General features: G+C 66.0%; 222 protein-coding genes, 1 tRNA gene and 1 pseudogene (1 of these 224 running past the window's edge). 92 read left to right on the plus strand and 132 right to left on the minus strand.

Going from position 1 to position 223,280, the window contains the following annotated elements:
- Both ACX3O0_RS11385 and ACX3O0_RS11390 read left to right on the plus strand, forming a co-directional pair.
- On the plus strand, nt 1-796 hold the final stretch of the coding sequence (locus ACX3O0_RS11385; protein WP_459088907.1) for a sodium:solute symporter family protein. The gene continues 926 nt to the left of window position 1, outside the view; the window shows 796 of its 1,722 coding nt (coding positions 927-1,722); its start codon lies beyond the left edge, outside the window; the stop codon is at nt 794-796.
- A 9-nt stretch (nt 797-805) separates the two neighbouring features.
- Nucleotides 806-937: a putative transporter small subunit gene (locus ACX3O0_RS11390; RefSeq protein WP_459088909.1), complete on the plus strand. Its 132-nt coding sequence runs from the start codon at nt 806-808 to the stop codon at nt 935-937.
- Here ACX3O0_RS11390 and ACX3O0_RS11395 read toward each other — a convergent pair.
- The 4 genes from ACX3O0_RS11395 to ACX3O0_RS11410 all read right to left on the minus strand — a co-directional run bounded on the left by ACX3O0_RS11395 (nt 934) and on the right by ACX3O0_RS11410 (nt 7,011).
- The gene (locus ACX3O0_RS11395; protein ID WP_459088911.1) at nt 934-1,641 is read right to left on the minus strand and encodes a lysophospholipid acyltransferase family protein; all 708 of its coding nucleotides are present in this window, start codon (nt 1,639-1,641) and stop codon (nt 934-936) included. The genes ACX3O0_RS11390 and ACX3O0_RS11395 overlap by 4 nt on opposite strands.
- A gap of 69 nt (nt 1,642-1,710) precedes the next feature.
- Complete coding sequence (gene recQ / locus ACX3O0_RS11400; protein WP_459088913.1) at nt 1,711-3,552, minus strand: DNA helicase RecQ; 1,842 nt, start codon at nt 3,550-3,552, stop codon at nt 1,711-1,713.
- A 278-nt stretch (nt 3,553-3,830) separates the two neighbouring features.
- Nucleotides 3,831-5,957: an acyl-CoA dehydrogenase family protein gene (locus ACX3O0_RS11405; protein ID WP_459107794.1), complete on the minus strand. Its 2,127-nt coding sequence runs from the start codon at nt 5,955-5,957 to the stop codon at nt 3,831-3,833.
- 112 nt (nt 5,958-6,069) lie between these two features.
- Complete coding sequence (locus ACX3O0_RS11410; RefSeq protein WP_459088917.1) at nt 6,070-7,011, minus strand: CPBP family intramembrane glutamic endopeptidase; 942 nt, start codon at nt 7,009-7,011, stop codon at nt 6,070-6,072.
- 276 nt (nt 7,012-7,287) lie between these two features.
- Between ACX3O0_RS11410 and ACX3O0_RS11415 the strand changes: the two genes are divergently transcribed.
- Complete coding sequence (locus tag ACX3O0_RS11415) at nt 7,288-8,250, plus strand: hypothetical protein (protein WP_459107795.1); 963 nt, start codon at nt 7,288-7,290, stop codon at nt 8,248-8,250.
- A 235-nt stretch (nt 8,251-8,485) separates the two neighbouring features.
- Here the strand turns inward: ACX3O0_RS11415 and epsC are convergent, their stop codons facing one another.
- The 7 genes from epsC to kynA all read right to left on the minus strand — a co-directional run bounded on the left by epsC (nt 8,486) and on the right by kynA (nt 18,918).
- Nucleotides 8,486-9,061 (minus strand): serine O-acetyltransferase EpsC, encoded by a 576-nt coding sequence (epsC, locus tag ACX3O0_RS11420; RefSeq protein ID WP_459107796.1) that lies wholly within the window; start codon nt 9,059-9,061, stop codon nt 8,486-8,488.
- Entirely contained in the window at nt 9,061-9,999 is a 939-nt protein-coding gene (gene cysK, locus ACX3O0_RS11425; RefSeq protein ID WP_459088923.1) for a cysteine synthase A, read from the minus strand. Before cysK ends, epsC begins: the two co-directional genes overlap by 1 nt.
- A gap of 372 nt (nt 10,000-10,371) precedes the next feature.
- The gene (locus ACX3O0_RS11430; protein ID WP_459107797.1) at nt 10,372-14,676 is read right to left on the minus strand and encodes an ExeM/NucH family extracellular endonuclease; all 4,305 of its coding nucleotides are present in this window, start codon (nt 14,674-14,676) and stop codon (nt 10,372-10,374) included.
- A 299-nt stretch (nt 14,677-14,975) separates the two neighbouring features.
- The gene (locus ACX3O0_RS11435; protein WP_459088927.1) at nt 14,976-15,791 is read right to left on the minus strand and encodes a PaaX family transcriptional regulator; all 816 of its coding nucleotides are present in this window, start codon (nt 15,789-15,791) and stop codon (nt 14,976-14,978) included.
- A 7-nt stretch (nt 15,792-15,798) separates the two neighbouring features.
- On the minus strand, nt 15,799-17,013 hold the full coding sequence (gene kynU, locus ACX3O0_RS11440) for a kynureninase (protein ID WP_459107798.1): 1,215 nt from the start codon (nt 17,011-17,013) through the stop codon (nt 15,799-15,801).
- Entirely contained in the window at nt 17,006-18,058 is a 1,053-nt protein-coding gene (locus ACX3O0_RS11445; RefSeq protein WP_459107799.1) for an amidohydrolase family protein, read from the minus strand. The genes kynU and ACX3O0_RS11445 overlap by 8 nt, the downstream gene beginning before the upstream one ends.
- Nucleotides 18,055-18,918 carry a tryptophan 2,3-dioxygenase gene (gene kynA / locus ACX3O0_RS11450; protein ID WP_459107800.1) on the minus strand — a complete coding sequence of 288 codons (864 nt, stop codon included), beginning with the start codon at nt 18,916-18,918 and terminating at the stop codon, nt 18,055-18,057. Before kynA ends, ACX3O0_RS11445 begins: the two co-directional genes overlap by 4 nt.
- A gap of 130 nt (nt 18,919-19,048) precedes the next feature.
- On the opposite strand from kynA, the gene ACX3O0_RS11455 reads away from it, so the two are divergent.
- Complete coding sequence (locus ACX3O0_RS11455) at nt 19,049-20,029, plus strand: EamA family transporter (protein ID WP_459107801.1); 981 nt, start codon at nt 19,049-19,051, stop codon at nt 20,027-20,029.
- Between the two features lie 186 nt (nt 20,030-20,215).
- On the opposite strand, the gene ACX3O0_RS11460 is transcribed toward ACX3O0_RS11455, so the two are convergent.
- Nucleotides 20,216-22,204: a DEAD/DEAH box helicase gene (locus ACX3O0_RS11460; RefSeq protein ID WP_459107802.1), complete on the minus strand. Its 1,989-nt coding sequence runs from the start codon at nt 22,202-22,204 to the stop codon at nt 20,216-20,218.
- A gap of 340 nt (nt 22,205-22,544) precedes the next feature.
- Here ACX3O0_RS11460 and ACX3O0_RS11465 point away from each other — a divergent pair, with 340 nt between their 5' ends.
- The gene (locus tag ACX3O0_RS11465; protein WP_459107803.1) at nt 22,545-23,483 is read left to right on the plus strand and encodes an alpha/beta hydrolase; all 939 of its coding nucleotides are present in this window, start codon (nt 22,545-22,547) and stop codon (nt 23,481-23,483) included.
- Between the two features lie 221 nt (nt 23,484-23,704).
- On the plus strand, nt 23,705-25,300 hold the full coding sequence (locus ACX3O0_RS11470) for an HNH endonuclease signature motif containing protein (protein ID WP_459107804.1): 1,596 nt from the start codon (nt 23,705-23,707) through the stop codon (nt 25,298-25,300).
- A 39-nt stretch (nt 25,301-25,339) separates the two neighbouring features.
- Here ACX3O0_RS11470 and ACX3O0_RS11475 read toward each other — a convergent pair.
- Nucleotides 25,340-25,797: pseudogene (locus ACX3O0_RS11475) on the minus strand (DUF4383 domain-containing protein).
- Nucleotides 25,798-26,199: 402 nt separating this feature from the next.
- On the opposite strand from ACX3O0_RS11475, the gene ACX3O0_RS11480 reads away from it, so the two are divergent.
- The gene (locus ACX3O0_RS11480) at nt 26,200-27,651 is read left to right on the plus strand and encodes an L-lactate permease (protein ID WP_459107805.1); all 1,452 of its coding nucleotides are present in this window, start codon (nt 26,200-26,202) and stop codon (nt 27,649-27,651) included.
- A gap of 25 nt (nt 27,652-27,676) precedes the next feature.
- Here ACX3O0_RS11480 and ACX3O0_RS11485 read toward each other — a convergent pair whose 3' ends face one another.
- From ACX3O0_RS11485 to ACX3O0_RS11565, 17 genes are all read right to left on the minus strand, one after another.
- Nucleotides 27,677-28,465: an IclR family transcriptional regulator gene (locus ACX3O0_RS11485; RefSeq protein WP_459107806.1), complete on the minus strand. Its 789-nt coding sequence runs from the start codon at nt 28,463-28,465 to the stop codon at nt 27,677-27,679.
- Between the two features lie 110 nt (nt 28,466-28,575).
- The gene (locus tag ACX3O0_RS11490) at nt 28,576-29,610 is read right to left on the minus strand and encodes a zinc-dependent alcohol dehydrogenase (RefSeq protein WP_459107807.1); all 1,035 of its coding nucleotides are present in this window, start codon (nt 29,608-29,610) and stop codon (nt 28,576-28,578) included.
- Between the two features lie 10 nt (nt 29,611-29,620).
- On the minus strand, nt 29,621-30,652 hold the full coding sequence (dctP, locus tag ACX3O0_RS11495; RefSeq protein WP_459107808.1) for a TRAP transporter substrate-binding protein DctP: 1,032 nt from the start codon (nt 30,650-30,652) through the stop codon (nt 29,621-29,623).
- A 109-nt stretch (nt 30,653-30,761) separates the two neighbouring features.
- Nucleotides 30,762-31,604 carry a sugar phosphate isomerase/epimerase family protein gene (locus ACX3O0_RS11500; RefSeq protein WP_459107809.1) on the minus strand — a complete coding sequence of 281 codons (843 nt, stop codon included), beginning with the start codon at nt 31,602-31,604 and terminating at the stop codon, nt 30,762-30,764.
- A gap of 29 nt (nt 31,605-31,633) precedes the next feature.
- Nucleotides 31,634-32,383, minus strand: coding sequence for a hypothetical protein (locus tag ACX3O0_RS11505; RefSeq protein WP_459107810.1), 750 nt, complete (start codon nt 32,381-32,383; stop codon nt 31,634-31,636).
- 13 nt (nt 32,384-32,396) lie between these two features.
- On the minus strand, nt 32,397-34,151 hold the full coding sequence (locus ACX3O0_RS11510; RefSeq protein WP_459088955.1) for an FAD-dependent oxidoreductase: 1,755 nt from the start codon (nt 34,149-34,151) through the stop codon (nt 32,397-32,399).
- Nucleotides 34,148-34,444: a Dabb family protein gene (locus tag ACX3O0_RS11515; protein ID WP_459088957.1), complete on the minus strand. Its 297-nt coding sequence runs from the start codon at nt 34,442-34,444 to the stop codon at nt 34,148-34,150. Before ACX3O0_RS11515 ends, ACX3O0_RS11510 begins: the two co-directional genes overlap by 4 nt.
- A 27-nt stretch (nt 34,445-34,471) precedes the next feature.
- Nucleotides 34,472-35,236 (minus strand): SDR family NAD(P)-dependent oxidoreductase, encoded by a 765-nt coding sequence (locus tag ACX3O0_RS11520; protein ID WP_459088959.1) that lies wholly within the window; start codon nt 35,234-35,236, stop codon nt 34,472-34,474.
- Entirely contained in the window at nt 35,233-36,024 is a 792-nt protein-coding gene (locus ACX3O0_RS11525; protein ID WP_459088961.1) for an IclR family transcriptional regulator, read from the minus strand. The genes ACX3O0_RS11520 and ACX3O0_RS11525 overlap by 4 nt, the downstream gene beginning before the upstream one ends.
- Entirely contained in the window at nt 36,021-37,109 is a 1,089-nt protein-coding gene (locus ACX3O0_RS11530) for a Gfo/Idh/MocA family protein (RefSeq protein WP_459088963.1), read from the minus strand. Before ACX3O0_RS11530 ends, ACX3O0_RS11525 begins: the two co-directional genes overlap by 4 nt.
- A gap of 104 nt (nt 37,110-37,213) precedes the next feature.
- Nucleotides 37,214-39,055, minus strand: coding sequence for a bifunctional sugar phosphate isomerase/epimerase/4-hydroxyphenylpyruvate dioxygenase family protein (locus ACX3O0_RS11535; protein ID WP_459088965.1), 1,842 nt, complete (start codon nt 39,053-39,055; stop codon nt 37,214-37,216).
- A gap of 13 nt (nt 39,056-39,068) precedes the next feature.
- Entirely contained in the window at nt 39,069-39,941 is an 873-nt protein-coding gene (locus ACX3O0_RS11540) for a shikimate dehydrogenase (protein WP_459088967.1), read from the minus strand.
- Nucleotides 39,938-40,921: a Gfo/Idh/MocA family protein gene (locus ACX3O0_RS11545; RefSeq protein WP_459088969.1), complete on the minus strand. Its 984-nt coding sequence runs from the start codon at nt 40,919-40,921 to the stop codon at nt 39,938-39,940. Before ACX3O0_RS11545 ends, ACX3O0_RS11540 begins: the two co-directional genes overlap by 4 nt.
- A gap of 8 nt (nt 40,922-40,929) precedes the next feature.
- Complete coding sequence (gene aroQ, locus ACX3O0_RS11550) at nt 40,930-41,382, minus strand: type II 3-dehydroquinate dehydratase (protein WP_459088971.1); 453 nt, start codon at nt 41,380-41,382, stop codon at nt 40,930-40,932.
- A 76-nt stretch (nt 41,383-41,458) separates the two neighbouring features.
- A complete protein-coding gene (dctP, locus tag ACX3O0_RS11555) occupies nt 41,459-42,496 on the minus strand; it encodes a TRAP transporter substrate-binding protein DctP (RefSeq protein ID WP_459088973.1) in 1,038 nt (345 codons plus the stop codon).
- 54 nt (nt 42,497-42,550) lie between these two features.
- Complete coding sequence (locus ACX3O0_RS11560; protein ID WP_459088975.1) at nt 42,551-43,828, minus strand: TRAP transporter large permease; 1,278 nt, start codon at nt 43,826-43,828, stop codon at nt 42,551-42,553.
- Complete coding sequence (locus ACX3O0_RS11565; protein ID WP_459088977.1) at nt 43,825-44,355, minus strand: TRAP transporter small permease; 531 nt, start codon at nt 44,353-44,355, stop codon at nt 43,825-43,827. Before ACX3O0_RS11565 ends, ACX3O0_RS11560 begins: the two co-directional genes overlap by 4 nt.
- 292 nt (nt 44,356-44,647) lie before the next feature.
- Between ACX3O0_RS11565 and ACX3O0_RS11570 the strand changes: the two genes are divergently transcribed.
- The gene (locus ACX3O0_RS11570) at nt 44,648-45,652 is read left to right on the plus strand and encodes a LacI family DNA-binding transcriptional regulator (protein ID WP_459107811.1); all 1,005 of its coding nucleotides are present in this window, start codon (nt 44,648-44,650) and stop codon (nt 45,650-45,652) included.
- Nucleotides 45,653-45,704: 52 nt separating this feature from the next.
- Here ACX3O0_RS11570 and ACX3O0_RS11575 read toward each other — a convergent pair whose 3' ends face one another.
- Nucleotides 45,705-48,983 (minus strand): efflux RND transporter permease subunit, encoded by a 3,279-nt coding sequence (locus ACX3O0_RS11575; RefSeq protein ID WP_459107812.1) that lies wholly within the window; start codon nt 48,981-48,983, stop codon nt 45,705-45,707.
- A gap of 70 nt (nt 48,984-49,053) precedes the next feature.
- On the opposite strand from ACX3O0_RS11575, the gene yczE (ACX3O0_RS11580) reads away from it, so the two are divergent.
- Nucleotides 49,054-49,686 (plus strand): membrane protein YczE, encoded by a 633-nt coding sequence (gene yczE, locus ACX3O0_RS11580; RefSeq protein ID WP_459107813.1) that lies wholly within the window; start codon nt 49,054-49,056, stop codon nt 49,684-49,686.
- Here yczE (ACX3O0_RS11580) and ACX3O0_RS11585 read toward each other — a convergent pair.
- From ACX3O0_RS11585 to ACX3O0_RS11600, 4 genes are all read right to left on the minus strand, one after another.
- Nucleotides 49,619-50,707 (minus strand): EamA family transporter, encoded by a 1,089-nt coding sequence (locus ACX3O0_RS11585; protein WP_459107814.1) that lies wholly within the window; start codon nt 50,705-50,707, stop codon nt 49,619-49,621. The genes yczE (ACX3O0_RS11580) and ACX3O0_RS11585 overlap by 68 nt on opposite strands.
- 63 nt (nt 50,708-50,770) lie before the next feature.
- Nucleotides 50,771-52,357: an ABC-F family ATP-binding cassette domain-containing protein gene (locus tag ACX3O0_RS11590; RefSeq protein ID WP_459107815.1), complete on the minus strand. Its 1,587-nt coding sequence runs from the start codon at nt 52,355-52,357 to the stop codon at nt 50,771-50,773.
- Between the two features lie 199 nt (nt 52,358-52,556).
- The gene (locus ACX3O0_RS11595; protein ID WP_459107816.1) at nt 52,557-53,225 is read right to left on the minus strand and encodes a response regulator transcription factor; all 669 of its coding nucleotides are present in this window, start codon (nt 53,223-53,225) and stop codon (nt 52,557-52,559) included.
- Nucleotides 53,222-54,385, minus strand: coding sequence for an ATP-binding protein (locus ACX3O0_RS11600; protein WP_459108475.1), 1,164 nt, complete (start codon nt 54,383-54,385; stop codon nt 53,222-53,224). Before ACX3O0_RS11600 ends, ACX3O0_RS11595 begins: the two co-directional genes overlap by 4 nt.
- A 148-nt stretch (nt 54,386-54,533) precedes the next feature.
- On the opposite strand from ACX3O0_RS11600, the gene ACX3O0_RS11605 reads away from it, so the two are divergent.
- The gene (locus ACX3O0_RS11605) at nt 54,534-55,229 is read left to right on the plus strand and encodes a hypothetical protein (protein ID WP_459088991.1); all 696 of its coding nucleotides are present in this window, start codon (nt 54,534-54,536) and stop codon (nt 55,227-55,229) included.
- Nucleotides 55,230-55,319: 90 nt separating this feature from the next.
- On the opposite strand, the gene yczR is transcribed toward ACX3O0_RS11605, so the two are convergent.
- Nucleotides 55,320-56,735 carry a MocR-like transcription factor YczR gene (gene yczR / locus ACX3O0_RS11610; protein WP_459107817.1) on the minus strand — a complete coding sequence of 472 codons (1,416 nt, stop codon included), beginning with the start codon at nt 56,733-56,735 and terminating at the stop codon, nt 55,320-55,322.
- A gap of 61 nt (nt 56,736-56,796) precedes the next feature.
- Here yczR and yczE (ACX3O0_RS11615) point away from each other — a divergent pair, with 61 nt between their 5' ends.
- Nucleotides 56,797-57,420, plus strand: a complete 624-nt coding sequence (gene yczE / locus ACX3O0_RS11615) for a membrane protein YczE (protein ID WP_459088995.1) — start codon at nt 56,797-56,799, stop codon at nt 57,418-57,420.
- A 24-nt stretch (nt 57,421-57,444) separates the two neighbouring features.
- Here the strand turns inward: yczE (ACX3O0_RS11615) and ACX3O0_RS11620 are convergent, their stop codons facing one another.
- Nucleotides 57,445-58,110, minus strand: a complete 666-nt coding sequence (locus tag ACX3O0_RS11620) for a TetR/AcrR family transcriptional regulator (protein ID WP_459107818.1) — start codon at nt 58,108-58,110, stop codon at nt 57,445-57,447.
- A 63-nt stretch (nt 58,111-58,173) separates the two neighbouring features.
- Here ACX3O0_RS11620 and ACX3O0_RS11625 point away from each other — a divergent pair, with 63 nt between their 5' ends.
- Both ACX3O0_RS11625 and ACX3O0_RS11630 read left to right on the plus strand, forming a co-directional pair.
- Complete coding sequence (locus tag ACX3O0_RS11625; protein ID WP_459107819.1) at nt 58,174-58,833, plus strand: hypothetical protein; 660 nt, start codon at nt 58,174-58,176, stop codon at nt 58,831-58,833.
- Between the two features lies 1 nt (nt 58,834).
- A complete protein-coding gene (locus tag ACX3O0_RS11630; protein ID WP_459107820.1) occupies nt 58,835-59,476 on the plus strand; it encodes a hypothetical protein in 642 nt (213 codons plus the stop codon).
- Nucleotides 59,477-59,560: 84 nt separating this feature from the next.
- Here ACX3O0_RS11630 and ACX3O0_RS11635 read toward each other — a convergent pair whose 3' ends face one another.
- Nucleotides 59,561-60,319, minus strand: a complete 759-nt coding sequence (locus ACX3O0_RS11635) for a MerR family transcriptional regulator (protein ID WP_459107821.1) — start codon at nt 60,317-60,319, stop codon at nt 59,561-59,563.
- A gap of 143 nt (nt 60,320-60,462) precedes the next feature.
- On the opposite strand from ACX3O0_RS11635, the gene ACX3O0_RS11640 reads away from it, so the two are divergent.
- Nucleotides 60,463-61,272, plus strand: a complete 810-nt coding sequence (locus ACX3O0_RS11640) for a DUF4097 family beta strand repeat-containing protein (RefSeq protein ID WP_459107822.1) — start codon at nt 60,463-60,465, stop codon at nt 61,270-61,272.
- Nucleotides 61,269-61,871: a PadR family transcriptional regulator gene (locus tag ACX3O0_RS11645; protein ID WP_459089007.1), complete on the plus strand. Its 603-nt coding sequence runs from the start codon at nt 61,269-61,271 to the stop codon at nt 61,869-61,871. Before ACX3O0_RS11640 ends, ACX3O0_RS11645 begins: the two co-directional genes overlap by 4 nt.
- Before the next feature lie 119 nt (nt 61,872-61,990).
- Here the strand turns inward: ACX3O0_RS11645 and ACX3O0_RS11650 are convergent, their stop codons facing one another.
- Nucleotides 61,991-62,632, minus strand: a complete 642-nt coding sequence (locus ACX3O0_RS11650; RefSeq protein ID WP_459107823.1) for a hypothetical protein — start codon at nt 62,630-62,632, stop codon at nt 61,991-61,993.
- An 89-nt stretch (nt 62,633-62,721) separates the two neighbouring features.
- On the opposite strand from ACX3O0_RS11650, the gene ACX3O0_RS11655 reads away from it, so the two are divergent.
- From ACX3O0_RS11655 to ACX3O0_RS11665, 3 genes are read left to right on the plus strand one after another with little or no spacing between them, the layout of a single operon-like run.
- A complete protein-coding gene (locus ACX3O0_RS11655) occupies nt 62,722-63,279 on the plus strand; it encodes a DUF3558 domain-containing protein (protein WP_459107824.1) in 558 nt (185 codons plus the stop codon).
- Nucleotides 63,280-63,299: 20 nt separating this feature from the next.
- On the plus strand, nt 63,300-63,719 hold the full coding sequence (locus ACX3O0_RS11660; RefSeq protein ID WP_459089013.1) for a fluoride efflux transporter FluC: 420 nt from the start codon (nt 63,300-63,302) through the stop codon (nt 63,717-63,719).
- A complete protein-coding gene (locus tag ACX3O0_RS11665) occupies nt 63,716-64,093 on the plus strand; it encodes a fluoride efflux transporter FluC (RefSeq protein ID WP_459107825.1) in 378 nt (125 codons plus the stop codon). Before ACX3O0_RS11660 ends, ACX3O0_RS11665 begins: the two co-directional genes overlap by 4 nt.
- A 69-nt stretch (nt 64,094-64,162) precedes the next feature.
- Here the strand turns inward: ACX3O0_RS11665 and ACX3O0_RS11670 are convergent, their stop codons facing one another.
- Together ACX3O0_RS11670 and ACX3O0_RS11675 are read right to left on the minus strand one after the other, a co-directional pair.
- Nucleotides 64,163-65,359 (minus strand): BtrH N-terminal domain-containing protein, encoded by a 1,197-nt coding sequence (locus ACX3O0_RS11670; protein ID WP_459107826.1) that lies wholly within the window; start codon nt 65,357-65,359, stop codon nt 64,163-64,165.
- A 212-nt stretch (nt 65,360-65,571) separates the two neighbouring features.
- Nucleotides 65,572-66,069 (minus strand): RNA polymerase sigma factor, encoded by a 498-nt coding sequence (locus ACX3O0_RS11675; protein ID WP_459107827.1) that lies wholly within the window; start codon nt 66,067-66,069, stop codon nt 65,572-65,574.
- 114 nt (nt 66,070-66,183) lie between these two features.
- On the opposite strand from ACX3O0_RS11675, the gene ACX3O0_RS11680 reads away from it, so the two are divergent.
- The 5 genes from ACX3O0_RS11680 to ACX3O0_RS11700 are packed head-to-tail and all read left to right on the plus strand — an operon-like array spanning nt 66,184 to nt 73,449.
- A complete protein-coding gene (locus ACX3O0_RS11680) occupies nt 66,184-68,916 on the plus strand; it encodes a helix-turn-helix transcriptional regulator (RefSeq protein WP_459107828.1) in 2,733 nt (910 codons plus the stop codon).
- Nucleotides 68,917-68,976: 60 nt separating this feature from the next.
- Nucleotides 68,977-69,480, plus strand: coding sequence for an RNA polymerase sigma factor (locus ACX3O0_RS11685; RefSeq protein WP_459089024.1), 504 nt, complete (start codon nt 68,977-68,979; stop codon nt 69,478-69,480).
- Entirely contained in the window at nt 69,473-70,426 is a 954-nt protein-coding gene (locus ACX3O0_RS11690) for an Ig-like domain-containing protein (protein ID WP_459107829.1), read from the plus strand. Before ACX3O0_RS11685 ends, ACX3O0_RS11690 begins: the two co-directional genes overlap by 8 nt.
- Nucleotides 70,427-70,451: 25 nt before the next feature.
- On the plus strand, nt 70,452-70,982 hold the full coding sequence (locus tag ACX3O0_RS11695) for a hypothetical protein (RefSeq protein ID WP_459107830.1): 531 nt from the start codon (nt 70,452-70,454) through the stop codon (nt 70,980-70,982).
- Nucleotides 70,983-70,986: 4 nt separating this feature from the next.
- Nucleotides 70,987-73,449, plus strand: coding sequence for a hypothetical protein (locus tag ACX3O0_RS11700; protein WP_459107831.1), 2,463 nt, complete (start codon nt 70,987-70,989; stop codon nt 73,447-73,449).
- A 97-nt stretch (nt 73,450-73,546) separates the two neighbouring features.
- On the opposite strand, the gene ACX3O0_RS11705 is transcribed toward ACX3O0_RS11700, so the two are convergent.
- Complete coding sequence (locus tag ACX3O0_RS11705; protein WP_459107832.1) at nt 73,547-74,641, minus strand: NAD(P)-binding domain-containing protein; 1,095 nt, start codon at nt 74,639-74,641, stop codon at nt 73,547-73,549.
- A 169-nt stretch (nt 74,642-74,810) separates the two neighbouring features.
- On the opposite strand from ACX3O0_RS11705, the gene ACX3O0_RS11710 reads away from it, so the two are divergent.
- Nucleotides 74,811-75,011, plus strand: a complete 201-nt coding sequence (locus tag ACX3O0_RS11710) for a DUF3073 domain-containing protein (RefSeq protein WP_459089034.1) — start codon at nt 74,811-74,813, stop codon at nt 75,009-75,011.
- 32 nt (nt 75,012-75,043) lie between these two features.
- Here ACX3O0_RS11710 and ACX3O0_RS11715 read toward each other — a convergent pair whose 3' ends face one another.
- On the minus strand, nt 75,044-75,871 hold the full coding sequence (locus ACX3O0_RS11715) for a class I SAM-dependent methyltransferase (RefSeq protein WP_459107833.1): 828 nt from the start codon (nt 75,869-75,871) through the stop codon (nt 75,044-75,046).
- Between the two features lie 163 nt (nt 75,872-76,034).
- On the opposite strand from ACX3O0_RS11715, the gene ACX3O0_RS11720 reads away from it, so the two are divergent.
- Nucleotides 76,035-76,736, plus strand: a complete 702-nt coding sequence (locus ACX3O0_RS11720) for a winged helix-turn-helix transcriptional regulator (RefSeq protein ID WP_459107834.1) — start codon at nt 76,035-76,037, stop codon at nt 76,734-76,736.
- 4 nt (nt 76,737-76,740) lie between these two features.
- Here the strand turns inward: ACX3O0_RS11720 and purM are convergent, their stop codons facing one another.
- On the minus strand, nt 76,741-77,832 hold the full coding sequence (gene purM, locus ACX3O0_RS11725) for a phosphoribosylformylglycinamidine cyclo-ligase (protein ID WP_459107835.1): 1,092 nt from the start codon (nt 77,830-77,832) through the stop codon (nt 76,741-76,743).
- A 110-nt stretch (nt 77,833-77,942) separates the two neighbouring features.
- On the opposite strand from purM, the gene purF reads away from it, so the two are divergent.
- Nucleotides 77,943-79,400, plus strand: coding sequence for an amidophosphoribosyltransferase (gene purF / locus ACX3O0_RS11730; protein WP_459107836.1), 1,458 nt, complete (start codon nt 77,943-77,945; stop codon nt 79,398-79,400).
- Between the two features lie 30 nt (nt 79,401-79,430).
- On the opposite strand, the gene ACX3O0_RS11735 is transcribed toward purF, so the two are convergent.
- Genes ACX3O0_RS11735 through ACX3O0_RS11745 form a run of 3 tightly spaced genes read right to left on the minus strand, consistent with a single transcriptional unit; the run spans nt 79,431 to nt 80,817 of the window.
- Nucleotides 79,431-79,814, minus strand: a complete 384-nt coding sequence (locus tag ACX3O0_RS11735; RefSeq protein ID WP_459107837.1) for a hypothetical protein — start codon at nt 79,812-79,814, stop codon at nt 79,431-79,433.
- Between the two features lie 22 nt (nt 79,815-79,836).
- Nucleotides 79,837-80,229 (minus strand): sterol carrier family protein, encoded by a 393-nt coding sequence (locus ACX3O0_RS11740; RefSeq protein ID WP_459089046.1) that lies wholly within the window; start codon nt 80,227-80,229, stop codon nt 79,837-79,839.
- A gap of 18 nt (nt 80,230-80,247) precedes the next feature.
- Nucleotides 80,248-80,817 (minus strand): GNAT family N-acetyltransferase, encoded by a 570-nt coding sequence (locus ACX3O0_RS11745; protein ID WP_459107838.1) that lies wholly within the window; start codon nt 80,815-80,817, stop codon nt 80,248-80,250.
- Nucleotides 80,818-80,963: 146 nt separating this feature from the next.
- Between ACX3O0_RS11745 and purD the strand changes: the two genes are divergently transcribed.
- The 3 genes from purD to ACX3O0_RS11760 all read left to right on the plus strand — a co-directional run bounded on the left by purD (nt 80,964) and on the right by ACX3O0_RS11760 (nt 84,012).
- Nucleotides 80,964-82,229 (plus strand): phosphoribosylamine--glycine ligase, encoded by a 1,266-nt coding sequence (gene purD, locus ACX3O0_RS11750; RefSeq protein WP_459107839.1) that lies wholly within the window; start codon nt 80,964-80,966, stop codon nt 82,227-82,229.
- Nucleotides 82,226-83,074, plus strand: a complete 849-nt coding sequence (locus ACX3O0_RS11755; protein ID WP_459107840.1) for a phosphoribosylaminoimidazolesuccinocarboxamide synthase — start codon at nt 82,226-82,228, stop codon at nt 83,072-83,074. The genes purD and ACX3O0_RS11755 overlap by 4 nt, the downstream gene beginning before the upstream one ends.
- Nucleotides 83,075-83,145: 71 nt before the next feature.
- Nucleotides 83,146-84,012, plus strand: coding sequence for a VOC family protein (locus tag ACX3O0_RS11760; protein WP_459107841.1), 867 nt, complete (start codon nt 83,146-83,148; stop codon nt 84,010-84,012).
- Nucleotides 84,013-84,113: 101 nt separating this feature from the next.
- On the opposite strand, the gene ACX3O0_RS11765 is transcribed toward ACX3O0_RS11760, so the two are convergent.
- Nucleotides 84,114-85,259: an AI-2E family transporter gene (locus ACX3O0_RS11765; RefSeq protein ID WP_459089056.1), complete on the minus strand. Its 1,146-nt coding sequence runs from the start codon at nt 85,257-85,259 to the stop codon at nt 84,114-84,116.
- A gap of 60 nt (nt 85,260-85,319) precedes the next feature.
- On the opposite strand from ACX3O0_RS11765, the gene ACX3O0_RS11770 reads away from it, so the two are divergent.
- Together ACX3O0_RS11770 and ACX3O0_RS11775 are read left to right on the plus strand one after the other, a co-directional pair.
- Entirely contained in the window at nt 85,320-86,435 is a 1,116-nt protein-coding gene (locus tag ACX3O0_RS11770) for an MFS transporter (protein ID WP_459089820.1), read from the plus strand.
- Entirely contained in the window at nt 86,435-87,166 is a 732-nt protein-coding gene (locus ACX3O0_RS11775; RefSeq protein ID WP_459107842.1) for an SGNH/GDSL hydrolase family protein, read from the plus strand. The genes ACX3O0_RS11770 and ACX3O0_RS11775 overlap by 1 nt, the downstream gene beginning before the upstream one ends.
- Before the next feature lie 214 nt (nt 87,167-87,380).
- On the opposite strand, the gene ACX3O0_RS11780 is transcribed toward ACX3O0_RS11775, so the two are convergent.
- Entirely contained in the window at nt 87,381-88,877 is a 1,497-nt protein-coding gene (locus ACX3O0_RS11780) for a catalase (RefSeq protein WP_459108476.1), read from the minus strand.
- Entirely contained in the window at nt 88,871-89,329 is a 459-nt protein-coding gene (locus tag ACX3O0_RS11785; protein WP_459089060.1) for a Fur family transcriptional regulator, read from the minus strand. The genes ACX3O0_RS11780 and ACX3O0_RS11785 overlap by 7 nt, the downstream gene beginning before the upstream one ends.
- Before the next feature lie 153 nt (nt 89,330-89,482).
- On the opposite strand from ACX3O0_RS11785, the gene purS reads away from it, so the two are divergent.
- From purS to ACX3O0_RS11825, 8 genes are all read left to right on the plus strand, one after another.
- Nucleotides 89,483-89,752: a phosphoribosylformylglycinamidine synthase subunit PurS gene (gene purS, locus ACX3O0_RS11790; RefSeq protein ID WP_459089062.1), complete on the plus strand. Its 270-nt coding sequence runs from the start codon at nt 89,483-89,485 to the stop codon at nt 89,750-89,752.
- Nucleotides 89,752-90,447, plus strand: coding sequence for a phosphoribosylformylglycinamidine synthase subunit PurQ (gene purQ / locus ACX3O0_RS11795; RefSeq protein ID WP_459089064.1), 696 nt, complete (start codon nt 89,752-89,754; stop codon nt 90,445-90,447). Before purS ends, purQ begins: the two co-directional genes overlap by 1 nt.
- A 166-nt stretch (nt 90,448-90,613) precedes the next feature.
- Nucleotides 90,614-91,102 (plus strand): DUF3817 domain-containing protein, encoded by a 489-nt coding sequence (locus tag ACX3O0_RS11800; protein WP_459107843.1) that lies wholly within the window; start codon nt 90,614-90,616, stop codon nt 91,100-91,102.
- A 68-nt stretch (nt 91,103-91,170) separates the two neighbouring features.
- Nucleotides 91,171-93,483 (plus strand): phosphoribosylformylglycinamidine synthase subunit PurL, encoded by a 2,313-nt coding sequence (purL, locus tag ACX3O0_RS11805; RefSeq protein ID WP_459089068.1) that lies wholly within the window; start codon nt 91,171-91,173, stop codon nt 93,481-93,483.
- A 4-nt stretch (nt 93,484-93,487) separates the two neighbouring features.
- Nucleotides 93,488-93,946 (plus strand): NUDIX hydrolase, encoded by a 459-nt coding sequence (locus tag ACX3O0_RS11810; protein ID WP_459089070.1) that lies wholly within the window; start codon nt 93,488-93,490, stop codon nt 93,944-93,946.
- 34 nt (nt 93,947-93,980) lie between these two features.
- Nucleotides 93,981-94,250 carry a hypothetical protein gene (locus ACX3O0_RS11815; protein WP_459107844.1) on the plus strand — a complete coding sequence of 90 codons (270 nt, stop codon included), beginning with the start codon at nt 93,981-93,983 and terminating at the stop codon, nt 94,248-94,250.
- Nucleotides 94,210-95,415: a phosphotransferase family protein gene (locus ACX3O0_RS11820; protein WP_459107845.1), complete on the plus strand. Its 1,206-nt coding sequence runs from the start codon at nt 94,210-94,212 to the stop codon at nt 95,413-95,415. The genes ACX3O0_RS11815 and ACX3O0_RS11820 overlap by 41 nt, the downstream gene beginning before the upstream one ends.
- 105 nt (nt 95,416-95,520) lie before the next feature.
- Nucleotides 95,521-95,895 (plus strand): hypothetical protein, encoded by a 375-nt coding sequence (locus ACX3O0_RS11825; protein ID WP_459107846.1) that lies wholly within the window; start codon nt 95,521-95,523, stop codon nt 95,893-95,895.
- 46 nt (nt 95,896-95,941) lie between these two features.
- Here the strand turns inward: ACX3O0_RS11825 and ACX3O0_RS11830 are convergent, their stop codons facing one another.
- From ACX3O0_RS11830 to ACX3O0_RS11855, 6 genes are all read right to left on the minus strand, one after another.
- Complete coding sequence (locus ACX3O0_RS11830; RefSeq protein WP_459107847.1) at nt 95,942-96,607, minus strand: response regulator transcription factor; 666 nt, start codon at nt 96,605-96,607, stop codon at nt 95,942-95,944.
- On the minus strand, nt 96,604-98,061 hold the full coding sequence (locus ACX3O0_RS11835; protein ID WP_459089080.1) for a sensor histidine kinase: 1,458 nt from the start codon (nt 98,059-98,061) through the stop codon (nt 96,604-96,606). The genes ACX3O0_RS11830 and ACX3O0_RS11835 overlap by 4 nt, the downstream gene beginning before the upstream one ends.
- Before the next feature lie 52 nt (nt 98,062-98,113).
- The gene (locus tag ACX3O0_RS11840) at nt 98,114-99,082 is read right to left on the minus strand and encodes a DMT family transporter (RefSeq protein WP_459107848.1); all 969 of its coding nucleotides are present in this window, start codon (nt 99,080-99,082) and stop codon (nt 98,114-98,116) included.
- A gap of 31 nt (nt 99,083-99,113) precedes the next feature.
- Nucleotides 99,114-99,428, minus strand: a complete 315-nt coding sequence (locus ACX3O0_RS11845; RefSeq protein WP_459089084.1) for a chorismate mutase — start codon at nt 99,426-99,428, stop codon at nt 99,114-99,116.
- Between the two features lie 52 nt (nt 99,429-99,480).
- On the minus strand, nt 99,481-100,125 hold the full coding sequence (locus tag ACX3O0_RS11850; RefSeq protein ID WP_459107849.1) for a GNAT family N-acetyltransferase: 645 nt from the start codon (nt 100,123-100,125) through the stop codon (nt 99,481-99,483).
- A gap of 154 nt (nt 100,126-100,279) precedes the next feature.
- Nucleotides 100,280-101,566, minus strand: a complete 1,287-nt coding sequence (locus ACX3O0_RS11855; RefSeq protein ID WP_459089088.1) for an adenylosuccinate synthase — start codon at nt 101,564-101,566, stop codon at nt 100,280-100,282.
- Nucleotides 101,567-101,682: 116 nt separating this feature from the next.
- On the opposite strand from ACX3O0_RS11855, the gene argG reads away from it, so the two are divergent.
- Nucleotides 101,683-103,110: an argininosuccinate synthase gene (argG, locus tag ACX3O0_RS11860; protein ID WP_459107850.1), complete on the plus strand. Its 1,428-nt coding sequence runs from the start codon at nt 101,683-101,685 to the stop codon at nt 103,108-103,110.
- A 128-nt stretch (nt 103,111-103,238) separates the two neighbouring features.
- Here the strand turns inward: argG and ACX3O0_RS11865 are convergent, their stop codons facing one another.
- The 4 genes from ACX3O0_RS11865 to ACX3O0_RS11880 form a co-directional block, all read right to left on the minus strand.
- A complete protein-coding gene (locus ACX3O0_RS11865; protein ID WP_459107851.1) occupies nt 103,239-104,486 on the minus strand; it encodes an NAD(P)/FAD-dependent oxidoreductase in 1,248 nt (415 codons plus the stop codon).
- Nucleotides 104,487-104,593: 107 nt separating this feature from the next.
- Complete coding sequence (locus ACX3O0_RS11870) at nt 104,594-105,229, minus strand: TrmH family RNA methyltransferase (protein ID WP_459089094.1); 636 nt, start codon at nt 105,227-105,229, stop codon at nt 104,594-104,596.
- A gap of 118 nt (nt 105,230-105,347) precedes the next feature.
- A complete protein-coding gene (locus ACX3O0_RS11875) occupies nt 105,348-105,908 on the minus strand; it encodes a GPP34 family phosphoprotein (protein ID WP_459107852.1) in 561 nt (186 codons plus the stop codon).
- Nucleotides 105,909-106,160: 252 nt separating this feature from the next.
- Nucleotides 106,161-106,448 carry a hypothetical protein gene (locus tag ACX3O0_RS11880; RefSeq protein WP_459089098.1) on the minus strand — a complete coding sequence of 96 codons (288 nt, stop codon included), beginning with the start codon at nt 106,446-106,448 and terminating at the stop codon, nt 106,161-106,163.
- A gap of 112 nt (nt 106,449-106,560) precedes the next feature.
- Here ACX3O0_RS11880 and ACX3O0_RS11885 point away from each other — a divergent pair, with 112 nt between their 5' ends.
- The gene (locus tag ACX3O0_RS11885; RefSeq protein WP_459107853.1) at nt 106,561-107,334 is read left to right on the plus strand and encodes an HAD-IIA family hydrolase; all 774 of its coding nucleotides are present in this window, start codon (nt 106,561-106,563) and stop codon (nt 107,332-107,334) included.
- A gap of 82 nt (nt 107,335-107,416) precedes the next feature.
- On the opposite strand, the gene pyrE is transcribed toward ACX3O0_RS11885, so the two are convergent.
- Both pyrE and ACX3O0_RS11895 read right to left on the minus strand, forming a co-directional pair.
- Nucleotides 107,417-107,965, minus strand: coding sequence for an orotate phosphoribosyltransferase (gene pyrE / locus ACX3O0_RS11890; RefSeq protein ID WP_459089102.1), 549 nt, complete (start codon nt 107,963-107,965; stop codon nt 107,417-107,419).
- Between the two features lie 109 nt (nt 107,966-108,074).
- A complete protein-coding gene (locus ACX3O0_RS11895; RefSeq protein WP_459089104.1) occupies nt 108,075-108,197 on the minus strand; it encodes a hypothetical protein in 123 nt (40 codons plus the stop codon).
- Between the two features lie 143 nt (nt 108,198-108,340).
- On the opposite strand from ACX3O0_RS11895, the gene ACX3O0_RS11900 reads away from it, so the two are divergent.
- Both ACX3O0_RS11900 and ACX3O0_RS11905 read left to right on the plus strand, forming a co-directional pair.
- Nucleotides 108,341-109,285: a LysR family transcriptional regulator gene (locus ACX3O0_RS11900; RefSeq protein WP_459089106.1), complete on the plus strand. Its 945-nt coding sequence runs from the start codon at nt 108,341-108,343 to the stop codon at nt 109,283-109,285.
- A 136-nt stretch (nt 109,286-109,421) separates the two neighbouring features.
- Nucleotides 109,422-110,495 (plus strand): DivIVA domain-containing protein, encoded by a 1,074-nt coding sequence (locus tag ACX3O0_RS11905; RefSeq protein ID WP_459089108.1) that lies wholly within the window; start codon nt 109,422-109,424, stop codon nt 110,493-110,495.
- Nucleotides 110,496-110,615: 120 nt separating this feature from the next.
- On the opposite strand, the gene ACX3O0_RS11910 is transcribed toward ACX3O0_RS11905, so the two are convergent.
- The 9 genes from ACX3O0_RS11910 to ACX3O0_RS11950 form a co-directional block, all read right to left on the minus strand.
- Nucleotides 110,616-112,109, minus strand: coding sequence for a CoA-acylating methylmalonate-semialdehyde dehydrogenase (locus tag ACX3O0_RS11910; RefSeq protein WP_459107854.1), 1,494 nt, complete (start codon nt 112,107-112,109; stop codon nt 110,616-110,618).
- A 97-nt stretch (nt 112,110-112,206) separates the two neighbouring features.
- The gene (locus ACX3O0_RS11915; RefSeq protein ID WP_459107855.1) at nt 112,207-113,547 is read right to left on the minus strand and encodes an aminotransferase class III-fold pyridoxal phosphate-dependent enzyme; all 1,341 of its coding nucleotides are present in this window, start codon (nt 113,545-113,547) and stop codon (nt 112,207-112,209) included.
- 80 nt (nt 113,548-113,627) lie between these two features.
- Nucleotides 113,628-114,770: an ABC transporter substrate-binding protein gene (locus ACX3O0_RS11920; protein ID WP_459107856.1), complete on the minus strand. Its 1,143-nt coding sequence runs from the start codon at nt 114,768-114,770 to the stop codon at nt 113,628-113,630.
- A gap of 38 nt (nt 114,771-114,808) precedes the next feature.
- Complete coding sequence (locus ACX3O0_RS11925) at nt 114,809-115,519, minus strand: ABC transporter permease (RefSeq protein ID WP_459107857.1); 711 nt, start codon at nt 115,517-115,519, stop codon at nt 114,809-114,811.
- A 50-nt stretch (nt 115,520-115,569) separates the two neighbouring features.
- A complete protein-coding gene (locus ACX3O0_RS11930; protein WP_459107858.1) occupies nt 115,570-116,454 on the minus strand; it encodes an ABC transporter ATP-binding protein in 885 nt (294 codons plus the stop codon).
- Nucleotides 116,451-117,404 carry an ABC transporter permease gene (locus ACX3O0_RS11935; RefSeq protein ID WP_459107859.1) on the minus strand — a complete coding sequence of 318 codons (954 nt, stop codon included), beginning with the start codon at nt 117,402-117,404 and terminating at the stop codon, nt 116,451-116,453. Before ACX3O0_RS11935 ends, ACX3O0_RS11930 begins: the two co-directional genes overlap by 4 nt.
- A gap of 1 nt (nt 117,405) precedes the next feature.
- The gene (locus ACX3O0_RS11940; RefSeq protein ID WP_459107860.1) at nt 117,406-118,422 is read right to left on the minus strand and encodes a TIGR03842 family LLM class F420-dependent oxidoreductase; all 1,017 of its coding nucleotides are present in this window, start codon (nt 118,420-118,422) and stop codon (nt 117,406-117,408) included.
- A gap of 114 nt (nt 118,423-118,536) precedes the next feature.
- A complete protein-coding gene (gene hydA, locus ACX3O0_RS11945; RefSeq protein WP_459089124.1) occupies nt 118,537-119,955 on the minus strand; it encodes a dihydropyrimidinase in 1,419 nt (472 codons plus the stop codon).
- Between the two features lie 32 nt (nt 119,956-119,987).
- Nucleotides 119,988-120,839, minus strand: coding sequence for a nitrilase-related carbon-nitrogen hydrolase (locus ACX3O0_RS11950; RefSeq protein WP_459107861.1), 852 nt, complete (start codon nt 120,837-120,839; stop codon nt 119,988-119,990).
- Between the two features lie 190 nt (nt 120,840-121,029).
- Here ACX3O0_RS11950 and ACX3O0_RS11955 point away from each other — a divergent pair, with 190 nt between their 5' ends.
- Both ACX3O0_RS11955 and ACX3O0_RS11960 read left to right on the plus strand, forming a co-directional pair.
- On the plus strand, nt 121,030-122,370 hold the full coding sequence (locus ACX3O0_RS11955) for an aminotransferase-like domain-containing protein (RefSeq protein WP_459107862.1): 1,341 nt from the start codon (nt 121,030-121,032) through the stop codon (nt 122,368-122,370).
- 70 nt (nt 122,371-122,440) lie between these two features.
- Complete coding sequence (locus ACX3O0_RS11960; RefSeq protein WP_459107863.1) at nt 122,441-123,094, plus strand: SDR family oxidoreductase; 654 nt, start codon at nt 122,441-122,443, stop codon at nt 123,092-123,094.
- An 84-nt stretch (nt 123,095-123,178) separates the two neighbouring features.
- On the opposite strand, the gene ACX3O0_RS11965 is transcribed toward ACX3O0_RS11960, so the two are convergent.
- Complete coding sequence (locus ACX3O0_RS11965) at nt 123,179-123,862, minus strand: alpha/beta hydrolase family protein (RefSeq protein ID WP_459107864.1); 684 nt, start codon at nt 123,860-123,862, stop codon at nt 123,179-123,181.
- 38 nt (nt 123,863-123,900) lie between these two features.
- Between ACX3O0_RS11965 and ACX3O0_RS11970 the strand changes: the two genes are divergently transcribed.
- Nucleotides 123,901-124,641: an NUDIX hydrolase gene (locus ACX3O0_RS11970; RefSeq protein ID WP_459107865.1), complete on the plus strand. Its 741-nt coding sequence runs from the start codon at nt 123,901-123,903 to the stop codon at nt 124,639-124,641.
- 17 nt (nt 124,642-124,658) lie between these two features.
- Nucleotides 124,659-125,381 (plus strand): MBL fold metallo-hydrolase, encoded by a 723-nt coding sequence (locus ACX3O0_RS11975; protein WP_459107866.1) that lies wholly within the window; start codon nt 124,659-124,661, stop codon nt 125,379-125,381.
- A gap of 64 nt (nt 125,382-125,445) precedes the next feature.
- On the opposite strand, the gene ACX3O0_RS11980 is transcribed toward ACX3O0_RS11975, so the two are convergent.
- Complete coding sequence (locus tag ACX3O0_RS11980) at nt 125,446-126,462, minus strand: TIGR03557 family F420-dependent LLM class oxidoreductase (RefSeq protein ID WP_459107867.1); 1,017 nt, start codon at nt 126,460-126,462, stop codon at nt 125,446-125,448.
- A gap of 4 nt (nt 126,463-126,466) precedes the next feature.
- A complete protein-coding gene (gene fgd / locus ACX3O0_RS11985; RefSeq protein WP_459107868.1) occupies nt 126,467-127,471 on the minus strand; it encodes a glucose-6-phosphate dehydrogenase (coenzyme-F420) in 1,005 nt (334 codons plus the stop codon).
- 154 nt (nt 127,472-127,625) lie between these two features.
- Between fgd and ACX3O0_RS11990 the strand changes: the two genes are divergently transcribed.
- The 5 genes from ACX3O0_RS11990 (at nt 127,626) to ACX3O0_RS12010 (ending at nt 132,222) form a co-directional block, all read left to right on the plus strand.
- Complete coding sequence (locus ACX3O0_RS11990; protein WP_459107869.1) at nt 127,626-128,459, plus strand: exodeoxyribonuclease III; 834 nt, start codon at nt 127,626-127,628, stop codon at nt 128,457-128,459.
- A 9-nt stretch (nt 128,460-128,468) separates the two neighbouring features.
- A complete protein-coding gene (locus tag ACX3O0_RS11995) occupies nt 128,469-129,071 on the plus strand; it encodes a VOC family protein (protein WP_459107870.1) in 603 nt (200 codons plus the stop codon).
- Nucleotides 129,072-129,107: 36 nt separating this feature from the next.
- Complete coding sequence (locus ACX3O0_RS12000) at nt 129,108-129,773, plus strand: GntR family transcriptional regulator (protein ID WP_459089144.1); 666 nt, start codon at nt 129,108-129,110, stop codon at nt 129,771-129,773.
- Between the two features lie 67 nt (nt 129,774-129,840).
- Nucleotides 129,841-130,656, plus strand: a complete 816-nt coding sequence (locus ACX3O0_RS12005; protein ID WP_459107871.1) for an alpha/beta fold hydrolase — start codon at nt 129,841-129,843, stop codon at nt 130,654-130,656.
- Nucleotides 130,657-130,827: 171 nt separating this feature from the next.
- Complete coding sequence (locus ACX3O0_RS12010; protein ID WP_459107872.1) at nt 130,828-132,222, plus strand: DUF6421 family protein; 1,395 nt, start codon at nt 130,828-130,830, stop codon at nt 132,220-132,222.
- A 93-nt stretch (nt 132,223-132,315) separates the two neighbouring features.
- Here ACX3O0_RS12010 and ACX3O0_RS12015 read toward each other — a convergent pair whose 3' ends face one another.
- From ACX3O0_RS12015 to ACX3O0_RS12025, 3 genes are all read right to left on the minus strand, one after another.
- Nucleotides 132,316-133,635, minus strand: coding sequence for an MFS transporter (locus ACX3O0_RS12015; RefSeq protein ID WP_459107873.1), 1,320 nt, complete (start codon nt 133,633-133,635; stop codon nt 132,316-132,318).
- Nucleotides 133,636-133,706: 71 nt separating this feature from the next.
- A complete protein-coding gene (gene dmpG, locus ACX3O0_RS12020; protein WP_459107874.1) occupies nt 133,707-134,735 on the minus strand; it encodes a 4-hydroxy-2-oxovalerate aldolase in 1,029 nt (342 codons plus the stop codon).
- 3 nt (nt 134,736-134,738) lie between these two features.
- Entirely contained in the window at nt 134,739-135,683 is a 945-nt protein-coding gene (locus ACX3O0_RS12025; RefSeq protein ID WP_459107875.1) for an acetaldehyde dehydrogenase (acetylating), read from the minus strand.
- 180 nt (nt 135,684-135,863) lie between these two features.
- Between ACX3O0_RS12025 and ACX3O0_RS12030 the strand changes: the two genes are divergently transcribed.
- From ACX3O0_RS12030 to ACX3O0_RS12065, 8 genes are all read left to right on the plus strand, one after another.
- Nucleotides 135,864-136,655 carry an IclR family transcriptional regulator gene (locus ACX3O0_RS12030; protein ID WP_459107876.1) on the plus strand — a complete coding sequence of 264 codons (792 nt, stop codon included), beginning with the start codon at nt 135,864-135,866 and terminating at the stop codon, nt 136,653-136,655.
- 58 nt (nt 136,656-136,713) lie between these two features.
- Nucleotides 136,714-137,985: a sensor histidine kinase gene (locus ACX3O0_RS12035; RefSeq protein ID WP_459107877.1), complete on the plus strand. Its 1,272-nt coding sequence runs from the start codon at nt 136,714-136,716 to the stop codon at nt 137,983-137,985.
- The gene (locus tag ACX3O0_RS12040; protein ID WP_459107878.1) at nt 137,982-138,680 is read left to right on the plus strand and encodes a response regulator; all 699 of its coding nucleotides are present in this window, start codon (nt 137,982-137,984) and stop codon (nt 138,678-138,680) included. Before ACX3O0_RS12035 ends, ACX3O0_RS12040 begins: the two co-directional genes overlap by 4 nt.
- A gap of 174 nt (nt 138,681-138,854) precedes the next feature.
- On the plus strand, nt 138,855-139,739 hold the full coding sequence (locus ACX3O0_RS12045) for an ABC transporter ATP-binding protein (RefSeq protein ID WP_459107879.1): 885 nt from the start codon (nt 138,855-138,857) through the stop codon (nt 139,737-139,739).
- Nucleotides 139,736-140,830 (plus strand): ABC transporter permease, encoded by a 1,095-nt coding sequence (locus tag ACX3O0_RS12050; RefSeq protein ID WP_459107880.1) that lies wholly within the window; start codon nt 139,736-139,738, stop codon nt 140,828-140,830. The genes ACX3O0_RS12045 and ACX3O0_RS12050 overlap by 4 nt, the downstream gene beginning before the upstream one ends.
- Before the next feature lie 65 nt (nt 140,831-140,895).
- Nucleotides 140,896-141,363: a DapH/DapD/GlmU-related protein gene (locus tag ACX3O0_RS12055; protein ID WP_459089167.1), complete on the plus strand. Its 468-nt coding sequence runs from the start codon at nt 140,896-140,898 to the stop codon at nt 141,361-141,363.
- A 119-nt stretch (nt 141,364-141,482) separates the two neighbouring features.
- Entirely contained in the window at nt 141,483-142,550 is a 1,068-nt protein-coding gene (locus tag ACX3O0_RS12060; RefSeq protein WP_459107881.1) for a threonine aldolase family protein, read from the plus strand.
- Nucleotides 142,551-142,647: 97 nt separating this feature from the next.
- Entirely contained in the window at nt 142,648-143,634 is a 987-nt protein-coding gene (locus tag ACX3O0_RS12065; protein WP_459107882.1) for an LLM class F420-dependent oxidoreductase, read from the plus strand.
- Nucleotides 143,635-143,650: 16 nt separating this feature from the next.
- Here ACX3O0_RS12065 and ACX3O0_RS12070 read toward each other — a convergent pair whose 3' ends face one another.
- The 6 genes from ACX3O0_RS12070 to dnaK all read right to left on the minus strand — a co-directional run bounded on the left by ACX3O0_RS12070 (nt 143,651) and on the right by dnaK (nt 151,155).
- Nucleotides 143,651-145,819: an ATP-dependent Clp protease ATP-binding subunit gene (locus ACX3O0_RS12070; protein WP_459107883.1), complete on the minus strand. Its 2,169-nt coding sequence runs from the start codon at nt 145,817-145,819 to the stop codon at nt 143,651-143,653.
- Nucleotides 145,820-145,943: 124 nt separating this feature from the next.
- Entirely contained in the window at nt 145,944-147,074 is a 1,131-nt protein-coding gene (locus tag ACX3O0_RS12075) for a class I SAM-dependent methyltransferase (RefSeq protein WP_459107884.1), read from the minus strand.
- A 26-nt stretch (nt 147,075-147,100) separates the two neighbouring features.
- On the minus strand, nt 147,101-147,523 hold the full coding sequence (locus tag ACX3O0_RS12080) for a heat shock protein transcriptional repressor HspR (protein WP_459089177.1): 423 nt from the start codon (nt 147,521-147,523) through the stop codon (nt 147,101-147,103).
- Nucleotides 147,524-147,542: 19 nt separating this feature from the next.
- A complete protein-coding gene (locus ACX3O0_RS12085) occupies nt 147,543-148,535 on the minus strand; it encodes a DnaJ C-terminal domain-containing protein (RefSeq protein WP_459089179.1) in 993 nt (330 codons plus the stop codon).
- A gap of 176 nt (nt 148,536-148,711) precedes the next feature.
- Entirely contained in the window at nt 148,712-149,296 is a 585-nt protein-coding gene (locus ACX3O0_RS12090; RefSeq protein ID WP_459107885.1) for a nucleotide exchange factor GrpE, read from the minus strand.
- Nucleotides 149,297-149,298: 2 nt separating this feature from the next.
- The gene (dnaK, locus tag ACX3O0_RS12095) at nt 149,299-151,155 is read right to left on the minus strand and encodes a molecular chaperone DnaK (RefSeq protein WP_459107886.1); all 1,857 of its coding nucleotides are present in this window, start codon (nt 151,153-151,155) and stop codon (nt 149,299-149,301) included.
- A gap of 329 nt (nt 151,156-151,484) precedes the next feature.
- Here dnaK and ACX3O0_RS12100 point away from each other — a divergent pair, with 329 nt between their 5' ends.
- The gene (locus ACX3O0_RS12100) at nt 151,485-153,554 is read left to right on the plus strand and encodes a KAP family P-loop NTPase fold protein (RefSeq protein WP_459107887.1); all 2,070 of its coding nucleotides are present in this window, start codon (nt 151,485-151,487) and stop codon (nt 153,552-153,554) included.
- A gap of 461 nt (nt 153,555-154,015) precedes the next feature.
- On the opposite strand, the gene ACX3O0_RS12105 is transcribed toward ACX3O0_RS12100, so the two are convergent.
- The 3 genes from ACX3O0_RS12105 to ACX3O0_RS12115 form a co-directional block, all read right to left on the minus strand.
- Entirely contained in the window at nt 154,016-155,383 is a 1,368-nt protein-coding gene (locus ACX3O0_RS12105) for a GH1 family beta-glucosidase (RefSeq protein WP_459107888.1), read from the minus strand.
- 234 nt (nt 155,384-155,617) lie between these two features.
- The gene (locus ACX3O0_RS12110; protein WP_459107889.1) at nt 155,618-156,586 is read right to left on the minus strand and encodes a hypothetical protein; all 969 of its coding nucleotides are present in this window, start codon (nt 156,584-156,586) and stop codon (nt 155,618-155,620) included.
- Between the two features lie 2 nt (nt 156,587-156,588).
- Nucleotides 156,589-157,608: a nucleoid-associated protein gene (locus ACX3O0_RS12115; protein ID WP_459107890.1), complete on the minus strand. Its 1,020-nt coding sequence runs from the start codon at nt 157,606-157,608 to the stop codon at nt 156,589-156,591.
- 302 nt (nt 157,609-157,910) lie between these two features.
- Between ACX3O0_RS12115 and ACX3O0_RS12120 the strand changes: the two genes are divergently transcribed.
- From ACX3O0_RS12120 to ACX3O0_RS12135, 4 genes are all read left to right on the plus strand, one after another.
- Entirely contained in the window at nt 157,911-159,335 is a 1,425-nt protein-coding gene (locus ACX3O0_RS12120) for an MFS transporter (RefSeq protein WP_459107891.1), read from the plus strand.
- Between the two features lie 96 nt (nt 159,336-159,431).
- Nucleotides 159,432-159,917 carry a hypothetical protein gene (locus tag ACX3O0_RS12125; protein ID WP_459089197.1) on the plus strand — a complete coding sequence of 162 codons (486 nt, stop codon included), beginning with the start codon at nt 159,432-159,434 and terminating at the stop codon, nt 159,915-159,917.
- A gap of 70 nt (nt 159,918-159,987) precedes the next feature.
- Nucleotides 159,988-160,779 (plus strand): isocitrate lyase/PEP mutase family protein, encoded by a 792-nt coding sequence (locus ACX3O0_RS12130; protein WP_459107892.1) that lies wholly within the window; start codon nt 159,988-159,990, stop codon nt 160,777-160,779.
- A gap of 134 nt (nt 160,780-160,913) precedes the next feature.
- Nucleotides 160,914-161,345: a MarR family winged helix-turn-helix transcriptional regulator gene (locus ACX3O0_RS12135; RefSeq protein ID WP_459107893.1), complete on the plus strand. Its 432-nt coding sequence runs from the start codon at nt 160,914-160,916 to the stop codon at nt 161,343-161,345.
- On the opposite strand, the gene ACX3O0_RS12140 is transcribed toward ACX3O0_RS12135, so the two are convergent.
- Nucleotides 161,338-161,967, minus strand: a complete 630-nt coding sequence (locus ACX3O0_RS12140; protein ID WP_459107894.1) for a TetR/AcrR family transcriptional regulator — start codon at nt 161,965-161,967, stop codon at nt 161,338-161,340. The genes ACX3O0_RS12135 and ACX3O0_RS12140 overlap by 8 nt on opposite strands.
- Nucleotides 161,968-162,033: 66 nt before the next feature.
- On the opposite strand from ACX3O0_RS12140, the gene ACX3O0_RS12145 reads away from it, so the two are divergent.
- Nucleotides 162,034-162,900 (plus strand): alpha/beta fold hydrolase, encoded by an 867-nt coding sequence (locus ACX3O0_RS12145; protein WP_459107895.1) that lies wholly within the window; start codon nt 162,034-162,036, stop codon nt 162,898-162,900.
- Between the two features lie 20 nt (nt 162,901-162,920).
- On the opposite strand, the gene dcd is transcribed toward ACX3O0_RS12145, so the two are convergent.
- Nucleotides 162,921-163,502: a dCTP deaminase gene (gene dcd / locus ACX3O0_RS12150; protein ID WP_459107896.1), complete on the minus strand. Its 582-nt coding sequence runs from the start codon at nt 163,500-163,502 to the stop codon at nt 162,921-162,923.
- A gap of 110 nt (nt 163,503-163,612) precedes the next feature.
- Here dcd and ACX3O0_RS12155 point away from each other — a divergent pair, with 110 nt between their 5' ends.
- On the plus strand, nt 163,613-163,903 hold the full coding sequence (locus ACX3O0_RS12155; RefSeq protein WP_459107897.1) for a TFIIB-type zinc ribbon-containing protein: 291 nt from the start codon (nt 163,613-163,615) through the stop codon (nt 163,901-163,903).
- A gap of 10 nt (nt 163,904-163,913) precedes the next feature.
- Here the strand turns inward: ACX3O0_RS12155 and ACX3O0_RS12160 are convergent, their stop codons facing one another.
- Complete coding sequence (locus ACX3O0_RS12160) at nt 163,914-164,495, minus strand: helix-turn-helix domain-containing protein (protein WP_459107898.1); 582 nt, start codon at nt 164,493-164,495, stop codon at nt 163,914-163,916.
- Between the two features lie 85 nt (nt 164,496-164,580).
- Here ACX3O0_RS12160 and speB point away from each other — a divergent pair, with 85 nt between their 5' ends.
- The 5 genes from speB (at nt 164,581) to ACX3O0_RS12185 (ending at nt 168,193) form a co-directional block, all read left to right on the plus strand.
- Nucleotides 164,581-165,522: an agmatinase gene (gene speB, locus ACX3O0_RS12165; protein WP_459107899.1), complete on the plus strand. Its 942-nt coding sequence runs from the start codon at nt 164,581-164,583 to the stop codon at nt 165,520-165,522.
- A 46-nt stretch (nt 165,523-165,568) separates the two neighbouring features.
- Nucleotides 165,569-165,976, plus strand: coding sequence for a YybH family protein (locus tag ACX3O0_RS12170; RefSeq protein WP_459089213.1), 408 nt, complete (start codon nt 165,569-165,571; stop codon nt 165,974-165,976).
- Nucleotides 165,977-166,008: 32 nt separating this feature from the next.
- Entirely contained in the window at nt 166,009-167,406 is a 1,398-nt protein-coding gene (locus ACX3O0_RS12175) for a purine-cytosine permease family protein (protein WP_459107900.1), read from the plus strand.
- The gene (locus ACX3O0_RS12180) at nt 167,406-168,044 is read left to right on the plus strand and encodes a cyclase family protein (RefSeq protein ID WP_459107901.1); all 639 of its coding nucleotides are present in this window, start codon (nt 167,406-167,408) and stop codon (nt 168,042-168,044) included. Before ACX3O0_RS12175 ends, ACX3O0_RS12180 begins: the two co-directional genes overlap by 1 nt.
- 75 nt (nt 168,045-168,119) lie before the next feature.
- Nucleotides 168,120-168,193 (plus strand) — tRNA-Gly (locus ACX3O0_RS12185).
- Nucleotides 168,194-168,215: 22 nt separating this feature from the next.
- Here the strand turns inward: ACX3O0_RS12185 and ACX3O0_RS12190 are convergent.
- The 3 genes from ACX3O0_RS12190 to ACX3O0_RS12200 form a co-directional block, all read right to left on the minus strand.
- Nucleotides 168,216-168,812 carry a class I SAM-dependent methyltransferase gene (locus ACX3O0_RS12190; RefSeq protein ID WP_459089219.1) on the minus strand — a complete coding sequence of 199 codons (597 nt, stop codon included), beginning with the start codon at nt 168,810-168,812 and terminating at the stop codon, nt 168,216-168,218.
- Nucleotides 168,813-169,311: 499 nt separating this feature from the next.
- Nucleotides 169,312-171,918, minus strand: a complete 2,607-nt coding sequence (locus ACX3O0_RS12195; RefSeq protein ID WP_459107902.1) for a DUF4062 domain-containing protein — start codon at nt 171,916-171,918, stop codon at nt 169,312-169,314.
- 80 nt (nt 171,919-171,998) lie between these two features.
- Nucleotides 171,999-173,183, minus strand: a complete 1,185-nt coding sequence (locus ACX3O0_RS12200; RefSeq protein ID WP_459107903.1) for an MFS transporter — start codon at nt 173,181-173,183, stop codon at nt 171,999-172,001.
- Between the two features lie 55 nt (nt 173,184-173,238).
- Between ACX3O0_RS12200 and ACX3O0_RS12205 the strand changes: the two genes are divergently transcribed.
- Both ACX3O0_RS12205 and ACX3O0_RS12210 read left to right on the plus strand, forming a co-directional pair.
- Nucleotides 173,239-173,643, plus strand: a complete 405-nt coding sequence (locus tag ACX3O0_RS12205) for a MerR family DNA-binding transcriptional regulator (RefSeq protein WP_459107904.1) — start codon at nt 173,239-173,241, stop codon at nt 173,641-173,643.
- Nucleotides 173,644-173,683: 40 nt separating this feature from the next.
- Nucleotides 173,684-174,133, plus strand: coding sequence for a nitroreductase family deazaflavin-dependent oxidoreductase (locus tag ACX3O0_RS12210; protein ID WP_459107905.1), 450 nt, complete (start codon nt 173,684-173,686; stop codon nt 174,131-174,133).
- Here ACX3O0_RS12210 and ACX3O0_RS12215 read toward each other — a convergent pair.
- On the minus strand, nt 174,105-175,262 hold the full coding sequence (locus ACX3O0_RS12215; protein ID WP_459107906.1) for a YncE family protein: 1,158 nt from the start codon (nt 175,260-175,262) through the stop codon (nt 174,105-174,107). The two genes, ACX3O0_RS12210 and ACX3O0_RS12215, sit on opposite strands and share 29 nt — an antisense overlap.
- Before the next feature lie 160 nt (nt 175,263-175,422).
- Here ACX3O0_RS12215 and ACX3O0_RS12220 point away from each other — a divergent pair, with 160 nt between their 5' ends.
- From ACX3O0_RS12220 to ACX3O0_RS12230, 3 genes are all read left to right on the plus strand, one after another.
- A complete protein-coding gene (locus ACX3O0_RS12220) occupies nt 175,423-176,181 on the plus strand; it encodes an SGNH/GDSL hydrolase family protein (protein ID WP_459107907.1) in 759 nt (252 codons plus the stop codon).
- 101 nt (nt 176,182-176,282) lie between these two features.
- Complete coding sequence (locus ACX3O0_RS12225; RefSeq protein WP_459089231.1) at nt 176,283-177,191, plus strand: cation diffusion facilitator family transporter; 909 nt, start codon at nt 176,283-176,285, stop codon at nt 177,189-177,191.
- A 19-nt stretch (nt 177,192-177,210) separates the two neighbouring features.
- Nucleotides 177,211-177,711 (plus strand): GNAT family N-acetyltransferase, encoded by a 501-nt coding sequence (locus ACX3O0_RS12230; RefSeq protein ID WP_459107908.1) that lies wholly within the window; start codon nt 177,211-177,213, stop codon nt 177,709-177,711.
- On the opposite strand, the gene ACX3O0_RS12235 is transcribed toward ACX3O0_RS12230, so the two are convergent.
- The 34 genes from ACX3O0_RS12235 to ACX3O0_RS12400 all read right to left on the minus strand — a co-directional run bounded on the left by ACX3O0_RS12235 (nt 177,708) and on the right by ACX3O0_RS12400 (nt 205,240).
- On the minus strand, nt 177,708-178,535 hold the full coding sequence (locus tag ACX3O0_RS12235; RefSeq protein WP_459107909.1) for a DUF72 domain-containing protein: 828 nt from the start codon (nt 178,533-178,535) through the stop codon (nt 177,708-177,710). The genes ACX3O0_RS12230 and ACX3O0_RS12235 overlap by 4 nt on opposite strands.
- A gap of 70 nt (nt 178,536-178,605) precedes the next feature.
- The gene (locus ACX3O0_RS12240) at nt 178,606-179,457 is read right to left on the minus strand and encodes a zinc ribbon domain-containing protein (protein ID WP_459107910.1); all 852 of its coding nucleotides are present in this window, start codon (nt 179,455-179,457) and stop codon (nt 178,606-178,608) included.
- A gap of 17 nt (nt 179,458-179,474) precedes the next feature.
- On the minus strand, nt 179,475-180,044 hold the full coding sequence (locus ACX3O0_RS12245; RefSeq protein ID WP_459107911.1) for an HhH-GPD-type base excision DNA repair protein: 570 nt from the start codon (nt 180,042-180,044) through the stop codon (nt 179,475-179,477).
- Nucleotides 180,045-180,074: 30 nt separating this feature from the next.
- Entirely contained in the window at nt 180,075-180,572 is a 498-nt protein-coding gene (locus tag ACX3O0_RS12250; RefSeq protein ID WP_459107912.1) for a GNAT family N-acetyltransferase, read from the minus strand.
- Between the two features lie 9 nt (nt 180,573-180,581).
- Nucleotides 180,582-181,019 carry a pyrimidine dimer DNA glycosylase/endonuclease V gene (locus ACX3O0_RS12255; protein WP_459089243.1) on the minus strand — a complete coding sequence of 146 codons (438 nt, stop codon included), beginning with the start codon at nt 181,017-181,019 and terminating at the stop codon, nt 180,582-180,584.
- 19 nt (nt 181,020-181,038) lie between these two features.
- The gene (gene csrA, locus ACX3O0_RS12260; RefSeq protein ID WP_459089245.1) at nt 181,039-181,284 is read right to left on the minus strand and encodes a carbon storage regulator CsrA; all 246 of its coding nucleotides are present in this window, start codon (nt 181,282-181,284) and stop codon (nt 181,039-181,041) included.
- A gap of 185 nt (nt 181,285-181,469) precedes the next feature.
- A complete protein-coding gene (locus tag ACX3O0_RS12265) occupies nt 181,470-182,300 on the minus strand; it encodes a hypothetical protein (protein WP_459107913.1) in 831 nt (276 codons plus the stop codon).
- Entirely contained in the window at nt 182,275-184,323 is a 2,049-nt protein-coding gene (locus tag ACX3O0_RS12270; protein WP_459107914.1) for a flagellar biosynthesis protein FlhA, read from the minus strand. Before ACX3O0_RS12270 ends, ACX3O0_RS12265 begins: the two co-directional genes overlap by 26 nt.
- Before the next feature lies 1 nt (nt 184,324).
- Nucleotides 184,325-185,518, minus strand: coding sequence for an EscU/YscU/HrcU family type III secretion system export apparatus switch protein (locus ACX3O0_RS12275; protein ID WP_459107915.1), 1,194 nt, complete (start codon nt 185,516-185,518; stop codon nt 184,325-184,327).
- Nucleotides 185,515-186,276 carry a flagellar biosynthetic protein FliR gene (locus tag ACX3O0_RS12280; protein ID WP_459089253.1) on the minus strand — a complete coding sequence of 254 codons (762 nt, stop codon included), beginning with the start codon at nt 186,274-186,276 and terminating at the stop codon, nt 185,515-185,517. Before ACX3O0_RS12280 ends, ACX3O0_RS12275 begins: the two co-directional genes overlap by 4 nt.
- 13 nt (nt 186,277-186,289) lie before the next feature.
- Nucleotides 186,290-186,565: a flagellar biosynthesis protein FliQ gene (gene fliQ, locus ACX3O0_RS12285; protein ID WP_459089255.1), complete on the minus strand. Its 276-nt coding sequence runs from the start codon at nt 186,563-186,565 to the stop codon at nt 186,290-186,292.
- Nucleotides 186,565-187,401: a flagellar type III secretion system pore protein FliP gene (gene fliP, locus ACX3O0_RS12290; protein ID WP_459108477.1), complete on the minus strand. Its 837-nt coding sequence runs from the start codon at nt 187,399-187,401 to the stop codon at nt 186,565-186,567. The genes fliQ and fliP overlap by 1 nt, the downstream gene beginning before the upstream one ends.
- 2 nt (nt 187,402-187,403) lie before the next feature.
- On the minus strand, nt 187,404-187,907 hold the full coding sequence (locus tag ACX3O0_RS12295; protein WP_459107916.1) for a FliO/MopB family protein: 504 nt from the start codon (nt 187,905-187,907) through the stop codon (nt 187,404-187,406).
- Between the two features lie 15 nt (nt 187,908-187,922).
- Nucleotides 187,923-188,633: a flagellar motor switch protein FliN gene (gene fliN, locus ACX3O0_RS12300; RefSeq protein ID WP_459107917.1), complete on the minus strand. Its 711-nt coding sequence runs from the start codon at nt 188,631-188,633 to the stop codon at nt 187,923-187,925.
- Nucleotides 188,633-189,505: a flagellar motor switch protein FliM gene (locus tag ACX3O0_RS12305; protein ID WP_459107918.1), complete on the minus strand. Its 873-nt coding sequence runs from the start codon at nt 189,503-189,505 to the stop codon at nt 188,633-188,635. Before ACX3O0_RS12305 ends, fliN begins: the two co-directional genes overlap by 1 nt.
- Before the next feature lie 50 nt (nt 189,506-189,555).
- Nucleotides 189,556-190,401 carry a flagellar motor protein MotB gene (locus ACX3O0_RS12310; protein WP_459107919.1) on the minus strand — a complete coding sequence of 282 codons (846 nt, stop codon included), beginning with the start codon at nt 190,399-190,401 and terminating at the stop codon, nt 189,556-189,558.
- Nucleotides 190,398-191,234, minus strand: a complete 837-nt coding sequence (locus ACX3O0_RS12315) for a motility protein A (protein ID WP_459089267.1) — start codon at nt 191,232-191,234, stop codon at nt 190,398-190,400. Before ACX3O0_RS12315 ends, ACX3O0_RS12310 begins: the two co-directional genes overlap by 4 nt.
- Nucleotides 191,234-191,563 carry a flagellar FlbD family protein gene (locus ACX3O0_RS12320; protein WP_459089269.1) on the minus strand — a complete coding sequence of 110 codons (330 nt, stop codon included), beginning with the start codon at nt 191,561-191,563 and terminating at the stop codon, nt 191,234-191,236. Before ACX3O0_RS12320 ends, ACX3O0_RS12315 begins: the two co-directional genes overlap by 1 nt.
- Nucleotides 191,564-191,835: 272 nt before the next feature.
- A complete protein-coding gene (locus ACX3O0_RS12325; protein WP_459107920.1) occupies nt 191,836-193,014 on the minus strand; it encodes a flagellar hook protein FlgE in 1,179 nt (392 codons plus the stop codon).
- Nucleotides 193,015-193,062: 48 nt separating this feature from the next.
- A complete protein-coding gene (locus ACX3O0_RS12330) occupies nt 193,063-193,494 on the minus strand; it encodes a flagellar hook assembly protein FlgD (RefSeq protein ID WP_459107921.1) in 432 nt (143 codons plus the stop codon).
- A 37-nt stretch (nt 193,495-193,531) separates the two neighbouring features.
- Nucleotides 193,532-195,019 (minus strand): flagellar hook-length control protein FliK, encoded by a 1,488-nt coding sequence (locus ACX3O0_RS12335; protein WP_459107922.1) that lies wholly within the window; start codon nt 195,017-195,019, stop codon nt 193,532-193,534.
- Nucleotides 195,016-195,450: a flagellar export protein FliJ gene (locus tag ACX3O0_RS12340; RefSeq protein ID WP_459089274.1), complete on the minus strand. Its 435-nt coding sequence runs from the start codon at nt 195,448-195,450 to the stop codon at nt 195,016-195,018. The genes ACX3O0_RS12335 and ACX3O0_RS12340 overlap by 4 nt, the downstream gene beginning before the upstream one ends.
- A complete protein-coding gene (locus tag ACX3O0_RS12345) occupies nt 195,450-196,775 on the minus strand; it encodes a FliI/YscN family ATPase (protein WP_459107923.1) in 1,326 nt (441 codons plus the stop codon). The genes ACX3O0_RS12340 and ACX3O0_RS12345 overlap by 1 nt, the downstream gene beginning before the upstream one ends.
- Nucleotides 196,772-197,380 carry a FliH/SctL family protein gene (locus ACX3O0_RS12350; protein WP_459089278.1) on the minus strand — a complete coding sequence of 203 codons (609 nt, stop codon included), beginning with the start codon at nt 197,378-197,380 and terminating at the stop codon, nt 196,772-196,774. Before ACX3O0_RS12350 ends, ACX3O0_RS12345 begins: the two co-directional genes overlap by 4 nt.
- On the minus strand, nt 197,370-198,389 hold the full coding sequence (gene fliG, locus ACX3O0_RS12355; RefSeq protein ID WP_459089280.1) for a flagellar motor switch protein FliG: 1,020 nt from the start codon (nt 198,387-198,389) through the stop codon (nt 197,370-197,372). The genes ACX3O0_RS12350 and fliG overlap by 11 nt, the downstream gene beginning before the upstream one ends.
- Nucleotides 198,386-199,969 carry a flagellar basal-body MS-ring/collar protein FliF gene (gene fliF / locus ACX3O0_RS12360; RefSeq protein WP_459089282.1) on the minus strand — a complete coding sequence of 528 codons (1,584 nt, stop codon included), beginning with the start codon at nt 199,967-199,969 and terminating at the stop codon, nt 198,386-198,388. The genes fliG and fliF overlap by 4 nt, the downstream gene beginning before the upstream one ends.
- On the minus strand, nt 199,969-200,274 hold the full coding sequence (gene fliE, locus ACX3O0_RS12365; protein WP_459089284.1) for a flagellar hook-basal body complex protein FliE: 306 nt from the start codon (nt 200,272-200,274) through the stop codon (nt 199,969-199,971). The genes fliF and fliE overlap by 1 nt, the downstream gene beginning before the upstream one ends.
- Nucleotides 200,274-200,666, minus strand: a complete 393-nt coding sequence (locus ACX3O0_RS12370; RefSeq protein ID WP_459089286.1) for a flagellar basal body rod protein FlgC — start codon at nt 200,664-200,666, stop codon at nt 200,274-200,276. Before ACX3O0_RS12370 ends, fliE begins: the two co-directional genes overlap by 1 nt.
- On the minus strand, nt 200,666-201,007 hold the full coding sequence (gene flgB, locus ACX3O0_RS12375; RefSeq protein ID WP_459089288.1) for a flagellar basal body rod protein FlgB: 342 nt from the start codon (nt 201,005-201,007) through the stop codon (nt 200,666-200,668). Before flgB ends, ACX3O0_RS12370 begins: the two co-directional genes overlap by 1 nt.
- Nucleotides 201,008-201,244: 237 nt before the next feature.
- Nucleotides 201,245-201,562 (minus strand): hypothetical protein, encoded by a 318-nt coding sequence (locus tag ACX3O0_RS12380; RefSeq protein WP_459089290.1) that lies wholly within the window; start codon nt 201,560-201,562, stop codon nt 201,245-201,247.
- Nucleotides 201,552-201,983 carry a flagellar export chaperone FliS gene (fliS, locus tag ACX3O0_RS12385; RefSeq protein WP_459089292.1) on the minus strand — a complete coding sequence of 144 codons (432 nt, stop codon included), beginning with the start codon at nt 201,981-201,983 and terminating at the stop codon, nt 201,552-201,554. Before fliS ends, ACX3O0_RS12380 begins: the two co-directional genes overlap by 11 nt.
- Nucleotides 201,984-201,985: 2 nt before the next feature.
- Nucleotides 201,986-203,317, minus strand: coding sequence for a flagellar filament capping protein FliD (gene fliD / locus ACX3O0_RS12390; RefSeq protein WP_459089294.1), 1,332 nt, complete (start codon nt 203,315-203,317; stop codon nt 201,986-201,988).
- A 142-nt stretch (nt 203,318-203,459) separates the two neighbouring features.
- Nucleotides 203,460-204,308, minus strand: a complete 849-nt coding sequence (locus ACX3O0_RS12395; RefSeq protein ID WP_459089296.1) for a flagellin N-terminal helical domain-containing protein — start codon at nt 204,306-204,308, stop codon at nt 203,460-203,462.
- Between the two features lie 110 nt (nt 204,309-204,418).
- Nucleotides 204,419-205,240 (minus strand): sigma-70 family RNA polymerase sigma factor, encoded by an 822-nt coding sequence (locus tag ACX3O0_RS12400; protein WP_459089298.1) that lies wholly within the window; start codon nt 205,238-205,240, stop codon nt 204,419-204,421.
- A 306-nt stretch (nt 205,241-205,546) separates the two neighbouring features.
- Here ACX3O0_RS12400 and ACX3O0_RS12405 point away from each other — a divergent pair, with 306 nt between their 5' ends.
- The 6 genes from ACX3O0_RS12405 (at nt 205,547) to ACX3O0_RS12430 (ending at nt 211,036) form a co-directional block, all read left to right on the plus strand.
- A complete protein-coding gene (locus tag ACX3O0_RS12405) occupies nt 205,547-206,110 on the plus strand; it encodes a flagellar protein FlgN (protein WP_459107924.1) in 564 nt (187 codons plus the stop codon).
- A 9-nt stretch (nt 206,111-206,119) separates the two neighbouring features.
- Nucleotides 206,120-207,550, plus strand: coding sequence for a flagellar hook-associated protein FlgK (flgK, locus tag ACX3O0_RS12410; protein ID WP_459107925.1), 1,431 nt, complete (start codon nt 206,120-206,122; stop codon nt 207,548-207,550).
- Between the two features lie 3 nt (nt 207,551-207,553).
- A complete protein-coding gene (flgL, locus tag ACX3O0_RS12415; RefSeq protein ID WP_459107926.1) occupies nt 207,554-208,435 on the plus strand; it encodes a flagellar hook-associated protein FlgL in 882 nt (293 codons plus the stop codon).
- On the plus strand, nt 208,432-208,815 hold the full coding sequence (fliW, locus tag ACX3O0_RS12420; RefSeq protein ID WP_459089306.1) for a flagellar assembly protein FliW: 384 nt from the start codon (nt 208,432-208,434) through the stop codon (nt 208,813-208,815). The genes flgL and fliW overlap by 4 nt, the downstream gene beginning before the upstream one ends.
- 66 nt (nt 208,816-208,881) lie before the next feature.
- Nucleotides 208,882-209,526 carry a dienelactone hydrolase family protein gene (locus ACX3O0_RS12425; RefSeq protein ID WP_459107927.1) on the plus strand — a complete coding sequence of 215 codons (645 nt, stop codon included), beginning with the start codon at nt 208,882-208,884 and terminating at the stop codon, nt 209,524-209,526.
- A 94-nt stretch (nt 209,527-209,620) separates the two neighbouring features.
- Complete coding sequence (locus ACX3O0_RS12430) at nt 209,621-211,036, plus strand: serine hydrolase domain-containing protein (protein WP_459107928.1); 1,416 nt, start codon at nt 209,621-209,623, stop codon at nt 211,034-211,036.
- A 72-nt stretch (nt 211,037-211,108) separates the two neighbouring features.
- Here ACX3O0_RS12430 and ACX3O0_RS12435 read toward each other — a convergent pair whose 3' ends face one another.
- Entirely contained in the window at nt 211,109-211,633 is a 525-nt protein-coding gene (locus ACX3O0_RS12435) for a DinB family protein (RefSeq protein WP_459107929.1), read from the minus strand.
- A 42-nt stretch (nt 211,634-211,675) separates the two neighbouring features.
- Between ACX3O0_RS12435 and ACX3O0_RS12440 the strand changes: the two genes are divergently transcribed.
- Nucleotides 211,676-211,972: a DUF2470 domain-containing protein gene (locus ACX3O0_RS12440; protein ID WP_459089314.1), complete on the plus strand. Its 297-nt coding sequence runs from the start codon at nt 211,676-211,678 to the stop codon at nt 211,970-211,972.
- A 113-nt stretch (nt 211,973-212,085) separates the two neighbouring features.
- On the plus strand, nt 212,086-212,730 hold the full coding sequence (locus ACX3O0_RS12445) for a biliverdin-producing heme oxygenase (RefSeq protein WP_459089316.1): 645 nt from the start codon (nt 212,086-212,088) through the stop codon (nt 212,728-212,730).
- 6 nt (nt 212,731-212,736) lie between these two features.
- Here ACX3O0_RS12445 and ACX3O0_RS12450 read toward each other — a convergent pair whose 3' ends face one another.
- Nucleotides 212,737-214,026, minus strand: a complete 1,290-nt coding sequence (locus ACX3O0_RS12450) for an ATP-dependent DNA helicase (RefSeq protein WP_459107930.1) — start codon at nt 214,024-214,026, stop codon at nt 212,737-212,739.
- 63 nt (nt 214,027-214,089) lie between these two features.
- Between ACX3O0_RS12450 and ACX3O0_RS12455 the strand changes: the two genes are divergently transcribed.
- Nucleotides 214,090-215,091, plus strand: coding sequence for a hypothetical protein (locus ACX3O0_RS12455; RefSeq protein ID WP_459107931.1), 1,002 nt, complete (start codon nt 214,090-214,092; stop codon nt 215,089-215,091).
- A gap of 29 nt (nt 215,092-215,120) precedes the next feature.
- Here the strand turns inward: ACX3O0_RS12455 and ACX3O0_RS12460 are convergent, their stop codons facing one another.
- Nucleotides 215,121-217,091, minus strand: coding sequence for a cytochrome c oxidase assembly protein (locus tag ACX3O0_RS12460; protein WP_459107932.1), 1,971 nt, complete (start codon nt 217,089-217,091; stop codon nt 215,121-215,123).
- Nucleotides 217,092-217,143: 52 nt separating this feature from the next.
- Here ACX3O0_RS12460 and ACX3O0_RS12465 point away from each other — a divergent pair, with 52 nt between their 5' ends.
- Together ACX3O0_RS12465 and ACX3O0_RS12470 are read left to right on the plus strand one after the other, a co-directional pair.
- The gene (locus tag ACX3O0_RS12465; protein ID WP_459107933.1) at nt 217,144-218,124 is read left to right on the plus strand and encodes a hypothetical protein; all 981 of its coding nucleotides are present in this window, start codon (nt 217,144-217,146) and stop codon (nt 218,122-218,124) included.
- Nucleotides 218,103-218,924, plus strand: coding sequence for a DUF6398 domain-containing protein (locus ACX3O0_RS12470; protein ID WP_459107934.1), 822 nt, complete (start codon nt 218,103-218,105; stop codon nt 218,922-218,924). The genes ACX3O0_RS12465 and ACX3O0_RS12470 overlap by 22 nt, the downstream gene beginning before the upstream one ends.
- Nucleotides 218,925-218,930: 6 nt before the next feature.
- Here ACX3O0_RS12470 and ACX3O0_RS12475 read toward each other — a convergent pair whose 3' ends face one another.
- Nucleotides 218,931-219,353 carry a type II toxin-antitoxin system VapC family toxin gene (locus ACX3O0_RS12475; RefSeq protein WP_459107935.1) on the minus strand — a complete coding sequence of 141 codons (423 nt, stop codon included), beginning with the start codon at nt 219,351-219,353 and terminating at the stop codon, nt 218,931-218,933.
- Nucleotides 219,350-219,610 (minus strand): hypothetical protein, encoded by a 261-nt coding sequence (locus ACX3O0_RS12480; protein ID WP_459089330.1) that lies wholly within the window; start codon nt 219,608-219,610, stop codon nt 219,350-219,352. The genes ACX3O0_RS12475 and ACX3O0_RS12480 overlap by 4 nt, the downstream gene beginning before the upstream one ends.
- A 78-nt stretch (nt 219,611-219,688) precedes the next feature.
- On the opposite strand from ACX3O0_RS12480, the gene ACX3O0_RS12485 reads away from it, so the two are divergent.
- The 4 genes from ACX3O0_RS12485 to ACX3O0_RS12500 all read left to right on the plus strand — a co-directional run bounded on the left by ACX3O0_RS12485 (nt 219,689) and on the right by ACX3O0_RS12500 (nt 222,806).
- Nucleotides 219,689-220,462, plus strand: a complete 774-nt coding sequence (locus ACX3O0_RS12485; RefSeq protein ID WP_459089332.1) for an alpha/beta fold hydrolase — start codon at nt 219,689-219,691, stop codon at nt 220,460-220,462.
- Nucleotides 220,459-221,127: an esterase/lipase family protein gene (locus ACX3O0_RS12490; protein WP_459107936.1), complete on the plus strand. Its 669-nt coding sequence runs from the start codon at nt 220,459-220,461 to the stop codon at nt 221,125-221,127. The genes ACX3O0_RS12485 and ACX3O0_RS12490 overlap by 4 nt, the downstream gene beginning before the upstream one ends.
- Before the next feature lie 193 nt (nt 221,128-221,320).
- Complete coding sequence (locus tag ACX3O0_RS12495; protein WP_459089336.1) at nt 221,321-222,013, plus strand: GAF and ANTAR domain-containing protein; 693 nt, start codon at nt 221,321-221,323, stop codon at nt 222,011-222,013.
- 46 nt (nt 222,014-222,059) lie between these two features.
- On the plus strand, nt 222,060-222,806 hold the full coding sequence (locus ACX3O0_RS12500) for a GAF and ANTAR domain-containing protein (protein WP_459089338.1): 747 nt from the start codon (nt 222,060-222,062) through the stop codon (nt 222,804-222,806).
- Nucleotides 222,807-223,280: the final 474 nt, after the last annotated feature.

The raw sequence follows: 223,280 nt of genomic DNA on the forward strand, positions 1-223,280 counted from the left end.
CAACCTGATCCCACAGATGGCGGCGACCTACCTGGGCCCGATCCTCCTGGGCCTGTTCTTCCTCATGGTCATCGGCGCGCTGTCATCAACCGCCGACTCCGACCTGGCCGCGCTGTCGTCCATCATGATGGCGGATGTCTACGGCCAGAACATCGCCGGAAGGAAGAACTCGAACCCGAAGGTCATGCTGCTGGTGGGTCGCATCACCATGATCGTGGCTGTAGCGGCGGCGCTGTTCTTCGCCACCGGGCAAATGAACATCCTCGACATGCTGGTGTTCGTCGGTGCGCTCTGGGGTGCCCTGGTGTTCCCGGTGATCGCCAGCTTCTACTGGAAGAAAGTCACCAACGCCGCGTTCACGGTATCGGTGCTGGCCGCGCTGGCGTTGTTCATCCCGGTGCGATTCGAGTGGTTCTCGATGGCGGGCGTCACCGGCATCCTGTTCGACATCCTCTCGGTTGTCGGTGTCGGCGTGGTGATCGGACTGATGGCGTTCGGCTTCTTCGGCAAGCGGGTAGCGCTCATCGCCGGCAGCATCGCCGCTGTGGCGGTGGCCCCATTCGCCATCGGATTCCTGCACGAGTACGCCGTGCTCAGCGGGTCGCTGATCGCCTACGCCGTCAGCACGATCATCTGCTACTTCATGTCGTTCCGAAGCAAGCAGAATTTCGACTTCGAGCTGATCAGCAAGCGCACCGGTGACTTCGACCCGGAAGGACCGGACGCTCCCGGTCCGGTCGTAGCTGATGACCCGACCGGCGAGGCCGCCGACCTGATCCCGACACCGTCCCGCTAAGGAGCACCCATGGAAATCGTCTTGCTGACCCTGTACGTGCTGATCTGGCCCGTCGTCGTAGCCGGCGTGCTGTTCGTAATCGCCCGCGCCTTCATCCGCGAGCTCAAGCAGGCCCGACGTGAGGGTCGCAGCATCATCTAACGCTGCCACGGGCTTCGAAGTACGCGGCGCATCCGCTCGCTGACGGTGGCCGGCGGCTCGTTGTAGACACCAGCCGGCACCTGCCCTGACATGTGCTGGATGGCATCCATTACCTGATCTGTCGCCTTGCGGCGGGCACGCCCCGAGTCTGCACGCCCGTGAGAGCCCAGGTCGAGCGGTGTGCCGAACTCGACCGTCACCTTCGCCAGCCTGAGTCGCCGCGAACCGACCGGCTGCAGATTCTCGGTTCCGGTAAGTGCGACCGGGACGACCACGGCTCCGGATGTCAGTGCCAGCCACGCAACACCGGTGCGGCCCTTGTAGATGCGACCGTCCAGGGACCGGGTGCCCTCGGGGTAGATCGCGAAGGCACCGCCCTCGCGGAGCACTCTGAGCCCACTGTCGAGGGCGTCCTGAGCCGCATGTCCCGCGCCGCGCTCAACCGGGATCGCGCCGATCGACGTGAAGAACACACGTGACACCCACCCGCGGAATCCGGTGCCGGTGAAGTAGGTCGCCTTGGCCAGGAACGAGACCGACCGCGGTGCGACCAGGGTGATCACAACGCTGTCAATGAACGACAGGTGGTTGCTGGCGATCAGCACCGGACCGGAGGTCGGAACGTTGGCTTTCCCGACGATGCGCGGACGGAAGACCAGGCGCGCGAGCGGCGCCAGGATCAGGCGGGACAGGAACTTGAGCATGCGACCTTCCGAGTGAGCGTGCGGCAGTCAAGCTTAGGAGCGGCTGCATGCCAACTGCGGAATATTCGCTTACGCGGCCAGCACTTCGAGGATGCCTTCGCCGTACTTCGCGAGCTTGCTCTCGCCGACACCGGTGATGGTGCCGAGGGTTTCGACCGTCTGCGGTCGCACGACCGCGATCTCACGCAGGGTCGCATCGTGGAAGATCACATAGGCGGGGACGCCCTGCTCCTTGGCCTCCGCGCCACGCCAGGCGCGGAGGCGCTCGAACAAGTCGAGCGATTCGGGCGGCAGGTCGACGGCGGCCTTCGAACGCTTCACCTTGCGCGACGCCGACCGCTCCGGCTCGCGGCGGAGGAGCACTTCGCGCTCGCCCCGCAGCACCTCGCCGCTCGTCTCGCTGAGCACCAGTGTTCCGTAGCCGCTGTTGTCGACGGCGAGCAGGCCCTGGGCGAGCAGTTGGCGAACCACTCCCCGCCACTCCTGCTCGCTGAGGTCGGTGCCGATGCCGAAAGTGCTGAGCGATTCGTGGCCGTTCTGCTTCACCTTCGGGGTCTCCTTGCCCAGCAGGATGTCAATCGACTGCCCCGCCCCGAACTTCTGGCCGCGCTCGCGCTGCAGGCGCACCACCGTCGACAGCAGCTTCTGGGCCGGGATGGTCCCGTCCCACGACTCGGGCGGCTGCAAACAGGTGTCGCAGTTGCCGCACGGCGTGCCGGCCTGCCCGAAGTAGTTCAGCAACTGCACTCGCCGGCACTGAACGGTCTCGCACAAGGCCAGCATCGCGTCGAGGTGCGCACCGAGACGCCGCCGGTGGGCCAGGTCGCCCTCGGAGGTCTGGATCATCCTCCGCTGCTGCACGACATCCTGCAGTCCGTAGGCGAGCCACGCGGTCGAGGGGAGGCCGTCACGACCGGCCCGACCGGTCTCCTGGTAGTAGCCCTCCACCGATTTCGGGAGATCCAGGTGGGCGACGAACCGGACATCCGGTTTGTCGATGCCCATGCCGAACGCGATGGTGGCGACCATGATCATTCCGTCTTCGCGCAGGAACCTGGACTGGTTCGAGGCCCGCGTGGCCGCGTCCAAACCGGCGTGATAGGGGAGGGCCGGGATGCCGTGGTCGACCAGGTATTGCGCGGTTGTTTCGACGGATGCGCGCGACAGGCAGTAGACGATGCCGGCATCGCCATCGTGTTCGGTGCGCAGCAGGTTCAGCAGCTGGGCTTTCGGGTCATCCTTCGGCACGATGCGGTACTGGATGTTCGGGCGATCGAAGCTTGCGACGAAATGCTTCGCGTCTTCTAGTTGCAGCCGCTGGGCGATCTCGGCGTGGGTGACTTCCGTCGCGGTCGCGGTGAGGGCGATACGCGGAACGGTCGGCCAGCGCTCGTGCAGCACGGACAGCCGGAGGTAGTCGGGGCGGAAGTCGTGACCCCACTGCGAAACACAGTGCGCCTCGTCGATCGCGAAGAGCGCGACCTTGCCGCGGTCGAGCAGCTCGGCGGTCGACTCGATCTTCAGACGCTCGGGGGCCAGGTAGAGCAGGTCGAGTTCGCCGGAGAGGAACGCCTCCTCCACCCGGCGGCGCTCATCCGCCCCCTGCGTCGAATTCAGGAAGGCCGCCTTCGCGCCCACCGCGGAGAGGGCGTCCACCTGGTCCTGCATCAGGGCGATCAGCGGCGAGATGACGACGCCGGTGCCCTCCCTCACCAGTGAGGGGATCTGGTAGCAGAGCGACTTGCCGCCGCCGGTCGGCATCAGCACCAGGGCGTCACCGCCGTCAACCAGCTGGCGGATGATGGCGGCCTGCTCACCGCGGAACGAGTCGTAGCCGAACACCCGGTGGAGCACGTCGAGAGCAGCATCCGTCTCCGCAAGCTGGGGGGCGGGAGCGGATGCCGACGTCATGTACTCAGGGTAGCTGGGGTGGGTGACAGTTCGGCTCGGAGGTGTGGACAACGCGCCTTCGGCAAGGGCAGCGGAAGGCCTAGCCTCGGGGCAACCTGCGCCTATGCGGCGTGCGCCTCTCGGTGGCGCGCGCATGAAACGGCGAAGCGCGGAAGGACGCGCCACCACATCGGAGGGACGCGCATGCATTTGCATAGGCGCCCTTCCGATCCGTGCGCGCGGCGGTGGTCGGGCACCGCTAGGGGAAGGTCTCGACGAAATCGACCAGGGAGGCGGCGTCAGCCCTTCTTCTTGCGCAGGGTCTTCTCGTCGATCGGCGCGTTTCCGGACTCGCGCAGCTCGCGGTAGTAGGCGCGCGCCTCGTCCTGGCGCTCAGCCTCACCGCCCTCGGAGATGAGCGCCCGCAGGTGCTCCGGTCCGTAGCCGCACGCGTCAACCAGGCCTTGCGCGTGCGGACGAAGGCGCGCGATCAGCCGGTCGATGTACGCCGTGATCGCCTGTGCCCGCTGCGGGGAGAGCCGTCCGTTGATGAGGTACCAGGCGAGGTGTTTCTCGATCAGGGCCAGCCCGAAGACGTCGTGCAGCCACTCCAGCACCTGCCGGGTTCCTGGATCCTGCACGTTCTCCACTGCGCGGGTGAACGCCTCCCATTGCAGCAGTTCGCCGTGTGCCCGTGCGGCCTCGATCAGCTGATTCTGCTGCGAGTTGAACAGCTCCGCGGCATCCTTCTTCGACATCTTCGACGCCGGACGCAGCTTCTGCGCGGCCTCCGCCACCATCGTCTCCACACGATCGGTGAGCAGTTCGCGCTGCACAGCGGTCTCGCGCAGTTCCTGCACGGAACGGGCCGTGGAGCCGAAATCTCGAACCGTCTGGGCCAGTCGCCGCAGGCCGGTGCCGTGGTAGGCCCGGTCTGCCGCCTGCTCGACGACGTAGCGGGCGAGCGCACCGGCATCCGCATTCTTGAACTTGGAGCTGTAGTCGGTGAGCAGTCGCTTCGCCACCAACTGCAGCAGCACGTTGTTGTCGCCCTCGAAAGTCACGTACACGTCGAGGTCGGCGCGCAGCCCGACCAGGCGGTTCTCGGCCATGAACCCTGCTCCGCCGCAGGCCTCGCGGGCCTCCTGCAGCGCGTCGAGCGCGTGCCAGGTGGACAGCGGTTTGAGCGCCGCGGCCAGGGTCTCCAGGTCTTCGCGATCGTCGTCGGTGTCTTCCCTGCCGCTGAACACGGCATCGAACTTCACCAGCAACTCGTCGTGCGCGAACGTCTGGGCGTAGGTGGTGGCCAGGCGCGGAATGAGCCGGCGCTGGTGCCGCTGGTAGTCGAGCAGCACCTCCTCATCCGTGTCGCTGCCGGCCGTGAACTGGCGGCGCTGGTTGCCGTACGTCACGGCGATGGTGAGGCCCATGGCGGATGCTGCGGTCGCGGCACCATCCAGCGACACTCGACCCTGCACCAGGGTTCCCAGCATCGTGAAGAAGCGACGGCCGGGGCTGTCGATCGGGGAGGTGTAGCTTCCGTCCTCCGCCACATTGCCGTAGCGGTTGAGCAGGGCGATGCGCGGAACCCGCACGTGCGTGAAGTGCAGGCGGCCGTTGTCGATGCCGTTCAGCCCGCCCTTCAAACCGTTGTCGAGACCACCGATACCGGGGAGGAACTCGCCGGTCGCCTCATCGCGGATCGGCACATAGAACGCGTGGACGCCGTGGTTGACACCGCCGGTGATCAGCTGCGCGAACACGACGGCGGCCGTGCCGTCGACGCCGGCGTTGCCCAGGTACTCCTTCCAGGCGCCGCGGAACGGGGTATGGATGTCGAATTCCTGGGCGTCGACATCGAAGGTGGCGGTGGTGGCGACGGATGCGACGTCAGAACCGTGACCGGTCTCCGTCATCGCGAAAGCGCCAGGCACCTCCAGGTTCATGATGCGCGGCAGGAGCGTCCTGTGGTGCTCCTCGGTCCCCAGGTGCAGCACGGCCGAACCGAAGAGGCCCCACTGCACGCCGCCCTTGATCTGCAGCGACGGGTCGGCGGTGACCAACTCCTCGAACGCGGCAATGTTGCCGCCGTTGTCGTCCTCGCCGCCGAGCTCCTTCGGGAAACCGCGGTGCACGTGGCCGTTCTCCACCAGCAGCATCAGCTGGGACGACACGCGCTTGCGGTGCTCCTCCATCGATAGGCCCGGGAGCTGGTGAAGCGCGGGGTCGGCGGCCAGCCTGCGGGCCTCGCTGCGGACATCCGCCCAGGTTCCCAGCAGCTGGCGGTTCAGGCTCGCGACATCGACGGCGGGCGCGGAACCGCTTGCGGCAGCATCCAGGTGACCGTCGACCTCGGTCTCCAGGCCGGCGGCGGCGCGCGGCACGGCGGAATTCGACGACTTCGTGGTGGGCTCGGAGATAGCCATGGCATCCTCATCTATCGGGTGCGGAAAACAACTTCCCTCAGGCTAAGCATGGCGGCATCGGTGCCAAAGTGTTCAGTGAGGCGCCTACAAGCAGACCGAGCCACCACTCGGGCTAGCTGTGGTTTCCCACAATCTCCGTGGTCGGCTCCGGTTGGACTTCCACAACGAGACGCGTCGTTTGCAGTCCGTGCCTGTGGACAAGCCTGACCACGAACCAGCTGTAGAGGGCGAGAGTGGCACCGGTCACCAGCACCCCGACTAGGCTGCCCTCCGTGGTGTTCGTGTCGACCAGGCCGAACTCGCCCAGCACGAAGATCGACGCGTTGTTGATCACGTGGGCGACGATGGCCGCCTCCAACCCGCCGGTGCGCCAGGTCAGCCAGGCCGCGAAGACGGCGAACACACCGACGTCGAGCAGGCCCCACACGTCGTACAGGTGGCCGATCATGAACAACGGCACCGGCAGCAGGATGGCGAACGCCGGATGCTTCAGCCATCCGCCGATCGTCTGCATCAGGTAACCGCGGAAGACATACTCCTCGGCGGTCGCCTGAAGCGGCACCAGCAGCACGATGATCGCCAGCATCAGCCACAGGTTAGGCCCGACCACGATCTCGAGGACGGGTTCGCCCATGATCGGCGGGAGAACCAGCAGGTACAGGACGAAGGATGCACCGAACGCGACCAGCGCCGGGATGACCAGCCGGAGCATCCACCGCCACCGGAGGCGCCCGGCCACCGAGGAGAGCAACCCCACCGGACGCGGCCCCATGATGAGCCTCGCCAACCAGATGGCGGGCAGCATGATGGCGATCGCGACAAGGGAGAACGCCAGCACGGCGGGGACCGTGGAGTCGATGACGCCCTCGTAGATCAGCGGCCCGAAGGCAGCCCCGAACCCGTTCGGGTCGATGACGGTAAGGACGACGAGCGGCACAGTCACGATCACCGTCAAGACGATGAAGAACGCGAGCGCTATCAGCCCGGTGACGATGGGTTTCCACCAGCGGTACTTCGGCGAGGAGCGGGCCAGGCGGTGATAGGCAAGATTCACGGGGTCAATCCTAAATTGCTGCGACTGGGCGTGGGCGTGGACGGGTCGCTCTGCTGTCGCTAGGACCGCCGCGCGGTTGGATCGGGGAGTCGCCCACCCATATGCGTGCACGGGCTGCGGATCCATGCGCGCGCAATGTCGCGAAGCTCTGATGCATGCGCGAACCGAACCAGACATAGGGGCGCGTCCCGTCCTCCACAACCCAGCTTCAGACGCTCGGCTGACGGATGTCCGGAGTCCCCCGTTGCGGCGACGGCGCCATTACGAAACTGCACCATGCAGACAACACGCACGATCCCCGAATTCCTCCTGTACCGCAATGCCCGCGCTACCGGCTCTGAGAGTGAGCTTCGTCGACTGCACTCATCCGGAGCCATCACCCGATTGCGGTCTGGGGTATACCTGCCGATGGCACCCGGTGTCACAGTCGAACGCGACGATGCGTACCGCTTCCAGGTTCACGCTGCAGCCGAGGTTCTTCGCACGCCGCAGTTCTCACACGACTCTGCGGCGGTGATGTGGGCTCTACCGACGCTTGGATCGTGGTCGAAGAGCGTGCACACGCTCGGCCCTCGGGCCTCCGGGGGTCGCTCGCACACCGGCATCCGTTGCCACTGTGTTGGCGAGGAAGCACCAGGGGTCGAGATGGACGGGCTCCGCCTGACTTCGCTGGCTCGAACGCTGGTCGATGTGAGTTGCAACAGCCGATTCGCCCGGGCCGTCGGCATGCTCGATCACGGGCTTCGGCCTCCGCAGAGGGGGGACTTCCGGGAGAAGCTCGGCGTCAGTGCTCCAACGAAAGAGGAGCTCACCGATCTGGTGATCTCACTCCTTCCCTATTCGGGATCAGCCAAGGCATTGAAAGCCATCGAGTTCGCCGATCCTGATGCCGGGTCGCTGCTCGAGTCGCTCAGCCGCGTGCAGTTCATGCTGCTCGGGCTTCCTGCTCCACGACTTCAAGTTCCGTTCCACGACGTCCAGGGGTTCATCGGCAATGCCGACTTCTATTGGCCGGAGCTGGATCTGATTGGCGAGAGCGACGGCGACTTCAAGTACGACGGTGCGAAATCGCCCTCCGGCCTATCCGCCGAAGAGGTGAAGAAGGCGGAGAAAGCACGCGAGGACCGGATGCGCCGCCTGGTTAAGGGCTTCGTCCGGTGGAACTGGGACATCGCCTACGACCGGACGCGACTTGCTGCCTGGGTTCGACCCTTCGGGTTGGTGCCCGGTACGCGCTAAACGCGCACGGATCGGGGGTTCGCCACGAGACCCGGCAGGACGACATAGAACGGCGCGAGGGACACCGCGAACGGATCCGGTGCACGCTAACGCATATGCCATAGCGAGCCACGGGTGCATGCGCGCGGTCGTCAGGCCCACAGTCACGGATCACGGATCGGTACGCGCAGCGGAGGTTGAGCCGCGGCAGCGGATGCTGACGCGCCCGAGAAGGCAGCCCGGCGGAGGGGGCCTGCTAGATGCTGTGGTTGCCGGGATCGACGAAGAACTCCGGGTCGAACTCGTGCGGTTTCGGTTCGATCGGGCGGGGCTTCGCGGGGATGCCGACCAGCAGGGAGTGGGCCGGCGCATCCGTCGTCACCACCGCCTGCGCGCCCACCACACAGGAGTCGCCGATCGTCACCGGGCCGAGGACGGCCGCACCGGCGCCGACCGTGACGTGGTTGCCGAGCGTCGGGTGACGCTTCTCGCGGGCAGAACTCCGACCCCCGAGAGTGACACCGTGGTACAGCATCACGTCGTCGCCGAGCTCAGCCGTCTCGCCGATCACCACGCCCATCCCGTGGTCGATGAATAACCGGCGGCCGATCGTGGCACCCGGATGAATCTCCACACCGGTGAGGAAACGCGTCCACTGCGACACCAGCCTGGCCAGGAACTTCAGGCCACGATGCCGCCACATCCGGTGAGCCACGCGGTAGCCCCACACCGCGTGCACACCGGAGTACAGCCAGAACACTTCCGCGTTGCTGCGAGAGGCCGGGTCCCGATGGCGCGCTGTGCGGATGTCCTCCCGCACGCGGGAGAACATCAGTCCTGCAGGTGGTCGAACAGCACCGTCGACAGGTAGCGCTCACCGAAGTCCGGCACCACGGCCACGATCGTCTTGCCCGCGTTCTCTGCACGCCTCGCCACCTGCAACGCCGCGCTGACGCTGGCACCGGAGGAGATCCCGGCCAGGATGCCCTCCTGCGATGCGAGCTTGCGCGCCGTGTCCAGCGACTCGGCCAGGGTGACGTCGATGATCTCGTCGTACACGTCACGGTCGAGCACATCGGGAATGAAGTTGGCTCCGAGGCCCTGGATCTTGTGAGGACCGGCCTTGCCCTGGGTGAGGATCGGCGAATCGACCGGCTCAACACCGATCACCTGGACGCCGGGCTTCCGCTCCTTCAGCAGGCCGCCGGCACCACTCAGGGTTCCGCCGGTACCGATACCGGCCACGAAGATGTCGACCGCACCGTCCGTGTCCGCCCACACCTCCTCGCCTGTGGTCTCACGGTGGATGAGGGCATTCGCCGGGTTGCCGAACTGGTCGGCCCAAATCGAGTTCTCCGTGTTGTCCACGATCTCGCGGGCCTTCGCCACCGCACCACTCATACCCTCGCTGCCCGGCGTGAGCACGATTTGCGCACCAAACGCACGGATGACCGCCCGCCGCTCCCGGCTCATCGTGTCCGGCATGGTGATGATCACGTTGTAGCCGCGTGCGGCACCCACCATGGCCAGTGCGATGCCGGTGTTGCCGCTGGTGCCCTCGACAATCGTTCCGCCGGGCTTCAAGGCACCGGCCTTCTCGGCAGCGTCGATGATGGCGACGCCGATGCGGTCCTTCACGCTGCTGGCGGGGTTGTAGAACTCGAGCTTCGCCAGCACTATCGCATCGATGCCCTCCGTCAGGGAGTTGAGACGGACCAGCGGGGTGTTGCCCACCAGTTCTGCGACGTTTTCGTAAATGCGGCCGGCCATGGTTTCAGCTGATCCTTCGTGTCGTGGGGAGCGATATGAGTCGTGATCACCCTAGTTTCCTGTGCTGGGAGCGGCAACATTATTTCCTTGTGGCGGATGCTCGGGGCGTTCGGGACAGGACAGCTCGCTCCTCAACTCAAACATTGAGCGTCTGGCGCGGTGGAGCTGGGGCAATCGCGCCAGCGATTGCGCGACCCCAGCGCCGACCGAGCCTGCGAGGGAGGTCCCGAAAAGCGTGGCCATCCAAGACGCTCAAAACTCGCACCCCGCGACCTACCCTGACCCGAACTATTGCTGATACAGCGAACTAGCTGTCTTGGCAAGCTCGACGGGTCTCGACAAGCTCGACCCGCTTAAGTGCCGGACCGCCACTTACAGCACGAGGACCAGGTGCGGCCAGCTGGTGGAGCCGTCGATCAGGTCGGTGCCCGCGTACTCGACTGTGATCCAGTGGAAACCACGGTCCAGCTCGTCAAGGTCGACGGATGCCCGACCGCGGTCATCCAGCGTCGCTGTGGCCACCACTTCGCCGCCGTCCAGGATGTTCACGTCACCGGTCACGTCGACTCCGCTCGCCCCGGGAACGCTAACCCGGGCATCCACCGTCAAGGTCTGGTCACCCCAGATCAGGAACCGGCTGGTGCTCGCCGACACCCGCGAGTCGAGCTTGTCGACCGACACAGCAGCCGTTTCCGCGGTGCCATCGGCAAAGCCGTCCTTGCTGGCAGTCACCAGGGCGCTGAGGGATGTGCCCACGTCCTCCACGGTCACCTCGTACCGCTGGTTGGTCGCGCCCTCGATGGGCTGGCCGTCGCGCAGCCACTGGTAGCTGAACTCGGGCTGCTTCACACTCCACTTGCCGGGGTCGACACGCAGGGTCTTGCCGACTTCCGCGTTGCCCTTGATGCGCGGCTCCTTGACGACCTCGATCGACTCCAGGTCGGAGGTGACCTCGATCGGCACGTCGATGGAGCTGCCCGTCTCCGGCACCGCAATGGTCAGCACGAGCGTGCCGGCCGGGGTGCCTTCCGGGATGGTGATGGTGACGGATGCCCGTCCCTGTTCGTCCGTCGTGTCGACGATGGTTCCGTCGATCTGGCCGGTGCCGAGCACCGTTTCGCCCGCCCGGACCTCGACGATCCCGGTGGTGGGACCACCGCGACTGAAGACCAGGGACGACAGGTCGAGGGTGAGCTGGTCACCAGCGCTGTACGGCGCCGGCGGCGTCACGTGCACGCCGATCGAGTGCTGCTCGAAGGACGGCGACGCGACCGGGTTGGCCTCGAAGTAGTCCACCATGCTGGCGAGGTCGACTCGCCCGCTATCGGCCCGATCCGTTCCCTCCGCCAGGGTGAAGAAGTTGTCTCCACCTGCCGCGAGGAAGGAGTTCGCCACGATCTTGTACTCGGCGGCCGGGTCGATCGGCTCACCATTCAGGTAGAGCGCGGTGATCCGTTCACCGGCCGGAGCGGCCGGGTCGTAGGCGTACTCGAAGCCTTCGGACAGGCCGAGCTTCAGGAACGGGCGCTGGGCGCCGTCCGGCTGCCACTGCTCCTCGAGCACCTGCTTCAGCTGCGCACCGGTCAGCGTCATGGTGGTCAGCGTGTTCGCGAACGGCTGCACGTCGGCCGCCTCCCGGTAGGTGACGTTGCCGTCCGGGTCGTCGGGTCCGGAGGACTCGTAGACCAGGTCGGCTCGCAGTCCGCCCGGGTTCATGATCGCGATTTCGGCACCCAGTTCGGATGCTGCCCAGAGCTGAACATCGGCGACGAAGTTGCCGAGGGTCGACTCACCGCCACGGTTCTCGGGGAACGGGTTCGGCGGGACACCCAGGAACGGGTTCTGCACTGCCCGGTAGAAGTCGTCGGTGATCTCGCCGACCTTCACCTTTCCCAGGACGTCCGCCACCTTCGTGGCTTCGGCGACGATCGCGGCAACCTCCGGATCTGGCACGAAGCCGGTGATCGGGAGGACCTCACCGGTGAAGGACAGGATGTCGCCGGTCTCCGCGTCAATGCTCAAGTCGAGGTGGCCGTAGTTCTGGCCGTACTGCCCGGCCGAGATGACCAGGCGCGGACGGTCCATTCCTGGCACCTCGACCTCGTGGTCGTAGGCCAGGTGGGTGTGGCCGGAGACGATGGCGCCGATCTCCGGGTCGACCCCCATGACGATCTGGCCGAACGCCGAGTCATCCGTCGATGAGCTGATATCGCTGGTTGCCGCGCCTTCGTGCACCAGCAGCACCAGCACATCCGCTTCACCGTTCGCATCGCTGCCGTCCGTCAGGTACTCGGCGACGCGGTTGACCTCATCGACAATGCTGCGGATCTCGAGCGACTCGATTCCGGCCGGGCTGACCAGCTCGCGCAGGTCTTCTGTCACGGCGCCGATGAATCCGACGTCGACCCCATCGAAGGTCTGCACGAAGTACTCGTCGTAGGCCGGCTCGCCGGTATCGACGTCGTACAGGTTCGCCGCGACGTAGGGCCAGTCGGCGGCGTCGAGGATGCGCTCATCGACATCCGCCCGCCCCTGGTCGAACTCGTGGTTGCCGAAGGAGCTGCCGTCGAGGCCGATCTCGTTCAGCACGTCGATGGTCGGCTGGTCGTTCTGGATGAACGAGGTGAAGGTGGATGCTCCGATGAAGTCGCCGGCACCGACGAAGGTGGTGTTCGGGTTCTCAGCCTCCCAGAAGTTGACCATCCCGCCCATCTGTGCGGCCCCCGGAATTCCGGAGCCGGCCTCCAGGCGCCCGTGGAAGTCGTTCACCGTGAGGATCTCGATCTCGATCGGGGCCAGCTCGGCGCTGACACCCACCTTGATCGGGTCGTGGTCGCTTGAGCGGTAGACGCTGGTCGCGTCGGCGGCGTCGAACTCGTACCCGCGGTCGGACCACTCGGGCGAGTTGATGCTCCAGACGCCGGCGCCGGTGACGGATGCCGCAGCCGACGAAGTGGCGAGCACATGGTCAAGCGAGCCGAGCTCCCCGTCGAAGGTGTAGGTGTACTGGTCGTCGGTGTGCGTCGGTACCAGGTCGACGTAGCCCGCGTCGGTGAAGGCCTGGATCGGGTCTTCCTCGGCGTAGGCGTTGAAGTCGCCGACCAGGAACACATCTGCGCTCTTCGCCTCGTCGGCGGTGATGGTATCGACCAGGGCGGCGAGGCTGGTGGCCTGCTCGACCCGTTCGGCGTTGAAGTGACCCTGGCCATCGGCCGGTTCAGCCCCGGTGCCGGACTTCGACTTGAAGTGATTGGCGACGACCGTGAACACCTTGCCGGTGCTCACCGCCTCGAAGGTCTGGGCAATCGGCTCGCGCGCGATGTCCCACACCGCCTCGTCAACCTGGGTGAAGCTGTCACCCACCGTTTCAACAGCATCCGTCTTGAAAATGATGGCGTTGGTGATGAAGTCGGTGATGGCCGCATCGTGCAGTGCGGCCGGGGTGCGCACGTAGTCCCAGACGGCGGAACCGGCTGCGGCATTCAGCGCTGAAACGAGGTCGGCGAGCGCCTCATCGGCCGGTTCGCCCAGCTTGATCGAATTCTCGATCTCCTGCAGTGCCACCACGTCTGCGTCGAGCGCGTTGATGGCCGCCGCGATCTTCGCCTGCTGGATGGCGAAGTCGGCGGCGTTGTCGGCACCGCGCGCACTCGAGTTCTCGCTGGTCAGCGTGGTGAAGTAGTTGAAGACGTTGAAGCTGCCGATCGCCAGGTCGCCGCCGACAACGGGGGCGGATACCGGGCGCGAATTGGTCGCATCGAAGGTCGGCTTGAACGCGGCCGCGCTGGCGTCGTTGATCGGGACGGTCGGCTGCAGGCGCCAGTCATCGAAGCCGTAGCCGAGCACGTAGGGGTTGGTCGGCCAGGCGACGGTGTCACCATTTCGCACCACGGTGCCTGCGGTGAAGTAGGGCTGGGTGCCAGGGTGGCTGGTGTTGGTGACCTGGATGTTGTAGCCGTCATCGAGAAGGATGCGGTTAGCCCGGTTGGCGGCGGCGATCGCGTTCGCGTCTGCGCCGGCATCCGTGGTCTCGGTGCTCTTCACGGCGAGCTCGCCGGCGTTCAGCCAGAGGCTGCCGAAATTGAACAGCTGGTGACTGGAGGAGACCTTGTAGGTACCGGTCGGGGCGACCAGCATGCCTTCGAACGCCTCACGGTCGGTGCCGACGACGGTATCGGCGAGCGGGGAGGCGCTGACCTGCTGCTCCGCCGGAACCTCAGCGGCCGCGGTGACGAGCTCGACCACGGCCGGCGTCGCGCCGGCTCCGAGTTGGGTCTGCCCGAAGTTCTCGGCAACGACGCCGGTCACCGTCACCAGGTCGCCCAGGGCGACGGCCGGGTTGGTGTTGTTCAGGTAGGCGAAGACGCCGTCGGAGGCACCCGGTGTGGCATCCGTCGCCCCTCCGGTTCCGGGGGCCTGCACAAAAATACCGCGGTAGCCGGATACCCCGCGGTGGTCTGCCGTCACAATTCCCTCGACGGTGACGGTCGAGCCGACCAGCGGGCTCGCGCCGCCGCTGCCCTGGGTGTCGGCGGTGCCCTGGACCGCGACGATGGTCTGGTCTGGTTCGGCGGCGAACGCGGCCGGAACCCCGACGGTGGTGAGTCCTAGGGCAAACGCAGCAACCGCCGCAACGCTGAGGCGTGTGCGGCGGCGAGTGTGCTCGTGATCCTGCATGGCAGTGGGGTCCCCTCGAAGATGACGATACGGAACGAGTAGGTCTACCCCCGAACGGGGGTCGAAGCTACATTAACCCTGAGGGACGACGATTCCAAGGGTTTGCGCGAATTGCTCATCTGCGCGTAACCGGATGTTCCCCGGCCGCCTTCCGGGCGGCGCGCACGCATCTGTGGTGCGTGCGTCGATGCGTGCGGCGCGGAAACGCCACGCGCACGAACCGCTGGGGCGCGCACGCATATGCGCTAGCGAACCTCCGATCGATGCGCGCCGCGAGCGGGAGGGGTCGGCTGACGCGCTCAGCCGACCACGGAGTGCACGTACGCCTCGGCGGGGTGCGCCAGCGTGGAGGTGAGCCGACCGAACAGCGCCACGCTCTCGAACCCTGGCCAGTCGGCCGGCAGCGCACTCGCAGGCAGCCCGGGATCCAGGTACGGGATGATGCGCCAGTCGTCCAGTGCCCGGATGTACCGCGAGAAGGCTTCCTTCTCGTCAGCGGCCGGCGTCGCATCCGTATGCCGCTCCAGGAAGGTGGTGTGCAGTTTGGCGAGCCGGTCGAGGTCCCACCAGCGAGCCGCAGCCTCGGTCGGGGTGCCGGACAACCGGGACTCGGATGCCATGAACAGAGTCGCGGTTTCGCGCAACCCAAGGTCGTTCAGGATCTCCTCCACCTCGTCGGCGAGGAACGCCGGGCAGATCCAGAGTCCCGTCGCGACCGTGCCGCATCCGATCCAGCCGAGGCGACGCCGAAGCTGGTGCCTGGCATCACGCTTGGTTTCGGGAATCGAATACGAGATCAGGCACCACAGGTCGTTGTCCCCCTGTTGGCGGAACGAGTAGATCCGGCGGTCTCCACGCTCGAGCATCGGCACTGCTTCGGGGTTCAGCCGGTAGCCTGCCTGGCCTCCGACGGTTTCGGCGGTCAACAGGTTCTTCGTCTTGACCCGCAATACCGCGCTTCGGGTGCTGACCGGCGAGACCCCGACGGCGCCCATCAGCGTGATCAGGCCGGCGATCGAGGCCCAGCCGCCGATACTGCGCAGGTGCGCGCCGATGATGGTGCGCAACATCGAAGTGGCACTCCCCGGACGGGCGTCGAAATCGTCGAGGATCACGGCGCCATCACTCGATCATCGCGTGTCTGATCGCGTCAACTCCGAGGTGCACTTCAGCGAAACTGGTGGTGAGTGGGGACAACCCCAGGCGCAGGCCGTTCGGCCGGCGGAAGTCGGGGATGATCCCCTGCTCCCAGAGCCGGGCATTCACCTGCTGGAAACTGTCGTGGTCGATCGTGACGTGGCTTCCCCGCTTTGCGGAGTCGCGCGGGGATGCGAGTTCTACCCCCAGGGGCACCAGCAGGTCATCGACCAGTGTGATCGCATATTCGGTGAGCCGAACCGACTTGGCACGCAGCTGGTCCATTCCCGTCTCCGCGATGAGGTCGAGCATGTCCTGCATCGCGAGCATGCCGACGATCGCCGGCGTTCCGCTGATGAAGCGGCGGATGCCGTCATGCGGCTGGTAACGCGGACCCATCTCGAACGGTTCGGAGCTGCCCATCCAGCCCTGGATCGGCTGCACCATGGTTGCCTGGTGGTCCGACCGCACGTAGCCGAAGGCGGGCGACCCCGGCCCGCCGTTCAGGTACTTGTAGGTGCATCCGGCGGCCAGGTCGACTCCCCAGGCGTCGAGTTCGAGCGGGACCGCCCCGACTGAGTGGCAGAGATCCCAGAGCACGAGCGCACCGGCCTCGTGGGCGAGCCGCGTGATCGCCGGGGCATCGCTGAGGTAACCGGAGCGGTACGCGATGTGGCTGAGTACGACCAGCGCCGTATCCTTCCCGAGGAGTTCGGCTACCTCGTCGGGCGTCACCCCGCCGTTCGGGTCGGCGTCGATCCAGCGCAGCGTCTTGCCACATTCGGCGGCAATGCCTTCCAGCACATACCGGTCGGTCGGGAAGTTGCCCCGGTCGACGATGATCTCGTGGCGATCCGGGCGGGCGGCAAGACCGGCGCGAATCAGCTTGTACAGGATGACCGTGGTCGAGTCGCCGATGAACGCCTGCCCGGGCGCAGCCCCCAGAACGGTTGCCCCCAGCTTGTCGCCCAGGGCGAGCGGGAGGTCGTACCAGGACTCATCCCAGCCACGGATCAGGCGTGACGCCCACTGGTCGGTGACGAACCGGCCGAGCCGCTCGGCGCTCGCCTTGGTGGGGCGACCGAGGGAGTTGCCGTCCAGGTAGGCGACAACATCATCCGATTGCACGAACAGGTCGCGGTACCCGGCGAGCGGGTCCGCGGCGTCGAGGCCGGCCGCCGCTGTGGCTGTATCAGTCATCCGCAGACCTTTCGTTGGTGGGCAAGTTTCGGGACACGAGTTGGTGGGCAGTGATGACGGATGCGCCGGCCAGCCACTCCGACAGCTCGTCCCGTCGTTCGCCGGCGACGTAGCTGATCGCGTGGCCGTACTTGTGCGGGGTCATGGCGCGAATCACGCCGTTCTCGCTCAGGCCGACCGCGATGAGCGCGCGGAGCTCCCGCTCGTTGACGCCTGCCGGAAGCGGCCCGTTGCCGAAGTCGGTACCGTAGCTGATGTTGCCGCCGAAGGCATGGAAGCGGCGCAGGTTGTCCTTCGCAATGACGAACTCTTGCGTCGGTTCCCCCCAGCCGTGGATGTCGAGGGTGCTGATCCAGCTCTGGGCGCCACTCAACGTGCGAGCCTTCGGCCCGGCCATCGCCATCAGCAGTGCGTCGTCGAGTCGTTCCGTCCACGGCGTGTGGGCGAGGCGATCGGCTCCAGCCTCGAACGCCCGCGCCGCCTGACCTGCGCCCTCGACGTGCGCAACGACCTCGCGGCCGCGAACGTGTGAGTGACCGACGATTGCCCTCAGGGTCAGGTCGTCCAGCACCGGGCCAGCATCCGAGTTGAGGACAACCTTGATGAAGCTTGCGCCCGCCTCGAGTTGACGGTCGACCGCGCTGCGGGCCGCATCTGCGTCGGCCACTTCGACGACCGCGCCATCCGGAGCCCACTCGCGGTCGGACGGGTAGCCGCCGACCGTCGTGATGAAAGCTCCGGCGAATCGTGCCCTGGGCAGTTCGGGGCGGTCTGCCCAGGTGCGGGCGATCTCCGGGTTCCAGCCGAGGTCGTCGACCGCGGCGATCCCGCCGGCGAGCAGTGCCTCGGCGTCGCCGAGGCCCAGGTGCACGTGCGAGTCAACGAAGCCGGGGAAGATCGTGCCGGGGAGATGCAGTTCGGGGCGGCCGTCATCATCCGTCGCCAAACGGATGCCGCCGGCATCCGCCACCATCGTCGACGGCCCGCGCCAGCCACCGGCCCAGCACTCGTCGGCGGAGAAAACCAGGGGGGAGCTTTCGGTCACGACTGCCCGATCTCGGTGCGGACGGCGAACAATTCCGGGAAGAAGGTGAGGTCGAGTGCCTTCTGCAGGAAGCCGACCCCACTCGAACCGCCGGTACCGCGCTTCATGCCGATGATGCGCATCACCGTCTTCATGTGCCGGAAACGCCACAGCTGGAAGTTGTCTTCGAGGTCGACGAACTCCTCACAGGTCTCGTAGGCGAGCCAGTGCGCATCCGGGTTCTCGTAGATGTTGCGGAAGGTGGCGACCAGTTCCTCATGGAACGCATAGCCCTGGGTGACGTCACGTTCGAGCACGCTCGTCGGAACGTCGTGGCCGTGGCGGGCGAGGTAACGCAGGAACTCGTCGTACACGCTCGGCTCGATGAGCAGCCTGGACAACAGGGCGTGCGCCTCGGCGTTGGACTCGAACACCTTCAGCATGCCGGCGTTCTTGTTGCCCAGCAGGAACTCGACGGCACGGTACTGGTAGGACTGGAAACCGGATGCGTTGCCCAGGTAGCCGCGGAACTCGGAGTACTCGCTCGGCGTCAGCGTGGCCAGCACGGACCACTGCTCGGTGAGGGTGCGCTGGATGTGTTTCACCCGCGCGATGCGCTTAAGGGCGATCTGGAGTTCATCGGCGGCGATCAGGGCGCGCGCGGATTCGAGTTCGTGAAGTACGAGTTTCAGCCACAGTTCGCTCGTCTGATGCTGGATGATGAACAGCATCTCGTCGTGGTGCACCGGGTCGCTGACCGGGGTCTGGGCGGAGAGCAGGTGGTCGAGCTGGAGGTAGGAGCCGTAACTCATCCGGTCACGGAAGTCGGTGACTATGTCATCCTCGATTGTTCTCTCGTGGCCCGCAGCAGCATCCGTCATGGTCGACACCATATTACTTAATCAAGACGACCGCCACACTTTTGCATAGGCGGATGGAACTCGTCAATTAAGCTGGTCGAGCCTGTCGAGCTCGTCGAGGCCCTCACCGCCGTGGCTTAGATTATCCCTCGTGCTCACACTCATCGTCGTCATCATCGGCCTGGGCGGCGCCCTCATTTTCGGGGCGGCCGACTTCCTCGGTGGGCTGGCATCGAAGCGGATCAGCAGCATCCGGGTGACCGCGATCGCGGCGGTCGCCGGGCTCATCGTGCTGCTGCTCGCCCTGCCGCTGATCGGCGGGGAATGGTCGAGGGAAGCGATCCTCTACGGCGGCCTGTCCGGAATATCCGGGGCCGGAGCCATCGTGCTTCTGTACGCCTGCCTCGCGATCGGGCCGATGAGCATCCTGTCGCCCCTGACAGCGGTCGTGTCCGCGATCGTGCCGATGACGGCGGGGCTGATCCGGGGCGAACGGCTCGAACCGCTCGGCTACCTCGCGCTCGGGCTGGCGCTGGTCGCCGTGGTGCTCGTCGGCTTCGTTCCGGAGAAGAACGCGGTACGTCCCAGCGCGAAGGCCCTCGCCATGGCGACCGGCTCCGGTGCGCTGATCGGCGTCTTCATGATCCTCATCGACCTCACACCGGACGACTCCGGCCTGCTGCCGCTGATCGCGAACCGGTCGGTGAACGCTGCGATCATGGTGGTGACGATCGCCGTGCTGGCGCTGGTCGCCGCCCGCCGTCGGCCGACCTCTAGCTGGTCGAGCGAGTTAAGCGGGTCGAGCTCGTCGAGACCAGCCGAGCTCGTCGAGGCCGGTAGCAATATCAAAGCCGAGCCCTCCACCATGGTCGCCGAAACCCACTCTCCGCACCCGTGGCTGTCCGGCCTGAAGCTCGCGATCATCTGCGGCGTTCTGGATGCCGTCGCCAACGCGCTCATGCTGCTGGGCCTCCGGCTCGGCGAATTGACGATCATGTCGGTGCTGACCGCGATGTACTCCGCCGGCACGATCATCCTGGCCGCCGTTGTGCTCAAGGAGCGCCTCGCGCCAAGCCAGGTCGTCGGGCTGGTGCTGGCGTTGGTTGCCGCCGCGATGCTCGCGGTGGTGTAACTCCAGTCGCACCAGGGTTCTGACCGCGGAAAAGAGGGAGAATCTGCCGATTCTCAGCAAGAACTTCCCTCAGACGGTGCTGCTGGCCGAAAAGGTCCCTCGATTGTGGGCGGGCGTGGGCGGGCGCGGAACAGCGAAGGCGCCCACCTGTGATGGGCAGGCGCCTTCGTTGCAAGGGTTCTGGTACTACAGAGCGGCCAGCTGGTCGAGCAGCTGATCGCCGGGGGCGGCGTTGACCATGGTCGCGTCGATCTCGGCGCGACCCAGCAGTTCGTCCATCTTGCGACGACGGGACTTGTTGATCAGCGTCACGACGGTGCCCTGCTTGCCCGCGCGACCCGTGCGGCCGGAGCGGTGCAGGTAGGTCTTGTACTCGTCCGGGGCATCCGCCTGGATCACCAGGGAGATGTCATCGACGTGGATGCCGCGGGCAGCGACATCCGTTGCCACCAGCACGTTGACGCGACCGCTGGTCAGCATCTGCAGGTTACGGGTACGGCGCGACTGGTTGAGGTCACCATGCAGCGACGTGGCCGGGATGCCGGCATCGTCGAGCATGTCGGCGAGCTCCTCCGCGAACGCACGGGTGCGGGCGAAGACCAGGGTCTTGCCCGAACCTGCCGCGAGCTGCTCGATGACGGCACGCTTGTCGCGCTGCTCGATGAGCAGCACCTTGTGGTCGATGGTCGAAGACGCCTGGTCTTCACCGGCGACCTCGTGCACGGCCGGGTCGACCAGGAACTGCTTGACCAGGGTGGCAACACCCTTGTCGAGCGTGGCGGAGAAGAGCAGCTTCTGGCCGCCCTGCTTGGTCTGCTGCAGGATGCGCTGCACCGGCTCGAGGAAGCCCAGGTCGCACATGTGGTCGGCCTCATCGAGCACCGTGACCGTGACCTGGCTGAGGTCGAGGCGGCCCTGCTCGATGAGGTCCTCGACACGACCGGGGGTGGCGATGACGATGTCAACGCCGCGACGCAGCGTCATGACCTGCTTCTGCTGGGGAACGCCGCCCACGATGGTGGTGGTGAACAGGCCAACGCTGCGGGCGATGGGCTGAACCGTGCGGTCGATCTGCATGGCCAGCTCGCGGGTGGGGGCGAGGATCAGCGCGCGGGGTTTGCGGCCCTCGGTGCGGCCCTTGCCGCCGTTGTTCTCCATGAGTCGCTCGACCAGCGGTGCGCCGAAGGCGATCGTCTTGCCCGATCCGGTCTTGCCGCGGCCCAGGACATCCTTCCCGGCGAGAACGTCGGGGATGGTCGCAGCCTGGATCGGGAACGGCGCCTCGGCACCCATGGATGCCAGCTGGCGGGTGATGTTGTCACCCAGGCCAAGGTCGCGGAAGGTCTTGCCCGCGACGTCACCGGCAGTCATCACCTGTGCTTCGAGGCGCTCCAGCACGACGTCCTCGTGGTGGGCGTGGGTCTTCGCGTCACGCGCCGGGTACAGGTCGGAATCGCGGCGCGGCGGACGCTCGTCGAAGGAACGCTTCGGACGGTCGTCGAACGAACGCTTCGGGCGGTCGTTGTAGGAGGGACGCCCGGTGCGCGCCGGACGCTCACCGTACGAAGGACGCTCGGTGCGGTCGTTGTTATATGCGGGACGCTCCGTGCGTGCCGGGCGGTCACCGTAAGACGGGCGCTCCGTGTGTGCCGGGCGGTCGCCGTAGGACGGACGCTCAGCACGCTGGGGACGGTCGCTGGAACGGCCACGCTGTTCGGCGGGGTCTCGATACGGCTGCTCGCTTCGCTCGCGGCCTACTCGACCAGCAGAATTGTTGGAGCGATCGTTGTACGACGGGCGCTCCGTGCGAGCCGGGCGGTCGCCGTATGCGGGACGCTCGGAACGCTGCGGACGGTCACCGTACGAGGGACGCTCGGTGCGAGCCGGACGATCGTTGTAGGACGGACGCTCCGTGCGATTTGCACGGTCACCGTATGACGGGCGTTCGGTGCGCTGCTGGCTTGCCGGACGGTCCTCGCGAGGCGTCCAGTTGGGGCGGCGGTCCGCCGAGTGCTGGCTGTCGCCGGTGCGAGCGGCACGCTCATCCGCGTTCCAGCGCTTCTTGGCGGGAGCCGCAGCATCCGCCTGGTAACCGCGATGGTTCGGGCTGTGACCGCCTCGGGTCGAGTCGGTGCGTTTGGCAGACTTCTTGCCGGTGAATTTGTTGATTGACATAGGTGCTTTTTCCGGGTTGTTTCAAATTGCATGGCAGGGCACAGCACTTTTTGCTGCACTACTGCAGGAACCCGGGCAACCGTTGGCCAGGACCGTTCACATACGTGATTTTTCCCAGGCACATTCAAGGAGTAGTTGATGTGTGGGAACCGGCCCGAAAGACTTACAAACCCATTCGCGAAACCGCGATGTCTAGAGCCGACCTGTCTACGTTACAGGACCGGCCCCGAATTAGCACGGATTCTGCGCCCGGAAGGCCGCTTAGCGGCGGATGATCAGGCAACCGCCGCGAAAATAGGTGTACAGGGTGCTTGCGAAATAGAACTAAAGTGTCCGCAACATGTTTCACCTCCGGCGTGCCGCACGCGGCGGCATTGCGCCAGGCGCGCTGGTGATCGCCGCTGCCCTGATCGCAACCCTCGCCGGGTGCTCGCCCGACACCGATCGCGTGACACCGGCATCCGTTGAAGAGCAGGTGCCCATCTATCCGGACGTCTCGGTCGTCGAGAACGTGGCTTACGGGACCGACGCCCTCCAACGCCTGGACGTCTGCCAGCCGGCGGATGCCGAGAGCAGCTCCCTGAACAGCGGACCACGGCGGGCGGTGCTGTCGGTGCACGGTGGAAGCTGGCGTGAAGGGGACAAGGCCAGCCTGCACTGGCGGAGCGCCTGCGAGTGGCTGGCATCCGAAGGCTTCGTGGCGTTCTCCCTCAACTACCGGCTCGCGCCGGCAGCCCCATTCCCGGCCGGGATCGATGACGTTCGCGCGGCAGTCACCTGGCTGCGGCAGCCGGCGCAGGTGGAACTGTACGGGTACGACCCGGCGCTGATCGGCGCGTTCGGCGGATCGGCGGGCGGGAACCTGGTCTCCCTGCTCGGAGCATCCGGAACCGGGCCGTGGGACGTCGGCACCCGGGTCGCCGCGGTGGTCGAACTGAGCGCGCCGATCGACCTCACCGGGGACTACGCCGACAGCTACGACGAGAAGTTCCGGCAGTTACAGCTCGACTACCTGGGCTGCGCGGACTACGACGGATGCGACGCCGCGGTTGCCGCATCGCCGGTCCACTCGATCGACCCGAGCGACCCGCCGTTCTTCGTCGGACACTCGCTCGAGGAGTTCATCCCGATCGAGCAGGCGGAGGCCCTGGTGGACGCGCTCGCTCTCGGCGAGGTCGAGACGGTCTCCGTCGAGGTTCCCGGCAAGCTGCACTCCATCGCGATGCTCAACGACGAGCTGCGCGCGCAGATCGTTGGGTTCCTGCGGGCGCACCTGTAGGGGTTCCGCGTCGGTTGCTTGTCTTCGTTGGTTGAGCTTGCTTCTGCTGGTTGAGCTTGTCGAAACCCGCTTCCGCTGGTTGAGCTTGTCGAAACCCACCGAGGTTCGCCCGTCGTCTTCTCCTCCACAACCCCCTCGCTTCCCTTTATCCACAACAAATCTGTGGATAAGAAGTCCCCAAAAGCACTAGAATAAACGTTCGAATGTGGGAGAATAGGAGCATGTCCCAGTTCACCGATTCCCTCACTGAGGTCAACGCCGCGATCGCGTTGCTGCCCTCGGATGCCGAATCGTTCACCGGGATGAGTGACGAGGAATTGACCGAGGTTCCGGTCGGACTGGCCGCCGCCCGCCACCAACTGGAAGCCCGCGAAGCGCGGGTGGCCGGAGAGATCGCTCGCCGCTCCTCCTACGAGCTCGGCTACGCCGGACTGGCACAAAAGGGCGGGTTTCGCACGGCGGAGAAACTGGTGCAGCATTTGACCGGGTCCACCTCCCGGGAAGCGGCCAAACTGGTGCGCACCGGCGGGATCATCTACGAAGCCGAACTAATCACCGAAGCCGAACGCACCGGCGAAGCCTCCCCCGAACTGACCAAACCCTGGCTGGCCCCGGTCGGCCGGGCCGTCGCCGCCGGCACCATCTCGATCGAGGCGGCCGAAGCCATCCGGCTCGGACTGGGCACCCCGACCGAGGACATCACCGCCGAGCTGCTGGCAGGCGCGGCCGCCCAACTCGTTGACCTGGCCAGCCCGGGCAACGTCGACCTGTCCGACCCGGATCAGGCCGACCCAGACCCAGCCGACCCGTCCGCACCGGACCCGTTGAACGCCGACCAACTGCTGGATCGGGCCCGGAGCCTGCGGGATGAGTTGGATGAGGCCGGGATCGCCGACCGAGAGCGCGCCCGGCACAATGCCCGATCCTTCAAACGGTATCTGCGCCCGGACGGGATGACCGTCTACACGATGCTCGCCGACCCGGAGAACGCCGCCTACCTCGACAGCATCTACGACGCGTTGACCTCCCCCCGCCGCGGCGGCCCCCGCATGGTCGACCCCACCGAGAAGGCACGCGATGAAGCAATCGAGGCCGACCCGCGCAGCATCGAACAACTCTCCTTCGACGGGATCATGGCGGTGTTGCGTATCGGGGCCGACACCACCGCCAAAACCGCCACCCGCAGTGTGCTCGGTGCCCGCAGCCCCGCCGTCCGCGTGCTGGTCACCGGCAGCACCCTGGACAGCGCCGACACATCGGTCGACACTGACGGCACTACCGACAGCACCGGTACTGGCGGGTCGGGTCGCCGCGGGCACGGGCGGATCGAAGGGCAGGCCGCCCCGGTGTCGATCGAAACGGTCGAACGGCACCTGTGTGAGTCCGGGATGGTGCCAGTAACCTTCGACCGTAACGGGCAATGCATCGATTTGGGGCGGGAACAACGCCTCTATAGTGCCCTGCAGCGTATCGGGTTGGCCGCCCGCGACGGTGGCTGCCGCTGGCCCGGCTGCGACCAGCCCGCCTCCCGGACCGAAGCCCACCACATCAACCACTGGAAACGCGACCACGGCAAAACCGACCTCGCCGACGGGATCCTCCTCTGCCGACACCACCACATGCTGTTGCACAACAACCACTGGGAGATCACCCGTACCGGCGGCACCTACTGGCTGCATCCGCCCGCCGCCGTGGACCCGACCCGAACGCCTCGGCTGATGCCCCACAAATCCGCTGCCCTCGCCGACCTCCAGAGGGAACAACAAGAACGAGACCGGCGAAGGCGAGGCAGAGGGCGAACCCCGCTCACGGGGTAGAGCTCTGCCCACCAACCAGAGCCATTACAGCTCCAGTCGCTACGCGGTGCGACGGTTCCGGTCGCGGTCCCGCCCGAGCAGTAGACCCAGGGCGACCATGCCGATGGCCAGCACCAGGTGCAGCCAATCATCCGCATCATTCAGCGGAACGAAGTTCGCCATCGACTCGTGCGGCACGAACAGGCCGTACAGCCAGAGCACGAAGTAGACGACACCACCCCAGATCAGGTACTGCCGCGATGCGCTAGCAGTGCGGGCGACCGCAACACCGACGATCCCGAACAGCAGGTGAACGAAATTGTGGAGCACCGACACCTGGAACACCCCAAGGAGCAGGGCGCCGGAGTCATGCCCAGCAAACATCAACTGGTCGAAATTCGACGTCACCCCGGGATGAACCCCAGGATGCCGACCAGCAGGAACACGATTCCCACGGTCAGCGCCGCCTTCTGGACGGGGGTCTCGGCGAACCGCCGTGCCGCGGATCGATCACTCATTGAACTCATCACACGCTCCCTTACGCCTTGCCGGGAAAACGGAGAACACGCCACCCGGAAAATGAGCAGATACCCAATTGGTGCGCAGGCTAGGCCGACGAATTGCTGTGCGTAAGGGGCTGGTGAAACAGCCGGAGTTATGCGACCGACACGGCAGCCATACGTTCGAGCCCCCGCTCCCTTGCACCCCCCACCAGGAAACACAGCGACGGCAACACCAGGGTCAGCAAAGTCGACGACACCAGCCCGCCAATGGCGACGATGCCAATGCATGAGCACGCCGATCAGCGACAGGACGCCTCCGGCGTCACGCCGAGTTCTTCGACAGCGGAAGCGTCGCCCGGGGTCAAGAGAATGGGGTAGATTTAGATCCGCAGTTAGCCGCTCTGATCGGGGGATTCCTTGCCCGATCCACTAGAAATCGGTCTCGCCGCGCTGCCCCTTGCGCTCATCGCCGGACTGCTCGCCCTGCGGGTCAAACCCGTGCCAGCCGTGATCGGCGTCATCGGCGTCACCCTCGCGCTCTGGGTCTGGTTCCCCATCACCTCGGAGGCCCTCCTCTCGACAACCCAGTCGCTGCTCGTGCTGACGGTGGCCGTCGTACTGATCATCTTCGGCGGGGTGATGCTCGCCGAATTCCTCGCCGTGTCGGGGGCCCAGGAAAAAATCGGCGGATGGCTGGGAGCCGCCGCACACAACCGCGACCGTGCCGTACTGCTACTCGGACTCGGCGTCACCCCACTCGCCGAATGCATCATCGGATGGGGCGTCGGCGTCATCATCGGGGTGCCGCTACTCATGCGCGTCGGCCTCAACACCACCAAAGCCGCGACCATCGGGCTGCTCGGAATCGTGCTCGCCCCGTGGGGGTCCCTCGGCCCCGGCCTGCTCGTCATGGCCGAAATGAGCGGCGTCGACCTGCGGGACATCGGGGTGTGGAGCGCCATCCTCAGCCTGCCCGTGCTGATCATCATGGGCGCGGGCATCGCCCTCGTCGGCATGGGACGCCGGGCCGCACTCCGCATGTCCGGCGAAACCCTCGCCACGGCAGTGGTCAGCTGGCTGGCGCTCATCGCCGCGAACGCATGGGTGAGCGTGGCACTCGCCGGCATCCTCGCGTCGTTCGCCGCGATCGCGTGCGTGCTGCTCATCGCACGGGTCAGCGGCGGACCCATCCCCGGGATGCGGCGCGACACCGTCGTCTCGCTGCTGCCCTACCTACTGCTCGTCGTCGGGCTGCTCGTGATGACCGGCATCACGGCGGTCGTCCAACTCGGCGTGTGGGGAGAGCTGCTCACCAGCCCGGCGTTGTGGCTGCTCATAGCTGCAGCATCCGCCCCCGCCTTCTTGTCAATCGCGCCGAGTGACGCGTGGGCGAGCGCGCGCAAAGGCTTCGCGCTGTTCTGGCCAGTCAGCGTGATCACGGTGCTGTTCATCGTGTTCGGCGGGCTCCTCGCCGCCAACGGCATTAGCTCAACACTCGCGCAGGCGGCCGCCGGCCTCGGCACTGGGTTCCTGCTCGTCGTCCCACTCATCGGGTTCATCGGGGGCTATGTCACGGCGTCGAACACCGCCACCGCGGCAATGTTCGCCGGTGGAGTCACCACCGCCGCCAGTAACCTCGGGGCCAGCGCCATGGTCGCACTCGGAGCGCAAAACGTGGCCACCGGAGCGGCCGTCATGACATCGCCGTCGCGGGTCGCGCTCGCCATCAGCGTGGCCGACGGGCTGCGCGCCCCCGATCAGACTCCCGCCGACCCCGTGCGGATCATCGCGACCGTGCTCATCGCGAACGCCGCCGTCATCGTGGTGCTCGCGCCGCTGACGCTGCTGCTGGCGACCACCGCGGGCTAGCGCACCGAAGGGCGGCGGCCCGACATCACGGCTCGTCGGTCAGAGGCACCGGCGACGTCGTCGAGCTGAGCACCGCGAGGACGTCGGCAGCATCCCGCAGCATCGGCAGCAGTTCGAGAGCATTCTCGCGTAGCAGCCTCACACTTGGTCCGGCGATATTCAGCGCCCCCACCGCGTCCTGGCCCGGCTCCTGGATTGGCACAGCGATCGCGGCCGTGCCAAGCTCGAACGTGGCATCCGTGTAGCTGTATCCCAGCTCTGTCACCTCGGCGAGGGCGGCGAGGGCCTCCCCGCGGGTGGATGGGCCGTGCGGACCGTAATCGTCAAGGTCGTCGAATCCCTGCGCATCGACAATGGCGACGGCACGATCGTGCTCGAGTCCGGAAAGCCAGGCAAGCCCGCTTGATGCTCGGATCAGCTTGATCTCGCGCCCCGCCTGCGGGTCGTAGCGCAGCCCGAATCGTGCCCCCTGCCGCTTCGCGACCCAGACGAGAGTGTCACCGTCGGCGACACTGAGCCGCACCAGTTCGCCGGATGCTGCGGCCAGCTCGTCGAGGAGCGGAGCTGCCACCTCCATCAACGGGAGGTTCGCGAGGTGTCGCACCGCACGGGAAAGCATGCGCAGGCTCAGCATGTACCGGCCGTGCACCGGATCCTGCCTGACGTACCCCACATCGCTCAGGTGTGCCAGGGTGCGGTGCACGGCACTTTTGGGCAGCTCAGCCGTGGTCGCAATGTCACTGAGCCGCATGCCGTCCGGTTTGCCCGTGAGCAACTCAAGGATGGTGAATGCGCGCAGCAGGGTTGAACTCATCTGATCCTCGACTAGAAGTGGGTCCGGCACAGTCACAATCGATGAGCGTGCAAACATTGAGACTCTACTCCAGCGGGGGACGCCAAAACGAGACGTCCTCCCGCCGCGAGTCAGGGAACCAGCAGGATCTTGTTGGCCCGGTGGCCACCGGCGAGCATATCGAGAGCCGTGCCGAACTCGGCGAGGGGAACTCGGTGCGACACGAGCGTCAACGCTTGCTGCTGCACGCGCGGCAGAACGCGCTGAAGCCGGTTCCAGGTGGACTCGTTGTAGCCACGCGACCCGAGCACCGTCAGCTCGCGCAGCACGATGGGGGTCATGACCGCCTCGCTCGGCACGGCCGCAAGCCCGATCATGGCAATGCGCCCGCCACGCCGGCTGAGCGACAGCGCCTGCCCGAACACGAGGGGGCTGCCGCTCGTCTCGTAGACCACATCGGCACCGTCCGCCTGTGCGTTGCGAACGACGGCGAGCGGGTCCTGCTCGTCGACATTGATGGGGATTCCGCCGAGTTCGGCCGCCAGGGAGAGGCGGGCGATGTCGGCACCGATGCCGGTGACGAAAACCGTACCGGCCCCGGCGTCCAGGGCCAGAATAAGCGTGGCCAGCCCGATCGGCCCCGCACCGATAATCACGACAATGTCACCGGGTTCGGGCTGTGCCCGCTCGAGTACGGCGTGCGCCGCCACGGCGAGCGGCTCCATCAGGGTTGCGACGTCCGGGTCCACGCCGTCGGGCAGCGCATACAGGTTCGTCTCGGGCACGCAGACATACTCAGCCCAGCCGCCGTCGACGCCCCCGCCCAGAAACACCCGGTCGATGCAGAGCGTGGGGCGGCCCTCGGCGCAGAACTGGCAGACCCGACAGGAGATCTGCGGGTTCACGCCGACGACCGCCCCGACGGCGAAGGCGCCGGAACTCGACTCGACCACCCGGCCGCCTATCTCATGACCGGGGACGAGGGGGAAGCGGGCGCCGTACTGGCCGACGACCGCTTCCTTCCACCTCCAGATTGCGACATCGGTGCCGCAGATGCCGACTGCCGTCACAGCGAGCAGCGCCTCACCGGGTTTCGGAACGGGCCGCTGTAACTCAACCAGCTCGAGGGCCCCGTCGACCGGTGCGGTCTTGACCACTGCTCTCATAACGATGTGACTATTTGGCCGGGGCCGAAGAGCGGATGCTCTCGAAGAGTTCCAGCTCAACGCCCGTGTACTTGTTCAGGAAGTAGGCCTCGGCCTTCTTCTCGAACGCCTTGCGGTCGACGTCTGTGACCACCTCAACGGCACCGGTCGCCTCCCAGTCGTCGATGATTTCCTGCTGCACGTCATCGATGCACTTGCGGTTGATGTCACGCACCTCGGTGATCACGTCGGTGAGAGCGCCTTGCTGCTCGTCGTTCAGTGACTGCCACCGCTTCTCGTTGATGAGGACGAGCTGCGATCCCGCGTGGTGCTCGCTGAGGCTGACGTGGCTCTGCACCTCGTCGAGACTCATGGACGAGACGGTCGGAATGGGGTTCTCCTGGCCGTCAGCGATGCCCTGCTGGAGCGCGAGGAACAGCTCTTCGAAGGCGACGGCGACTGCTTCTGCACCGAGAGCCTCGGCGTTCGCGAGGTAAGCCGGGGTGTCCGGGAAGCGCATCCGAACACCTTCGAGGTCTTCGGGGGTGCGAATCGGCTTGTTCGCGCTGAAGCTGCGCATGCCGAAGAAGAAGGGCTGGATGGCACGCGTGCCGGTGGCCTCGAGGAGGTCCGCCTTCATCTGGTCGGCAGCACCGCTGTCGTAGAACTCGAAGACGTGGTCGGCGCCCGTGAAGGCGTAGGCAGAGTCCATCACTCCGACGGGCCCATAGGTCGAGGAAATCGCCGAATTGCCCTGGATGTCGAGGTCGATGTCGCCGGACATCAGCGAGGTGAAACGGTCGACGTCGCTGCCGAGGCTGCTGTTGGTGAAGACGTCAATCTGCAGGCCGATCTCCATCTCGTTGATTTTGTCGGCGATCATGGTGGCGCCGCAGCGGCTGTGCGGGTGGTCGTCGGTGAAGCTGTTCGCGAACGTGAGACTGACTATGTCGTCTGACCCATCCGCAGTGTCTCCGCCGTCGCCACCGGCGCATCCGGCCAGCAGGAGGCTTGCGGACAGTATGGCGAGCGGGGCAAGCACCGATCTACGGGTTAATGCCAAGGGTTTCTCCTTTGAAATGATGGGCCTACGTTTTCTGGAACGCTGTTTCAGAAACTAATAGTCGTAGCTTGGCAGAGTTGACTGTCGAAGCCAAGTCATGCGGCGAATCTCACGCCGAAGTCGAGAACCGTGTGACGAACTCCACGGCCTCGCGGTGGAGCAACTCGATGTACTCGTCGACCGAATGGCGCGCCTGGAGCTCCAGGTTCGGAACTTCCATGGCGAGAGGCGTGGCGCGAGGGAGAGCGGCCATGAGCTCGCCGAGAGGTGAGTCGCCGCGCCCCGGAAGCAGCCGGTTGAGCCGCGACTCGATGATCATGTCGCTGTCACCCGGGCGGGCACCGGGCGGTCGCTCCTCCCCCCATTCCACCAGCACGGCGGGAGCATCGCACACCTGGAAGACGGGAAACAGGTCGGGATGCTCAGCGACGAGCCGGGGATCGAGCCCCGTGCGGATCGCGTGCAGACCGTCCAGTTCCACCGCGCAGCCGACCGCGAGCGCGATATCGACGGCTGCCGTGTACGAGTTAAGGGGCAGGTAGGAGAGCGGCTCGAGCACCGGGGTGATGCCGAACGAGGCCGCGTCGCGCGTGAGGCTGCCCACACTGTCGGCCAGGCGCGAAAGGTCGGGGTCGGCCCCGACAACGTTGAACAGCCGGGCGCCGAGACGTGCGCTCATCTCGAGCAGCGGCATCCACAGCTCCGCAGTGGCGTGCTCCGTCATGCGGAACACCTCGGTGTCCAGCACAAAGAGCCCGCTATCGGCGATCAGCCGCTCGAGCTCGCGGAACTCGTCACCATCCGGCGTATAGACGGTGTCGACCTCGGTCACCGGCGACACGCGGATGCCCACGAAATCGAAACCGGCGGATGCAGCGGCCGCAACGTACTCCGCCGGGGTAGCACCGATCGCGCAGAGTGGGGCGATGCCCAGGGGCGGGAGGGGCAACATTACTCTCGGGTGCAGGGGAAGGGATTCGGTCATATCCGGCCACGCTGGTCCATCGCCGCGGCCGAGAACGGCTCCCGGTTCACCTGATCGGCTGCGACGACGTAGTCGACGAGGAAGGTCGAGCAGTGGCCGACCCGAACGTCGCCGAGTTCACCGCCGGCAGCGAGGATGAGCGCGCGGACGGCACCGGCCGCCGCCTCCGTGAGCGTGTCGACGCAGAGCAGCGCCACATGCGAGACGCCGTCGAGGTCCGGGTTGACCGGGCGCAGCTCGGCCTCCTCCGTCACGTAGTCGGTGACATCGTCCCGGGAGCGGGCGAGCGCGACCGATGCCACGAACGGAACCACTTCGATGGCGTCCACGAGTGATTCAAGGCGACCCCGAACATCCGAATACTGGGTCGATGATGCGCCGACGGTCTCGAAACGGGCGGTCGTGACAAAGGCACCGTCGCCGAAACCACGCTGCACCGACACCTCGTTCGCGAAGCGCACGAAGTTCTGGAAGGACGGCTGGATGCGCTGGGTCCACTCACTCGGGTTGTCGAGGCGCTCGAGATAGGGCGCCGAGCGGAACACGGTGACATCCGTCGCCTCATACAGCGTCACGTACTTGGGCGACTGGTGTGGATCGACGGCGACACCCCTGCGGCCGCGCACGAAGCCGGGAATGGATGCCCGCTCCGGCGTGTGCTCGATGACATGCCACTCCAGGTAGTCGGCCTGCCCGGTGGGCTCGATATCGTGCCAGATCGAGAGGACTGCATTGGCGTTGATCATGGATGCTCCTTCGCTATGAAAATGGTTTGAGAGTGGGCCCGGCCACGGCATCCCGCACGGCTAAGTAGGCGAAGACGACGGCCGGTCCCAGGGTGATGCCCGGGCCCGGATACCGATCGCCCATGACCGACTGCATGTCGTTGCCGATCGCGTAGAGACCGCCGATCGCGGACCCGTCGCGCCGTAGAACGCCTGCATTTTGGTCGGTCACGAAGCCCTGCGCGGCGCCGATATCGCCCGGATAGAGGCGAATGGCGAAGTACGGTCCCTCGGTAAGGGCGCCCAGCGACGGGTTGGGTCCATGGCCCGCATCGCCGAGGTTGCGTTCATACGCGGTCGTGCCGCGATGCAGCTCGGGGTCGACGCCATCGGCGGCCGCCCGATTGACGGTCTCAACACTGGCGCGCAGTACGTCGGCGGGCAGCCGCAGCTTCGCCGCGAGCTCGTCAATCGTCGACGCCCGCACCAGATAGCCGTCGCGAAGACGGCGCCGGGTGCCCCACCCGCCTGGGAACACGGCTCCGATGCCGTAGCGCCTGACGGCCTGCGCGTCGCCGATCAGATAGCTCGGCATGCCTTTGCCACCCTCGCGCTGCTGCATGGCGAGGCCGAAGCGGTGGTACGACAGGGATTCATTCAGGTAGCGGATGCCGTCTTGATCGACGACGAGGAAACCTGGCTTCGCGCGGTCGAGGGCGAAGTGCGAGTACACCCCCGTGGTGCCATCGGCCCTTGGCGGCAGCGAGACGGGGGCCCAGAATCCGGACGTGTCGGGAAGCTCGCCGTAGTGGCCGCCCAGCTCCTCTATCTTGTCGTGCAGTTGCCCGGTGGAGCCAGGCGCGATGGGGCTCCACTCCATCGGCACCTTCGGCATGAGGGCCGCCCGGCGCTCGACACTGCGGTTGAACCCACCGGTTGCCGAGATCAGTCCCTGGCGCACCCCGAAACGCCGACGGACGCCGTGCTGCTCGATGACGACGCCGACGACGCGTCCATCTCGGGTTTCGATCTCGTCGACCGTCGCGTCCAACACGATCGGCACCTCGCGGTTGCCGAGCGCGATCATGAGGCGGCCGACGAGGGCATTCCCCATCGTCATTCGCGTTGCCCTGCGATGAAAAGGGCGCGTCAGCAGGTGTCGTGCAAACACGCGGGCAGCACTGACGAGCGGCCGCCAGCTCGACGGCGCGAACGGCGAACGGGCTATCTTGCTGAAGTCAGCGATCTCCTGGTGCTCGAGCATCATGCCACCGAAAACCGTGAACTCTTGTGTCTGCTGGCGGATGACATCGAGCGCGGGCACCTGGGAGCCATTCACCGTGAGGGCCTCAACGGGACGCCAACCCAGCGCAGCATCCGCAAGCTCGCCCATGTAGTCGGGGTGGTGGGGGCGCACCCGAAGCTCCATGCCGTGCTCGCGGGCGAGTACTTCGACCGCCTCAGGGCCGGCACGCAAGAACGCCGTGCGCAGGTTTCGGTCGGACCGGTCACCCACTGCGGTGTCGAGATAGCGTTCCGCCGAGTCGATGTCGTTGGCCGGGCCCCCCGCCTCGCGCGCCAGGTGTGTTCCCGGAATCCAGAGCGTGCCGGCCGTATAGGCCGTCGTGCCGCCCACGAGGTCCGTGCGCTCGACGAGCAGAATCCGGGCCCCCCGAATGGCTGCGTACAGCGCGGCCGCAAGGCCTCCCGCGCCAGCACCGACCACGACTACATCGAATTCGGTGCCGTCGGGATACTCGGTAATTCGATGGAGTCGTGCCCCGGTCATCCGTCTATTTCGAAATCGACGACGGCAAGCGACGCCTTGACCGGGCCCGAGATATCGACAAGGCGCTGGTGAGCGGGATGGGTCGAGTAGGTCTGCAGGTCGGCCACACTGTCGAAGTCGGCGACGATGGCCACCTCATGTGCGGCGGGCCCGGGCACGACGTTCTTGCCGGCACTGATGGCCCTGATCTGCGGGATGTGGTTGGGCAGGTCGAGCAGAAGGGCGATCCACTCGTCGCGCTGCCCTTCAGTGAACTCGGGGACGAACCGGAGTACGGCGACGTGTCTGATCATGGTTGAGGGTCCTTTCACTGCTGCGGGCTATGAGACGCCGACGACGCCGGAGACGTAGTTGCCCCGCACTCCGCCATCGACCGCGATGTTCGCGCCCGTCACGTACCGGGCGTCCTGGCTGAGCAGGAACGAGACGACGCCGGCAATGTCGTCGGGCGCACCCATGCGACCAAGGGGGATGCGCCCCTCCCTCCGCAGTCGAAGCTCTTCGTTGTGGGCGGCCGGCGACATGGGCGTCATGATCATGCCGGGGGAGATAACGTTCGCCCGCACTCCGGCCTGTCCCCACTCGCGTGCGAAAAGCTCCACGATCATCTGCAGCGCCGCCTTTGTGGCGCTGTACGCCCCGAACGGCGCGGCATCGTTTCCGGCCATGGACCCGATCGCGACGAGGGACCCGCTCGACTCAGCAAGGTGGGGAAAGGCTGCCTTACCCAGCAGGAAAGTGGCCCTCGCATTGACGGCGAAGGCAAGATCGAAATCTTCGACGCTTACATCGGTGAGGCGCGCGCTTCCCATGATGCCGGCGACGCTCACCACGCCGCTGATGCCACCGAAGTGCGCTGCCGCCGCCTTGACGGCCTCGCCGGGACCGGTGGCAGCGGCCAGGTCACTGCCGACCTGCAGCACATTGGCGCCGGCTTCCCGCAGCTCATCGGCGAGGGCCTGCACACGTTCTTCGGTGCGTCCGACGAGGGCGAGCCGCGCGTTGGAACCGTGGTCCCGGGCCAGTCGGCGCGCCACTTCCTGGCCGATGCCGCCGGCGGCGCCGGTGATGATGATGGCGTTCATGAAACGCTCGCTTTCTGGGGCTCGCGCCCCGAGTCGACACTGAATATGGAAAGTTGTGCGGCGGCCTCGCGCAGATGCGGCACCAGGGCGAGCCCGCGCTCCTGCGTCAGGCGCACACTTGGCCCGGAGATGCTGAGCACGCCGGCGGCGACGGTTCCCTCTGAGCTGATGGGCACCGCGATCGTCGCTGTGCCGAGTTCGAACGTCGAGTCGGTGTAACAGTAGCCATCCGCCCGTACCTGGTTCAGCAACTCGAGCGCGGATTCCAGGTCGGTCGGGCCGTCGGGTCCGAAGTTCTCGAGGTCGTCGAAGCCCTGCGCGGCGAGGAGCGCACTCGCGACTACGTCGGACATCGTCGAAAGCCAGGCCATGCCGCTGGACGTGCGTACCAGTTTGACCTCGCGACCCGCGTCGGCGTCGTAGCGCAGGCCCGACCGCGCGCCCTGCGTCTTCGCCACCCAGATGAGTGATCCGTGATCGGGCAGGCCCAGGCGAGCCAATTCGCCCGAGACCTCGGCGAGACGGTCGAGCAGCGGCTTCGCCAGTTCGACGAGCGGTATGCGCGCCAGGTGTCGGACGGCCTGGGAGATGAGGCGCAGGCCGAGCGCGTAGCGACCGTCGGCGTTTTCCTGATTGACGTACCCGAGGGCGACGAGCTCTGCAAGCACTCGGTGGGCAGCGCTCTTCGGTAGCTCGAGTGCTTCTGCGATCTCACCCAGCTGCAGGCCGTCGGGCTTTCCGACGAGCAGCTCCAGCACGGCGAAACTTCGGGGTACGGCTGTGCTCACGACACACCGCCCAGCATGGCGATTCGCTTGATGTAGTCGGCCACGACAACCGTGCCGCCCGATTCGCCAGCCTCGCGGGCGGCCTCAATCAGGGCGAGGGTCTGTGCCGCATCCGCGACCGAAACGATCGACGTCGCCTCGTTGCGCACCACATCGACGAAGTGGGCCATCTGGCGCGTGTACGAGTCGCCGGTGCCCTTCTCCTCGTAGCGAAGGCTGAGCGGATGATGCCAGTTTGCTTCTTCGCCGGCATAGAAGTAGTGGGCGAGGTTGGGCACGGCGAGCGCGCCCTCGCTGCCGGCAAGGAAGAAGCTCGCATTGTTCGGAATGTAGGGGAACGAATTGAAGTCCTCGGTGGACTGATCCCAGCCCCAGGGGGAAGCCGCAGCATCCGAAGCAATGAAGCTGCCCAGCGCGCCGTTCTCGAACCGCACCACAACACTCACGGTGTCTTCGACCTCGAGGCCGCGGGCTTCGTGGCCGAGAGCGGCTTGCACGGTGAGGATTTCGCCGCAGATGTAGCGCAGCAGGTCGAGGTCGTGCACGAGGTTGATGAGCATGACGCCGGCACCCTTCGTGCGATGCCATTCTTCGTCGAAGTAGCTGTCTTCTTTGCGCGCCGCCCACATGCCGTTGACGGCGATCAGCTTGCCGAGTCCACCCGTCTGAACCAGGTCACGAGCAACCGAGATGGAGGGGTGATGGCGTCGGTGCTGGCCGACGAGCACCGGTACGGCGGATGCCGCGGTTGCTGCCATGAGGCGCAGCGCCTCGGAGTAGGTGGGCGCTACCGGCTTCTCGAGCAGTGCGGCGACGCCCGCCTCGATGCAATCGATTGCCGTGTCGACGTGGAGATTGTTGGGGTTGGCGATGACGACCGCGTCGAGCCCTGGCTGCGCGAGCAGCTCGCGGTGGTCGCCGAAGTGGGGAACGTTTCGCTCATCGGCGACCGTCGCGGTGAACGGGTCGGCGATACCGGCCAGCAGGGCGTCGGGATTGTTCTCGATGTATTCGGCGTGCTGTCGCCCCATGAAGCCGGCGCCGATGAGGCCGATGCGCAGCGGCTTGCGTGGACTGGTCGACACCATTGTCACCTTTCACTGTTGTTGCGGGTACCCCGCTACAACACGGTAGCAGCTTTTTGGAACGGGGTTCCAATTATGACAGATGCTTGGACACGTCGACCCCGCTACTTGGCTTCCAGGAGCCGGTGCTGAGCAGCGAGCCGAACGGGTGCATTGGGGGCGCCGTAACCGGCGTAGCCGGTTCGCCGCTCGACGACCTCGAGAAAAACCCGGCCCACTGCTCCCGTATAGAAATGCAGGAACTCGCCGTGCTCGTCCCGGTCATAGAGAAGGTGCAGGCGCTCAAGTTCGGCGAGGAACTCCGGGCTCAGGATGAAACGCGCGGCGAGATCCTCGTAGTAGTTCGGGGGGATGGGCAGGAACTCAAGGCCGCGCTCGACCGCGCGCTCGGCCAGGGCAACGATATCGCGGCACAGGAACGCGACATGCTGGGGATAGATGGTGCCGTCGTCGTCGCCCGACAGGGCGGGGACGATGTTGAGGGCAAGACGCACCGCAGCATCCGTTGTGCTCATCGACTGGCTGCGCACGAGACCGACCGGTGCAGGCACATCGAGGGAAGGCTGGGGGTGCAGGCCGAGGATGCTCTGGTAGAAGAGCACGGCCTCATCGAAGTGCTGCCACGGCTGGGCCAGATTCACGTGGTCGATGTGCGTGATGAGGTCATCGGTGCCGGTGACGCGCTCACCGTCCCCGAACTCGACCGCCCACGGCGGCACCCCCTCGGAATCGACGCGGCTGAAGAAGATCTCGGTCGAATCGGGGGCGCTGACCGCCTGCAGCACCTCCTCGCCGATCTGCTGGCTTCGAGGCACCGACGACGCGCGCAACTGCAGCGCACGGGACGCGGCCCGCACCGGGTCAGGCACATCGAATCCGAGAGCGGCGATCGCCGGCTCGGTGCGCGATGTCGGCTGCTCGTTCACGATGATGCGGGCACCACCGTGCTCCCACAGCTCCACGGGCTTGTTGCGGTGCTTTCCCTGCGACCGAAAGCCCAGGGTGGCCAGCACATCGCGGAGGCGATGGGAGTCGTCGGCCCGAACTTCGACGAAATTGTACCCGCTCGGTTCCTCGACCTGCACGAGGGGGGCGAGTTCCATGCGCGGCGCAGTTCCCGGCCTGCCGGCAAGCCACAGGGCCGTCTGCTCCTGCAGCCAGACAAGGCTGCGCATCCCGTCGACCGCAGTGCGGAACGGGTCGGCCTGCCGGAACGTGTCGTTGAAAATCTCGAGCGAAACGGGCCCGTCATAGCCGGTGCGTGCGATGTAGCCGAGGAAAGCCGGCACATCCATGTCGCCCTGGCCCGGAAAGACACGGTAATGGCGACTCCACGAGAGCACATCAAGACTGAGCCGCGGTGCATCGGCGAGCTGCACGAAGAATATCTTGTCGACCGGGAGGTTCTCCAGCGGCTCGAGCGCCCAGTCGCGCGAGATCACGTGGAAGGTGTCGAGGCACTGACCCACCGCCGGGTGGTCAGCCAGACCCACAACGCGCTGCACGTGCTCGAAGTCGCTGATGAAGCGGCCCCACGCGAGGGACTCCATGGCGACCCGCACGGCGTAGCGTTCGGCGAGGTCACCCAACTGGCGCAACTGGTCGGCGACCACCTCGTCGTCGTCGATCGTGGCCGTCGCCACGTTCGTACACATGAGCGCCAGGTCGATACCGAGGCGGTTCATCAGCACGAACTTGGCCTCGACCCGTCGCAGGTTCTCGGCGAACACCTCCGGCTCGACACCTTCGACATCGCGAATGGGCTGAAAGAGGTCCAGCGAGAGGCCAAGCCGCGCCGCCAGGTCGCGAATCTGCTCCGGGCTGTGCGGCGACACCAGCAGATCCTGCTCGAAGATCTCGACGCCCGCGAAACCGGCCTCGGCACAGGCGTGCAACTTTTCCTCGAGCTTGCCACTCAGACAGACCGTGGCGATGGACGTGCGCATGGTGACCCTTTCGTCAGACTTCCCGGGCAATCAGATCAAGAAAGTGGGCGCGAATCCGCGCCGGGTCGGGACTGACCCCGGTGATGAGTTCGAACGTGTCGATCGCCTGGCCGACCGCCATGTTTCCGCCGTCGAGCACGCGGCATCCGCGATCTGTTGCGAGGCGCAGCAGTTCGGTCTCGAGCGGGCGGTAGACAACGTCGGCAACCCACAGGTGCGAGCGCACCAACGACTCGTCGAGCGGGAGCCCCGGGTGGTGGTGCATGCCTACCGGGGTTGCGTTGACCAGCCCATCGGCAAGCGGCATGACGCCGGGCAGGTCAGAGGGGCCGATCGCCACAATATCGCGATCGGGGAAAATCGCCCCCAGGGTTGCCACGAACGCGCTCACGCGGTCGGCATCGAGGTCGCTGATGTGCAACGTTCGCGCCCCCGCCGTCAGCAGTGCATAGGCAACTGCGGTCCCGGCCCCGCCTGCGCCGAGCTGCACAACCCTGTTCAGGGATGCACCCGCCAGCCCGTTGGTCAGCCCCCAGGCAAAACCGGAGTGGTCGGTGTTGTGGCCGATGAACCGTCCGTCTCGAATGAGCACCGTATTGACCGAGCCGAGCGACCGGGCGTCGGCCGACAGCTCGTCGAGATGCTCAAGCACCATCTGTTTGCACGGAAACGTGATGTTGAAGGCGGTGAAGCCCAAATCGCGGCCCTCCTTCAGCAGCGCGCCCACGTCGCTCGCAGGACGACCGAGGATGTCGAGGTCGATGGGTCGGTAGAGGTAGCGCAAGCCCAGCTCATCGGCCTCGCGCTCATGCATCGGCGGAGTCAGCGAGCGGGTGATGCCGCTGCCGATCAGCCCGACCAGATGGCTCTCACCGAGACTGCTCATGGACGCTCCTGTGGCTGCTCCGCCATAAAGCGGTCGCGGATGTCGGTGACAACCTCGAGCACAGCCAGAGTCTGTTCCTGCGGCATCACAGGGCTGTCCAGAACGCCGTCCGCGATCAACGCCTCGAACGCTGCCGCCTCGAACTGCATCCCGCGGCTCTCGACCACCGGCTCGAAGCGTTCCAGAAGAGTTCCCTCGTTGTCGAACACGCTCAGGGCACTCGCCCGGTGCCAGGCATCATCGATCTCGATGCGCCCCAGGGTGCCCAGCAGGGTGGCCCGCATCGAGCCGCGATGGTCGAGGCCGATGTGCAGCGCCGCCTGGGCGCCGCCATCGAAGCCGAGCACAATCGACGCCTGACTGTCGACGCCCGTGGGCGCCGGGCTGACGACAGCATGCCATTGCCGTGGCAGGCCGAGAAAATCGGTGGCCAGCGAGACTACGTAGACGCCCAAGTCGAGTAAGGCGCCGCCGCCGAGCTCCGGATTGTTGAGCCGATGTTCGGGATCGGGCGCAAAGGCCTGGCTCAGGTTGGCCTCGAGTGCCCGCGGCTCGCCAATCGTCCCGTCCGCGACAATCTCTCGGGCGCGCACCATGTGCGGGAGGAAACGAGTCCACATCGCCTCCATGACGACCCGCCCGCGTGCCGCCGCCTCATCGATCACCGCGCGTGCGGCATCCGTCGTCATTGTGAACGGCTTTTCGAGCAGCACGTGCTTGCCGGCCCGAAGTGCCATCAGGGCATGCTCGGCATGAAACGGGTTCGGGCTCGCGACATAGATCGCGTCGATCGAGGGGACCTCGCACAGCGCACGGTAACTATCGTGGGCGACGGGGACGCCGAACCGCTCGGCAAAACGTCGAGCGGATGCGTCGCTGCGAGAACCCACGGCAACCAGCTCAGCGCCGACGTGGTTCAGGTCGGCGGCGAAAAGCTCGGCGATGAAACCGGTTCCCAGAATTCCCCAGCGCACGCTCACGGTCGCAGCTACTTCGCGGTCAGCGCGGCAAGGTGTCGCAGGCCGAACTCGTACCCCTGCGGTCCGGCGCCGGCGATGACCGCCGTTGCCGCCTTCGAGACATACGACATGTGACGGAACTCCTCGCGCTTGTGGATGTTCGTGACATGCACCTCGACGATCGGCAACTCGGATGCGAGCAGCGCGTCGAGGATCGCGATCGACGTCGACGTGAACCCGGCGGGGTTGATGAGGATGCCCTGGCAGCGCTCACGTGCCTCATGGATGAGGTCGATGATGACGCCCTCGTGGTTGCTCTGGTGGAACTCGATGTCGATGCCGAGGTCGGCGGCCGTCGTGGCGCAGAGCTTCTCCACCTGCGCGAGAGTGGTGGAGCCGTAGAGGTGCGGTTCGCGCAAGCCCAAGAGGTTGAGGTTGGGGCCGTTGAGCACCTTGACAATAGGACGGGCGGTTTCGGTCATCGATGGCTCCTTTTCAGGGAATGGTGCGGTGGAAGATGAGGGCCCGGCGCGACGGCCGGGCCCTCAGGGACATTACTTAGGCGGCAGGAGCCGAAGCGCGGATGCTCTCGTAGAGCTCCAGGTCGGCACCGGTGAACTTCTCGAGGAAGTACTCCTCTGCCTTCTCCTCGAAGGCTTCGATGTCGACGTCCTCAACGACCTCAACCGTTCCGGCCTCTTCCCACTCGGCGATGATCGCTTCCTGATCCTCGTCGATGCAGACGCGGTTCTCGTCGCGAACCTCGGCGATAACCTCGTTCAAGGCCCCCTGCTGCTCGTCGTTCAAGCCCTGCCACGTTTCCTCATTGATCAGCACAAGCTGGAAGCCTGTCTGGTGGTTGTTGAGGCTGACGTGGCTCTGAACCTCGTCGAGGCTCATCGACGCCACCGTGGGAATGGGGTTCTCCTGGCCGTCGATGATTCCCTGTTGCAGCGCCAGGAAGATCTCCTCGAACGCAACCGCTACCGCGTTGGCACCGAGCGCCTCGGCGTTCTGGAGGTAGGCCGGGGTGTCGGGGAAGCGCATCCGCAGGCCTTCAAGGTCTTCTGGGGTGCGGATCGCGGAGTTGGCGCTGAACGTGCGCATGCCAAAGAAGAACGGCTCGATGACCCGAGTACCGGTCGCTTCGAGCAGATCCTCCTTCAGCGTGTCTGACTGTTCGCTGGCGAAGTAGTCGAACATGTGGTCTGCGCCGCGGAAGACATAGGCCGCGTCGAGCACCCCAATGGGCGGGTAGGTCGACCCGATGGCCGAAGAGCCCTGCATGTCGATGTCGATGTCACCCGCCATCAGCGACGTGAAGCGGTCAGCGTCGCCGCCGAGGGTGCTGTTGGCGAAGACCTCGATCTGCAGGCCGATATCCATGCCATTGATGCGCTCGGCGATTACCGTCGCCCCGCACCGGTTGTGCGGGTGATCATCGGTGTAGCTGTTGGCGAGCGTCAACTCGATGGTTTCGCCACCGTTTGCGTCGTCGCCGGACCCGCCGTTATCGGCGGAGCAACCGGCGAGCATGAGCCCGGCCGCTGAAAGCAGCGCGAGCGGTGCGAGCAGTTGCTTACGTGAGATGGACATCTTGTTTCTCCTTTGAATTGATGTATTGCTGTGTTACAGGGACAGGGGTTGAGATCAGAGCATGCCGAGAGCCTCCGGCAGGAACAGGGCAAGAGCCGGTACGAAGGTGACAATCAGCAGGACGGCACCCAAGGGGATGAGGAATGGCGCGACGCCCTTGAACGCCTCGTCGATGGGCGTCTTCGTGACAGTACTCAACACGAACAGCACGCCGCCGATCGGTGGTGTCAGCAGACCGATCATGAGGTTCATGATGACGATGACGCCGAAGTGCACCGGCTCAATCCCGAACTGCACCGCGATGGGCAGCAGGATCGGCACGCTGATGACCAGCGCGCTCGTCGGCTCGATGAACATGCCAAGCAGGATCAGCAGCAGGTTGACGAGCAGCAGGAACACGTAGGGGTTGTCGGTGAGCGACAGCAGGAACTTGGCAACCGCCTGGGGCACCTGTTCGCGAGCGAGGATCCACCCCAGCAGCGCTGATGCGCCGAGGATCAACGTGATCGACGCAGTCGTGACGGCGGCCTCCTTGAAGATCGACGGGATGTCCCTGAACAGGATCGTGCGGTAGAGGAAGCCCAGGATGAGCACGTAGAGGGCGCCGATTCCGGCTGCCTCGGTTGGCGTGAAGAATCCACCGAGGATGCCGCCGAGGATGATGATCGGCGCGACGAGCGGGCCAAGCACCCGCACGGTGGCTTTCCACCAGCGCTTGAAGTTGAAGTCCTCGCCGCGCAGCTCGGGGTGCTTGCGCGCCCAGACCCAGACGGTGATGAACATGCCGGCGGCCATGAGGAACGCCGGGACGATGGCCGCGGCGAAGAGGGCCCCCGTCGACACTGCAGCGATCGACGCATAGATGACGGCCGGGATGCTCGGGGGCATGACCGGGCTGATCAGTGCCGACGCCGCCGTGACACCGACGGAGAAGCGCCTCGGGTACCCGCGCTTCACCATGGCCGGCACCTCGACCTTGCCGAGCCCGGCAGCATCCGCCAACGCCGACCCGCTCATCCAGGAGAAACCCAGACTGACGAGCACGTTGACGTAGCCGAGACTGCCGCGCAGCTTGCCGAGGGTCTCCACGGCCGCGTCGAAGATGCGATCGGCGATGCCCGAACGGTTGGCGATGACACCCAGGAGGATGAAGAGCGGCACGGCCAACAGCGCGAAGCTGTTAACGCCACCGGCGACAATCCGCGAGGCGAGTCCGTCCGACATGCCGTTCGTGAGCACGTAGATGATCGACGGGCCGAGAAGCGAGAACGCGACGGGAACCCGGGCGATGAGCAGGACGACAATGAGGATGCCAAACAGCAGGAGGCTCATGCGTTGGCCAGGCTCTCTTCTTCGTCAATCAGGTCGGCGAGCGGCAGCGTGATGCCAGAGAACACCCGGACGACTCCATGCACCGCAGAGAGTACGAACCCGATCAACGGGATGATGTAGATGAATGAGAGCGGGATGCCGGTGGCCGGTGTCTTCTGCATCGTCGCGCCCTGGACCATCGCCCATGCGTCGATGGCGAAGAGGATGGCGACTACGACGATCACGATATTGACGAAGACGATCACTCCGCGACGCCAGGCATCACCCTTGAGCCAGGTGTCGATGACGCCGATCGCGACGTGCTCGTTCTTACTCACGAGATAGCCGGCGAGCGCGAAAGTCAACCAGACGAGTCCGAAGCGGGCCAGCTCGCCCACCCAAACCCCCGGGCCAATCGGCAGGTAACGCTGCGCAACCTGCAGGAGCATGAGCGCGAAGATCAGCAGCATGAGCAGAGCGCCCAAAATGGTCTCTGCGATGCCCAGAATTCGCGTCACCCCCCGCGCTTGGTCAACCAGTCTCTTCATTGAGCTACATCCTTCATTTGCCTCGACGTACACGGTTCTTGCAGCAGGATTATTTCGCTGCGCGATCCGTAGCCTTGCACAGACCCGCCGTTGGAACAACATTTTCGGAATGTCGTTCCAAAAGCGCGATGCCTCTATCAGGCACCCGAAAGATCCGCTGTGTTCCAGTCAATTGCCAAAAGATTCTTGCGAGCAGGATGGTGCATTCAGGTCAGTCTGGACGACTTGACAAGTTGTTGCACGCAGTTTGCCAAAATTTGCCATAATCGGTTAACCGTTCAAGAGGAGAGCCATGTCGCCGAATGCCCGAGCCACACCGAGGGTGCGCCTGGTCGACGTGGCCGAAGCGGCGGGGGTCGCAACCTCCACCGCCTCTCGCGTCTTCTCCAACCCCGAACGGGTCAGCCGGGAAACAGTCGAGATCGTGCGGCGCGTCGCCGACGAACTGGGCTACCGCCCCAACGCCATTACCCGCATGCCTGTTCTGGCCGGCAAGAGCATCGACCTCATGGTTCAGGACATCTCCAACCCCTTCTTCGCCGGAGTCATCCAGGGCGTCGAACGGCAGGCTCGCTCAGCGGGCTACTCGGTGATGCTCGGCATCACCGACGAGTCGGCCGACATCGAGCGCCTGCACATCAATCGCGTCATGGGCTCGGTGAGCGGCTTTATCGTCGCCGCACGCGGCCTCTCCGACGGCGACCTGCTCGACCTCAGCCGCCGCCGCCCCGTCGTCTCGTTCAACCGCGAAGTCGACGGAGTCACCAGCGTTGTGCTCGAAACCGAGCACGGCAGCCGGCAAATCATCGAACACCTCGCATCGCTCGGTCACAAGCGCGTCGTCTACGTGGGCGGACCCAAGCTCTCGTGGTCAGAACCCCGTCGGTGGAAGGGCATCAGTGAGACAGCGGAGCTCCACGGCATTTCGGTCGAGCGGATCGGACCGTTCATGCCCACCATCGACCAAGGGGCAGCGGCCGCCGAGACCGCGCTATCGCGCAATCCCACCGCCATCATCGGATATAACGACCAGCTCGCCATTGGGCTGATCAAGCGGCTCCGCCACCTCGGCATCGACATCCCCGGCAGGATCAGCGTCGTAGGCTACGACGACACCTTCGGTGCCGACTTCTGCCAGCCCGCCCTCACTACGGTCGCCTCACCCATCGTGCAGGCCGGCCGCCTCTCCACCGATGTGCTGCTCACACTCATCGACGGCGCACCAGCAGGAAGGCAGCACAACCTGCAGGGGCTGCTGCATGTTCGCGAGTCGACTGCTGTCGCCGCCGCGCACTGACCTCGGGACCGGTGTCGAGAATGCTTGCAGGGCGATTCTTCACCCAGCGGGGCTACGCGCTCGTCACAGGACCGGCCTTCCCGGCCTTCCGCTCGAGCCGCCGCTCCTTGGCGCCCTCAACCAGGTAGTACAGCGACGGCAGCACCACCAGCGTCATCAGGGTGGACGAGACCAGCCCGCCGATCACGACGATAGCCAGCGGCTGCGAGATGAAGCCGCCGTGACCGGTCAGCCCGACAGCCATCGGCAGGAGGGCGAAAATAGTCGCCAGCGCCGTCATCAGGATCGGGCGGAGTCGTCGACTGGCGCCGTGCACGATGGCATCGCCCACCCTCATCCCACGGTCCCGGTACTGGTTCACCAAGTCGATCAGCACGATCGCGTTCGTCACCACGATGCCGATGAGCATGAGCACGCCGATCAGCGACGGGACACCCAGCGGTACGCCGGAGATCACCTGCAAGGCGATCGCCCCGGTGGCTGCGAACGGAACAGAGACCAGCAACAGCAGCGGCTGGCGCAGGCTCTTGAAGGTCGCGACCATCACGACGTAGACGATCAGGATGGCGATCAGCAGAGCGAGGCCCAGCTGTTGGAACGCGTCGCCCTGCTGCGCGGTCACGCCGCCGAGTTCGGCGCTGGCCCCGGCCGGCAACGAGACGCCGTCGACGGCAGCCTGGATTTCGGCCGAGGCTGTACCGACGTCGTCACTGTTCGGCGTGACGCTCACGGTGGCCGAACGGATGCCCCGGATGGTGGTGATGGATGCCGGGCCGTCCACCTCAGCTACCGTGGCCAGGCTCTCCAGCGGGGTCAGTCCCTGCGCGGTCGGGATCGGGAAGGCGCGCAGCTCCTCGATCGTGACCGGCGCCCCCTCGGTGTCGATATAGATAGACAAAGTCTTCTCGTCGATGACAACTGTTCCCGCAACGCGGGGAAGCATCGCACTAGACACCATCCCGCCGACGGCGAGCTCGCTTAGCCCCAGACGGGCGGCTTCAACCCGATCCACCTGAACCGCGATGTACGGCTGCGAGACCGCCAGGTTGCTCGCCGCCTCCGCCGTCACGCCAAGTTCTTCGACAGCGGCGAGTACGGCATCCGCTGCCTCGGTCAGGTCGCTGTTGCTGTTCGCGGTGATGTTCACGGCGATGTCGCTGGAGGCGAAACCGGAACCGGCGGCCGCAAGCGACACCTCGCCGACGTCCTCGAGCTCGGCGAGCGCCTCGCGGACCTCGGCCTGCAGGGCCTCCTGATCGGCGTCGGGATCGGTCGTCAGCGAATAGGTCACACCACCGCCACCCCCGAAAGCCGCACGGAGGGAACTGCCCCCCGAACCGATCGACAACTGCACCGTCTCGATCTCGTCGATGGCGCGCAGTGCGTCCTCGACCACCTGGGCCGCCGCATCCTGCGCCTCAAGGCTGGTACCGAGGGGAAGGGTCTGGCTCACCCTGAGGGTGTTCTGGCCGCTGTCGCCGATGAAATTCGTCTTCATGCTCGGAACCATCGCCACAGTGCCGCCCAACACCAGGGCCGCCGCGAGGATCGTGACCGCGGGGCGCTTCAAAGTGAAGTGGATGACCGGGAGGTAGCCCCTCTGCAGCCGGGTCGGAGTGTCGAGTTCGTGGAGGTCGGCGTTCTCCGTGCGGTCGCGGATGGCGCGGCGGGAGGTCGGCGTCGCGTTGGACGGGCTGGTCGCCGGTAGCGCCGGGGTCGTGGATGCGACCTGGAATACGTTGCCCGTGGGGGTTTCGACAAACTCAACCGGCGGGGTGTGCCCTTCGGCGAGCTCAACCGACGGGGATGGGGACGGGGTCGCGACGGGCTCGACCAGCCTCGCGTCCACCTTCTTGCCGAGGAACCAGTACGCCAGCACCGGCACGATCGTGAGCGACACGAACAGCGAAGCGGCCAGCGCGATGGTCACCGTCAATGCGAAGGGACGGAACAGCTCCCCAGTGATATCGCCGACCAGGGCCAGCGGCAGGAACACCGCCACCGTGGTCACCGTCGACGCGGTGATCGCGGCAGCGACCTCCTTGACCGCAGTCTGGATCGCCACCAGCTTGTGCTCGCCGAGACCGATGTGCCTCTTGATGTTCTCGATGACGACGATCGAGTCGTCGACCACCCGCCCGATGGCGATGGTCAGCGCACCCAGAGTGATGATGTTGAGCGTGTAACCGGCCGCCTGCATGCCGATGAACGTGATGAGAACGGATGCCGGGATCGAGATCGCGGTCACCAGCGTCGAGCGAATCGACAGCAGGAACACCAGGATGACGATGACCGCGAAGATCAGCCCGAGCACGCCCTCGGTGGCCAGTGACTCGATCGACTGCTCGATGAACGGGGCCTGGTCGAAGACGACGGTGAGTTGCGTGCCGTTGCCGAGGGACTCCTCCAGTTCGGGGATCAGGTCCTGCACCAGCCCGGACACGGCAACCGTGTTCCCGGCCGGGGTCTTGGTGACGGCAATCGTCAGCGACGGTTCACCGTTGACTCGGGAGATACCGGTGATCGGGTCGTCCGTGATCTCGACGCTGGCGACATCCGCTATCGTCAACGGCTCGCCAGCCGGTCCGGTGACGCCTGACAAGGGGAGGCTGCCGATGGCATCCGCGGACTCGATCCGGGTGCCCGCCTGAACCGTCAGGGTCTGATCGCCCTCAGTGATCGAACCGGCCGGCAGCAGCAACCCGTTCGAGTCGAGCGCGTCATTGATGGATTGGCTGGTTGCCCCAGCCGCGGCGAGCGCCGCGCGGTCCGGCGTGATGGTCAGGCGCTGCCCGATCGTGCCGAGCAGGCTCGCCTCACGCACACTTTCCAGCGCCTGGATGTCGGTCAGCGTCGACGCTTCCAGCTGAGCGGTGAGGTCGCGAATGTCGAGGTTGCTGGTGACCGCGATCTGGATCACCGGCAGGTCGTCGATGCTGCCGGTGATCACCTGCGGGTCGACATCATCCGGCAGCGTCGACTTGATGCGGTTGATCGCCTGCTGCACCTTCTGCTCCGCGGTGGCCAGGTTGGTGCCGTAGGTGAAGGATGCGGAGATGGTCGACACATTGGTGCGCGATGTCGCCGTGGTGCCCTCCAGCCCGGCCACCCCCTGGATCGCCGTTTCGATCGGGGTGCTGACATCCTCGTTGACCACCTCAGGAGCGGCGCCCGGATAGGCCGTGACGACCACGAGTTGCGGGAAGCTGACCGACGGGATCAACTCCTGCTTCAGCGAGGTGAGCGCGATGCTGCCGAAGACGCCGACGACGATCGTCACCAGGGCGATCAGCGCGCGATTTCGCAGGCTGAAGACGGAGAGGAGATGCACGGCGCTCCCGGGAAGAGGTGGGGTGGGAGTCCTAGTATTTCAGGCCCCCGGTTTAGTGTTGAATGATCTGGTGTCTCCAGCCCTCACCATGACCCGGCGCATCGCGCAACTGTTCGTTGGATTGCTCTGTTACGGGCTCGGAATCGCCCTCATGGTGCGGGCGGAACTCGGCATCGCACCGTGGGACGTCCTGACGCAGGGGTTGCAGCTCAAGACCGGATTGGCTTTCGGCTTCCTGACCATCCTGATCAGCATCGTGGTGCTGTTCCTCTGGATCCCGATCCGCCAGAAGATGGGCATCGGCACTATCGCCAACGCGCTGCTCATCGGTGTTTTCGTGGAGGTCGGGTTCGTCTGGTTCCCGGTCCCCACGAACCTGGTCTGGAGCGTGCTGTCGTTTGCACTCGGATTGGTGTTGGTCGGCTTCGCAACCGGCCTCTACATCGGAGCCCGTTTCGGGCCCGGACCGCGCGACGGCCTGATGACCGGGCTTCACCGGGTGACCGGATGGCCGATCTGGGTGGTACGCACCGGCATCGAGGTCGCCGTGCTGGTGATCGGCTGGCTGCTCGGTGGCAACGTCGGAGTCGGGACGCTCGCCTTCGCATTGCTCATCGGCCCGCTCGCCGGCTTCTTCATGCCGATATTGCTGGTGCCCGCCGCGGTAACACGAGAAGAACGAGACCCAGCGCCAGAACGATGATGCCGATCACGGCGTTGCCGGAGAGCTGCTCGTTCAGGACGAGGATGCCGAGCAGGGTTGCCGTCAACGGCTCCGCAAGGGTCAGCGTAGAAACGGTGGCGGCACTCAGGCCGATCAGCCCGCGCGCGAACAGCAGGTAAGCGAGAGTCGTGGTCACCAGTCCGAGCCACAGGGCCATGCCGATGCCGCTTCCGGTTGCCAGCCAGCGCAGGTCGGTGACCAGCAGCAGGGGAACGGATGCCGCGGCAGCCCACCCGAAGACACTCCCCATGGCGGCGGTGGGCGTCCACCCCCTCACGAGGAGGCGCTTGCTCGCCAGGGCGTAGACGGCGTAGGAGGCACCTGCGGCAAGCGACGCCGCCAGGCCTTCGACACTGATCGCATCCGCCCCGCCAATGCCGGTGAGCAGCACAACGCCCACCGTGGCGACGAGGGTGGCGATGAGCCAGACGATTCCGGGGAAGACCCTGGTGACCGCCCACTCCAGCGCGCCGGTCAGGATCGGCGCGGAGCCGAGCGCGACGATCGTGCCGACCGCGACCCCGTTGAGGCTCGTGCCCAGGAAGAAGGCCGGCTGGTAGGCGACCACCCCGGCCGCGCCGAACGCGATGAGGAGCCAGGTGGGAGCGGCCGCTCGACGGTCGCGAACGACGGGGATTTTCGCGCCGCGCCGGGCATCCGTCGCCAACACGCCGCTGCCTGCGCGGATCTCCATCGTTGGCGACAGGGCTGGAGTGACGATCGCGCCCTCGGGGGCGATGGGGATACTGCCGGACGCAGCGCTGGCGGACAGGCCGCCGCGTCGAGCGCTGGCCTTCTGGACTAGCGCGGGTGAAGTTACGCCCGCGCGTGCAAAAATTGCCCGCGCGAGCCACGCCACGAGCGCAAGTGCGCCCCCGCCGATGGCGATGCGGGCTGCCCCGACGGAGAGAGCGGATGCGCCATCCGGCCCGAACTCCTGCGCGGTGCCGGTCGTGCCGAAACAGATCGCAGCAAGCAGGACGAAGACGACGTGGCGCATCCGGCAATCGTTTCACGGACTCGCAGGTACGGCGGCACGCCACAGTGCCTCGGTTTTCGGGCCTCAGGCGAGCACCGGGAGCCCGTCGCGCAGCTCCAGCCACGTGGTGATCCCAAGCCGGTCCAGGAAGAACCGGTCGTGGCTGACCACCAGCAGGGCACCCTGGTACGCGTCCAGTGCATCGACCAGCTGGTCAACGCTCTGCAGATCGAGGTTGTTGGTCGGCTCATCCAGCAGCAGCAGTTGCGGCGGCACCTCGGCGAGCAGGATGCTGGCGAGCGACACCCGGAAGCGTTCGCCCCCGGACAGCCGGCCGGCCAGCTGGTCGACCCGGTCGCCGCGGATCAGGAACCGCGCCAGCTGCGCCCGCAACGCATTGGGTGGTGCCGACGGCGCTGCTGCTCGCACGTTGTCGAGCACGCTGGAGTCGTCATTCAGCACGTCGAGCCGCTGCGGAAGGTAACCAACGCTGTCGATGCGGAACGGCACCCGCTCACTCGGCGCATCACGCACGATCTCACGGAGCAGCGTGGTCTTGCCAGCGCCGTTGGCGCCGGTGAGCGCCACCCGTTCCGGTCCACGCACCTCGATCGGGTGCGGCGTGGAGGCAAGCTCGAGCATGATGCGGCCGACGGGCACCGCGGTGCCGGGCAGGTCGATACGGATGCGAGCATCTTCGCGTACCCGCAATTCGGCCTCGGCGACCGCGTGCGACGCATCCGCGACCTTCTGCGATTGGATCCCCCGGTACTTGCCGGCGGACACCTGCGCTTCACGTTTGCGCGCGTTCATGATGATTTTCGGTTCGCGCTTGTTCTCGAACGCCTTCTGGCCGAACCGCTCCCGGCTGGCCAGCTTCACCTCGGCTTCGGCGCGCTGCCGCTTCTCCACCCGCAGTTCCTGCTCGGCCGAGCGCAGCATCCGCGCCGCCGCATCCTGCTCGAGGCGCAATTGATCGGTGAATGCGGAAAAGCTCCCACCGAAGATGCGGATGCTGCCCGCCCTCAGTTCGGCGGTGTCATCCATGAGGTCCAGCAGTTCGCGATCGTGGCTGACGACGACGAGCGCACCACGCCAGGTGTGCACCGCCGAGTACAGCAGTTCGCGGGCGCGCCGGTCGAGGTTGTTGGTCGGTTCGTCGAGGAGGGCGATCGGGGCGTCCGCCAGCCGCAGTCTGGCGATGCCGGCCAGGACCGCTTCCCCGCCGGACAGGGTTTGCACCGCACGGTCCAGGTTCGCCTCGGTGGTGAACCCCAGCTCGGACAGCACCGCCTGGGCACGTTCGACGACGCCCCAATCGTTCTGGAGCGCATCGAAGTTCTCCGCCGTGGCATCGCCGGAGTAGATGGCATTCAGCGCTCGCACCTTCCCCTCGATTCCGAGGGCTTCGGCGAGGGTGCTGCCGGTGACCAGCGGAAGATTCTGCGGCAGGTAGGCGACAGCATCCGTTGTCGTCACGGTGCCGGTGGTCGGGGTCAGCTCACCCGCGATGAGCCGCAACAGGGTCGTCTTGCCTGACCCGTTGAGGCCGGTGAGACCGGTGCGGCCAGAGCCGAACGTGGCCGTGATGGCTTCGAGCGCCGTCGAGCCGTTAGGCCACCTCAGGCTGAGGTTGGTGATGACAATGGAAGGGGTGGATGTATGAGCCAAAACGGCCTCCTCGAAACGTCAGGGTGCACTGACGCGGGGGGCCTTCCGCTACGCGTGAAGGTTCGGTCAGCGCCTGGGGTCAGGCGTGGAGGCGGAGATCTTCACTGGCTTGGCCCTCTCTCGGAGGTTGCTGTGTCGAGGCCCTGCGATGTGCGGGCCGACGGTCTATGGTGCCAGAGCGGATGGACGGATGCAAGGGCTAGGCGCCGGGGCGCACCAGCCCGGTCTCGTAGGCGAGAACGGCCAGTTGCACTCGGTCGCGCAGCCCGAGCCGGCCGAGTAGGCGCGACACGTAGGTCTTGACGGTCGCCTCGCTGAGGAAGAGCTCGCGCCCGATGTCGGAGTTCGACAGCCCTCGGGCCACGAGCCTGGCCACCTCGAGTTCGCGCTCCGGCAGGCCGGTCAATTGTGGCGGAAGCACCCCGTCCAGCGGTGCCTTCGAGAAGCGCTCGAGCAGCCGCCGGGTGACCGCTGACGCAAGCAGCGTGTCGCCTCGGGCCACCGATTGAACGGCGTGAACCAGGTCGTCGGGTGACACATCCTTCAGCAGGAACCCACTCGCCCCCGCTCGAACCGCCTGGTAGACGTACTCGTCCAGGTCGAAAGTGGTCAGGGCAAGCACGCGCGGCCGGGGCTCATCCCCGGCGAGCAGAACCCTGGTCGCCTCGATGCCGTCCATGCGGGGCATCCGGATGTCCATGAGCACGATGTCAGGCGAATTCTCCCTGGCGAGGTCGACGGCTTCCTGGCCATCGCCTGCCTCGGCGACGACGAGCATCCCGGCCCGCTCCAGGATCAGCCGGAAACCGCCGCGCACCAGTTCCTGGTCGTCGGCGACGAGGACCCGGATCTGGGCCGGATCGGTCACGCGGTCACCGCCCACGGGAGTTCGGCGCGCACGGTGAACCCACGGCCGTCGCTCTGCACCGTCTCCAGCCGACCGCCGTAGACGGCCGCCCGCTCCCGCATGCCGATCAGCCCGTGCCCGTCGGTCGACCCGTGCCCGCCTGAGCCGTCATCGCGCACCTCAACCCGCACACTGGTGTCCGTGTAGTCGACGGTGAGGTCGGCGCGCGTGGCCCCCGAGTGGCGCCTGGCGTTGGTGAGCGCCTCCTGCACGATGCGGTACGCCGCGAGGTCGAGGCCGGGAGGAAGCGCACGTGGTGTTCCCTGGATGGCGATCGAGACATCCAGCCCGCCGTTTCGCGCGTCATCAGCCAGGGCGGACAATCCGTCGAGGCCCGGTTGGGGCCGCAGCGGCTCGTCCGTGGTGTCGCGCAGCATGGCGACCACCCGACGCATCTCGCCCAGGGCATCCGCCCCGGTATTGCGGATGTTCGACAGGGCCTGCCGTGCGTATGCCGGGTCATCGTCGACGACCTGCTCGGCAGCGCCGGCCTGCACCACCATGACGCTGACCGCGTGGGCCACGACGTCGTGCAACTCGCGCGCGATCCGGGACCGCTCATCGGCGATGGCGGTCAGCATCCGCGTGCGGCTCTCCGTCTCGATCTCGACCGCCCGGTGCTGGGCTTCGACAGCGCGTCGTTCCGCCCGGTTGACCAGCAGACCGATCAGCCAGGCGAGCACCACCCCGAACCAGTGGAAGAACACCTCGCCAGGATCCTGCAGTTCGGTGACGCGAAAGTCGAAGAACAACAGGCAGGAAGCGGCCGCGAGCGCGCCAATGACGGACTCCCGCCGGTTGCCGTGCCTGGCCACCGAATAGGTGGCAACCACGATGGGAACGAATTGCCCCCAGAACAACACCAGAACGGGCTGGATGCTGAAGGCGATCGGCCAGGTCAACAGGACCACCAGCGCCGTAGCCAGCGGCCAGACCCGGCGCAATGCGAGGGTCAGGCACAGGATGATCGCAACAACAGAGCTGGTGACGGGTGAGCCACTACCGGCGACGGATGGCAGCGGCAGCCAGATCTCGATGAGCGCGAGTGCGGTCAGCACGACAGCGAACGTCCCGTCGATGACCCAGGCCACCAACGTCCGCTTTCCCAGCATCCGCTGCATCACGGGGCAAGCCTAGTGACGGCGGTGACCGACAGCATCAGCCGCAAGTTGATGCGTTCATCAACCCGGGGCTGATGACGCGCACCCTGGGCGCTCCCTACCGTCATGGCAGGTCGCGATCATCGCGACCCCCACCGAAGGAGTCATGATGATCACTGCCCGTTATGTCCGCACCGTCGCGGCCATCAGCCTGGTGCTCAACGCCGTGCTGAGCGTTGTCTCCATTGCGCTGATGCCCGCGTTCGCCCAGGGCACCGCCGAGAACCTCGCCGCGATCGATGCGGCAGGAACCATGGCCACCATCTCGGCGACAGCCTTCGTGGTAGCCCAACTGCCGTTCATCATCGCGGTGCTCGGCATCTCCCACCTGGCCGGCATCCGCGCGCCCATCATCGCCGTCATCGCCGGGACCGTCGCCGTCATCGGCGGGTTCGGGCACGCGGTCTTCGGCGGAACCCAGCTCGTGCAGCTGGCGATGGCGGCGGACACCGCGAACCACACGGTCTACGCCGGCTTGCTCGACGGTGAGATGCCCCTGCCGCTGATGATCATGATGCTGTGCGGCACGGTCGGCACGGTGCTCGGAATGCTGCTGCTCGGCGTTGCCGTGCTGCGGGCCAAGGTTGGACCGCGCTGGGTGCCGTACGCGATCTGGTTGTGGCTGGTCATCGAGTTCGTGGGCACGAGCATCACCGAGTGGGCCACCCTCGCCTCCGGGCTGCTCTACCTCGGCACCCTGGGTGCCCTCGCCGTGGCGGTCTGGCGCAGCCCGCTGACGGTGTGGGCATCCGCGGCGACGACCGCGGCGGACGCCGCTCGCAAGTCGGAGGCGCTGAGCGCCTAGCTTGCCCACTGCCGCGACGCGGTGTTTTGAGTGGTTCGCGCACGCAGGTGCGGGCGCGGACCACTCAAACGACAGCGCGGCGGCGGATGCTCAAACGACGTCGGTCAGGTAGGGCTGCTCCCCGACCGGGAGCTGGGCGAACGATTCCCAGGCCGCGGCAAGGGCGGCGACCGCGCGATCGGTCTCCTCCGGCGCGTAGCTGAACGGGATGCGCAGGAACCGCTCGAACGCCCCATCGATGCCGAATCGCGGCCCCGCCGTGATGAGCAGCCCGTGGCTCCGGGCGGCGATCGTCAACTGGGAGCTGACCGGCAGCCCGATGTTCACCCAGGCGGTCAGGCCGCCGGGCACGTGCGGCACCGACCACTCGGGAAACGCGGATCGCAGCGCCGAGACCAGGTGGTCGCGACCGGTCAGCAATTGGGCTCGACGCTCAGCGAGGATGACGTCGTAGTCGGCCAGCAGCCGCGCGACCATGAGCTGCTCGAGGATCGGCGTGCCGAGGTCGCCGGCCATCCGCGCCCGCACCAGCTTCTGGATGAGAGGCCGCTCGGCCCGGATCCAGCCGACCCGGAGGCCGCCCCACACGGTCTTGCCGACCGATCCGATCGAGATGGCGTCGCCGAGAGCGGCGAATGGCGTGACCGGATGATCGTGGTCGAGGGAGAGCTCCGCCATCGTCTCGTCGGCGATCAGCCGGGTGCCGTGCCGTTCGGCGAGTTCGAGCGCCCGCTGCCGGAGCTCGACCGGCATGCTCTGGCCGGTCGGGTTGTGGAAGTCCGGCATCAGGTAGCCCACCGCCGGACTGGAGCGCTGGATCGCCTGTTCGAGCGCGAGACGGTCCCATCCGTCGTCCACCGAGACGTTCACCGGAACCAGCCGGGCGCCCGCATGGCGCAGGGCCTCGTAGGCGTGCGGGTAGGTGGGCACCTCAACGATCGCGCTGTCGCCCCGGCCGACCAGGGTGCGGGCCAACAGGGCGATGGCGTGCTGCGCGCCGATCGTCACCATGATCTGGTCCGGGTCGGTGGGCAGCCCCCTCAACCGGTAACGTTCGGCGATCGCCTCGCGCAGCACCGGGATTCCCACCGGATCGAAACCGGTGCCGCTCAGGTAGGCGGGCAGGTCTGCGGTTGCCCGCTCGGCGGCATCCACGATCCCGGGCGCTGCCGGCATGGCCGCCTTCGAAAAGTCGAGGTAGTCGCTCAGGCCCGCGTCGATGGACACCGGCGCACGACCGGGGAGGCGGGCGATGCTGCCGGAGCCGCGCACACTGGTGAGGTAGCCGGATTCGCGCAATTCGCTGTACGCCTTTGTCACGGTGGTCCGGCTGATGCCGAGCCCGGCCGCGAGGTCTCGCTCGGCGGGAATGCGGGTGCCCAGTGGGATACGACCGTCCACGATGAGCAGGCGGATGCGGCCGGCGAGCGCCGCGTAGGCGGACGGCCCTTCTCCCCGCCAATCGCTGAGGAGGGCGGCCAGTGCGCGAGCAGACAGTGATGCCATGAGGCCACTTTACGACGATTGGCCTCTTGATATAAGGCCAATAGTCAAATTGGATATCATCATGCTTCGTCGGATCCCCCAACTGCTCATCGGCCTTTTCCTCTACGGGGTGGCCATCGCCATGATGATTCGCGCCGGCCTCGGCGTCTCGCCGTGGGATGTGCTCTCCCAGGGGGTATCCATCCAGACCGGTCTCGCGTTCGGCCTGGTCACCAACCTCATCGGCCTGGCCGTGCTGCTCCTGTGGATCCCGATCCGCGAGAAGCCGGGCATCGGAACAGTGCTCAACGTGCTGCTGATCGGCCCGAGCGCGGAGGTGGGCCTGTGGCTGATCCCGGCGCAGACAGAACTCTGGGCACAGATTCTGCTCTTCGCTGCAGGCCTGGTACTGCTGGCGATCGCGACCGGCCTGTACATCGGAGCGAGGTTCGGACCCGGCCCCCGGGACGGCCTGATGACGGGCATCCATCGCCGTTACGGCGTTCGCATCTGGGTGGTGCGCACCACCATCGAGGTCGTCGTGCTGGCGGCCGGCTGGATGCTGGGCGGCACGGTGGGGCTGGGCACGGTCGCCTTCGCGCTGTTCATCGGACCGATGGTCAACGTGACGATGCCACTGTTGCGGGCACCGGATGCGCCGCGGACCAGCGAGAGCGTGGCATCCGTCGCTCCGGCGACTCCCTGACGTCAGGGTCGGGTCACACTCCCGTCAGTCGACGAGCGGCAGGAGCAGCCGTGCCAGGGCATCCGTCACCCAGTCCGCGAATTCGGCGTCGGTCCATTCATGCTGGGCAGTGAACGCCAGATAGTTCTGCGGCCCGAGGAGGGTGACCAGGATGTCGCCGGCCCGCGCAGCCGTCAGCCCGGGCTGCAGCAGACCGTGCGCGCCCAGGCTTTCGGTGACCTTCCGGAATTCGCGGGAGCGGTGGCGCTCCGATTCCTCATAGACCTCGGCGACATCAGGATCAGTCCTTGCCGCGACGCGCGCGGTTTCCGCAACGGCTGCTGCTCGCGCATAGATGGGCACGGTCCCCCGGACGAAGTGGGCGATCGCCGTCGCGCCATCGCCCGACTCGAGTGCGTCCCGGAACCAGTCCGAATCCTCGGGCCGAGCGATCGGGGTACCGGTTTCGGACTGACCCATGACGGATACGCCCAGCAGGTCGTTGAGTAACTGCGCTTTGGTGCCGAAGACGAAGTACACGGTCTGCACGGCAACGTCGGCGCGGGCCGCGATCACCACCATGGTGGTGGCGTGATAGCCGCTCGCCGTGAACTCCTCGCGGGCGGCCGAGAGGATGCGTGCACGCGTGCGTCCAGCCCGCTCCTTTCGGCTGAGTTTCGGCTCATTTTCCCCATTGACGCTGCTCTTCACCCTCCTTACACTACTAGTGACAGTCACTAGTGATCATCACTAGTGACACTAAGGAGCCGGACCATGGCTGTTCCCACCCGCGACGTCCGCATCGCTCGAGTCGCATTCGCCCTCGCCGCAACAACACTGCTGGCGGGCGTGTGCCTCATCACGATGTATTCCATCGAGGTCCCCCGCGGCGGACCGTACTATTTCGGGGCGGCCAGCGACACGCTCGATGGCGTCAGCAAGCTGCTCCTGGCGGCGCTCGTCGTTCATCTCAGTCGCAGACTGCTGAACTCCGCCGTGTCGCGGGCGATCATCGGAGCACTCGTGGTGCTCACGATCTGCTCTGCGGTCGCATCCTTCCTGCTCGCGGCACAGCTGGTGCCGCTGGGGGTGCCGAGCGCCATCGCTGTGACGGTGACAGCGTTCCTCGCCGCCTGGATGGCGTGGCTGAACGGGCGGCTTCTGGCTGACCCCACGTTCCCGCGGCGCCTCGCTCGGTTCGGCCGGCTCATCGGCATCGGCCTGATCGCCGGGTTCCTCCTGGTCGGAGTCAGCCTGTTGCTGCCTTGGATGTCGCTGCCGCAGCTGATCGTCGGCGGGGTCGGTGTGCTCCTCGGTGGATCCGTGTGGCTGGGCTGGCCGGTCTGGTATCTCCTGGTCGGGCGCTGGCTGCACCCGACGGAGGCGCTCGCAGCAGAGCCTGCCGCGCCGGTCGCAGCAGAGAGTTGGTTGTGAGATGCCCGCCCCCGCCCGGGATGCCCGGTTTGCCGCCCTCAGCTACGCATTGTTCGCAATCACCCTGTTCACCTGCATCTCACTCATCCTGATGTACGGGATCGAGTTGCCTGGGGGCGGTTCCCGCTGGTTCGGGCCGGCGAGCGACATCCTGTCCGGCCTCAGCAATCTGCTTCTGCCATTCCTCATCGCTCACGTTGGTGCGAACGCAGCCACCACCCCGGGAACCAGGGCTTTCAACTGGGTCGTGATCGTCCTGTCGCCCGTCGCGGCGATCTCCTCGTTCCTCCTGGTGACCGACGTGCTGTCATTCGAGGTCGCCACGCCGATCACGGTGGCGGTCATCCTGCTGCAGGCGATCTGGCTGTTCTGGGTGAGCGGGCACTTCCTGGCCGACACCGACTACCCGCGCCGGCTGGCACGTTTCGGCCAGGCGATCGGTATCGGCCTGGTCGCCGGGGTCGTCTTCGTCGGGGCGGCGGTCCTGTTTCCGTGGCTGTCCTGGCCGCAACTCACGCTGGGCGTGATCGGGCTCATCCCCGGCCTCACCGCCTGGCTGAGCTGGCCATTCTGGTACCTCTGGCTGGGGCGCTGGCTGCAGCCGTCGAAGGTGGATGCCGCGGCGAACGTCGGCCGGCTGTGACGGCGCCAGCCACGCGCCGTTCTCGGTGGAACGCGCACGAATATTCGGGCGCGTTCCACCGAAACGACAGCGTGGCCGGATGACCTACAGGTTGCGATCGGCGTAGGCCTTCATCGCGTCGCGCACGAACGTCGCGCCGTCCACACCGCCGTAGTTGGCGGCGAATCGCTCGTCCGCGACGTACATCTCCGCCAGCCCGGTGAAGTACTCCTTCGTCGGGCCGGTCGTACCGCCGCCCGGGGCGCCCGGGATGCCGCGCAGCCACTCGAAGTGCTGCTGCGCGACGGCCTGGGCCTCGTCGCCGGCTGGGTCGATTCCGGCCTGGGCCGCCGCGATCCACGCCTTGCCGAGGTCTTCGGCACGCTGCTTCCAACCGCGCTTCTCTTCGGCAGACATGGACGTCCACCACTTGTTGCCCTTCGCATAGGCATCCTTGCCCCACCGCTCCTCGACCTCATCCTTGTACTGGGTGTGGTCGAAGCCGTCAAACATTTCTTCTGCCATCAGTTGTTCACCCCCCTCCATCTTCGTGATCGTCGTCTCGACGGCGGCGATTTGCCGGTCAAGCCGTTCCTTCTCCTTGTGCAACCAGTGCAGGTGGCCCAGCAGGGCATCCGCATTCCTGCGTTGCCCCGCGAGCACCTCGCCGATTGCCGGCAGGCCGAGTCCAAGTTCCCGCAACAACAGGATGCGCTGCAACCGGGCGAGGGCATCTTCGTCGTAGTAGCGGTAACCGTTGCCGCCGATGCGGCTAGGCGCCAGCAGCCCCACGTCGTCGTAGTGACGCAGCGTGCGGCTCGTCGTTCCCGACAGGCGCGCAATGTCCTGGATGGACCAGTCCATGCCGTACCCCTTTCCTGCTCGACTACGACGATAAAGGTTGACGCTACGTCAATGTCAAGCGAAATATCTTGCGGGATTCTGAAACGCGATATAGCGTGAACCGGATTAGACGCGATATAGCTTGACTTACGGCGGGAGAGAACATGGCCAGGCAGAAGTGGCTCGTAGACGGCCCCAGGATCATCGACGTACACGAAGTGCGTGCCCTCAAGGTCGGCCTGGTGGCCGGCCGGGTCGACATCGTCGGCCACGACGAACCGGGAGCACGGGTCGAGGTGCACTCCGTCGACGGCAAGCCGATCAAGGTCTCAATCGAAGGCGACGTGCTCGAAGTCGACCATCCGCAACTCAACTGGGAGAACTTCATCGACGTGTTCAAGTACTTCCGCGGGCACGCCAGGGCCGAGGTCAGCATCCTGGTACCCCGCAACGTCGAGTTGAAGCTGGGAGTGGTGTCGGCATCCGCCATCGTCAGCGGGCTGCGGAACGGCGGCAAGATCAGCACCGTCAGCGGTGAGGCGGTCATCGACAACACCGCGGGGGTACTCGACCTGAACGCGGTCAGCGGCGAACTGTCGGTACGCGACCATCAGGGCACCGTGAACGCCCGGACGGTGGGCGGCGACGTGGCGGCAACTGGTGACATCGTCAAGTTCTCGGGCGACACCGTGTCAGGAAACATCATGCTCGACCTGGCCGGCATCCCGGACACGGCCAGGGTGAGCACGGTCTCCGGCGACGTCACCGTGCGGCTCGCCCCCGGCGTGCCGGCCGAGTACAAGATCAACACCGTCTCGGGCAAGGTGCAGCTGGACGACTCCGACATCACGGGCGTGGTCGGCGGCTACTCCGGCAAGTACGGACAACTCGACGACAGCTGGCTCGAGTTCAGGGCGACCACCGTGAGCGGTGACGTGTCGGTGATGCACGCGGCCGACGAGAGGGTGAAATGAGTCCCGTCTTCGCGCACGGCGACCTGCGACTGTACCTGCTCAGCCTGCTCAGCGAGCGGCCGATGCACGGTTACGAGCTCATCCAGGAGCTGGGTGACCGGTTCGGCGGCACCTACATTCCCAGCGCGGGCACCATCTACCCAAGGCTGGCCAAGCTGCAGGCGGACGGCCTGATCAGCAACGAAGCGGATGGCAGGAAGACGGTGTACTCGATCACGGATGCCGGTCGAGCCGAGCTTAACGCCAGGAAGCCGGAGCTCGACCGGATCGAGACCGACGTAACCGGCAGCGTTCGTCACCTCGCCGATCAGGTGCGCGCGGACGTGAACAACGCGATGCGGTCGTTGCGGGCGGACCTCGCGGCAGCCGCCAGGGAGGCGCAGCAGGATGCTCGCAGCGAGAAGCGGGCCGAGCGCAAGACGGTCGGCGTGCAGGGTCGCCGGGAGCTTCAGGAGGCCGAGCTGGTGGTGAACGAGTTCCGCAACCTCGTGCGGTCGGAGCTGCGGACGCTGGTCGCGACCGACGCGCTCGCTCCGGGGACCGCAGCACGGCTCAAGGAGCAACTCGACGCTGTGAGGGCGGGCTTCGGCGGGCGCTGAGGCGCGCACAGCCACAGCGTGAAAGCAGGAGAAACAGCAACTTCGGCGGGAAAAACTCCCTCAACCGGTGCGGATGTCCGAAAAGGTCTCTCGTTTGGGCAGAGGGCAGGGCAGCGGGATCAGCCGGCGAAGTCGACCGGGAGGTAGACGTCCTGCACCCGGTCGTTCAGCGCGGTGTGATCGTTGCGGGTGAAGACGCCGCAGGCATCCGTTCGGCAGTCGACGCCCTTGCCGGTAGGTGGCGGCACCTCGAGGTAGGCGGTGAATGTGCCGGTCGCTGCGTCGTCGTAACTGCGGGCACCGAACAGCTTCCAGGCCCAGTCGTCGTTGATCCAGTTGCTGGGCGCGAACTGCACAGTGCCTTCGGCGAACTCCTCGCCGGTCTCCGTCGACGGGACGCCGCCCAGGCACGGTCCCGGCTTGGTCGCCGGATCATCCGGGATCTTGCAGATGGCGACATAGATGCCCTGCCCGGTGTCGAACCCGGTTCCGCTGACCACGATGTGCTGACCCGGTTCGAGGGCGGACGTGTCGAGCGTTCCGCCCGGCTCGGCCGAACGCACGTCGATCGTGCGGGTTCGCCCGTCGTCCCCGATCGCTGTCGCGGTGAGCGGCCAGTCCTCCTCCGTCTCGACGACGGTGGACTGCCCTCCGTCCTGGTGCAGGAGGATCGGGAGGACCACCACGGCGGTCGGCACCAACAGCAGCACGGCGACGGTGCCGACAATCCACGGCCACACCTTGCGCTTCGACTTGCCCACGACTGAAGTGTAGATCGGACGGCGAACGACCCTGTCAACCGGCCGGGGACGCTGATCCGTCGAAGTGTTACCCAACGGAGGACAGAACCATGAGATCTCTTGCACTGGTCGGCGCCGCGCTTCTGGTGATCGGATTGGGCGGATGCTCCGCGCCCGCCGGGGACACCGACGAACCGACCGCACCGAGCGAGTCCGCGACCGCCGAACCGAGCGATGCCACCGGTGGAGGCGAGTGTGGTGGGCTCACCACCGAGGACCTCGTGGGCATTTTCGGAGTTGAGCTGGAGGGGCCGGATCCGTCGACCGGCGACAGCGACCAGAACGGCGTGACCTGGACGAGCACCGGCTGCGATTGGGAAGGCGAGGGTGAGCTGGAGATCGACCTCGACATCTCCGAAGCGTCGGACTTCCCGGACGGCAAGATCGCCTGCATCGAGCCGGGCGGCGTCGGCGAGGTGACCCCGGTGGACGGCATCGGCAACCAGGCCTGGTGGAAGTTCGACGACTTCAACGAGGTCGAGGGCGAGCTCCGGGTCTGCACCGACGATCGGCTGGTGGAGTTCGCGGTGGATGCCGAGACCGGTTCCATGTCATCCGACGACTTGAAGGAGAAGGTCGAAAGCGCGGTGCGCATCGTCGTTGGCTGACCCGCGATAGTCTCGGCTCCGTGAGGTTTCGGGTAGCGGTTGGCCGCCGCGAAGTTGCCGCGGTGCTGCTCGGCGGAATGCTGGGTACCGGCATCCGGTTGGCACTCGATGTGCTGATGCCACACAGCAGCGCCGAATTCCCGGTCGGCACCCTTCTGGTGAACACTGCCGGCAGCTTCACGCTGGGGCTGTTGATCTCTGCACTGTGGGGGCGCCCCGGCGTTCCGTACTGGCTGAAGGCGGGCGCGGGTACCGGGCTGCTGGGGGCCTTCACCACCTTCTCCGCCATCATGGTGTCGCTGGTCTCCCAAGCGGCATCCGGCCAGTGGATGCTCGCGGCCGGCTATCTCGTCGCCTCCGTCGTGCTCGGGCTGCTGGCGGCCGGCGTCGGGCTTCGTCTCGGCCGGCGACCGGACGCACCCGACTGGGTGGACGAATGACCGCCGGCGTGGCCGCCGCCATCATCCTCTGCGGCGGCGTGGCCGCCGTCGCCCGGTACCTCGTCGCGGTGTGGTTCTCCGGCGATACCCGGTTCCCGTGGGCCGTGCTGATCGTGAACGCGGTGGGATCGGCTCTCGGCGGAGCGGTACTGGGCCTCGGCAGTGGGCTCTCCGACGACTTTCAGCTCATCCTGCTCAGCGGCGTCGCAGGCGGGCTGACCACCTTCAGCACGTTCAGCGTGGAAACGGTTCAGCTGGTGCTCGACGGGCGAGCCCGGGTCGCCGCGCTCAACGTCGGGGCGAACCTGGGCGTCGGGCTCGCCGTCACGGGGATGGCGTATGCGCTGACTTTCTGGGTCTTCACCGTGAGCTGAATTGAGAGACCTTTTCGGAATACGGCACCGAATGAGGGAGTTTTTCGCGGCTGAAACGCGACTTCTCCCTCATTCCGGCCGGTCGACCGAGGCGCGGCTCTGGGTCTCCAATGCGGCAGCCAACTGCGCGGCCAGCTTCTCCTCGAGGGGCAGGATGTCGGCGACCAGCTCCGCGTAGGCGGCGATGGTCTCGGCGGGGTCGTCGTCCTCGGTGGTCGCGCCGGCGACATCCGCCAGCTCCGCCCAGCGGGCTCCGCTCGCCGCCGCGGTCTGACTTGCAGCAGCCAGCTTCAGCCCAGAGACACCCTCCGCCTCGGCCAGGAACTCGGCGTACAGCAGCCTCGTCGCGCCCGCCGCGGTGTGAGCCCAGGTGAGGCATTCGGCCAGCCGCCGAGAACCCACGGCGAGCGCTGACGGGTCGGCGAAGCGCTTCGCCCAGCCCGCCTTGGTGCGAGTATCAGCGAGCTCGTCGGCGAACTTGCGGATGCCGCTGAGCCCCAGGTTCACATCGAAGCTGTTTCCCAGCACCGGGCCGGTCAGGTGGGCGTGGGTGGTGGCGACCGCAGAGCGGATGCCCGCACCACGGTCGATCAGTGCTGCGTCGACCGGAGCCGGCTCGATCGTGGCCAGCGCGAACCGGCCCTTGCGGTGCGCGGCCCAGGCGTCAGCCAGGGTGTCGGCATCGAGGCGGTGCGGCTCCGCGGAGCGGTCATCCACCAGGTACTCGTTGCCGTGCTTACCTGCCACCACGATGGCGTACGGGTCGGCGGCCTCTTCAGGGCGAGCGCTGTGCCAGGGCAGCAGCCCGCGGCCGACGGTCAATTGTGCAGCACGGCCAGACTCGAGGGCAGCATCCAGCTTGGCCAGCGCCGGTGCGGGCTTGGATGAGGTTGCCATCGACAGCGTCAAACCGAGGTGCTCGGTGACCGCCTCCAGCCAGGGCTGCGGATGATGCTGCGCCACGACCGTGAGCATCGGATGCGGCACCTGCTTGTACTCGAAGATGGCGTAGAGGAAGCCGATCCCGCCGCCCAGGCCGCAGGCCATGGCCTCCGAGATGTCGATGCCTGCCTGCGCGAGGAGGTGACGGGCGAGGCCGGACGGACCGTGGGCATCCGCCCCGAACGCCGGATACCCGGGCGTCAACCCGGCCAGCGTGCGATCAGCTTGTCGGGAGGTCACCTGCCGGTGGGCGGTGGTGTAGCTCTCGCCGGTGCGGGCCATGCGCTCGCGAACCAGCTTCTTGAGGGAGTTGTGCTCGGTCATCTCAGTGCTCTCCTGCGATCAGAACGCGTCGCGCCCGCGCCCTCGACCCGTTCATCGCATCATGAGTGCAACTGTTGACGGTGTCTCTCGCGATGACATGGTGGTCACCTTTGCTTCCACGTCCGGCAAGCCGAGCGGAGTTCGGCGAGCGCGGGTCGCCGACCAGGGAAGTGCGGCCCACGAGGGAGCCTGCGAGGAGTTTATCGCAGAGGTCAGGCGACGGCTACGGGCAGCGCGTGGGCCGGCGCCAGCGTTTCGGCGAGGGAGCTGCGGGCGCGGAACAGCTGGGTCTTCACCGTGCCCGGCGATACGCCCAGCTGTTCGGCGATCTCCGCGACAGGCAGGTCGAGGAAGTAGAACAGGATGCACACCTGCCGCTGCCCGAGCGGGAGCGCTCGCACCGCGCCGAGCACCTGCGGGTCTGGCAGCCGGGCGTCAGCGGCCGCACAGGCATCCGCCACCTCCATCCGATCGAGGGCCCGGTGTTCGGATTGCTGCCGACGGAAGCGGTCGCGGCTGCGATTCGACGCGACGACGGTGACCCAGGCGGCCAGATTGCGTACCGGCTCGGTGGGCGGATGCTCGAGGTAGCGCACGATCGCATCCTGCACCGAATCGGCCGCACCCTCGCGGTCTCCGGTGATGAGGCGCACGGCGGCCACCACGGCCGGGTACTCCTCGCTGACGAACGCCTCAAGTTGGCTGCCCACCACCCCACAGTGGGCGATCGGCGCCGCCGGTACATCCGTAACCGTTACGGAATAGTGGCGTGCACGCGGCCGACCGGTTGTGCCACTCTGGAACCGTTGAGGGAGCCGGATGCCGTGAGCACCAACCGTGAGGCAAGTCTCGACCGCCTGCGGGGCGCGGTGGAGCGCGGTCGGCGCGGCGAGTCGAGCGTTGTGCTGGTGCATGGGGGCATGGGTGTCGGCAAGTCCTGGCTGCTCGGCCGGCTCATCGACGAAGTAGCTCCCGAATCAACGCTGCGGCTGCTGCACTGCACCGGTCACCCCGCCGAGTCCGACCTTCCGTACGCCGGGTTGCACCAGCTGGTGTCGCCCCTGCTGCACCGCCTTCCCGAACTGCCGCAATTGCATGCGGATGCGATCTCGGCCGCCCTCGCGCTCGGCTCATCAAAGACCCTCGACCGCCTGGCCGTCTCCGTCGGCCTGCTCGGGCTGCTCACACTGGAGGCCGAGCAGCGCACGGTGCTCGTCGTCGTCGACGATGTGCATTGGCTGGACAACTCCACCACCCGGGCGTTGACGTTCGCCGCCCGACGGCTGGACGCCGACGCCGTGGCCATGGTGTTCAGTTCCCGCAGTGGTGCCGGTGACATCGGCTGGGCGGCCGGATTCGACCGGATCGAGCTGGGCCCTCTCGACACCGCGACCAGCCGTGCCCTCCTGCGACAGGCGCACCCGGAACTCAGTGCTGCGGTGACCGCGCGGGTGCTGAACGAGGCAGACGGCCTGCCACTCGCCCTGCTTCAGATCCCCGCCGACCTCACCGCGGAGCAGCGTGCCGGGAGCGCAGCGCTCCCCACAGTTCTTCCGCCCGGTACCGCCCTCGACGAGTTCTACCGCGGCCGGCTGTCCTCCTTGGGAGGCGATGGTCGTCGAGCCCTCGCGCTGGCCAGCCTGGACGACCTGACCATCGATCAGTTGGGAGCCGCCCTGGCCGGCGTCGGGCTGACCCTGGCAACACTGGAAACCGCTGAAACTTCCGGCTTGATCCGGTTGGCACCCGACGGCTACGGATTCCCGCATCCGACGGTGCGCTCCGCCGCCCAGCGCGCTGCCAGTTTCGCCGAGTTGCAACGCGCTCACGCGGCGATTGTGGACGCCCTTCCCGCCACGTCCACGCGGGCGGCCTGGCATCTGGAGGCGCTCGCCTCCGGAACGAATGCAGCGACGGCGGATGCCCTGGGTCGCGCCGCTCTGGACGCCTGGGGTCGCTCTGCCTACGAAGAGGCCGGCCGGGCCTGGAGCGCATCCGCCGTCCGCTGCCCGGATCCCGCGGTCGCGCACCAGCGTCGGGGCCGCGCTGTAGATGCCTATTTGCGGCTGGGCTCCTTCGCCCCGCTCGCCGAGCTGCTGCCGAAGCTCCAGGCGAACGCGGCCGATGCGGCGGAGAAGGCTCAGTGGCAGGCGGTGCACCTGGTCGCCGGACTGTTCTCTGGTGCGGAGCCGCCGCCCTACGCCGAGGTGCGCGACCTGGCGCAGTCGATTGCCGAGGCTGCGCCGGAGGCGGCTTCGCGGCTGCTCAGCACCTACGCGCTCATCCTCATCTTCGATGGGGAAACCCGCCTGGCGTGTGCGGTGGTCGATGAACTGCGGGCCATGCTGCCCGACCACCAGTTCTCGCTCGCCGACCGGTTGGTGCACGACGATGCCGAGATGCTGGCCGGCCGGCCCGGTGCTGGGGCATTCCTGCGGTCGGACTGGCCGGAGCGCCTGAGCGACGCCGAACTGTGCGACCCGTCGATTCCGGTCGCGTCTCCGCTCGTTCACCTCGCCTGGATGGGAGACGCCGTTCGGGCCGGCGCGACCATCGACCGTCAATACGAGGCGCTCCAGGCCGGCGGCGGCGTCAGCCTGATCGACCTCTGCCTCGCCCAGCGCGCCGTCATCGCCCAGCTGACCGGCAACTGGGATGAGGCGCACGCGGCCTTCTCCGGAGCCGGCGACCTCTCCCGGGCATCCGATTTCGCCGCCCCGATGCCGCACATCCGCCTGCGTCACGCCTACCTCCTGGCGGCACGCGGCGATGAGGCGCAGGTTCGGGAGATCGTGGCTGAAATGGCGGCCCTGGCCGGATCGGACCGCCCGATCCACCGCCACCTCAGCGGATGCGTTCTCGGCCTGCTCGCGCTCACCCTGGGCAGGCATGAGGAAGCTGTCGGCCACCTGCAGGATGCGGGCGCCCTGGAACACCGCATGGGCATCCGGGAGCCGGGGTTCGACTCCCGGTTCGGCGACCTCTTCGAGTCGGCCTGGCGGATGGGAACGCAGGACCAGTTGCAGACGGAGCTCGATGACTTCGAGGAGCGCGCACGCACGGCGTCCCGGCACAGCGCGTCGGCGGTCGCGCTGCGTTGCCGGGCCATGGTCGCTCCGCCGGAGCAATTGGACGCCGCCTTCGCGGAGGCGCTCGCGATGCACGACCGGGTGCCGTACAAGTTCGAGATCGCCCGCACCCACCTGGCCTGGGGGCGGCGCCTGCGGCGGGAGCGACGCAAAGCGGATGCCCGCGCGCCGCTTCACCAGGCACTCACGGCTTTCCAGGCACTCGGTGCCCGGCCCTGGGTATCCGCCGTGCTGGAGGAGCTGGCGGCGTGCGGCGAACGCCACACCGCTGCCGCCTCCGGTGCGCTCAGCACACTGACGCCCCGCGAACTCGCGGTCGCGATGGCCGTGGCGGGTGGCGCCAGCAACACGGAGGCGGCCGCCCGCCTCTTCGTGTCGCGGCGCACCGTCGAACACCACCTCGGGTCGGTCTTCCGCAAGCTGGGCGTGCGCAACCGGGCGCAGCTCGCGGAGCGCATCGCCGAGTAGCTGTCAACCGGCTGTGCTGTCAACCGAGACCCGGGCGTTCCGCGTCGTACGGGTATGAGCGTGGCCGTGCAGCAGAAGACCCAGGTAGACCTGGACCACTTCGTCACGCACGAGTACCCGAAGGTGGTTGCCGCGGTTGGCCTGATCACCGGTAACCGCCAGGATGCCGCCGACGCGGTTCAGGATGCCTTGGTCGGGTTCCTCGCGAAGCCTCCGCAGCATCCGGTCACCAACGTCTCCGCCTGGATCACCGTCGTCGCCAGCAACCGGGTGCGGGACCAGTACCGGCGCAAAGACGCCGAGCAGCGCGCGCTCGCAAAGGTGGGCATCGATCCGGAGGCGATGGCGGATGCCCGGCACATGCTCGACGTGGACGTCATGAAGGCGCTCGGCGAGCTGCCGCTGCAGCAGCGCCAGGTGTGCACCCTGCACTACCTGATGGACCAGTCCGTCGACACCATCGCCGAGGGTCTCGGGGTGACCCCCGGAACCGTCAAGACCCAGCTGCACCGGGCGCGCAAGGCGCTCGCCGCACGGCTGAGGAGGGAGGATCACCATGGCTGAGATCGACACCGCTGACATCGACATCGATGAGCTGCTGAGCACCGCGCTGAAGCGCGTCGCCGAACCCGGTGACCCGACCGGTGTCGCCGATGCCATCCGTTCGCGGATGGACGCCGGTGACACCGGAACCCCCGTCGATGGGCCGCTCCTGCCGCGCTCCGGCGGCTGGATGCCGTGGGTGGGCACGGGGCTCGCGGTGGCGATCCTCGGTGGCGCTGTCGGAGCATCCGGCCTCTTCGGTGCAGGCTTGTTCGCCAGCCCTGCCACTGCCTCGACCTCAGCGGCGATTGCCGCTGGCCAGTCCGTTTCGGGCGGGCTCTGCCCGGGCGACACCGGGGCCGCGACGTTCGGGGGCGGCGAACGGGTGCTGGCCGTCAAGCGAAGCGACGACTCCGGCTGGGTTGCCGTGCGGCACCCGGCGAGCACCGCCGGCCTGGTCTGGTTGCCGACCGCCGTGGTGGTTGTCGACCACGGCCAGGCGGCCATCGACTCCCTCCCGGTCGGCGGATGCCTCATCCCGGTCGTCTCCGCAGGGGAGGAAAACCCCGCTCCCGCACCAGCACCGGAGCCGGCTCCGCAGCCCGAACCCGGGCCAGGCCCGGCGCCCGCGCCGGTGCCACCGCCCGAGCCGCCGGCCGGAGACAGCCAGGCCCCGGCCATCATCCAGGCCTGGGCGACCCCGACCTCCGTGTACAGCACGGAGTCGACGACGATCCGTGTGACGGCATCCGACAACGTCGCCGTCTCTGCCGTGAACGCGACCTGGACGGGGCCGGACTCCGGATCGGCCGCGCTCACCAAGGTGGGCTCGGAGTGGCGATTGGTCTACACCTTCCCCGCCTCAGCACCATCCGGCACCGTCACCTTCACCCTGACGGCCAGGGATGCCGCCGGCAACGCCAGCCCCTCGCAAACCGTCCCCGTCACCGGAATCTTCTTCGGCTAATCCACTTCGGCTAAGGAGCCTTCTCATGTCACGTCCCCGCACCATTGCCCTTCTCGCCGTCGTCGCGCTGCTCGCCCTCACCGGGTGCAGCACACCGGAACCCACCTTCGACCCGGAGTCGGTCGCCGAGGTTCCGGTTGACGTTCCGGCCGATGGCGAGCCGGCCGAGGAGTCGGAGTCCATCGACGTCTGTGCCGCCCTGGCCGGAATCGACCTCGTCGCGCTGATGGGCGAGGAGGTGGGCGCGGCGACCGGCGGAGGCGGGGCCTGCCAGGTCAAGGCGACCTCCGGGATGTCCGCTGCAGCCCTCCACGTTCAGGTCAATGAGGATGGCACCCGTACCTACGAGAACCAGAAGGCCCTGTTGACCGTGACGGAGGAGCTGAGCTCCCCCGGTGACGAGGCGTTCTTCGGCGACACCGCGCTGGCCAAGGGCCTCGACATCCTCGTCGACGGGCACCACCTCTCCGTGCGCATCCACCGCCAGACTTCCCCGATCACCGGGGCCGAACTCGTCGCGGTGGCCGAAACCGTGCTGACCAACCTCGGGTGGTGATCGTATGCGAGGCAATTCCTTCAGCGGCAGGCGGGCAGTAACCCGCATCGCCGCGGTACTCGGCATCCTCGCCCTGGGCGTGGGGGCAGGGTTCGCCGGCAGCCGGCTTGCTGCTCCGGTAGAGAGTGTGGCAGCGCCGATCGCGACGGAGATTCTCCCGGTTATCGCTCCAGTGAGCCGCGCGGCCGACGCAGCGCCGGAGGACAGCGACGGCGACCCCGACACCTTCGACGTCAGTCCAGCCGTCGGCCACGCCGATGTGCCGCTCGGTGACGCCGCCCGGGATGAGGTCGCTGCGGCGGCCCTGGCACTCGGCACAGTCGACGATCCGGCAACGGTCTACGACCTCCCGGTGCTGGGTGGGGAGGGCGATCCCTGTGCGAGCGAAGCCGACGCGCCTGCTGACTGCCCTGACGGCATCCGCGGGGCCATCTTCAGTCTCACCGGGGCGTCGCTGGCGATCTTCCCCGTGTTCAATCCGCAACTTCCCAGCGCAGGCAACCTGGGTGTGGTGTGTCCGGCAAGCGAGCCGGCGATCGACCCGGCGACCCGTGACCGGATGCGGCTCGGTGTCGGATCCACCGCACCGGCTGCATCCATGACCGTCGTCTATCACCCGATCGGGCAGCCGGATGCCGCGCGAGAGCTGACGACGGAAACCTCCGCGGACGAGCGAGCAGCCTGGGAGCGGGTCTCCGGAAGCATCCGGCCGCTCATCTCCCACTGCTTCACCCTCGACGAGCTCGACCCGGGCCTCCGCTACCAGGTGACCGTCACGGCAGAGGGCGATGCGGGCGCCACCGATACCGAGACTCGTTACTTCGGCCTCGAGCAGGAACTCACCCGACCTCCCGTCCGCGTCGTGCCCCTGCTGCAGAACCTGGTGTTCCTCTCGGTGCCGCACCGCGACCGCCAATCCGTCAGCGTCAAGGCACTCTCCTTCGACGACGAAGGCGGGCCGACCGAGTGCGGCGAAGAGGAGGAGACGGGGCTGTACAACCTGAAGCCGCTCACCGAGCCGAGCACCGTCAGCATCGACATCGAGCACCTGGAGCGCAACGGCTACCAGTCCGCCTTCACCAAGCGCACCGGGCAGGCGTTCTTCCTCGAAGAGGGATCGACCACCATGCTCTGCCTGTTCGTCTACGACACCGACCGCCCGAGCTGGTCGTGGGACACCGCGGAGTACCGCTACTCGGTGGTGGTGCAGCCTCCGGATGTCACGGTGCCTTCCGTCACGCTGACCGACATCAGCCTGCACTCCTCCCTTCACTCCGACGGTGACCTGTACATCCGCGGGTGGGACCGCAGCCGGTCGAATTGCAGCGGCCGCGGGTTCACCTTCGCCTCCGTGGAGGCGTTCTTCGGCTCTGGCGACTTCGAACAGCCGATCTGCCAGTGGGGGCACCTCAGCGGCGGTAACGGCGTGCGTACGGGGGACGTGATCCTGCAGGCCACGGTCGGCGAAAACAAGAACAACGTGCTGCTGCCGCTGTCGTCCATAGCCTGCACCGGAGTCTGCGACCTGCCGGCGAGCGCGACCTACCAGCTGCTGTTGCCGACCGTGCGGGACGCATCCGGCCTCTGCGGCTCCAGTTTCGGGGACTGCGAACCCCCGACGTCCGAGGTGGCGGCCGGAACCGCAACGTTCCGCGTCGACTGGCATCAGGGATTCCAGAACGGACAGTCGGAGTGGGCGGTCGGCGAGATCGCCGAGAGCACCCCGGAAACCGTAGTCGCCGTCCGGGCGCAGCTGAACACACGCAAGGTCCTGAAAGAGGTGAGCGACGCATCCGGGTTCCATCTGGAATTCGACCTCGAGGTGGACCGGCCGGTTCGCTTCAGCGCAACGCTCAGCGGTGACTGCATCCTGCCAGGCACGGTGACCGAGGTGACGGGCGAGTACGACTCTGGCACCCAGCGGGTGCGCTTCGCCAATGTCTGCCACGGCACCGACTACCGGGCGAGTGTGCAGCTGTTCGATGGCGACGCCGTGACCTCGTACGGTGACGGCTCCCCCGATGGCCACTGGGGCGTCGGCGTGATTCGCACCACTCCGATCGAGAAGCTCCTGAACTTCGGGTACCGGGTCACCGACTCGGATCCTGGACGCAACACCTCACTCCTGAGCCCACTCGAGTTGAGCGTCAACGGCGAACGGATCAACCTCGGCGTCAGGGAGACGGGCGACTGCTTCTACGGCGACACCCTGGCCGACTTCGACACGGACAAGACCGCCGAACTGGCGGAGCTGGTCACGGTCACCGTCTCGGTGGGAATGGCCAACGGCAACGGCTCGCCGGAGTCTGACCTGTATCCGGTGTGCACGGATGCGGATGCCGGTGAGCAGTACACCTTCCAGACCACCATTCCGGTGGCCGACCTGAACACCGTCGGGGTGCGGATCGCGTCGCCAGACGATGCCCCGTTCGAGTTCGTCCTGTCGATCACGGAGCGGCCCCGGTGATGCAGGGGGGCCTCGACAAGCTCGGCTGGCCACTTCGACAGGCTCAGTACAACGCTCGACAAGCTCGACCCGCCTCAGGGCTCGGCCCGCGTAACGGTTAGAGGTTGCTGAGCTGCGCGACGACCTGGCGGGCGATCATACGGCCGGACCGATTCGCACCGATCGTCGATGCCTGCGGGCCGTAGCCGGCGAAGAAGATGCGGGGATCCTTCCACGACGCCCCCTGCCCGACGCTGACCCCGCCCTCGCGCTCGCGCAGCTTGAGCGGTGCCAGATGACGTAGCTCCGGCCGGAATCCGGTAGCCCAGATGATGGCGTCGGCGCGCTGGAAGCTGCCGTCCTCGAGGCGCACGCCATCCGCTTCGATCGCGGTGAACATCGGACCGGGCGTCAGCAGCCCGCGCTCGATGCCCGACTGGATGCGCCGGGTGCGCGGCACCCCGGTGCCGCTCACGATGCTGGGAAGGGCTCGGCCGGAGCGCGCGGCCTCATCTTGGGCGGCCACCGCGCGGCGGCCGTCCTCCAGGTTCAGTTCGCCCTCATCGAGGAATTCGACCGGGCGCCGGCTCACCCAGGTGGTGCTGCCGGCAAGATGCTCCAACTCGAGTAGGAAACCGATGGCGGATGTGCCACCGCCCACCACGACGACATCCTGGCCGGCGAACTCATCCGCGCTGGCATAGTCGGTCGTGTGCACGTGCCGGCCCGCGAAGGTGTTCATTCCCGGGTACCAGGGGATGAACGGGGAGCCCCAGGTGCCGGTCGCGTTCACCACCACCTGGGTGGCGACCTCGCCGTCACCGTACTCATCGGAGTATTCGACAATCAGGTCGAGCCCGCGATCGAAGACCGAGCGAACCCGGGCCGGGCGGTGCACCTGCAGGTTGTAGTGCTCCTCGTACTGGCGGTAATAGTCGGCGACAACGTCTTTTGCCGGCTTGGACCGATCCGCATTCTCGAACGAGAGGCCAAGGTCATCCAGCCCGGGAAGGTCATTGATGCGGTGGGCGCTCCCGATCTTCAGGGCCTCCCAGCGCAACTGCCAGGCGCCGCCGGTGGACGGCCCGCGGTCGAAGACGATGAACTCGTCGCCGGGCGTCAACCCCAGGCGCTGCAGGTAGTAGGAGACGGAGAGTCCGGCCTGGCCTGCACCGATCACCACGACGGATGTTCTGGCAGGCTCGGAGGTCACCCCAACACGTTACCGGGGAACGCTGGGAGAGGCACACCTTCAGCACATGGCCGACCTCCCGAATTGTGCCCTCATGCTAAAGTAAGAAGTTAGATTTGAAGGAACCTTGTTGGTCAACCCCGGACCCGCGGATGCGGCAACCGGGCAGGAATCGTAAGGGGGTCAAGCCATGGGGCGCGGCCGTCAAAAAGCAAAGCACACGAAGGTGGCTCGGGAGCTGAAGTACTTCAGCCCGGACACCAACTACAACGCGCTCGAGCGCGAGCTGACCAGCAGCGAGCCGGGGGCGGCCTTCACCGACCCGAAGCTCGAAGAAGATCTCGAGAAGTGGCCGGAGTTCGCCGCCGACGGCGACACTCGCACCGCGTGACGCGGTGCGAGTGCGTGAACCGCTGCGCCTGATCAGGCCCGTCGCGCGGTGAACAACAGGTACTCCCAATCCATTTCGGAACCTGGGCCGAGGTAGCGCTCCGCCAGGGCTGAGAGGTCGTGGTCGAGCCCGGTCACTTTCTCCGGGTCGCCTGCGATCCCCCGGTACGCCGCGATGGTCGGGCCGTAGTTCGCCTTGAAGTAGTCGAGGAACGCATCCGGGCTGGCGAAGTGATCGACCACGAGATTCCGTCGCTCCGCGACGATGTCGGTGACGCGATCGCCGAACAGTTCACGTACGTGCTTCTCGTCGCCCCACAGCGGCGGAGGCTGAGCCCCCGTCGGCGCCGGCGCAACGTAGGGCTTCATCGCCCGGAACATCTGGCCGATGAAGCCTTCGGGTGTCCAGCTGATGAGCCCGATCGTTCCGCCTGGGCGGACAACACGGACGAGTTCGTTCGCGCTTGCCTGGTGGTGTGGCGCGAACATCACTCCGACGCACGACAGCACAGCGTCGAACTCTCCGTCGGCGAACGGCAGGGCCTCCGCATCCGCCTCGACCCAGTCCAGTTGGGCACCCCGTTCGGCGGCGTGCCGGCGACCCGTCTCCAACAGCGCGGGGGTGAGGTCGCTGGCCACGACGCGGGCTCCAACGAGCGCGGCGGGGATCGCCACATTGCCGGCGCCCGCTGCGACGTCGAGAACCCGGTCCCCTGGGCGGATGCGGGAAGCGTCGACCAGGGTTCTGCCCAGTTCCGGAATGATCTCGGTTGCGACCGCGGGGTAGTCTCCGAGCGTCCACACCGCACGGTGCTTCGCCTTGAGTTCTCGGTCGGTTTGGTCAATGACTTGCTGGTTCATGCCAATCTCCTTGTGGTGTGTGGTGGTACACCCAGTGTCAGATCGCCGTTATCGCCAATCCAGTCTCACATGTGAAGCGGATGCGGTACACGATGTGTACTAGTCACCGTGCGCATCAGGGTGTGTACTTGTCGATGTCATGCGATGACTCTCGGAGGCAACGATGTCTACCTACGGCCAGTTCTGCCCGGTTGCCAAGGCGATGGACCTATTGGACGAGCGCTGGACCCTCCTCGTGGTGCGCGAGCTGGTTGCCGGCAGCACCCACTTCAACGACTTGCGTCGCGGTCTCCCCAAAATGTCGCCGGCTCTCCTCTCCAAACGACTGCGAACCCTGGAACGTGGTGGCGTCATCCGCCGTAGGGAGCGCTCGGGGCGCATCTCCTACGAGCTCACCGAGAGTGGACATGAGCTCAAGGTCGCGATTGAGGCACTCGGCGTGTGGGGCATGCGGTGGATCTCGGAACTCGGTGAGGAGGAACTCGACCCGCACCTGCTGATGTGGGACATGCGTCGCAGGGTCCCCATCGATGCCTGGCCGCGCACCCGCACGATTCTGCACTTCGCCTTCGACGACATGCCCGCGCGTGAAGCACGTTGGTGGATCGTCGTCGCCGACGGTCACGCCGACGTCTGTGATTTCGACCCCGGCTTCGATGTGACCGCGACAATTTCGACGAGCCTGCGCACCATGACCAGAATCTGGCGAGGGGACATCTCCTGGGCCGAAGCGTTCAAGACCGGCAGCGTGGTCATCACCGGCTCAGCCGGCGTTGCCCAGGCGGTGCCGGCATGGCTGGGCCACAGCGCGTGGGCGGATGTCCCGCGTCCAGTACGAGTAGCCGAGCAACCGCAGCCGGCGTAACTTCCTAGGCGAACGACCCGGCCAGGCGCACGGCGCCGCCGTTGACACCCTTGGCGCCCTGCTCGAAGCCGGCCAGGTCGTTGGCGTGGGTCGACACTTCGCCAGCGACCCAGGACCGCACCCCCTGGGTGCCCAGGAATTCGATGACGGATGCCGCGGCATTCGCCTGCACGACGGCGAACATGCCCACCCCGAGGTTCCAGGTTCCCTCGGTGTCTTCCAGCGTCAGCCCACCCAGTTCGGCGAGCGCGCGGAACACCGGCTGCGGCGACCAGGAGCCGCGCTGCACCTCGACCCAGGATCCGACCGGCAGCACGCGGGCCAGGTTCGCCGCGATCCCACCGCCAGTGACATGGCTGAGCGCGTGGACGACTCCAGGGTGAGCCTCGAACAACCGCAGCAGCGGTGTCGTGTAGAGGCGGGTCGGCTCCAGCAGGACCTCGCCGATGACGCCGCCGAGGTCATCCGAGTGCTCGGTGAAGCCGAGGTCCCGCCCGGCGAGGATGTGGCGGACCAGGGAGAATCCGTTGCTGTGCAGCCCGGAGGACTCCAGTGCCACGACCACGTCACCGTGCTCCACCCGGTTAGGGCCGAGCAGGGCATCCGCCTCCACAGCGCCGACCGCGGCGCCGGCGACGTCATAGTCGTCCGGCCCGAGGAGCCCGGGGTGCTCCGCCGTCTCCCCGCCGATCAGCGCCGTGCCGGTCTCAGAGCAGGCCCGGGCGATGCCGGCAACGATGTCGGCGATCCGCGCGGGGACCACCTTCCCGCAGGCGACGTAGTCGGTCATGAACATCGGCTTCGCACCGACCACGATGATGTCGTCGACCACCATGCCGACCAGGTCCTGGCCGATGGTGTCGTGCTTGTCCAGGGACTGGGCGATCGCCACCTTGGTGCCCACCCCATCCGTCGACGTCGCCAGGAGCGGCTGCCGGAAGGAGGTCAGGAACGAGACGTCGAACATCCCGGCAAACCCGCCCACCCCACCGAAAACCTGCGGGCCATGCGTCTTCGCCACGGCCGCCTTCATCATTTCGACGGCGAGGTCGCCGGCAGCAGTGTCGACGCCCGAGGCGGCGTAAGCATCGGCCATGAGTGTGATCCTGTTCGTCAGCGTCCCGGGCTCGCTGGGCGTACCTCGGGGGTTCGGCGGCATGAAAGACTGTTAGCACCATCAACTCTACGGTCTGGAGTCTGCACCGAATGTGCGGCATTGTGGGCATCGTCTCGTCTGAACCTGCCAACCAATTGATCTACGACAGCCTTCTGCTGTTGCAGCATCGCGGGCAGGATTCCACCGGTATCGCCACAGCGGATGGCCACAGCTTCCACCTGCACAAGGCCAAAGGCCAGGTGCGTGAGGCGTTCCGCACCCGCGACATGCGTGCGCTACCCGGCACCATGGGCCTGGGCCACGTGCGCTATGCGACCAAAGGCGCAGCCGAGAACGAGGGCGAGGCGCAACCGTTCTACGTGAACGCGCCCTACGGCATCGTGCTGGTGCACAACGGCAACCTCACCAACACGCGGGAGCTCAGCGAGGAACTGTTCCACGTCGACCGCCGCCACCTGAACACCACCTCCGACACCGAGCTGCTCGTCAACGTGCTGGCGCATGAGCTGCAGGAGAAAGTGTCAGGAACCGACCTCGATCCCGACCAGGTCTTCGCCGCCGTCGAGCGCGTGCATGAGCGGGTGGAGGGCTCCTACGCCGCCATCGCCCTCATCGCCGGGCACGGTTTGCTCGCCTTCCGTGACCCGTTCGGCATCCGCCCCCTGGTACTCGGCCGCCGCGCAACCGGACTGGTCGGAACCGAGTGGGTCGTCGCATCCGAGTCCCTGGTGCTGGAGAGTGGCGGGTACGAGGTCGTTCGCGACATCGCCCCTGGCGAGGCCGTGTTCATCGCGATCGACGGCGAAATGACGTCCAGGCAGTGCGCACGCAACCCCCGCCTGGTGCCGTGCTCCTTCGAATACGTCTACCTGGCCAGGCCGGACTCGATCATGAACGGCATCTCGGTTTACGAAGCGCGGCTGCGCCTCGGCAACCGGCTGGCCGACACGATCTCGCGCCACGCCCCACTCGGCGACATCGATGTCGTCATGCCGATCCCCGACTCGAGCAGGCCGGCCGCCATGCAGGTCGCGCAGAAGCTCGGCATCGAGTACCGCGAGGGGTTCTACAAGAACCGCTACGTCGGCCGCACCTTCATCATGCCCGGGCAGGCGGAGCGCAAGCGCTCGGTCAAGCAGAAGCTGAACGCGATGGGCAGCGAGTTCCGCGGCAAGAACATCCTCATCGTCGACGACTCCATCGTGCGCGGCACGACGTCGAAGGAAATCATCGAGATGGCGCGGCAGGCCGGCGCCAACAAAGTCACCTTCACCTCAGCCGCACCACCGGTGCGTTTCCCCCACGTGTACGGCATCAACATGCCGACCCGGCAGGAGCTGGTGGCGCACGGACGGAAGATCCCCGAGATCAACGCCGAACTGGGCGCCGACCACCTGATCTTCCAGGAGGTCGCCGACATGGAGGCCGCCATCATCGAAGGCTCCGCTGTCGAATCGCTCGAGATGAGCTGCTTCACCGGCGACTACGTGACCGGAACAGTCACCCCCGAGTACCTCGACTGGGTCGAGCGCACGCAACTGAGCTGATCGGGCTTCCGCCCGCGCGGGGCAGAAAGACTAGGGCTTGGGGTTGTCGGGGTCGCCGGCGCGAGGCTGAAGCGGCTCGGCGAGCGGCTCTGCGTCGAGCTGCACCGGCTGCGGGGCGACCGGCTCGGGCTCAACCACGTTCTCACGCTCCACCGAGACACCGGTCGCCCGACGGCGGGAGCGACGGTCGAGGATCAGCCCGACGGCGGCGCCCAAGACCACCCCGGCGGGGATCCCGTAGAGCATGAAGTAACCGAGCAGCGCACCGAACCCGACCTGCGGGTCGACCGGCCGGATGGCGGTGAGGATGAACGTGACGACGGCACCGAGCCCGCCGCCGACCACCATGAACATCGACAGCTTCGGCGCCCGCCGGATGGTGGCGTGGGCGGCAGGCTCAGGCGTTTCGCTCATACTCCCATTGTCGCCGATCCGGTCAGTCATCGCTGACGCCGGATGCCTGCGCTTCCCGCTCCCACACGATCGGCAGGTGGGCACTGAAGTCTGCGCGCTGTCCGGAGGCCGACAGGCGACCGGATGCGAGAGCATCCGCCCACGCCAGTGAGCCGGTGGCAAGGGCGAGCCAGGTGTCGGCATCCAGCTCCACCACATTCGGTGGCGTGCCGCGGGTGTGGTTCGGGCCATCGATGCACTGCACGGCGCCGTGCGGCGGCACCCTCACCTCGACCGTATTTCCCGGTGCTTCGGCGGCAAGCAGTTGGAGCAGGTAGCGCACTGCCGTCGCCACCACGGTGCGGTCATCCGAGCCGCCGAGCGCCTGGCGAACAGCGGCCTCCCCGACGAGCGCGACAATCTTCGCTTTGGCCATGCCTCAACGCTAACAACCTCAGGGCGCCGCGGCACCCCTTGGCAGCGAGTAGTGCACCAGCACCTCGGTCTCGCCACTACCCGGATCCGGGTCTGACCGGGAAACCTCGGTGAAACCGAGCCGGGCGATCATCCGCCTCGATGCCTCGTTGGGCTCATCGATCCTCGCGGTCACACGCTCCAGCCCGAACTCGCCGAACGCCAGCTCCAGCATCGCCCGCGCCGCCTCGGTTGCGAGGCCCTGGCCCTGGTGACTCCGGGCGATCACGTAGCCGAGCTCGCCGATGCGCTGCGTGTCGTCCTCGCGCTTCAGAAGCACCTCGCCGATGACTCGGTCCTGGGGGGCATAGACGATCGCGAGGATGAGCCAGTCCCCCTCCGCCGCCGCCGTGCCCTTGTCGAGCCGCATCAAGAGTGCGGCGCGGGTCTCCACCCGGTTGCGCACCGGCCAGGGGATGTACCTGGTGACCTCCGGGTCGGAGTGGAACAGTACCAGGTCGTCGAGGTCGGTCTCCAGGTGCGGCCGCAGCAGCAGCCGCTCCGTTCGGATCGGATAGGAGGGAGCCCACGGCTCGGCTACAGCGCTCATCCGCCCATGATATTTGCGGCGTCGACAACGAAGGAGATTCGCCGCAATTGATCGCTTTCGGACGCCGCAACGCGCATGCGCCGCCGCAACTCCTTCATTTTCGTCACGCTGGGAATTGGCTCGGCAGCGACCGGTACTCTGACAGGGTGAAGATCCTTGTCCTCGGTTCAGGTGCCAGGGAGCACGCCATCGTCACCGCCCTGCTGGCGGAGGATGCCGGGCACGACATCGTGGCCGGCCCCGGCAACGCGGGAATCGCGGCGGTGGTGCCGGTGATCCAGCTCGACTCCGAGAACCCTGCCGTGGTCACCGACTTCGCCGTCGACAACGGCATCGACCTCGTGATTGTCGGCCCTGAGGCACCGTTGGTCGCCGGCGTCTGCGACCGGCTCCGGATGCGCGGCATCGCGGTCTTCGGCCCCAGCAAGGCCGCCGCCCAGCTGGAGGGCAGCAAGAACTTCGCCAAGCGCATCATGGAGGCCGCCGGCGTGCCGAGCGGTCGCGCCTCACGCGTCACCACTGCGGAGGAGGCGGTCGCCGCGATCGACGAGTTCGGCGCACCGTACGTGGTCAAGGCCGACGGCCTCGCCGCCGGGAAGGGCGTGCTGGTCACGCAGGACCGGGCAGCAGCCATCGCCCACGCCGAGCACTACCTCGGCCAGGGCAGCGTGCTCATCGAGGAGTTCCTCGACGGGCAGGAGGTATCGCTGTTCCTGCTCTCCGACGGACAGAACGTGCTCCCCCTCTCTCCGGCGCAGGACTTCAAGCGGCTTGCTGACAATGACGAGGGGCCGAACACCGGAGGCATGGGCGCCTACTCGCCGCTGCCCTGGCTGCCCGACGGTTTCGTCGACGAGGTGATCGACCAGGTCGCCCTGCCCACCGTTCGCCAGCTGGCGAAGGAGGGCACACCGTTCATCGGACTGCTCTACTGCGGGCTCATCCTGACGGAGGCCGGAACGCGCGTCATCGAGTTCAACGCCAGGTTCGGCGATCCGGAGACCCAGGTCGTGCTGCCGCGGCTGGTCACCCCGTTGAGCGGCCTGCTTTACGCCGCCGCGACCGGCGGGTTGGGGTCGTTGCCGCGCCCCGAATTCTCGCCAGAGGTCGCGGTGACCGTCGTGCTCGCCAGCGAGGGCTACCCTGAGCGCCCGGTCATCGGACGAATCATCACGGGTCTAGATACCGCGGAGGCCATCCACGGGGTCACGATCGCCCACGCGGCAACGGCGTTCGCCGGTGACGATTTCGTGTCGACCGGGGGGCGCGTGCTCAGCGTTGTCGCGACGGGCGTCGACTTCACCGAGGCCAGATCCCGCGCCTACCGAGCCCTGGAGGCGATCGAGTTGGAGGGCGGACAGTTCCGCACCGACATCGCCCTGCGGGTGGCCGGCGAGCGGGACGCACCATGACCGGACTGCCCGGCTGGGAGCACGCCCACTCCGGCAAGGTGCGCGACCTGTACACCTCCCCGTCACAGCCCGGGCGGATGCTGGTGGTCGCCAGCGACCGGGTGAGCGCCTTCGACCACGTGCTCGAGCCCGGCATCCCCGGCAAGGGGGCGCTGCTGACGACGCTGAGCCTGTGGTGGTTCGCCCAGCTCGGCGGGGTGCCGAACCACCTGGTCGCGGATGCGTCGGCGCCGGTTCCCGCCGAGGTCGCCGACCGCGCGATGCTCGTCAGGCAGCTCGACATGTTCCCCGTCGAGTGCGTTGTGCGCGGTTACCTGAGCGGCAGCGGCTGGAAGGAGTACCAGGCAACGCAGAGCGTGTGCGGCGTTGCCCTCCCCGCCGGCCTCAGCAACGGCGACCGGTTGCCGGAGCCCATCTACACCCCGGCCTGGAAGGCGCCGATGGGGGAGCACGACGAGAATGTGACCTTCGAGCGCACGGTGGAGTTGGTCGGTGCGGAGGTGGCCGAGCGGCTACGTGACCTCAGCCTGCAGGTCTTCAGCCAGGCATCCGCTATCGCAGAAAGCCGCGGGCTGATCCTTGCCGACACCAAGTTCGAGTTCGGCGCGGACGCGGACGGCACCATCACTCTCGGCGACGAAGTGCTGACCTCGGACAGCAGTCGGTACTGGGACGCCGAGCTGTACGCATCCGGTGACCGCACCGCGAGCTTCGACAAGCAGATCGTGCGCAACTGGTTGTCAGCTAACTGGGACGGGACAGGGACTCCACCGGTGCTGCCTCAAGAGATCGTCGAGCAGACAGCCGCGCGCTACCGCGAACTCCTCGAGCGGCTCACCGCCTGAAAAGCACCCCTCGACTCGCCCGGTTGCGTCTGATACGATAGTTGAACGTTCAAGTAAATGGGAGTGAACGAATGACGACAACGCAGGACATCCTCGCAGCCGACACCGCCATGGGCGCCGTCACCCTGAAGGTGGCCAACCTCGACCGGATGATCGGCTACTACCAGCACGGGGTCGGCCTCACCCTGCTCGCGCAGGAGGGCGACAGCGCCATCCTCGGCCGCCCGGGCAAGCCGTCGCTGATCCTCGAACTGGCTCCAGAACTCCAGCACGCGTCGCAGAACGCGGCCGGGCTCTTCCACACGGCCTTCCTCTTCGACACCAAGGCCGACCTGGCGGCATCCGTCTACTCGGTCGCCCAGAAGTATCCGACCACCTTCACCGGCAGCTCCGACCACTTCGTCAGCGAGGCGTTCTACTTCGACGACCCGGAGGGCAACGGCGTCGAGCTGTATTGGGACCGCGACCCGAGCGTGTGGAAGTGGAACGGCAACACCATCGAGATGGGCACCGTCTACCTCGACCCGAACCTCTTCCTGCAGGAGAACCTCACCGAGGCGGGAGCGACGGATGTCGGTGCCAGCGCCAGCGGCGTCGGCCACGTGCACCTGAAGGTCGGCGACATCCAGACCGCGAAGCAGTTCTACGTCGACACGGTTGGCTTCGAAACCACCATCGAGTACGGCACGCAGGCGCTGTTCGTCAGCGCCGGCGGCTACCACCATCACCTCGGGATGAACACCTGGCTGTCGTCGGGTGCCGGCACGCGCACGCCCGCGCTCGGACTCGGCGAGGTGTCGATCCGGGTACCGGGGGCGGATGACCTCGGCGCCCTCGCCGAACGCCTCACCTCGCGGAATGTCGCCTTTGCCCGCGACGAGACGGAGCTCAGGTTCGACGACCCGTGGGCGAACCTGGTGCGGGTGTCCGCTGCTTGATCTGCGCTCCCTCGCTCCACGCATCCGCCCAGTCGGGGCAGTCTGTGGGTGGTGCGGAGGACGCACCAGCAGATTGCCCCGACTGGGCGGGGATAACCGCGTCAGTCGACGCGTGAATCGGGAGTCGGAACGGCAGCATCCGGGTCGCGCCACGCCTTGATGACCGCCCAGGCGAGCGCTGCGAATGGAACCGCGAGAAACGTGCCGACGATGCCGCCGAGAATCGTGCCTGCGGTGAGGGCGAGCAGGATGACCAGCTCGTGCAGCCGCAGTGACTTGCCCAGCACGACCGGCGCGAGCAGGTTGCCTTCCAGCTGGTTCACCAGCACGACCACGGCGACCACGATCAGTGCGGTAGCCAGATCGTTCGTCACCAACGCGACCAGCGCGGCGACGATGCCGGCCACCGTCGCCCCGACAATCGGGATGAAGGCGCCGACGAACACGATGATCGCCAGCGGCAGGGCCAGCGGAACCTGCAGGATCCACAGTGCGGCGCCGATGAGGATCGCGTCGACGGCGGCAACTACCGCAGTTCCGCTGACGTAGCCGCCGAGCACCCCGACTGCGCGATGACCGACCCGTTCGGCCCGGGCGTGAAGGTCCGGCCGGAACGGCCTGATCAGGAATGCCCAGATCACCGGGCCGTCCTTCAGGAAGTAGAACAGCAGCACGATGGTGAGCACCAGGCCGGCGACGATCTCCACGACGTTGCCGACGCCGGCGATCGCCCCTGACCCGAACTCGGCGCTGGTCAGGAAGTCGATCACCGTGACCCGCAGGTCATCCAGTTGTGCAGCATCGATCGGCAGCGCGCCGGAAACCAGGTACTCGTTCACCGTCTCGATACCCGAGCTGACAGAATCCACCAGCGTGTCCCACTCACTGCGAACGCCGGCGACCACCAGCGTGACTATCCCGCCGAAGATGATCAGTCCGGTGAGCAGGGCGATCCAGGTGGCAAGGGCACGCGGAACGAGGCGACGCTCCATCCACCGGATGAACGGGCTGACCGCGGATGCGATGATCAGCGCCAACAGCACCGGGATCACGACGATCTTCAACTGGATGGATGCGTAGACGATCACCACGGCGACCAACAGGACAAGGAGCACCTGTGAGCAGCGGATGGCGAGCCTCCCGAGAGAGTCGGTCCACAGGGCGCGCGGCGACCCGGTCAGCTTCACTTTCTCCGTCGTGGGGAGGTCGGCCGGGGGCTGCATTGCACGGTTTCGCCGGAGTCGCATTCGTCCAAGTTACCCGGCGAGGTGGAACTGCGCGGCCGCTAGCCTGTGATGGTGAAGATCATGTCGCCGCCGCTGCTGTGGCTCCTGCTCTTCGCGGTGCTGGCGTTGGGCAGTTTCTTCATGCTGCTGTCGGTCGTTCCCCTGTTCGCCAGCGAGACCGGTTCCGGCATGGTCGGGGCCGGGCTCACCACCGGCGCGATGATGCTCTCGACGGTGATCACCGAGTTGTTCACCGCCCAGCTGTTCACGAAGTTCGGCCAGCGCAGGGTCATCGCCGTTGGGGTGCTCCTCCTGTCGCTCCCCACCCTGTTGTTGCTCGTTTCGAGCGCCCTCCCGATGATCCTCGGGGTCAGCATCCTTCGGGGTGCCGGGCTCGCCATCACTGTTGTTGCCGGAACAGCCATCGCCGCCGCGATCGGCTCCGGTAATCGCCAGGGTGAGGTGGTCGGGATTTACGGCGTCGCATCCGCCATCCCCGCCGTGGTAGCCCTCCCTCTCGGCCTGTGGTTGGTGAACCAGTTCGACTTCGCCACCGCGTTCATCGTCGCTGTAGCGTTGGGCGTTGCCTCCCTGGTGGCCGTGCCATTCCTCCGCGCCCACCCGTCCGACTCGGTGCAGAGCGCGAACCCGCTCGCCCTGCTTCGCACCCGCGCGATCGTACGCCCGACCATCGCCTTCACGGCCACGACTCTGGCGCTGGGGGTTGCTGCCACCTTCCTCCCGCTCGCCACCGAGGCACTGCTCGGCATTGCGGCGATCGCCCTGCTGGTGCAGGGGTTGGCGACGACCGGCGCGCGCTGGCTTGCCGGCCGGCTGAGCGACCGTTACGGGTCGCGCCGGTTCCTGGTTCCCTCCATGTTGCTGGCATCGCTGGGCATCGCGGTGTTGTTCTTCACCGACAATGCAGTGGCGATCATCGCCGGAATGGCGGTCTTCGGCCTGGGGCTCGGCGCGGTGCAGAACCTGTCGCTCATGCTCATGCTGGAGAACACTCACGCTGGCGACTTCGCCCGGGTCAGCGTGCTGTGGAATATCGCATTCGACGCCGGCATGGGCATCGGTTCGGTGGCGTTCGGGTACCTCGCTATCGCCACCGGTTACCCGTGGGGCTTCGCCATCCTCGCCTTCGTCATGGTGCTGACCATCGTGCCGGCGCGTCCCAGGGTCAGGCGCTGATGCAGCGGTTCAGCCGGGTCATCGCCATCCCGCTCGCGCCGGTGCTGCTGGCGCAGGGGCGATGGTTGCGGCGCACCATTCCCCGGCTGCCGGATGCCGCGCTGCCCTGGACCGGTGAACTCGCCGGACCCGCTCCTATCCGGCTGCTGGTGCTCGGCGATTCGACTGCGGCCGGCGTCGGTGCTGCAACGCAGGATGAGGCGCTTCCCGGGTTCCTGGCCCGCGAGTTCCAGGCGCGCTTCGGGCGCGGCACCACCTGGCGGGCACTCGGCCGCAATGGGGCCACAGCTCGCGACGTCATCACCGATCACCTGGCGGATGCGACCGGCGAGGTTTTCGACGTCGTCTTCCTCACCATCGGCGCGAACGACGCCCTCGGGATGCGCAGTCGCACCGTCTTCAGCCGGGACGTGAGGCACATCGTCGACGAGTTGCGGGCGGTGAACCCGGATGCCCTGATTCTCGTTTCCCTGATGCCCAGGTTCGACCGGTTCGAGAGCCTCCGCAACCCGGTGCGCTGGAACCTGGCCCTGCACGCGGCCAGCCTGGATACCGGGGCTCGCGCATCCGTCGTCGGTATGGGCGGGGTATTCGCGATCCCGAAGCCGCCGCCATACACCCCGACCTTCTGGGCGAGTGACGGGTTTCATCCCGGCCCGGATGGGTACCGCGAGTGGGTCGAGTTCGCGCTCGGCGAGGTGCCGGCGGAGTTGCTCGAAACCCTGCATTAGGCGGGTCGAGCTCGTCGAGACCCTCAACAGGCTGAATTGGTCGACACCCCGCTCAGGGTGCCCGCTGGGGGGCAGGTCGCCGAAAGCATCCTGCTGACGGATGCCGCCAGTCGGGCGCAGCGGGTCGAGCTCCTACTTAAGCTGGTCGAGCTTGTCGAGACCTCCGACGGGCAACCGTGCGGGGTCTCGACAAGCTCGACCAGCGATAGTGCTGTTACTCGCCGACGCCTACCGGCTCGGCGGCCTCGTTGGCGGTCACGTCGCCGTGGCCGACAGCCTCGACGATCTTGGCGCCCAGGTCGGAGTCGACGCTGGTCCAGTACCAGATGAAGCGGTCCTTGATGCGATCGATGGTCAGCCCGTTGTACTGACCGACCAGCGTCTCCAGGAAGCGCGCCTTCGACTCATCCGTGAACACCTCGCGGTAGAGGGTCCCGGCCTGGCCGAAGTCGTCGTCCTCGGAGCGCAGTGTCGCCGCGGCGCGGATCATCTCGCCATCCGTCTCCCAGCCGCCTTCACCGGCGCGGGCCGGGTCAGCCTCGGGGCCACCGAACGAGTTCGGCGCGTAGGTACGTGACGCCGCATCGTTGTAGTTGAACTGCATGTTGCCCTCGTGCATGTACGTGGTGACGTGGGCCGCGTGCGGCTGGTTCACCGGCAGCTGGTTGTAGTTCGTGCCGATGCGGGCGCGCTGGGCGTCCGGGTAGGAGAACACGCGGGCCATCAGCATCTTATCCGGGCTGATGTCGACGCCGGGAACCAGGTTGCCCGGCGAGAACGCGGCCTGCTCAATCTCGGCGAAGAAGTTCTGCGGGTTGCGGTTCAGGGTGAAGTGCCCGACCTTGACCAGCGGGTAGTCGGCGTGCGGCCAGACCTTGGTGATGTCGAACGGGTTGAAGCGGTACGTCTTCGCGTCCTCGTACGGCATGATCTGCACGTGGACGTCCCAAGTGGGGTACTCGCCCCGCTCGATGGCCTCGTAGAGGTCGCGGCGGTAGTAGTCAGAGTCTGAACCGGCGAGCAGTTCGGCCTCGGCGGCTTCCATGAGCTCGACGCCCTGGCGCGACTTGAAGTGGTACTGCACCCAGAAGCGCTCGCCCTCGGCGTTGATCCACTGGTAGGTGTGCGAGCCGTAGCCGTTCACGTGGCGCCACGACCGGGAGAGTCCGCGGTCGCCCATGAGGTACGTGACCTGGTGGGCCGACTCCGGGGAGAGGGTCCAGAAGTCCCACTGCATGTCGGCGTCGCGCAGACCAGAGCCGGTGAGGCGCTTCTGGGAGTGGATGAAGTCGGGGAACTTGATGCCATCGCGCACGAAGAACACCGGGGTGTTGTTGCCGACGATGTCGTAGTTGCCCTCGGTCGTGTAAAAGCGGAGGGAGAATCCACGCACGTCGCGCCAGGTGTCAGGGGAGCCCTGCTCGCCAGCGACCGACGAGAAGCGCAGAAGAGTCTCGCTCTTGGCGCCGGGCTGGAACACGGCCGCGCGCGTGTACTGGGAGACGTCTTCGGTGATCTCGAGCTCACCGAAAGCTCCGCCGCCCTTGGCGTGCGGGTTGCGCTCTGGGACGCGCTCCCGGTTGAACGATGCGAGCTTCTCGACCAGGTAGCGGTCGTGGAGGGCGGTGATGCCATCCGGTCCGGCGGTAAGAGAGTGCGCGTCGCTGGCGACGGGTGCTCCACTCTGGGTGGTCGTGTAGTTGCTCACGATGTCTCCTTAATTGTTGATGTTGGCTTGGACTGTTGGCAAGTGGGGCAGAGTCCCCAGAAAGTGACCTCTGCGGTGTGAACGGCGTATCCGCCGCTCTGGGACGGTGTCAGGCACGGCGCCTCGCCGACAACACAGTCGACATCCTGGATTTCACTGCATTGGGTGCAGACCAGGTGATGGTGGTTGTCGCCAATCCGGCGTTCGTAGCGGGCGGATGACCCGGCCGGCTCGATCTTGCGCAGCAGGCCCGCGGTGGTGAGCGCGGCCAGTACGCCGTACACGGCCTGCAGTGAGGTGCCGGGAAGGTCCCGCTTCACGGCACCGAAGACGCTGTCGGCGTCAGCGTGGGGGCTTTCGGCGAGCACCTTCAGTACCGCGATCCGCGGCTCGGTGACCTTCAAACCGGCGCCGCGGATGCTCAGGGTGAGCTCTTCGGCGGCCGGTGCGATCATGCATCCATTCTACCAGTTGTTTTGAGTAACTCAAGATACGCCCTCAAGCTGATCGAGCTCGTCGAGATCCGGCTTCGCTCGCTCAACCAGCGAGTGTGTCTGCGCGACGTAGACTGGAGGCAATCATCCGCGCGAAACTTCCGGGAGTCACTGGTGCCCACAATCGTCGTCGAGGTCATGCCGAAAGCCGAGCTGCTCGACCCCCAGGGCAAGGCCGTCGCCGGTGCACTGGCCCGCCTCGGCAAGACCCATTTCACCGGTGTTCGCATCGGCAAGCGCTTCGAGATCACGGTCGACGAGGTGACGGATGATGTGCTCGCCGAGGTGAAGGAACTCGCCGAGACCATGCTGTCCAACTCGGTGATCGAGGATGTCGTCAGCATCATCGCCCCGGAGGACCTCGCCGCAGGGGAGACCCACTGATGAGGATCGGCGTCATCACCTTCCCCGGCTCCCTCGACGACCGGGACGCCGGGCGCGCCATCCGCCTGGCCGGTGCAGAGCCGGTCGCCCTGTGGCACGGGTCGCACAGCCTGGAGGACGTCGACGCACTCGTGCTGCCCGGCGGCTTCAGCTACGGCGACTACCTGCGCGCCGGTGCCATCGCCAGCTTCTCGCCGATCATGGTCGAGGTCATCGACGCGGCGAACAAGGGGATGCCGGTGCTCGGCATCTGCAACGGCTTCCAGATGCTCGCCGAAGCCCACCTGCTCGACGGCGGCCTGGTGCGGAACGACCACGGCAACTTCATCTGCCGCGACCAGAAGCTTGTTGTCGAGAACACATCGACCACCTGGACAACCGGGTTCCAGGAGAACCAGCAGATCACCATCCCGCTCAAGAACGGTGAGGGCGGCTTCATCGCCGACACCGAGACCGTGAACCGGCTGGAGGGCGAGGGCCAGGTGGTGTTCCGTTACGTCGACGTGAACCCCAACGGCTCGGTGAACGACATCGCCGGCGTATCGAACGACCGCGGCAATGTCGTCGGGCTGATGCCGCATCCGGAGCACGCCGTCGAAGAAGGCTTCGGCCCTGACACCGCTCTCGCCATGCGAAACGGCACCGACGGGCTCACCTTCTTCACCAGCGTTATCCAGCAGGCCCTGGTTCGCTAGTCGCGTCGGCGGCACGACTTTTGCCATTCGCTCTCCCCTCTCGACGAAGCGCCTCGAATCGGGCCACTATGCGGGTGCGTCAGCGTGACGACCCGCAGAACGCCCCGTCTCAATGGTCGAACTTTCGGTGGATGGCCCGGGCGACTGCGCTTGAGAGGATGAAGTGGTGACTTCCCCACTGACCACCACCCGTGTGACCCCCCGCCGCTTCTACCGAATAGTCGCCATCGCCGAGGCGGTGACCTGGACCTTGCTGATCGCCGGCCTCATCCTCAAGTACGCGCTCGACGCCGGCGACCTCGGCGTACGCGTCGGCGGCTCCATTCACGGCTTCGTCTTCCTGGTCTACGCGGCGACCGCGGTGCTCGTCGGCGTGAACCAGCGCTGGAAGGTCGGACTCATCGCCATGGGCGTCCTCACCGCGATCGTGCCCTACGCGACCATCCCGTTCGACCGCTGGCTGGAGAAGAACGGGAAGCTCGAGGGTGCCTGGAGAACGACAGCGACGGATGACCCGCGCGACAACACCTGGATCGACCGCCTGCTGAGATGGTTCCTGAACCACCCGCTCGTGCTCGGCGCCCTGCTGGTCGTCGGCGTCGTCGTGGTGTTCACCGTGCTGCTCATCCTCGGCCCGCCCGGCGGCCGGCAGTAGGGCGGACCCGCACATCCGGCACGGCTAGAATCGAGGCATCCGGCCGCCTTCCACCCAGGAGCCTTCGCGTGACCACCTCCACCACCCCCCTCCACGTTGCCGACACCGTTTCGAATGCCGAGTCGACGCCCGAGAAGGAGCAGCCGTATGGCGCCCTCGGCCTGAAGCAGGACGAGTATGAGCAGATCAAGACCATCCTCGGCAGGCGCCCCACCAGCGGCGAGCTGGCGATGTACTCGGTCATGTGGAGTGAGCACTGCTCCTACAAGTCGTCCAAGATCTACCTGCGCCAGTTCGGCCAGAAGGTGTCTGAAAAGATGAAGGAGAACCTGATGGTCGGCATCGGCGAGAACGCCGGCGTCGTGGATGTCGGCCAGGGCTGGGCGGTGACCTTCAAGGTCGAGTCGCACAATCATCCGTCGTTCATCGAACCGTTCCAGGGTGCTGCAACCGGTGTCGGCGGCATCGTTCGCGACATCATCTCGATGGGCGCCCGACCGGTCGCCGTCATGGACCAGCTGCGTTTCGGCGCCATCGACGATCCAGACACCGCCCGCGTGGTGCACGGCGTCGTCTCCGGAATCTCGTTCTACGGCAACTGCCTCGGCCTGCCGAACATCGGCGGGGAGACCTGGTTCGACCCGGTGTACCAGGCGAACCCGCTGGTCAACGCGCTCGCGGTCGGCGTGCTCCGCCACGAAGACCTGCACCTGGCCAACGCCCGCGGCGTCGGAAACAAGGTCGTCCTCTTCGGTGCCCGCACCGGCGGCGACGGCATCGGCGGGGCATCCATCCTGGCGTCAGATACCTTCGCGGAAGGTGGGCCCACCAAGCGCCCTGCCGTCCAGGTGGGCGACCCGTTCGCCGAGAAGATCCTCATCGAGTGCTGCCTCGAACTGTTCAAGCAGGAACTGGTGGAGGGCATCCAGGACCTCGGTGCAGCCGGCATCAGCTGTGCCACCAGTGAGCTGGCCGCCAACGGCGACGGCGGCATGCACATCGAGCTCGAGAAGGTGCTGCTGCGCGACCCCACGCTCACCGCCGAAGAGATCCTGATGAGCGAGAGCCAGGAGCGGATGATGGCCATCGTCCACCCGGACAAGCTGGACGCCTTCCTCGAGGTCGTGAACAAATGGGATGTCGAAACCTCCGTTCTCGGCGAGGTGACCGACACCGGCCGCCTGGTGATCACGCACCACGGCGACGAGATCGTCAACGTCGACCCCAGCACCGTGGCCGTCGACGGACCGGTCTACGAGCGTCCGGTCACCTACCCGACCTGGATCGACGCGCTGCAGGCGGATGGCGCCGGTCGCCTCCCGCGGGCAACCGACCCGGCCGAGCTGCGCGCCCAGTTCCTGCGGCTGCTGGCGAGCCCCAACCTGGCCTCGAAAGACTGGATCACCAACCAGTACGACCGCTACGTCGGCGGCAACACCGCGCTCAGCTTCCCCGACGACGGCGGCATGGTGCGCATCGACGAGGAGAGCGGTCTCGGTTTCACCGTGGCGGCGGATGCGAACGGCCGCTGGTGCCAACTCGACCCCCGACAGGGCGCCCGCCTCGCCCTCGCGGAGGCGTTCCGCAACGTCGCCGTCACCGGTGCGACGCCGGTCGCGGTCAGCGACTGCCTCAACTTCGGCTCCCCGGAGAACCCCGAAGTCATGTGGCAGTTCAGCGAAGCGGTCGCCGGGCTGTCCGACGGATGCCTCGAACTCGAGATTCCCGTCACCGGCGGCAACGTCTCCTTCTACAACCAGACCGGAGATGAGCCGATCCACCCGACCCCGGTCGTCGCGGTGCTCGGCGTGATCGACGATGTCGCGAAGCGCATCCCGTCCGGCTGGCAGGACGAAGGCAACAACATCTACCTGCTCGGCGTGACCCGCGACGAACTCGACGGTTCCGCCTGGGCCGGAGTGCTCCACGACCACCTTGGCGGACATCCGCCGGTCGTATCGTACGACGACGAAAAGGCGCTGGCCGCGCTCATCTCGGCCGGGGCATCCGAAAGCCTGATCTCCTCGGCCCACGACCTGACCGACGGGGGCCTGGTGCAGGCGCTGGCCGAGTCGGTGCTGCGGTTCGGTATCGGCGCCCGCGTCTGGATCACCGAGATCATGCAGCGTGATGGCGTCGATGCAACGGCCGCCCTGTTCAGCGAATCGACCGGGCGGGTCATCGTCAGCATCCCGCGCGAGGACGATGTCAAGTTCGTCGGGCTCTGCGAGGGCCGCCGTTATCCGTTCCTTCGCATCGGTGTCACCGATTCCGGTGGAGCGCTCGAGGTGCAGGACCAGTTCACCGTGTCGCTCGACGAGCTGCAGGCCGCCCACCGCGGCACGTTGCCGTCGGCGTTCGGTCCGGTCGTCGGAGCGTAGGAGCGTGCCGCCGGCCCACAGCTTCCGAGTCGTGCCGGCGGCCTACGTCTTCCTCCGGCATGGCGACGATGTGCTGCTGCAATTGCGGAAGGACACCGGGTACTACGACGGCTACTGGGCTGCGGGAGCAGCCGGTCACGTCGAGGCCGACGAGTCGGTGCTCGAAGCGGCCAGTCGCGAAACCCTGGAGGAACTCGGGATCGTCGTCGAGCCCGCCGACCTGACGCCGGTCACCGCCATGCACCGCACCAGCGACAGCGGCCTGGCGATCGACCAGCGGGTCGACTTCTTCTTCGAATGCCGCGCCTGGACCGGCGAACCGGAGTTGCAGGAGACGAAGGCCGCCGGTCTGGCCTGGTTCCCGTTCGATTCCTTACCAGCACACGTGGTTCCCCACGAATTGTTCGTGCTCGAACGCCTCCGAGCCGGGTCGCTGGCACCCGTGGTGACGTTCGGTTTCTGACGCCTCCTGCAGCAAAGACAGGCAGGATGGAGTCATGCGTCGCAGTGCCATCATCATCACCGCCGCGATCGTGCTGGCTCTCGTCGGCGCCGGCGTGGTGACGGCGAACGTGCTGACTGTCCGGAACGAGCCGGGAGAGTCCCAGCCGGTCGAGCCCGTTGTTGCCACCCCCGACCCGTCGCTTCCGACCGCCACTCCCGAGCCGTCCGTGGAACCACCGTCGTCTCCCGCTCCCGTCCCTCCCGCGCCGCCGGAGGATCTCGATGACGACGACGATGATGACCTCGATGACGATGACAACTGACCACGCAGCGGATGCCGCACTCCTCGGGGCGGTCGCCGAATCTCTCGAACGCACCCTGGTCTCCCACCACCGCGTCAGCGCGACGGTCATCGGCGATGGTGTAGTCGTCGCCCACCAGGTCGAATTCGGGTCAGCCAACGGCAGTGAAAGTCACCTCATCTACGTCGAAACGAGCCCCCGCACCGAGCGACGGGACGGCGTGCTCACCATGCGCGACGAGGCGACCGGTGACCAGGTGTCGGTCTGGGTTTACCCTCGCGACCCCGCGCTTCCCGCCCTCCCGGCGGCGGTTTTCCCGGACGGCGCCGCGGTCATCCTGAAGCGCCTGGGCGTCGATCCCGGCAGCCACGTCGCGCTGGGGCTGGAGGCGTACCGACCGGGTAAGCGCGCGGTGATCCGGGTGGACACCGACCGGTCAACCGTCTTCCTCAAGGTGGTCGCCCCCGGTGCGGCCGGCGTGATCGCCGAACGCCACAACGCCTGGCTCGACGCCGGCCTGCCGGTCCCACAGGTGCTCGGCTGGAGCGACGAGGGGCTCGTCGCCCTGTCCGCCCTGCGCGGCACGCCCGCAGTGGAGGCGGTCGCCCGCCTCGACCCCCTCCGCTTCACGAACGAATTGCTGGCCCTCCGACAGCGCATCGCCACCATTCCCAGTGCGACGGATGCCCGCACGTCCCTGTCCCAGCGCCTCGACTGGTACGAGCGCCGGTTGACCCAGGTTCACCCCGCGCTCGGTGGGGCGATCTACCAGGTGGCCACGCGCATCCGCACTGTGCTGGCCGATGCCGGTGCGCCGCCGCCGGTGACGATTCACGGCGACCTTCACGTCGGACAGCTTTTTCTCGACGAGACGGATGCCATCACCGGTGTTCTCGACATCGACACGGGCGGGTACGGTGACCCGGCCGACGACGCCGGCGCGCTGTACGCCCACCTGATCGTTACGGCCGCACTCAACGCCGACCGCCCGGAGATTGCGGAGGGCTGCGAGTCCCTGGCCCATCATTGGCGGGCCAATTGGCGCCGGGAAGAGGATCCCGATTTCGCCGAACGGGCGACCGCCATCGCGGCCACCCACCTGCTCGCGCACGCCCTGAACCAGGCGCTGGATGCCCGCGAGCTGGTCGAGCGCGCCGGTACGTTGCTACCAGCGCACGAACATTAGAGGGCTGTAACCAAGCTCTGGCTTCCGCCTTACCTGCGATCGCGATAGTTGTTCTTGTCAGAAGGATTGCGGCGCAAGCTGCGGAACAGCTAAAGGAGACTACCCATGAACAACAAGCGCAAATGGACGGCCGTCGGCGCAGCATCCGCCCTGGGAATCGGCCTGGTTGCCGGCGGAGGAGTCCTCACCGCGAACGCGATGACCATCCATGACACCACTGGTGAGAAGGTTGGCACGGACAAGGTATCGACCGGCGCTTCGAACTCGGTGGTCGACTCGGCGCAGTCGGCACCGGATGCTCCCATCACCACGACGAGCACGCCGGCCACCACGAGTGTCACCCCCAATGGCAGCGCAGTGAGCGCGGTCACCGCCGTCTCAGCACAGAGCGCCGTCAGCGCCGTCGACCCGGCCTCCGCCGTTTCGGTGCAGTCCGCCACCACCCCGGCGAGCCCGGCCTCCGCCCCGAGCGCCGACTAACCAGGGCGTGAGTAGTGCCGCTGCCCGGACGGGGCGGCGGCATTAGTCATTTAAGGCGGTAGCCCATCCCCCGCACCGTCTCGATGCGACCGGGCCCGAACTTCGCCCGCAGGTAGCTGACGTACACGTCAACCACATTCGAGCCTGGGTCGAAGTCGTAGCCCCAGACCCGGCTCAGCAACTGCTCGCGGCTCAGCACCTGGTCGGGATGCCGCAGGAACTCCTCGGCGAGCGCGAACTCCCGGGCGGACAGTTCGACGGTGCGCCCCTCGACAGTCGCCCGGCGAGACCGGAGGTCGATGCTGAGCCCGCCATGCTCGAGCGTCAGGCTCGCCTGCGGCGACCCGCCCGTCGCATCCCGCAGCCTGCTGCGCACGCGGGCGGCCAACTCGTCGAACTTGAACGGCTTCACCAGGTAATCGTTGGCGCCGGCGTCCAGTCCGGTGACCGTGTCCTCCGTCGCCGTGCGGGCGGTCAGCATGACGATCGGCAGTTGGGAATCCTGGTTGCGGATGCGACGCAGCACCTCGAAGCCATCGATACCGGGCAGCCCGACGTCGAGCAGCACCAGGTCAAACTCGCCGGACAGCGCCAACTGAAGGCCGTCGATCCCATCCTCCACCACGGTGCAGGCATACCCCTGCGCCTTCAGCCCCTTGCTGATGAAGCTCGAGATCCGTTCCTCGTCCTCGATGATCAGGATGCTGCTCATCCGCCCACCTCCTGCTGAGCCAGCGGAATCGCAATGCCGAACCGCGAACCGACCGGGGAACTGTGCAGCGTCACCCGTCCACCGTGCGCCTTCGCGATCGCGGCGACGATCGGCAGCCCCAGCCCGGAGCCCTGCACACCACGCTTCGCACCGACCCGGCCGAAACGCTCGAAGATGCGGTCCTCCATGTCTTTCGGGATGCCCGGCCCCTGATCCGCAACCCAGAACTCGACCGTGGCATCGTCGACAACGCGGCTCCCCAACGAGATCGGCGAACCGTCCGGCGAGTACTTCGCCGCGTTGTCGGCCAATTGCAGCCAGGCCTGGGTGATGCGAGCCGAATCGAGCAGGCAGACGATATCCGCGTATTCTGCGAGCGTCCAGGCGTGGCCGGCATCCGTCGCCGCCTTGGCGAAGACCTGCTCAGTGAAGTCGCGGATGTCTACCGGGCCCCGATTCACCAGCGCCTGCTGGCTGTCGGCGAGGGACTCGATCTCGTCGACCAGCGCAGACATCCGATCCAGTTCGTCGATGGCGATTGCCATCGCCTGCCGCACATCCGTTGGATCCTCGGGGTCAGCCACCTCGAGCTGACCGCGCACGATGGTGATCGGCGTCTTGAGTTCGTGCCGCACGTCGTTGAGCAACTGTTTCTGGGCGCTGACCGCGCCGTCGATGCGATCGAGCATGGTGTTCACGGTGGAGGTGAGGCCGGACAGGTCGTCGTTGCCCTGCACCGGGATGCGCTCGGTGAGGTCGGTTGCACTGATGCGGGATGCGGTCTCCCGCAGGTCGCGCAGCGGGCGCAGCAACCGCCCGGCGACGAACCAGCCGACGAGTCCGACCGCCACGAGTCCGCCGGCCGCGACAATCGCGTAGGTGGCGAACGCGCTGGTGCTGTCGTTCAACTCGGCATTGATGTCGAGCGCGGCGATGTAGACCCCCTGCTGCGGGTCGCCCTCAACCCTCACCGGCGTTGCCACGTAGCGGAGGGTGCCGAGCGTGCCAACCGATGTACCCAGCCGGACGGTACCGTCGGACACTTCCGCGATGATCCGGTCCACCAACGCGGGGTCGTCCTCGAGGTGGACGTCCACGTCGATCGCGGAGACGAGCGCCGGCCTACCGTCGATGACTCCCAGCGAGCTTTCGTTGCGACCGGGGAGAACCCGGGAGAATACCGCCTCAAGCGCTTCCCGGGTGGTGGCGTGCGGCGAAACGGCGGGGGCTGGTCCGTCGGCGCCAGAGACATCCGTCGCCGGAGACCCGCTGACCACCACGCGAACCGCCTCGACGCGGGACAGCAGCCGATCGTCGATCTCGTGCATGATCCGGTCGCGCTGCACGAGGTAGGCCATCAGCCCCGCGCCGGCCATGCTCAGCGCGGTCACCAGGAGGATGGCTGCGAGGATCCGCGTTCGCACCGACCAGCGCGGCGACCGGGAAGAAGGCATGCCTCCAGTATCGCCCGCGGCACCAGCTCATCCCACAGTTCGCCGCGGCAGGTCAGGTGGAGGGGCCGACGACCTCGCCCGGGTCCACCACGGCGCGGGGGCGCATCCGTCGCCTGGTCGGGAGCTTCAGCCTGCCCTGCGTGAAGACGATGCCGAGCATGACCAGCAAAGCGCCCAGCGGCTGGTTCCAGGTGAAGGTCTCGTGCAGCACCACGACGCCCAGCACGATGCCCACCACCGGCAGCATGTAGGTGACCGTGGAGGAGCTGGTCGGACCCCAGGCACGCAGCACGGCGATGTTCCAGATGTAGGCCAGACCCGAGCCGAGACCGCCGAGCAGCAGCAGGCTGGACACCACCCAGAAGTCGAGCCGCACCGGGGAGAGTGCCATGATCGGCGTCAACAGGATCATGATCACCGCCGCCATGCCGATGTTCATGAATGCAACGGTCGTGCCGGGGATCGGCCGATGGCTGACGAACTTGCGCAGGTAGCCGATGGCGACGCCGTACGACGAGCCGGCGACGATGCAGGCCAGTTGCCCGTAGAGGTCGCCGGTCAGCGTGCCGGTCTGCCACGGTCCGATCACCAGCAGCACGCCCATGATGCCGATGACGACGCCAATCAACTGGTTGCGGGTCAGCTTCTCGACGTGGAACACCAGGGTCACCATGACGGCGGTCGCGATCGGGGTGATCGAGTTGTAGATGGCGGCCAGGCTGGACGACACGTGCTGTTCCGCCCAGGCGAACAGCAGGTGCGGGATGATGCAGTTGAAGACGGCGATCACCGTGAAGTGCACCCAGATCACGGGTTCCCGTGGCAGCTTGTGGCGGCCGATGAGCATGAAGACGGCGAGCACCATGGCGCCGAGAATGACCCGTGACCAGGCGATCTGGGTGAACGAGACACCGGTCAACGCGACCTTCATGAAGAGGAAGCTGGAGCCCCAGATCAGGCCCATCCCGAGAAACTGCAGCAGGGTCGTCGAGCGACGCAGGAGAGCCAGATTATCCTTCACAAGCCGACATTACAGCCAGCCGACGACAGTGCTATTCCTGAATATCGATGGCGCCGGTGCTCGCGATGCGCTGGTGGTGGTGGATGACCTCAGCGACGATGAAGTTCAGGAACTTCTCCGCGAACTCCGGGTCGAGGTGGGACTCAACGGCGAGTGCGCGCAGCCGCGCGATCTGCACCTTCTCCCGTTCCGGGTCGGATGGCGGGAGCCCGGCGGCAGCCTTCACCCGGCCCACCTGCTGGGTGAACTTGAAACGCTCGGCGAGCACGTGGATCAGCGCAGCATCCACATTGTCGATGCTTTGGCGCAGGCTCAGGAGTTCGGCGGTGGTGTCGTTCTCGATCATCGGTCCTCCAGTGTGCGTGCGACTGGTTAACGCTACTCGACCGCGGGGAACGTTACTCGATGCGCGAACGGTACAACACGGGGCGGCCGGCGGTTCGCGCGAGTCGCTGCTGGAGGGTCGCCCTCACCTGAGGCCACTCCTCGGCGAGCACCGAGAAGACCGCGGTGTCGCGCCAGGTGCCGTCGGCTCGTGGCTGATCCCGGCGAAGGACCCCCTCGAAGGTGGCCCCGATGCCGGCGATGGCGGCGCGCGATCGGGCGTTGAGCACATCCGTCTGGATCTTCACGCGCCCGAATCCTGCCTCGAATGCCTGCCCGAGCAGCAGCAGTTTGGCTTCGGCGTTCACCGCGGTGCCCCAGACGCGCGGGTCGTATGCTGTCCAGCCGATGTGCGCCTCCTCTCGGCGCAGGTCGAACTCGCCCAGCGTCGTCGTTCCGACCAGCTCGCCGTCGTGCGGGCCGCCGATCAGGCGTACCGCGTAGGGGATGCCGGTGTCGAAGTGGTAGTGGCCCTTCGCCCACTCGACGAATTCGGCCTCCGTCTCGCGGTAGGCGGCCAGCCCTCCGCCATACCCCCAGCTGAAGACGACCGGATGCCCGATCGCCCGGTACAGCGCGGGCAGGTCATCGGAGGTGAGCGGGTCGAGGCGGATGTAGTCGCCGATCAGCGGTTTCGCCTCCGGCTTCGTTGCTGTCACCGCACCAGTGTGGCAGCGAAGCCGCCCCGCGGCAAAGCGGTGCCCGCCCCGAACGATGACGCTGGTTGTCGACGATGACCGTGCTTCGAGCAGCGTCTTCGACGACAAACACCGTCATCGTCGGCTGCTTGGTGAGCTCGCGCGTGCGACGGAGCTAGCCGACCAGGTCGTGGCGCACGACGATCGCGTCGCGGCCGGGGCCGACCCCGATCGCCGAGATGCGGGAGCCACTCATCGCCTCGAGCGCCAACACGTAGTCCTGCGCGGCCTTCGGCAGGTCGGAGAAGCTGCGGGCACCGGTCAAGTCCTCCGTCCAGCCCGGGAAGTTCTCGTAGATCGGCACGGCGTGGTGGAAGTCGGTCTGGTTGACCGGCACCTCGTCGTAGCGAACCCCGTCGACCTCGTAGGCCACGCAGACCGGGATCTCGGTGAGGCCGGTGAGCACGTCGAGTTTGGTGAGCACGAAGTCGGTGACGCCGTTGACGCGCGCGGTGTAGCGGGCGATGGGCGCGTCGTACCAGCCGCAGCGGCGAGGGCGTCCCGTCGTGGTGCCGAACTCCGCACCGTTGCTGCGCAGGAACTCACCGGACTCGTCGAACAGTTCGGTCGGGAACGGGCCGGCGCCGACGCGGGTCGTGTACGCCTTGACGACGCCGATGACCCGGTCGAAGCGGTTGGGTGCGACACCGGACCCGGTGGCGGCGCCGCCGGAGGTGGCCGACGACGAGGTGACGAACGGGTAGGTGCCGTGGTCGACATCCAGCATGGTTGCCTGGCCGGCCTCGAAGAGAACCGTCTTGCCCGCGTCGAGTGCCTGGTTCAGGATCAGGCCGGTGTCTGCGACCATCGGGCGCAGCCGCTCCGAGTACTGCAGCAGCTCCTCGACGATCTCGTCGACGGTGATGGCCCTGCGGTTGTAGATCTTCACCAGCAGGTGGTTCTTCTGGTCGAGGGCGCCCTCCACCTTCTGGCGCAGGATGTTCTCATCGAACAGGTCCTGGATGCGGATGCCGACGCGGTTGATCTTGTCGGCATAGGTGGGGCCGATGCCGCGGCCGGTTGTGCCGATCTGCCGCTTGCCGAGGAAGCGCTCCGTCACCTTGTCCATCGTGCGGTGGTACTGGGTGATGACGTGCGCGTTGGCGCTGACCAGCAGGCGCGAGACATCGACGCCGCGTGCGTTCAGGGCGTCCAGTTCTTCGAACAGCACCTCGATGTCGACGACGACGCCGTTCGCGATCACCGGGACGACGCCGGGTGACAGGATGCCGGATGGCAGCAGGTGCAGCGCATACTTCTCGTCGCCGATGACGACGGTGTGGCCGGCGTTGTTGCCGCCGTTGAACTTGACGACGTAGTCGACTCGGTCACCGAGCAGGTCGGTGGCCTTGCCCTTGCCTTCGTCGCCCCATTGGGCACCGATCAACACGATTGCAGGCATGGGAGGTCCCTTCGAATCTGTGGGGGATTGCACCTCAGTCTACCGAACCCCCCGCGCGCGGGGTGCGGCGGCCGAAACAGGCCGTCACGCGCGTGCGGAGGCAATACTCTTGATGAATGTCTAAAGTACTGTCTGGCCTCCCCGTCGGCGAGCGCGTCGGGATCGCATTCTCCGGCGGACTCGACACCTCCGTCGCCGTCGCCTGGATGCGCGACAAGGGCGCGATCCCCTGCACCTACACGGCCGACATCGGCCAGTACGACGAGCCGGACATCGCGTCGGTACCGCAGCGCGCCACGGAGTACGGCGCGGAGCTTGCCCGGCTGGTCGACTGCAAGACCGCCCTCGTCGAGGAGGGCCTGGTCGCGTTGCAGTGTGGCGCTTTCCACATCCGCAGCGGCGGCAAGACGTATTTCAACACCACCCCCCTCGGTCGCGCCGTGACCGGAACCATGCTGGTTCGCGCCATGAAGGATGATGGCGTCGACATCTGGGGCGACGGCTCAACCTACAAGGGCAACGACATCGAGCGGTTCTACCGCTACGGCCTGCTCGCCAACCCGCGCCTGCGCATCTACAAGCCGTGGCTCGATGCCCAGTTCGTCGACGAGCTCGGTGGTCGCAAGGAGATGAGCGAGTGGCTGGTCGCGCATGGCTTCCCGTACCGCGACTCGGTCGAGAAGGCGTACAGCACGGATGCGAATATCTGGGGGGCAACGCACGAGGCCAAAGACCTGGAGGAGTTGAGCGTCGGGGTCGACATCGTCGAGCCGATCATGGGCGTCGCCGCCTGGCGCGATGACGTCGAGGTTGCGACCGAGGAGGTGACGGTCACCTTCGAAGCCGGCCGGCCGGTTGCGATCAACGGCAGGCACTTCACGGATGCCGTCGCGCTGGTTCACGAGGCCAACACCATTGGCGGCCGCCACGGTATGGGCGTCTCCGACCAGATCGAGAACCGGATCATCGAGGCGAAGAGCCGCGGAATCTACGAGGCCCCGGGGATGGCCCTGCTGCACATCGCCTACGAGCGCCTGCTGAACGCGATCCACAACGAAGACACCGTCGCCAACTACCACCAGGAGGGCCGTCGCCTCGGCCGCCTCATGTACGAGGGACGCTGGCTCGACCCGCAGTCGCTCATGCTGCGCGAGTCGATCGTGCGCTGGGTGGCATCTGCCGTAACCGGCTCAGTGACCCTGCGGTTGCGCCGTGGTGACGACTACACGATCGTGAACACCGAGGGGCCGGCGCTCAGCTACCACCCCGACAAGCTCTCCATGGAACGTGTGGGGGACGCAGCGTTCGGCCCTCAGGACCGCATCGGCCAGCTGACCATGCGCAACCTCGATATCGCCGACTCCCGCACCCGCCTGGAGCAATACGTGAGCCAGGGGATCATCACCGGTGAGACGGCGAAGCTGATGGGCAGCCTCGAGAGCGGCGGCGGCGACGAGATCGCTGCGGGTACCGAGCAGAGCGAGGCAACGGATGCCGCAGAGCGCGCACTCGAGGGTGCCGCGTTCGACTTCGGCACCGACTGAGCCGAAGCGCCCGTGTGGGTTTCCCAATTGAGGGACCCTTTGCGCTATCCGCACCGAAAGGAGGAAGTTTTTCCCGCGAAAGGGGAGAACCTCCTGCTTTTGCGCCGGACGCGCGGCACCCGGTTCGCTTAGCGCAGCGGGTCGAACGCCTTGAGCAGCTCGTGGTTCCCGTTACCGGTGATGCTGTCAGCGACGATGCGGCCGGTGAACGGGCCGAGGGTGACGCCCCACATCCCGTGCCCGCCGGCAACATGAACGCGCGGGGACTTGGTCGTTCCGATCAAGGGCAGTCCGTCCGGCGTGCACGGGCGTGAGCCCACCCACTCCTCTTCGCGCGCGTCCCAGTCGACATCGTCGAACAGCGGCCGTGCGGCTTCAACCATGGTGCGGATGCGCCGCTGGTCTGGTGCCGCGTGGGCCGGACGGAACTCCATCATGCCGCCGATGCGCAGGCGATCGCCGAGCGGGGTGCAGGCGACTCGCTCGATCGGGAAGTAGATCGGGTGCTTCGGGACGACCTTCGGCTTCACGCTGAAGCTGTACCCGCGTCCGGCCTGCACCAGTTGGCGCACGCCGAACTTGTGGGCGAGCTCGCCCAGCCAGGTTCCGGTGGCGACGACCACCTGGTCTGCACGCACGTTCTCGCCGGACGCGACGACGACTTCAACGCCGTCTGCCCCGAGGTCGTTGATGTCACGGACATCCATGCCGGTCAGGATCTTGCCGCCACGCTCGCGTACCGCCTCGGCCAGCGAGTCGACGTAGAGCGGCGGGTTGATGTAGTGCTGGCCGGCGATGCGGATGCCGTGGGTCACCGCGCCGCTGATGGTCGGTTCGATGGCACGGAGTTCGTCCCCGGTGATCCGTTCGAAGTCGACGTGACCGCCGCGGGCGGCGATCTCGGCAAACTCGTGCTCGAGCACGGCGACGTTGCGCTCGTTCACGAACCCGGTCAGGAAGGGGTCGGCGACGATCGCCTTCTCCTTGACCTCACCGTCGGCGAGCCGGTCGAACGAGTCGACGCCCCACTTGTTGATCTCGGCGAAGGTGGCCATGTTCTTGCGCCACTTCGGTGGGGTGGAATACCAGGCGAAGCCGAGCAGGAAGCGGATCAGCTTCGGGTCGAGGCTGATCGGGATGTAGACGGGCGACGACGGGCTGAAGACGGCCTTGAGTCCATAACGGAAGATGGAGGGCTCCGGCAGCGGAAGGGTGAGCGCCGGGGCGATCCAGCCGGCGTTGCCCCACGACGAGCCGGCATTGACCCCGGTCTTCTCGAGCACCGTCACCTCGACCCCGCGTTCCTGCAGGAACCATGCCGTGGAAAGTCCGACAATTCCGGCACCGACGATGACGACGTGAGCAGGCTGAGCCAATTATTCTTCTCCAGTTTTTCTTCGGGCGACACTGCCCAGACGAGATAATCGTAGGGCATTGGAACACCCCGCCTTGTGGCCGGGGCTGACCATGGGAGTTGTGCGGTTCACGTTCCGAACACGTGTTGGCGCACCCAGGCGTGCATGGTGACGGCTGCGGCCGCGGAGGCGTTGATGCTGCGGGTGGAGCCGAACTGGCTGATCTCGACCACGGCATCCGCCGCCTCGATCGCCTCGGGCGACAGGCCGGGGCCTTCCTGGCCGAAGAGCAGCACGCACTCGCGCGGGAAGTCGAAGGTTTCGATGATCACGCTGCCAGGCACGTTGTCGATCGCGATGATCGGAAGGTCGCGCTCTTTGGCCCAGGCGACGAAGTCGGCGACATCCGGATGATGCAGCACGTGCTGGTAACGGTCGGTCACCATGGCTCCGCGCTTGTTCCAGCGGCGGCGTCCGACGATGTGCACGGTGTCGGCGGCGAACGCGTTGGCGCTGCGCACGATCGAGCCGATGTTCATGTCGTGCTGCCAGTTCTCGATGGCGACGTGGAACGGATGCCGGTGCTCATCCAGGTCGGAGACGATCGCCGCCATGCTCCAGTAGCGGTAGCGGTCGATGACGTTGCGGGTGTCACCCTTGGCCAGGAGTTCGGGGTCGTAGCGCTCATCGGCGGGCAGCTCGCCCTTCCAGGGGCCGACCCCATTGGTGGTCAACTCATGGGAGGGGTCCGGCTGCTCGTGCACGTATCTCAGGGTATCGCTCTGGATCCGGCCCCAGTGCCTACGCGGTCACCTATCCGCACAGCTGGCTGAATTCAGTACGCCGGTGCGGTGAGGGCGTTCAGGCTGGAGAGCACCAGCGTCACCGCTGGCAGCGACTCAGTCGGATACTGGCCGAGGAGTTCAAGCTTCCACGCGTCTGGGCCCTCACCGACCAGTTGGCGGCCGGATCGGCGGTGAATGTCGCGAACCATCCCCGTGTCGATGCCTGCAGCGGTGCTGTGTGGGCGGTTCTCGGCAGTGTGCGGTGCCGGAGTTCGAAGTCCAGGAGTTCCAGCCATCCGCCGTGTCGCATCGGCAGGCCGCGGGCGCGGACAATGCCTCGTCGGTTGAGTTCCATGACTGCGGAGGCTGACACCGGCTCCGATACCTTCCAGATAGCGGCCCGGGCCGTCCACGGGCGTTGCCGGCCGGCGAGGACATTGATGGCAACGTCCAACGACTCGATACCCACCGGTGCGTCATCTACGAGCGTCAGCCGCTGGCCCCACAACCGGACACGTCCCATGACGACGATGCCGCGGACGGCAAGCTCTACAAGGGCCGCAGCCCCGATGGTGAATCCGCCGTAGACCATCCGCCCGTCTGTCGCCGGCTCCGACAGCAATACTTCCTCAGCGAGAGTAAGCCGGTCGCGATCCACAGGGTTCATCATGGCCCAGAAAACAACGGGGACGCCAGCTCAACCGGCAGATCGTACAGGGCGAACGCGAGTACACACCGTTCGACTGACACGCCTGAACAGGTCGATACGGCGCTGCGCGCCTACTCAACCCACAGATAGCTGTTGCGCGCCCACTCACCCACAAGAAACCACTGCGGCCCACTCGCCTTCTGCGGGTCGAGTGCGGGCGAGCGAAGCGAGAACGTGTATCGAGACCACCGATCGCGCAGCTCAGGAACCGTAGACAAGCCCCATGATGATCGCCAGGCTGACGGCCGCCGACGACATGACTGTTCCGATCAGGCCGAGCACGTTGAAGCTGTGGTCCAGGACGAGGCAGAGAATGCCGAGGGCCAGGCCAAGGACGGCCACGATCAGCGCCGTCAAGGTGACACCGGGGATGAACGCCCCGATCAGGGCGACGCCGCCCACCAGAATGACCATGGAGCCGAATCGCCGCATGGTGGCCGTCGAGGGTCTCTGGACGCCCACGGCATAATCGCGTCGTGAGTCAGTCACCCTTTGAGCATGGCACAAGAACCTGAAAGTGCAGAGCCCACGTTCGCGGGGCAGACCCCTCGGGATGCCCCGGAATCCGGACGGCCCAAATCGTGCTCAGTACGATTGCCGTATGAGCGACCGAGACAACATCGAGTGTTGGCTGACCGACATGGACGGCGTGCTGGTGCACGAGAGCCGGCCGATCCCCGGGGCATCCGAACTGTTGCAGCAGTGGCGCAAACAGGACAAACCGTTTCTGGTGCTCACCAACAACTCCATCTTCACGCCGCGTGACCTCAGTGCCCGTCTGCGGGCATCCGGACTGGTCGTTCCCGAAGAGTTCCTCTGGACATCCGCCCTCGCCACCGCCGACTTCCTGCAATCGCAGATTCCGGGCGGGTCCGCATTCGTGATCGGCGAGGCCGGCATCACCACGGCACTGCACGAGGCCGGGTTCACCATGACCGAGAACGACCCCGACTACGTGGTGATCGGCGAGACGCGCAACTACTCGTTCGAGGCCATCACCAAAGCGATCCGCCTGATCATCGGCGGTGCACGCTTCATCGCCACCAACCCGGATGCCACCGGCCCGAGCATCGACGGACCGCTCCCAGCCACTGGCGCAGTCGCCGCCCTCATCACGAAGGCCACCGGCAAGCTGCCGTACGTGGTCGGCAAGCCGAACCCGATGATGTTCCGTTCGGCGATGAACAAGATTGGCGCGCACTCGGAGAACACCGGGATGATCGGCGACCGGATGGACACGGACGTCGTCGCCGGCATCGAGGCCGGGCTGCACACCATCCTGGTGATGACCGGTATCAGCGACCGGGCCGAGATCGACCGCTATCCGTTCCGACCGGACGAGGTCATCGACAGCGTGGCAGACCTGCTGGAGTAGTACCGGTCGGGCAATCCATCGGGTCTCGACAAGCTCGACCAGCTTAAGAACTGGACCTGGTTAAGAAGGGGCGAGCTCGGCGTCAGCTGAGGCCGAGGTCGTCCAGGCTGATCGCAGCGAAGTACGGGTAGCCGGCCGCCTCGATGACCTCACGGGCGCCCGTGTTGCGGTCGACGACCACGGCGACGCCGGCGATCTCGGCGCCCACCTTCTTCAGCGCCTCGATGGCGGACAGCGGAGAGCCACCGGTCGTCGAGGTGTCCTCGAGCACGATGACCCGCTTGCCCGCCACATCCGGGCCCTCAACCTGGCGGCCACGACCGTGGTCTTTCGGCTCCTTCCGCACGACGAACGCGTCGTAGGCCACGCCACGTGCAGCAGCCTGGTGCAGTACGGCGGATGCGATCGGGTCGGCGCCCATGGTCATGCCACCGACGGCCGAAACTTCGGGAACCTGGGAAATCAAGTCCAGCATCACCTGACCGATCAGCGGGGCGACCCGGTGGTCGAGGCTGACCTTCCGCAGGTCGACGTAATAGGTAGCCTTCTTGCCGCTGGTGAGGGTGAAGTCCCCGTGGAAGACGGCATCGGCCTTGATGAATTCGATGAGCTGCTGGCGCGTTTCGGTCACCCGCCAACTCTACCCAGCGGGTTAACGCAGGAACGCCCGGCTGCGGAGGATGCCCCCTCCGGCCGAGCGTCGGTACTGCTGGGTATCGCCGGCAACGGCGATCAACCGCCTAGGAGAACTGCAGTTCCTTCTGGGCAGCGTGGTGGCTGTAGCCGTCGGTCTTGATGTCCGAGTACACGGCCACGATGGACGTGATGGCCAGGATGCCGATGATGGTGAGTAGAGCGAACACGAGAAGGTGCCTTTCGTAGGGGTTTCGTGGGAACGTCGACCAGACGGAGGCGCCTTTGCTCGTGTTCGACTGTTTTCTATTCCATCACCGGAATCTATAAACCACAATCGCATTATTCTGCACGAACGCTGTAGCGTGGCTACATGGACATTCAGCGTCTCGAATTGCTCAGGGAACTGTCCGAACGGCACAGTGTCACCGAGGTGGCCCGCGCCCTGCACCGCACGCCGTCCGCCGTGTCGCAACAGCTCAAAGTGCTTGAGCGGGAGGCCGGGCTGCCCCTCACTGAACGCAGCGGACGCGGGCTCGCATTGACGGATGCCGGCCGCGCGCTGGCTCGCAGCGCCACCGACGTTGCGATCGCCATCGAGCGCGCGAATGCCGTCTGGGATGAGTTCCGCAACAAGGCAACCGGCGACGTGAGCATCGTCACCTTCCCCACGGCCGGACAGATGCTCCTACCCGGCACCATCGCCGACCTGGCCGACCTGGGAGACATCATCCTGAACTGCACGGACCAGGACCCGGAACTCAACGACTTCTCTGAGCTGACCGCCGACCACGACATCGTCCTCGCGCACACGATGAGCGGTCAGCGCTCCTGGGGCGGCCGCGGCCTCACGGTGGTCCCGCTGATGACAGAACAGCTCGACATCGGTGTCTGCTCGGAGCACCGCCTCGCCGGGCGCAGCTACCTGACCGCCGGCGATATCGTCGACGAACCCTGGATCGGCGTACCGGGAGGGTTTCCGTTCGAGCGGGTGCTGCACGACATCGAGCAGTTGGGCAACGGCCGGCTGAACATAATCCAGCGGTTCTCCGACCTGCGCATCATCGAGGCGTTCATCATGGCCGGCCTCGGCATCGCCCTGGTGCCGCGCTACTCGTCGGGCTCCGAGCTGGCCGACAAGATGGTGCTGAAGCCGCTCCGGGGCATCGACGCGGAACGGCAGATCGTGGCGTTGATGCGCCCGGATCGAGCCGAGCGCCTCGCGGTTCGCACCGTCGTCGCGGTACTGAGGCAGCGCGCAGCCGAAGTGCAGCGGCTGCACGCGGTGGAGACCGGCGCGATCACCCTGCCGGACTAGTGGACCGACCCCCCGTTTGTGGGTAGCCCCGGCGCGGCAGGAGGCGGTGCTTCACCGGTACGTTGGAGAGCTACGGCATATCGGGAGCCGTGTTTCGGGACATTAGGCGCATTCGGGTGCGCCGCGGGGAGCCACAATGAGCATGTCAGACAACGTCATCGAGTTTCGCCGCACAATTCGTGGCTACGATCCAGCGGATGTGGACCGGATCGTCGTCGAACTGAACGAACGCCTCGACCGCTACAACGAGGAGCGGGCGGACAACGCCCACCTGATCCAGCGGCTCAAGCGGGAACTGGCGGATGCCAACGAGCGCGCGTCCCGGATCAAGCCCAGTTTTGCCGACCTCGGAACCGCGTTCGAGGAAACCCTTCGTGTGGCGGAGACCCAGGCGAGCAAGATGCTTTCCGAGGCCAGCGAGGAGGCGGCCGACATCCGCGCGTCGGTCAAGGCCGATGCCGCGCGAATCCGTGAGCAGACTGAACGGGAAAGCCGCACGCTGATTGCGGATGCCCAGCAGGCTGCCGAAGAACTGCGCCTCAGCACGGAAGCGGAAGTGGCTGGGCTGCGCCAGCAGGCCGCTGACGAGTCCGCGAAGTCACGCAACACCCGCGCTCGCGCTGAGCGCAGCAGCGCCACCATGATCTCCCAGGCGGAGCGGCAGGTGGCCCAGATCCAGGCCGCGGCCAGCCGTCAGGCCGAACAGGTCAAGCGGGAAGCCGCCGAGCTGTTCCATGCCGCCCAGGAGATGATCGTCGCAGCCGAGGCCGACGTTCGTGACCGTCAGGACGAGGCCGAACTCGCCCGGGCCACGGTGCACGAGGAGGCCGAGCGCTACGCGCAGAAGGCCTACGCCCAGGCGGACGCCCACGTGGAGGCGGCATCCCAGCGGGCAGCCGCACTCATGGCCGACGCCGAGGCCATGCTGGCCAAGGCCGAGCGCCGCGCGGAAGAAGACGCCCAGGCAGCACTCGCGTTCACCGACAACCTGATGTCGAAGACGATGGTGCGTGCGAGCACCATCACCCGCGACACCGAAGACATGGTGAACTCGATGACGAGGGACGCCGAAACCCACATCTCGGACCTTCGCCGACAGCAGTCCGTGCTGCACGAGTACGTTCAGCGGATGCGCACCCTCACATCAGAGACCGAGTCGCTGGTTGCGCACGCGCAGCCGGCAGAGGCCAAGCGCAGCATCAGCGCGTAACCGTTCCTGCTTTCCGCAGGTCGATCGGCTTCCGTCCCTGAGCGAGTCGGCAGCAATCGCTGATCGAGCTTGTCGAGATCCCGTGGGGGTTTCGACGAGCTCAACCAGCGAAACATGCACTTAGTGGTTCTGGGGGAAGCCCAGGTTGATCCCGCCGTGACTCGGGTCGAGCCAGCGTGAGGTGACGGCCTTCTCCCGCGTGTAGAACGAGATCCCGGCCGGGCCGTACGCCTTCGCGTCACCGAACGCCGAGTCCTTCCAGCCGCCGAAGGAGTGGTACGCGACCGGCACGGGGATGGGCACGTTCACACCGACCATGCCCGCCTCCACCTCGTGCTGGAAACGACGTGCCGCGCCACCGTCGTTGGTGAAGATCGCCGTCCCGTTGCCGTACGGGCTGCGGTTGATCAGGTCGAGACCCTCGGTGTAGCTGTCCACCCGGATGATCGCCAGGATCGGCCCGAAGATCTCGTCCTTGTAGACGTCAGAGTCCGTGGTCACCTTGTCGAGCAGCGTCGGTCCGAGCCAGAAACCGGATGCCTCGCCATCGACTTCGATCCCTCGGCCGTCGACCACGACATCCGCCCCATCCTTCGTGGCCAGGTCGATGTAGGAGGCGACCTTGTCGCGGTGCGCCTCGGTGATCAGCGGACCCATGTCGCAATTGCGCATGCCGTCGCCGACCTTGAGACCCTTCATCCGCTCGGTGATCTTCGCGATCAGGTCGTCGGCGACCGGCTCAACCGCCACGATGACGCTGATCGCCATACAGCGTTCGCCGGCGGAACCGAACCCGGCGTTGACGGCGGCGTCCGCGGTGAGGTCGAGGTCAGCATCCGGGAGCACCAGCATGTGGTTCTTCGCACCGCCGAGGGCCTGCACCCGCTTGCCGTGCGACGACGCGGTCTCGTAGATGTACTTCGCGATCGGTGTCGACCCGACGAACGAGACAGCCTTCACGTCGGGGTGAACGAGCAGGGCGTCGACCGCCTCCTTGTCGCCGTGCACCACGTTGAAGACACCCTCGGGAAGGCCGGCCTCGGTGAAGAGCTCGGCCATCCAGTTGGCCGCGGACGGGTCCTTCTCGGAAGGCTTCAGCACGACGGTGTTGCCGGCGGCGATCGCGATCGGATAGAACCACATCGGCACCATGGCCGGGAAGTTGAACGGGCTGATGATCGCCACGGCACCGAGCGGCTGGCGCAGCGTGTACACATCGACGCCAGTCGATACGTTCTCGCTGAAGTCACCCTTGACCAGGTGCGGCATGCCGAGCGCGAACTCGACCACCTCGATGCCGCGGGCGACCTCGCCGCGGGCATCCGACGTCACCTTGCCGTGCTCGGCGGTCAGGATGTCTGCCAGCTCATCGCGACGCTCGCTGATCAACTCGCGGAACTTGTACAGGATCACCTGCCGCTTGGCCTGCGAGGTGTCGCGCCAGGCCGGGTAAGCGGCGTGCGCTGCGGCGACCGCGGTGTCGACATCCGCGGTGCTGGCCAGCCGGACATTTTTGGCGACCGCGCCAGTGGCCGGGTTGAAGACCGGCGAGGTGCGGGTGGAGCTGCCATCAGCGGACGCGCCGTTGATGTAATGGGAGAGTGTTTCGGTCATTTCATTGTTTCGTTTCTGTTGATTCGCGGATCGAGCTTGTCGAGATCCGGAAGGTTTCTCGTGGGGGTTTCGACAAGCGGGGCCAGCGGGAGGGGGACTAAAGCAGGTCGAGGCCGAGCACCTCGTCGTAGATGGCCATCGCCTCGGCGACCTCGGCGTCGGTGACGACACAGGGCGGCACGACGTGGATGCGGTTCTCGGAGATGAACGGGAGCAACCTTCGGCCCATCAGCTCGGACTTGATGGTGCCCATCACCGCTCCACTGACCGGCTCCCGGGTCGCCTGGTCGGCAACCAGTTCGACCGCCCAGAAGACGCCCTCACCTCGCACCTCACCGATGATCGGATGCTTCGCCTTCAGTTCTGCGAGCGCCGGTGCGATCACGTCCCGGCCGACCCGGGCTGCGTTCTCCACGATGCCCTCCGACTCCATGGCGTCGAGCGCCGCGACGATGGACGCCATGGCCAGCGGATGCCCGCTGTAGGTCAGACCTCCGGGGAACACGGTGTTGTCGAAGTCGCTCGCAATCGCATCCGAGATGATGACGCCGCCGACCGGCACATAGCCCGAGTTGACGCCCTTCGCGAAGGTGATCAGGTCGGGCACGACGTCGTATCCGTCGAAGGCGAACCAGCGACCGGTGCGGCCGAAACCGGCCATCACCTCGTCGAGGATGAGCATGATGCCGTAGCGATCGCAGAGTTCCCGCACACCGGCCAGGTAGCCGGGTGGGGGCAACAGCACACCGGCTGTTCCCGGGATCGACTCGAGCAGCACGGCCGCGATACCGGCCGGACCCTCGCTCTGGATGACCCGCTCCAGGTGGCGCAGGGCGCGCTCGCTCTCCTGCTCGGGACTCGTTGCCCAGAACTCGCTCCGGTACAGGTACGGTCCGAAGAAGTGCACGTGCCCGCGCGAGTATTCGTTCGGGACGCGACGCCAGTCCCCGGTGGAGACGATGGCCGCACCCGTGTTGCCGTGGTACGAGCGGTAGGTCGAGAGCACCTTGTCCCGGCCGGTGTGCAGGCGGGCCATCCGGATGGCGTTCTCGTTGGCATCCGCCCCGCCGTTGGTGAAGAAGACCTTGTTGAAGCCGTCTGGTGCACGGTCGGTGATGCGCTTGGCCGCCTCGCCGCGGCGCAGGTTAGCGGTCGATGGCGCGATGGTGGTGAGGGTGTCGGCCTGCTCCTTGATGGCGGCGACGACGGCCGGATGCTGGTGGCCGATGTTCACGTTGACCAGCTGGCTGGAGAAGTCCAGGTAGGTGCGACCGGAGTGGTCCCACACGCGGCAGCCCTGGGCGCCGGAGATGACGAACGGCTTGAGGGTCGCCTGCGCCGACCAGGAGTGGAAGACGTGTTTGTCGAGTTCGATCGCCCTGGCATCCAGGTCGGTGTCGACGGTGCTTTCGACAGAGGTGGTGGTGGTGTCGGTCACGGTTATCGTGCTTCTTTCTTTCTTCTTCTAATGGGAGCTGGCTGCCGGGGAGCCGCGTGGGCTACCCGGCAAGCGGCTAGTTACTTGCCGCCCTCTTTGAGTTCGACGGTGATGGACTCGTAGCCCTCGTTTTTCACATCGATGCCCTCGGCGATCAATTCGTCGAGCGCTTTCTGGATGTACTCGTTGGTGTACGCAGTCTCGGGCGGCAGCTCGGTGAGGATGGTTGCTCCCGTCTCGTTCTGCGTCTCCATCGCGATGTCCACCGTGCGGTCCCAGGCGTCCTCGTCAGTGATGCCGATCCCGTTCGTGGACGGCCAGATCAGCTTGTTGACCTCGTTGGCCATCCACAGCTGGTGGCTGGTGCCCAGAGTCGATCCAGCAGCGGTGACTATGTCAGCGGATGCTTGCGGGTCGTTCATCGCGTAGATCCAGCCCTTGATCGAGGCCTTCAGGAACTTCACCGTCGTCTCCTGAAACTCGGTGTCGGTGGCGAGGCGCTCGGCGTCGGCCCAGATCGAGTCCTGCAGCATTCCGCTGCCTTCCTCATTCCAGTCGATGACGTTGAGGTCCTCCGGCTGGTAGAGCTCTCCGGTGTCCGGGTTGATGCTTTCCAGCACCTGCGCGTACTCGTTGTAGGTCATGGCCTGTGCCGCATCGATGTCGCCCTGCAGCAGCCCCAGCATGTCGAAGGCCTGCGTGACCAGGGTGATGTCGTCTACGCCGAGGTTCGCCTGCTGCAGTCCGGCGAAGATCTCCCACTCGTTGCCATAGCCCCAGCTGCCGACCGTGTGACCGGCCAGGTCTTCAGCGCTGGTGATGCCGTGCTCCTTGAACGACACCTGCATCGTCGCAGAGCGTTCAAAGATCTGGGCGACACTGGTGATGTTCGCACCCTGCTGGATAGAACCCAGCACCTTCGGAACCCAGGAGATGGCGTAGTCCGCGTCTCCAGAGACAAGGGCATCCTGCGGAACGATGTCTGCACCGCCCTCCTGGAGGGTGACGTCGAGGCCTTCCTCTTCGTAGAACCCTTGATCGACTGCCGCGTAGTAGCCGCCGAACTGAGCCTGGGCGAACCATTGCAGCTGCAACGTGACCGGTGTCAGCCCGTCCTCGCCGGGGTCGGTCGTCGTTGACCCCCCAGGCGAGCAGCCGGTGAATGCGAGGGCGACAACCGCGAATGCAGCGGTCCCCGTCATGAGGCGTGTGCTGTGTTTCATTGTTTCCTCCTTGTTGCGGTTCATGAGAACTATGCGGTTCAGGCACGCCGGTGCAGAGTCAGTCGTTCGACCGCCATGGTGGCCAGGTAGAAGGCGAGACCGAGAAGAATCGATCCGAGCACGTAGGCCCAGGCCAACGGGTAGTTGCTCCCGGCGGCAGCCGTCGTAATCGATTTGCCCAGTCCGCCAATGGGGCCACCGAAGTACTCTGCGATCACTGCGGCGATGACCGCCAGGGCGGAGGCAATGCGTAGTCCCGTGAACAGGAAGGGCAGTGCGGTTGGTAGCGTGACAATTTTGGTCGTTTGCCAGGTGGAAGCCGCATGCGCCCTCATCAAGTCGCGGTGCACGGGGCGAACCTGGCGCAACCCCTTCAGCGTGTTCACGTAGACCGGCACGAAGACCGCGAGCGCGGCGACGAGCACCCTGGCGGTCTGCTGGCTGGCACTGAACATCCCGTAGAGTACCGGCGCCAGCGCCACAATGGGCAGCACCATTGCGGCAGACACCACCGCAGCGGTGAGTTCATCAATCGTTCGCACCAGCGCGGAAATCATGGCGAAGACCACCGCCACGGCCATCCCGATCAGTAGTCCGATCAGGGAGTTCATGCCGGTAACCAGCGAGTTCGACCAGACTGTTGGCAGGTTGGCGAAGAATTGCTCGCCAATGGAGGCCGGGCTGGGCAGTACGAACGATTTGATCTCGAACGCGACCACGGCGATTTGCCACAACGCAAGGGTTACCACGCCGAGAATCAACGGCGGGAGTAACCCCTTCGATGCTCCAAACGCTGCTCTCACCGGTTGTCAGCTCCTCGCGCGCTGGCACCGGAAGTTCCGTGCAGATGCTCCCGCACCGAACTGACGGCAGCGAAGAACGCTTCGTCTTCACGCAGCTCGTCGGTGCGGTGGCGTGCATCTCCCAGATTGATGTCGACAATGGCGCGGATGCGACCAGGTCGCGGTGACATCACTACCACCCGGTTGGCCAGGAACACCGCTTCGGGAATGGAGTGGGTGACGAAAACAACTGCGGCGTTCGTTTCGCCACAGATCTGAGCCAACTCGGCCTGCATGTGCTCGCGGGTCATCTCATCGAGGGCTCCAAAAGGCTCGTCCATGAGCAACAGGTTGGGGCTCTCCGCCAGTGCGCGGGCGATGGCGACCCGCTGCTGCATTCCGCCGGAAAGCTGGTCGGGGAAGTTGTCGGCGAAGTCGGTGAGCCCGACCAGCGACAGAAGTTCAGTTGCTCTCTTCGTCCGCGCCGACCGGTTGCTGCCGTGAAGCTCGAGCGGAAGCTCGATGTTGGCTCGAACAGTGCGCCAGGGCAGCAACCCGGCCTGCTGGAAGGCGATGCCATAGTCCTGGTCGAGTCTCGCCTGTTTCGGCGTCTTACCAAAAACGGCGAGTGATCCGCCGGTCGGATGGTCCAGGTCCGCGATCAGGCGCATGAGGGTGCTCTTACCGCAGCCAGATGGTCCAATCAGGGAAACGAACTCACCCTTGGCGACGGTGAGGCTGATCTCTTCGAGAGCGGTGACCTGTGCGCCCTTTTCGACGGTGAAGATCTTTCCCACGTTGTCGACGACGACTGCGGGGGATTCCGCTGACTGCGCCATCATCGCTTCGTTAGACGGGTGGGCCTCTTCGGTCATTTTCACCTCGGGTTGTGTGTCGGTCATGCGTTGGTTTCCCCTCGGCGGTAGCGACGGGCGAACAACGCGAATAGTGAGACGACTCCGGCAGCAATCAGTCCGATTGCGATAGCGCCGAAGATCGGTGCCCACGGTTTACCCGGATCGCCGCCGGCGGCACCAGCGAACTCGATGACCATTCGACCGATCCCACCCTTGAGCCCGATCGAGACTTCGGCGACAATTGTGCCGATCACGGCGTTTGCCGCAGCGAGCTGCAGGGCTGGTAGAAGATACGGAACACTCGCCGGGATCCGAAGCTTGAGCAGGGTCTTCCACCAGCCGACCCCGTAGGCGCGGAATAGTTCCACGTGGGCGGTGTCCGGGGAGTTCAACCCCTGAAGTGCCCCGATCGACACCGGGAAAAACGCGAGGTAGCTCGCGATCAACGCCACCGACATCCAGTTCTCCCAGACGAAGGAGCCGATTTCAATCTGCGCACCCCAGCGGCGAACCAGCGGCGCGATGGCAATCAGCGGAACCGTCTGACTCAGGATGATCCACGGCAGTGCGGCAGACTGCGCGGTTCGGAAACGCTGCATGACGAGGGCGAGAAGCAGGCCGACGCTGACGCCGATGATCCAGCCGACAGCAGCAATGTAGAGCGAGAAGCTTGAGGTTTCCAGCACCGCCTCCCACATCATGACCGAGTTGCTGGCGCCGGTGAGCGGCTCAAGCAGGCGCTCGAACATGGTGGCGATGTGTGGCATCGACATGTCGTTGGTTCGCGGCAACAAGATGAGTTCGCCGACCACGAATCCCTTCTCCGGCCCAAGGAATTTGTACAGCTCCCACAGCACCCCGATACCCAGCACTCCGAGCGTTCCCAACGCGACCCGGCGCCATTGGCCGCGGCGGCCTCGCCCAGACGAAGCCCGCTTCGGCCGCCCCCTGGAGGCGTCGACCGTCATGACCTGCATCGTGGGAGTGACGGTCATGTCATGCCTTGGCCACAATGTGCTCGCTGAGCGCAGGAATCACTGTCTCGCCGTAGACGCGCAGCGTCTCTTCCTTGTTGTCGTGCTGCAGGTAGCCGGCGAACTGGTCGACGCCGAGATCCTTCAGTGCCTTCAACTTCTCGATGTGGTCCTCAGCCGGCCCCAGCAGGCAGAAGCGCTCGACGATCTCGTCCGGCACGAAGTCGGCGTGCGTGTTGCCGGCTCGACCGTGCTCGTTGTAGTCGTAGCCTTGCCGGCCGGCGATGTAGTCGGTGAGCGCCTTCGGCACTGCGCCATCCGCCCCATATTTGGCGACGATGTCGGCCACGTGGTTGCCCACCATCCCGCCGAACCAGCGGCACTGGTCACGCATGCGGCCCCAGTCATCGCCGATGTACATGGGGGCGGCGACACAGAACTTCACGGACAGCGGATCGCGGCCGGCCGCCTCTGCGGCGTTCCGCACCGTCTTGATCATCCACTCGGCGACATCGAGGTCCGCCATCTGCAGGATGAAACCGTCACCCACCTCGCCGGCAAGCTTCAACGCCAGCGGACCGTACGCCGCCACCCAGACATCGAGCTTCGAGCCCTTGCTCCACGGGAACTGCAGCGTGGTCTCGTTGTATTCGACCGACCGCGAGTTGGCGAGCTCGCGGATGACGTGAATCGCCTCCCGCAGGGTCTTCAGCGTGGTCGGCGCACCGCCGGTCACCCGTACCGCCGAGTCGCCGCGGCCGATCCCGCAAATGGTGCGGTTGCCGTACATCTCGTTGAGGGTGGCGTAGGTGGAAGCAGTCACGGTCCAGTCGCGGGTGGCCGGGTTGGTCACCATCGGGCCGACCATGATCTTGTGCGTCTCGGCCAGGATGCGGCTGTAGATGACGTACGGCTCCTGCCACAGCAGGTGCGAGTCGAAAGTCCAGAGGTGGGTGAACCCGTGCTCCTCCGCCAGCTTCGCCAGCTGCACGGTGCGCGCGGCGGGCGGGTTGGTCTGTAGTACTGCTCCGAAATCCATGCTCAGTTCCCCCTGCTCGAAAGTGCCCGTTCCGGCGGATAGTGGCTGTTCCGCCGGGCACTTTCCTCCGGAAAGGGCACTATTGCGGTTGCTCTTGACGTCTGCATGGAGTTCCTAGATCAAGTACTGCGAGAGGCCGCGCTTGAAGTACTTGCCGTCGCCCTTCGCGCCCAGGTACTGGTTGTCGTCAACGATGACCTTGCCGCGCGAGAGCACCGTGTCGACGTGCCCGTCGATCTCGAAACCCTCATACGCGGAGTAGTCCATGTTCATGTGGTGTGTCTTCCCCACCCCGATCGAGGTGTGGCCGTTCGGGTCGTACACGACCACGTCGCCGTCAGCCCCGGGCTGGATGACGCCCTTCTTGCCGTACATTCCGAACATCCGCGCCGGCGTGGTCGAGGTGACCTCGACCCAACGTTCCAGTGAGATGTTGCCGTCGACGACGCCCTGGTAGAGCAGGTCCATCCGGTGCTCGACCCCGCCGATCCCGTTCGGGATCTTCGAGAAGTCGCCCACCCCCATGTCCTTCTGCCCCTTCATGCAGAACGGGCAGTGGTCGGTGGAGACCATCTGGATGTCGTTGGTGCGCAGACTCTGCCACATGTGGTGCTGGTGGCCCTCCGCCCGCGAGCGCAGCGGAGTGGAGCACACCCACTTGGCGCCCTCGAACCCTGGTGCGCCGAGCTGCTCCTCGAGCGACAGGTAGAGGTACTGCGGGCAGGTCTCCCCGAACACGTTCTGGCCCTTGTCCCGTGCGGCCGCGATCTGCTCGACCGCCTGCTTCGCGCTGACGTGCACGACGTAGAGCGGCGCCCCGGTGAGGTTGGCGAGCATGATGGCGCGGTGGGTTGCCTCCTCCTCCGCCTGCCACGGCCTGGTGAGCCCGTGGAAGTACGGGGAGGTGTTGCCGGCCTCCAGCGCCTGCTTCACCAGCACGTCGATGACCGCGCCGTTCTCGGCGTGCATCATCATCATCGCGCCGAGCTCTGCACCCTTCTGGAACGCGCGGAGGATCTGCCCGTCATCCGAAAGGAAGACGCCCTTGTAGGCCATGAAGAGCTTGAAACTGGAGACCCCCTCGCCCATCAATTCGTCCATCGCGGTGAGCGAGGCATCCTGAACGTCCGACAGGATCTGGTGGAAGCCGTAGTCGATCGCGCAGTTGCCGGCCGCCTTCGCGTGCCAGGCCTGGAACTGGTCGATCACGTTCTCGCCGGCGTACTGCACCACGAAGTCGACGATGCTGGTCGTGCCACCGTGGGCTGCCGCGCGCGTTCCCGTCTCGTAGGTGTCGCTGGCGAAGGTGCCGCCGAACGGCATCTCCATGTGCGTGTGTGCGTCGATGCCGCCCGGGATCACGTACTTTCCGGCGGCGTCGATCACCGTGTCGACGTTGTTCTCCACGTCGAAGCCGAGCAGGTTCGAGCCGGGCGCGAGCACGGCCGCGATCGTCTCGCCGTCGATCAATACATCGGCGGATGCTGTCCCCGTCGAGTTCACGACGGTCCCGTTTTTGATGAGGGTCTTCATTGACTTCTCCTCCTTCTGGCGACCAGCGGGTCTTACGGCTTCGGGATGCTCGTGTACGAGTCCGGGCGGCGGTCGCGGAAGAACTGCCAGTCATCGCGCATCTGGCGGATCATGTCCATGTCCAGGTCGCGGATCATGATCTCCTCGTCGGTGCCCGACCCGCGCTCCCCGACCCAGTTGCCGCGCGGGTCGATGACCTGGCTGGTGCCATAGAAGTCGACGGCCAGCTCTCCGTACTCGTTGTCTTCGCGGCCGACACGGTTCGGCTGGAGCACGAACAGGCCGTTCGCAACGGCTGCCGCCGGGCCCTCGACCTCCCAGAGCCGGTTGGAGAGCCCCGGCTTGGTGGCGTTCGGGTTGAAGATCATCTGCGCACCGTTCAGCGCCAGCTCTCGCCACCCCTCCGGGAAGTGCCGGTCGTAACAGATGTAGACGCCGACCGGACCGACCGCCGTGTCGAAGACCGGGTAGCCGAGGTTGCCTGGACGGAAGTAGAACTTCTCCCAGAACCGGTCGAGGTGCGGCAGGTGGTGCTTGCGGTACTTGCCGAGGATGGTTCCGTCGGAGTCGACCACCACCGCGGTGTTGTAGTACACCCCTGGCATGTCCTCTTCGTAGATCGGCAGCACCATGACCATGCTCAGTTCTTTGGCGAGCGCCGCAAACCGCTGAACGATGGGGCCGTCGGCCGGCTCGGCATAGGCGTAGTACTTCTTGTCTTCGGTGATGCCGAAGTACGGCCCGTAGAACAGCTCCTGGAAGCAGATGATCTGCGCGCCATCGGCGGCCGCATCCCGGGCGAATTGCTCGTGCTTGTCGAGCATCGACTCCTTGTCGCCGGTCCAGGTCGTCTGCGTGATCGCCGCGCGAACAATGTTGCTCATAGCCGTCCTCCACACTTCCTTGTGCTCAGCTTGCCGGGCCGATCTCACAATCGGCGCGACTCGACTTGTTACTTTTTGTTATTGATGATGCTGAATATTTAGTTTATGTTTTCCTTGTGGGCGTACAGTCATCATACCGGTGCCCAATCGGGTTCAGGCAAGAGCCATTACACACACGAGACCGTGACGGATGTTTGCAGCAGAGATCGAGCATCGCACCCCGGCGGGGATAGCGGCAGGCGTCGGACGGCTGATCAGCTCCGGCCGCCTGGCCGCCGGTGACCGCCTGCCCACCGTTCGGGAGCTGGCATCCGAACTCGGCGTCAGCCCGGCGACGGTGAGCCAGGCGTGGCAGGCGCTCGGATCGGTCGGGCTCATCGTGTCGCGCGGCCGCAATGGCACGTTCGTGCGAGAGCCCGCGACCCAGCGGCCCAACACGCGAAGCTCATCCCATCAGTCGCTCCAACCCAGGCTCGACCTGTCCCGCGGCACCCCGGACCCCGCGCTGCTGCCGGCGCTGGGGCCGGCACTCACCCGCGTTTCGCAGCGCGCCGAAACCCCCAGCTACCAGGACCTGTCGGTGCTGCCGGAGCTGCTGAACCTGCTCCACACCTCCTGGCCCTACCCCGCCGAGTCGTTCACCATCGTCGACGGGGCACTGGATGCGCTCTCCCGCAGCCTCGAGCAGGTCACCCGGTTCGGTGATCGCGTGGTCGTGGAGAACCCCGGATTCCCGCCGTTCTTCGACCTGGTCGACCAGCTCGGCCTCGAGCGGCTGCCGGTCGCGGTCGATGAGAACGGGATCGTGCCGGCATCGCTGAAGGAGGCGCTCACCCGCTCGCCATCCGTCGTCATCCTGCAGCCGCGCGCCCACAACCCGACCGGCGCCTCGATGCCGGGCGACCGCGCTGAGGAACTCGCCGGCCTGCTGCGCGGGCACGACGTGGTTGTCATCGAAGACGACCACTCCGGTGACATCAGCACCGCACCGGACGTCAGTCTCGGCACCTGGCTGCCCGACCGGGTGCTGCACATCCGCAGCTACTCCAAATCGCACGGGCCCGACTTGCGCATCGCCGCCCTCGGCGGGCCGGCGCGCCTGATCGACCGAATCATTGCCAGGCGGATGCTCGGACCGGGCTGGACCAGCCGGATGCTGCAGACCATCCTGCACGACCTGCTCACCAACAACGCCAGCGTCGAGGAGGTCGCCGAAGCTCGTCGCAGCTACGCCGCCAGGCAGGAGGCGCTGGCGGATGCATTGAACGGGCTGGGGCTCGCCGTGCGCCAGGCGGACGGCATCAACTCCTGGCTGCCGGTGTCCGACGAGCAGTCCGCCATCGTCGAGCTCGCGGCATCGGGCATCCGCGTCGCCGGCGGTTCGCCGTTCTTCGCTGTCGACTCGGCGGAGGCTTTCATCCGCGTGACGGCCGGGGCGGTGCCGGATGATGTGCTTCCGGTCGCCGAAGCGCTCGCCTCCGCGGCGCGCGCCGGAGCGCCCGCCAACGGCCTGCACGCACGCTGGGCGTAAACCCCGGGGGACACGCGCGGCGCAGCCCGCTCGCGCGTACGGTGGAGTGACCGCTTAGTCAGGAGGCACCATGTCGCGCATCGTCATCGTCGGAGGCCACGGGAAGGTCGCGCTGCGACTCGCGCGGATGCTCGCTGACCGGGGAGACGAGGTCACGTCGCTGATCCGCAACCCGGGCCACGCGGCTGAGGTGGCCGAGCACGGTGCCACGCCGGTTGTCGCCGACGTCGAAGCTCTCTCCGCCGAGGAGCTGTCCACGCACTTCGCTGGCCACGAAGCGGTGGTCTGGTCGGCCGGTGCCGGCGGCGGCGACCCCGAGCGCACATACGCGGTGGATCGCGATGCCGCCATCCGCTCGATGGAGGCCGCAGCATCCGCCGGCGTCAAGCGGTACGTGATGGTGTCGTACCTGGGTGCGCGCGCCGACCACGGCGTCGACCCGCAGAACTCGTTCTTCGCCTACGCCGAGGCGAAGGCCGCCGCCGATGACCACCTGCGACAGACCGATCTCGACTGGACCATCCTCGGCCCGGGCGGCCTGACCCTCGACGCCGGAACCGGGCTGATCGCCGTCGGCTACGAACTGCAGGGCGGCAAGGTCAGCCGCGAAGACGTCGCCGCAGTGGCCGCAGCGGTGCTCGGGGATGGCGGCACCATCGGCCAAACCATCCCGTTCGTGGGCGGCGACACCCCCATCGGCGAAGCGCTCGCCCGCCTGCCCTAGTCAGCGCGGGCGGTCAACCGCGCCGTTGTCTGTTGACCGCGAGGGACAATATTCGCACTCACGGTCAACAAACCACGGCGGGGTTCAGGCGATGCGCTCGGCGAGGGAGCGGATGCTGTCGGCCACCGCCTCCGGGTCAGTCAGCATCGCCAGGTGGTGGCTGGGCAACTCGGCAGTCGCCCAACCGAGCTGGCGGGCCTGCTCGAACTCAGCCGGGTAGCTCTCGCCGAGCCGGAGGTAGGCGCAGGAGGCGTCTGGCCAGCCGGTGACCGTGGGCCGACGCTCGCTGAACATGGCCAGCGGAAGTGGCGGGCAGTCCTCGGTGAACCGTCGGCGCTGCCCGGCATCGGGCAGCAACTCGACCAAGCCATCATCGCCCCACCACAGCGACCACGGCGGAAGCCAGCCGTCCTGGGCCATCTCATTGACACGGTCAACAAGTCCGCCCGGGGCGGTGTCCACCCAGCTCTGCCCGGGCGTCGGCAGCCCCGCATCCACGAAGACGTAGCCCGCGACATCCGCCCCGACACCGAAGGCAGGGAGCAGCGGACCGGCCCCGCTGTGGCCGACCAGAACGGCGCGCTGGTTACCGATGGCCTGCCGCACCGCAGCCACCTGACCCTCAATGTATGGTGGCTCGCCGCTGAGCGCAGGCGTCAGGTCCGGAACCGCGACCCTCTGCCCGTGAGCCTCCAGCCGTTCGGCAACGTCCTGCCAGGTCGCGGCGCCGACCAGGGGGCTGTGTACGAGAACCACCAACGGCTTCATCCCCCCAGCCTGCGCTTAGGCTGAGGAATGGAGAACCCATGAAACCGACAACCCCGCCCGAAGCCCGCCTGGCGGCGACGATGGTGCTCGTACGTGATGACCCGTTCGAGGTGCTGATGGTGCGGCGCCACGCGAAGGCGGTGTTCGCATCCGCCCTCGTCTTCCCTGGCGGCGCCATCGACGAGGACGATTACAGCGACGACTGGATGCCATTGCTCGGCAGCGGCGGCAGCCTCACGAACCGAGAGCGCGCGATCCGCATCGCCGGCATCCGGGAGACGTTCGAAGAGACTGCCCTGCTCCTGGCGACTGGGCCGGACGGCGAGCCGATCGCACAACCCGACCGCACCGACGCCCGATTCATCGACGTGGTGCGCGCATCCGGTGGACTGCTCATGCTCGATGACGTGCAACCCTTCAGCCACTGGATCACCCCCGAGATAGCGCCCCGCCGCTTCGACACGTATTTCCTGCTGGCGCGTGCACCGGTGGGACAGCAGCCCGTTCCCGACGGCGGGGAGACGGTCGCCCTCGAATGGGCGAGCCCGGGCGAAACGGTGCGCCGGGCCGAGGTTGATACGCACTCGATCATCTTCCCCACGCTGCTGAACCTCATGCGGCTTGCCGAGAGCACCGACTCGGCCGGCGCCATCGATGCTGCTCGCAATCGGCCCCTGTTCACGGTCATGCCGGCCGTCGAGGTGCGCGAGGGCGGCGCCCTGGTTGCGGTGATCCCGTCCGAGGCGGGTTACGGCGTCACCGAGCATCCGGCACCGTAGTCGGTAGAATTCCGGGCATGGCCGCCCGTGTGATCCTCGCCCCGAACCCCGGGCCGATGACCCTCGAGGGCACCAACACGTACGCGCTCAGCGCCCCAGGTTCGGCAACCTGCGTGATTGTCGACCCTGGCCCGGAGGACGCCGGGCATCTTGCGAAGCTGGTTGCGCTGAACCCGGAACTGATCCTGGTCACGCACCACCACGCCGACCACACGGCGGCGAGCGCCGAGCTGCACCGGTTGACCGGGGCGCCCGTGCGCGCCGTCGACCCTGCGCACTGCCACGGTGGCAACCCGCTGACCGACGGCGAGGTGATCGAAGCGGCAGGTGTGAGCATCCGCGTGCTGGCAACACCCGGCCACACTGATGACTCGGTCTGCTTCGTGGAGAACGGCGCCGTGCTCACCGGCGACACCATCCTGGGGCGCGGCACCACGGTCATCGACGGGTCGCTCGCCGACTACCTCGACTCGCTGCGGCTCCTTCGCACGTTCGGCTCCGCGAGGGTACTGCCGGCCCACGGTCCGGAACTGGATTCGATCGCCGACGCCTGCGACGCCCTCATCGCCCACCGCGAGCAACGCCTGGACCAGGTGCGCGCAGCGCTGTCGCTATTGGGGGCGGATGCCGCGGTGACACAAGTCGCGGATGTCGTCTACCCCGACATCGACCCCGCGGTGCGCTTCGCCGCCGAACTGTCTGTGCAGGCGCAACTCGACTACCTGCGCGATCGCCCGTAGCCGCCGCGCGGTGTTTTCAGCGCCGCGGCGTCTGCGGCCGCGTTCCACCGAAAATGGCGCGCGGCTAGCGCCGGAGGGCGGGCAGCACGTCGCGGCTGAACACGTCGATCCACTCGCGCTGGTTGCGTCCGACGTTGTGCAGGTAGATGCGGTCGAATCCGAGATCGACGAACTTCTGGATGTACGCGCGGTGCACGTCCGGGTCGGCGTCGATGACCATCCGCCCCTCGAAATCCTCCGCGCGCACCAGCTTCGCCATCTGTTCCAGCTCAAAGGGGGAGCGGATGTCGCCCTTCGGGAACCTCATGCCGCCGTTCGGCCACTCGCGCAGCGCGTTGGCCATTGCCCGCTCATCGGTTGGCGCCCACGACAGATGCAGCTGCAGCACTTTCGGCATGGTCGCCGCATCCCTGCCGGCCTCGCGCGCGCCCTGGGCGAAGCGGTTGAAGAGCACTTCGAGACGCTCTCGCGGCGCTTCGACGGTGATGAAGCCATCCGCCACCCGCCCGGCCCGCTTGGCCGTGACCGGCCCGGAGGTCGCCACCAGGATCTCCGGCGCGACGGCCGGCATCGTCCACAGCCGCGTCGACTCAAGCTTGTAGAACTCGCCCGCGTGCTTCACGTCCTTGCCGGCCAGCGACGCGTTGAACAGCTTCTTGATGATCTCGATGGCCTCGAACATCCGGTTGATGCGTTCGTGCGCCTCCGGCCAGTACTGCCCGACGACGTGCTCGTTGAGGGCCTCGCCCGAGCCGATACCGAGCCAGTGGCGTCCCGGGTACATGGCGGCAAGGGTGGCGGATGCCTGTGCCACCATCGCCGGATGCCACCGGAACGTCGGGGTGGTCACCCCGGGCCCGATGTCACCGGTGGTGCGCTCGGCGATCGCCGTCAGCACGTTCCAGACGAACGCGCTCTGCCCTTGCGCGGGAACCCAGGGCTGGAAATGGTCGGTCGCCATCACGCCGGCGAAGCCGCGCTGCTCCGCATACTCGGCGAGCGCGACGGCCTCCGCCGGCGGGAACTGCGCGAGCATCGCGGCATATCCAATAGGTACAGTTCCCACCTGAACGGTGCTCATACGTTCAGCCGAGCGCCCGGATGCGCGGGGCGAGGTCCCGCTCGAACAGTTCGATGAAGCGCTTCTGGTCGTGCCCTGGCCCGTGGAACACGAGGTGATTCAGCCCGGCATCGATGTACGGCTTCACCTGGGCGACCACCTCGTCGGGGTCCGAGCCCACGATCCAGCGCTTGGCAACCTGCTCGATGGGTAGGGCATCCGCTGCCGCCTCCATCTCGATGGGGTCCTCGATGGAGTGCTTCTGCTCCGGCGTCAACGAGAGCGGCGCCCAGAAGCGGGTGTTCTCGAGCGCGAGTTCGGGGTCGGTGTCGTAGGAGAGCTTGATCTCGATCATCCGGTCGATCTCGCTGAATTCCCGGCCGGCCTGGGCTGCTCCCTCGGCGACGGCCGGCAGCAGTTTCTCGGTGTAGAGCTCCATGCCCTTGCCTGACGTGCAGATGAAGCCGTCTCCCGCACGCCCGGCGTAACGCGCGACGACCGGGCCGCCGGCGGCGATGTAGACCGGGATGCCGCCTTCTGGAACGTCGTAGATCGACGCGCCATCCGTTCGGTAGTACTCGCCCTCGAAGGTGACGCGGTCTCCGACCCACAGCTGCCGCATCAGGTCGACGGCCTCGCGCAGGCGGCCGAGGCGTTCCTTGAATTCGGGCCATTCGCCCTGGAACCCCGTCGCGATCTCGTTGAGGGCTTCGCCGGTGCCGACGCCGAGGATGATGCGCCCCGGGTAGAGGCAGCCCAGCGTTGCGAACGCCTGGGCGATCACTGCCGGGTTGTAGCGGAAGGTCGGCGTCATCACGGAGGTGCCGATCTGGATGCGCTCGGTGCGTTCGCCGACTGCGGCGATCCAGGCGAGCGAGAACGGGGCATGCCCGCCCTTGTGCCGCCACGGCTGGAAGTGGTCACTCACGGTGACGCTCTCGAAGCCGTGCTTCTCCGCCATCACCCCGAGTTCGACCAGTTCGCGAGGGGCGAATTGCTCGGCGGATGCCTTCAGTCCCAGTTTCAGCATGTGTCCAAGCTACCGGTGGCGGCCTTGCCACATCGCAAACGAGGGACCTTTCGTGCCATCTGCGCGGAATGGAGGAGGTATTTCGAGCCGAGTGCCAATTTCTCCTGCTTTCCTGCGGTGCCAGCCGACGGCATCCGCTCAATAAGCTGGGGGCATGCGCGTCGCCACCTGGAATGTGAACTCCATCCGCACCCGTCACGGTCGCGTCGTCGACTGGTTGCTGCGCGAGGACATTGATGTGCTCGGCATGCAGGAGATCAAGTGCAAGCCGGAGCAGTTTCCGGTCGAGGCCTTCGAAGAGGCCGGCTACGAGGTCGAGATTCACGGTTTCAACCAGTGGAACGGCGTCGCCTTCGCCAGCCGCCTTCCAATGACGGATGTCGCCACCGAGTTTGCGGGCCAGCCGGGATTCCTGAAGGGCGAAGAGGGCCCAGGGCTGCCGATCGAGGCCCGCGCGCTCGGCGTCACGGTGGCCGACCTGAGGCTGTGGAGCCTGTACGTTCCGAACGGTCGCTCGCTGGAGGACCCGCACTACATCTACAAGCTCGATTGGCTGGCCGCCCTGCGCGAGGATGCGGCCGCGTGGCTGTCGGAGGACCCCGGGCTGCGCCTCGCCCTGATGGGCGACTGGAACGTCGCCCCGACGGATGCCGACCAGAACGTGCCCGGCCTGGTTCCCGGGTTGTCCACCCACATCTCGGTGCCCGAGCGCACCGCGTTCAACTCTTTCATGGAGGCGGGGCTGACGGATGTCGTGCGCCCGCTCGTTCCCGAGGGCTTCACCTATTGGGATTACAAGCAGCTGGCTTTCCCCCGCAACGAGGGCATGCGCATCGACTTCATCCTCGGGTCGCCGGCGTTCGCCGAACTGGTGACCGGCGCCAGCATCCACCGCAACGAGCGCAAGGGCGACGCCCCCAGCGACCATGTTCCGGTGGTCGTCGACCTCGATGTCGAAGTTGACGACGACCGCCCGATGATCTTCTAGGGAGCGAGCATGCCCGTCCTCGACCACATCGTCTACGCCACCCCCGACCTCGACGCCACGGCCGCCGACCTGACCGGGCGGCTCGGCCTCGCCCCGGCACCCGGCGGCAGCCACCCCGGCATGGGAACCCGCAACCTGCTCTACGGCCTGGGGGATGGCCGGTACTTCGAGCTGATCGGTCCGGATGAGGCACAGGATGTCGCCCCACACTGGTTCGGGATCGGCGCCCTGACCAGGCCGCGCCTGGCCGGCTGGGCCATCCGCACCGAGAAGATCGACTTCGTTGTCGCCGGTGCGCGCGAGCGGGGCTACGACCCCGGAGACCCGGTCGCCATGTCGCGCCAGGCGGAAACCGGCCTTCTCTCATGGCGGCTGACCATGCCGAAGGACACCCTGCTGCCGTTCCTGATCGAATGGGGCGACACCCCGCATCCGTCGACCCGCGAATTGCCGCAGCTGACCCTCGAATCGTTCGCCGGCGAGCATTCGGACCCCATCCGGCTGCGCGAGCAATTGGGCACCCTGGGCGTCGGCCTCACACTCAAGCGCGCCCCGCAGACCAGGCTCACCGCCGTGTTGGGCGGGCCCGCCGGCACAGTTGAGCTCCGCTGACGCCCACGCATGAGCTCCCACCCTTACAATCAAGCGATGAGCGTAGTGGCCCCCGACACTCGCGACAGCGGCGCTGACGACGGCAGTTTCAGCCCGGTGGTCGCGTCCATTTTCAACACCCTGTTGAGCGGCATCCATGAGGGTCGCCTGCTCCCCGGTGAGCGGATCAGCGACGGCGCCCTGGCCGAACAATTCCAGGTCTCCCGCACACCGGTGCGCGAAGCCATCCAGCGGCTGCGCGACCTCGGGCTGGTTGAAGCATCCGCCAGCCGCTACACGCGGGTGGCATCCGTGACTCCGGAACAGACCGCTCAGGCAATGGTCGTCTGGACCGCCCTCTACGGCGCGCTCGTCGATGAGGTCGCCGCCCGTGTTCCGGGCGACGTTCGCGAGGCAATGGCGCACGACCATGCCACCTACATCGCCCAGTTGGAGACGCTCGATTACCCGGCGATCGCGACAGCCAACTTCGCGTTCTTCAGCCACCTGATGGCGCTCTCCACCAACCCGATCCTCACTGACGGCATCACTCGGGTCGTGCACCTGATCAGGCTCGGCAGCCTCGACCTGCCCCACGCCATCGATATCGCTGCGGTGGCGGATGCGCAGCTGCAGTTGTTGCAGGCTGTCACCGTGGGCGACCGGCGCCTCGGTCGCCAGGCGATCGACAGCATCCGCGCCATCGAAATCCCCCAGGAGTAGGCGCTACACCCCATCCGCTCCCAGCGCAACGCTGGTTTCTTCAGGCTGGCCGGAATAGCCTCAAGGCATGCCACACCTCGACGTGAACGGAGCGCGCCTCTACTACGAGACGGAAGGGCCGGCCGCCGCGCCCGCGTTGCTGCTCATCCACGCCGGCATTGCCAGCCTGCGGATGTGGGATCCCCAGGTTCCCGCCCTCGCCAAGGACCACTTCGTCATCCGTTACGACACCCGCGGCTTCGGCGAGACCACCACCGACGACATCGAATTCTCCGATCATGCGGATGCCCTGGCCATCCTGGACCAGGTGGGCGCCCGGCGGGCCACGGTCATCGGCTGCTCCCGCGGTGGGCGCATCGCGATCGACCTGGCCATCGAGCATCCGGAGCGGGTGGGCGGACTGGTGACCATCGGTTCGGGGCCGAGCGGCTTCCCCGACACGGAGCTCACCCCGGAAGAGGACGCCATCTCCGACAAGATGGACGCCGCGTTCGAGGCGAAGGACTGGAAGTCGCTGGGCGACCTCGAGGTGAAGTTGTGGAGCATCGGCCCCGCCCGCCGGGAGGAAGACCTCGACCAGGAGTTCGTCGCCAGGGCGTACGAACTGAACGCCGTCAACCTGCAGCACGCGGAAGAGGCAGCCGCGCACGTCCCCCTGGAGCCGCCCGCATTCGACCGCGTCGTCGACATCGACGTGCCGACCCTCGTGCTCGTCGGCGACCACGACGTCAGCGAGTGCCTCGCGCAGTACGAGTACCTGTCGACCGCCATCCCGAAAGCCGACAGCGCGCGCTTCCCGGGGTCGGCCCACCTGCCCAACGTTGAGCAACCGGAGGAATTCGAGCGCATCCTGCGACAGTGGCTCGCACAACACGGGCTGTAGAGAAACGGATGCCTGCAGCCGCCGGGTAGGCAACTAACCCCCGCCCAGCGTGAAACGGCTGCGTCGCGGGCATCCGCCGCGCAACGATGCGCAGGAACGGTCAAGGAAACGCTGACATTCGACCGTTACGCTGGAGGTACGCATCTATTCAGGACGACGGGAGGTACAACCATGTCGCAGGTCACGAACACCAGCAGCCCAATCATCGGTGAGCCCGAGGTCGTCGAGGACGCCGTGAGTAGCGCCGACCTGGCCGCCCACCCGGCGTGGCTTCGCCTCAAGGCCGCCGCCGTCGCCATGCAGGCACTCCAGTCGCAGGATGGATCGGTCGAGTCGGAGAAGGCGGAAGCCACCTCCCATATTGCGGCCATCACCGCGGCGGTCGAAGAGCTGGCGCCGTTCTTCCGTCACGATGCCGCCTACCTGAGCGCCCTGGTCAACGACTTCGAGCGCTGGGTCGCCGACGGCCTGGGAGTGCCGGACTTCTACGACTCGTTGATGGCGTTCCAGCCGCAGCAAAGCCGGGTTGACGGCATCCGCCACCTGGTCGTGTTCCCGATGTACACGCAGAACGGCAGCACGTCGCGCCTGGTCGAGGCGGTGCTGATCGAGGTCATCTGGCCGGAGTTCATCAGCGAGCTCGAGGCGGGGGAGTACTCGAACAAGCTGTTCGTGCCGATCCGGTTCATCGACTTCACTCCCGGCTACGACACCAACTCGGCGGTGCTGTTCCCGGAGACGGTCGCCATGCGGCAGATCCCCACCTTCACCTGGGGTGCGATCTTCGCCGACCGCGAGGCCGCCCGGTTCCGCCGGGTGGTGCGCGCAGCATCCGAGATCACCAGGCTCGAACTGCCGGCCGAGGCCGCCGAGCTGCTCGACGACCAGACGCTGGCGGAAGAAACGTTCGTGATGTGGGACCTCATCCACGACCGAACCCACATGCGCGGCGACCTGCCGTTCGACCCGTTCATGATCAAGCAGCGTATGCCGTTCTTCCTGTACTCACTCGAAGAGCTGCGCTGCGATCTCACCGCATTCCGCGAGTCGGTGAAGCTCACGCGTGCCGAGGACACCGACGAGAAGACCCGCAAGCACGCCAAGCTGGTGCAGTACGCGGTGATCTTCGACCGGATCTTCCGCTTCGCCCTCACCGGCAGCCGGGTGCGCAACTACGACGGACTCGGTGGCCAGCTGCTGTTCGCCTGGATGCACCAGCACCACGTGCTGCACTGGACTGACACCCAGCTCACCATCGACTGGGACGAGGTTCCGGATGTCGTCAACCAGCTGGGCGAGGCCATCAACGACCTGTACTGGCGGTCCATCGACCGGCCAAAGGTGGCGCACTGGCTGGCCGCGTACGAACTGGTCACCTCGACGGTCACCCCGAACCCGGCATCCGTCTGGGCTCACGGTGAGCTGCCGCTGGTTGGTCCGGCGAAGGAGCTCACCAACCTGGTGATGGACGACGAGTTCCCGCTGTCGATGTTCTTCGAGGCGCTGTCGAAGAAGATGACGGAGACAATCGAGTCGACTTCCGGGATCACGGCCGAGACCGCTTAGGCCCCCTGTGGGTTGAGTAGCGCGCCAGCGCGTATCGAAACCAACTCGGTTTCGATACGGTCGCTTAGCGACCTACTCAACCCACAGGAAACGTCAGTCGAGCTCTTGCCCGGTCCGGTCCCGCGCGAACGCGACGGCCGCGATCGAGATCACGGCGCACACGCCGATGAGGATTCCGATGCCGGTGTAGTTGTTCGCTGCCGCCACGATCGCGGTGGCGATCAGCGGCACCGGGCCGCCGGCGATGGCGGCGCCGACCTGGTAGCCGAGGGACGAACCGGTGTAGCGGACATCCGCCGGGAACGACTCCGCGAAGAAGGTGCCGATGATCGCACCATAGCTGGACCAGATCAGCGAGAAGCCGATGATCAACGCGGTCAGCAGCCATCCGAAGGTCATCTGGTTCATCATCCACAGGAACGGGACAGTGAACACCGCTGCGGCGACAGCCCCGACGATGTAGAGCTTCTTGCGCCCGATGCGGTCGGACAGGGCACCCCAGGCGAGCATCGCCGGGATCGCGAGCACTGCAGCGATCAGCACAGCGTTGAGCGCTTCAGTCTGCGAGTAGCCGAGGGTGACGGCGTAGCCGACCGAGAAGGTGGCGAACAGGAAGAAAGTGGCGGTCTCGATGAACTTCGCGAGGATCACGATGACCACCTCGCGCCAGTTGCGCTTCAGCGTCAACACGAGCGGGACACGAGCGGTCGCCTTCGTCGCGACCACCTTCTTGAACGACGGGGTCTCATCGACGGTGTGACGGATCCACAGGCCGACCGCCACCAACACCACGGAGATAAGGAACGGGATACGCCAGCCGATCGAGAGGAACGCTTCCTCCGGGAAGATCGCCAGGCTGCCGGTGGCAGCAAGGTTGCCGAGCGCGAGCCCGAGGAGTGCACCGGTCTGCGGCACTGCGCCCCACAGCCCGCGGCGCTTCCGCGGCGAATACTCCACCGCCATCAGCAGGCCGCCGCCCCACTCGCCGCCGAGCGCGAGGCCCTGCACAAGACGCAGGAACGTGAGCAGGATGGGCGCCAGCACGCCGATCTGGTCGTAGGTCGGCAGCAGGCCGATGAGCACCGTGGCAACACCCATCATCGTGAGGGTGATGACGAGCGTCTTCTTGCGGCCGATCCGGTCACCCATATGGCTGAAGATGATGCCGCCGATGGGCCGGATGAGGAACGACAGGGCGAACGCCGCGAGTGCGAGCATGGTGCTCAGCGTCGGGTCGTCAGTGCGGAAGAACAGAGGGCCGAAGACGAGTGCCGACATCGTTCCGTAAAGGAAGAAGTCGTACCACTCGACCGCGCTGCCCACGGCGGATCCCGCTAGGGCTCGGCGACGGTCGGCTGGGGTGACCAGGTCGGCCTTGTCCACCACTTCAGGGCGTTCGGCGAGAGTTGTCATGCTGGTGGTGCCTTTCTTCATTGAATGGGGTGCGACAGGTCAATGTCGCGGTCGTGGATAACTCCGGGGGCTCAGGCGGCCTGGGCAGCCAGGAGGTCGAGTGCGACGTCGACGATGAGGTCTTCCTGACCACCGACGAGCTGGCGGCGGCCGACCTCGAGCAGGATCGTGTGGGCGGGTATTCCATACTTGGCGGATGCCCGTTCGGCGTGCAGCAGGAACGACGAGTAGACGCCGGCGTACCCGAGCATCAGGGTCTCGCGGTCCACCTGGACCGGGCGGCGCTGCAGCGGTCGAACGATGTCGTCTGCGGCGTTCATCAGGCCGAACAGGTCGGTGCCGTGGTTCCAGCCGAGCTTGTCTGCGACGGCGATGAACACCTCGAGTGGGGCGTTTCCGGCGCCGGCACCCATGCCGGTGAGGCTGGCATCAACCCGGTTCGCTCCGGCCTTGACCGCTGCGACGGAGTTGGCGACGCCCAGGGACAAATTGTGGTGGGCGTGGATTCCGACCTCGGTGGCCGGGTCGAGCACGTCACGCAGCGCATTGACCCGGTCGGTCACGTCGTCCATTGTCTGGGCGCCGGAGGAGTCGACGACGTACACGCACTGCGCGCCGTAGCCCTCCATCAGCTTCGCCTGCTCCGCCAGCTTCGCTGGCGTGGTCATGGCGCTCATCATGAGGAAACCGGTGGTGTTGAGTCCCAGCTCGCGTGCCGTCGCGATGTGCTGCGCCGAGACATCCGCTTCGGTGGAATGCGTGGCGACACGCACATAGCTGACGCCGGCGGATGCTGCGAGCTTGAGGTCTTCGATCGTCCCGACCCCGGGCAGCAGCAGGGTGGCGATCGAGATGTTCTCGGCCACCTCGGCCGCAGCCTCGATCAGTTCGGTGTCGGAGTGCCGCGAGAACCCGTAGTTGACGCTTGACCCGTTCAGCCCGTCGCCGTGGGCGACCTCGACGCTGTCGACGCCCGCCGCGTCGAGCGCGGCGACGATCGCACGCACGTCGTCGACGCCGTACTGGTGACTGACGGCATGGCTGCCGTCACGCAGGGTGACGTCGCTGATGTACAACTTGTCTGTCGTGGGGTCGAACATGGCTCAGGCCACCTCCTGCATGGTGAGGGATCGGGTCGCGATCGTCTCTGCGGTGCGCAGAGCGGCCGAGGTCATGATGTCGAGGTTGCCGGCGTAGGCGGGCAGGTAGTGGGCGGCGCCCTCCACCTCGAGGAACACGGTGGTCTTGAGACCGGTGAACTGGCCGATGCCTGGCACGTTGACCGGCTCGGTGATCTCGTCGAATTGCACCTGCTGCTTGAGGCGATAGCCGGGAACGTAGTCCTGCACTTTCGCGACCATGGCGGCGACGGATGCCTCGATGGCGTCACGGTCGCCGTCGGCGCTGAGCGCGAACACCGTGTCGCGCATCATCACGGCAGGCTCTGCCGGGTTGAGCACGATGATCGCCTTGCTGCTGGCAGCGCCGCCGACTTCGCGCAGTGCTGCTGCGGTCGTCTCGGTGAACTCGTCGATGTTGGCGCGCGTTCCTGGGCCGGCTGACCGGCTCGAGATCGATGCGACGATCTCAGCGTAGGCCACCGGGGTGACAGCGGAAACGGCTGCAACCATCGGGATCGTCGCCTGCCCGCCGCAAGTGACCATGTTGACGTTCGGGGCGTCGAGGTTGTCCTCGAGATTGACGACCGGGATGCAGTACGGACCGATCGCGGCCGGCGTCAGGTCGATCAGGCGGATGCCCGGCTTGGCTTCGGTGAGCTTCCGCGAGTTGTAGGCGTGGGCACCGGCGGAGGTCGCATCGAAGGCGATGTCGATGTCGGCGAACAGGTCGTGATCGATGAGGCCGTCAACGCCGGTTGCGATCGCGGTGACGCCGAGACGCTCTGCGCGGGCGAGTCCGTCCGACTCTGGGTCGATGCCGACCATTGCGGCGATGCGGAGGATGCCGCTGCCGCGCAGGATCTTGATCATGAGGTCGGTTCCGATGTTGCCGGAGCCGATGATTGCCGCGCTAACGGGCTGTGCCATCCGCATCTCACTTCTGTGTGGTCGAGCCTGCTGGTGGGGGAAAATTCCGGGGAACTCGTTCGCGCGATACGCTTCGTGTTCGACTTGTCGCGACTCGTTCGATATATAGAACACGAATTTCTGCGGCGTGTCAAGCGGCGGCATTTGCAAAGGTGTGGCAGAGGGGATATCCATAGAGGCATGGCCAGACTGACGCCCGCCGTGATGAGGACACTCGACATCCTCGAGCTGTTCCTCGATGACGGCCGGCCGCTGAGCGCCCCCGACGTCGGGCGGCTCACCGGATTTCCGCGCACTTCGGTGCACGAGCTGCTATCAACGCTGGTGACGCGGGACTACCTGCAGCGGGACGAACTGACCAACACGTACCGGCTCGGCGTGCGACTGCTCCACCTCGGCAACGCCTACTCGTCCCGATTCGACATGCTGACGGCCGCGAACGCCGTCGCCCGCGACCTGTCTGAACGCAGCGGCGAAACGGTGAGCGTCGCCCTGCGGGAGCGGTCAGAAGTGTTCTACCTGGCCAAGATCGAAGGCCGCGACACCGCTCGGCTGCCTTCCAGCATCGGGCAGCGGCTACCCGCTAACGTCACTGCACTCGGCAAGGTGCTGCTGGCGGACATTCCGGAGGAGAAGCTGCAGGAACTGTATCCGGACCCGGCGAACCTCCCGGTGTTCACCGAACGGAGTATCCGCACGCTGCTGGCGCTCGAGACGGAACTGGCGGCAGTGCGCGAACGCGGTGTGGCGTTCGAAGACGGGGAATCGACCCCGGGCATGCGGTGCGTCGCCGCAGGGGTGCTCGACGTGTCCGGTGCGGTGGCGGCCGCCATCAGCGTCTCGGTGCCGAGCGCCCGCTGGGAGCAGCATCCGGAAGAGCACTGGGTCGAACTCGTCACCGAGAGCGCGGCGACCATGTCTGCCCAGCTCGGATACCTCGAGCACGGCGAGGGTGCCGCCCAGGCTTCGTAGCAGCCGGCTCCGCCGCAGGGCGGATGCCCGGGCATCCGCTCGCCGCTAGCGTTGAGGCGTGAATGAAGCATGGGTGAGGCCGCGCCCCGACGCAGCCGGCTACCGTGGCGATGCGATTGCAGCGACACTGGTCGCTGCGGGGACGATCGTCAGCCTGTTCCTGCACGACCGCGTCGGGTACTTCGACGAACCCGCACCGGGCTGGCTGAGCGCCCTGGCGATTGCCGTGCTCACCGTCCCGCTGGCTTTCCGGCGTCGGTATCCCGCAACGGTCGCCATCCTCGTCTCGATCGGCTTCTTCGTTGCCCTGCAGTTCTCCGTTCCCGAGCTGCTGTTCATCAACATCGCGCTGTTCATGGCGATCTACACGTTGGGCGCCTGGGGGCAGAACCGGCGGGTGGCGAACCTCGTCCGCGTGGCGATCATCCTCGGGATGTTCGTCTGGATCGCCGTGAACCTCATCATCACGGTCAGCGACCCCGAATTGATGCCGGAGGTCTCCCGGTCGGGGCTGTTTTCACAGTTCGCGTCCGTCGCCACCATCCAGATCATCACCAACATCCTGTACTTCGGGGGTGCCTACTACTTCGGGAACGCGATGCACGCATCCGCCCGCCAGCGCGCCGACCTGGAGTCGCGCACCACCGAACTCGCCCAGGAGCGCGAACACAGTGCCGCACAGGCCGTCGCGCTGGATCGGGTGAACATCGCCCGCGAGCTGCACGACGTCGTCGCGCACCACGTGTCGGTGATGGGGGTACAGGCCGGGGCTGCCCGGCGGGTGATGCCGTCGAACCCTGCGCAGGCGTCCGAATCGCTCGAACTCATCGAGCGCGGCGCCCGGGAGGCCGTCGATGAACTTCACCGGTTGCTGACCACGCTGCGCAGCACGGAGCCGGATGCCGCGTCGCAGAGTTCAAGCACGCTCGGCGTGGACCAGCTGGCCGCCTTGGTGGATGCCACAACCGGAGTTGGCATTCCGACCCGATTCCAGGTCATCGGCGAACCCCGTGAAGTAACCACACTGGCCGGTTTCACGCTATACCGCATCGCGCAAGAAGCGCTCACCAACGTGCGCAAGCACGCTGGTCCGAAGGCGACAGCAGACGTTCGACTGCGCTACGAACCTGATCGGGTTGAGCTCGAAATCGTCAACACCGGGACCGCCCACGGCGCCGGCAGCGGCCGCGGACTGGGCCATGTCGGCATGAGGGAACGCATCGCCGCAGCCGGCGGAGAGCTGGAAATCGGTCCCCGAACGCGAGGTGGCTATCTGGTGCGCGCCAGCGTCCCGACGACGGATACGGACACAGCGGCGGTGCCCGGATGATCTCCGTACTGCTCGTCGACGACCAGGAGCTGGTGCGTGCCGGCTTCCGCATCATCCTGAACAGTGAACCGGGAATCAACGTCGTCGGTGAGGCAGCGAACGGTGCCGATGCTGTCGCCAGCGCCCGGGCGCTCCGACCCGACGTGATCTGCATGGACGTGCAGATGCCCGGCATGGACGGCTTGGAAGCGACCCGACTGATCGTGGCGGATCCCGAGGTGCACTCGGGCATCCTCATCCTGACCACCTTCAACCGGGAGGACTACCTCTTCGAGGCGCTGCAGGCCGGGGCGAGCGGGTTCCTGCTGAAGACGGCCAGCCCGGAACAATTGGTCGAGGCGGTCAGCGTGGTCGCCCGCGGCGACGCCCTGCTCTCCCCCGATGTGACCCGCAACGTCATCGAGAGGAGTGTTGGGCAGCGCAGTGTTGGTCTGCGAAGTGTTGATGAGCGCAATCTGACGCCGACTGCATCCGCTCGCCCGAAGCCGGACACCGGCCTGACCGAGCGCGAGGCGGAAGTGCTGGCGTTGGTCGCCCGCGGTTGGTCGAACGCCGAGATCGCGTCGTCGCTGTTCCTCGGCGAGGCGACGGTCAAGACGCACGTGTCGAAAGTGCTGCAGAAGCTCGGCGTGCGCGACCGCGTGCAGGCCGTCGTCTTCGCCTACGAGAACGGCCTCGTCTCGCCCGCCCCCTGACCATTAGTGCCCGTTCCGGAGAGATGCACCCGTTGCGCCGGGCACATCTCTCCGGAACGGTCACTATTGCAGGGTCCACCTCAGGGCGGAGGCGCAGACCAGCCGTGGGACGGATGCCCGGCATCCGCTGCCTGTATAACCTTGAGAACGAAGACCACCAGTGGGAGGGAACCCGTGCTGCAACTCGACTCCATCAACCGATCATTCGGCGAGCGGCGCGTTCTGCGTGACGTGTCGTTCACGGTCGGCAGCGGACGCATGACCGGCTTCGTCGGCGGCAACGGTGCGGGCAAGACGACCACCATGCGGGTGATCCTGGGGGTGCTATCGGCCGACTCTGGCACCGTCACCATCGACGGTGCCGAGCTCACCGCGGAGCGCCGCTCCCACTTCGGCTACATGCCGGAGGAGCGCGGGCTGTACCCGAAGATGAAGGTGCTCGAGCAGATCGTCTACCTCGGCCGCCTGCACGGGATGCCGCCGGCCCAGGCGCAGGAGAGTGCGGACGGCCTGCTCGAGCGGCTCGGCCTCGGCGAGCGCAAGAACTACACCGTCGAAAGTCTCTCGCTCGGCAATCAGCAGCGCGCCCAGATCGCGGCCGCACTCGTGCACGACCCCGAGGTTCTGGTGCTCGACGAACCGTTCTCCGGCCTCGACCCGATCGCCGTCGAGACTGTCATGTCGGTGCTGAAGGATTACACGGCGCGCGGCGTTCCCGTGCTGTTCTCCTCCCACCAGCTCGACATCGTCGAGCGTCTCTGCGACGACCTGGTGGTGATCGCCGACGGGGAGATCCGGGCGAGCGGATCCCGTGAAGGCCTTCGCAGCGAGCACTCCCGGGACCGCTACGAGCTGCAACTCGACGGGGACACCGGATGGCTGCGCGCCGAGCCGGGTGTCACGGTGCTCGAGTTTGCCGGCGGCTACGCCTTATTCGACGTCGACAGCAACGACACGGCTCAACGAGTGCTGCAGCGGGCCATTCAGATCGGTGCCGTTCACTCGTTCTCACCGCAGCATCCGTCACTGTCCCAAATCTTCCAGGAGGTCATCCGATGAGCACCAGCACCTACCAGACCCCCGGGATGGCGCAGGCGACCTGGCTGGTCGCCGAACGCGAAATCCGGATGCGACTGCGCAGCAAGGCATTCCTCATCTCGACCGGCGTGCTGCTGCTGATCGTGCTCGCGTCGGTCGTCATCGGCGGCATCATGGGCGCCAACCCGACGCTTCCCAAGGTCGCCGCGGTCGGCACGGCCGTGTCGCTGGCGGAGGAGAGTGGCGCACTCGAGGTCGTTGAGGCCGGCTCCGTCGACGAGGCGGAAGAGCTGGTGCGCTCCGAAGAGGTCGAGGCCGCCATCGTGCCGTCATCCGGCCCCACCGGTGTGAGCGTGATCGGGCTCGACAGCGCTCCATCATCGGTGCTAAGCGTGATGAGCGTCTCCCCCGATGTTGAGGTGCTCGAACCGCTGGGGCAGAACCCGTTCCTCGCCTACCTGGTAGCCGTCGGCTTCGGTGTCGTCTTCCTCATGTCGGCGATGACTTTCGGAACGACCATCGCCCAGAGCGTTGTCGAGGAGAAGCAGACCCGCATCGTCGAGATCCTGATGGCCACGGTGCCGGTGCGCGCACTGATGGCCGGCAAGATCCTCGGCAACAGCCTCCTCGCCTTCGCCCAGATCGTCCTCATCGTCGGACTGGCCGGGGTCGGGATGCTCGCCTCCGGGCAGGACATCCTGCTGGCCGACGTCGGCCCCTCCCTGGTCTGGTTCGTGGTGTTCTTCACCTTCGGCTTCGTGCTGCTCGCGGCCCTGTACGCGGCGACGGCGGCGCTGGTCTCCCGGCAGGAGGACGTCGCATCCGCCACCGCCCCCGTCACCTACCTGGTGATGATTCCCTACTTCCTGGTCATCTTCTTCAACGACAACCCCCTCGTGCTCGGCATCATGTCGTACGTGCCGTTCTCGGCGCCCGTCGGCATGCCGATGCGGGTGTTCCTCGGCGCCACCCAGTGGTGGGAGCCCTTGCTGGCGCTGGTGATCCTCATCGTGTCGACCATCGTCGTCATCGGTGTCGGGTCGCGGATGTACTCCAACGGGCTGCTGAAGATGGGCACGCGCGTGAAGATTGCCGAGGCCCTGTCGAAGTAAGTCGAGGGAATTTTCGGGGTACAAACTGCGTTGTACCCGTTGCGATCGAGCAGAAGGAGGTCGCAATGGCACGAGTAAATGAAGAAGTAGAACACCCCACCGGCGCAGTAGAGAAGTACCGCCGCCACCCGAACGGGCGCGGATGGGTCTCCCCCGGTGCGGTCGTACACCCAAGCACATTCGTCTCGGAGATGGCCTACGTGGAGTCCGGCGCCGAGATCGGCGAAGACAGCTGGATCGGTCCGGGAAGCTGGATCGACCGCGGAGCACGAATCGGCAAGCGCGTCTTCGTCGGTGCGAATGTGCACGTGGGCGAACGCACGCAACTGGCCAGCGGGGCACGGGTCGGCAGCCACTCCAGGCTCGGCAATGACGTCAAGGTCGGCGCACTCGCGCGCATCGAACGGGACACCACGATTCCCGACGGCGGCGAAGTGACCGCATCCTCCCGCGCCTGGACAACTGGCGCGCCAGCGACCCGGCCGTACGCGGCCTCGCGTCGCCTGAAGCAGCACGCCCACAGCGCAGCCTGAGCGCCGCGCCGCCTGAGCCGCAGCATCCGCTCACCCGTCAACTGAAGACAGCCCTGTACACGTACCGTGTGCGGGGCTGTCCGTTGTTGACGGGTGGGGCGCGCCCGGATGAGAGACTGGTGGGCGTGAAACTTCATGACGAGAACTACCGCGGATTCGCCAGCGACAACTATGCGGGTGCCCACCCCGAGGTGATGGCGGCACTCGCCGAAGCCAATGGTGGCCACCAGGTCGCCTACGGGGAAGACGTGTACACGGCGAAGCTGCAGGATGTCATGAAGCACCACTTCGGCGAGCGCGCCGAAACCTTCCCCGTGTTCAACGGGACGGGCGCGAACGTCACTGCGCTGACGAGCGTGCTCCCCCGCTGGGGCGCGGTCATCTCGGCCAAGACGGCGCACATCAACACCGACGAGAACGGCGCCCCTGAGCGGATCAGCGGGCTGAAGCTGCTCACCGTCGAGACGGCGGATGGCAAGCTCACCCCCGAACTGATCGACCAGGAGGCCTGGGGCTGGGGCGACGAACACCGCGCACAGCCGCTCGCCGTCAGCATCACGCAGACCACGGAACTCGGCACGCTGTACACGGTGGACGAGATCCGCGCTATCGCCGACCACTGCCATGCCCGCGGGATGGTGCTGCACATGGACGGCGCCCGGCTCTCCAACGCGGCTGCGGCCCTGGGCGTTCCGTTCCGTGAGTTCACGACGGATGCCGGCGTCGACATCCTGAGCTTCGGCGGCACCAAGAATGGCCTCATTTTCGGCGAGGCGATCGTGCTGTTGAATCCGGATGTCTCGGACGGCCTGATCTACCTGCGCAAGCTGAACATGCAGCTGGCCTCCAAGATGCGGTTCGTGTCTGCCCAGCTGATTGCGCTGCTCAGCGACGACCTCTACCTGCGTTCGGCCGGGCACGCCAACGCGATGGCTGCGCGACTGCGTTCCTCTCTCGAGGACGGCGTGGCTTCCGGTGCGATCAGCGGCCTCGGGTTCAGCCAGGCGACGGAGGCGAACGCCGTCTTCGCGGTGCTGCCCGCCGGGGTCGCCGACCGCCTGCGCGAGAAGTTCCGCTTCTACGACTGGGATGCCGCCAGGAACGAGGTGCGCTGGATGTGCTCCTACGACACCACCGAGGCCGACATCGACGCGTTCGTGGCGGCCATCCGCGAGGAACTCTCCTAGTCCGCAATAGTGCCCGTTCCGGAGAGATGCACCCGTTCCGCGGGGCACATCTCTCCGGAACGGGCGCTATCGCAAAGGTAACTCCTAGGCTGGCGGGATGAGATTTGGCATGTTCGTCCCGCAGGGCTGGCGCTTCGACCTGGTCGGCATCGACCCGGCTGACCACTGGTCGACCATGAGCGGGCTGGCTGCGCACGCCGACGCCGGGCCGTGGGAGTCGATCTGGGTGTACGACCACTTCCACACCTCGCCGGTGCCGAGCGAGGAGGCGACGCACGAGGCGTGGTCCCTGATGGCGGCCTTCGCGGCATCCACCAGTCGCATCCGGCTCGGCCAGATGTGCACCTGCATGACGTACCGGAACCCCGCCTACCTGGCGAAGGTGGCATCCACCATCGACGTGATCTCGGGCGGCCGCGTCGAGATGGGCATCGGCGCCGGCTGGTACGAGCACGAGTGGCGCGCGTACGGCTACGGTTTCCCGGGCGCCGGCGAACGGCTCGGCAGGCTCGACGAGGGCGTTCAGATCATGCGGCAGGCCTGGAGCACCGGCAGCGCCACGCTCGACGGCAAGCACTACCAGGTGGATGGCGCTATCGTGCGCCCGCTCCCGTTGCAGGAGGGCGGCATCCCGCTGTGGATCGCCGGCGGCGGCGAGAAGGTCACCCTGCGCATCGCCGCGAAGCACGCCAACTACACGAACTTCGTGAACACCCGGGACACCTTCAGCCACAAGAGCGACCTGCTGAAGCAGCATTGCGCGGAGGTGGGCACCGACTTCGACGCAATCGTGCGCAGCTCCAACTTCAACACGGTGATTGCCAGCACCGAGGCCGAGGTGAAGGAGCGCCTGCGCGCCCTCGAGGCCCGGCTTTCGCGCTACCTGAGTCCGGAAGCGACCGCAAAGCAGCTGCACGAGTACGCGTCAGCCAACGCGGTCGGCACCCCCGAGCAGGTGGTCGAGTGGATGCTCCACCTGAAGTCCCTGGGGCTCGGCTACGCCATCCACTACTTCCCCGAAGCGGCGTACGACCGCTCGGGCATCGAGCTGTTCGAGCGCGAGGTCATGCCCGCGCTGCAGTGACCCGCCATAGTGCCGGTCAGTACGCGGCCGGTGCGCCCTCCTGGCGGTCCACCGTGAGCGACTCCCCGTCAGACGACAGCCCGACCAGCACCGTGTCGCCATCGCGGATGCGCCCGGCCAGGATGGCGTTCGCCAGCCGGTCGTCGATCTCCTTCTGCATGAGGCGACGCAGCGGGCGGGCACCATAGCTGGGGTCGTAGCCGCGCTCGGAAAGCCAGGCACGGGCATCCGGTGTCACCGCCAAAGTCAGACGCCGCTCCTCGAGGCGTGTCGACAGGCGGTCGATGTACAGCTCGACGATCTGGGACAGGTCCTCCATCGACAGGCTGGAGAAGATGACGATGTCGTCGAGCCGGTTCACGAATTCGGGCTTGAACGCCTGGCGGACCATCGCGTTGACAGCATCCTCCTTCGCCTGCTGGGTCAGCGTCTGGTCGACCAGGTACTGGCTGCCGAGGTTGGAGGTGAGGATCAGGATGGTGTTGCGGAAGTCGACTGTGCGACCCTGCCCATCCGTCAGCCGACCGTCATCGAGAACCTGCAACAGGACGTCGAAGACTTCCGGATGCGCCTTCTCGACTTCGTCCATCAGCACGACGCTGTAAGGACGGCGGCGAACGGCTTCGGTGAGCTGCCCACCCTGTTCGAATCCGATGTACCCGGGGGGCGCACCGATCAGGCGCGCAACGGTGTGCTTCTCGCCGTACTCGCTCATGTCGATGCGGATCATGGCCTTCTCGTCGTCGAACAGGAACTCGGCGAGAGCCCTGGCCAACTCCGTCTTTCCGACCCCGGTCGGGCCGAGGAACAGGAACGACCCGGTCGGACGGGCGGGGTCCGCGATGCCGGCCCGCGAGCGGCGAACCGCGTCCGAGACCGCACCCACAGCACGCCGTTGGCCGACCAGGCGCTTGCCCAGCTCAGCCTCCAGGTGCAGCAGCTTCTCGGTCTCGCCCTGCAGCAGGCGGCCAACCGGGATGCCGGTCCAGGCCGCGACCACGGAGGCGATGTCTCCGTCGGTGACCTGGTCGTTGACCATCCGCTCACCCTGCACTTCGGGGTGCTCCGCCTGGTCGAGGCTCTTCTCGATCTCCGGAATGACCTCGTAGTTCAGCCTCGAGGCGTCCTGGTATTCCCCTTCGCGCATGGCACGGTCGAGGGCGATGCGCGCCTCGTTGAGTCGGGTCTTGAGCTCACCGACATCCTGGAGCGCGCCCTTCTCGCTCTTCCACCGCTTCTCCAGCTCGTCGAGCTTCTCCTGCCGCTCGGCCATGTCGGAGCGCAGCTTCTCCAGACGGGCGCGGGATGCCGCGTCCTTCTCCTTCTTGAGCGCGAGCTCTTCGATCTTCAGTCGGTCAACGGCGCGCTTGAGCTCGTCGATCTCGACCGGGGAGGAGTCGATCTCCATCTTCAGCCGACTGGCGGCCTCATCGATCAGGTCGATGGCCTTGTCCGGGAGTTGCCGCCCGGAGATGTACCGGTTGCTCAGCACGGCGGCGGCGACCAGCGCGTTGTCGGCGATGGCGACACGGTGGTGGGCTTCGTAGCGTTCCTTGAGCCCGCGCAGGATGGCGACGGTGTCCTCAACGCTCGGCTCGCCGACGTACACCTGCTGGAAGCGGCGTTCGAGCGCGGCATCCTTTTCGATGTATTCGCGGTACTCGTTGAGGGTGGTCGCACCGATCAGCCGCAGCTCACCACGGGCGAGCATGGGCTTGAGCATGTTGGACGCCGCGACCGACCCTTCGCCGCCACCGGCACCCATCAGGGTGTGCAGTTCATCGACGAAGGTGATGATCTCGCCCTCAGCGTCGTTGATCTCCTTGAGGACGGCCTTCAGGCGCTCCTCGAATTCGCCGCGGTACTTGGCACCGGCGACGAGCGCTGCCAGGTCGATGGCGACGAGTCGCTTACCCTTCAGCGAGTCGGCGACGTCGCCGGCGACAATGCGCTGGGCGAGACCCTCGACCACGGCGGTCTTTCCGACGCCGGGCTCGCCGATGAGCACGGGGTTGTTCTTGGTGCGCCTGGTGAGCACCTGGCTGACACGACGGATCTCCGCGTCGCGGCCGATCACCGGGTCGAGTTTTCCGGCGCGGGCGATCTCGGTCAGGTCGACGCCGTACCGCTCGAGTGCGGTCTTGGCGTCCTCTTCAGAATCAGGTGCGCCCTGCATGTTCGCCATGGTTATCCGTTCCTCAAAGTTGAGTCGTGCAGACTCAAGTTTATTCGCTTGGTACTCAGGTTGCCAGCGTCGGCGTGCGCTCGAAGCGAACGACCCTCTCGAGTGGGTGAGGTCAGGCGCGCGCTCATGGGGTCGCCTCCATGCGGGTGGACACTGTCACGGTGAACTTGGGGTTCTGGCCGACCAGGCGGGTCGGCCCGACCGAGCGCATCAGAGCCGCCCGATACTTCAAGTGCGAGTTGAATACGGTCCACAGCTCGCCGCCGGGTTTCAGCACGCGGGCGGCCTCGTCGAACAGGGTCAGGGCGACCCCGGCGTGCACGGCCGAGCCGACATGGAACGGCGGGTTCAGCAGGACCAGGTCGGCGCAGGCATCCGGCTGCTTGCTCAGCCCGATGTCGCGGGCAACGGTGAACGTCAGGTCGTTCGCCTCTGCGGTTGCGCGAGCGGATGCCACGGCCGCCCAGGACTGGTCGGTCGCCAGGATCGCCAGGTCGGGTCGGCTGCGCGCGAGGGCGGCGGCCAGGATGCCGGTGCCGCATCCGAGGTCCACGGCGGTGCGGGCATCCGCCTTCATCTCGCGCAGGAAGCTGAGCAGGTACCGCGTGCCGATGTCGAGCTTGGTGCCGGCGAACGCGCCGCCGTGCGCGCACACCCACAGGTCGAGGTCGTCGTGGAATTCCCGCTGCGGGTACTGCCCCTCGGACGGCTTGGGGCCGCGCGCGACCAGCACCCGTGACTTCTGCCTGGCCAGTGTCGCCGACACCGACCCGAAGTGCTTCCCCAAGACGTCGTTCATCGCCTGCGTGATGTGCTTGAGGCGTCCACCGGCGAAGACCACGACCTCCGGGTCGGCGTGCCGAGCGATCGCCCCGGCGATCTCGTCGAGTTCGTTCAGGCTGCGCGGCAACTGCAGCAGCACGACGCGGGCGCCGGTCAGCAGCTCTGCGCCCAGCTCGTGGTTCTCGAACCGGTCATCCAGCGCGGCGGCCGCGGCGTTGTGGCCGAGGGCGAACTCGCTACTGAGCGGGTCCTGGAACACGCGGATGCCGTGCGACCCGTGGCGGGCGGCCGCGCCGAGGGTCAGGGCACCGTAGCGGTCGCCGATGACCCCGACCGAGGTTGGGTGCGCGGCAAGGTCCGCGGCGGCTTCGTCGAGGATGAGCCGGTCGCTCGCGTCGACGGCGAACAGGTTCTCGGCCTCCACGTCCGGAAACCGGCGCAACGCGCCAAAATCGAAGTCCGGGTCGACCATCGCCCCTCCCGACTCCCCGTCCGCCGTCACGAGCCTGAGCGACCGTTCGGGCGCCACAGCACCAGCTGCGTGTGCCGTTTGACGCGTTCGCCGGCCTTCAGCGAGACCACGTCACCGGTCTCGTCGGCCGCGAACACGCGACGACCCGGGCGGTTGAGCAGCTCATCGGCGAGCGCGACCTCGAGCTCGCGCACCCGCTCGTGGAGCGCGGAGACCGTGTTCTCGAGTTCGAGGATGCGGCGGATGCCCTCCAGGCTGACCCCTTCGGAGCCGAGTTTCGCGATCTCACGCAACTGCACGACGTCGCGCATCGAGTACCGGCGCGACTTCCCGCTGGTGCGCTTCGGGCTGACCAGCCCCATGCGGTCGTACTGCCGCAGCGTCTGCGGGTGCATGTTCGCCAACTCGGAGGCCACCGCGATGGCGAAGATGGGGGCGCTCGGGTCCATGTTCAACTCCGCTCCATGGCTAACTCCGCGCCTTGGCCAGCAGGTCGTCGCGCGGGTTCTCGTCGGGTAGGGCCTTCGCGAGCGCGTTGAGGTGCTTGGTCGCTTCGGCGCTGAGGTGGCTGGGTACGACGACGTGGATGGTGGCCAGCAGGTCACCGACGCCGGTCGTGGTCTGCACACCTCGTCCCTTGACCCTCAGAACTCGGCCGCTCGGGGTGCCCGGAGCAACCTTCAGCTTGACGGGCGGCCCGCCGAGGGTGGGGACCTCGATCGTTCCACCGAGCGTCGCTTCTGCGAAGGTGACTGGGACATCCACCCTCAGGTTCTTCCCATCACGTTCGAATACCGGATGCTTGCGCACAGACACCGTGATCGTCAGGTCCCCGGATGGGCCGCCATCGATGCTCGCCTCGCCTTTGCCCTTGAGCCGGATCTTCTGGCCGTCCGCGACCCCAGCCGGGATCTTCACGGTCATCGGCTTGCCGCCCTGGCCCTGCAGCTTCACGGTGTCGCCATTGATGGCGCTGACGAAGTCGAGGGTGGTGGTCGCGGTGACGTCGCGGCCCTTGGTCGGGCCGCCCGCACCGCGGAAGCCGCCGGTCGACTGGCCGAACCCGCCACCGCCGAAGAGTCCGCCGAAGATGTCGTCGAAGCCGCCCTGCGAGAAGTTGGGACGCTGTCCGGCCCCCTGGGTTTGGCCCTGGCCGAACATGCCACCGAAGACGTCATCGAAGCCTCCGGCCTGGCCGCGTCCGCCGGAGGTGAACCGGGCGCCGGACCCCATGGCCCGAACCTGGTCGTATTCGCGGCGCTGCTCAGGGTCGGCGAGCACGGCGTGTGCTTCGCTGATCTCCTTGAACTTCGCCTCGGCCTTCGCGTCACCCGGGTTGGAGTCCGGGTGGTACTGCCGCGCGAGCTTGCGGTACCGCTTCTTCAGGTCGGCTTCGGACACGTCTTTGGAGACACCGAGGATCTTGTAGAAGTCCTTCTCGAACCAGTCCTGGCTGGCCATCTGTGCCTCCTCTCGTTTCTATCGTGCCGTTCGCGGGTCGAGCTTGTCCTTCGCGGGTCGAGCTTGTCGAGACCTATCGAGCTTGTCGAGATCCGGATGCTTCGGCAAGCTCAGCTGGTCTCGACAGTCTCGACCCGCTTTGGTGCTGGTCTCGACAAGCTCGACCCGCTTGGGTACTACTCTTCCTGCGGTACCGCCACGACGACCTTCGCGGGTCGCAGCAGGCGGCTGCCGAGCTGGTAGCCGGGCTCGATGACATCCGCCACCGTCATCGCTTCGATGTCGGGGGTCGGTATCTGCACGACTGCTTCGTGCACATTGTGATCGAACGGCTCGTCCTTGACGCCCACGCGCGTGACGCCCAGCTTTTCGACCGTGGTGCGGAACTTCTGGGCGATGAGCGCCATGGGTCCCTCCTCCAGGTCGCCGTGCGCCTCGGCCCGGTCCAGGTCGTCGAGGATCGGCAGGAAGGTTTTCGCCACGTCGGCGACGACCACCTGCTTGTTGCTCTCGCGATCCCGTTCCACCCGATTGCGGTAGTTGACGTACTCGGCCTGCAGCCGCTGGAGGTCCTGGAGCCTTTCGGCTGCCAGGTCTTCCGCGCTCTGATCGAGGAACGCCAGGTCCGCGTCGCTGAGCGATGTCTCGACGTCGGGACCTTCAGCCTCGATCAGGCCGTCGTCCTGCTCGTTGGCCCCGGAGTCGGGCTCGGGCACGTGGCCCTCGCCCTTCTTCGGGTTCTTGTCCTTCTTGTCGGCCATGGTTACTTGTTCTCTGTCGGCTCGTCGTCGACCACTTCGGCGTCGACGATGTCTTCGTCGCTGCTCTCAGGTGTTTCGGTCGGCGCACCCTCGGCAGGCTGCTCGGCCTGGCTCTGGGCGTAGATCTCTTCGCCGATCTTCTGCTGGCTCTCGTTCAGCTTGTCGAGCGCGGTCTTCACGGCCGCGTCGTCGTCGCCGGCGAGCGCCGACTTGAGGGCGTCGATGTCGGCCTGCACGTCGGTCTTGACGCCGTCGGACAGCTTCTCGTCGTTCTCCTTGATGAGCTTCTCAGTGGAGTAGACGAACTGCTCGGCGGTGTTGCGCACCTCGGCCGCTTCGCGACGGCGCTTGTCTTCTGCGGCGTTCTCTTCGCCTTCGCGAACCATCCGCTCGATGTCTTCCTTCGACAGGGCCGAGCCACCGGTGATGGTGATGGACTGCTCCTTGCCGGTGCCCTTGTCCTTCGCGTGAACCTGCACGATGCCGTTCGCGTCGATGTCGAAGGTGACCTCGACCTGCGGCACGCCGCGCGGTGCCGGGGCGATGCCCTGCAGCTCGAACGTTCCGAGGTTCTTGTTGTCGCGGGTGAATTCGCGCTCACCCTGGAAGACCTGGATCGCGACCGACGGCTGGTTGTCATCCGCCGTGGTGAAGGTCTCACTCCGCTTGGTCGGGATGGCCGTATTCCGCTCGATGAGCTTGGTCATGATGCCACCCTTGGTCTCGATGCCGAGGGACAGCGGGGTGACGTCGATGAGCAGAACGTCCTTGCGCTCGCCCTTCAGCACGCCGGCCTGCAGGGCGGCGCCGACGGCGACGACCTCGTCCGGGTTCACGCCCTTGTTCGGCTCCTTGCCGCCGAGCATGTTCTTGACCAGTTCCTGCACCGCGGGGGTGCGGGTGGAGCCACCGACGAGCACCACGTGAGCGATGTCGTTGACGCTGACACCGGCCTCCTTAATGACGTCGTGGAACGGCTTCTTGGTGCGCTCGAGCAGGTCGTTGGTGAGCTCCTCGAACTTGGCGCGGGTGAGGGATTCGTCCAGGTTGGCCGGCCCGTTCTCGGTGAGGGACAGGTACGGAAGCTGGATGCTCGTGCTCATCGACGAGGACAGTTCCTTCTTCGCCTGCTCGGCTGCTTCCTTCAGGCGCTGCTTGGCGATCTTGTCGGAGGAGACGTCAACGCCGGTGGAGTCCTTGAAACGTTTGATCAGGTAGTCGACGACGCGCTGGTCCCAGTCGTCGCCACCGAGGCGGTTGTCACCGGCGGTCGAGCGCACCTGGATGGTGGAGAAGTCGTCGTCCTTGCCCACTTCGAGCAGGGAGACGTCGAACGTTCCGCCTCCGAGGTCGAAGACGAGGATGAGTTCGTCCTGCTTGCCCTTGTCGAGGCCGTAAGCGAGGGCGGCGGCGGTCGGCTCGTTGATGATGCGAAGCACGTTGAGGCCGGCGATCTCGCCGGCGTCCTTGGTGGCCTGGCGCTCGGAGTCGTTGAAGTAGGCGGGAACGGTGATGACGGCATCCGTCACCGGCTCGCCCAGGTACTGCTCGGCGTCGCGCTTGAGCTTGGCCAGGATGCGGGCCGAGATCTCCTGCGGCGTGTACTTCTTGCCGTCGATCTCGGTGGTCCAGTCGGTGCCCATGTGGCGCTTGACGGATGCGATGGTGCGGTCGACGTTGGTGACCGCCTGGCGCTTCGCGGTCTCGCCGACGAGGGTCTCGCCGTCTTTGGTGAAGGCGACGACGGATGGGGTGGTGCGGAAGCCTTCGGCGTTCGCGATGACGGTGGGTTCTCCACCCTCAAGTACTGAGACCACGGAGTTGGTGGTTCCCAGGTCGATTCCTACTGCTCGAGCCATGCTCGTTCTCCTTTATGTTCCTCTTACAAAGTCTGTGATCGTGAGAGTTGAGTCTCACCCGCTCAAGTTTAGTGGCGCGGTTTCGGATGTCAAGGCGAGAGTTGCGAAAGTTGAGTCGAGGTGGCTCAATGGTCAACATTCTTCTTGCCGGGACAGTGCGCTCCAGGTCGCACGCTCTGACGCCTACCGATAGATGTGTCCAACACCAGCCACGACTTGGCCATCCGCGCCGCGAATGTGCAACATCCTCACTACGCTGAACTTGCGATCGCGTGAATGAGCGAGGCGGCGATGCTGAACGGTGAGAGCGACAGGCGAGAGAAATAGAAATGGCAGCAGCGGAACATACCCCCGATCGTCCACCCGTTGACAATCCGATCGAGTCGTCGGAACAGGATGCCCTGGGACGTGCGCCTCTCGCAAGAGATTTCGCTCGGAGCCTTCGTCTCCTTGACGCATCTCACGGCCTCGTCGTCGGAGTGTTCGGACCCTGGGGGCATGGCAAGAGTTCGTTCATCAATCTAATGCGCGAGGAGTTCGCGTCTGAACCACCATTGGTTGTAATCGACTTCAACCCGTGGATGTTCTCCGGCACACAGCAACTCGTCGACCATTTTTTTGATGAACTCGCGTCAAACTTCAAGCGAATGAAGGACCCCAATCTCCAAGTCATCGCCGGTTACATCGATGATTACGGAGATTCCATCGGAACTCTTGCTGGTCTCTTCGGAACTTGGGCGAGCCTCGGTTCGATCCTCTTCCGATCCGGCGCGAAGGCATTAGCGCGAAAGCGTGGTGCGGGCGCCAAGTTCCAGAGAGCTTCGGCCGAGTTGGCCCAGCTCGCGCACCCGGTCGTGGTTGTCATCGATGACATCGATCGGCTCACGTCCGAAGAGATCCGCGACGTCTTCAAGCTTGTGCGTCTGACTGCAAGTTTCCCTAATGTGATCTATGTGCTTGCCTTCGATCGGAAGCGTGTCGAGGCTGCGCTTGCAGAGCCGGGAATCGAAGGCCGGGCCTACCTCGAAAAGATCATCCAGGTTAGCTTCGACCTCCCCGGCACTCCTACTGAGGTGCTCACGTCTCAGGTATTCTCGGCGCTTCAGAACGTGATCGATGCGATCGAGGGCGAGGCCCGTTTCGCATCCGATCGGTGGCCAGACGTCTATTTCGAGGTAATCGCTCCGCTGATACGCAACATGCGGGACATCACTCGATACGCAGTGTCGGCAGCACCGACCCTTGGGGCACTCGGAAGTGAGATCGAAGTCGTTGATCTCCTTGCGCTCGAAGCAATCCGCGTCTTCCGACCGGAAATTTTTGCCACGCTGGGTGGAATGCAGGATGCACTCACGAAAACCAGTTCCGCATTCGCATCCACGAAGTCGCCTGCACTGCAGGCAAAGATGGACGACCTATTGGCTGTCTCAGGAGCCGACGCCCACGTAGTCCGAGCTCTCGTCGCACAGGTCTTCCCTGCTGCTCGCCAGTACTACGAAAACAACAACTACGGCTCAGATTGGGATGCCGTGTGGCGGAAGGGACATCGGCTAGCCCACTCCGACTACCTCGGAATGTACCTCGAGCGGACCGCGCCTAGCGGTCTCCGTGCGTTTCGCATCGCAGAGCAGCTCGTCGCCGCGATGGTTGAACAAGACAGATTCGAATCAATCCTCGACGGGATTGCCACATCTGACTTTCCAGACATCCTCGAGGCGTTCGGCTCGCTTCGAGGCCAGTTCGAGGAACCAGCCATTGCCCCTTCTATCTCAGCGCTCATGAACCGGATCGACCACGTTCCAGAGAGCCGGGTGGGCGGGCTGCTCACCCTAGCGCCGCACATCGTCGTACTCAGACCTGTGCTCCGCATGCTCGAGCAGGTGTCCGATGTCGGTAGAAGAGACGACATTGTTCAAGAGGCCACTAGGCACCTCAATTCCTATTCGTCCCGGCTTGAGCTGATCACGTCAACCGGCAAACGTCAACGCGGCCCAAACCTTATTTCCGAAGCGTTGGCGACAGCCCTGGAGGCACGGTTCGTGGAGGACTTTCGAGCGGGCGAGTCATTGCATGTAGAGCGAGAATGGAACCTTGCTGACGTCTTCCATTACATCGGGGAGCAATTGGGCCAGCCTGCGCAGCTCGCTAATGAGCGCAATCCCGACGTAACTCGGGCGGTTCTGCGCACGGCACAGGGTCGAACGACATCCCAATCAGTGGGCTCTCGACATGTTGACGTGAAGACCATTTATCAGTGGGACGGGCTCGTTCGCCTATACGGTACGGAAGATGGCATCCGTGACGCGGTCGCAGCCCTTAAAGAAGTGGACGGAAGCACCGCCCTCGTGCTGCTCGCCGAACGGTACCTTTCCGGCTGGCGGCCTGGAGGCGACGATTAGTTCTCCCTCATTTTCTTGAGTTTCCTGCCGCTCGGTGGGCGCCTCACCCCCGATACACGCCGCATCTCGAATTTTGATGTCAGCAGCAATCGCCTCTCCGATCGCTGCTAGATACAGGAGATCCGACGCGTGTCGACCACCAACGCCGACAGCTCCGCGGGTTGCGGATGGCTGACGCTGAGAATGGACTCAACGCAATCCTCAGCGATGGGATACATGTGCTCACGACGCCAGGATGCGTCGGTCATCGCCTCTAGCTGACGACGGATGACTTCATCGATCCCCAGGTAGTGGCGCTCGGCAAGGACGACCCCGCCTACGAGCGGGCCATCGCCGAACTCACCAGCGAGCTCGGTCTCATCACCACCGCCGCGTGAAACAGTACTGGCTTGCAGGAGCGAATTGTGTCGTCCCCACCGCGGTGGGCTCTTGCCGGGTGACCGGGCCGGCCGCGAAGCCGGCTATCGGGATGTTCTGATGAGGTCGCGGTACCACTCGTACGACTGCTTCGGCGTGCGCTTCTGGGTGTCGAAGTCGACGTGCACCAAGCCGAACCGCTGCGAGTAGCCGGCGGCCCACTCGAAGTTGTCGAGCAGCGACCAGTGGAAGTATCCGCGCACGTCGACACCGGCACTGATCGCGTCACCGATCGCAGCGAGGTGGGACTCGGTGTAGGAGATGCGGCGGGTGTCGCTCACCTCTCCACGAACATCCGGTTCATCGTTGATGGCGCAGCCGTTCTCGGTGATGTAGATCGGGGGGAGTGCGTCGCCGTAGCGTTCCTTGATGGCGGCCAGCATTTCGGTGAAGGCATGCGGAACGACCGGCCAGTCGAAATCGGTGCGGGGGTATCCGCGGATCTCCTTCAGCGAGAACGGCAGGTCAGTGTCGAGTTCGTGGCCGTCCACCTTCGCTCCAGGGGTCGCGCTCGGCGCACCGACTCTGGTGGGGTTGTAGTAGTTGATGCCGTACCAGTCGATCGGCGCGCTGATCTGCGCCAGGTCGTCGTTGAAGTTGTGGGGAAGGTACGGCTCGAGCTCGGCTGGGTAGCGACCGAGGAGCAGCGGCTCGATGAACAGCCGGTTGGCGAGCGTGTCGTAGAACGCCGCAGCGTATTGGTCGTCGTCGCGGTCGCTGGCTGGCCAGACCGGGGTGTGGTTGTTGGCGATGCCGATGTTGCCGGCCCCCGCCTCCCGCAGTGCTGACACCGCGAGCCCGTGGCCGAGCAGCTGATGGTGCGCGGCCGGGATAGCTCCGAAGCCGAGCTTCTTTCCGGGAGCGTGGATTCCGGCGCCGTAGCCGAGCATCGTGAGGACGACCGGCTCGTTGATGGTGATCCAGCGGGGGATGCGGTCCGCGAAGTGCTCGGCCAGAATGTGGGCGTAGTCGGCGAACCATTTCGGGGTGTCGGGGTTCAGCCACCCGCCCTGCTCCTCGAGGGCGAGCGGGGTGTCCCAGTGGAAGAGTGTCGGGCTGGGCTGGATGCCCGCGGCGAGCAGCTCGTCGACGAGACGGTCGTAGAAGGCGAGGCCGTTGCGGTTGGCTGAGCCCTTGCCCTCCGGCTGGATGCGTGTCCAAGCGAAGGAGAAGCGGTAGGCGTCGACGCCGAGCTCCTTCATGAGGGCGACGTCTTCCGGGAACCGGTGGTAGTGGCCGCAGGCAACGTCGCCGGTGTCGCCGTTCAGGGTGCGACCGGCGGCGTGGCTGAACGCGTCCCAGTTGGATGGCCCCCGGCCGCCCTCGGTCACCGCGCCTTCGATTTGGTAGGAGGCGGTGGAGACCCCGAAGAGGAAGTCGTGCGGGAGGCCAAGCTCTTGGGTCGTGGTCATGGGTTCCATTGTGTTGTGTTGATAGGGTCCGCAGAGCGCCACGGCCCTTAGTTCAGGCTTCCGCTGGCCGCCTGAGAATCTCCCAGAAGCGCTCCAACCGGAATGCTCTTCTTGATATGTAGGCCCATTGGGCACGGCTACCGTATGGGCCTAACCCCTACTTCCTGCGGTTTCGGCGAACCGTCCCGTGCCCACCGGGCACTGCCAACGGAGGAAACATCGTCGCGTCGCCGACTACGGAAGTCTCGCACCGAACTCTCCGACCATCGCGCCGATCACACCCTCAAAGTCTGATCCAGTAATTCGTGCCGCCAGTAGCGACGGCCGGCTGGTGGCGCGTTCAGCAATGAGCAGTGCCTCGGGCTCGTAGTACAACCAGTCACGCACCTCGACAAAATTGGCGGCATCGTGCAGGTGATCAACGATGACCGCTCTAATCGCTCCTCGTTTTTCCTCCAAGAATTCAGTCATCAAGTTTTCAAGGTTCGGAACCTCGTCGTCACTGTACGAGCTCAGGACGAGCTCTAGGAGCCCTTCCGGCCGAGACGTCTTTGCATGACCGTCGATGAGTTGGTCCATCTCACGCGTGAGCGTCTCATACAGTCGGGCGACTCCGTACTCGGGGAGACTTGCTTGTTGCGCAATCACTGTCTCCACCTCTTGATCAAACAACTCAGTGAGAACTATCAGGCGGTAAAGCTTGCGCTCAAGCTCCGGCGGAAGCTTCACCGAACCCTTGTAACGAAGGCGATGATCCACGACATACCAAGCATCTGCCGCAGACGTGCGAACTTGGAGCTCGATCTTTATTGGCGCCCCGGTGTAGTCGGTTAGGGTCGAGCACCAAAGATCAAATTGCATCGACTCATAGCGCAGCTCGTTCGCCCGGCTCCTAATGACCTCGAGCCTCGGGTTCCAGTCCGCCTGTGAATTCAACCAGTTCGTGAATTCGACCACACCACGGTTGGTTGGGAAGATTGCCTTCAACGCTACGAGATCACCAAGACTCTCCCAGGTACGGGCATTTCCCTCCCGGTAGATCTTGCCTAGAACGCTTCTGTGAGTCTTGACCCGTCCCGTGACTAGAGCGGCCCCATCAATTGATAGCGCCGTTTCCTCGAAGGCGATCTTGCTGAGCCGCAGAGCCGCTCGGAGTCGTGGTAACTCAACGAAGTAGCGCTGCGAAATCGTGGTGGCACTCATGGTCAGGACTTCGGTGCAGCGCCGAGGCCGTATCGCTTGAGAGCTCCAGCGACTCTAACGATTGTTTGACCGTCTTCTTCCGTCACAGCAATAGCTCCTCGTTCTAAAGCGATCGCGCTCGCAGATATGACAACGCCGGAACCATATAAGCGGAGGCCCGCTCCCTGTCCAGGCACCAGCGCAAGGTTCTTAGCGATTACAGCTCCGGACACATGTTCAGGAAGAGAGTGCGCAAAGACATCTCGATCCTCCGCTTCAAGAAACTGATCAGCGAATTCCGACGCTTGAAATGTCTCGGCCGGCGTCGACATGTACGCCACGAGCGCCGTCGCATAGCGCCCCCGCTTTTCCTCGTCTATGACGTGCTTGTTGATATACGCCATTGTCGAATCCATAAAGTGCTTCGTCTGAATCTCAGCGCTATCCGCGAGGCGACAGCCCAAAAATGCAGCGAGGAAGAAGTCGGCAAACGCGACTCCGTTCTGCTGATCGACCATCTCGCCAAGGACTGTTCCATCAGCCTCTCTCAGCATTGCGATCTTGTAAACGCGCGAGTTGTTACCAACGATGAGTTCATCGAGGTGCTCTAAATCAAAGTGTCCGGTCGTGTCGTCTCCTATGCGCTGAAGTCGCATGCCCTCTTGGTGTTCCGCCTTCATGATGATCAACGCTTGCCCCTCCGGGACAACCACCGTGGCGACGATAAGGATGCCCGAAGGGCTATTCCCTGTCTGCGCTTGATACAGATTTTGGGCGAGCGTTTGTGATCCGCTAATGAAGTGGGCAGAAGGGTCATCAAGTATCTCGAGAACCACACCGGGTGTCCCAGACACCGCACCCTCGTCCTGAATAATATTCCGTGGATTCTTGAGGGCAAAGTCCAGCATGTTTTCTTCGATGAACCGCTTTGTCTCGGGTGCAAGCGAAGATTCGGCGGTCGACAGTGCAACCTGGCGGTCCGCACCAGCTTGATAGCGACCTTCTGGGATTTCGTGCACGATGGCTCGAATGATGGTGACCATGAGCATCTCTCTTTTCGGGTGGTTCTCGGAATCTAGCAGCAGCTAGCGACCATGGATAGCGGTGGACGCCTCGGGCCTACGATCCTCGCCGTGTGGACTGTTGAAAGTTGGCAGCAAGCCTGGCGACGGGCCTCGGCTCACGTTGCTGAATTTCTGCCCTTCGACGTTGTGGCATCGGACGCTTGCGTCACACATAGGCCATGACCGCGCGGCTCGGTTCGATGCTCGACAGCCTCCCGCTGTTGCGGGCTAAGGTGTCGCCAAGCCACCAATTGTTTACCCCACACCACTAGCCTGTGGGCATGACAAACGAGTCCCCTGACAATGGCGTCACCGCGACCGGCAAGCACATCCCGGCAACAGCTAACTCGGGCGCTATCGCCACGATGGGCCTCGAGCTGCAGGAGGGGCGCGTCATCCCGCGCAAGCAGGTGTTCTCCTGGGCACTCTGGGACTGGGCCAACCAACCGTTCAACACGGTCATCCTCACCTTCATCTTCACCGCCCTGTACCTGACGACGGATGTCTTCATCGACCCCTCGGTGGCGGCGCTCGGCAAGGATGACCCCGCCTACGACCGCGCCATCGCCGAACTCACCAGCGGACTCGGCCTCGCCAACACCATCGCCGGCGTGCTCGTCGCCCTCATCGCCCCGGTACTCGGGCAGCGCTCCGACGGCACCGGCCGCCGCAAGCGCTCCCTCGCCATCAGCACCGGGCTCGTCGTGCTCTCCATGGCCGCCCTGTTCTTCGTCGAAGGCACCCCGTCTTTCTTCGCCCTCGGCGTCGGACTGGTCGCCGTCGGCAGCGTCTTCAGCGAGATCGCCGGCGTGCACTACAACGCCATGCTCGTGCAGGTCTCCACCCCGAAAACCGTCGGCAAGGTCAGCGGCCTCGGCTGGGGCTTCGGCTACCTCGGCGGCATCCTCGCCCTGGTGATCGTCGTCGTCGCCTACACCGCCGACTGGTTCGGGCTTCCAGAGGACAACGGCCTGCCGTTCCGCATGGTGGCACTCGGATGCGCGGTGTGGACGATCCTCTTCTCCATCCCCATCTTCCGCAACGTGCCAGAACTCCCCGTGACCGACCAGGGTGAACGGGTCAACTTCTTCCAGAGCTACGTGCTGCTCGGCCGCCACATCGTGCGACTGTGGAACACGACCCGCACCACGTTCTGGTTCCTCCTCGCCAGCGCGGTGTTCCGCGACGGCCTGGCCGGCGTGTTCGCATATGGCGCCGTTATCGCATCCACCGTTTTCGGATTCGAATTCCTCGAAGTGGTGGTCTTCGGCATCGCCGCCAACCTGGTCGCCGGGGTGTCCACCATCTTCTCCGGCCGCTTCGACGACAAGTTCGGGCCGAAATCCGTCATCGTGGTCTCGCTCATCGGCTTGGTCATCACCGGTCTCGCGGTCTTCTTCCTCCGCGACCTCGGCGACGCCACCTTCTGGATCGGCGGGCTCATGCTGTGCCTGTTCGTCGGCCCCGCCCAGTCGGCCAGCCGCTCATTCCTGGCGCGGGTCACCCCGGCCGGCCGCGAAGGCGAGATCTTCGGCCTCTACGCGACCACCGGCCGCGCAGCATCGTTCCTCTCGCCCGCGCTGTGGACGATACTCATCGTCGCGTTCGGCGCGACCGCCTGGGGCATCCTGGGCATCGTCGCCGTGCTGTTCGTCGGCCTCATCCTGATGCTGTTCGTGCGCACCACCGAGCAGACCCGACCGTAACGAAGCTGGCGACGCCCTGCAGGGCATCCGGATGCCGACGGGACGCCTCGCGAGAAATCCTCCGGATGTCGGTGGCCCAGGAATAAGCTGACGCGTATGTACACGTTGATGATTTTTCTCCACGTACTGGGCGTCATCGTCTTCGCCGTGGGGCACGGGACATCCATTGCGGTCGCCTTCCGGATGCGCCGGGAGAGCGAGCACGCCCGCATCGCAGCCATGCTCGACGTTTCGGCATGGAGCGCGCACCTCATGTACGCGGGGCTCTGGCTCACCATCATCCCGGGTGTCGTTCTCGGATTCATGGGCGGGCTGTGGGGCGAGTGGTGGCTGTGGGTGTCCATCGTGCTGCTGGTGCTGGTGATCGGCGCGATGTACGGCATCGCCTCGCCGGCGTTCAGCCGGCTGCGGTTCGCCACCGGGGCGAAGATGACGGATGCCTCGCGCAAGAAGGTCTCGGGGCTCGGAACCGAAGGGGTTGTGGAGGGACTCGCCACCTCCTGGCGCCCCGCCGCCCTCGCCCTCATCGGCGGCGTCGGGCTGGCGGTCATCCTCTGGCTGATGATCGCGCAACCCAGCTGATCGGCGTGGTTCGAGCGCTGACCGCGTCACGGGACTGGCGAATGTCGGCCGGGAGCGGGAGAGTGGAGGTATGACTACATCGCAGGCCCAGAAAGCCGACCACCTCCGCTCGCTGCACATCCCCGGCAACCCGCTCATCGTCACCAATGTGTGGGATGCCGTCACCGCCCGCATCGTCGCCGGAGCACCCGGGGTGAAAGCGCTCGCCACAGCCAGCCACTCCATCTCGTTCGCGCATGGGGTTCCGGATGGCGAAGGGCTCACAGTCGACCAGGCCCTGGAAGCAGCGCGCGTGATCATCAGCGCGACCGAGCTACCGGTGTCCGTCGACTTCGAGAAGGGGTATTCACCGGATGGCTCGCGCCTGGAAGAGAACATCGGCCGCCTGATCGAGGTGGGCGCCGCCGGCCTCAACATCGAAGACAGCGTCGGACCGCCCAAGGCGCCCCAGTTCGAGATCGACACCGCTTCATCCCGCGTGGCATCCGTTCGCTCGGCCGCTGATAAGGCGGGAGTGCCGCTCGTCATCAACGCCCGCGTCGACACGCTGGCCGGAGGCGGAGAGTGGGACGAAGCCATGACCCGCGCCAACGCGTACCTCGACGCGGGAGCCGACGTCATCTTCATGCTCGGCCTCGGCGACGAAGACAAGGTGAAGCGGGCACTCGACGAGATCAACGGCAAGGTGTCCGTGATCTCGAACCCGTCGTCCGTTCCGTTGCAACGGCTCGCTGACCTCGGAATCTCACGGGTCAGCTTCGGGCCGTTCAGTCTCGGGTTGACCCTCGCACACCTGCAGGCGGCAGCGACTCAGCTGACCAAGCTGGGCGACTACCCGGAAGAACTCGGGTTCAAGTTCTGACCCGTGCGGGTTGAGTAGCGCGCCAGCTCGTATCGAACCTGGCGCGTGGTTTCGAAACGCGCGCTTCGCGCACTACTCAACCCACAGAGGTAGGAGTCGTTGATTCGGGCGATGAGCGCGCCTAGGGTCTAACCATGGCTGCTAATCGTCCCATCGGGTTCTGGCTGAAGCTCGTCGACCGCCTCATCGATGAGCGTTTCGCCGCCATCATCGAAGAGCACGGGGTCACCCGTCGCCAGTGGCAACTGCTCGGGGTCATGGAGCCGGGCAGCGCCACCGTGGAACAACTCGACCAGGCGATCGCGCCGTTCATCGAACCGGGAAGCGACGAGAGTGCCGCCGAACACCTGGCCGAGCTGATCGACAGTGACTGGATCACCGTCGACGGCCCGGTTTACTCACTCACCGAACGTGGCCGCGCTGCATTCGGCCGACTGCAGGAAGTGGTCGACGCCCTGCGCGACCAGACCGGTGAGGGCCTCACCCAGGAACAGTACGAGACCACCCTCAGCGCACTCGAGCGGATGGCGGTCAACCTGGGCTGGCAGGGCTCACCGGTCAGCTGATCTGCGAAGCGTCCGCGCCCAGAGCGATCAGGCGGTCACGGATGGCGCTTCGCGCGAGGTCGTAGTAGCGGGCGGATCCGTGGAGAAGCGACGCGATATTGGCGCCGTCCATGATCGCCACGATTTCGAACGCCAACTGCTCGCCACTCTTGAGCTGAGGCAGCGCCGGCTGCGCAAGGCCGGCTGCCCGCTCGATGAAAGCGAGCCACTCCTCGTCGATTACGGCAAGCGCGTCGCGCACCGGCCCCGGCTTCGACCCATTCTCTGCGCTAACTGCCCGAAAGAAGCATCCGCCCTCGAAGATGCGCTCATCGGAGTAGTCGAGCCAGAGCTCGCAGATCGCCCACAACCGCGGCAGTCCACGCTGAACGCGCAGCGCAGGCTCGATGACCGTGCTGATGAATACCGATCGCGCCGCCTGGATGGTTGCCAGCTGGAGGTCGAGCTTGTTGCCGAAGAGGGCGATGACGCCGCTCTTGCTGGCGCCGAGGTCGGCGGCGAGCTGACCGATCGAGAGCCCCCCGAGACCCTCGGTTGACGCGAGCTGTACCGCCCGGTCGAGCACCGCCTGGCGGGAGGCATTGCCTCGGCGTTTCCGGCCATCGACCTCAATCGCTGACATGCTTCCTCCCTCCGAAAGTTAATAGTACGATCGTTCGTATTCTATTATCGCACGTCTGGAGAACCCATGCCGAGCTTGACCCCTGCGGTTAACGCCTTCCGTCTGATGCAACGCGTATCGACGCCACTCGCCGCGGAAGCAGCCTATTCGCTCTGGTTGTCTACCGGGAAGCGAAAGCGCGTGCATCCGCTGGAACGTGCCGTCATCGAGCAGGCGACCACATCGACGATCCGGGTGGGCCGGAGCCGCATCGCTGTCTACACCTGGGGCACCGGTTCGCGGCCCGTGCTGCTGGCTCACGGCTTGCAGGGTCGCGCGGCAGAGTTCGCCGAGATCGTGCGGGAATTGCGCGCCCAAGACCTCACCATTATCGCTTTCGACGCACCGGGCCACGGTGCGTCGAGCGGGCGGAAGCCGGACATCCGCGACTTCGCCGACATCATCGATGTGCTCGGGCGGAAGTACGGCACGTTCGAGGCGATCGTCGCCCACTCCTTCGGCACCGCGGCTGCGGCGCTCGCGATCCGCAACGGCACGCGCGCCCATCGCCTGGTCTCGATAGGCGGCGTGGCAGAACTGGACTACCTGGCCAGCAGTTTCGGGCGGATGCTCGAGCTCAGCCCGCACACCATCGCTGGCCTGAGGCGGCGAATCGAGCAACGCCGGTTCCGCACGGTTCCGGATGTCTGGACGGCCCTATCGCCGATTACCGCACCGCTCGGGCGGCCGCTGTTGGTCATCCACGACCGGGACGACCTGACAGTGAGCTTCGATCAGGCGGAAGTGCTGGTGGCCGCGCATCCGCACGCTGCCACGTTGTTCACCTCGGGGCTCGGTCACCACCGCGTGCTGCGCGACGACCAGGTGCTGGATGCGATCGGTGAGTTCGTGAGCGAGCCGCTGTCGGCGACCGTCGCGACCACCGCTCACTGAGGCCGGACTCAGCGCACCGTCTAGCGGTCAATGAAGGTGCGGTGGAAGTTCTGGAACGAGCGCGACGCTGTTGGCCCACGCTGGCCCTGGTAGCGCGACTTGTAGTCGGCGGAGCCGTACGGCTTCTCGGCCGGTGAGGTCAGCCGGAAGAAGCACATCTGCCCGATCTTCATCCCCGGCCACAGCTTGATCGGCAGGGTGGCGACGTTGCTCAACTCGAGGGTGACGTGGCCGGTGAAACCGGGGTCCACGAACCCGGCGGTCGAGTGGGTGAGCAGGCCGAGGCGACCGAGCGACGACTTTCCTTCGAGACGTGCCGCAACATCATCCGGTAATGACACCTGCTCGTAGGTGGAGCCGAGCACGAACTCGCCGGGGTGCAGGATGAACGCCTCACCGGCGTCGACTTCGACGAGGTGAGTGAGGTCAGGCTGGTCTTCAGCCGGGTCGATGTAGGGGTACTTGTGGTTGTCGAACAGGCGGAAAAACCGGTCCAGGCGCACGTCGACGCTGGACGGTTGAACCATCTCCGTGTCGTGGGGGTCGAGGGCGATTCGCCCCGATGCGAGTTCCGCCTTGATGTCGCGATCCGAGAGCAGCATGCACTCGAGACTACTGGAATCCGGATGCTCGGCTGTCCGGCCGCTCGCACCAAACACGCAACTCGCGTTGCCTAAAATTCTCCAAGTTCCCATTCCCAGGAGGTCGTCCAATGAAGTGTCCGAATGATGCAGCCACCCTTGTCATGAGCGAGCGCAGTGGAGTCGAGATCGACTACTGTCCCGAGTGCCGTGGGGTCTGGCTCGACCGCGGCGAGCTGGACAAGATCCTCGAGCGTGCGGCAACCTCGGCGGCCCCTGAGCCGGCCAGGAACGCTGCACCGAGGTTCGACGACCGCAGTCGCGGATTCGAGCCCGACTACCGCGACGACAACCGGGGAGTCTCCGGCTACGGGCACGGTCGCAAGAAGAAGGAGAGCTGGCTCAGCGAGCTGTTCGACTAGACAGCCCGCCTCATTCCCCTCTCCACGAAGCCGGGACTATGGTCCACACGACTTCGGCACCGAGAACAGGATCAGCCTTCCAGTTGTGCGGCTCACGGCCGGGGAAGGTGAGTGAGTCTCCCTCCTCCAGCGGGATGGCCCGGTCGACGAACCGAAGGGTGATCGCTCCCTTGAGTACGTGCAGCACCTCCACCTCGCAGCTGATCGTATAGAAGGCGTCGCCGCCATCCGCCGCAGGTTCCATCTTCGACCGGATGATCTGCACCCGTGACTCATTACGCGGCGAGATCAGGCGTTCGTCCACGCCACGACCACCGAGGTTGATGTGGGGCGCATCGCTCAGCGAAATCTTGACGGAATCAGGCTCCGCGAAGAGCGCCCCGATCTCCAGGGACAGCACCTGGCAGAGCTGCAGCAGCGTGGCGACGCTGGGGGAGGTCTCGTCGCGCTCCAGCCTGCTCAGGAAGCCCTTGCTCAGGCCCGCCGCGCGAGCGACCTGCTCGAGCGTGAACCCCTGCGCCTTCCGCGCCCCGCGGATGCGCGCTCCAATGGCTGGCTGCTCAATGCTGGGCGATGGCGAAACAGGCTTCAACGGTACTCCTCGCGCTCTTGACCCAGTCGACAGATCGGTTTAGGGTTGCCTCAAGTTTACTACTGATTATCGAAAGTTGACCACCATGCAACAGCCAGTCGGACCGGTTGATGCGAGCATCGTTCCTCGCTTTGCCGGTATTGCGACCTTTGCCCGCCTGCCCCGGCTGGATGACGTCGAGCGCGCCGACGTGGCGATTGTGGGCGTCCCCTTCGACAGTGGAGTGAGTTACCGCCCTGGGGCTCGGTTCGGTCCTGCGCATGTGCGGGAAGCCTCGCGGCTCCTGCGCCCATATAACCCCGCCCAGAGCATCTCTCCGTTCGCGGTACAGCAGGTCGCGGATGCCGGAGATATTGCCGCCAATCCGTTCGACATCGATGAAGCCGTGCGCGACATCGAAGCGGGGGCGCTGGAGTTGGCAACTCGTGCGGACAAGATCGTCACGATCGGCGGCGACCACACCATCGCGCTGCCGTTGCTGCGGGCAGTCGCCAAGAAGCACGGCCCGGTAGCTGTGCTGCACTTCGACGCGCACCTGGACACCTGGGACACCTACTTCGGCGCGCCGATCACGCACGGCACACCGTTCCGCCGCGCGTCGGAGGAAGGGCTGATCGACCTCACTGCGAGCATGCATGTGGGAACTCGCGGGCCGCTGTACGGCGCCGAGGACCTCTCCGACGACAAACGCCTTGGCTTCACGATCGTGACAAGCGAGGAGATCGAGGAGCGCGGCGTGGAGGCGGCGATCGAACGCATCCGCGCCCGAATCGGCGACAAGCCACTCTATGTCTCCATCGACATCGACGTCCTGGACCCGGCCCATGCCCCCGGCACCGGCACCCCGGAGGCCGGCGGACTCACCAGCCGTGAACTGCTGCGAATGGTGCGCTCACTCGCCGACCGAAACATCATCGGCGCCGACGTGGTGGAGGTGGCCCCCGCCTACGATCACGCCCAGCTCACCGCTGTCGCCGCCAGCCACGTCGCCTACGAGCTGATCAGCGCGATGGCGCCGCGCAACTGACACCGTACTTTCGACACACCCGGTCACGCATTCAAAGGAGCAGGCGATGAGCACACGAACCCCCAGCGAGCAGGAAGTTCTGGACGCGGCATCCGCCATCGTCGCAGCCTTCGCCGCCACCGACCGGGATCGCTACTTTGCCGGCTTCGCCCCGGATGCGACCTTCATCTTCCACACCGAGCCGGCGCGAATCGACAGCCGCGCCGAATACGAGCGCCTGTGGTCCGGATGGGTCGACAGCGGATGGCGGGTGCTCGAATGCGCATCAACGCAGCCTGCAGTCCAGTCGTTCCCCGGCGGCGCAGTATTCAGCCACAACGTCTTCACCCGCGTTGAGGCCGACGGCACCGAAGATGCGTATCGCGAACGGGAGACCATCGTGTTCCGTGCCGATGGCGACCAGCTGGTGGCCATGCACGAGCACCTGTCCCCTGCGCCGGAATCCGGATCCTGATCCCCCAACCGCCTACCGAGGAGACTGAAGCAATGTCGCTCTACACCCGAATCAACCGTCGCGTTGAAGCACAATCCGATGGGGGCGGACCCGTACGAGGAACCTATTCGCTCCTTCGCATCGGAATGATCTGGCTGGCAGCCAACCTGGTGGTGACCACCCTGCTCACAGGAACGCTGTTCGTTCCTGGTGTCGACTTCGGAACCGCATTCCTGATGATCGTTGTGGGCACCGTGGCCGGGGCGATAGTCCTCACCTCCATCGGAGCGATCGGCACGCGCACCGGACTGCCCACCATGGCACTCACCCGTGGCGCGTTCGGCACCCGGGGCAGCTTGCTCCCGGTGAGCGCCAACGTGATCATTCTCATGGGGTGGAGCTGGGTGCAGGCCATGCTCGCCGGGATCACCGTCGACTTCCTGATCAACAGCCTCACCGGTTACTCCAACCCGATCCTGTTCGCGGTCATCTGCCAGAGCATCGTCGTCATTCTCGCGATCCTCGGGCACGAGGGCATCGCCAGGATCGAACCGTGGATGGCGGTCCTCATGCTGGCAATCATCGCGTGGATCTTCGTCACCGCGTTCAGCACCTTCGACCTGGTCGATTTCCAGGCGGTCGAGGTTGACCCGACACTCGGCTTCACGCCGATCGTGGTACTCGACATCGTGATTGCCACCGCGATCTCCTGGACAGTGCTCTCCGCCGACTTCAACCGCTTCGCCCGCACCACGAAAGCGGGCGTCATCGGTTCCGGCATCGGCTACACCGTCTCCACCGTGACCTCGATGACGCTCGGCCTCACCGCCTTCGTCTTCGTGTTGCTCTCCGGAGACGAAGCTGCTGCTTTCGATCCAGGAACGATCGTGGGTGCCTTCGGCGCTCCGCTGGCCATCGTGATCTTCCTCTCGGTGATGGCGACGAACACCATGGTCGTCTACGGAATGGTCACCTCCGTGGTCAACGCCAAGGTCGGCAGCAGGCTGAAGTTCCTGCCCACCGCGCTGGTGCTCGGCGTAATCTCCATAATCGGGGCCACCTGGATGGGCCTCCTGAACCAGTTCACCGACTTCCTGGTGATGATCGGAGCCTTCTTCGTCCCGGTGTTCGCCATCATGATCGTCGACTACTACATCGTGAAGCGCGCCGCCTACACCCAGGACATCCTCGCCGCCGGTGGTGGGCGGTACTGGTACAAGGGAGGAGTCAACTGGATCGCGGTCGTGGTGTGGGTCATCGGAGCCGCCGTCTCCTACCTGTGGACCTACGTGTGGCCGCTCCCGATCGGGGCGACGATACCGGCGTTCGCGCTCTCCTTCGCGATTTACCTCCTGGTGATGCTGCCCGAAAGGGCGCGGCACGAGGGCGTACGCAGCGAGCATTTGGCCGGAAAGGTCGATGGCGAGGTCGCGCCGAGCACGGCAGCTTGATGCGAGAGCTGAGTCATCGAATCAGTAGCGGGATGCAGGTGTATCCCGGCGACCCGGCCGTCACGCTGGAACCGGCGCTTACAGTTGAGCGCGACGGGGTGGACGTTGCCATGCTCCACCTCGGGTCCCACACCGGCACCCATCTCGATGCGCCTTCGCACACTGTGGTCGGTGGCCGCACCACGGGATCGATCAGTCTCAATGAGCTGGTCGGAGAGGCCTTGGTCGTCCACCTGCCGGAGTTGGCGTCGCGATCGACCTATGGAGTCCCTGAGATAGCGGATGCTCTGGGCGCGATCCCGAAGACTGTTCCCGCCATCGTCATCATGGACACCGGCTGGGCGCGACACTTCGGCACTGACGAGGCGCTCGCCCACCCGAGTCTCGACCCCCATGCAGCTGCAGAGCTGATGCGGCGCGGCATGAGGTTACTGGCCGTCGACACGCTCAGCCCCGACCTGACCAGCGGTGACGCAGCCGATTTCCCGGTGCACGAAGTCGTGCTCGGTGGCAACGCCCTCATCGTCGAGAACCTGACGGGCCTCGAGGGGCTGCCCGAGCGCATCCGCGTGGGCTTCTTTCCGTTGCCTATCGACGCGGACGGCGCACCAATGCGCGCGGTGGCCTTCGACAGCTAGCAGTGGCACGCCTTCCTGCTGGTTCAGGTCATCTCCGGCCATGGCTACAATTGACTGGTCCGGTCCGCCGGATGCGCGGATGTAGTTCAATGGCAGAACTTCAGCTTCCCAAGCTGATAGCGCGGGTTCGATTCCCGTCATCCGCTCCAATCCTTGCGAACAACCGGATCTTCATGTGCGCCGAACAAGGAGTGCGCCGTGCGGACGGTAGCCGGGACCTGTTCGGGTGTGTGTCTCGATAATCTCGAACCCAACGCTTTCAAGCTCCCTGCCCAGCTCGGCCACTGGCCAGCGGTAGGCGGTCACCACAGCGTGCGCAAATGTTTCGAGTGACGAGCCCTCGAAGAAACCAAGGAGCAACGTGCCTCCCGGCTTTATGACCCGGGCAAACTCAGTCAGAGACACGACCACAGTCTCGGGCGGCTGGTGGATCAGCGAATACCAAGACAAGATCCCACCCAGGGCAGCATTCGGCGCCCCAAGCTCATCGACGCTTCCAGTCCGAAACCGCACTCCTGGGAACTGCGCGCGAGCGTGAGCGATGAACTCGGGCACGATGTCGACACCCTCGACGTCAACACCGTTCTCCGAAAGGTAGTTCGTCCAATGCCCTGGCCCGCATCCAGCATCAATTACGGGTCCGACGACTGATTGCCCCCAACTGTCCACGAGCTGACGGTCTGAGGGATGCACGGCCGTCATCGTTCCGAGACGTTCGGCATACTCCGCTGCCCGCGCTGAATATGCGCTCCGCACTTTGATCTCCACTCGATCAAGGCTATTTGGCTGGCATAACCCAGCCGTCGCGCTGCTCCTCGCATAGGGCTAAGGAGCAGCCGTTGGTTGTTCCGGCAATGGACCCGTTTGTCTGGTGAAGGAATGCAGTGCTTCATCTACGCTCATCAGCGCTCACGGTCCGCGAGGCGGCTGACTACCTGTTTCGACATCCTCCTGGTGTCGCTCATCACCCTTCTCTTCGCCGTGGCGTCGTGCCACCTGATCAAGAAGCGTGCGCGCGGTTTGCCCGGTACCGAGTTGCGTGTGGTTCGGGTGTTGCCAGCACAAGGCCGGTTTCCGCGAGCCGCAGCATGGCCTTCCGGATTCCGTTCGGGTTGCCAGCTCCAGCGAGCCGTGCGACCTGTCTTCCGGTGAAGTCGGTACCGGCGCGCGCGAGCACCTCGACTGCTGCAGTCTGCGACAGCTGCAGGAGTGCTCCAAAGTTGTCACGCTCTGGTGCACACTTGACCACTCAGATGTACAAGAGGGGCTAAAGCAGCATCGTGTCCTGGCTCGCAACGCCACCCAACGCGAACCGTACCGCTTCCTCGATCGACACCTCGCCACCCTCGGTGCGCACGCGCTGCAACTCTTCGGCGTCCTCCCCGGCGAGGATCGGTGCCAAATAGTGCTCATGGAACGAGAACCGGGTCGCCGAGTGCAGGCCGGTCTGGTTCCGCAAGGCTTCGGATGCTCGCAGCAGCCGGCCGGCGCGACCGACATCCCGCTCGGCGGCCGCTATGGCGGTGAGCCCCTCCAGCCCGTAGGCGACACCCTCGGCATGCCCGAGCCGCGCCGCGGTGGCGAGGCTCTCCTCAAACAGCTTCCGAGCATCCGCCCGGTCCCCCTTCACCATCGTCGCCCAGCCCAGGTGGTGGAGCGCAATCGCCGTTCCCAGATCGTCCCTCCGAGCACGGGCGAGGGCGAGACTGGCCTCGAACTGGTTGATCGCCTCATGCAGGGCTCGCCTCATCAGCGACACCCGACCGAGCGTGACCAGCGCCATGGCCTCACCCCAGTCGTCGCCGATACTCCTCAGCACGTCAAGGCTCTCTTCCAGCGTTCGCGTCGCGCGCTCCGGGTCCGGTGGCTTCTCCGCCAGCCCGGCGAGGCCGAGGAAGATGAGCGCCATCCCCTCCCCCTGCCGATCTCCCACCCGTTGGAAAAGCTCGACGCACTCCGTGAGCCCGGGCGCCACCGACTCGGTCGAGTCGTGCCACAACCTGATCGACCGGGTGAAGTACAGCGCGATCGCCTTGGTGCGATCCGGCAGCAAAGCCCCTTCCGCTGCCAGTACATCCTCCATCCACCCGCGAACCTCGCCCAGCAGCCCACCGACCCACCAGTAGATGAGCAGTGTCCAGGTGAACTCGGCGAGCGCCTCGTAATCGCCGGAGTCCAGGTAGTAGCGGGCCGCAGCCCGCAGGTTGTCCCGGTCGACATTGAGCAGCTCGATCGCGTCACGCAGGCCCGCGCTCTCGAGGTCCAGCTCCAGCGACTTGGCCAGCCTCGAGAAGTACGCGGCGTGCGCCGCCCGAGTCGCGGCGAGCGCCCCGGACTCCCCCAACTGTTCCAGCGCATACTCGCGCACCGTGGCGAGCATCGAGAAGTACGGCTGGCCCCCGCGATCCTGCTCCCGCACCAGGCTGTTGTCGACGAGCATGCCCAGCGCCGTCATCGCATCCGCCCCATCGTCGCTCGGCGCCAGCGCCTCCAGCGCCTCCAGCGAGAACCCCCCGGAGAAGACGCCCAGCCGTGCGAGCAGTCGTTTCTCGTCGCGCTCCAGCAGCTGCGTGCTCCACTCGATGGTGCTGCGCAGCGTCTGCTGCCGCGCCGGCAGGTCACGTGCACCGCCGGCCAACAGGGCGAGCCGCTTGTCCAGCCTGGAGAGCATCGACTGCGGCGTGAGCATCCGGATGCGCGCCGCCGCCAGTTCGAGCGCGAGCGGCACCCCGTCGAGCGCCACGCAGATCGCCGTGACGGCTGCAGTGTTCGCCGAGTTCAATTCGAAATCCGGCTTCACCGCGCGGGCCCGCTCGACGAAGAGGGCGACGGATGCCGAAACCGCACCCGCTCCCGCGTCGTCACCATCACCCGGAAGATCGAGTGGCCCGACCTCGACAGTGTGCTCCCCCGACACCCGGAGCAGGGTGCGACTGGTGACCAGGAACTTCACCCCCGGTGCGCTCGCCAGCAGCGCCGTGAGGATCGGCGCCGCCGGCAGCACCTGCTCGAAGTTGTCGACGACGATCAGTGCGGTGCGATCTTTCAGCGCCGTCTTCAACTTGTCAATCACCGCTTCATCGCCGGTGTCGAGCACCCCGAGCGCCTCGGCAATGAGGTTGGGGACCAGCGCCGGATCCTGCACCGGGGTGAGGTCCACGAACACCACCTCACGCTCGCCGCGCTCACGCTCCCGGTAGGCGACCGCCGTGGCCACCCGGCTCTTCCCGATGCCGCCCGGCCCGATCAGGGTGACCAGCCGCACCGGATCCCGCCGAAGCAGCCTCTCCACGGTGGCCAGCTCGCCGTCGCGGCCGATCAGCTCGGTCAGCGACGCCGGGATGGGTGACTGCACCGCACGGGGAGGTGGCGGTTCGGATGCCAACACAGGGCGGCTCTGGTCGAAGCGTTCGGCCAGCAGGGTGGCGAGATCCGCTTCGATCAGTCTGCGCAACTCCTGCGGGGTTGAGAAGTGCTTGAACGATGCCCGGTCGTCGTCTCGCACGCGCGACAACAGCTCGGAAAGCCGGTCCTCCCGGGCACCGGCCGATTCTCGGATGTAGATGAGCTTGGGCAGCGACCCGGCAAGGTTGTACTCGTCCTCGAGGCCGGACACCACCTCATCCGGGGCCACCCAGCCGTAGCTGTCGCCATAGATCCCAACGAACACATCACTCTGCTGGAGGTAGGCGCGATACAGTTCGCGCGGCGGATGCGGCCGGGCCCCCAACTCGAACATCACCGGGGCGAGGTGCAGCCGCTCCACCGCGGCGCGCGTCACCCTGCGTTCGGGCGCCAACTCCCTCAGGGTGGAGCTGATGAAAACCCGAATGCGCTGGTCGGGCGTGCGTATGACACCCGGCGTGGGGTTCATGAGGTAGATTCTGCGCCGATCCGCGCGTCAGGTCCATATTTAATTGCGCCGCGGCTCCGGCGTTGTCGAGCCTTCCGCTCTTAGCGTCCGGCGAACAACCGCGACGCGCTGACGGATGCCACGGCGAGAATCGCCAGGACACTCGCGACGAGGGCGGCCCCGGTCAGCCCGATCGTGCCTTCGAGCAACCCACCCAGAGTCGCACCAGCGGCGATACCGCCGTTGAAGAACACCACCATCAGGGCACTGGCCGCCCCGCGTAATGCTGGCGACGCCACCCCGAGCATCCGCGCCTGCAGCATCGCCGGCAGTCCGCCGATGGCGAGCCCCCACACCACGATCGCGGCCACCACGGTCGGTGTGCTCTGCGGCGCGAGGCCCAGAGCGGCGAGCGCTATCGCAAAGGCGACCGTCATCGTCACGAGAGCGACTACTGGCCAACGGTCTGCAGTGATCGCCGCGATCACCAGTCCGCAGATCCCTGCTCCTCCGAAAACAAGGAGCAGCCCACTGATCCACGCCGGGTCGAGCCTGGCAGCATCCGTCAGATAGGGGGAGATATAGGTGAACACCGTGAAGCTGGCGGCCGCGGTGAACGTGCAGGCGATTGCCGCAGCCAGCACCGCCCAGATCGAGTTGTCGATGCGTCTACCGCTGCGGACAACAGCGCCAGCGGAGGCCGGAAGACGACGCTGAATGACGGCGGCTACCAGCCCGAGCAGCACCGCGAGGGTGCCGAACACGATTCGCCAGTCCGCGACCTGGCCGACCAGGGTGCCGAGCGGGATGCCGACGACCGTCGCCGCGGACGCTCCGGCACTGACCATGGCGACAGTGCGGCCCGAGACGCTCGGCGGAACCAGCGACGTCGCGTAGACCATCACAATCGACCAGAAGGCTCCGTGTCCGACAGCTGCGACGACCCGCGACGCTACCGCGATTTCGTAAGTGGGGGCCATCGCCGTCACGGCGTTCGAGGTCGCCATCACTGCGAGCGCTACGACGAGGATGGTTCGGCGGTCCACCCGCGCGGTCAGGTGAATCACCGGCAGGCTGACGACGATGATGGTGACCGCCCAGAACGAGAGCAGCAATCCGATGGCGGATGCCGACACCGAGAATTCGGCACTCATGGCCGGAAGCAGCCCTGCCGGGATCATCTCGACGGTGACGGTCGCGAAGACCCCGAAGGCCAGCGTGAGGAGGGCGAACCAGGGCGTTCGTATCGTCGCCGCGACTGGGAGCGCAACAGTGGTTTCAGTCATGGCTTCACGCTAAACTTTGACATCAATGTGAAGGTCAAGCGGTTGGGAAATAACGATGAGAATTGGCGAACTCTCGCGACGAACAGGCGTGCCGACCCGGATGCTGCGGTACTACGAAGAGCAAGGCCTGCTCACCTCGGAACGCAGCCCCAACGGGTACCGCGAGTACCCCGAAACCGCCGCCGAAGGCGTTGACCTGGTTCGCGGGCTCATCTCCTCCGGGCTCCCCACCAAGCTGATCCGCCTGCTGATCGGCATGGACGGCGTCGAAGGCGGGGAACTCGCCCGTACCTGCACGCGCAACCTCGCCCAGACCCTGACGGCCGAACTGTCGTCCCTCGAATCGAAGATCGACTGCTTGAGTCGCAGCCGCGACACAGTGCGGAACTTCCTGGCGCGCACGCGTCACGCCGAAATGCTGGGCGACGCCCGCCTGGTGCTCGGGCCGGATGCCACCTAGCCCTCCGGAATATCGCAGGCGCCTGCCGGTTGTACCAACCATGCCACTACAAGGGGAATACGCACCGAGCACTTCAGGTTGGGCCCGCGAACAGGCGGAACTCTACGAGAGCTCGGGCGGAACCGAGGGAACCACCCTGCGCGGGATGCCCGTCGTGCTGCTGACCACCGTGGGTGCGAAAAGCGCCAAGTTGCGCAAGACACCGCTCATGCGCGTCGAACACGGCGGCGAATATGCTCTGGTCGCGTCCCAGGGTGGCGCGCCGAAGCATCCGGTCTGGTACTTCAACCTGCTGAAGCACCCGCTGGTCGAGCTTCAGGACGGGCCGGCACGCGGCGACTACACGGCACGCCTCGTCGAAGGCGAAGAGAAGGCGGTGTGGTGGGAGCGGGCAGTCGCGGCGTTCCCGAACTATGCGGACTACCAGCAGAAGACGGAGCGCGAGATTCCGGTCTTCGTGCTCACGCCATTGGACGAATCCGGCGCCTGACTCCCTGTCGTGCCCCCACCATCAAGAAGCCCCCGGCAACCAGCAGGAGCGCTGCGGCTGCCGCCCAGGGGGCGAACTCCAACCCGGTCGGAGGCAGCTCCGCGGGGGTGGCCGGCGCTCCCGGAGTGACGGTAGGTGGCACCACCGCGGCAAGCACCACCAGAGAGTTAGGCTCGCTGGTGGCGTAAAGGGTGTTGGTGGCGACGTCTACGGCGACATCGCGACCGATACCACCCAGAGCCACCACCGAATCGACGACGTTTGTCAGCCCGTCGATCACGGCGAGGCTGCTGCCAGCGATGCCCGAGACGAAGACGGCATTGCGGGTCGCGTCCACAGCGATACCGAAAGGTTCATCCCCCACCGGCACGGTGACAGGCGCCAGGGCGCCCGTCACATCCAGCACCGTCACGGTGTCGTCACCGACGTTGGCCACGTAGACCATGCCGGTTGCCTCGTTGACGGCGACACCGAATGGTGCACCTCCGACAAGTACGATGTTGTTCACGGCAAGGTCTGCCCCCCTCAGCACATAGAGCCGGTCATTCACGTAGTCGGTGACATAGACCAAGTCAGTCGTCTCGTTCACCGCGACGCCGGTCCCTTGTGAGGAGGGGAGGAGCTGCACTTCAGTGATCGCCTTCGTGGCGGCGTCGATCGCCGACATGGTCGTGGTCAGGTGAGAGACATAGACCGTGTTGGTTGTCTCGTTCACAGCGATCGCATAGGGCCAGTCGGCGACATCGATATTGTCGATGACAGTATCCGTCACCGCATCAATCACGGATACGGAACCGCCGTCGTGGTTCATCACGTAGACCAGATTGGTGACGGTGTTTACCGCGATCGCCGCCGGCGTGTTACCCACGTTCACCGTCGCAGTCACCACGCCGGTGCTCGCATCGATCACCGAAACTGTGCCGTCAGCCCGGTTTGCGACGTAGAGCTTGTTCATCCCAGCGTGTAGTTCGACCGCAGTAGGCGTGTTGCCCACAGTGATGGTCGAGTCGACCTGGTAATCCGAGGTGGCGGCGTACGCAGCCGACGGCGCGAGAACGACCGTCATTGCACCGACGGTGAGTACGGCGACGAGGGCGCGCATCGCGACGGCACGGGTTGAGGTTCTCATGGGGCTCCAGGTGGGCGAGCAGATCGGGGGCAAACCAACGATTCACCGTCCCCAGAAGGAAACGCAGCGCGCAAGGTTGTGGGTGAACTCTACTCGATTGTGCCGGGGCTGCATCGGCAGAGCCATGCCCCAACTCAGGGGACTGTGGTGGAATCTACGGATGCATGAGTTCTCCAGCTACGTCGCCGTCGGTGACAGCTTCACCGAGGGGGTCGGGGACGAGCTTCCGGACGGGCGTGTGCGCGGCTGGGCAGACCTGGTCGCGGTCGGGCTCGCCTACGCGTCCCGGGAACCGGTGTTGTACGCGAACCTCGCCATTCGCGGCCGGCTCCTCGCGCCGATCCTCGACGAGCAGCTGGACGCCGCGCTCGCGTTGAAGCCGGCGCTGCTCAGCATCAACGGCGGCGGCAACGACATCCTCCGGCCCCGCGTCTCCATCGCCCACGTCGCCGACCAACTCCTGGAGGCGGTCGACCGGGCCACCGATCAAGGCATCCATGTCGTGTTGGCCAGCGGTGCCAACCCGTCAGCCCACATGCCGCTGGGCGCGATGGTGCAGGCCCGCGGGGAGCAACTGGCGCAGGGCATCCGCGACCACCTGCCGAAAGAGAACGTGACCTTCGTCGACAACTGGGCGGATGCTGAACTCGGCGACTTGAGGTACTGGTCGGCGGACAAGATCCACCTGAACTCGCGCGGTCATGCGCGGGTGGCCAGCAATGTGCTCGAGGCCCTCGGGCTGCCCATCCCGCAGCCGGGCCACGACCCGGACACCGAGGAGCCGCGGATGCGCAGCGCCGCCTATTGGCGCCAGTACGTGCTGCCGTGGATCGGGCGGCGGCTCACCGGTCGGTCGTCCGGCGACAACCGCGAGGCGAAGATCGCCACGCTGCAGCCGATCGAGCTGCCCGAGGCGTAAGAGCACCGCGGCTATCATCGTTAGATAGCGACCGAGCCGAACTGCTCGAGTTGCTGCACTCCGCGGAGACCCCTCGCCGCGGCTTCGCACAAGGACAACGGATGACGCACACCCACTCGGTCCGGCAAACGCACCGCACGAGACTGGCCATCGCGTTCGGCATCACCGCCGTCATCCTCGTCGCCGAAATCATCGGCGCCATCCTCACCGGAAGCCTCGCCCTGCTGGTCGACGCTGCACACATGCTCACCGATGCGGGCGGGCTGCTGCTCGCGTTGATGGCGGCGTCCCTCTCGCTGCGCCCGCCCAACTCTCGCTACACCTGGGGCCTGCGCCGCACCGAGGTGCTCGCCGCCACCACCCAGGCCGCCATCCTGTTGGCCGTCGGAGTCTATGCGCTGGTTGAGGGCATCATCCGCCTCTCCTCGCCGCCGGAGGTTTCGCCGACCGGCCTGCTGATCTTCGGGGTCATCGGCCTGGCCGGCAACCTTGCCGCCATCGCGGTGCTGAACTCGAGCAGGTCCGCGAACCTGAACCTGCGCGCCGCCTTCCTCGAGGTGGTGGTGGATGCCCTCGGCTCGGTCGCGGTCATCATCAGCGCGATCGTCATCGCAGTCACCGGGTGGACCGGGGCGGATGCCATCGCCGCCATGCTGATCAGCGCGTTCATCATCCCGCGCGCGCTCCTGCTGCTGCGCGAGACCTCGCACGTGCTGCTAGAGGCCGCACCCCGTGGTCTCGACCTCGACGAGGTGCGCGAGCACATCCTGCGCGTGCCGCACGTCGTGTCGGTGCACGACCTGCACGCCTCGCAGATCGCCACCGGACTGCCGACTCTCAGCGCCCACGTTGTCGTCACCGAGGAGTGCTTCCACGATGGTCACGCCTCCACGATGCTGGCCGACCTGCAGGCCTGCGTCGCCGACCACTTCGAGCTGAGCATCGAGCACTCCACCTTCCAGCTGGAGTCGGAGGACAGCCACCCGCACGAGCACGCGGCGCACGACTAGTCATGTGAGAATTAGGGTCGTGCAAGCCCTCCCCACCCCACTCGTCGACAACCGTTACCTGCTGCGCAAGGCGACCGCTTCGGACGTCGAGTCGATCGTCAGCCTTCTCGTCGAAGACACCCGGCACGCGGCGATCGAGACTATTGCACCGGAATCGCGGGACGCCTACCTGCAGGGCTTCCGCCGTGTCGACGCGGATGCCGCGCAGCTGCTGGTCGTCGCCACCGACGATGCAGAAGGGGTCGTCGCCACCATGCAGTTGTCGTTCATCCCCGGCCTCTCCCGAGCGGGTTCGACTCGACTGCAGATCGAGGCCGTGCGGGTGCGTTCCGACCATCGGAGCAACGGACTCGGCGGCGCCATGATGCACTGGGCGATCGCCGAGGGGAAACGGCGCAACGTCGGACTCGTGCAGCTGACCTCTGATGCGTCGCGAACGGACGCCCACCGGTTCTACGACCGGCTCGGTTTCGTCGCCTCGCACGTCGGCTACAAGCTGGACCTCGGGCTGAATTCCTAGCCCTCCGCCAGCCGTTTCGCCAGCGCCATGGCATCGTATGGCGCCCGCACCTTGATGTCGTTGTCGAAGTACACGTACGAATCGCGACCGGATGCCAGCCAGCCACGCACCGTCTGAGCCCACCGGTCGATCGCCTCATCGTCGTAGCCGCTCTCGTAGAGCACCTTCTCGCCGTGCAGCCGGGCGTAGGAGAAGTCGGCGGTCTGGCGGGTCAGCCGCGGCCACTTCCCGGCGGTGTCCGCGACGACGGATGCCACGTTGTGGCGTTCCAGGATGGCGAAGAATTCCGGGGTGTCGAAGCTGTGGCTGCGCACCTCGAGCGCGTGCCGGAGGGGGCGGTCGGCATCCGTCTTCACGAATTCGCGGCGATCCAGCCGCTCGTCGTGGTCCTGCGCGAGGCGCACCGCGGCATCCGTCGACCTTGGCAACTGCTGCAGGAACTGGTCGACCAGGTCGGCATCGAAGGTGAGCTTCTCGGGAAGCTGCCAGAGGAACGGGCCCAGCTTCGGCCCCAGGGCCAGCACGCCGGACGCGTAGAAGTTGGCGAGCGCCGCGTGCACATTCCTGAGGCGGAGCAGGTGGGTGATGAAGCGGCCGCCCTTCACTGAGAAAACGAAATCGTCGGGAGTCTCATCGCGCCAGGCGGCGAAGTACTCCGGGCGCTGCAGGGAGTAGAACGTGCCGTTGAGCTCGATGGTGTCGAGTTGCCGGGAGGCGAACTCGAGCTCACGCCGCTGCGGAAGGCCCTTCGGGTAGAAGTCGCCGCGCCACGGAGCGTACCGCCAGCCGGAGATGCCGACGCGGGCGACCGGATGCTCGTTCACGCCACCGACGCTAACCGCCTTCGCCCCGAGCTGACTCTCCTGTCGCTTCCGTTTCGCTACGCGACGCGACTCAGGTCAGCCGCTTCAGCTCTGCCGCCGCCTCGTCGACCTCCAGCGCGGCATCCCCCACCGCAGAGGCCACCTTCTCCCGTTGCCGCTTGAGGGAGTCGCGCTCGCGGTCCAGGGCGGCCAGCTGCTTCTGCAGGGCGGCGATGCGCTCCTGAAGGTCGGCGACCTCCCCTTCAAGTTCCTTGCGCTTCGGCCGCAATTGGTCGAGTTTCTCGTCCAGGTTCTCGGCCTCGGATTCGCGTTTCTCGAGCGCCTCCTCAGCGTCCGTCAATCGCCGCTTCGCCTTCGCGCGTTGCCGCTCGGAGATATCTGTGACCTTGGCCGTGCGCCCGGCGCGTGACGGCACCGCGACTGAACTGTCGACATCGACCGAGCCCCATCCCGAGGCCACCAGCGGTCCGGTCAGCACGCCGGCGGTGACCGCCTCGGCTGCATTCGGGTCAGCCAGCGCAGCCTGCAGCGTTTGCCCCACCTCATCGGCCGCGGCCGGGGCCAGAGCGCCTCCCAACTCCGCCGCCAGCGTGCGCGCCTGCTTCACCACCGCGGAGATCAACTGCTGCCGTTGCTTGCCGAGCGCCCGAAGTTCATCGGCATCCAGCCCGCTCTGCGCCTCCCGCAGCGCAGCACCCAGTTCGAGCAGCTGCCCCACCTCCTCGGAACGGTGGCGCGACAGCATGTTGACCGCCCACGCCGACACCGTCGGCTTCTTCAGCTGGCGGATGCGGTCGGCCAGTTCCCGGTCGCCGCCGTCACGGGCATCCGCCGCCTTCGCGTTTCGCGCCTTCGTGAACTCGTCGAGGGGCAGTGCGTACAGTTCGGTCGCGGCGGCGGCCAGCGGGTCAGCCTTGGCCATCAGTCCCTCCCCCGCGTCTACTTCTGCTTGGCTGCGGCCTTCGCCGCCTTCTTCGTCTCGCGCACCTTCGCCAAGGAGCCGGGGTCGACGATGTCGGCCACCGAGCGGAAGGCACCCTCCTCGCCGTAGCTGCCGGATGCCTCGCGCCAGCCTGGAGCATCCAGACCGCGCTGCTTGCCGAGCAGGGCCAGGAAGATCTTCGCCTTCTGCTCGCCGAACCCCGGCAGGCCCTTCAGGCGGCGCAGCACTTCTGCACCGTCCGGGTCATCCTGGGTCCAGATCGCCGACGCGTCTCCCGACCAGTCGTCCCGCACTGCGGCGCACACCGACTGCACCCGACCGGCCATCGAACCGGGGAAGCGGTGAACAGCTGGCGTCTGCTTGAAGACCTCGACCAGGGCATCCGGCTCGTAGTCGGCGATGGTGGCGGCATCCAGCGAACCGATGCGGTCGCGGATCTTCGCCGGGCCGGCGAACGCGCTCTCCATCGTCACCTGCTGGTCGAGCAGCATCCCGAGCAGGAGCGCGAGCGGATTCTCTGACAGCAGCGAATCCGCCGCGGGGTCACCGGTGATGTTGAGGGCCATACGTTCATCCTGCCACCGGATGCCGCGACGCTACAGCGTGCGCGTCAACCAGACGATCTCGCCCTTCTCGCCGGTTGTGGAATGGTCTCGTGCGAAGCCGATCTTCTCCAGCACCCGGAAGGAGGGGGCATTCCAGGTGCGCACGGTAGACCACAACCGTGCCCTGCCCGTCGCGGCGGCCGCGTCGACGACCGCCGCTGCGGCCTCTGTCGCGTACCCGTGGCCGTGTGCGCTGCGGAGCAACTCGTAGGCGATCTCCGGCTCCTCGAGGCTTGCCCGGCCGATGACCAGCCCGCAGTAGCCGAGGAACTCCTCGGTGCCCTTCAGCCGCAGGGTCAGAAGGTGGATGCCGCGGCCAGGGGCGGATGCCCGCGCGCCCTTGATCTCATCGATCGCCTCCTCGAGGGTCGGCTTGGAGTCGCCGCGCTCGCCAACCAGTTCGCGGTAGCCGGCGGCATCCGACTCCTCCCAGAGCTGTAGCGTGAGACGGTCGGTCTGGAGCGAGAACGGCAACGGACTGAAGGGCATAAATTCAGGCTAGAGGGATTTGGGCCGTTCCCAGCTTTCGATGCCGCCCGGGACAATGACGAAGAGCGGATGCGGCTCCGGCGTCACCAGGTCGGCGAACGCGTGGTACCGATCGAGGCTGCGCATGGCGAGCTTGGCCAGCAGGTAACCCCACTCGTAGTCGAGCTGTCCGTTCGCCAGCCGGATGGGTTGCACCTCATCGCCGCGGAGGATCTTCGTCTTCGTGAAGCGGTAGCCCCGAGCATCCGCCTCGGCTGCGACACCGCGCAGATACGCGCCGATCGCTGCCAGCGGGTCATCGGTGGCTCGGAACCGCTCCAACTGCGGATGGTTGCTGTAGCCGCCGCTGGTGTGTTCGACCACAGCCTGAGCGAGCAGCGCCTCGCGCCAGCAAGCGGTGAGCCCCTGCCGGTCGAGGTACCGCGGATGCACCGACCAGAGTCTCATCCGGCGATCCTATGCGCGACTACTCGAGTGGGGGCGGGGTGATCCCGAGCGCGGCCTTGATCTGGGCCTCCGCCTCGGCGGGTGCCTGCGCGGCCGCGACGTTCGACTCGCCGACCTGGCGCACGATCTCCTCGCGCTGAATGCGAACCCCACGCGGGGCGTCGATCCCGACACGGATGCCGTCGCCACGCACATCGAGGATCGTCACCACGATGTCATCGCCGATGAGGATTCTCTCCCCCGGCTTCCGCGTAAGCACCAGCACCGGTTCAGCCTACCGGCCCCACCCTAGAGGCGCCCATCTGCACGCACCCATGTCGCGATCGACGGACTTTCGTGTGACCCGCCGCAGAAACGGAGGGGCGGATGCGGGTGGCGGAAAGAAACACCGTCCGAGGCGACACAAGCGGGAGAGCGGTACGGCGGGGATGCGGATGCGGATGCGGGCAGCTAGACCCAGCGCACCGGCAGGCCGAGTTCGGCGACCGAGTCCGGCGTCGCCGTCAGCTCTCGCCCGAACGCGATCAGGCCGTCCACCGTCACCGCAGCCTTCACCGCGCCGACCCACCGTTCGGTGTCCGCCTGCTTGCGGGACGCATCGATGACAACAAACACCTGGTCGGCGTGCAGTTGGCGCAACGCCTCCGTCTTGCCGAAGTCGAACCCGGCCGAACCGAGCCCGAACGCCACCATCACACTGTGGCCGCCCTCCACACCGGTGGCCCTGGCGCCGAGCAACGATCGGCGGTCATCGACCCGCCCAACGCTCGGTTCGTACACGTCTCCGGCGACCCTCAGGGCGCTCTCCCCCACCGCCACGGTGCGGGCGATCCGCAGCGCGTCCCCGGCCAGCCCGACGATCACCACCAGGTCGCCTGCCCCGGTCAACGTTGCCGGTCCGGCGGATGCGACGGGCTGGGGAAGCGGGCGAACGGTGTTCACGGTGAGGTCGGCCATGATCGCCCTGAAATCGACCGACTCGGTCGACAGGCTCGGCTTGGCCGACTCCGTCACCAGGCCGATCTCGGCACTGTCGGCGTCGTCGAGCAGCGCCGCGATACCGGCCCGCGCTGGGAGGTCGAACTCGTGCGCATCCTGTGCCGTGTCATCCGGCACCTCGATCGTCACCTCGTAGTGCCGCTGGGCGAAGAACCCGGAGATGCCCCCGGTGGTGACCGCCTCGGCCGCGATGATCTTCGCCTTCGGCCCGTACTCGGCCTGCGCCCTCGCCGTCACTTCGGCGAGGGAGGCACCCTCAAGCTGAAATCGACTCGGCGACACGAACCACCCCTACGGTTTCGATGTTCACCTGCGCTGAGGTGACCTCCTGATAAGACAGTACCGGCAGCCCGTCGTTCTGGGCCGAGACCAGGCGTCGGATGGCCGGCCGCAACGCCGGTGCGCACACCAGCACCGCCGAGTTGCCCCCCGCCTCGACGCGCTCGACCGAGTCCTTCAGTGACGCCAGGACACCCTCGATTCCGGACTGGTCCATGAGGATCTGCGTTCCCAGCTCCGACGGGCGCATCCCTTCCAGCATGGACTGCTCCAGCAGCGGGTCGATCATGATCACCCGCAGCAGCTGGCCGTCGACGTGTTTCGAGGTGAGTGCCGGCCCGAGCGCCTGCCGTGCCGCCTCGACCAGACCCTCCGGATCCGTGGACATCTTCGCCCGCAGCGCCAGCGCCTCGTAGATGCGCGGCAGGTCGTTGATCGGAACCTGCTCGCTGAGCAGCCCCTGAAGAACGCGCTGCACCTCGGCAAGGGTGAGGAGGCCGGGCACCAGTTCATCGACCGCGGACGGGCTGACCTGTTTGACGCCTTCGGTGAGAACGCGAACATCCTCGCGGGAGAGCAGCCGCGCTGCGTTGGCGGTGATGATCGAAGACAGGTGGGTGACGACCACCGAGACCCGGTCGATGACGGTCGCGCCGGTCATTTCCGCGCTGTGCCGCATCTCGCTGGGGATCCACTTGCCGGCCAGGCCGAAGACGGGCTCCACCGTTGTCGACCCGGGGAGGGTGTCGAGGTTGTCCCCGAGGGCCAGCACCTTCCCGGCCGGCGCGACACCTCTGCCTGCTTCAACACCGGCGATGCGGATGACGTAGGTCGAGTACGGCAGTTCGACGCTGTCGCGGGTGCGCACCGGGGGCACGACGACGCCCAGCTCCATGGCGATCTTGCGGCGGAGCGAGCGCACCCTGGCCAGCAGGTCGTCGGATGCGTCGGACACGATGTCGACCAGGTTGGGGGCGAGCAGGATCTCCAGCGCGTGCACCCGCATCTGCTCGATGAGGTCTTCGGTGGTCTCAGCCTTGGGCGCGTTCTCCTGCTCCGCAGCCGCATCGTCGCTGGCCTGACGCCGAGTCTCGGCCGCCTTGATCCGCAGCCCCGCAATGATCAGGAACGACCCGACCAGGAGGAAGGGGAACAGCGGCATGCCGGGGATGAGTCCCATGATGAGTGCAGCAACGCCGGCAATGGTCAGCGCGACCCGCGACTGGCTGAGCTGAGCGGATGCGGTCGAGCCCATGTCGGACTCCGCGTTCGACCGGGTCACGATCATGCCGGTGGCCACCGCCATCAGCAGTGCCGGGATCTGCGTGACCAGGCCGTCGCCGATGGTCAGCAGCGCGTAGGTGTCGAGCGCCTCGCCGACCTCCATGCCGCGCTGCAGGATGCCGATCGCGATCCCGCCGACGATGTTGATGATGATGATGATGATTCCGGCGATCGCGTCACCCTTGACGAACTTGGACGCACCGTCCATCGCGCCGTAGAAGTCCGCCTCTGCCGACACTTCGGCGCGGCGTTCGCGAGCCTGCACATCCGTGATCAGGCCGGCGTTCAGGTCGGCATCGATGGCCATCTGCTTGCCCGGCATGGCGTCGAGGGTGAACCGCGCGCCGACCTCGGCGACGCGCTCGGCACCCTTCGTCACGACGACGAAGTGGATGACCACCAGGATCAGGAAGATGACCGCACCGATGATCATCGACCCGTTGATGGCGACATGCCCGAGGGCCTCGATCACCTGACCCGCGTAGGCGTCACCAAGCACCAGTCGGGTGGATGCCACGTTGAGGCCGAGGCGGAACAGCGTCGCCACCAGGAGCAGTGACGGGAAGACGGAGAAGTCGAGCGGCTTCTTCACGAACATGGTGGTGAGCAGGATCACCAGCGCCAGCATGATGTTGACGATGATGAGCACGTCGAGGACGCCGGCCGGCACCGGAACGACGAGCAGCATGATGATGCCGACGACTCCCATCGGCACGGCGAACTTGCTGAGATTGCGACCCATGTCAGTGACCTCCGGGGTTGGACGGTGTTGTTTCAAGCGATGCAGATTCGAGAGCGGAATCCGTGCGCCGGTTCTTGTGGCGCACGGGAGTTGCGGTGTAGTGCTGTGGACGGTCGGCATCCGGACCGGTGTGCACGCCACCGGTCGCCCTGCCGCGCGCCTTCAGCGACATGACGAAGGCGAGCACCCTGGCGACCGCGGTGTAAAGCTCGGCCGGGATCTCGTCGCCGAGCTCGCAGGCGGAGTGCAGCGCCCGGGTGAGCGGGATGTCCTTGACGATCGGAACCTTGTCGGTCTCCGCCTGTTCGCGGATGCGCGCAGCGATCTGACCTGCCCCCTTCGCCACGATGCGGGGTGCCGACTTGCCCGGCTCATACTTGATGGCCACGGCGAAATGCGTGGGGTTGACCATGACGACGTCCGCACCGGCGACGGCGGCGATCATCCGGTTGCGGCTCATCGCCAGCTGCCGGGAGCGGCGCTGCGACTTGATCAGCGGGTCGCCGTCGGAGTTCTTGTTCTCGTCTTTCACTTCTTTCTTGGTCATCCGGGTTTTCTTCCGGTTGCGCATCATGACCACGTAGAAGTCGGCGACGGCGAGGGCGATGCCGGCGAGGACCGCGGACTGCAGGAGCATCGTCACGCCGTCGTTCGCGGTGTCCAGCAGGCTGGCGACCGAGAGCCCGCCGGCGGACATCAGCACGGGTGTCATCGTCTGCACGACACCGTAGAGAACACCGCCGACCACCGCGGTCTTGAGCAGCGCCTTCACGCCTTCCCACAACGCCTGCAGGCCGAACACCCGCTTGACGCCATTCACCAGGTTGAATTGCTCGTACTTGCCGGTGAACTTCTTCAGGTGCACGCCACCCTGCGCGGCAGCACCGGCGAGCACCACGATCACCACGACGATGAAGAACGGCCCGAGGATGGTGACGAAGGAGGCGAGGCCCTGGCCGAGCGCCTCCAGCGCGACGAGCGGGTCGGGGTGTGCTGCGATCATCCCGACCGCGAATATCTGGTCGGTCCCCGCCTGGGACGCACGCTCCACGGTGATCGGCATCATCGCGCCGGCACCGCCGATGCCGAGCCACGCGGTCAGGTCCTGTGAGCGGCTGAGCTGCCCCTTCTCGCGGACCTCCTTCATCCGCTTCTGGGTTGCTTCTTCTGTGCGCTCTTCTGTGGTCTCGCTCATCGGGTACCTCCCGTCAGGAGGCCGACGGCTTCGCCGGTGAGGGAGGAGACGATGGATGGCATGGCCACGAAGACGACGGCGGCCAGTGTCACGGTGAGGAAGATCTTCAGCGGGAAGCCGAGTGCGAATGCGTTGAGCGCCGGGGCGACCCTGGTGAGCAGGCCGAGCCCGGCGTCGGCGAGGAAGAGTACGACAAGTAGTGGGCCGGCGATCTGAACGGATGCCAGGAACATCTGCGTGACGCCGTGCACCATCGCCTCAGCCGGAGCGGCGAGGTCGATTCCGCCACCGATGGGAAGGGCGGAGAATGACCGCGCGAGTCCGCCGATGATGAGCTGGTAACCGCCGGACGCGAACAGCAGTGCGAGGGCTGTCATGTGGAAAAGGCGGGCGAACTGGGCGCCGTTGATCATCGACTGCGGGTCGAACCCCTGGGCCATCTGGAACCCGCCGAACAGGTCGATCATGCTTCCGGCGGACTGCACGGCGGCGAACACGATGAACACCAGGAAGCCGAGCACGGCGCCGACCACGATCTCCATGACCAGGGCGCCGAGGAATCCGGGGAGTTCATGCTCGACATAGCCGGGGACGACCTGTGGTGAGACGGCGAGCGCCAGCCCGATGCCGAGCATTGCCTTGATGCGGGCCGGGAAGGCGTTGTAGGAGAACGGCGGCGCGATGAAGATGAAAGCAGTCATGCGCACCCCCGCGAGCATGACCGCCTCGATCCACCCCATCGAGAACGCGAGTTCCATCAGCTACTGCCCATCATCCGCCGCCGAGGAGGGATGGCAGCTTGTCGAACAGCTGCTCGGTGAAGGTGACGATCTCGGTGATCATCCAGTGGCCGCTGATCCACAGGGCCAGGGCGACCGCGACCGCCTTCGGCACGAAGGCGAGCGTCACCTCCTGGATCTGGGTGATCGACTGGAGCAGCGAAATGCTGAAACCGACCACCAGAGCGGTGATCAGGATGGGCGCTGCCAGCTTCCCAGCGACGAGGAGTGCCTGCAGGCCGATGTCCAGGACGGCGTTGGTATCCACTAGCCACCACCCCCGTAACTGGCGATGAGAGAGGTGATGACGAGGCCCCATCCGTCGACCAGGATGAAGAGCAGGATCTTGAATGGCAGCGAGATCATCACCGGCGGGAGCATCATCATGCCCATCGACATCAGCGCCGCGGCGACGACCAGGTCGATGACCAGGAACGGTACGAAGATGACGAAGCCGATGATGAAGGCCGCCCGCAGTTCGGAGATCATGAACGCCGGGATGAGGGTGAGCATCGGGACGGTGTCCGGGCTGACCGGGTTTTCCTGCGCGGCGGCGCGGGTCATCAGTGCGAGGTCTTCCTCCCGCGTATGCAGCAGCATGAACTCACGCAGGGGGGCGGATGCCAGGTCGATCGCCTTCGTGAAATCCACGGTCCCATCGAGGTACGGCTGCACGCCGAGTTCGTTCACGTCGCCCAGGACGGGGCTCATGATGAACAGCGACAGGAACAACGCGAGCCCGGCCAGCACCTGGTTCGGCGGGATGGTGGGCAGGGCGAGCGCGTTGCGGGTCATGGCCAGCACCACGAAGATCTTGGTGAACGACGTCATCATCAGCAGCAGGGCCGGCGCCACCGAGAGCAGGGTGATGCCGAGCAGCGTGACGATGGCGGATGACGGTTCGCCGTCCGGTCCGTTGATGTCAATGCTGAGCCCGCCGCTGCCGGGCAGCCCGGGTTCGACCGGCGGTGCCGGGTCGATGGGTGCCGCGTAGCCGACGGTGGTCGTGGTGAGAACGAGGGCGGCGGCGACCACCAGGGTGGGCACGCCAAGCGCCAGCACCCGGGTGAATGCACCGGAGCGGATGCCCCGGCTCGCCGCCATGGTCATCGCGCCCGCCGAAGGGCGGCCGCAGTGCGCTTCCAGGTCGCTGCCGACAGGATCGAGCCGTCGAGCGCGGTGGTGCGCTGCTCCGGCAGGTACACGACCGGTGCCGGGTTGGCCTGCTCGGTCGGCTCAGCCTGCAGTTCGGAGAGCACCCTGGCGAACGCTGCCCCTCCGCTCGGGCGGGTGGTGCTGACTCCTGGGATGGTCACCGGAATGCTGGGGGCCGGCGCAAGCTCGCGCACCGGTTCCGCCGTCGGTGTTTCGCTGGTGTTCAGCACGGTCACCGATTGCTCGGTGACGCCGAGCAGGAAGCGCTGGCCGTCGACATCCATCACCACAACGGATGCCTTCGCACCGATGCTCTGCTTGGTCACCACGTTGACCGCTTTGGTCGCGCGCGGGAGGCGCCCGCTCCTGGTCAGCCGGCGATGGGCGTACCAGATCGCTGCCAGTACCACTGCGAGGGAGAGGAGCACCCGCAGTGCGAGATAAATGGTTTCCACGTGTTTGGGCGTCTTCTAGCCGAGGCCGTCGGCCACATCGAGGATCTTGGTGATGCGAACCGCGTAGTCCTGGTCGATGACCACGATCTCGCCGTGGGCGATCAGCCGGCCGTTGAGCAGCACGTCCGCGGGCGCTCCGGCCGAACGGTCGAGCTCGATGACGGCGCCCGGTTCGAGGCTCAGCAGGTCGCGGATGGACATCCGGGTGCGCCCGATCTCCACCGTGAGGGCCATTTCGACGTTGCTGATGCGGCCGAGTTTGTGGGTCACATTACTCTCAGACTTCGGGGTGGCGCCGGTGACGACACCCGACTCGCGGATGCGGATGGCGAACCAGCCGGTCGGTGCACCACGCCCGGCCAGTACGAAGACGACGGTGTCCGGGTCGGCGAACAGCGCGGTCGCGTCCTGGGTCGCAACCTCACCGAGTACGCCGGAACCGAGACTCTCGACCGCACCCTCGAGGGCAGGTCGCAGCACGTCGCCGAGCGAGACCAACGCCGAATCCGGGCCGGCGGCAACCGTCATGGCGTCCGGGTCGGTGAGCACGACGGCCAGGTCAGCGGATGTCTCCCCTACGAACGAGACGACGACCGCCTCGGTCAGTGGAACGGTGGGCGCATCCGAAGCGTCCAGCATGGTGGCCTTCAGCTTGGTTGCGCTCGGAAGCAGTGACGCGAGGGCCGCGGCGGCCGCCGCGTTCTGGTCAAGGGTGGTGGTCTTCACTATTTCTCCTCGGTGTTGACGATGACGCAGGCCAGTCGGGAACCGTTCGAGCCGACGGCCGCGTGTGCGAGGGCCTGACCCTCGACGGCAACGTCCAGTGGACGGTGCTGTGGGTGGGGAAGGTGCAGCACGTCGCCGACCGCGAGGTCGAGGATTCGTGCGGGGCTGACGGTTGCCGAGTTGAGCCTGAGCGACACTTCGACTGGTGCCCTCGAGAGTTGCGCGGTGACCAGTTCACGCGCGTTGTCGGCGGTGACCGTCGGGTTCGCTTCACCCAACTGTGCGAGCAGCAGGTCAGCCGGAATCGCCAGGGTTGCTTTCGTCGTGTTGTCGCCGACCCTGACTGTGTAGGTCGAGACGATCATGAGGTCGCCGGTCGCGGCTGCCTGGGCGAACTGCGAGTTGTACTGGATGGCGTCCAGTGAGATCGGGTTGACGAGCATCTGCCCGAGCGAGTAGCGGAGGTCCTCGAGGGCGTCCTCCATGAGGCGTCTGACCAGTGCCTGTTCGATCAGGGTGAACTTGCGCTCAGGCGGGGTGGGGCCGGTGGCGCCGCCCAGCATGTGACCGACCCAGGAGAGGGCAGCAGCTGCCGGGAATTGGATGACCGCCTTCGCATCCGCACCCTCGAGCTGGCAGAGCACCATGGCCGTCGTCGACGGCAGCGATGTCGCGTACTCGTCGTAGGTCTGCATGAGCACCTCTTCGCAGGTGACCTGCGATACGACGCGCACCTTGGCGGTGAGCTGGGTGCCCCATTGGCGGGCGAACGTCTCGAACGACAGTTCGAGCACGCGGGAGTGCTCCCTGGCGAGGGTGGTGGGGCGACGGAAGTCGTACAGCTCAACCGTGCGTCCCGGCACCCTGGGCACACCAATAACTGCTTGTTCCTGGACCGTCACGAAAGGGACTATCGGCCCCGCTACCCTGGCGGTAAGCGATCTGCCTCCCGCACCCCCTGTTCTGGGACGTTCAGATGGCGCTCGATCACCATCGGGATGAGGGAGCGCACCGTCTCCGGCTGGTCGGACAGCACGACGATGTCGACTCGCCGGTTCTTCGCCAGTTCCGCGGCACCGCTCCCCTCCGCTACCGGACGTGCGTCGCCGTACCCGACTGACGCAATCTGTGCGGGCGGCATTCCGCCCCACTCCACCAGCCGGCGTAACACCTGGGTTGAGCGTCCGGATGCCAGTTCCCAGTTGGTTGCGAACGGATACGCGGCCTGGCGGTGGTCGGCGTGTCCTTCGACGCTGACCTGGTATTGACTGGACACCAGCACCGGGGCGACGGAGTCGAGCACGCTGGTCGCAACACCGGACAGGTTGATGCTGTTGTTGTCGAAAAAGGTCTCGGACCCGATCAGCCGAACGGTGAGGCCACGCTCATCCAACTCATACTCGACGGTGTGGGCGAGGCCTTTTGCCTGCAGGCTGGCGTCGATCTGCTCCATGAGCTCTGTGAGGCGGTTGACCTCCTGGATCGCCAGTTCGAGGTTGCTGAAACCGACGTCGGTCGCGTTGACCATTTCCTCCGGTACGACGACGCCTTCGGCCGTGTCGATGGCGCCGACATCCGTTGCACCGAAGCCGGTGGCCAGCGAGTTAGACAGCTGCTCGTACTTCTTCTGGTCGACAGTCGACATGGCAAACAGAACGATGAACAGGCACATCAGCACCGTGATCATGTCGGCGTAGGAGACAAGCCACCTCTCATCGACGTGTGTCTCTTCCGCGTGATTAGTGCCGCGCCGACGCCGGGAACTCATGCTGCTTCCGCAACGTTGGAACCCTTGGACTCTTTCGACTCTTTCGAACCCTTGGCACCCTTGGCAGCCTTGGATGGCTTCGGCTGGTCGTGGTGGGGCACCAGGGCCTGAAGTCGGTCACCGAGGTTGCGCGGCTGGCTGCCTGACTGCACGGCCAGGATGCCTTCCATGGTCAGGGTCATCCGCTGGACGTCGAGGTCGGCCAAACGGCCGAGCCGTCCGGCGATCGGCAGCCAGATGAAGTTGGCCGAGAGCACCCCCCACAGGGTTGCGACGAACGCCGCTGCGATCATGTGACCGAGTTCGTCGGGCTGGGACAGGTTCTCCAGTACGTGGGTGAGCGAGACGACCGTTCCGATAATGCCGATCGTCGGTGCGTACCCGCCCATGGATGCATAGAACTTGCTCGCCGACCTCGCCGAGCTCTCGTAACTTGAGATCTTGTCTTCGAGGATGACGGTCAATTCCTCGGCATCCATCCCGTCGGCAATGCTCTGGAGGGCGCCCTTGAGGAAGGGGTCGTCCACGTTGTCAGCCTCCTGCTCAAGGCTGAGGAGTCCCTCGCTTCGCGCTTTCTCTGCGATGGCGACCATTTGATCGATCATCACCTGCGGCTTCGAGACTTTACCCAGGAAGGCCCGCGGCAGCGCCTTGACAGCATGAATCGAGTCTTTGATTGTGGCACTGGCGATGCCTACGGCGATTGTGGCGCCGAACACGAGGATCATCGGCGCGGGAATCAGCACCGACATCGGGCTGGCGCCCTCCATGATGATCATCGCCAACAGGGAGCCGAAGGCGAGGGCGAGGCCAATGATTGTGGCGGGATCCATCAGTTCTTCCGTGACTGGATCGGAGTCGGCCGAACCGGCTCGTGCTCGACGAGCATCAATTCGTCGCCTGACTTGTCACTGTCATCACTCGCAAGCTCCAACCGACGGGAACCCAATTGGTGTAGCGGTGAGGGAATCTGGGTGGCCATGGCGACGACCCGGGCACGATAGGCCGCGATCATCTCGATGACTTCTGTCATCGACTCGGTGACGATGTACTTGCGACCGTCGACCATCACGATGGTGGTGTCCGGGGCCTGATGGATGCGCTCGATAAGGTCGGGGTTGATCGCAAATTGACTGTCGTTCAGTCGCGTCACAACAATCATCAGCCCGTCCCTGGCTTTCTTTAACTAACTTCGGGCTTCCTGCCCTCAGTGCGTACTATCGGCTACCGCAGTGCGGGTGTAAGACGCCGCAGAAACACCGTGCACCCCGAGAATCCGCTCCTGTGCCTCCTCCGAAGACCCGCTCCCTGAGCTTGTCGAAGCGGCGGAACCTCTCCGTCAACAGGACGGATGCGCCGACACGCGATGGGCGGCAGCGTACCGCGCGGCGTGTGACGAAAGCATCCTGTTGACGGAGTAGAGCGCAGAGGCTATTAGCGCTTCAGGTTGGTGAGCTCCTGCAGCACCTCGTCGGAGGTGGTGATGATGCGGGCGTTCGCCTGGAAGCCGCGCTGGGCGACGATCAGGTTGGTGAACTCCTGGGAGAGGTCGACGTTGGACATCTCCAGGGCTCCGCTGGTGAGCGAGCCGAGGCCGTCCGATCCCGGGGCACCGATCGCTGCGTTGCCCGAGTTGAATGTGGCACGGTACGACGACGAACCGGCCTTCTCCAGTCCGCCCGGGTTGACGAAGCTGGCCAGGACGACGCGGCCGATCGCCTCCGAGGTTCCGTTGGAGAACGAACCGACCAGGGTGCCGTCCTTCGCCAGGGTGAACGAGTCGAGCGTTCCGGCGTCACGGCCGTTCTGGCTGGTAACGGATACCGTGGTGAGGTCGGCGAAGCCAGTGATGTTGGTGAGGTCAACCGCGATGCCGCCGATGCTGAAGCCGGCCGGGTCCGGAGTCAGTCCTCCAGCGCCGTCGGAGACCAGCGTGGTGCTCGCAGTCGGGCCGTTCTCGTCAGAGCCAGCCACATCCCATCCGGTCGCGGTCTTGGTGAACTCCAAAGTCAGGGTGCGGGCAGCACCGGACGCGTCATAGACCTCGACATCGCGCACCAGCGTCGTTCCATCGGCGGCATCAGATGGCAGGTTGCCGCCCAGGGTCGCGGTGGTGGTAACGGATGCCGGTGCAACAGCATCCAAGGGAAGCGTGATGTTGCCGATGGCGCCACCCTCGGTGACGACACCGTTGACGGCGCCCCAGCCCTGCACGATCGAGCCGTCCGGAGCGACGAGCCGCCCGTCGGCGTCGAAGTCGAACGAGCCGGCCCGGGTGTAGAGGGTCTCGCCACCGAGCTGGGTGACGAAGAAGCCGTCACCGGAGATCATGATGTCGGTCGCGCGGCCAGTAGCCTGGGCGGAGCCCTGCGCGAAGTTGGTGGAGATGCCGGCAACCTGCACGCCGAGACCGATCTGCGACGGGTTGGTGCCACCGACCTGGGCCTGCGGTCCGCCGGCCCCCTGGGTCAGCTGCGACAGGGTGTCGCGAAACTGAGTGGCGGACGACTTGAACGCGGTCGTGTTGACGTTGGCAATGTTGTTGCCGGTGACGTCGAGCATGGTTTGGTGCGAGCGAAGACCGGAGATTCCGGAGTAGAGCGAGCGAAGCATTGTTCTGCCTTCCGTTTGATTAGAGCTGGTGAACGCGAATTGGGGTGATCAGGGTGCCGAGGTGGCGGTGATTCCGGAGATGAGGTCGAGCGGGATCTCCATCCCGTCGATGGTGACCATGGGAACCGGTCCGGCGAACGAGACGGAACTGGCGACGCCCGTAATGGTGGCGCCGGTGGCATCCGTGTAGCTGACGTCCTTGCCGACGAAGGCAGCGGCGGCGATGCGCATCTGCAGGGAGAAGTCCTCCTGGCCGGTGACGGCCAGCTCGTTCATCTTCTCCATCATCGCCAGCTGCGTGGTCTGGGAGATCATCTGGTTGGTGTCCATCGGAGAGCTGGGGTCCTGGTTGCGCAACTGTGCGACCAGCAACGACATGAACACCTCGGAGTCCATGGTCTGTTTCGGCGCCCGGGTGGGCGTCGAACCGGCGACGTAGGTCCCCTGTGATGCTCCGACTACGGAGTCGACTGTGGTCATCGCGACTTCCTTTCCCTGTGGTCTTTCATGGTCCGGTTCACGCCAGCACGTCGATCGTCGACGTGGTGCCGAACAGTCCGGTTCGGTCTACTGCCTGTTCGCGAGTCGTTTCGGTGTTTTCATCAGCCCCGGACGGGTCGCGCAGCGAATTGCCGCGCTCGGCACCCCGCTCCCCCGGTTGCCCGGCGTTGGAACCGTGAGCCGATCCATCCGCCGCCGGCTGGTTCTGAGACGACAGCATGAGGTTGCCGCCCAGTCCGGCACCGGCGAGGTCCCTGCGGAGGTCAGGGATGATGGCCCGGATGGCGTCGCGGCCCAGGTCGTTGGGCGCGAACAGTTCGACGCGAACCCCTTCTGCTCCGACGTGGGCACGAACGGTGACGGGCCCGAGGCTGTCGGGGGTGACGCTCACCGTCATCACGTGCTCACCGGCTCCGGCGGCGGCAAGGCTGAAGATCGGTCGCGCCAACTGGGTGGCGAACGGCACCGTGGGTGCTGGGGCGGGAGCAGCGACGGATGCCACGGGGGCGGAGGCCTGGACCGGCGCGCTGACGGGAGCGGCCACCGGAGAGGTGTTGACGGTCGCTGCAGCATTCACGCTTGCGGACGCATTCCCGTTCGCTGAGCTCGTCGAAGCGGGGAGCGAGTTACCGGCCGGGGTTTCGACAAGCGGGGCCAGCGGAATTGTCGAAACGGGAGTCGCAATTCCGCTCGGAGCGCTTGAACCGCTCATTGAGCTCGTTCCACTCGCTGAGCTTGCGGCCACCCCGCCGGTCCCGGACGATGGGCCAGCATCGGTCGGCCGCACCGCGGGAAGCGAAGTGGGCACCGAGTTACTGGTGGGCGTTTCGGCAGGCAGGGCTAGCTGGGTTGGCGTCGTCGCAATTGCGGTACCGGTCGCTGAGCCGATGCCGCTCGCTGAGCCCGTCGAAGCGGGCAACGGGCTACTCGTGGGGGTTTCGACGGGCGGGGCCAGCGGGTTTGGAGTCGTCGCAGTTGCGGTACCGGTCGCTGAGCCCATTCCGCCCGCAGAGCCCGTCGAAGCGGGCAACGGGTTACTCGCGGCAGTTTCGACGAGCGGGGCCAGCGGGACTGGTGCGGACGAGGGTGACGCGTTGCTTGTGGGGATTTCGGCAAGCGGGGCCAGCGGGGATGGAGTCGCCGCAGGCAACGCGTTACCCGCGGAGGTTTCGACAAGCGGAGCCAGCGGAATCGTCGAAGCTGGAGCCGAGTTAGCCGTGGGGGTCTCGCTCTCCACCGAACGGCCGACCGATGCTGGCGCATCGTTCGGAACCGGCGGCGTGGGCCCAGGCTCACCCAGCGGGGTCGGCGTCGAGGCGGGCAACGGGTTGCCAGCGGGGAACGCGCTACCTGCGAGGGTTTCGATGAGCTCCGCCTGCGGGGTAGCGAGCGCATTCAGTTCGTCCTGGAGGGCGCTGCCGAAGCCGGACGCCGCGGCGTCATCCGCTTTCGCCTTGTTGCCGGCGGCCTGGGGCGCACCGGTCAATAGCCCGATCATGCTCATGGGGTCTTCCCGTCCTTGTTGCGGTGCCAGCCGGTGGAGGCCATCTCGTCGATGGCCGCCTGTTCGGCGTGCAGTTCTTCTTCCGTCTGCTTGACCTGGTGACGACCGGCCAGCTTCTCCAGCCCGATGGAGCGTGCCCGCGCCTCCGCGAACGCTTCGTTCGCCTGGTCGAGCACTGGCTGGTGCTCACCGTCGAGGGCGTCCAGTTCGGCGAGCATGCTCCGCGATGACGCCCGGGCCGCGGCAACCGCGTACAGGACGGTGCTGCTGGCAGCTTCGGCACCGGATGCACCGAGCAGGTCCCTGGCCCGCGACTGGCGGGAACGGATCTCTCGTGCGCGGGCATTGGCCACAGCCAGGTCGCTGGCGGCCTGCTCTTCCTGGACCTGCCGCAGGCGCAGCAGCCCGGCGAGCGGGAACATCCTGGCCATCAGGCACCTCCCCATTTGCGGACGAGTCGGGCGAGCTGGTCCCAGGCACCGGCGGATGTCGACTGGTCGTCCATTCGCTGCTGGAGGAAGGAGTTGATGGCGTCTTCGTTGTCGACCGCAGCATCCACCAGCGGGTTGGCGCCCGGCTGGTAGGCGCCGACGTCAAGGAGGTCCTGCGCGGCTTTCCGCGCGGCGAGGGTCTTGCGCAGCAGGGTCGCGGTGGCACCCTGCTCGGTGGAGATCACCTTGCTGGCCACCCTCGAGATGGAGGCGAGCGGGTCAACTGACGGGAAGTGCCCTGCGACGGCGAGCTTGCGGTCGAGCACAACGTGTCCGTCGAGAATCGACCGTGCCGAATCCGCGATCGGCTCGTTGTGGTCGTCGCCGTCGACCAGCACCGTGTAGATGCCGGTGACCGATCCGCGCTGCGCTGTTCCGGCGCGCTCCAGCAATTGGGCGAGAAGTGAGAAGGTCGACGGCGGGTAACCCCTGGTCGCCGGCGGCTCGCCGACCGAGAGTCCGATCTCGCGCTGGGCCATGGCGACCCGCGTGAGCGAGTCCATCATCAGCACGACGTCAGACCCGCGGTCACGGAACGACTCGGCGATGCGCGTCGCAAGGAATGCGGCACGCAACCGCATCATGGCTGGTTCGTCCGATGTGGAGACGACGACGATCGACCGTGCGAGACCCTCCGGCCCGAGGTCGTCTTCGAGAAACTCCCGCACTTCGCGTCCACGCTCGCCGATGAGGGCGATCACGGAGACCTCCGCCTCGGTGCCGCGCGCGATCATCGACAACAGAGACGACTTTCCGACGCCCGACCCCGCGAAGAGTCCGATGCGCTGGCCCTTCCCGAGTGTGGTCAACGTGTCGAGCACGCGCACTCCGGTTTGCAGTGGTGCGGTGATGCGGGCGCGGTGCATCGCCGACGGCGCGTCGTTGTCGAGCGGCACCATTTCTTCGGGGTGCAACGGGCCCTTGCCATCGATGGGCCTGCCGACGCCGTCGATGACCCGGCCGAAGAGGTTGCTTCCGGTCGGTACGAGCAGCGGGATGCCCCGTGCCCTGGCCGGTGCGCCTGCGTTGATTCCGGTCAGCCGGCTGAGCGGCATGCAGCGGATGCCGGCCTTGGTCGTTGCGATCACCTCGGCATCCACCCCGCGGTCATCGCCGATGCTCACGAATTCGCCGATGGCGCAGTCGAGCCCGCTGACCTCGACGCCCAGCCCGACGATCGACGAGACCACGCCGACCCGCTGCGGCTTGGCGGCCTTCAGCGCGACGTTGAGTTTCTCGGGATGCGGGCGCCAGGTGGTGGTCATGGTCCCTCCTCGAAGATGGCGTCCCTGGCGCGCTCCAGCGCTGCCGAAACGCGGGCGTCAAGGTAGCCGTCGGCGAACTCGGTGACGGCGTCGCCCCGCTCGAGTGCGGCATCCGCTACAAACGTGACACCGGCGGCGAGGATGGTCTGCTGGTCGAGAGCTGCCAGGTCACCTGGATTCAGCCGAACGACGTTCACGAGGGCCGGGTCGACGTCGCTCAGCGCGCGCTGGAGTGCAGACCTGGCCGAAGTGTCACTGCCCTGCAGTTCACGCCCGATGATGGCTTCGGCGAGTTCGATGGCGGTGGCGGCAATCGCATCCTGTGCCTCCTGAAGACGCGGAACGGTGCGACGCTCCAGTGCCACGGTGGCCGCGTTGAGCACGGCAACGGCCTCATCCATTCGCGCTTGCCCGGCAGCGATGGCATCGGCGAGCGCCGCCTCCTGCTCGGCCTTCTGGGCGGCGAGGTCGTCTGCGGCGGCGTTCAGGCCCGCCGCATAGCCGGCAGCGTGCCCTGACACACGGGACCTGAGATCGCCGGCGTCCTGGGCGCTGTTCCGCAGCGCGGGGAAGCTGACCGGGAGGAAGGATGCGTCAATTGACATATTCGTCCTCGTCGCCGCGCTGCACCGTGATAATGCCCTCTGCCTCGAGCGCACGAATCGCCCGCACGATCTCGGCGCGTGCCTCCTCCACCTGGGAGACCCGCACCGGGCCGAGTGCCTCGTACTCTTCGTCGAGGATCTCGCGGTTGCGTTCTGACAGGTTGGTGCGGATGACCTCGGTCACCGCCTCCGTCGAGCCCTTCATGGCCACAGCCAGAATGCCCACGTCGATTCCGCGCAGCACCTGCTGCACGTCCTTACGCTCGAGCTTGACCACGTCGGCGAAGGTCAGCATGCGCGAGCGCACCTCCTCGGCGAGCTCCGGATCACGCTCGTCGAGGGCTTCCAACAGCGCGCGCTCGGTCGAAATGTCGGCCCGGTTGATGATCTCCACCAACGGTTGGACCCCACCGACAACTTCGGTCTGCTCGCGATTTCCCACCACAGCGCCGGCGCGCACCCGCAGGGTGTCAGCCACGACGCGCACGGCCTCCGGTGCTGCGGTGCCCATGGTCGCGATGGCCTGGGCGACATCGGTGCGCATGCTGCCTTCCAGGCCGGCGATCACCGGAGAGGCCTGCTCAGGGCGCATGTGCGCCAACACCAGCGCGATGGTCTGCGGAAGTTCGCCATCGAGCAGGGTGAGGATCTGGGACGGCTCAGCCGTGTCGAGGAACTCGAACGACTTGCCGGCCATCGAGGAATTGACTCTGGTCATGACTCCGGCAGCACGCTCTGAGCCGAAGGACGCCTCCAGCAACCCGGCCGCGAAGTCCTTGCCCCCACGGGAGTTCCAGCCGCTTCGGATGGTCATGTCGTGGAATTCGATGATGGTGCGTTCCGCGATGGACGAGTCGACGCGACGCAGGCGCACGATCTCGGCTGCGATCTCTTCCGCCTCGCCGTCGGTGAACTGCTTCATCACCTGGGCGGCACGAAGCTGGTCCATGTTCATGAGGACGATCGCGGCCTTCTGCGTGCCGGTCAGCGTGGTGGTGGCGTCACTCATGCGGGTTGCTTCTCATCCATCAGGCCGCGCAGATACTCCGCGGTACGGCTTGGGTCCTTCTCGGCGAGCGCGTCGATGTCCGCCCGGCGCTGGGCGTTATCGAGCGGTTCCTGCGGCAGGTGCGCTGTGCCGATCGGCTTCGGCGGACCGACCAGCGAGACCGGGACTGTTGCCGCGTTCATGATGGCGCGCTGCTCTTCGAGCTCGCCGAGCTCGATGCCGTCGCGCCTCTGGCGGCGGGAACGGCGGGCGAGCAGGATGAGCATGATCGCGAGCGGCAGTGCAATGGCGAGGGCGATGATCGCGGTGCGGACGATCTCCGCGAACCGGTCGGCTGCGGCGGCTTCTTCCGCTGCGGCGAGCGCTGCAACGGCCTCCTCTGAGCCGACCTGGTTGAACTGGACGACCTCGACGGTGACCTCGTCGCCACGGGTGGCGTTGATGCCTGCCGCCGCCGTGACCAGTGCGGTGATGTTGTCGACGTCGATGTTGTCGGATGCCGCCGCGTTCAGTGCGACGGAGACCGACTGGCGATTGATCGAGCCGGAGGGGATGATCCGCGACTCCGTGACCTTGTTCACCGCGTTGTTACGCACCGTGGACTCGGCAACATAGCCGGTGGCATCCGGATCTGTCGGCGTCCCGATGTTGTCCGGTCCGAGCACGCCGGCGGCGCGATCAGTGGTGGCCGAGGTGCTTTCCTTGTCGATGGACTCGCTCAGCGCTGGTGCGTCTTCCGGTGTCGTGAACGTCTCTTCGAGGCGCTCAGCCGACTCGTAGTTCATGTCGGCTGCGACGACGACGGTCGCGTTGCCCGGGCCGACCACCTGGTCGAGCATGGTCTGAACGGCCAGTTGCACCCGGTCCTCGTACTTGCCGCCATTCTTGTCGTCGGTACCAGTCGCCCCGACGCCGACCGCGGACAGGACTGTTCCACGCGAGTCGATCACTGCGACGTTCGACGCCTTCATGCCGTCGATGGACGCCGAGGTGAGGTGAACGATGGCCTGCACCTGTTCGGCCGTGAGGTTGACGCCGTGGTCGGTCTGGACGAACACAGATGCTGTCGGGTCGACCTTGGTGGACGCGAAGACGGTCTCCTCCGGGATGGCCAGTCGAACGGATGCCATCTTCACGCCGGTGACCGCGCTGACGGTCGCCGCGAGCTCGCCTTCCAGCGCGCGCTTGTAGGTCACCGACTGCTGGAACTCGGATGAGGTGACACCCATGTCGTCAAGCAGGGAGTACCCGCCGTTGGCGGAGGTGGGCAGGCCGGCCGCGGCCGACTTCAGCCGCTGATCGTAGACGAATTCCTCAGGCACGAGGATGGTGGCACCGCCGTCGGTGAGCTGGTACGGCACGCTGTCGGTGCGCAGCTGCTCAACGATGGCGTTGGCATCTTCGCCCTGCAGGCCGGAGAACAACGGCGTGTAGGACGGCTGGGAGATCCAGGCGAACAGCCCGGCCGCCCCGAGCACCAGCACGGCGGCTCCGATGAGCGCGATGGTGCGCTGGGCGATGGTGAATTCGCGAATGGCGGCGGTGAACCGGCGCATCGCCGATGTGACTTGAGCGGGCATCAGGCCTGCATCCTCATGATCTCGTTGAATGCGTCAACGCCCTTGTTCCGGACCGCTGCGACAAGCTCGAGGGTGACTGACGCCCTGGTGGAGGCGATCATCGCGGTGTGGATGTCCTGCAGGTCCCCGGTGACCGCCTTGATGGCGAGGTCTTTCGAGGCGGACTGCAGCCCCTGCAGGTTGTCGACAGCACTGCCCAGCGCGACGCCGAAGCCCGCGCCATCCGTCTGCTGCGTCTTGGTTCCCGGTGTGACGTACCCGGTGCCGGTCACGCCCTGCACCGAGCTCATGGCGCTGATGTCCATCAGTTGCGTCCGATCTGCAGGGCTGCCTGGTAGCTCTCCTTGGCACGGTCCACCACGGCGGCGTTCGCCTGGTAGCCGCGCTGGGCCATGATCAGGTTGCTCATCTGCTCAGCGAGGTCGATGTCGGGGAACTTCACGTAGCCATCCGCATCGGCCAGCGGATGCTCCGGCGAGTAGACGAGGCGACCCTCGCCGCTACCGACGGCCGTGCCGGAGACGAAGACCCCACCGTTGCCTTTACCCTCCTGGGCGATGACGAACCGTTCCTGGAAGGCGTCGCCATCCGTTCCCTTGACCGTGTTGATGTTGGCCATGTTGTCGCTGATGGCGTCCAGCCACTTGCGGTGGACGGTGAGTGCTGAGCCGGCAATGCCGATGGCGTCGAATGTCATCAGTTGGTCCTCATCGCTGTGCGGATGCTGCTGAACTGTCCGTTGATCGCCTGCGTGGCGAAGGTGTAGCGCAGCACGGTGTCGATGTTGGAGAGCGTCTCGGTGTCGAGGTTGACGTTGTTGCCGTTGAGGCGCGTCGGCTCGAGGGAGCGCTGCGTGGTGGCCTGAACGTTGCCGTCACCCTCGCTGACCGACTTGGCCAGTGCGGCCTCGAAGGAGACCCGCTTGGCGTGGTAGCCGGGGGTGTTCACGTTCGCGATGTTGTTGGCGATGGTGCGCTGGCGCAGCGCGAGACCATCGAGCGCACTGCTCAGGGCAGCGGAGCTGACCGATTCAAGCACGATTACCTGTTTCGTCGTCAAAGAATCTTGACGGCCGATCCGTGGCCTGTCGGTGAGCTATCCATGCTCGTCATTCACAGCTATCGGCCAGCTATCAGGCAGTGTTAGCCGCATTCCGCCACTCTCACCCCTTCGGGGGGTGCCGTAGTCTGCGGGTTGAGTAGGCGCACACAAGCTGCAAGTCTGCGGGTTGAGTAGGCGCACAGCGCCGTATCGAAACTTCGGGAGAAGGGTGCGTCAGCCGGTGATGTCGAGGTAGACGGACCTGTCGCCGCGCACCGGCGGGATGGAGCGCACCGCGGTCAGCTGCTGGCCGGTCGCCAGTTTCAGTTCGTTCAGGCGCCTGGCCGACTCGCCGAGCTCCGCCAGGATGCCGGTCGCGCGGTCACGCAGGTCGATGGGTATCGGCCCCAGGTGCTGCGGGGGTTGCCAGGCCGACGGCTGGGTCGGAACGACACCGTGGTCGAGCAGGTGGCGGTCGTTCGCCAGGTCGGATTCGAGGCCTTCAAGCGCCTCGACCCAACCCTGGCGTATCGCGTGTGCTTCAGGCGACACCGAGAATCCGCCCACTTGGTTCGGTGGGCGCCGGCTGCGCCGACAATTGCCCGGCGGCCTCGTGCCAGCCCTGCCTCAGCGGTTCGAGCAGGGAGATGGCCTCGCGCACGCGTGAGACATCGCGCTGCACGTTGGCCGCGATGAGGGCGTTGGAGACGTAGGTGTAGAGCGCGAGGAGTGTTTCGCCACCGTCCCAGACATCCGTCTTGAGCGACGACCCGAGCTCGGCGAGGATCGCCTGGGCGTGCAGCAGGTTTTCGGATGCCACTTCCCAGTCCTGTTTGCCGTGAGCGGCTTCGGCGCGCTCCAGGTCAAGCAGCAGTCGGTCGTAGAGCATGGTCAGCAGGCGAATCGGCGAAGCGGAAAGAATGGCATCGCGGTTGTACTGCGAGCGCTGCACTTCAATGTTGGTCATCGTCATGACTAGTCCTTCCGTGGTGTTAGCGACGATAGTTGCGACGTCAGCCAGGCTGACTGGGAGTTGAGCGAGCTGAGCCGCACTTCCATGGCGACAAAGGTTCGCCTCAGGGTGGCTTCGCGCGCCGTGAGGCGGTCGTCCCACTCGGAGATCTGGGTGCTCATGTTCTTGACGAGCGATTCCTGGCCGGTGATTTTCGAAGTGAGCAGGCCGTCGTACTTGTCCGAGGCTTCGGTTGCGGATGCCTCCACCCGCGTGGACAGCTCCTTCATGACGGATGCGACCTTCGCCGGGTCTTCTTTCATGGCGGCTTCGAATTTTTCGGCGTCGAACTCGAGCGCCCCTGCTTTGGTGATCGAGATCCCTATTTCGGAAGGTGATTTGCCGTCAACCGGCAGAGACGCAGCCGACAGGAGTGACTGCTTGACGCTCCGTACCGTGCTGTCGCTGGTGAAGAGACCCGCGGTGACGGTCGGTTTTCCGTCGGCACCGGTGGTCGTTGTCACCGACGATCGGGCTGCGATGAGGGCGAAGATGTCATTGAGCGAGGCGACGAAGTCTGCGGCGACCTTGGTGGTCGCTTCCTGATCCCGTTCCACCGTGAGCTCGACCGGGTCGGTCGATGCCTTGGAGACGGTCACATTCACCCCGGGAAGCAAGTTCTCGAAGGAGTTCGTGGACGAGGTGATGGTCTGCTGAGCGGCCGTGCCAGCCCAGAGTCGGATTTCGGCATCCTGGGCCACTGTGACAGCGGTGGTTCCCACTGCCGTCCCCGAGACGGTGAATTTGCCGGCGATCCCGCTCGTCTCCGAGGTCAGTTGCAGACGGAACTGGGGATCGCCCGTGACCCCGTCGACTCCGGATGCCACTTTGACGGCTTTCACACCGGCAGCCGAGGAGTTGATCGCGGCAACCATGTCGTCGAGCGAGGTGGATGCCGCGGTGATCTCGATGGGGCCATTCGCCCCGTCGATCGTGATCGCGGTGTCTGGCCAGGCGGTCACCGCGTCGGTGACCGTGACCTGGGTCTGGGCGACTTTGTCGACCACGAAGCTAAGCGAGCCGACGCCGGCCCCGGACCCCGCGGTGGCTGTGGCATTCGTCGAGTTCGTCTTCGCGGTGAAGAGGTCGAGTGCTTCGGGCTTCGCGGTGCCCTTCGCCAGAGTGGCAAGCGACGCGATCCTGGCATTCAGCTGCTGCAGCGCGGCGATGACGTTCTGGGAGCCGGAGACCTTCCTCTTGAGCAAGGTTTGCGGGATGGCCTCTACCTGCATGAGGCCGTTGATCAGTGCAGTGGTGTCCAGGGAGCTGGAGAGGCCATCGAGCGCGAATCCCATTGTCCTGTCCCCTTCTGCGCGACGTTTCTAGTGGTTTCTTCCGTGTGGTTCGTGAGTTCTACTTGGGAACGCGCGGTGGCGACCGAGGTAAGAGGTCCAGTTCCTCCTCGGCCGCCACCGGGCGTTGATCTAGCGCCCTGTGCTAGCCGAGCAGCTGGAGAACTCCACTGTTCGACTGGTTCGCCTGGGCGAGCATCGCCGTGCCGGCCTGCGACAGCAGGTTGGCGCGGGTGAAGTTGACCATTTCCGAAGCCATGTCGGTGTCGCGGATGCGAGACTCGGCAGCGGTGATGTTCTCCCTCGACACGTTGAGGCTGTTGATGGCCGACTCGAACCGGTTCTGCACAGCACCCATCGCAGCGCGCGAGGTGGACACCTCGGTGATGGCCGTGTCGACCGCTCCAATTGTGGTCAGCGCGTTTGCAGCGGTGTCGTACGTCAACGCCTTGATGTCGGCGCCGAGTGTGGCGATGTCAGCCGCGCTCAGGTCGATCGCGATCTGGTCGTTGCCGGCCGTGCTACCAGCTCCAACCTGGAACGTGAGCTTGCCAGTTCCGTCACCGGAGGTTGCACCGTTGAGTAGGGTGATGCCGTTGAAGTTCGTCGAGTTGCCGATCCGGGTGAGCTCGTCGGCGAGTGCGTCCGATTCTGCCTTGATCGCCAAGCGCGAGTCTGCGTTGTTCGAGTCGTTACCGGCTTGAACAGCGAGGTCGCGGACGCGCTGCAGGATCGAGTGAACCTCGGTCAGGGCGCCTTCTGCGGTCTGGATGACCGAGATGCCGTCCTGGGCGTTGCGGGCTGCAACAGTGAGGCCGCCGATCTGCGAACGCAGACCCTCGGAGATCGCCAGGCCGGCCGCGTCATCCGCAGCGCGGTTGATGCGGAGACCACTGGACAGCTTCTCCAGGGACTTCGAGAGATCGTTCTGCGTGTTGGACAGGTTGCGGTAGGCGTTCAGCGCCGCAACGTTGGTGTTGATCTGCATACCCATGATGTTTTCCTCCGTGATTGGGTTATTGATCGCCGGCCCATCCATGGGCTGACATTCATAGCTATCGGCGGCCTAACGACATCCGTTAGATGAACCGCAGACAGGTCTGGTTACGACGCAACCTCGAGCGCGCGGCGCGGCTTGTCGTTCGCCATGCGGGCCATGCCAATCAGCGCCTGCTCGGCAACACGCGCCAAGTAGGCGTTGCGGTTGGCCGGCGCGATCCGCGACTCCGGAACGTAACTTTCGGTGTTCGAGTCCGAGTAGTGGATTTCGAGCCCGTCCTTCAGCAACCGCACGGCCTCCGCGCGCTGCTGCGAGACGGCCGAGTGGGTGGTGCCCAGCTCTTCGGCGATCTCCTTGACCGTGCGGTCCTCGAAGTAGATCTGGGTGACGATGTTCCGCATCTTCTCTGGCAGGGCCGCAACAGCCGCCCGAAGATAGGTGAGCCGCTCGGCGGACAACAGTGTTTCCTCTGGCAGTGCGGTGTCGGCAACCAGGATTTCTGCGGTCGCCTCGTCAAGTGTCGATACGACCCTGGCGGCGTCGGCGAGACCTGCGGCGGCCGCCTCGCGGTCAACTCCGAGGGCGGATGCGATCTCATCAACACCCGGGGTGCGACCGAGTGCCGCAGTCAAAGTCTCCTTGACGGCGAGAGTCTCCTTGATCCTGCGCCGCGCTCCCCTGGTCGCCCAGTCGCTCGCACGCATCTCATCGGCGAAGGCGCCCATGATGCGGCGTCGGGCGAAAGCTCCGAACGGAATCCCCAGGTCGGGGTTGTAAGAATCAGCCGACGTGATGAGTGCGACAGCCCCCGCTGAGGCCAGGTCATCACGTGACAGGTGACTCGCCTTGGCACACAGATCTGACACCAGGTAACCGACAAGTGGGAGATTCTCGACCACCAGCCTGTTGCGTTCTGTTCTGTTCATTCCTGGACCCCCATTAACGAGTACTGCTCTATTGGTGCTGTCGTGCATTTGGGTAAGCATGCATTCGAATTGATTCGGGTCGGGTGTTGTCACTGTATCGACGCTGTACCCCGCAATACGACCCCAATTCCCTTTTGTTTGCTTGGTTGTTGCCCCCAGTGCGGGGGCGCCTGTACCCCGAAAGTCGACAAGCTGTCCTCACTTCGGTGGACTGTCTACCCCTGTCCGGGGGGACCGACGAGTCGCCGGGTTATCGCTAACGCCGGTAGTACCCTTGCCGATAGTTCATACGACGGAAGTGGTGACATGAAGCGCATGAACAGCCTGCTGGAGAAGCCATTCTCGGCGTCAGAATTCGGATCAACGGAGAGGGTTAGTGCAGACATGGGTGCCAACGAACTCTCCGCCGCCCTCTGGCGTGAACGCGAACTTCTCGACCTCCTGGTCTTCAAGCTGGAGGAGGAGCAGCTGCTGCTCGCCGCGGGCAAGGCCCGGTGGCTGCAATTCGCGACGCGTGAAGTAGAGCAGGTCATGGAGAGGCTCCGCACCGCAAGCCTCGCCCGCACCGTCGAGGTCAGCAGTCTCGCCAGCGAGTGGGGAACGGACGAGAACGCCACGCTTCGCGAACTCGTCGAGCATGCGCCTGAGGGTGCCTGGGCAGAACTGTTCACCGCCCACCTGACCGCGATGTCCGAACTCACCGCGCAGATCGCGGAGCTGCGCGACCTCAACGAGAAGTACCTGCGCAGCGCCATCCGTTCCAGCCAGGAAACGCTGGCCGGGCCCCGCGACGACACCGGCCTGTACAACGCCAGCGGAACCTCCGGCGGCACCGCGACAGGCGCCCGACTCTTCGACCAGAGCGTTTAGGGAAGTCCGATGAGCACCTTCAGCGGGCTGAACACCGCCTACACAGCCCTCACCGCGGCGCGCCGGGGTCTCGATGTCGTCGGGCAGAACATCGCGAACGCGACGACTCAGGGCTACACGCGGCAGCGCGTGACCACCTCTTCCATTGGTTCAGTCGCCCAGGTTGGACCGCTGTCCGCCCCGCTGCAAGTCGGCCAGGGCGTAAGCGTTGACGGCATCGCCCGGCTCGGCAACGTCTACCTCGACGCCCGCGTTCGGGACTCGGCAGCCTCATCCGGCTATTGGGCGGTACGTGCCAACACCATGAGCTCGCTCGAGGTCAGCCTGCAGGAACCCGGCGAGAACGGCCTATCCACCCGGCTTCAGGAGTTCTGGGCCGGCTGGCAGGATCTTGCCAACCGTCCAGGAGAGCCCGCACCGGCAGGCATCATCCTCGAGAAGGCCGGCGTGCTCACCTCGCAAATCGCCAGCGGATACAAGGCCGTCGACAACCAGTGGACCCAGCTACGAAGCGAACTCGCTGGCATGGCCAGCGAACTCAACGACGCTGCAGCCCAGGTCGCCGACCTCAACGGGCGCATCCGTGCCGCGAAGGCCAGCGGAAGCTCGGTCAACGAGCTGCTCGATCACCGCAACCTGCTCACCACCACCATTGCGGCCCTCAGCGGCGGAACCGTGCGCAACCTGCCTGACGGGACAGCGGAAGTACTTATCGGCGGCAACGCGATCGTTTCGGGCGACACGTTCCGACCGGTCACCGTGGTAGGCAGCGCCCACCTTGACGGAGCAGCGAACCCTCCCGTTCACCTGGAGTGGGTGCACCGACCGGGAGCGTCCGTCTCCCTCGACGCAGGTGAGATGGCTGGGGCCATTTCCATGCTTGCGCCAACCACGCCCGCCGGAACCGGCGGAGCCCTGGCGGAAGCAGCCAAGCAGTACAACGAGTTCGCCACTTACCTGGCCGAAACCGTGAACGCAGCGCATTCGGCCGGATATACCAATAGCGGAGTGCAGGCCGGAGCATTCTTTGAGATGGACACCACGGCTGGGGTTCCAGCAGCGTTGGGCCTGAGTGTCCTTCCCACCAGCGTTGCTGACCTCGCCACTGCGTCGCCGACCGGTGGCAACCTTGACGGATCCAACGCAGCCGCGATTTCGGCTCTCGGGACCGGAAACGGCTCACCGGACAAAGTATGGTCAACGTTCGTGACCCGCACTGGCGTTGCCAGCCGCTCTGAGATGCAGCAGGCGGTTCTGGGCGAGCTGGCAGCATCCGCCGCCGTCGGCAACCAGCTGTCCAACGCATCCGTCGACCTCGACGAGGAGAACATCAACATGCTCACCCACCAGGTCGCATACCAGGGCGCCGCCCGGGTGATGACCGCCATTGACGAGATGCTCGACACCTTGATCAACCGCACCGGAGTGGTAGGGAGGTAGGCCATGATCTCGCGAGTGACCAACCAGACGGTGATGCGCGCCGCCCAGCAGAACCTGCAGCACAGCATGAGCGAACTGGCCAGGCTGCAGGACCGCGCTACCAGCCTCCAGAAGATCAGCAAGCCATCGGATGATCCGATCGGCACCGCAGACTCCATGCGAGTGCGGGCTGAACAGAAGCAGAACGACCAGCACTCCCGCAACATCAACGACGGAAAGGGCTGGCTCTCCACAGTCGACTCTGCGCTGACCAAATCCACCGCTCTCATTCACAAGATTCGAGACCTCACCGTGCGAGGCGCCAACGACGGCTCAATGTCACCGGAAGCGAAAGAGGCCATTGCGATCGAGCTCGAGGGGCTCAGGGACGAGTTACTGAGCACCGCCAACACCCAGTACCTGGGCCGCACAATCTTCGCCGGCACCTCCGATGCTGGTGCCGCCTTCGGAGCCGGCTACACGCATAACTCCACAGGTGGCACAGTCCAGCGACCGATCGACGCGAACACCACGGTGCGTGTCGACGTGGACGGCAGTGAGGTGTTCGGGAACGGCCCGAACTCGGTATTTGCCCTCGTCGACACGATCGTCGCCAACCTGCGCGATGGCACCAATGTCGGCCCACGCCTCGGCGACATTGACACCCGATTGAACGCCATCCTCGGCCAGCACGGCGCCGTGGGTGCCAGGCACGCGCAGATCCTGAGAGCCGAGGAGACGAATATGGAACGATCCGGATCACTGGAGGCCCAGCGATCGGGGATCGAAGACGTCGACCTGGGTGAGGTGGTGCTCGAGCTGAAGCTGCAGGAGGTCACCTACCAGTCCGCCCTCGCCGTCACCGCGCGAGTGCTGCAGCCGACGCTGATGGACTTCCTGCGATGACCGCCGTCCTGACCTTCACCGGTCCCCCGCCGGGGCTCGCGCCCCTCACCGACTTCATCCTCGACGACGTCAACGGTGCGGCCGGCCTCTACGCACTCCACGCCGCCAGCGACCCGGGTATCCGCCTCTACGTGCTCGACGCGGCCGTCTACCTGCCGTGGTACACGCCGGAGATCACTGATGAGCAGGCGCTCACCCTCGGCATTGGCGCGCCGGAGGACGCCATGGTGCTGGTGGTCGCGAACGCGTCGGAATCCGGGACGACCACCAACCTGATGGCACCCATCGTGGTCAACTCGAAGACCGGTCGATGCGCACAGGTGATCCTCGAAGACCAGGACTGGCCGATCCGCGCAGAATTGACAGCGCGCTCCGCCTGAACAGCGGCGGTCCACGGCTAGAGTGGCGAATGTTTGTACCACCATTCACCATCTGAGGGAGCCAGGATGGCCGAACTGATCCCGATCGATTCGCCCGGCTGGTCGCTGGAATACGGCGAGCCGGGGCATCCGCTCGCCGTCGTCGTTCACGACTGGTACGGCCGGCTGCCATGGGTGACGGAGTACGCCGAGGCGCTGTCGACCTTCGGTTTCCGGGTCGTCGTGCCCGACCTGTACAACGGGGTGGCGACGAAGGATGCCCGCACAGCCAGGCAACTGCGGGACGAACTCGATGTCGCCCTGTGCCTGGCCATCATCGACGATGCCATCCTCGAAGCCCGCACCCAGGGCACCGAACGCATCGGCGTGATCGGGTTCTCCGTCGGCGCCTGGCTGGCACTGCTCCACGCCCAGGGCGGGGCAGCGGATGCCGTCGTCGGCTACTACGGGAGCCTCGCCTCCTCCGAGTACGGCGTCACCCCGTGCCCGGTGTTGCTGCACCTCGCCGAGGTCGACGACTGGCCGAAACGCGGCGACCCGGAGAGCATGGTCGTGCATCTGAAGGACCATGGAACGCCGGTCACCGAGTACACCTACGGCGGCACTCGGCACTCGTTCGCGAACGAGTCGATCGAGAAGGCCTGGGACCCGGCCGTCGCCGCCCTCTCCTTCGAGCGCACGGTCGCCTTCCTCGACGAGCACCTGCGATAGCTAAGCGGGTCGAGCTTGTCGAGACCAGGTCAGTGGTGCCTCGGCAAGCTCGGCTGGTTTCGACAAGCTCAACCAGCGAGTGGATGATGGAACCGTGACCCACGCCATCCAGCAACCAGACCTCGACTACATCACCGACTACTTCGCGAAGCGGCACAGCCGCGGGCACGCGCCCAGCGCCGTGTGGGGTGTCTTCGATCGCGGCGGGCTGGTCGCCACCGGAACCACGGGGACCCTGCCCGACGGAACCACCCCGACCGAGCACACCGCCTACCGCGTCGCATCCTGCACCAAGAGTTTCGTCGCAGCCGGCGTCCTCGCCCTGCGCGACGCCGGAGAGTTGGACCTTGACGACCCGATCACCCGCTACGTCCCGGCGTTCACCGAGGTCGTGCTGCCCACCGCCGACTCCCCCGTGCCGACACTCCGGATACTGTTGACCATGTCGGCAGGCTTCCCCACCGACAACCCGTGGGGCGACCGCCAGGAGTCGATGACCAACGACGAACTCGACGCCTTCCTCCGCCGCGGCCTCACCTTTGATACCGTCCCCGGAACGACCTTCGCGTACTCGAACCTGGGCTTCGCCCTGGTCGGTCGAGCGATCGAAGCGGTGACCGGCACGACCTTCATCGACTTCGTCACCGAGCGCTTCATCCGCCCGCTCGGGCTGACCGGCACCGGCTTCGACACCTCCGTCCCGGCCGCCGGCGGAGTTGCCGTGGGCACGCGCTGGCTCGATGACCATTGGGAGCCGCTGCCATTCTCGGGCCCCGGGGCGTTCTCGCCGATCGGTGGCATGTTCAGCACCGTGACCGACCTGTCGCGCTGGGCGCACTGGATGTCTGAGGCGTTCGACGACGAAGGGGCGGATGCGCCCGGCTCGCCATTGTCTCGCGCCTCCCGCCGCGAGCTGCAGCAGGTGCAGCGGTTCGTGGCGGAGCCCGGTCGTCCGGGTGGGTACGGGTTCGGGCTGCACACGAACCACTACCCCGGGGGCGATGTGATCACCTGCCACTCGGGCGGGTACCCGGGTTTCTCCGCGCACATGCGCTGGTCCCAGACCAGCGGCGTGGGCATGGTCGCCTTCGAGAACGCCACAGGCTCGCGTGTTCCGGTCGCCGTGATCGAAGTGCTCGACCACCTGGTCTCGACGCGCAAACCGAAGCCGATCGACCGGCTGCTCCCTGCGGTTCGTGTTGCCCAGCAAGCCGCCACTGGGCTGATCCGGGAGTGGAGCGATGAGGCTGCCGACCGCCTCTTTTCCGAGAATGTCGCCCTGGACGACCCCTACGACCGGCGGCGGAAGTCCATCGCCAAGGCTGTTGAACGCATCGGCGGGCTCGACGCATCCGCTGCCCCTCGCCCTCAGGATGAAGAGTCGAACTCCCCATCACACCTGGTCTGGTTCATCCCGGGCCATGCGGGCCGGTTGCGCGCCGAACTTCAGCTGACGCCGGAGAATCCGCCGCGCGTGCAGTTCCTGCAGGTCACCGTCGACAAGGGTTAGTCGCCCACCCGTCAGCTGCGGACACGCACGTATCCGCCCCGCGGGCGTGTCCGCAGGTGACGGATGAACGCGTTAGCGCTGGTGCTCGACGTCCCACAGGTGGTGCACGACGTCGTGCAGGTAGTAACGGGCGAATGAGTCGAGGGTGAACGTTGCCCCGTCGGAACGCTCGGCGGTGCGGTTCCAGGCATCCGCCGGCACCGCGTCGAAAGCGGATGCCACAGCCTCCGCCGCCTCGAACAGCTCGGCCAGCACCTGCTCGGGGTCCTGCTCGTTGTAGCGTTCTGCGATGGCCGCCTCATCCTGGTCCCAGTTGATGAAGGTGGGGTTGTACTCCACCAGGAACCGTTCGAGCCGCTGCAGGTAGACCTGGTGAACGTCGCGCACGTGCGCCGCATACTCCAGCGGCGACCAGGTGTGGTCATCCGGGCGCTGACGCACGTCATCGCGCGACAGCACCGGCTTCCACGCCGCCGCATTGTCACGAACCAGTCCGCCCACGGCCGTCACATCGATCGCGGAGGCATCGAATCCGCACTCAGGGCACTGCCGTTCGGCAGTCCAGGTCCAATTCTTGCTGTCAGGGGTTATCGCCATACCCCATCGTTACGCATCGCCGAACCGGGTACCGTAGATTTCGTGCCAACATTCTCCCCCGACGTCGTTGCCGCGGTGCTCTCCCACATGAACGGCGACCACCCAGAAGACAACCTGCTCATTGCACGCGCCTTCGGCGATCCGGATGCCAGCTCCGCCACCATGATCGACCTCGACGAGGCAGGCGGTCAGTGGACCTACACCGTGGGCGGCACCAGCGCCGCACTGACGGTTCCGTGGTCGACCACCATCTCGGAACGACCAGAGATCCGGCGTGAGATCGTCGTGCTCTATGACCGGGCCTGCGAGAAGCTGGGAATCACCCCGCGCCCTCATTGAGTGGATGCCTGCACCAACCTGAATCGCACCAAACCGTTCACACCGGGCACTGACGGCGCGAAGCCCCGCTGCTAAGCTAAGGCTCACCTAACTTCGACCATGAGGCGAGCACCGTGACAACCATTTCCTTCTCCACCGCTCTGCGAGAGCGCACCTGGACCAGCCACGGAGCCAGTGAAGGCGCAGGCTTCATGACCGACCTCATGCAGGGCAAGGGCAGCAGGAACGACTACATCGCCCTGGTCGCGCAGCACTACTTCATCTACGAGGCGCTGGAGGCTGCGGAGGCCGGTTTTTCCGGCGACCCCGTGGCATCCGCTTTCATCACACCGCGCCTGACCCGCCTGCCCGCCATCGAGGCAGACCTGTCCTTCCTGATCGGCCCGGACTGGCGTGAGCAGATCGCACCGCTGCCGACGACACAGCGCTACGTCGACCGGATCAACACGGTTGCCGCGACCTGGAGCGGCGGATTCATCGCGCACCACTACACGCGCTACCTCGGCGACCTGTCCGGCGGGCAGCACATCCGCCGCCTGATGCAACGCCACTTCGGCTTCGACACGAACGGGGTCGGCTTCTACTTCTTCGATGAGATCGCCAGCCCGAAAGACTTCAAAGACACGTATCGCGAACAGTTGGATTCCGTTGACTGGTCGGCGGAGGAGCGCGAGCGGGTCATCGACGAGGTACTGATCGCCTACCGGTTCAATACCGAGCTGTTCGAAGACCTGTCAGCCGCGAAGGCTGCCGCGTAGGCGCAACTACGAAGCGGCAATGCCCGGGATCGTCGACGCCTGCGACATGAAGCGCTGGACGTTCTCGTCGACGATGATGTCGGACGGCCGCAACGGCCTGGTGAGGTAGAGCCCGTCCAGCTCGGTGATTCGGCTGAGCGCCACGTAGGTCTGTCCGGGGGCGAATGAGCGCTGGCCGAGGTCGACGATCGCCCGGTCATAGGTCTTGCCCTGCGACTTGTGGATGGTGACCGCCCAGGCGAGCCTCAGCGGGAACTGCGTGAACTCGGCGACGATATCGCGGCGCAGCTGCTTGGTCGCAGGCGAGTACGTGTACTTGAACTTCTCCCACACCGCCGGCTGAACCTCGTGCTCCTCGCCGTCGACGTCGACCCATACGGTGGTGGCAATCTTGGTGACAGTGCCGACGGTGCCGTTCACCCAGCGCTGGTCAACATCGTTGCGGAGGAACATGACTCGAGCGCCGACCTTCAGTTCGAGTTTCTCGTCGGCAGGATAGGCGCGCCCGCCGAACTCGCCGGAGATTTCCGCCTTTGCTGTGAGCACCCGCCCAGGGAGTCTGGCCAATTCGCTCGCGTTGATGCGGTTCACGGTGTCATTGCGCGTTGCCAGGGTGATGGCGCCAGCCGTCGGTGCCGACCGGGCACCGGTCTCGTTGAGGCGACCGGCGATCTCGGCGGTGACCTGCCCATGGCGAACTGCATTCAGCATCGCCTTGAACTCTTCCTCGTGCTGCCGGTGGATGGTGTTCAGCTCGAAGATCCGCAACTCCGTGTCATTCCACACCTTCGCGTCGAAGAACCACATCGAGCGGTACTGGTCGCTGAAGTAGGCGCGCTCATCGGCATCGCCCGGCACCGGCGCAAGCTGGTACGGGTCACCGAACAGCACCAGCTGCACGCCACCGAATGCCTCATGCGGGCGCTGCCTGGCCTGGCGCAGGCTGCGGTCCATCGCATCCAGCAGGTCGGCGTTGACCATGGACACCTCGTCGACGACCAGGGTGTCGACGGTGTTCAGCAGCTTGCGCACGTCGCCGTTCTGCTCGATGTCGTGATCGGCGATGACACCGATCGGCAGCCGGAACAGGGAGTGGATGGTCTGGCCGCCCACGTTGAGCGCCGCCACCCCGGTCGGCGCACAGATGACCACCTGCTTGGAGGTGTTCCACGACAGGTGGTTCAGCAGGGTGGACTTGCCGGTGCCGGCCCGCCCGGTGACGAAGATGTTCTCGCGGGTGTTCTCGATCGTCTCGTAGACGGCGTCCTGCTCGGCCGATAGCTCGAGTTCGCGCATCCATACAATCTAGTTGTTCTCGTCGCGGAGGGCGGCCGGAAGAGCGACCTTTAGGATGGCGTCATGGTCACGCACGCGGGGGAGGACAGCTCGAGCGCGGCCAGCCGACTGGCCATTCGCTGGGGAATCGTCTTCGGTGTGCTCGTGCTGGCGTTCGCCGGCACCGTCATCACACTCAACTCGACGCTCTACAGCGCCGCCGGGTTCGTCTCCTCCTACCTGGACGCCCTCAGCCGCCACGACCTGAATGGTGCGCTGGCGATGCCTGGTGTCGAGCATCCGCCTGATGCTTTGCCCGACCTGTTGGTTCCGGATGCCATGGGACCGTTGCGCTCATACAGCCTCGTTTCCGACGAAGGGGTCGGCAACGAACACACGCTGGTTTTCGAGATCCGGTTCACCGAGCGCATCACCGAGGAAGTCGAGTTCTGGGTGGAACACACCGGGGCGCGGATGGGCGTGTTCTCCGGTTGGACGTTCACCCGCAGCCCGGTCGGCGTGCTGGAGGCGACCCCACGGCACGCGGCCGATTTCGAAGTGAACGGCGTGCCGGTCACCAGCGTTGACGGTGCCAACCAGCCGAGCCGTTTCCAGGTGATGACCCCCGGCATCTACACGCTGTCGCACCAGTCGAAGTTCCTGGAGGCCGAGCCGGCGACCTTCCTGGCAGGCAGCTCGGCCAGGGTGACGACGGCGGACCTGGACATTCGCGCGAGCAAAGCGTTCGTCGACCAGGTGAACACCGAGCTGGCCGCGTACCTCGACGATTGCGCGACGCAGCAGGTGCTGCTCCCCACGGATTGCCCGTTCGGTCGGAGCATCCGCGACCGCATCGAAGGGCTTCCGGCGTGGTCGATCGTGCTGTACCCGCAGGTCACCATCGCCCCGTCGCCTGACCCAGGGGTCTGGGTGGTGCCGCCAACACCCGCTGTGGCCCACCTCACAGTTGAAGTGCGGTCACTCTTCGACGGGTCGCTGTCGACCCTCGATGAAGACGTGCCGTTCGACGTCGAGTACGCCATCACGTTCCCAGGCGACGGCAGCCTGCTGATCACGCCGCGCTAGGGCGGTCTGCCTCGACAGGCTCGGCCCGCCTAAGAGCGCTTGTCGCGCGCGGCCTGCTTCGCCAGCATCGCGTTGTACTGAGCGAGGTCGGCATCGCCGTCGCGATCAGCCTTGCGGTCCAACCGTTTCGAGATCTTGTCGTCACTCCTGGCCCAGCTGATGATCACCGCAATGGCCAGCGCTATCGTCGGGATCTCGCCGATACTCCACGCGATCCCGCCGCCCGCCTGTTGGTCGGCGATCGCGCTCGGCCCCCAGTCCCTGCCCATCGCGCCGTACCAATCGGAGAGCAGCAGCCCGGTGCCGGTCATCAGCGACAGCCCGAAGAAGGCGTGGAATGCCATCGTCCCGAGCAACAGCAGCAGGCGCAACGGATACGGCGCCCGGTACGGCACAGGGTCGATCCCGATCAGCGCCTGCACGAACAGGTAACCGGTACCCAGGAAGTGCACGACCATCCAGATGTGGCCGATGTGCTCGCTCGCCGCCCAGCGGAACAGCGGTGAGTAGTAGAACACCCAGAGCGACCCGGCGAACAGCACGGCGGCGACGATCGGGTTGGCCAGCACCGAGGCGTACCGGGAGTGCACCGCCATCAGGATCCACTCCCGAGCGCCACGGCTGCCATCCGCTCGTTTGCGGATGGCGCGCGCAGCCAGGGTGATCGGCGCGCCAGGAACCAGCAGCACCGGGATCATCATCGTCAGCAGCATGTGTCCCAGCATGTGCATGCTGAACAGGTACTTGTCGTAGACGTAGAGGGCGCCGTTGGTCACGTAGAACAGCAGCAGCAGCCCGGCCAGCCAGGAGATCGTGCGCAGCACCGGCCAGCGGTCCCCCCGCCGGTGCAGGCGCCACACCCCGGCCAGGTAGAAGAAGGCGAGGAAGGCGACCACCAGGATCCAGAGCACGTCGAAGCGCCACTCGGTGAGGAAGCTGCTGGGCGTCAACTCCGGTGGCAACGGTTCCCCGGTGAGGATGAAGGCCGGAGTCGACGTCACCAACTCCTCAGAGACCGGCGTTGCGGTGCGGCCGAGTGCTGCGGCGACACCGGATGCGAGGCCCATGAACCCGAGTTCCGCCGCGACCAGCCACCAGAAGTATCCGCGCCCGCCATTCTCAGCCCGTTGCATCCGGTCAATCAGGAAGCGACGCTGGGCCAGCCCGAACAGGCCGAGGGCGAGCAGGGCGAGAACCTTGACGCTCACGAGCACGCCGTACGGTGTCAGCAGCTGGTCGAGCGAGCCCACCCTGAGCGCGGCGTTCACATAGCCTGACACCGCAACCACCACGAAGCAGACGATCGCGAGACTCGAGTAGCGGGCGATGATGGGCCCGGTGCGCCCGCCCTTCAGGGTTCGCTGCAGCAGGACGATGGCGAGCAGCCCACCCAGCCAGACGGCCGCGAACACGAGGTGCAATCCGAGAGACGAGACGGCTGCGTCATGCCCTGCCGCGCCGGCCGAGTGCCCCTGTTCCGCGATTGGAAGCAGTGCCGCACCGGCCAGGACGGTCACGAAAATGAGCGCGGTCGGGTTGCGCACCGCGAAGCACAGCACCGTAACTGCCGCTGCGATCAACGTGATGATGAGCCAGGCGCGACCCACCTCCGTGTCGCCGATGAACTGGGTCAGGGTCTGCCCGAATGCAGGATCGAATGAGACCGGGCGCTGGTAGAAGCTGAGGAAGGTCAGGAATCCGGTGCCGGCGGATGCGACGGTCCAGAAGGCAGCACCGCCGGCGGCGATATCGATGGCAGCGTCGTAGGCGTCTTCGTCCTTCGACAGCGCGAAACAGACGAGCACCAGCGTGCCAATGGTCAGGGCGACACCGAGGTTGAATAAGAGCTTGGCCACCGGCAGGCCGAAACGCACGATCGGACCTGGATCGCTGATGAGGGGAGCCTCTGCCCCACCGCCGAAGGCCAGGGCCCCGAAGAGTGCCACCAACGCCACGGCCAGCAGGAGCGCTGGACCGACGATGCGTACGAGCCTGGTCACCCATCCAGCCTAGGCGAGTCTGCCAAGCCTCCAGTTTTGTAAAGTGGTGGCCATGTCTTCGAAAAAGGGTCGGAACCGGCACGAGCCCAAGCGAACGAGTACTCGCCAACCCGGGCGCCGCCCGCCGCGGCCGAGCGCTGGGTCAGACCGCGTCGAGCTACCCGAACTTGAGCTGCTCGCCGGCCTGGACGACGCCCTGCGCGAACCCCATCCGATGGCTTTCCTGCTCCGGGCAAGTGCGCTCGGTTCGGTGCTGGACCCGCGTGAGCAGGATCCCTTCGCATCCGCCGAAGACCAGCCGTCCCTTCCCGAACTGTTCGAGATGTTCCTCGAGACCGGTCACCGGCAAACTGACGCGCTGCTGCTCGTGCTCGCGAGGATGCAGGACGACGAATTGTTGGCAGCAAGGATTCGACGCGAAGTGGCCGAGCGGCGGCATCCGCTTCCCGGCTGGATCATCCGGCTCGACCAGGTGGAGCCCTATCGTGCCGTGGAGATGACGCATGTACTTGGGGACGGCGACAATATCGTGCTCGGTGTCCGCCTTCCCGGTGGCCGGGAGTGCAGCATCCTCGTCTACATCGACCACAACCTGGGGACTGTGGTGAAGGACGCGTTCGTACTCGATCGCACAATCGCCGAATCAGTCGATGCGTGGACACGACTGGATGCAGACAGCGGCGCCGAAGTTGCAGACCTGCCACTCGCCGATGCTCGCGCGAAGATCGCAGAAGCCATCGAGACTGGTGCAGCCACGTTCCCGCCCTTCGAGACGGAGACCTGGCCGTCCGTCCGGCCGCTGACCGAGTGGATGCTGTCACTCCTTCCCCCAGACGGGACGGGCTATGTACGACAGGAGTGGACCAGCGAGGAGCTTGCTACCATTTCCGACGAGTTCTTTGCCTCCGCGTTCGCTCAGCAACTCGATGATGAGAACAACCGGATGATGGCGCAGTCGTTGCTCGAGTACGGGCCACGACCGGCCCTGGCGACCCGTTGCGCTGGAGCCCGGTGTCCGTTGAGATCGCCCTGATGGACTGGATTCCACGCAAGCTTGCGGTACCCGTTGACGATCTCCTGCTCGTGCCTGATCTGCTGCGTGCGCTGATCCGGTACAGCCATGCGGTGAGGGGCATCTCTCCCGAGCTGACCACGCAGACCCTCGCGTCCCTCACCGAGTTCGACCCCGAGTTCTTGGAGGCGGTGCACGACCCGCAACGGGAGGAGCAAGCGAAGGTGCTCCAGCATTTCGCCGAGACCGAGCTGGAGTCCCGGCGGTTGGAGTCCATGAACCACGACGAGTACATGATCGAGGTGCTGGCGCGCGCAGTTGGCGGCGCGGATGCTCTCGACCGCCTCGACGTGGTACCGCTCCCCAACGAGGACTTTGATTGGTCTGGTATTCCGAGTGACGTGCACGGACGGGTGGGCGAGGTACTCGATCTGGTTGACGGAGGCTGCGCGGAGTTGTTCGACATCGAGTTCCGTACCGCCTGCCGCCGCCTTCTTGCCCGGGTCGCGGTGGGCGACCCGCAGATTTTCAGGCGCCGGAGTGCCGCTCGCACCGCTGCCGCCGCGGTGTGCTGGATGGCCGGTCAGGCCAACGAGAGCTTCTCCATCTATGGAGCCGGGGTTCTGGTGAAGGATCTAATGCGTCATTTCGGTATCTCCGGCAGCGTGTCGCAACGCGCTGAGCTGTTCCGGCGGGCCATCGGCCAGGAATGGCGCTACGGGTCAACCGATCTGGGTGACCGGGAGTTCCTGGTGGCCGCCCGACGCTCCAATCTCATCGGGGTGCGGGACTACTACCGGGGTCGCCTGACGCCCAGCTGACTTCAGTTAGGCCAAATCGCTCGGGTCCAGCCGGGTGATGCTCGGAATGCCGTCAAAGGCGCGATCAGGCGAGACGATCGTGTCGATGCCGTAGGCGAGTGCCGTGGCCGCGTGCACCGCATCACGACCGCGAATCATCGGCAGTCGCTCAATCAGATCAAGCGACAGGTCGAGCACCTCGCGGTCAAAATTGAGCAGAGTGAATAGTGACGATACGTAGCGGCCCTGTTGTGCGGACGCCGCTCGATCACCACTGCGGCGGAGCCTGTGGTGTACGAGTTCCTGAACCATTTCCACGCTCGCGTATGCGCGAAAATGCTGTTGACCAGCCTGCACGAGTAGCCGCCTGCACGACTGTCGCCAGGGACTGTCAGCCCCTAATGCGTAGACGACAACCGCGCTGTCGACGAGGTAAGCATTCTCCTTCACGGAAGGTCACGCAGGTAATCACGCTCGAATGATTCTTTCTCGGCCTCCCAATCGATCGGCGGACCGTCGGAGTCGGCACTCGCAAGCAAACGTTCAAGAGCATCGCGCCGCGAGACGCGCCTGCGCTCCAGCCGCTCATTCACGGCCTCACGGATGAGCGAAGCGACGCTCTCCCGCTCGGCCACCGCCTCAGCCTCGAGCAATGCATAGACCGCAGGGTCGAACAGCACCTGCACCCGTCTATCCAGCGTCGCCATGCACATACTGTAGCATGTGCATGTTCTTGGGCCAGCTCGCTCCTCCCGGGCCGTAGTTGTGCGGCCTACCCTCGAAGGATGACACCACCACGTAGGGAGTTCGTACAGGTTGACGGCCTGGCCTGTCGAATGCATACCTCCACGGCGAGCGCGGAGGAGGCGCCGGTGTTCGTGCTGCTGCACGGCATCGGCATGTCCCATCGTTACCTCGCGAAACTGCACCGCGAGCTGCGGTCATCCGCTACCGTCATCTCGTTCGACCTCCCCGGGTTCGGTGGCACGCCGAAGCCGCCCGACCACGTCTCGGTCGAGCAGTATGCGACATTGATCGGCGACTCCCTCGACAGGAGTGGTGTGGGCGAATGCGTGGTCGTCGGCCACTCGATGGGATCCCAGTTCGCCGTCGAGCTGGCCAGGCAGCGGCCGACCCTCGTGTCACGGGTGGTGCTGATCGGGCCCGTCGTCGACGCGCGTCGACGCACCGTGCTGCGCCAGGTGGCGGCCCTCGCGACTGACTTCCTCGTCGAGTCGCCATCCACCAACCTGATCGTCCTCACCGACTACCTGCGCTGTGGGCCGCGGTGGTACCTCGCGGAGCTTCCCGAGATGATGGCCTACCCGACGGACGAGCGGATCACCGACGTCTCCGCGCCGGTGCTGGTGATGCGTGGCGCCCGGGATCCGGTGGTCGGCGCCGTCTGGAGTGCGGTGCTGGCGGCGAGGGCCCCGGCCGGGCGGATGCTGCAGATCCCCGGGTGCGGGCACGTCGTGCAGCAGAGTGAGCCCGCGGTGGTGGCGGATGCCATCCGCTCGTTCACCACGGCGCCTTCCACCGTGGGCGGCGCACCGTGAGGGTGCTGCAACGCGCCTGCTGGTGGGTGCTCGACTACGCGTACGCCGGCTATTGGCGGCTGCGGGCCGCCGCCACCCGCACGTCGAGGCCCGACTTCCATAGCGGAACCGGGCGGCCGGTCATCGTCATCCCCGGCATCTACGAGACCTGGCAGTTCCTGCGGCCGATGGTCGACGCGCTACACCAGGCCGGGCATCCGGTGCACGTCGTCACGATGCTGCAGAACAACCGCATTCCGGTCGACCGGGCGGCCCAACTCGTTGCCGACTACCTCGAGCGTGTGGATCTGAGTGATGTCGCCATCGTCGCGCACAGCAAGGGCGGACTGATCGGCAAGTTCCTGATGATGCAACCGGATGCCCGGGGCCGGGTGCACGCGATGGCTGCGGTCTGCGCACCATTCTCCGGATCCCGGTATGCGCGTTTCATGCTGCTGCCCAGCCTCCGCGCATTCTCGCCGTCCCACGCCATCACTGCGCTGCTGGCAACTGAAGTGGCCGTCAACGCCCGCATCACGTCGATTTTCGGATTGTTCGACCCGCACATTCCGGAGGGCAGCGAGCTGGTCGGTGCCACCAATCTCCTGCTGCCCATAGCGGGACACTTTCGCATCCTGAGTGATCGCCGGTGCATAGACGCCGTGCTGGAAGCGGTCGAGGGGTAGCCGCTGCGAGTACGGCAACGGGTGGCTGTCGGCGCGGCTTAGATGTTCTTCCCATGACGCTGGCTGGGATCATTTATTTCGGTTTGGGGCGTACGGTTGTTCTGGAATGGCCGCGGTCGAGGGCCACAGGAGACGTTGCTCCCGCTGAAACTCGCGGCTTCGTCCGAGTAGAGCACACGCCTGAAAGGCACTAATGACCGATGAAAGCGCAGCGGTCTCCGAAGAGAATCCGTCCGGGTCACCGCTCTCCCGCGAGGACCTATGCGGTCCATTCTTCGAGCGCCTTCCGATTACGGGAGCATCCGTATCGCTGATCGGCGGGCCAGGCCAGCATTCAACGATCTGTGCGAGTGACGCCATCGCCACTCGGGTCGACGCGCTGCAATTCGAGTTGGGTGAGGGGCCGCGCTGGAAGGCGTTTCGCACCGGCCGGCCCGTCCTCGTTCCCGATATTTCTGATGGACAGCCGGAATGGCCGATCTTCGGCGCCGCCGTTCAGGGCATCGGGGTGAGTGCGCTGTTCGCCTTTCCCCTGGTCATGGGTGCAGTCACTGTCGGTGTCGTCGATCTCTACCGTTCCAGCGCGGGTGCTTTGAGCATCAATGACGTGGAAAGGGCTCTCGCCCTTGCCGGGGCGGCCGCCGGGGCTGCATTGCGTCGTGCCGTCTGGTCTGCCGGGGAAGAGCACCCAGACGTGAAGCTGGCCCCCGAATTGCGGCGAGAAGTGCACCAGGCAACCGGCATGATTCTTGCACAGCTCGACACGAGCGCCACGGAGGCATTCGCCCGTCTCAGAGCTCACGCCTTTTCCAGCGGGCAAACGATAGAGGTCGTGGCGCGCGATGTCGTGATGCGCCGACTCGACTTTCGCGGTTTGACCGAGTGAAACGAGTACCGTTGATACAGGTGCGAGAAAGAAACGAGACTTTCAGATGAGTGATCTATCGAGAGAAGCCAAGCTCAACGCGGCTTTCGTGAAACTTGCCGACACCCTGATTGCCGATTACGACGTCGTCGACCTGCTCCACACGCTGGTCGAGGAGTGCACTGCCCTGGTGGGTACGCAGGCCGGTGGTTTGATGATTTCCGACCCGTTGGGCCAGCTGCAACTCGTGGCGTCGACCAGCGAGCAAGCAGATTTCGTTGAGATCATGCAGCTGAATGCGGGCAGTGGGCCATGCGTGGACTGTTTCGCGACGGGTACTGCTGTGGCCGTGGCCGATATTGACGCGTCGGGCACGCAGTGGCCCGAGTTCCGGGCAGCCGCACTACAGCAGGGTTTTCACTCCGTGAACGCCACACCGCTGAGGCTGCGAGGGCAGGTCATTGGAACGATGAACCTCTTCAGCACGAGCGTCGGAGAGTTGAGCGCTCCCGACGCTGCCGTTGTGCAGGCTCTCGCGGATGTCGCGACCATTGGCATTCTGCAGGAGCGCCTCATTCGCGAGTCCGACATCGTCTCAGAACAACTCCAGCGCGCTCTCGATAGCAGAATCCTGATCGAGCAGGCTAAGGGTGTTCTTTCGCAGACCGGATCCATGGAAATGGATGACGCGTTCAGGGCCATGCGCAACTACGCCCGCAGCAACAACCTCAGCCTTCGGTTGGTTGCCGAGGGAGTCACCGATCGGTCCATAGATGTTCTTGCCACCGCCGCCGCCACCGAATCGGGGGCGTAGCGCTCTCGCGGTCACGCTCATGCGGGTCACATAGCTGAGAACAATTTGACAGACTGTACGTTCTCGTCTACAACTAGGACTTACGTAGTCGTTCTCTCCAGACCTCGGAGTGCGCATTGTGAGGAGCTCAGTCGAGCTCCATCAAATGTGGAGGCACAGCATGGAGATCGAACCACGGTGGCACCGACCATCCGTAGTCATCGGATCCGAGATCGGCGCGGTACATCAACACCACCAGCCCCGCCCTGCAGTCGGTACGGTGCTGGAAAAAATCATTGCCACAGCAAACGCTGAAGTGGTGAACGGGTGGCTGGTCGCTGGTCGCAGCGCAGCCTGGCGAACAGCTCTGGGTGACGAGGCATGATCCGCAGCATGGCATCCGGTGGAGGCACATCTGACGTACCCGGAGCGCTGACCGACTCTGGATCCGACATAGCCGTCACCCAGCCAATTGACATCAGGGCGCTGATCGTC

Source organism: Homoserinimonas sp. A447 (genome assembly GCF_054489325.1).

What these genes read in the sequence shown, in the direction of transcription:
- ACX3O0_RS12310 (WP_459107919.1), bottom strand. Translation starts at nt 190,401, where the DNA reads ATGAGTTCCCGGCGTCGGCGCGGCACTAATCACGCGGAAGAGACACAC.
- ACX3O0_RS12050 (WP_459107880.1), top strand. Translation starts at nt 139,736, where the DNA reads ATGAGCACCAGCACCTACCAGACCCCCGGGATGGCGCAGGCGACCTGG.
- ACX3O0_RS12400 (WP_459089298.1), bottom strand. Translation starts at nt 205,240, where the DNA reads ATGAACAGAACAGAACGCAACAGGCTGGTGGTCGAGAATCTCCCACTT.
- ACX3O0_RS12065 (WP_459107882.1), top strand. Translation starts at nt 142,648, where the DNA reads ATGAGATTTGGCATGTTCGTCCCGCAGGGCTGGCGCTTCGACCTGGTC.
- ACX3O0_RS12325 (WP_459107920.1), bottom strand. Translation starts at nt 193,014, where the DNA reads ATGCTTCGCTCGCTCTACTCCGGAATCTCCGGTCTTCGCTCGCACCAA.
- ACX3O0_RS11995 (WP_459107870.1), top strand. Translation starts at nt 128,469, where the DNA reads ATGCCCGTCCTCGACCACATCGTCTACGCCACCCCCGACCTCGACGCC.
- ACX3O0_RS12115 (WP_459107890.1), bottom strand. Translation starts at nt 157,608, where the DNA reads ATGGTCACCATCATTCGAGCCATCGTGCACGAAATCCCAGAAGGTCGC.
- ACX3O0_RS11515 (WP_459088957.1), bottom strand. Translation starts at nt 34,444, where the DNA reads ATGATCAGACACGTCGCCGTACTCCGGTTCGTCCCCGAGTTCACTGAA.
- ACX3O0_RS12155 (WP_459107897.1), top strand. Translation starts at nt 163,613, where the DNA reads ATGAAGTGTCCGAATGATGCAGCCACCCTTGTCATGAGCGAGCGCAGT.
- epsC (WP_459107796.1), bottom strand. Translation starts at nt 9,061, where the DNA reads ATGTTCTCCCGCGTGCGGGAGGACATCCGCACAGCGCGCCATCGGGAC.
- ACX3O0_RS11470 (WP_459107804.1), top strand. Translation starts at nt 23,705, where the DNA reads ATGTCCCAGTTCACCGATTCCCTCACTGAGGTCAACGCCGCGATCGCG.
- ACX3O0_RS11975 (WP_459107866.1), top strand. Translation starts at nt 124,659, where the DNA reads ATGGCCGCCCGTGTGATCCTCGCCCCGAACCCCGGGCCGATGACCCTC.
- ACX3O0_RS11785 (WP_459089060.1), bottom strand. Translation starts at nt 89,329, where the DNA reads ATGATCGCACCGGCCGCCGAAGAGCTCACCCTGAGCATCCGCGGCGCC.
- ACX3O0_RS11505 (WP_459107810.1), bottom strand. Translation starts at nt 32,383, where the DNA reads ATGATCAACGCCAATGCAGTCCTCTCGATCTGGCACGATATCGAGCCC.
- ACX3O0_RS12205 (WP_459107904.1), top strand. Translation starts at nt 173,239, where the DNA reads ATGAGAATTGGCGAACTCTCGCGACGAACAGGCGTGCCGACCCGGATG.
- ACX3O0_RS12080 (WP_459089177.1), bottom strand. Translation starts at nt 147,523, where the DNA reads ATGGACCCGAGCGCCCCCATCTTCGCCATCGCGGTGGCCTCCGAGTTG.
- ACX3O0_RS11885 (WP_459107853.1), top strand. Translation starts at nt 106,561, where the DNA reads ATGAGCGACCGAGACAACATCGAGTGTTGGCTGACCGACATGGACGGC.
- ACX3O0_RS11695 (WP_459107830.1), top strand. Translation starts at nt 70,452, where the DNA reads ATGTCACGTCCCCGCACCATTGCCCTTCTCGCCGTCGTCGCGCTGCTC.
- fliW (WP_459089306.1), top strand. Translation starts at nt 208,432, where the DNA reads ATGACCGCCGTCCTGACCTTCACCGGTCCCCCGCCGGGGCTCGCGCCC.
- ACX3O0_RS12130 (WP_459107892.1), top strand. Translation starts at nt 159,988, where the DNA reads ATGACTACATCGCAGGCCCAGAAAGCCGACCACCTCCGCTCGCTGCAC.
- ACX3O0_RS12425 (WP_459107927.1), top strand. Translation starts at nt 208,882, where the DNA reads ATGGCCGAACTGATCCCGATCGATTCGCCCGGCTGGTCGCTGGAATAC.
- ACX3O0_RS12100 (WP_459107887.1), top strand. Translation starts at nt 151,485, where the DNA reads ATGGCAGCAGCGGAACATACCCCCGATCGTCCACCCGTTGACAATCCG.
- ACX3O0_RS12485 (WP_459089332.1), top strand. Translation starts at nt 219,689, where the DNA reads ATGACACCACCACGTAGGGAGTTCGTACAGGTTGACGGCCTGGCCTGT.
- ACX3O0_RS11905 (WP_459089108.1), top strand. Translation starts at nt 109,422, where the DNA reads ATGAGCATGTCAGACAACGTCATCGAGTTTCGCCGCACAATTCGTGGC.
- ACX3O0_RS11820 (WP_459107845.1), top strand. Translation starts at nt 94,210, where the DNA reads ATGACGACGACGATGATGACCTCGATGACGATGACAACTGACCACGCA.
- ACX3O0_RS11630 (WP_459107820.1), top strand. Translation starts at nt 58,835, where the DNA reads ATGCCCGCCCCCGCCCGGGATGCCCGGTTTGCCGCCCTCAGCTACGCA.
- ACX3O0_RS11770 (WP_459089820.1), top strand. Translation starts at nt 85,320, where the DNA reads ATGTCGCCGCCGCTGCTGTGGCTCCTGCTCTTCGCGGTGCTGGCGTTG.
- purF (WP_459107836.1), top strand. Translation starts at nt 77,943, where the DNA reads ATGTGCGGCATTGTGGGCATCGTCTCGTCTGAACCTGCCAACCAATTG.
- purM (WP_459107835.1), bottom strand. Translation starts at nt 77,832, where the DNA reads ATGGCCGATGCTTACGCCGCCTCGGGCGTCGACACTGCTGCCGGCGAC.
- fliG (WP_459089280.1), bottom strand. Translation starts at nt 198,389, where the DNA reads ATGAGTGACGCCACCACCACGCTGACCGGCACGCAGAAGGCCGCGATC.
- ACX3O0_RS11540 (WP_459088967.1), bottom strand. Translation starts at nt 39,941, where the DNA reads ATGAGCAGTCTCGGTGAGAGCCATCTGGTCGGGCTGATCGGCAGCGGC.
- ACX3O0_RS12395 (WP_459089296.1), bottom strand. Translation starts at nt 204,308, where the DNA reads ATGGGTATGCAGATCAACACCAACGTTGCGGCGCTGAACGCCTACCGC.
- ACX3O0_RS11745 (WP_459107838.1), bottom strand. Translation starts at nt 80,817, where the DNA reads ATGAGCGCTGTAGCCGAGCCGTGGGCTCCCTCCTATCCGATCCGAACG.
- ACX3O0_RS12085 (WP_459089179.1), bottom strand. Translation starts at nt 148,535, where the DNA reads ATGGCCAGCCAGGACTGGTTCGAGAAGGACTTCTACAAGATCCTCGGT.
- ACX3O0_RS12090 (WP_459107885.1), bottom strand. Translation starts at nt 149,296, where the DNA reads ATGGCCGACAAGAAGGACAAGAACCCGAAGAAGGGCGAGGGCCACGTG.
- ACX3O0_RS12275 (WP_459107915.1), bottom strand. Translation starts at nt 185,518, where the DNA reads ATGAGCGAGACCACAGAAGAGCGCACAGAAGAAGCAACCCAGAAGCGG.
- ACX3O0_RS11775 (WP_459107842.1), top strand. Translation starts at nt 86,435, where the DNA reads ATGCAGCGGTTCAGCCGGGTCATCGCCATCCCGCTCGCGCCGGTGCTG.
- ACX3O0_RS11950 (WP_459107861.1), bottom strand. Translation starts at nt 120,839, where the DNA reads ATGAGCAACATTGTTCGCGCGGCGATCACGCAGACGACCTGGACCGGC.
- ACX3O0_RS12500 (WP_459089338.1), top strand. Translation starts at nt 222,060, where the DNA reads ATGAGTGATCTATCGAGAGAAGCCAAGCTCAACGCGGCTTTCGTGAAA.
- ACX3O0_RS12455 (WP_459107931.1), top strand. Translation starts at nt 214,090, where the DNA reads ATGGTCACGCACGCGGGGGAGGACAGCTCGAGCGCGGCCAGCCGACTG.
- ACX3O0_RS11430 (WP_459107797.1), bottom strand. Translation starts at nt 14,676, where the DNA reads ATGCAGGATCACGAGCACACTCGCCGCCGCACACGCCTCAGCGTTGCG.
- ACX3O0_RS12345 (WP_459107923.1), bottom strand. Translation starts at nt 196,775, where the DNA reads ATGACCACCACCTGGCGCCCGCATCCCGAGAAACTCAACGTCGCGCTG.
- purQ (WP_459089064.1), top strand. Translation starts at nt 89,752, where the DNA reads ATGAGGATCGGCGTCATCACCTTCCCCGGCTCCCTCGACGACCGGGAC.
- ACX3O0_RS11740 (WP_459089046.1), bottom strand. Translation starts at nt 80,229, where the DNA reads ATGGCCAAAGCGAAGATTGTCGCGCTCGTCGGGGAGGCCGCTGTTCGC.
- ACX3O0_RS12320 (WP_459089269.1), bottom strand. Translation starts at nt 191,563, where the DNA reads ATGATTGTTGTGACGCGACTGAACGACAGTCAATTTGCGATCAACCCC.
- ACX3O0_RS11665 (WP_459107825.1), top strand. Translation starts at nt 63,716, where the DNA reads ATGACCGCCGGCGTGGCCGCCGCCATCATCCTCTGCGGCGGCGTGGCC.
- ACX3O0_RS12145 (WP_459107895.1), top strand. Translation starts at nt 162,034, where the DNA reads ATGCCGAGCTTGACCCCTGCGGTTAACGCCTTCCGTCTGATGCAACGC.
- ACX3O0_RS11390 (WP_459088909.1), top strand. Translation starts at nt 806, where the DNA reads ATGGAAATCGTCTTGCTGACCCTGTACGTGCTGATCTGGCCCGTCGTC.
- ACX3O0_RS11585 (WP_459107814.1), bottom strand. Translation starts at nt 50,707, where the DNA reads ATGCGCCACGTCGTCTTCGTCCTGCTTGCTGCGATCTGTTTCGGCACG.
- fliS (WP_459089292.1), bottom strand. Translation starts at nt 201,983, where the DNA reads ATGACGATGACCAACATTGAAGTGCAGCGCTCGCAGTACAACCGCGAT.
- ACX3O0_RS12480 (WP_459089330.1), bottom strand. Translation starts at nt 219,610, where the DNA reads ATGGCGACGCTGGATAGACGGGTGCAGGTGCTGTTCGACCCTGCGGTC.
- dnaK (WP_459107886.1), bottom strand. Translation starts at nt 151,155, where the DNA reads ATGGCTCGAGCAGTAGGAATCGACCTGGGAACCACCAACTCCGTGGTC.
- ACX3O0_RS12335 (WP_459107922.1), bottom strand. Translation starts at nt 195,019, where the DNA reads ATGAGCATGATCGGGCTATTGACCGGTGCGCCCCAGGCCGCCGGCAAC.
- ACX3O0_RS12315 (WP_459089267.1), bottom strand. Translation starts at nt 191,234, where the DNA reads ATGGATCCCGCCACAATCATTGGCCTCGCCCTCGCCTTCGGCTCCCTG.
- ACX3O0_RS11670 (WP_459107826.1), bottom strand. Translation starts at nt 65,359, where the DNA reads ATGACCGAGCACAACTCCCTCAAGAAGCTGGTTCGCGAGCGCATGGCC.
- flgK (WP_459107925.1), top strand. Translation starts at nt 206,120, where the DNA reads ATGAGCACCTTCAGCGGGCTGAACACCGCCTACACAGCCCTCACCGCG.
- hydA (WP_459089124.1), bottom strand. Translation starts at nt 119,955, where the DNA reads ATGAAGACCCTCATCAAAAACGGGACCGTCGTGAACTCGACGGGGACA.
- ACX3O0_RS12225 (WP_459089231.1), top strand. Translation starts at nt 176,283, where the DNA reads ATGACGCACACCCACTCGGTCCGGCAAACGCACCGCACGAGACTGGCC.
- ACX3O0_RS11735 (WP_459107837.1), bottom strand. Translation starts at nt 79,814, where the DNA reads ATGAGCGAAACGCCTGAGCCTGCCGCCCACGCCACCATCCGGCGGGCG.
- ACX3O0_RS12450 (WP_459107930.1), bottom strand. Translation starts at nt 214,026, where the DNA reads ATGCGCGAACTCGAGCTATCGGCCGAGCAGGACGCCGTCTACGAGACG.
- ACX3O0_RS11700 (WP_459107831.1), top strand. Translation starts at nt 70,987, where the DNA reads ATGCGAGGCAATTCCTTCAGCGGCAGGCGGGCAGTAACCCGCATCGCC.
- ACX3O0_RS11830 (WP_459107847.1), bottom strand. Translation starts at nt 96,607, where the DNA reads ATGAGCAGCATCCTGATCATCGAGGACGAGGAACGGATCTCGAGCTTC.
- ACX3O0_RS12105 (WP_459107888.1), bottom strand. Translation starts at nt 155,383, where the DNA reads ATGACCACGACCCAAGAGCTTGGCCTCCCGCACGACTTCCTCTTCGGG.
- ACX3O0_RS11415 (WP_459107795.1), top strand. Translation starts at nt 7,288, where the DNA reads ATGCAGACAACACGCACGATCCCCGAATTCCTCCTGTACCGCAATGCC.
- ACX3O0_RS12125 (WP_459089197.1), top strand. Translation starts at nt 159,432, where the DNA reads ATGTACACGTTGATGATTTTTCTCCACGTACTGGGCGTCATCGTCTTC.
- ACX3O0_RS11765 (WP_459089056.1), bottom strand. Translation starts at nt 85,259, where the DNA reads ATGCGACTCCGGCGAAACCGTGCAATGCAGCCCCCGGCCGACCTCCCC.
- ACX3O0_RS12000 (WP_459089144.1), top strand. Translation starts at nt 129,108, where the DNA reads ATGAGCGTAGTGGCCCCCGACACTCGCGACAGCGGCGCTGACGACGGC.
- ACX3O0_RS11720 (WP_459107834.1), top strand. Translation starts at nt 76,035, where the DNA reads ATGTCTACCTACGGCCAGTTCTGCCCGGTTGCCAAGGCGATGGACCTA.
- ACX3O0_RS11835 (WP_459089080.1), bottom strand. Translation starts at nt 98,061, where the DNA reads ATGCCTTCTTCCCGGTCGCCGCGCTGGTCGGTGCGAACGCGGATCCTC.
- fgd (WP_459107868.1), bottom strand. Translation starts at nt 127,471, where the DNA reads ATGCTGAAACTGGGACTGAAGGCATCCGCCGAGCAATTCGCCCCTCGC.
- ACX3O0_RS11510 (WP_459088955.1), bottom strand. Translation starts at nt 34,151, where the DNA reads ATGACCGGGGCACGACTCCATCGAATTACCGAGTATCCCGACGGCACC.
- cysK (WP_459088923.1), bottom strand. Translation starts at nt 9,999, where the DNA reads ATGGCCGGCCGCATTTACGAAAACGTCGCAGAACTGGTGGGCAACACC.
- ACX3O0_RS12215 (WP_459107906.1), bottom strand. Translation starts at nt 175,262, where the DNA reads ATGAGAACCTCAACCCGTGCCGTCGCGATGCGCGCCCTCGTCGCCGTA.
- ACX3O0_RS11755 (WP_459107840.1), top strand. Translation starts at nt 82,226, where the DNA reads ATGACCGGACTGCCCGGCTGGGAGCACGCCCACTCCGGCAAGGTGCGC.
- ACX3O0_RS11640 (WP_459107822.1), top strand. Translation starts at nt 60,463, where the DNA reads ATGGCCAGGCAGAAGTGGCTCGTAGACGGCCCCAGGATCATCGACGTA.
- ACX3O0_RS11855 (WP_459089088.1), bottom strand. Translation starts at nt 101,566, where the DNA reads ATGCCTGCAATCGTGTTGATCGGTGCCCAATGGGGCGACGAAGGCAAG.
- ACX3O0_RS12245 (WP_459107911.1), bottom strand. Translation starts at nt 180,044, where the DNA reads ATGGCCCTCAACATCACCGGTGACCCCGCGGCGGATTCGCTGCTGTCA.
- ACX3O0_RS12370 (WP_459089286.1), bottom strand. Translation starts at nt 200,666, where the DNA reads ATGACATTCGACGCCATCGGCATTGCCGGCTCAGCACTCACCGTCCAC.
- ACX3O0_RS11965 (WP_459107864.1), bottom strand. Translation starts at nt 123,862, where the DNA reads ATGAAGCCGTTGGTGGTTCTCGTACACAGCCCCCTGGTCGGCGCCGCG.
- ACX3O0_RS11980 (WP_459107867.1), bottom strand. Translation starts at nt 126,462, where the DNA reads ATGAGCACCGTTCAGGTGGGAACTGTACCTATTGGATATGCCGCGATG.
- ACX3O0_RS11625 (WP_459107819.1), top strand. Translation starts at nt 58,174, where the DNA reads ATGGCTGTTCCCACCCGCGACGTCCGCATCGCTCGAGTCGCATTCGCC.
- ACX3O0_RS11900 (WP_459089106.1), top strand. Translation starts at nt 108,341, where the DNA reads ATGGACATTCAGCGTCTCGAATTGCTCAGGGAACTGTCCGAACGGCAC.
- ACX3O0_RS12255 (WP_459089243.1), bottom strand. Translation starts at nt 181,019, where the DNA reads ATGAGACTCTGGTCGGTGCATCCGCGGTACCTCGACCGGCAGGGGCTC.
- dctP (WP_459088973.1), bottom strand. Translation starts at nt 42,496, where the DNA reads ATGTCCATCTCACGTAAGCAACTGCTCGCACCGCTCGCGCTGCTTTCA.
- ACX3O0_RS11760 (WP_459107841.1), top strand. Translation starts at nt 83,146, where the DNA reads ATGACGACAACGCAGGACATCCTCGCAGCCGACACCGCCATGGGCGCC.
- ACX3O0_RS12340 (WP_459089274.1), bottom strand. Translation starts at nt 195,450, where the DNA reads ATGGCCAGGATGTTCCCGCTCGCCGGGCTGCTGCGCCTGCGGCAGGTC.
- ACX3O0_RS11920 (WP_459107856.1), bottom strand. Translation starts at nt 114,770, where the DNA reads ATGAAACACAGCACACGCCTCATGACGGGGACCGCTGCATTCGCGGTT.
- ACX3O0_RS12070 (WP_459107883.1), bottom strand. Translation starts at nt 145,819, where the DNA reads ATGGCGAACATGCAGGGCGCACCTGATTCTGAAGAGGACGCCAAGACC.
- ACX3O0_RS12135 (WP_459107893.1), top strand. Translation starts at nt 160,914, where the DNA reads ATGGCTGCTAATCGTCCCATCGGGTTCTGGCTGAAGCTCGTCGACCGC.
- ACX3O0_RS12210 (WP_459107905.1), top strand. Translation starts at nt 173,684, where the DNA reads ATGCCACTACAAGGGGAATACGCACCGAGCACTTCAGGTTGGGCCCGC.
- ACX3O0_RS11485 (WP_459107806.1), bottom strand. Translation starts at nt 28,465, where the DNA reads ATGAGTTCAACCCTGCTGCGCGCATTCACCATCCTTGAGTTGCTCACG.
- ACX3O0_RS12435 (WP_459107929.1), bottom strand. Translation starts at nt 211,633, where the DNA reads ATGGCGATAACCCCTGACAGCAAGAATTGGACCTGGACTGCCGAACGG.
- ACX3O0_RS12405 (WP_459107924.1), top strand. Translation starts at nt 205,547, where the DNA reads ATGAAGCGCATGAACAGCCTGCTGGAGAAGCCATTCTCGGCGTCAGAA.
- ACX3O0_RS11970 (WP_459107865.1), top strand. Translation starts at nt 123,901, where the DNA reads ATGAAACCGACAACCCCGCCCGAAGCCCGCCTGGCGGCGACGATGGTG.
- ACX3O0_RS12010 (WP_459107872.1), top strand. Translation starts at nt 130,828, where the DNA reads ATGTCGCAGGTCACGAACACCAGCAGCCCAATCATCGGTGAGCCCGAG.
- ACX3O0_RS11560 (WP_459088975.1), bottom strand. Translation starts at nt 43,828, where the DNA reads ATGAGCCTCCTGCTGTTTGGCATCCTCATTGTCGTCCTGCTCATCGCC.
- ACX3O0_RS12075 (WP_459107884.1), bottom strand. Translation starts at nt 147,074, where the DNA reads ATGGTCGACCCGGACTTCGATTTTGGCGCGTTGCGCCGGTTTCCGGAC.
- ACX3O0_RS12280 (WP_459089253.1), bottom strand. Translation starts at nt 186,276, where the DNA reads ATGGAACTCGCGTTCTCGATGGGGTGGATCGAGGCGGTCATGCTCGCG.
- yczE (WP_459088995.1), top strand. Translation starts at nt 56,797, where the DNA reads ATGCTTCGTCGGATCCCCCAACTGCTCATCGGCCTTTTCCTCTACGGG.
- ACX3O0_RS12140 (WP_459107894.1), bottom strand. Translation starts at nt 161,967, where the DNA reads ATGTCAGCGATTGAGGTCGATGGCCGGAAACGCCGAGGCAATGCCTCC.
- ACX3O0_RS11500 (WP_459107809.1), bottom strand. Translation starts at nt 31,604, where the DNA reads ATGTTGCCCCTCCCGCCCCTGGGCATCGCCCCACTCTGCGCGATCGGT.
- dcd (WP_459107896.1), bottom strand. Translation starts at nt 163,502, where the DNA reads ATGCTGCTCTCGGATCGCGACATCAAGGCGGAACTCGCATCGGGGCGA.
- ACX3O0_RS11690 (WP_459107829.1), top strand. Translation starts at nt 69,473, where the DNA reads ATGGCTGAGATCGACACCGCTGACATCGACATCGATGAGCTGCTGAGC.
- ACX3O0_RS11535 (WP_459088965.1), bottom strand. Translation starts at nt 39,055, where the DNA reads ATGCGCACGTCCATCGCCACGGTCTGTCTGAGTGGCAAGCTCGAGGAA.
- ACX3O0_RS11565 (WP_459088977.1), bottom strand. Translation starts at nt 44,355, where the DNA reads ATGAAGAGACTGGTTGACCAAGCGCGGGGGGTGACGCGAATTCTGGGC.
- ACX3O0_RS12220 (WP_459107907.1), top strand. Translation starts at nt 175,423, where the DNA reads ATGCATGAGTTCTCCAGCTACGTCGCCGTCGGTGACAGCTTCACCGAG.
- ACX3O0_RS11635 (WP_459107821.1), bottom strand. Translation starts at nt 60,319, where the DNA reads ATGGACTGGTCCATCCAGGACATTGCGCGCCTGTCGGGAACGACGAGC.
- ACX3O0_RS12240 (WP_459107910.1), bottom strand. Translation starts at nt 179,457, where the DNA reads ATGGCCAAGGCTGACCCGCTGGCCGCCGCCGCGACCGAACTGTACGCA.
- ACX3O0_RS11600 (WP_459108475.1), bottom strand. Translation starts at nt 54,385, where the DNA reads ATGCAGCGGATGCTGGGAAAGCGGACGTTGGTGGCCTGGGTCATCGAC.
- ACX3O0_RS12005 (WP_459107871.1), top strand. Translation starts at nt 129,841, where the DNA reads ATGCCACACCTCGACGTGAACGGAGCGCGCCTCTACTACGAGACGGAA.
- ACX3O0_RS12495 (WP_459089336.1), top strand. Translation starts at nt 221,321, where the DNA reads ATGACCGATGAAAGCGCAGCGGTCTCCGAAGAGAATCCGTCCGGGTCA.
- fliE (WP_459089284.1), bottom strand. Translation starts at nt 200,274, where the DNA reads ATGGACATCAGCGCCATGAGCTCGGTGCAGGGCGTGACCGGCACCGGG.
- ACX3O0_RS11465 (WP_459107803.1), top strand. Translation starts at nt 22,545, where the DNA reads ATGTTTCACCTCCGGCGTGCCGCACGCGGCGGCATTGCGCCAGGCGCG.
- kynU (WP_459107798.1), bottom strand. Translation starts at nt 17,013, where the DNA reads ATGACTGATACAGCCACAGCGGCGGCCGGCCTCGACGCCGCGGACCCG.
- ACX3O0_RS11845 (WP_459089084.1), bottom strand. Translation starts at nt 99,428, where the DNA reads ATGATCGAGAACGACACCACCGCCGAACTCCTGAGCCTGCGCCAAAGC.
- ACX3O0_RS12120 (WP_459107891.1), top strand. Translation starts at nt 157,911, where the DNA reads ATGACAAACGAGTCCCCTGACAATGGCGTCACCGCGACCGGCAAGCAC.
- ACX3O0_RS11460 (WP_459107802.1), bottom strand. Translation starts at nt 22,204, where the DNA reads ATGTCAATCAACAAATTCACCGGCAAGAAGTCTGCCAAACGCACCGAC.
- flgL (WP_459107926.1), top strand. Translation starts at nt 207,554, where the DNA reads ATGATCTCGCGAGTGACCAACCAGACGGTGATGCGCGCCGCCCAGCAG.
- ACX3O0_RS11655 (WP_459107824.1), top strand. Translation starts at nt 62,722, where the DNA reads ATGAGATCTCTTGCACTGGTCGGCGCCGCGCTTCTGGTGATCGGATTG.
- fliP (WP_459108477.1), bottom strand. Translation starts at nt 187,401, where the DNA reads ATGGCGGCGAGCCGGGGCATCCGCTCCGGTGCATTCACCCGGGTGCTG.
- ACX3O0_RS11520 (WP_459088959.1), bottom strand. Translation starts at nt 35,236, where the DNA reads ATGAACGCCATCATCATCACCGGCGCCGCCGGCGGCATCGGCCAGGAA.
- ACX3O0_RS11570 (WP_459107811.1), top strand. Translation starts at nt 44,648, where the DNA reads ATGTCGCCGAATGCCCGAGCCACACCGAGGGTGCGCCTGGTCGACGTG.
- recQ (WP_459088913.1), bottom strand. Translation starts at nt 3,552, where the DNA reads ATGACGTCGGCATCCGCTCCCGCCCCCCAGCTTGCGGAGACGGATGCT.
- ACX3O0_RS12195 (WP_459107902.1), bottom strand. Translation starts at nt 171,918, where the DNA reads ATGAACCCCACGCCGGGTGTCATACGCACGCCCGACCAGCGCATTCGG.
- ACX3O0_RS11490 (WP_459107807.1), bottom strand. Translation starts at nt 29,610, where the DNA reads ATGAGAGCAGTGGTCAAGACCGCACCGGTCGACGGGGCCCTCGAGCTG.
- ACX3O0_RS12350 (WP_459089278.1), bottom strand. Translation starts at nt 197,380, where the DNA reads ATGTCAATTGACGCATCCTTCCTCCCGGTCAGCTTCCCCGCGCTGCGG.
- ACX3O0_RS12015 (WP_459107873.1), bottom strand. Translation starts at nt 133,635, where the DNA reads ATGACAACTCTCGCCGAACGCCCTGAAGTGGTGGACAAGGCCGACCTG.
- dmpG (WP_459107874.1), bottom strand. Translation starts at nt 134,735, where the DNA reads ATGTTCGACCCCACGACAGACAAGTTGTACATCAGCGACGTCACCCTG.
- ACX3O0_RS11715 (WP_459107833.1), bottom strand. Translation starts at nt 75,871, where the DNA reads ATGAACCAGCAAGTCATTGACCAAACCGACCGAGAACTCAAGGCGAAG.
- ACX3O0_RS12040 (WP_459107878.1), top strand. Translation starts at nt 137,982, where the DNA reads ATGATCTCCGTACTGCTCGTCGACGACCAGGAGCTGGTGCGTGCCGGC.
- fliF (WP_459089282.1), bottom strand. Translation starts at nt 199,969, where the DNA reads ATGCCCGCTCAAGTCACATCGGCGATGCGCCGGTTCACCGCCGCCATT.
- ACX3O0_RS11645 (WP_459089007.1), top strand. Translation starts at nt 61,269, where the DNA reads ATGAGTCCCGTCTTCGCGCACGGCGACCTGCGACTGTACCTGCTCAGC.
- ACX3O0_RS11815 (WP_459107844.1), top strand. Translation starts at nt 93,981, where the DNA reads ATGCGTCGCAGTGCCATCATCATCACCGCCGCGATCGTGCTGGCTCTC.
- ACX3O0_RS12270 (WP_459107914.1), bottom strand. Translation starts at nt 184,323, where the DNA reads ATGGGTCGCAATCTCAGCAAGTTCGCCGTGCCGATGGGAGTCGTCGGC.
- speB (WP_459107899.1), top strand. Translation starts at nt 164,581, where the DNA reads ATGCAACAGCCAGTCGGACCGGTTGATGCGAGCATCGTTCCTCGCTTT.
- fliD (WP_459089294.1), bottom strand. Translation starts at nt 203,317, where the DNA reads ATGGGATTCGCGCTCGATGGCCTCTCCAGCTCCCTGGACACCACTGCA.
- ACX3O0_RS11395 (WP_459088911.1), bottom strand. Translation starts at nt 1,641, where the DNA reads ATGCTCAAGTTCCTGTCCCGCCTGATCCTGGCGCCGCTCGCGCGCCTG.
- ACX3O0_RS11955 (WP_459107862.1), top strand. Translation starts at nt 121,030, where the DNA reads ATGTTTGCAGCAGAGATCGAGCATCGCACCCCGGCGGGGATAGCGGCA.
- ACX3O0_RS12250 (WP_459107912.1), bottom strand. Translation starts at nt 180,572, where the DNA reads ATGCCCTTCAGTCCGTTGCCGTTCTCGCTCCAGACCGACCGTCTCACG.
- ACX3O0_RS12200 (WP_459107903.1), bottom strand. Translation starts at nt 173,183, where the DNA reads ATGACTGAAACCACTGTTGCGCTCCCAGTCGCGGCGACGATACGAACG.
- ACX3O0_RS11930 (WP_459107858.1), bottom strand. Translation starts at nt 116,454, where the DNA reads ATGACCGACACACAACCCGAGGTGAAAATGACCGAAGAGGCCCACCCG.
- ACX3O0_RS12030 (WP_459107876.1), top strand. Translation starts at nt 135,864, where the DNA reads ATGGCCAGACTGACGCCCGCCGTGATGAGGACACTCGACATCCTCGAG.
- ACX3O0_RS11710 (WP_459089034.1), top strand. Translation starts at nt 74,811, where the DNA reads ATGGGGCGCGGCCGTCAAAAAGCAAAGCACACGAAGGTGGCTCGGGAG.
- kynA (WP_459107800.1), bottom strand. Translation starts at nt 18,918, where the DNA reads ATGACGGATGCTGCTGCGGGCCACGAGAGAACAATCGAGGATGACATA.
- argG (WP_459107850.1), top strand. Translation starts at nt 101,683, where the DNA reads ATGTCTAAAGTACTGTCTGGCCTCCCCGTCGGCGAGCGCGTCGGGATC.
- ACX3O0_RS11990 (WP_459107869.1), top strand. Translation starts at nt 127,626, where the DNA reads ATGCGCGTCGCCACCTGGAATGTGAACTCCATCCGCACCCGTCACGGT.
- ACX3O0_RS12025 (WP_459107875.1), bottom strand. Translation starts at nt 135,683, where the DNA reads ATGGCACAGCCCGTTAGCGCGGCAATCATCGGCTCCGGCAACATCGGA.
- ACX3O0_RS12330 (WP_459107921.1), bottom strand. Translation starts at nt 193,494, where the DNA reads ATGACCACAGTCGACTCCGTAGTCGGAGCATCACAGGGGACCTACGTC.
- ACX3O0_RS12180 (WP_459107901.1), top strand. Translation starts at nt 167,406, where the DNA reads ATGCGAGAGCTGAGTCATCGAATCAGTAGCGGGATGCAGGTGTATCCC.
- ACX3O0_RS12170 (WP_459089213.1), top strand. Translation starts at nt 165,569, where the DNA reads ATGAGCACACGAACCCCCAGCGAGCAGGAAGTTCTGGACGCGGCATCC.
- ACX3O0_RS12110 (WP_459107889.1), bottom strand. Translation starts at nt 156,586, where the DNA reads ATGAGTGCCACCACGATTTCGCAGCGCTACTTCGTTGAGTTACCACGA.
- ACX3O0_RS12055 (WP_459089167.1), top strand. Translation starts at nt 140,896, where the DNA reads ATGGCACGAGTAAATGAAGAAGTAGAACACCCCACCGGCGCAGTAGAG.
- ACX3O0_RS11605 (WP_459088991.1), top strand. Translation starts at nt 54,534, where the DNA reads ATGATCACTGCCCGTTATGTCCGCACCGTCGCGGCCATCAGCCTGGTG.
- ACX3O0_RS11935 (WP_459107859.1), bottom strand. Translation starts at nt 117,404, where the DNA reads ATGACCGTCACTCCCACGATGCAGGTCATGACGGTCGACGCCTCCAGG.
- ACX3O0_RS12175 (WP_459107900.1), top strand. Translation starts at nt 166,009, where the DNA reads ATGTCGCTCTACACCCGAATCAACCGTCGCGTTGAAGCACAATCCGAT.
- aroQ (WP_459088971.1), bottom strand. Translation starts at nt 41,382, where the DNA reads ATGACCGAAACCGCCCGTCCTATTGTCAAGGTGCTCAACGGCCCCAAC.
- ACX3O0_RS11405 (WP_459107794.1), bottom strand. Translation starts at nt 5,957, where the DNA reads ATGGCTATCTCCGAGCCCACCACGAAGTCGTCGAATTCCGCCGTGCCG.
- yczR (WP_459107817.1), bottom strand. Translation starts at nt 56,735, where the DNA reads ATGGCATCACTGTCTGCTCGCGCACTGGCCGCCCTCCTCAGCGATTGG.
- ACX3O0_RS11825 (WP_459107846.1), top strand. Translation starts at nt 95,521, where the DNA reads ATGAACAACAAGCGCAAATGGACGGCCGTCGGCGCAGCATCCGCCCTG.
- ACX3O0_RS12465 (WP_459107933.1), top strand. Translation starts at nt 217,144, where the DNA reads ATGTCTTCGAAAAAGGGTCGGAACCGGCACGAGCCCAAGCGAACGAGT.
- ACX3O0_RS11940 (WP_459107860.1), bottom strand. Translation starts at nt 118,422, where the DNA reads ATGGATTTCGGAGCAGTACTACAGACCAACCCGCCCGCCGCGCGCACC.
- ACX3O0_RS11910 (WP_459107854.1), bottom strand. Translation starts at nt 112,109, where the DNA reads ATGACCGAAACACTCTCCCATTACATCAACGGCGCGTCCGCTGATGGC.
- ACX3O0_RS11960 (WP_459107863.1), top strand. Translation starts at nt 122,441, where the DNA reads ATGTCGCGCATCGTCATCGTCGGAGGCCACGGGAAGGTCGCGCTGCGA.